This window comes from Bacillus sp. z26 (assembly GCF_058313635.1).
Window position 1 is genome coordinate 173,014 of the sequence record NZ_JBZFQM010000003.1, and the last position, 230,686, is coordinate 403,699.

208 protein-coding genes, 1 tRNA gene, 1 other RNA gene, 2 pseudogenes and 2 riboswitches (2 of these 214 running past the window's edge) are annotated in these 230,686 nt (G+C 38.1%); of the genes and pseudogenes, 56 read left to right on the forward strand and 156 right to left on the reverse strand.

What is annotated here, in order from left to right:
• Positions 1–31: the 5' portion of an extracellular solute-binding protein gene (locus tag AC4G3K_RS11195; RefSeq protein ID WP_491077560.1), read on the reverse strand. Its footprint begins 1,265 nt before the window's first position; 31 of the gene's 1,296 nt are visible here — the first part of the coding sequence; the start codon lies at positions 29–31; the stop codon falls past the left edge of the window.
• 138 nt (positions 32–169) lie between these two features.
• Between AC4G3K_RS11195 and AC4G3K_RS11200 the strand changes: the two genes are divergently transcribed.
• From AC4G3K_RS11200 to AC4G3K_RS11210, 3 genes are all read left to right on the forward strand, one after another.
• Positions 170–1,369, forward strand: coding sequence for an ROK family transcriptional regulator (locus tag AC4G3K_RS11200; protein ID WP_491077559.1), 1,200 nt, complete (start codon positions 170–172; stop codon positions 1,367–1,369).
• A 79-nt stretch (positions 1,370–1,448) separates the two neighbouring features.
• The gene (locus tag AC4G3K_RS11205; RefSeq protein WP_491077736.1) at positions 1,449–3,053 is read left to right on the forward strand and encodes a glycoside hydrolase family 43 protein; all 1,605 of its coding nucleotides are present in this window, start codon (positions 1,449–1,451) and stop codon (positions 3,051–3,053) included.
• Between the two features lie 287 nt (positions 3,054–3,340).
• Entirely contained in the window at positions 3,341–4,264 is a 924-nt protein-coding gene (locus tag AC4G3K_RS11210; RefSeq protein ID WP_491077558.1) for an aldo/keto reductase, read from the forward strand.
• 278 nt (positions 4,265–4,542) lie between these two features.
• On the opposite strand, the gene AC4G3K_RS11215 is transcribed toward AC4G3K_RS11210, so the two are convergent.
• The 10 genes from AC4G3K_RS11215 to secG all read right to left on the reverse strand — a co-directional run bounded on the left by AC4G3K_RS11215 (position 4,543) and on the right by secG (position 13,850).
• The gene (locus tag AC4G3K_RS11215; RefSeq protein WP_491077557.1) at positions 4,543–5,160 is read right to left on the reverse strand and encodes a hypothetical protein; all 618 of its coding nucleotides are present in this window, start codon (positions 5,158–5,160) and stop codon (positions 4,543–4,545) included.
• Complete coding sequence (locus tag AC4G3K_RS11220; protein WP_491133322.1) at positions 5,160–5,744, reverse strand: hypothetical protein; 585 nt, start codon at positions 5,742–5,744, stop codon at positions 5,160–5,162. The genes AC4G3K_RS11215 and AC4G3K_RS11220 overlap by 1 nt, the downstream gene beginning before the upstream one ends.
• A gap of 76 nt (positions 5,745–5,820) precedes the next feature.
• The gene (locus tag AC4G3K_RS11225; protein ID WP_491133323.1) at positions 5,821–6,612 is read right to left on the reverse strand and encodes a hypothetical protein; all 792 of its coding nucleotides are present in this window, start codon (positions 6,610–6,612) and stop codon (positions 5,821–5,823) included.
• A 509-nt stretch (positions 6,613–7,121) separates the two neighbouring features.
• Positions 7,122–7,484, reverse strand: a transfer-messenger RNA (tmRNA) gene (ssrA, locus tag AC4G3K_RS11230).
• 137 nt (positions 7,485–7,621) lie between these two features.
• The gene (gene smpB / locus AC4G3K_RS11235; RefSeq protein ID WP_491077554.1) at positions 7,622–8,086 is read right to left on the reverse strand and encodes an SsrA-binding protein SmpB; all 465 of its coding nucleotides are present in this window, start codon (positions 8,084–8,086) and stop codon (positions 7,622–7,624) included.
• Positions 8,087–8,152: 66 nt separating this feature from the next.
• Positions 8,153–8,530 carry a RidA family protein gene (locus AC4G3K_RS11240; protein WP_491133324.1) on the reverse strand — a complete coding sequence of 126 codons (378 nt, stop codon included), beginning with the start codon at positions 8,528–8,530 and terminating at the stop codon, positions 8,153–8,155.
• A gap of 179 nt (positions 8,531–8,709) precedes the next feature.
• Positions 8,710–10,092 carry an L-cystine transporter gene (locus tag AC4G3K_RS11245; RefSeq protein ID WP_491133325.1) on the reverse strand — a complete coding sequence of 461 codons (1,383 nt, stop codon included), beginning with the start codon at positions 10,090–10,092 and terminating at the stop codon, positions 8,710–8,712.
• Positions 10,093–10,313: 221 nt separating this feature from the next.
• The gene (gene rnr, locus AC4G3K_RS11250; protein WP_491077735.1) at positions 10,314–12,677 is read right to left on the reverse strand and encodes a ribonuclease R; all 2,364 of its coding nucleotides are present in this window, start codon (positions 12,675–12,677) and stop codon (positions 10,314–10,316) included.
• A 49-nt stretch (positions 12,678–12,726) separates the two neighbouring features.
• Complete coding sequence (locus AC4G3K_RS11255) at positions 12,727–13,473, reverse strand: alpha/beta hydrolase (protein WP_491077551.1); 747 nt, start codon at positions 13,471–13,473, stop codon at positions 12,727–12,729.
• Between the two features lie 143 nt (positions 13,474–13,616).
• Positions 13,617–13,850, reverse strand: a complete 234-nt coding sequence (secG, locus tag AC4G3K_RS11260; protein ID WP_491077734.1) for a preprotein translocase subunit SecG — start codon at positions 13,848–13,850, stop codon at positions 13,617–13,619.
• 162 nt (positions 13,851–14,012) lie between these two features.
• Between secG and AC4G3K_RS11265 the strand changes: the two genes are divergently transcribed.
• Positions 14,013–14,546, forward strand: coding sequence for a hypothetical protein (locus tag AC4G3K_RS11265; protein ID WP_491133326.1), 534 nt, complete (start codon positions 14,013–14,015; stop codon positions 14,544–14,546).
• 111 nt (positions 14,547–14,657) lie between these two features.
• On the opposite strand, the gene AC4G3K_RS11270 is transcribed toward AC4G3K_RS11265, so the two are convergent.
• Complete coding sequence (locus AC4G3K_RS11270; protein WP_491077549.1) at positions 14,658–15,263, reverse strand: nitroreductase family protein; 606 nt, start codon at positions 15,261–15,263, stop codon at positions 14,658–14,660.
• A gap of 54 nt (positions 15,264–15,317) precedes the next feature.
• A complete protein-coding gene (locus AC4G3K_RS11275; RefSeq protein ID WP_491133327.1) occupies positions 15,318–16,166 on the reverse strand; it encodes a VOC family protein in 849 nt (282 codons plus the stop codon).
• Positions 16,167–16,340: 174 nt separating this feature from the next.
• Between AC4G3K_RS11275 and AC4G3K_RS11280 the strand changes: the two genes are divergently transcribed.
• A complete protein-coding gene (locus AC4G3K_RS11280) occupies positions 16,341–16,676 on the forward strand; it encodes a winged helix-turn-helix transcriptional regulator (protein WP_491077547.1) in 336 nt (111 codons plus the stop codon).
• 323 nt (positions 16,677–16,999) lie between these two features.
• Here the strand turns inward: AC4G3K_RS11280 and AC4G3K_RS11285 are convergent.
• Positions 17,000–17,197: pseudogene (locus tag AC4G3K_RS11285) on the reverse strand (Ig-like domain-containing protein); the annotation flags it as partial.
• A gap of 208 nt (positions 17,198–17,405) precedes the next feature.
• On the opposite strand from AC4G3K_RS11285, the gene putP reads away from it, so the two are divergent.
• From putP to AC4G3K_RS11315, 6 genes are all read left to right on the forward strand, one after another.
• Entirely contained in the window at positions 17,406–18,872 is a 1,467-nt protein-coding gene (gene putP, locus AC4G3K_RS11290; RefSeq protein WP_491133328.1) for a sodium/proline symporter PutP, read from the forward strand.
• Between the two features lie 548 nt (positions 18,873–19,420).
• A complete protein-coding gene (gene kduI / locus AC4G3K_RS11295) occupies positions 19,421–20,251 on the forward strand; it encodes a 5-dehydro-4-deoxy-D-glucuronate isomerase (protein WP_491133329.1) in 831 nt (276 codons plus the stop codon).
• 93 nt (positions 20,252–20,344) lie between these two features.
• Entirely contained in the window at positions 20,345–21,121 is a 777-nt protein-coding gene (gene kduD, locus AC4G3K_RS11300) for a 2-dehydro-3-deoxy-D-gluconate 5-dehydrogenase KduD (protein WP_491133330.1), read from the forward strand.
• A 37-nt stretch (positions 21,122–21,158) separates the two neighbouring features.
• On the forward strand, positions 21,159–21,608 hold the full coding sequence (locus AC4G3K_RS11305) for a NanQ anomerase/TabA/YiaL family protein (protein ID WP_491133331.1): 450 nt from the start codon (positions 21,159–21,161) through the stop codon (positions 21,606–21,608).
• Between the two features lie 177 nt (positions 21,609–21,785).
• Positions 21,786–22,775: a 2-keto-3-deoxygluconate transporter gene (kdgT, locus tag AC4G3K_RS11310; protein ID WP_491133332.1), complete on the forward strand. Its 990-nt coding sequence runs from the start codon at positions 21,786–21,788 to the stop codon at positions 22,773–22,775.
• A gap of 57 nt (positions 22,776–22,832) precedes the next feature.
• Positions 22,833–23,783: a sugar kinase gene (locus AC4G3K_RS11315; protein WP_491133333.1), complete on the forward strand. Its 951-nt coding sequence runs from the start codon at positions 22,833–22,835 to the stop codon at positions 23,781–23,783.
• 161 nt (positions 23,784–23,944) lie between these two features.
• Here the strand turns inward: AC4G3K_RS11315 and AC4G3K_RS11320 are convergent, their stop codons facing one another.
• Complete coding sequence (locus AC4G3K_RS11320) at positions 23,945–24,715, reverse strand: IclR family transcriptional regulator (RefSeq protein ID WP_491133334.1); 771 nt, start codon at positions 24,713–24,715, stop codon at positions 23,945–23,947.
• A gap of 194 nt (positions 24,716–24,909) precedes the next feature.
• Here AC4G3K_RS11320 and AC4G3K_RS11325 point away from each other — a divergent pair, with 194 nt between their 5' ends.
• The gene (locus AC4G3K_RS11325; RefSeq protein ID WP_491133335.1) at positions 24,910–25,557 is read left to right on the forward strand and encodes a bifunctional 4-hydroxy-2-oxoglutarate aldolase/2-dehydro-3-deoxy-phosphogluconate aldolase; all 648 of its coding nucleotides are present in this window, start codon (positions 24,910–24,912) and stop codon (positions 25,555–25,557) included.
• Positions 25,558–25,651: 94 nt separating this feature from the next.
• Positions 25,652–26,494, forward strand: a complete 843-nt coding sequence (locus AC4G3K_RS11330; protein ID WP_491133336.1) for an aldo/keto reductase — start codon at positions 25,652–25,654, stop codon at positions 26,492–26,494.
• Positions 26,495–26,549: 55 nt separating this feature from the next.
• Here AC4G3K_RS11330 and srtB read toward each other — a convergent pair whose 3' ends face one another.
• Positions 26,550–27,299, reverse strand: a complete 750-nt coding sequence (gene srtB, locus AC4G3K_RS11335; protein ID WP_491133337.1) for a class B sortase — start codon at positions 27,297–27,299, stop codon at positions 26,550–26,552.
• Positions 27,300–27,625: 326 nt separating this feature from the next.
• On the opposite strand from srtB, the gene AC4G3K_RS11340 reads away from it, so the two are divergent.
• Positions 27,626–28,192: an Ltp family lipoprotein gene (locus AC4G3K_RS11340; protein ID WP_491133338.1), complete on the forward strand. Its 567-nt coding sequence runs from the start codon at positions 27,626–27,628 to the stop codon at positions 28,190–28,192.
• A 116-nt stretch (positions 28,193–28,308) separates the two neighbouring features.
• Here AC4G3K_RS11340 and eno read toward each other — a convergent pair whose 3' ends face one another.
• The 9 genes from eno to AC4G3K_RS11385 form a co-directional block, all read right to left on the reverse strand.
• Positions 28,309–29,604, reverse strand: a complete 1,296-nt coding sequence (eno, locus tag AC4G3K_RS11345; RefSeq protein WP_491077541.1) for a phosphopyruvate hydratase — start codon at positions 29,602–29,604, stop codon at positions 28,309–28,311.
• Between the two features lie 55 nt (positions 29,605–29,659).
• Positions 29,660–31,195, reverse strand: a complete 1,536-nt coding sequence (gene gpmI / locus AC4G3K_RS11350; protein WP_491077540.1) for a 2,3-bisphosphoglycerate-independent phosphoglycerate mutase — start codon at positions 31,193–31,195, stop codon at positions 29,660–29,662.
• Positions 31,192–31,950 carry a triose-phosphate isomerase gene (gene tpiA, locus AC4G3K_RS11355; RefSeq protein WP_491133339.1) on the reverse strand — a complete coding sequence of 253 codons (759 nt, stop codon included), beginning with the start codon at positions 31,948–31,950 and terminating at the stop codon, positions 31,192–31,194. Before tpiA ends, gpmI begins: the two co-directional genes overlap by 4 nt.
• Before the next feature lie 36 nt (positions 31,951–31,986).
• Positions 31,987–33,171, reverse strand: coding sequence for a phosphoglycerate kinase (locus AC4G3K_RS11360; RefSeq protein WP_491077538.1), 1,185 nt, complete (start codon positions 33,169–33,171; stop codon positions 31,987–31,989).
• Positions 33,172–33,342: 171 nt separating this feature from the next.
• Positions 33,343–34,350 carry a type I glyceraldehyde-3-phosphate dehydrogenase gene (gene gap, locus AC4G3K_RS11365; protein WP_491077537.1) on the reverse strand — a complete coding sequence of 336 codons (1,008 nt, stop codon included), beginning with the start codon at positions 34,348–34,350 and terminating at the stop codon, positions 33,343–33,345.
• A gap of 59 nt (positions 34,351–34,409) precedes the next feature.
• Complete coding sequence (locus tag AC4G3K_RS11370; RefSeq protein ID WP_491077536.1) at positions 34,410–35,441, reverse strand: sugar-binding transcriptional regulator; 1,032 nt, start codon at positions 35,439–35,441, stop codon at positions 34,410–34,412.
• A gap of 143 nt (positions 35,442–35,584) precedes the next feature.
• Positions 35,585–35,824 (reverse strand): glutaredoxin family protein, encoded by a 240-nt coding sequence (locus tag AC4G3K_RS11375; RefSeq protein ID WP_491077535.1) that lies wholly within the window; start codon positions 35,822–35,824, stop codon positions 35,585–35,587.
• 46 nt (positions 35,825–35,870) lie between these two features.
• Positions 35,871–37,163, reverse strand: a complete 1,293-nt coding sequence (gene rpoN, locus AC4G3K_RS11380; RefSeq protein WP_491133577.1) for an RNA polymerase factor sigma-54 — start codon at positions 37,161–37,163, stop codon at positions 35,871–35,873.
• A gap of 177 nt (positions 37,164–37,340) precedes the next feature.
• A tRNA-Arg gene (locus AC4G3K_RS11385) sits at positions 37,341–37,412 on the reverse strand.
• Positions 37,413–37,662: 250 nt separating this feature from the next.
• Between AC4G3K_RS11385 and clpP the strand changes: the two genes are divergently transcribed.
• The 3 genes from clpP (at position 37,663) to AC4G3K_RS11400 (ending at position 42,722) form a co-directional block, all read left to right on the forward strand.
• Positions 37,663–38,328, forward strand: a complete 666-nt coding sequence (gene clpP / locus AC4G3K_RS11390; protein ID WP_491077732.1) for an ATP-dependent Clp endopeptidase proteolytic subunit ClpP — start codon at positions 37,663–37,665, stop codon at positions 38,326–38,328.
• Between the two features lie 420 nt (positions 38,329–38,748).
• Entirely contained in the window at positions 38,749–40,173 is a 1,425-nt protein-coding gene (locus AC4G3K_RS11395) for an amino acid permease (protein ID WP_491077534.1), read from the forward strand.
• A gap of 170 nt (positions 40,174–40,343) precedes the next feature.
• Positions 40,344–42,722, forward strand: coding sequence for an immune inhibitor A domain-containing protein (locus AC4G3K_RS11400; protein ID WP_491133340.1), 2,379 nt, complete (start codon positions 40,344–40,346; stop codon positions 42,720–42,722).
• Positions 42,723–42,797: 75 nt separating this feature from the next.
• Here AC4G3K_RS11400 and AC4G3K_RS11405 read toward each other — a convergent pair whose 3' ends face one another.
• From AC4G3K_RS11405 to hprK, 20 genes are all read right to left on the reverse strand, one after another.
• Positions 42,798–43,055 carry an HPr family phosphocarrier protein gene (locus AC4G3K_RS11405; RefSeq protein ID WP_491077532.1) on the reverse strand — a complete coding sequence of 86 codons (258 nt, stop codon included), beginning with the start codon at positions 43,053–43,055 and terminating at the stop codon, positions 42,798–42,800.
• A 47-nt stretch (positions 43,056–43,102) separates the two neighbouring features.
• Positions 43,103–44,044: a DNA-binding protein WhiA gene (gene whiA, locus AC4G3K_RS11410; protein ID WP_491077531.1), complete on the reverse strand. Its 942-nt coding sequence runs from the start codon at positions 44,042–44,044 to the stop codon at positions 43,103–43,105.
• Positions 44,045–44,080: 36 nt separating this feature from the next.
• Positions 44,081–45,076, reverse strand: a complete 996-nt coding sequence (locus tag AC4G3K_RS11415) for a gluconeogenesis factor YvcK family protein (RefSeq protein ID WP_491133341.1) — start codon at positions 45,074–45,076, stop codon at positions 44,081–44,083.
• A complete protein-coding gene (gene rapZ / locus AC4G3K_RS11420) occupies positions 45,051–45,977 on the reverse strand; it encodes an RNase adapter RapZ (protein ID WP_491077529.1) in 927 nt (308 codons plus the stop codon). Before rapZ ends, AC4G3K_RS11415 begins: the two co-directional genes overlap by 26 nt.
• Before the next feature lie 3 nt (positions 45,978–45,980).
• Positions 45,981–46,445: an 8-oxo-dGTP diphosphatase gene (locus AC4G3K_RS11425; RefSeq protein ID WP_491133342.1), complete on the reverse strand. Its 465-nt coding sequence runs from the start codon at positions 46,443–46,445 to the stop codon at positions 45,981–45,983.
• Between the two features lie 294 nt (positions 46,446–46,739).
• Positions 46,740–47,693, reverse strand: coding sequence for a thioredoxin-disulfide reductase (trxB, locus tag AC4G3K_RS11430; RefSeq protein WP_491133343.1), 954 nt, complete (start codon positions 47,691–47,693; stop codon positions 46,740–46,742).
• 127 nt (positions 47,694–47,820) lie between these two features.
• Positions 47,821–49,311 (reverse strand): tetratricopeptide repeat protein, encoded by a 1,491-nt coding sequence (locus AC4G3K_RS11435; protein WP_491077526.1) that lies wholly within the window; start codon positions 49,309–49,311, stop codon positions 47,821–47,823.
• Between the two features lie 937 nt (positions 49,312–50,248).
• Positions 50,249–50,917, reverse strand: coding sequence for a bifunctional phosphoribosyl-AMP cyclohydrolase/phosphoribosyl-ATP diphosphatase HisIE (gene hisIE / locus AC4G3K_RS11440; protein ID WP_491133344.1), 669 nt, complete (start codon positions 50,915–50,917; stop codon positions 50,249–50,251).
• Complete coding sequence (gene hisF, locus AC4G3K_RS11445; RefSeq protein ID WP_491133345.1) at positions 50,914–51,672, reverse strand: imidazole glycerol phosphate synthase subunit HisF; 759 nt, start codon at positions 51,670–51,672, stop codon at positions 50,914–50,916. The genes hisIE and hisF overlap by 4 nt, the downstream gene beginning before the upstream one ends.
• Positions 51,669–52,415 carry a 1-(5-phosphoribosyl)-5-[(5-phosphoribosylamino)methylideneamino]imidazole-4-carboxamide isomerase gene (gene hisA / locus AC4G3K_RS11450; RefSeq protein ID WP_491133578.1) on the reverse strand — a complete coding sequence of 249 codons (747 nt, stop codon included), beginning with the start codon at positions 52,413–52,415 and terminating at the stop codon, positions 51,669–51,671. The genes hisF and hisA overlap by 4 nt, the downstream gene beginning before the upstream one ends.
• Positions 52,415–53,053, reverse strand: coding sequence for an imidazole glycerol phosphate synthase subunit HisH (gene hisH, locus AC4G3K_RS11455; RefSeq protein ID WP_491133346.1), 639 nt, complete (start codon positions 53,051–53,053; stop codon positions 52,415–52,417). Before hisH ends, hisA begins: the two co-directional genes overlap by 1 nt.
• An 18-nt stretch (positions 53,054–53,071) precedes the next feature.
• Positions 53,072–53,659, reverse strand: a complete 588-nt coding sequence (hisB, locus tag AC4G3K_RS11460; protein ID WP_491077522.1) for an imidazoleglycerol-phosphate dehydratase HisB — start codon at positions 53,657–53,659, stop codon at positions 53,072–53,074.
• Positions 53,656–54,939 carry a histidinol dehydrogenase gene (hisD, locus tag AC4G3K_RS11465; protein ID WP_491133347.1) on the reverse strand — a complete coding sequence of 428 codons (1,284 nt, stop codon included), beginning with the start codon at positions 54,937–54,939 and terminating at the stop codon, positions 53,656–53,658. The genes hisB and hisD overlap by 4 nt, the downstream gene beginning before the upstream one ends.
• A gap of 16 nt (positions 54,940–54,955) precedes the next feature.
• Positions 54,956–55,588, reverse strand: coding sequence for an ATP phosphoribosyltransferase (gene hisG / locus AC4G3K_RS11470; protein WP_491077520.1), 633 nt, complete (start codon positions 55,586–55,588; stop codon positions 54,956–54,958).
• Positions 55,588–56,778 carry an ATP phosphoribosyltransferase regulatory subunit gene (locus tag AC4G3K_RS11475; RefSeq protein WP_491133348.1) on the reverse strand — a complete coding sequence of 397 codons (1,191 nt, stop codon included), beginning with the start codon at positions 56,776–56,778 and terminating at the stop codon, positions 55,588–55,590. The genes hisG and AC4G3K_RS11475 overlap by 1 nt, the downstream gene beginning before the upstream one ends.
• Before the next feature lie 193 nt (positions 56,779–56,971).
• On the reverse strand, positions 56,972–57,502 hold the full coding sequence (locus tag AC4G3K_RS11480; protein ID WP_491133349.1) for an acyltransferase: 531 nt from the start codon (positions 57,500–57,502) through the stop codon (positions 56,972–56,974).
• Positions 57,499–58,143: a pyrophosphatase PpaX gene (gene ppaX / locus AC4G3K_RS11485; RefSeq protein WP_491133350.1), complete on the reverse strand. Its 645-nt coding sequence runs from the start codon at positions 58,141–58,143 to the stop codon at positions 57,499–57,501. The genes AC4G3K_RS11480 and ppaX overlap by 4 nt, the downstream gene beginning before the upstream one ends.
• Positions 58,112–59,080 (reverse strand): nucleoside recognition domain-containing protein, encoded by a 969-nt coding sequence (locus AC4G3K_RS11490; RefSeq protein WP_491133351.1) that lies wholly within the window; start codon positions 59,078–59,080, stop codon positions 58,112–58,114. The genes ppaX and AC4G3K_RS11490 overlap by 32 nt, the downstream gene beginning before the upstream one ends.
• Before the next feature lie 81 nt (positions 59,081–59,161).
• Complete coding sequence (gene lgt, locus AC4G3K_RS11495) at positions 59,162–59,962, reverse strand: prolipoprotein diacylglyceryl transferase (RefSeq protein ID WP_491077515.1); 801 nt, start codon at positions 59,960–59,962, stop codon at positions 59,162–59,164.
• A 21-nt stretch (positions 59,963–59,983) separates the two neighbouring features.
• Positions 59,984–60,907, reverse strand: coding sequence for an HPr(Ser) kinase/phosphatase (gene hprK, locus AC4G3K_RS11500; RefSeq protein ID WP_491077514.1), 924 nt, complete (start codon positions 60,905–60,907; stop codon positions 59,984–59,986).
• Between the two features lie 146 nt (positions 60,908–61,053).
• Between hprK and nagA the strand changes: the two genes are divergently transcribed.
• From nagA to AC4G3K_RS11515, 3 genes are all read left to right on the forward strand, one after another.
• On the forward strand, positions 61,054–62,229 hold the full coding sequence (nagA, locus tag AC4G3K_RS11505) for an N-acetylglucosamine-6-phosphate deacetylase (protein ID WP_491133352.1): 1,176 nt from the start codon (positions 61,054–61,056) through the stop codon (positions 62,227–62,229).
• Positions 62,230–62,246: 17 nt separating this feature from the next.
• On the forward strand, positions 62,247–62,975 hold the full coding sequence (gene nagB, locus AC4G3K_RS11510; protein ID WP_491133579.1) for a glucosamine-6-phosphate deaminase: 729 nt from the start codon (positions 62,247–62,249) through the stop codon (positions 62,973–62,975).
• 218 nt (positions 62,976–63,193) lie between these two features.
• Positions 63,194–63,901, forward strand: coding sequence for an N-acetylmuramoyl-L-alanine amidase (locus tag AC4G3K_RS11515; RefSeq protein WP_491133353.1), 708 nt, complete (start codon positions 63,194–63,196; stop codon positions 63,899–63,901).
• Between the two features lie 48 nt (positions 63,902–63,949).
• On the opposite strand, the gene AC4G3K_RS11520 is transcribed toward AC4G3K_RS11515, so the two are convergent.
• The 6 genes from AC4G3K_RS11520 to AC4G3K_RS11545 form a co-directional block, all read right to left on the reverse strand.
• The gene (locus tag AC4G3K_RS11520; RefSeq protein WP_491077511.1) at positions 63,950–64,288 is read right to left on the reverse strand and encodes a phage holin family protein; all 339 of its coding nucleotides are present in this window, start codon (positions 64,286–64,288) and stop codon (positions 63,950–63,952) included.
• A gap of 14 nt (positions 64,289–64,302) precedes the next feature.
• Positions 64,303–64,497: a PspC domain-containing protein gene (locus tag AC4G3K_RS11525; protein WP_491133354.1), complete on the reverse strand. Its 195-nt coding sequence runs from the start codon at positions 64,495–64,497 to the stop codon at positions 64,303–64,305.
• Positions 64,498–64,533: 36 nt separating this feature from the next.
• A complete protein-coding gene (locus tag AC4G3K_RS11530) occupies positions 64,534–65,634 on the reverse strand; it encodes a DUF4097 family beta strand repeat-containing protein (protein WP_491133355.1) in 1,101 nt (366 codons plus the stop codon).
• A gap of 531 nt (positions 65,635–66,165) precedes the next feature.
• Positions 66,166–69,036, reverse strand: a complete 2,871-nt coding sequence (uvrA, locus tag AC4G3K_RS11535; protein ID WP_491133356.1) for an excinuclease ABC subunit UvrA — start codon at positions 69,034–69,036, stop codon at positions 66,166–66,168.
• A 7-nt stretch (positions 69,037–69,043) separates the two neighbouring features.
• On the reverse strand, positions 69,044–71,023 hold the full coding sequence (uvrB, locus tag AC4G3K_RS11540; RefSeq protein WP_491077507.1) for an excinuclease ABC subunit UvrB: 1,980 nt from the start codon (positions 71,021–71,023) through the stop codon (positions 69,044–69,046).
• A gap of 197 nt (positions 71,024–71,220) precedes the next feature.
• Positions 71,221–71,448: a CsbA family protein gene (locus AC4G3K_RS11545; protein WP_066106119.1), complete on the reverse strand. Its 228-nt coding sequence runs from the start codon at positions 71,446–71,448 to the stop codon at positions 71,221–71,223.
• A gap of 259 nt (positions 71,449–71,707) precedes the next feature.
• Here AC4G3K_RS11545 and AC4G3K_RS11550 point away from each other — a divergent pair, with 259 nt between their 5' ends.
• The 4 genes from AC4G3K_RS11550 to AC4G3K_RS11565 all read left to right on the forward strand — a co-directional run bounded on the left by AC4G3K_RS11550 (position 71,708) and on the right by AC4G3K_RS11565 (position 77,191).
• Positions 71,708–72,994 carry an ABC transporter substrate-binding protein gene (locus tag AC4G3K_RS11550; protein ID WP_491077506.1) on the forward strand — a complete coding sequence of 429 codons (1,287 nt, stop codon included), beginning with the start codon at positions 71,708–71,710 and terminating at the stop codon, positions 72,992–72,994.
• Positions 72,995–73,096: 102 nt separating this feature from the next.
• On the forward strand, positions 73,097–74,392 hold the full coding sequence (locus AC4G3K_RS11555) for a carbohydrate ABC transporter permease (protein WP_491133357.1): 1,296 nt from the start codon (positions 73,097–73,099) through the stop codon (positions 74,390–74,392).
• Positions 74,393–75,214, forward strand: coding sequence for a carbohydrate ABC transporter permease (locus AC4G3K_RS11560; RefSeq protein ID WP_491133358.1), 822 nt, complete (start codon positions 74,393–74,395; stop codon positions 75,212–75,214).
• Positions 75,215–75,250: 36 nt separating this feature from the next.
• Positions 75,251–77,191 carry a glycoside hydrolase family 15 protein gene (locus AC4G3K_RS11565; RefSeq protein WP_491133359.1) on the forward strand — a complete coding sequence of 647 codons (1,941 nt, stop codon included), beginning with the start codon at positions 75,251–75,253 and terminating at the stop codon, positions 77,189–77,191.
• Between the two features lie 316 nt (positions 77,192–77,507).
• Here AC4G3K_RS11565 and AC4G3K_RS11570 read toward each other — a convergent pair whose 3' ends face one another.
• A complete protein-coding gene (locus AC4G3K_RS11570) occupies positions 77,508–77,666 on the reverse strand; it encodes a hypothetical protein (protein WP_491133360.1) in 159 nt (52 codons plus the stop codon).
• 644 nt (positions 77,667–78,310) lie between these two features.
• Between AC4G3K_RS11570 and AC4G3K_RS11575 the strand changes: the two genes are divergently transcribed.
• Together AC4G3K_RS11575 and AC4G3K_RS11580 are read left to right on the forward strand one after the other, a co-directional pair.
• Positions 78,311–79,255: a cation diffusion facilitator family transporter gene (locus AC4G3K_RS11575; protein ID WP_491133361.1), complete on the forward strand. Its 945-nt coding sequence runs from the start codon at positions 78,311–78,313 to the stop codon at positions 79,253–79,255.
• A gap of 167 nt (positions 79,256–79,422) precedes the next feature.
• Entirely contained in the window at positions 79,423–79,746 is a 324-nt protein-coding gene (locus tag AC4G3K_RS11580) for a helix-turn-helix domain-containing protein (RefSeq protein ID WP_491133362.1), read from the forward strand.
• A 137-nt stretch (positions 79,747–79,883) separates the two neighbouring features.
• On the opposite strand, the gene AC4G3K_RS11585 is transcribed toward AC4G3K_RS11580, so the two are convergent.
• Together AC4G3K_RS11585 and AC4G3K_RS11590 are read right to left on the reverse strand one after the other, a co-directional pair.
• Complete coding sequence (locus AC4G3K_RS11585) at positions 79,884–80,009, reverse strand: anti-repressor SinI family protein (RefSeq protein ID WP_491133580.1); 126 nt, start codon at positions 80,007–80,009, stop codon at positions 79,884–79,886.
• Positions 80,010–80,043: 34 nt separating this feature from the next.
• A riboswitch (cyclic di-GMP riboswitch) is annotated at positions 80,044–80,126 on the reverse strand.
• Positions 80,127–80,255: 129 nt separating this feature from the next.
• Positions 80,256–80,465 carry a hypothetical protein gene (locus AC4G3K_RS11590; RefSeq protein WP_491133363.1) on the reverse strand — a complete coding sequence of 70 codons (210 nt, stop codon included), beginning with the start codon at positions 80,463–80,465 and terminating at the stop codon, positions 80,256–80,258.
• Positions 80,466–81,072: 607 nt separating this feature from the next.
• On the opposite strand from AC4G3K_RS11590, the gene AC4G3K_RS11595 reads away from it, so the two are divergent.
• Together AC4G3K_RS11595 and AC4G3K_RS11600 are read left to right on the forward strand one after the other, a co-directional pair.
• Positions 81,073–82,296 carry a YHYH domain-containing protein gene (locus AC4G3K_RS11595; protein WP_491133364.1) on the forward strand — a complete coding sequence of 408 codons (1,224 nt, stop codon included), beginning with the start codon at positions 81,073–81,075 and terminating at the stop codon, positions 82,294–82,296.
• A 10-nt stretch (positions 82,297–82,306) separates the two neighbouring features.
• The gene (locus AC4G3K_RS11600) at positions 82,307–82,468 is read left to right on the forward strand and encodes a hypothetical protein (RefSeq protein ID WP_491133365.1); all 162 of its coding nucleotides are present in this window, start codon (positions 82,307–82,309) and stop codon (positions 82,466–82,468) included.
• A 100-nt stretch (positions 82,469–82,568) separates the two neighbouring features.
• Here AC4G3K_RS11600 and AC4G3K_RS11605 read toward each other — a convergent pair whose 3' ends face one another.
• From AC4G3K_RS11605 to AC4G3K_RS11700, 20 genes are all read right to left on the reverse strand, one after another.
• Positions 82,569–83,744: a PDZ domain-containing protein gene (locus AC4G3K_RS11605; RefSeq protein WP_491133366.1), complete on the reverse strand. Its 1,176-nt coding sequence runs from the start codon at positions 83,742–83,744 to the stop codon at positions 82,569–82,571.
• Between the two features lie 454 nt (positions 83,745–84,198).
• Positions 84,199–85,635, reverse strand: coding sequence for a S41 family peptidase (locus AC4G3K_RS11610; protein WP_491133367.1), 1,437 nt, complete (start codon positions 85,633–85,635; stop codon positions 84,199–84,201).
• 245 nt (positions 85,636–85,880) lie between these two features.
• Complete coding sequence (locus AC4G3K_RS11615; protein WP_491133368.1) at positions 85,881–86,990, reverse strand: AimR family lysis-lysogeny pheromone receptor; 1,110 nt, start codon at positions 86,988–86,990, stop codon at positions 85,881–85,883.
• Between the two features lie 223 nt (positions 86,991–87,213).
• Positions 87,214–88,485: a murein hydrolase activator EnvC family protein gene (locus tag AC4G3K_RS11620; protein ID WP_491133369.1), complete on the reverse strand. Its 1,272-nt coding sequence runs from the start codon at positions 88,483–88,485 to the stop codon at positions 87,214–87,216.
• Between the two features lie 101 nt (positions 88,486–88,586).
• Positions 88,587–89,480 (reverse strand): permease-like cell division protein FtsX, encoded by an 894-nt coding sequence (ftsX, locus tag AC4G3K_RS11625; protein ID WP_491133370.1) that lies wholly within the window; start codon positions 89,478–89,480, stop codon positions 88,587–88,589.
• Positions 89,470–90,156, reverse strand: coding sequence for a cell division ATP-binding protein FtsE (gene ftsE / locus AC4G3K_RS11630; RefSeq protein ID WP_491077729.1), 687 nt, complete (start codon positions 90,154–90,156; stop codon positions 89,470–89,472). The genes ftsX and ftsE overlap by 11 nt, the downstream gene beginning before the upstream one ends.
• A gap of 342 nt (positions 90,157–90,498) precedes the next feature.
• Positions 90,499–90,636 carry a hypothetical protein gene (locus AC4G3K_RS11635; protein ID WP_491133371.1) on the reverse strand — a complete coding sequence of 46 codons (138 nt, stop codon included), beginning with the start codon at positions 90,634–90,636 and terminating at the stop codon, positions 90,499–90,501.
• Positions 90,633–90,872 carry a hypothetical protein gene (locus AC4G3K_RS11640; RefSeq protein ID WP_491133372.1) on the reverse strand — a complete coding sequence of 80 codons (240 nt, stop codon included), beginning with the start codon at positions 90,870–90,872 and terminating at the stop codon, positions 90,633–90,635. Before AC4G3K_RS11640 ends, AC4G3K_RS11635 begins: the two co-directional genes overlap by 4 nt.
• 25 nt (positions 90,873–90,897) lie before the next feature.
• The gene (locus tag AC4G3K_RS11645) at positions 90,898–91,770 is read right to left on the reverse strand and encodes a YitT family protein (RefSeq protein WP_491133581.1); all 873 of its coding nucleotides are present in this window, start codon (positions 91,768–91,770) and stop codon (positions 90,898–90,900) included.
• A gap of 157 nt (positions 91,771–91,927) precedes the next feature.
• Positions 91,928–92,884 carry an ABC transporter permease gene (locus AC4G3K_RS11650; protein ID WP_491133373.1) on the reverse strand — a complete coding sequence of 319 codons (957 nt, stop codon included), beginning with the start codon at positions 92,882–92,884 and terminating at the stop codon, positions 91,928–91,930.
• A complete protein-coding gene (locus tag AC4G3K_RS11655; protein ID WP_491077488.1) occupies positions 92,881–93,810 on the reverse strand; it encodes an ABC transporter ATP-binding protein in 930 nt (309 codons plus the stop codon). The genes AC4G3K_RS11650 and AC4G3K_RS11655 overlap by 4 nt, the downstream gene beginning before the upstream one ends.
• Positions 93,811–93,951: 141 nt before the next feature.
• Positions 93,952–95,053 (reverse strand): peptide chain release factor 2 gene (gene prfB / locus AC4G3K_RS11660; RefSeq protein WP_491077487.1). Its coding sequence is split into 2 segments (ribosomal slippage): positions 93,952–94,980 and positions 94,982–95,053, totalling 1,101 coding nucleotides; the frame shifts between segments, so codons are not numbered across the junction.
• 160 nt (positions 95,054–95,213) lie between these two features.
• Positions 95,214–97,718, reverse strand: a complete 2,505-nt coding sequence (secA, locus tag AC4G3K_RS11665; protein ID WP_491133374.1) for a preprotein translocase subunit SecA — start codon at positions 97,716–97,718, stop codon at positions 95,214–95,216.
• 572 nt (positions 97,719–98,290) lie between these two features.
• A complete protein-coding gene (hpf, locus tag AC4G3K_RS11670) occupies positions 98,291–98,842 on the reverse strand; it encodes a ribosome hibernation-promoting factor, HPF/YfiA family (RefSeq protein ID WP_491077485.1) in 552 nt (183 codons plus the stop codon).
• Between the two features lie 177 nt (positions 98,843–99,019).
• Positions 99,020–99,373 carry a flagellar protein FliT gene (gene fliT, locus AC4G3K_RS11675; RefSeq protein WP_491133375.1) on the reverse strand — a complete coding sequence of 118 codons (354 nt, stop codon included), beginning with the start codon at positions 99,371–99,373 and terminating at the stop codon, positions 99,020–99,022.
• Between the two features lie 69 nt (positions 99,374–99,442).
• Complete coding sequence (locus tag AC4G3K_RS11680) at positions 99,443–99,880, reverse strand: YaaR family protein (protein ID WP_491077483.1); 438 nt, start codon at positions 99,878–99,880, stop codon at positions 99,443–99,445.
• An 18-nt stretch (positions 99,881–99,898) separates the two neighbouring features.
• Positions 99,899–100,723, reverse strand: coding sequence for a flagellin N-terminal helical domain-containing protein (locus AC4G3K_RS11685; RefSeq protein WP_491133376.1), 825 nt, complete (start codon positions 100,721–100,723; stop codon positions 99,899–99,901).
• 20 nt (positions 100,724–100,743) lie between these two features.
• Positions 100,744–101,169 (reverse strand): flagellar export chaperone FliS, encoded by a 426-nt coding sequence (locus AC4G3K_RS11690; RefSeq protein ID WP_491133377.1) that lies wholly within the window; start codon positions 101,167–101,169, stop codon positions 100,744–100,746.
• A gap of 40 nt (positions 101,170–101,209) precedes the next feature.
• Positions 101,210–101,509 (reverse strand): EscU/YscU/HrcU family type III secretion system export apparatus switch protein, encoded by a 300-nt coding sequence (locus AC4G3K_RS11695; protein ID WP_491133378.1) that lies wholly within the window; start codon positions 101,507–101,509, stop codon positions 101,210–101,212.
• Positions 101,506–103,725: a hypothetical protein gene (locus tag AC4G3K_RS11700; RefSeq protein ID WP_491133379.1), complete on the reverse strand. Its 2,220-nt coding sequence runs from the start codon at positions 103,723–103,725 to the stop codon at positions 101,506–101,508. The genes AC4G3K_RS11695 and AC4G3K_RS11700 overlap by 4 nt, the downstream gene beginning before the upstream one ends.
• A 222-nt stretch (positions 103,726–103,947) precedes the next feature.
• Here AC4G3K_RS11700 and AC4G3K_RS11705 point away from each other — a divergent pair, with 222 nt between their 5' ends.
• The gene (locus AC4G3K_RS11705) at positions 103,948–104,151 is read left to right on the forward strand and encodes a hypothetical protein (RefSeq protein ID WP_491133380.1); all 204 of its coding nucleotides are present in this window, start codon (positions 103,948–103,950) and stop codon (positions 104,149–104,151) included.
• Positions 104,152–104,198: 47 nt separating this feature from the next.
• On the opposite strand, the gene fliS is transcribed toward AC4G3K_RS11705, so the two are convergent.
• From fliS to AC4G3K_RS11800, 19 genes are all read right to left on the reverse strand, one after another.
• Complete coding sequence (fliS, locus tag AC4G3K_RS11710) at positions 104,199–104,600, reverse strand: flagellar export chaperone FliS (protein ID WP_491133381.1); 402 nt, start codon at positions 104,598–104,600, stop codon at positions 104,199–104,201.
• A gap of 21 nt (positions 104,601–104,621) precedes the next feature.
• Positions 104,622–106,583, reverse strand: coding sequence for a flagellar filament capping protein FliD (gene fliD, locus AC4G3K_RS11715; protein WP_491133382.1), 1,962 nt, complete (start codon positions 106,581–106,583; stop codon positions 104,622–104,624).
• Positions 106,584–106,595: 12 nt separating this feature from the next.
• Entirely contained in the window at positions 106,596–106,958 is a 363-nt protein-coding gene (flaG, locus tag AC4G3K_RS11720) for a flagellar protein FlaG (RefSeq protein WP_491133383.1), read from the reverse strand.
• 129 nt (positions 106,959–107,087) lie between these two features.
• Complete coding sequence (hag, locus tag AC4G3K_RS11725) at positions 107,088–108,011, reverse strand: flagellin Hag (protein ID WP_491133384.1); 924 nt, start codon at positions 108,009–108,011, stop codon at positions 107,088–107,090.
• Positions 108,012–108,213: 202 nt separating this feature from the next.
• Complete coding sequence (locus AC4G3K_RS11730) at positions 108,214–108,378, reverse strand: carbon storage regulator (protein WP_491133385.1); 165 nt, start codon at positions 108,376–108,378, stop codon at positions 108,214–108,216.
• Between the two features lie 326 nt (positions 108,379–108,704).
• Entirely contained in the window at positions 108,705–108,941 is a 237-nt protein-coding gene (gene csrA, locus AC4G3K_RS11735) for a carbon storage regulator CsrA (RefSeq protein ID WP_491133386.1), read from the reverse strand.
• 3 nt (positions 108,942–108,944) lie between these two features.
• The gene (gene fliW / locus AC4G3K_RS11740; protein ID WP_491133387.1) at positions 108,945–109,385 is read right to left on the reverse strand and encodes a flagellar assembly protein FliW; all 441 of its coding nucleotides are present in this window, start codon (positions 109,383–109,385) and stop codon (positions 108,945–108,947) included.
• Between the two features lie 245 nt (positions 109,386–109,630).
• Entirely contained in the window at positions 109,631–110,506 is an 876-nt protein-coding gene (flgL, locus tag AC4G3K_RS11745; protein WP_491133388.1) for a flagellar hook-associated protein FlgL, read from the reverse strand.
• Between the two features lie 11 nt (positions 110,507–110,517).
• A complete protein-coding gene (flgK, locus tag AC4G3K_RS11750; RefSeq protein ID WP_491133389.1) occupies positions 110,518–112,122 on the reverse strand; it encodes a flagellar hook-associated protein FlgK in 1,605 nt (534 codons plus the stop codon).
• 21 nt (positions 112,123–112,143) lie between these two features.
• Entirely contained in the window at positions 112,144–112,638 is a 495-nt protein-coding gene (locus AC4G3K_RS11755; RefSeq protein ID WP_491133390.1) for a flagellar protein FlgN, read from the reverse strand.
• A gap of 60 nt (positions 112,639–112,698) precedes the next feature.
• Complete coding sequence (flgM, locus tag AC4G3K_RS11760) at positions 112,699–112,962, reverse strand: flagellar biosynthesis anti-sigma factor FlgM (RefSeq protein WP_491133391.1); 264 nt, start codon at positions 112,960–112,962, stop codon at positions 112,699–112,701.
• A gap of 213 nt (positions 112,963–113,175) precedes the next feature.
• Complete coding sequence (locus AC4G3K_RS11765; protein WP_491133392.1) at positions 113,176–113,589, reverse strand: TIGR03826 family flagellar region protein; 414 nt, start codon at positions 113,587–113,589, stop codon at positions 113,176–113,178.
• Between the two features lie 63 nt (positions 113,590–113,652).
• A complete protein-coding gene (locus tag AC4G3K_RS11770) occupies positions 113,653–114,345 on the reverse strand; it encodes a ComFC family protein (RefSeq protein ID WP_491133393.1) in 693 nt (230 codons plus the stop codon).
• The gene (locus tag AC4G3K_RS11775; RefSeq protein ID WP_491133394.1) at positions 114,342–115,727 is read right to left on the reverse strand and encodes an ATP-dependent helicase ComFA; all 1,386 of its coding nucleotides are present in this window, start codon (positions 115,725–115,727) and stop codon (positions 114,342–114,344) included. Before AC4G3K_RS11775 ends, AC4G3K_RS11770 begins: the two co-directional genes overlap by 4 nt.
• A 58-nt stretch (positions 115,728–115,785) precedes the next feature.
• Positions 115,786–118,428, reverse strand: coding sequence for a glycoside hydrolase family 70 protein (locus AC4G3K_RS11780; protein ID WP_491133395.1), 2,643 nt, complete (start codon positions 118,426–118,428; stop codon positions 115,786–115,788).
• Positions 118,429–118,746: 318 nt separating this feature from the next.
• Positions 118,747–119,595 carry a DegV family protein gene (locus tag AC4G3K_RS11785; protein WP_491133396.1) on the reverse strand — a complete coding sequence of 283 codons (849 nt, stop codon included), beginning with the start codon at positions 119,593–119,595 and terminating at the stop codon, positions 118,747–118,749.
• A gap of 111 nt (positions 119,596–119,706) precedes the next feature.
• Entirely contained in the window at positions 119,707–120,213 is a 507-nt protein-coding gene (locus AC4G3K_RS11790) for a GNAT family N-acetyltransferase (RefSeq protein WP_491133397.1), read from the reverse strand.
• 142 nt (positions 120,214–120,355) lie between these two features.
• Positions 120,356–121,042 carry a response regulator gene (locus AC4G3K_RS11795; protein WP_491077460.1) on the reverse strand — a complete coding sequence of 229 codons (687 nt, stop codon included), beginning with the start codon at positions 121,040–121,042 and terminating at the stop codon, positions 120,356–120,358.
• Positions 121,043–121,158: 116 nt separating this feature from the next.
• Positions 121,159–122,313, reverse strand: a complete 1,155-nt coding sequence (locus tag AC4G3K_RS11800; RefSeq protein ID WP_491133398.1) for a sensor histidine kinase — start codon at positions 122,311–122,313, stop codon at positions 121,159–121,161.
• 310 nt (positions 122,314–122,623) lie between these two features.
• Here AC4G3K_RS11800 and AC4G3K_RS11805 point away from each other — a divergent pair, with 310 nt between their 5' ends.
• Both AC4G3K_RS11805 and AC4G3K_RS11810 read left to right on the forward strand, forming a co-directional pair.
• Positions 122,624–123,256 carry a YigZ family protein gene (locus AC4G3K_RS11805; protein ID WP_491133399.1) on the forward strand — a complete coding sequence of 211 codons (633 nt, stop codon included), beginning with the start codon at positions 122,624–122,626 and terminating at the stop codon, positions 123,254–123,256.
• A 563-nt stretch (positions 123,257–123,819) separates the two neighbouring features.
• Positions 123,820–126,903, forward strand: coding sequence for a S8 family serine peptidase (locus AC4G3K_RS11810; RefSeq protein ID WP_491133400.1), 3,084 nt, complete (start codon positions 123,820–123,822; stop codon positions 126,901–126,903).
• 435 nt (positions 126,904–127,338) lie between these two features.
• On the opposite strand, the gene AC4G3K_RS11815 is transcribed toward AC4G3K_RS11810, so the two are convergent.
• The 13 genes and pseudogenes from AC4G3K_RS11815 to AC4G3K_RS11875 all read right to left on the reverse strand — a co-directional run bounded on the left by AC4G3K_RS11815 (position 127,339) and on the right by AC4G3K_RS11875 (position 146,226).
• A complete protein-coding gene (locus AC4G3K_RS11815) occupies positions 127,339–130,083 on the reverse strand; it encodes an SH3 domain-containing protein (protein WP_491133401.1) in 2,745 nt (914 codons plus the stop codon).
• A 420-nt stretch (positions 130,084–130,503) separates the two neighbouring features.
• Positions 130,504–131,283, reverse strand: a pseudogene (gene tagH, locus AC4G3K_RS11820) (teichoic acids export ABC transporter ATP-binding subunit TagH); the annotation flags it as partial.
• Between the two features lie 18 nt (positions 131,284–131,301).
• The gene (locus AC4G3K_RS11825) at positions 131,302–132,108 is read right to left on the reverse strand and encodes an ABC transporter permease (RefSeq protein ID WP_491133402.1); all 807 of its coding nucleotides are present in this window, start codon (positions 132,106–132,108) and stop codon (positions 131,302–131,304) included.
• A 59-nt stretch (positions 132,109–132,167) separates the two neighbouring features.
• Positions 132,168–133,364: a CDP-glycerol glycerophosphotransferase family protein gene (locus AC4G3K_RS11830; protein WP_491133403.1), complete on the reverse strand. Its 1,197-nt coding sequence runs from the start codon at positions 133,362–133,364 to the stop codon at positions 132,168–132,170.
• Entirely contained in the window at positions 133,357–133,755 is a 399-nt protein-coding gene (tagD, locus tag AC4G3K_RS11835) for a glycerol-3-phosphate cytidylyltransferase (protein ID WP_491077453.1), read from the reverse strand. The genes AC4G3K_RS11830 and tagD overlap by 8 nt, the downstream gene beginning before the upstream one ends.
• Positions 133,756–133,999: 244 nt before the next feature.
• Positions 134,000–136,321: a bifunctional glycosyltransferase/CDP-glycerol:glycerophosphate glycerophosphotransferase gene (locus AC4G3K_RS11840; protein ID WP_491133404.1), complete on the reverse strand. Its 2,322-nt coding sequence runs from the start codon at positions 136,319–136,321 to the stop codon at positions 134,000–134,002.
• A 46-nt stretch (positions 136,322–136,367) separates the two neighbouring features.
• Positions 136,368–137,546 (reverse strand): CDP-glycerol glycerophosphotransferase family protein, encoded by a 1,179-nt coding sequence (locus tag AC4G3K_RS11845; RefSeq protein ID WP_491133405.1) that lies wholly within the window; start codon positions 137,544–137,546, stop codon positions 136,368–136,370.
• A gap of 42 nt (positions 137,547–137,588) precedes the next feature.
• Positions 137,589–138,761, reverse strand: coding sequence for a CDP-glycerol glycerophosphotransferase family protein (locus AC4G3K_RS11850; protein ID WP_491133406.1), 1,173 nt, complete (start codon positions 138,759–138,761; stop codon positions 137,589–137,591).
• Positions 138,762–138,792: 31 nt separating this feature from the next.
• Positions 138,793–139,824, reverse strand: a complete 1,032-nt coding sequence (locus tag AC4G3K_RS11855) for a ribitol-5-phosphate dehydrogenase (RefSeq protein WP_491077449.1) — start codon at positions 139,822–139,824, stop codon at positions 138,793–138,795.
• Entirely contained in the window at positions 139,817–140,533 is a 717-nt protein-coding gene (locus AC4G3K_RS11860) for an IspD/TarI family cytidylyltransferase (RefSeq protein WP_491077448.1), read from the reverse strand. Before AC4G3K_RS11860 ends, AC4G3K_RS11855 begins: the two co-directional genes overlap by 8 nt.
• Positions 140,534–140,875: 342 nt before the next feature.
• Positions 140,876–143,248, reverse strand: coding sequence for a glucosaminidase domain-containing protein (locus AC4G3K_RS11865; protein ID WP_491133407.1), 2,373 nt, complete (start codon positions 143,246–143,248; stop codon positions 140,876–140,878).
• A 371-nt stretch (positions 143,249–143,619) separates the two neighbouring features.
• Positions 143,620–144,795, reverse strand: coding sequence for a DHHW family protein (locus AC4G3K_RS11870; protein WP_491133408.1), 1,176 nt, complete (start codon positions 144,793–144,795; stop codon positions 143,620–143,622).
• Between the two features lie 12 nt (positions 144,796–144,807).
• The gene (locus AC4G3K_RS11875; RefSeq protein ID WP_491133582.1) at positions 144,808–146,226 is read right to left on the reverse strand and encodes an MBOAT family O-acyltransferase; all 1,419 of its coding nucleotides are present in this window, start codon (positions 146,224–146,226) and stop codon (positions 144,808–144,810) included.
• A gap of 398 nt (positions 146,227–146,624) precedes the next feature.
• Here AC4G3K_RS11875 and AC4G3K_RS11880 point away from each other — a divergent pair, with 398 nt between their 5' ends.
• The 4 genes from AC4G3K_RS11880 (at position 146,625) to AC4G3K_RS11895 (ending at position 150,342) form a co-directional block, all read left to right on the forward strand.
• Complete coding sequence (locus AC4G3K_RS11880) at positions 146,625–146,777, forward strand: hypothetical protein (protein ID WP_491133409.1); 153 nt, start codon at positions 146,625–146,627, stop codon at positions 146,775–146,777.
• Between the two features lie 340 nt (positions 146,778–147,117).
• Positions 147,118–148,101 carry an acyltransferase gene (locus tag AC4G3K_RS11885; protein ID WP_491133410.1) on the forward strand — a complete coding sequence of 328 codons (984 nt, stop codon included), beginning with the start codon at positions 147,118–147,120 and terminating at the stop codon, positions 148,099–148,101.
• Between the two features lie 136 nt (positions 148,102–148,237).
• Entirely contained in the window at positions 148,238–148,972 is a 735-nt protein-coding gene (locus AC4G3K_RS11890; RefSeq protein ID WP_491133411.1) for a WecB/TagA/CpsF family glycosyltransferase, read from the forward strand.
• Between the two features lie 296 nt (positions 148,973–149,268).
• Positions 149,269–150,342 (forward strand): glycosyltransferase family 4 protein, encoded by a 1,074-nt coding sequence (locus AC4G3K_RS11895; RefSeq protein ID WP_491077443.1) that lies wholly within the window; start codon positions 149,269–149,271, stop codon positions 150,340–150,342.
• 221 nt (positions 150,343–150,563) lie between these two features.
• Here the strand turns inward: AC4G3K_RS11895 and AC4G3K_RS11900 are convergent, their stop codons facing one another.
• The 3 genes from AC4G3K_RS11900 to AC4G3K_RS11910 all read right to left on the reverse strand — a co-directional run bounded on the left by AC4G3K_RS11900 (position 150,564) and on the right by AC4G3K_RS11910 (position 153,540).
• Positions 150,564–151,577: an LCP family protein gene (locus AC4G3K_RS11900; protein WP_491133412.1), complete on the reverse strand. Its 1,014-nt coding sequence runs from the start codon at positions 151,575–151,577 to the stop codon at positions 150,564–150,566.
• A 170-nt stretch (positions 151,578–151,747) separates the two neighbouring features.
• A complete protein-coding gene (locus AC4G3K_RS11905) occupies positions 151,748–152,362 on the reverse strand; it encodes a class D sortase (protein ID WP_491133413.1) in 615 nt (204 codons plus the stop codon).
• Complete coding sequence (locus AC4G3K_RS11910; RefSeq protein ID WP_491133414.1) at positions 152,359–153,540, reverse strand: processed acidic surface protein; 1,182 nt, start codon at positions 153,538–153,540, stop codon at positions 152,359–152,361. The genes AC4G3K_RS11905 and AC4G3K_RS11910 overlap by 4 nt, the downstream gene beginning before the upstream one ends.
• A 187-nt stretch (positions 153,541–153,727) precedes the next feature.
• Here AC4G3K_RS11910 and AC4G3K_RS11915 point away from each other — a divergent pair, with 187 nt between their 5' ends.
• A complete protein-coding gene (locus AC4G3K_RS11915) occupies positions 153,728–155,857 on the forward strand; it encodes an LTA synthase family protein (RefSeq protein WP_491133415.1) in 2,130 nt (709 codons plus the stop codon).
• A 58-nt stretch (positions 155,858–155,915) separates the two neighbouring features.
• Here the strand turns inward: AC4G3K_RS11915 and AC4G3K_RS11920 are convergent, their stop codons facing one another.
• The gene (locus tag AC4G3K_RS11920; protein WP_491133416.1) at positions 155,916–156,947 is read right to left on the reverse strand and encodes a DUF6270 domain-containing protein; all 1,032 of its coding nucleotides are present in this window, start codon (positions 156,945–156,947) and stop codon (positions 155,916–155,918) included.
• 141 nt (positions 156,948–157,088) lie between these two features.
• Entirely contained in the window at positions 157,089–158,987 is a 1,899-nt protein-coding gene (locus AC4G3K_RS11925) for a S8 family peptidase (RefSeq protein WP_491133417.1), read from the reverse strand.
• A gap of 167 nt (positions 158,988–159,154) precedes the next feature.
• On the opposite strand from AC4G3K_RS11925, the gene AC4G3K_RS11930 reads away from it, so the two are divergent.
• The 5 genes from AC4G3K_RS11930 (at position 159,155) to tagU (ending at position 164,608) form a co-directional block, all read left to right on the forward strand.
• Positions 159,155–160,408 (forward strand): C40 family peptidase, encoded by a 1,254-nt coding sequence (locus tag AC4G3K_RS11930; RefSeq protein ID WP_491133418.1) that lies wholly within the window; start codon positions 159,155–159,157, stop codon positions 160,406–160,408.
• A gap of 126 nt (positions 160,409–160,534) precedes the next feature.
• A complete protein-coding gene (locus tag AC4G3K_RS11935) occupies positions 160,535–161,503 on the forward strand; it encodes a glycosyltransferase family 2 protein (protein WP_491133419.1) in 969 nt (322 codons plus the stop codon).
• Complete coding sequence (locus AC4G3K_RS11940; RefSeq protein WP_491133420.1) at positions 161,469–161,879, forward strand: GtrA family protein; 411 nt, start codon at positions 161,469–161,471, stop codon at positions 161,877–161,879. The genes AC4G3K_RS11935 and AC4G3K_RS11940 overlap by 35 nt, the downstream gene beginning before the upstream one ends.
• A 40-nt stretch (positions 161,880–161,919) precedes the next feature.
• Positions 161,920–163,443: a DUF6056 family protein gene (locus AC4G3K_RS11945; protein ID WP_491133421.1), complete on the forward strand. Its 1,524-nt coding sequence runs from the start codon at positions 161,920–161,922 to the stop codon at positions 163,441–163,443.
• 226 nt (positions 163,444–163,669) lie between these two features.
• A complete protein-coding gene (tagU, locus tag AC4G3K_RS11950; protein ID WP_491133422.1) occupies positions 163,670–164,608 on the forward strand; it encodes a polyisoprenyl-teichoic acid--peptidoglycan teichoic acid transferase TagU in 939 nt (312 codons plus the stop codon).
• A 39-nt stretch (positions 164,609–164,647) separates the two neighbouring features.
• Here the strand turns inward: tagU and AC4G3K_RS11955 are convergent, their stop codons facing one another.
• Both AC4G3K_RS11955 and wecB (AC4G3K_RS11960) read right to left on the reverse strand, forming a co-directional pair.
• Entirely contained in the window at positions 164,648–164,809 is a 162-nt protein-coding gene (locus tag AC4G3K_RS11955; RefSeq protein WP_491133583.1) for a YwzD family small protein, read from the reverse strand.
• Between the two features lie 118 nt (positions 164,810–164,927).
• A complete protein-coding gene (gene wecB / locus AC4G3K_RS11960) occupies positions 164,928–166,070 on the reverse strand; it encodes a non-hydrolyzing UDP-N-acetylglucosamine 2-epimerase (protein WP_491133423.1) in 1,143 nt (380 codons plus the stop codon).
• A 458-nt stretch (positions 166,071–166,528) separates the two neighbouring features.
• Between wecB (AC4G3K_RS11960) and AC4G3K_RS11965 the strand changes: the two genes are divergently transcribed.
• Positions 166,529–166,849, forward strand: a complete 321-nt coding sequence (locus AC4G3K_RS11965; RefSeq protein ID WP_491133424.1) for a hypothetical protein — start codon at positions 166,529–166,531, stop codon at positions 166,847–166,849.
• A gap of 404 nt (positions 166,850–167,253) precedes the next feature.
• Here AC4G3K_RS11965 and galU (AC4G3K_RS11970) read toward each other — a convergent pair whose 3' ends face one another.
• Together galU (AC4G3K_RS11970) and AC4G3K_RS11975 are read right to left on the reverse strand one after the other, a co-directional pair.
• Complete coding sequence (galU, locus tag AC4G3K_RS11970; protein WP_491133425.1) at positions 167,254–168,132, reverse strand: UTP--glucose-1-phosphate uridylyltransferase GalU; 879 nt, start codon at positions 168,130–168,132, stop codon at positions 167,254–167,256.
• 137 nt (positions 168,133–168,269) lie between these two features.
• Positions 168,270–174,233: a DUF4350 domain-containing protein gene (locus AC4G3K_RS11975; RefSeq protein ID WP_491133426.1), complete on the reverse strand. Its 5,964-nt coding sequence runs from the start codon at positions 174,231–174,233 to the stop codon at positions 168,270–168,272.
• A 201-nt stretch (positions 174,234–174,434) separates the two neighbouring features.
• Between AC4G3K_RS11975 and AC4G3K_RS11980 the strand changes: the two genes are divergently transcribed.
• Together AC4G3K_RS11980 and AC4G3K_RS11985 are read left to right on the forward strand one after the other, a co-directional pair.
• The gene (locus AC4G3K_RS11980; RefSeq protein WP_491133427.1) at positions 174,435–175,592 is read left to right on the forward strand and encodes a HupE/UreJ family protein; all 1,158 of its coding nucleotides are present in this window, start codon (positions 174,435–174,437) and stop codon (positions 175,590–175,592) included.
• A 142-nt stretch (positions 175,593–175,734) separates the two neighbouring features.
• Positions 175,735–175,822, forward strand: a riboswitch (cyclic di-GMP riboswitch).
• Between the two features lie 16 nt (positions 175,823–175,838).
• Entirely contained in the window at positions 175,839–175,970 is a 132-nt protein-coding gene (locus AC4G3K_RS11985) for a hypothetical protein (protein ID WP_491133428.1), read from the forward strand.
• 150 nt (positions 175,971–176,120) lie between these two features.
• On the opposite strand, the gene galE is transcribed toward AC4G3K_RS11985, so the two are convergent.
• The 21 genes from galE to AC4G3K_RS12090 form a co-directional block, all read right to left on the reverse strand.
• A complete protein-coding gene (gene galE, locus AC4G3K_RS11990) occupies positions 176,121–177,110 on the reverse strand; it encodes a UDP-glucose 4-epimerase GalE (protein WP_491133429.1) in 990 nt (329 codons plus the stop codon).
• Between the two features lie 244 nt (positions 177,111–177,354).
• On the reverse strand, positions 177,355–178,521 hold the full coding sequence (locus AC4G3K_RS11995; RefSeq protein WP_491133430.1) for a nucleotide sugar dehydrogenase: 1,167 nt from the start codon (positions 178,519–178,521) through the stop codon (positions 177,355–177,357).
• Positions 178,522–178,526: 5 nt separating this feature from the next.
• The gene (locus AC4G3K_RS12000; RefSeq protein ID WP_491133431.1) at positions 178,527–179,438 is read right to left on the reverse strand and encodes a glycosyltransferase family A protein; all 912 of its coding nucleotides are present in this window, start codon (positions 179,436–179,438) and stop codon (positions 178,527–178,529) included.
• 22 nt (positions 179,439–179,460) lie between these two features.
• On the reverse strand, positions 179,461–180,828 hold the full coding sequence (locus AC4G3K_RS12005) for a phenylacetate--CoA ligase family protein (RefSeq protein ID WP_491133432.1): 1,368 nt from the start codon (positions 180,826–180,828) through the stop codon (positions 179,461–179,463).
• A gap of 14 nt (positions 180,829–180,842) precedes the next feature.
• Positions 180,843–182,192, reverse strand: coding sequence for a flippase (locus AC4G3K_RS12010; RefSeq protein ID WP_491133433.1), 1,350 nt, complete (start codon positions 182,190–182,192; stop codon positions 180,843–180,845).
• Positions 182,182–183,468: a glycosyltransferase family 4 protein gene (locus AC4G3K_RS12015; protein WP_491133434.1), complete on the reverse strand. Its 1,287-nt coding sequence runs from the start codon at positions 183,466–183,468 to the stop codon at positions 182,182–182,184. Before AC4G3K_RS12015 ends, AC4G3K_RS12010 begins: the two co-directional genes overlap by 11 nt.
• Positions 183,422–184,693: a hypothetical protein gene (locus AC4G3K_RS12020; protein WP_491133435.1), complete on the reverse strand. Its 1,272-nt coding sequence runs from the start codon at positions 184,691–184,693 to the stop codon at positions 183,422–183,424. The genes AC4G3K_RS12015 and AC4G3K_RS12020 overlap by 47 nt, the downstream gene beginning before the upstream one ends.
• A 107-nt stretch (positions 184,694–184,800) precedes the next feature.
• Complete coding sequence (locus AC4G3K_RS12025) at positions 184,801–186,024, reverse strand: glycosyltransferase (RefSeq protein ID WP_491133436.1); 1,224 nt, start codon at positions 186,022–186,024, stop codon at positions 184,801–184,803.
• Complete coding sequence (gene wecB / locus AC4G3K_RS12030) at positions 186,017–187,150, reverse strand: non-hydrolyzing UDP-N-acetylglucosamine 2-epimerase (RefSeq protein WP_491133437.1); 1,134 nt, start codon at positions 187,148–187,150, stop codon at positions 186,017–186,019. The genes AC4G3K_RS12025 and wecB (AC4G3K_RS12030) overlap by 8 nt, the downstream gene beginning before the upstream one ends.
• A gap of 3 nt (positions 187,151–187,153) precedes the next feature.
• Complete coding sequence (locus tag AC4G3K_RS12035; RefSeq protein WP_491133584.1) at positions 187,154–188,260, reverse strand: capsular polysaccharide biosynthesis protein CapF; 1,107 nt, start codon at positions 188,258–188,260, stop codon at positions 187,154–187,156.
• Positions 188,257–189,279 carry a polysaccharide biosynthesis protein gene (locus tag AC4G3K_RS12040; protein ID WP_491133438.1) on the reverse strand — a complete coding sequence of 341 codons (1,023 nt, stop codon included), beginning with the start codon at positions 189,277–189,279 and terminating at the stop codon, positions 188,257–188,259. Before AC4G3K_RS12040 ends, AC4G3K_RS12035 begins: the two co-directional genes overlap by 4 nt.
• Positions 189,280–189,298: 19 nt before the next feature.
• Positions 189,299–190,501: a glycosyltransferase family 4 protein gene (locus AC4G3K_RS12045; protein WP_491133439.1), complete on the reverse strand. Its 1,203-nt coding sequence runs from the start codon at positions 190,499–190,501 to the stop codon at positions 189,299–189,301.
• Positions 190,502–190,537: 36 nt separating this feature from the next.
• Positions 190,538–191,512, reverse strand: a complete 975-nt coding sequence (locus tag AC4G3K_RS12050; protein ID WP_491133440.1) for an ATP-grasp domain-containing protein — start codon at positions 191,510–191,512, stop codon at positions 190,538–190,540.
• A gap of 57 nt (positions 191,513–191,569) precedes the next feature.
• Positions 191,570–192,082 (reverse strand): GNAT family N-acetyltransferase, encoded by a 513-nt coding sequence (locus tag AC4G3K_RS12055; RefSeq protein ID WP_491133441.1) that lies wholly within the window; start codon positions 192,080–192,082, stop codon positions 191,570–191,572.
• A gap of 31 nt (positions 192,083–192,113) precedes the next feature.
• Positions 192,114–192,728 carry a sugar transferase gene (locus AC4G3K_RS12060; protein WP_491133442.1) on the reverse strand — a complete coding sequence of 205 codons (615 nt, stop codon included), beginning with the start codon at positions 192,726–192,728 and terminating at the stop codon, positions 192,114–192,116.
• Positions 192,729–192,742: 14 nt separating this feature from the next.
• Positions 192,743–193,858: a DegT/DnrJ/EryC1/StrS family aminotransferase gene (locus AC4G3K_RS12065; protein WP_491133585.1), complete on the reverse strand. Its 1,116-nt coding sequence runs from the start codon at positions 193,856–193,858 to the stop codon at positions 192,743–192,745.
• Positions 193,859–194,111: 253 nt separating this feature from the next.
• Positions 194,112–195,941 (reverse strand): polysaccharide biosynthesis protein, encoded by a 1,830-nt coding sequence (locus AC4G3K_RS12070; RefSeq protein WP_491133443.1) that lies wholly within the window; start codon positions 195,939–195,941, stop codon positions 194,112–194,114.
• Positions 195,942–195,997: 56 nt separating this feature from the next.
• Complete coding sequence (gene galU, locus AC4G3K_RS12075) at positions 195,998–196,873, reverse strand: UTP--glucose-1-phosphate uridylyltransferase GalU (protein ID WP_491133444.1); 876 nt, start codon at positions 196,871–196,873, stop codon at positions 195,998–196,000.
• Positions 196,874–197,202: 329 nt separating this feature from the next.
• Positions 197,203–197,967 carry a tyrosine-protein phosphatase gene (locus AC4G3K_RS12080; RefSeq protein ID WP_491133445.1) on the reverse strand — a complete coding sequence of 255 codons (765 nt, stop codon included), beginning with the start codon at positions 197,965–197,967 and terminating at the stop codon, positions 197,203–197,205.
• An 83-nt stretch (positions 197,968–198,050) separates the two neighbouring features.
• Complete coding sequence (locus AC4G3K_RS12085) at positions 198,051–198,749, reverse strand: CpsD/CapB family tyrosine-protein kinase (RefSeq protein ID WP_491133446.1); 699 nt, start codon at positions 198,747–198,749, stop codon at positions 198,051–198,053.
• A complete protein-coding gene (locus AC4G3K_RS12090) occupies positions 198,739–199,482 on the reverse strand; it encodes a YveK family protein (protein WP_491133447.1) in 744 nt (247 codons plus the stop codon). Before AC4G3K_RS12090 ends, AC4G3K_RS12085 begins: the two co-directional genes overlap by 11 nt.
• Positions 199,483–200,014: 532 nt before the next feature.
• On the opposite strand from AC4G3K_RS12090, the gene AC4G3K_RS12095 reads away from it, so the two are divergent.
• From AC4G3K_RS12095 to AC4G3K_RS12120, 6 genes are all read left to right on the forward strand, one after another.
• Positions 200,015–200,779, forward strand: a complete 765-nt coding sequence (locus AC4G3K_RS12095) for an SGNH/GDSL hydrolase family protein (RefSeq protein ID WP_491133448.1) — start codon at positions 200,015–200,017, stop codon at positions 200,777–200,779.
• 169 nt (positions 200,780–200,948) lie between these two features.
• The gene (locus tag AC4G3K_RS12100) at positions 200,949–201,533 is read left to right on the forward strand and encodes a VanZ family protein (protein WP_491133449.1); all 585 of its coding nucleotides are present in this window, start codon (positions 200,949–200,951) and stop codon (positions 201,531–201,533) included.
• Between the two features lie 299 nt (positions 201,534–201,832).
• Complete coding sequence (locus tag AC4G3K_RS12105; RefSeq protein WP_491133450.1) at positions 201,833–203,323, forward strand: N-acetylmuramoyl-L-alanine amidase family protein; 1,491 nt, start codon at positions 201,833–201,835, stop codon at positions 203,321–203,323.
• A 115-nt stretch (positions 203,324–203,438) separates the two neighbouring features.
• The gene (locus AC4G3K_RS12110; protein WP_491133451.1) at positions 203,439–203,561 is read left to right on the forward strand and encodes a DUF6944 family repetitive protein; all 123 of its coding nucleotides are present in this window, start codon (positions 203,439–203,441) and stop codon (positions 203,559–203,561) included.
• 11 nt (positions 203,562–203,572) lie between these two features.
• Entirely contained in the window at positions 203,573–204,007 is a 435-nt protein-coding gene (locus tag AC4G3K_RS12115; RefSeq protein ID WP_491133452.1) for a DUF6944 family repetitive protein, read from the forward strand.
• Positions 204,008–204,901: 894 nt separating this feature from the next.
• Entirely contained in the window at positions 204,902–205,585 is a 684-nt protein-coding gene (locus tag AC4G3K_RS12120; RefSeq protein WP_491133453.1) for a TcaA second domain-containing protein, read from the forward strand.
• Between the two features lie 454 nt (positions 205,586–206,039).
• On the opposite strand, the gene AC4G3K_RS12125 is transcribed toward AC4G3K_RS12120, so the two are convergent.
• Positions 206,040–206,435: a hypothetical protein gene (locus AC4G3K_RS12125; protein WP_491133454.1), complete on the reverse strand. Its 396-nt coding sequence runs from the start codon at positions 206,433–206,435 to the stop codon at positions 206,040–206,042.
• Positions 206,436–206,635: 200 nt separating this feature from the next.
• Between AC4G3K_RS12125 and AC4G3K_RS12130 the strand changes: the two genes are divergently transcribed.
• Positions 206,636–207,568 carry a helix-turn-helix domain-containing protein gene (locus AC4G3K_RS12130; RefSeq protein WP_491133455.1) on the forward strand — a complete coding sequence of 311 codons (933 nt, stop codon included), beginning with the start codon at positions 206,636–206,638 and terminating at the stop codon, positions 207,566–207,568.
• Positions 207,569–207,735: 167 nt separating this feature from the next.
• Here AC4G3K_RS12130 and AC4G3K_RS12135 read toward each other — a convergent pair whose 3' ends face one another.
• Together AC4G3K_RS12135 and AC4G3K_RS12140 are read right to left on the reverse strand one after the other, a co-directional pair.
• Complete coding sequence (locus AC4G3K_RS12135) at positions 207,736–208,380, reverse strand: M23 family metallopeptidase (RefSeq protein WP_491133456.1); 645 nt, start codon at positions 208,378–208,380, stop codon at positions 207,736–207,738.
• Between the two features lie 130 nt (positions 208,381–208,510).
• The gene (locus AC4G3K_RS12140; RefSeq protein WP_491133457.1) at positions 208,511–209,011 is read right to left on the reverse strand and encodes a VanZ family protein; all 501 of its coding nucleotides are present in this window, start codon (positions 209,009–209,011) and stop codon (positions 208,511–208,513) included.
• 143 nt (positions 209,012–209,154) lie between these two features.
• On the opposite strand from AC4G3K_RS12140, the gene AC4G3K_RS12145 reads away from it, so the two are divergent.
• A complete protein-coding gene (locus AC4G3K_RS12145) occupies positions 209,155–211,005 on the forward strand; it encodes a hypothetical protein (protein WP_491133458.1) in 1,851 nt (616 codons plus the stop codon).
• 66 nt (positions 211,006–211,071) lie between these two features.
• Here AC4G3K_RS12145 and AC4G3K_RS12150 read toward each other — a convergent pair whose 3' ends face one another.
• From AC4G3K_RS12150 to AC4G3K_RS12160, 3 genes are all read right to left on the reverse strand, one after another.
• Positions 211,072–212,379 carry a hypothetical protein gene (locus AC4G3K_RS12150; RefSeq protein ID WP_491133459.1) on the reverse strand — a complete coding sequence of 436 codons (1,308 nt, stop codon included), beginning with the start codon at positions 212,377–212,379 and terminating at the stop codon, positions 211,072–211,074.
• Between the two features lie 294 nt (positions 212,380–212,673).
• A complete protein-coding gene (locus AC4G3K_RS12155; RefSeq protein WP_491133460.1) occupies positions 212,674–213,003 on the reverse strand; it encodes a hypothetical protein in 330 nt (109 codons plus the stop codon).
• 182 nt (positions 213,004–213,185) lie between these two features.
• Entirely contained in the window at positions 213,186–214,100 is a 915-nt protein-coding gene (locus AC4G3K_RS12160; protein WP_491133461.1) for an LCP family glycopolymer transferase, read from the reverse strand.
• A gap of 128 nt (positions 214,101–214,228) precedes the next feature.
• Between AC4G3K_RS12160 and AC4G3K_RS12165 the strand changes: the two genes are divergently transcribed.
• The 3 genes from AC4G3K_RS12165 (at position 214,229) to AC4G3K_RS12175 (ending at position 219,576) form a co-directional block, all read left to right on the forward strand.
• Positions 214,229–215,845, forward strand: coding sequence for an SWIM zinc finger family protein (locus AC4G3K_RS12165; protein WP_491133462.1), 1,617 nt, complete (start codon positions 214,229–214,231; stop codon positions 215,843–215,845).
• The gene (locus tag AC4G3K_RS12170; RefSeq protein WP_491133463.1) at positions 215,832–218,648 is read left to right on the forward strand and encodes a DEAD/DEAH box helicase; all 2,817 of its coding nucleotides are present in this window, start codon (positions 215,832–215,834) and stop codon (positions 218,646–218,648) included. The genes AC4G3K_RS12165 and AC4G3K_RS12170 overlap by 14 nt, the downstream gene beginning before the upstream one ends.
• A gap of 313 nt (positions 218,649–218,961) precedes the next feature.
• Entirely contained in the window at positions 218,962–219,576 is a 615-nt protein-coding gene (locus AC4G3K_RS12175) for a DUF3920 family protein (protein WP_491133464.1), read from the forward strand.
• 32 nt (positions 219,577–219,608) lie between these two features.
• On the opposite strand, the gene AC4G3K_RS12180 is transcribed toward AC4G3K_RS12175, so the two are convergent.
• The 3 genes from AC4G3K_RS12180 to ssb all read right to left on the reverse strand — a co-directional run bounded on the left by AC4G3K_RS12180 (position 219,609) and on the right by ssb (position 220,827).
• Complete coding sequence (locus tag AC4G3K_RS12180) at positions 219,609–220,052, reverse strand: CBS domain-containing protein (RefSeq protein ID WP_491133465.1); 444 nt, start codon at positions 220,050–220,052, stop codon at positions 219,609–219,611.
• Positions 220,053–220,258: 206 nt separating this feature from the next.
• Positions 220,259–220,447, reverse strand: coding sequence for a hypothetical protein (locus tag AC4G3K_RS12185; protein ID WP_491077389.1), 189 nt, complete (start codon positions 220,445–220,447; stop codon positions 220,259–220,261).
• Positions 220,444–220,827, reverse strand: coding sequence for a single-stranded DNA-binding protein (ssb, locus tag AC4G3K_RS12190; RefSeq protein ID WP_491133466.1), 384 nt, complete (start codon positions 220,825–220,827; stop codon positions 220,444–220,446). The genes AC4G3K_RS12185 and ssb overlap by 4 nt, the downstream gene beginning before the upstream one ends.
• A 258-nt stretch (positions 220,828–221,085) precedes the next feature.
• Between ssb and AC4G3K_RS12195 the strand changes: the two genes are divergently transcribed.
• Positions 221,086–221,517 (forward strand): YwpF family protein, encoded by a 432-nt coding sequence (locus AC4G3K_RS12195; RefSeq protein ID WP_491133467.1) that lies wholly within the window; start codon positions 221,086–221,088, stop codon positions 221,515–221,517.
• 34 nt (positions 221,518–221,551) lie between these two features.
• Here AC4G3K_RS12195 and AC4G3K_RS12200 read toward each other — a convergent pair whose 3' ends face one another.
• From AC4G3K_RS12200 to murA, 11 genes are all read right to left on the reverse strand, one after another.
• Positions 221,552–221,914, reverse strand: a complete 363-nt coding sequence (locus tag AC4G3K_RS12200) for a hypothetical protein (protein WP_491133468.1) — start codon at positions 221,912–221,914, stop codon at positions 221,552–221,554.
• Positions 221,915–222,375: 461 nt separating this feature from the next.
• On the reverse strand, positions 222,376–222,807 hold the full coding sequence (fabZ, locus tag AC4G3K_RS12205; protein ID WP_491133469.1) for a 3-hydroxyacyl-ACP dehydratase FabZ: 432 nt from the start codon (positions 222,805–222,807) through the stop codon (positions 222,376–222,378).
• A gap of 636 nt (positions 222,808–223,443) precedes the next feature.
• The gene (locus AC4G3K_RS12210) at positions 223,444–223,728 is read right to left on the reverse strand and encodes a DNA-directed RNA polymerase subunit beta (RefSeq protein WP_491133470.1); all 285 of its coding nucleotides are present in this window, start codon (positions 223,726–223,728) and stop codon (positions 223,444–223,446) included.
• Positions 223,729–223,740: 12 nt separating this feature from the next.
• The gene (locus AC4G3K_RS12215; RefSeq protein ID WP_491133471.1) at positions 223,741–224,586 is read right to left on the reverse strand and encodes a flagellar hook-basal body protein; all 846 of its coding nucleotides are present in this window, start codon (positions 224,584–224,586) and stop codon (positions 223,741–223,743) included.
• 36 nt (positions 224,587–224,622) lie between these two features.
• Positions 224,623–225,456 (reverse strand): flagellar hook-basal body protein, encoded by an 834-nt coding sequence (locus AC4G3K_RS12220; RefSeq protein WP_491133472.1) that lies wholly within the window; start codon positions 225,454–225,456, stop codon positions 224,623–224,625.
• Between the two features lie 168 nt (positions 225,457–225,624).
• Positions 225,625–226,626: a rod shape-determining protein gene (locus AC4G3K_RS12225; RefSeq protein ID WP_491077381.1), complete on the reverse strand. Its 1,002-nt coding sequence runs from the start codon at positions 226,624–226,626 to the stop codon at positions 225,625–225,627.
• Between the two features lie 191 nt (positions 226,627–226,817).
• Entirely contained in the window at positions 226,818–227,084 is a 267-nt protein-coding gene (gene spoIIID / locus AC4G3K_RS12230; RefSeq protein WP_491077380.1) for a sporulation transcriptional regulator SpoIIID, read from the reverse strand.
• Between the two features lie 347 nt (positions 227,085–227,431).
• A complete protein-coding gene (gene spoIIQ / locus AC4G3K_RS12235) occupies positions 227,432–228,238 on the reverse strand; it encodes a stage II sporulation protein SpoIIQ (protein WP_491077379.1) in 807 nt (268 codons plus the stop codon).
• 378 nt (positions 228,239–228,616) lie between these two features.
• Positions 228,617–229,636 (reverse strand): stage II sporulation protein D, encoded by a 1,020-nt coding sequence (gene spoIID, locus AC4G3K_RS12240; protein ID WP_491133473.1) that lies wholly within the window; start codon positions 229,634–229,636, stop codon positions 228,617–228,619.
• 105 nt (positions 229,637–229,741) lie between these two features.
• Positions 229,742–229,915: a hypothetical protein gene (locus AC4G3K_RS12245; protein WP_491077377.1), complete on the reverse strand. Its 174-nt coding sequence runs from the start codon at positions 229,913–229,915 to the stop codon at positions 229,742–229,744.
• A gap of 364 nt (positions 229,916–230,279) precedes the next feature.
• Positions 230,280–230,686: the 3' end of a UDP-N-acetylglucosamine 1-carboxyvinyltransferase gene (gene murA / locus AC4G3K_RS12250; protein ID WP_491077376.1), read on the reverse strand. 895 nt of this gene lie beyond the right edge of the window; the window shows 407 of its 1,302 coding nt (coding positions 896–1,302); its start codon lies beyond the right edge, outside the window — the gene reads right to left on this strand; the stop codon is at positions 230,280–230,282.

The following is a 230,686-nucleotide window of genomic DNA, read 5'->3' on the forward strand; positions in this document are numbered from 1 at the left end:
CAAGAAAAGAAAACGCTTTCTTTTTGTGCATGAATAAACCCCCAAAATTTAATTTTACTTACTAGTAAACTCAAATTTAGAATATCATGGAAAACTTTGTTTGTCTACTGGATAAACAAAGTATTAGATGTTACTATTAGAATAAAAGAGTAAGAAATGAGGAAGACCAGTGAAGACGTATAATCAACAGGTTGTTAAAAAAGAGAATAAATCATTGGTCATGCAAGTAATAAAGGAATTTTCTCCTCTATCACGAACGGATGTTGCCAATAAAACCGGCCTAAATAAGGGAACAGTCTCTTCCTTGGTCTGTGAACTTATAAACGAACAGCTCGTATCAGAATCCGGTCCAGGTAAATCCAACGGTGGCAGACGGCCGGTTATGTTGTTATTCAATGAAGATGCCGGCTATTCCATCGGAATTGATATTGGAGTCAATTATATATTGGGGATCATCACCAACCTACAGGGGAAAATCTACAAAGAAAAACTTAGAAACTTTCAGGATTTAACCTATGAAGAAATAAAAACAGAACTCTATGAAATGATTGATTGTATGTTTACCTCCATTCCGGATTGCCCTTATGATGTAGTTGGAATTGGGATCGGCGTACCGGGCACTGTCGATACGAACGGAAAAATTTTAATGGCTCCAAATTTACATTGGAAAAATATCAATTTGAAAAATTTGGTTGAAAAGAGATACCAGGTACCTGTCATAGTCGAGAATGAAGCAAATTGCGGTGTATATGGCGAAAAAAAGTTCGGTATAGGAAAAGACTTCAACAACATGATATACATAAGTATTGGATTTGGGATTGGGGGTGGCTTAATCCTTAATAACCATCTTTATCAAGGTAACAATGGACTTTCAGGAGAGCTTGGCCACATGACAATCGATAGAAACGGAGAAAAATGCCGTTGCGGTGACTATGGATGCTGGGAATTATACGCATCAGAAAGAGCCTTAATCAGTCAGGCCAAAAACAAAATGGATGATCCAACCGTTACACTCGAACATCTAATAAACCTTGCAGAACATGAGGACCCTGTGGCACTTGAATTATTCAATGAAATAGGGAAATCTTTGGGAATTGGCATTAATAATATCATTAATATATTCAATCCTGACCAAGTCATTCTCGGTAATCGCCTGGCTGTCTGTGAAAAATGGCTGCATTCTTCATTAGTAGAAACGATTCAAAACCACTCTTTATCTAATCATCAAAAGGATTTACATATTCATTACTCAAGTTTAGCAAGCCGCTCATGTGCTCTCGGCGTCGCTGCTTTTTCAACCGAACATTTCTTAAACAATGATTTATTCCATCAAAGTATTCAAACCTATCCATTGGTGCATCAAAATTAGTTGCTTTCTTTTGCTGGTTCAACCTAAGCACCCACAAATTTGAAAGCGCTTATATTTTTTATATATGAAGGAGAATACAATAATGAAAATTCAAAATCCTATTTTAACTGGTTTTAATCCTGATCCATGTATTTGCAGACATGACGATGATTATTATATTGCCGTTTCTACATTTGAATGGTTCCCGGGAGTCGGTATTTATCATTCAAAAGATTTAAAAAATTGGACATTAGTCTCTCGTCCATTAAATCGTTTAAGCCAACTGAATATGATGGGTAATCCTAATTCAGGCGGTATTTGGGCTCCTGCTCTTTCCTATCATGATGGGAAGTTCTGGCTGATTTATACGGATGTGAAGGTGACTGACGGGCAGTGGAAAGACAGTCATAATTATCTCAGTACATGTGAAACCATTGATGGTGAATGGTCCGACCCCGTTCATCTAAACAGTTCAGGTTTTGACCCTTCTTTATTTCATGACGATGACGGTAAAAAATATTTTGTTAATATGGTTTGGGATCATCGCCTTGGAAACCATCCTTTCTATGGGATTGTTCTTCAGGAATATAGCGTTGAAGAGAAAAAGTTGGTTGGCAGCAAAAAGATTATTTTCAAAGGAACGGACATTAAGTTAACGGAAGCTCCCCATTTATATAAGTGGAATGGCTACTATTATCTTTTAACAGCCGAGGGTGGAACAAAATATGATCACCAGGCTACTATTGCGCGTTCGAAAACGATTGATGGCCCATATGACGTTCATCCGGAAAATCCATTGATTACATCGTTTCCATATCCAAGAAACCCATTACAAAAAGCCGGCCATGCATCCATTGTTCACACACATACTGATGAGTGGTTTTTAGTTCATTTAACCGGACGCCCTCTTCCTAAAGAGAATGAGGCATTACTGGATCCAAGAGGATATTGTCCGCTCGGCCGTGAAACAGCTATTCAACGACTAACCTGGGAAAACGATTGGCCTTATGTCGTCGGTGGTAATCAGCCTTCCCTTGAAATAGAAGGACCTAATATGGAAGAAGTAAAATGGGATAAAGATCCCGAAAAAGATGATTTTAACGATAAGACATTACATCTTAACTTCCAGACATTACGGATTCCGTTGGGAGATCATCTTTCATTGGAAGAAAAACCAGGTCACTTGCGCTTGTACGGTAAAGAATCGCTCTCTTCAAAATTTACACAGGCTTTTGTGGCGAGACGCTGGCAGCATTTTAACTTTACAGCTGAAACAAAAGTAGCTTTTCAACCGGAATCATTCCAGCAAGCTGCCGGTTTAGTAAACTATTACAATACGGAAAACTGGAGTGCTCTCCAGCTTACATGGCATGAAGAAAAAGGAAGAGTTCTAGATTTAACGGTATGTGATAATTTCACCTTTGATCGACCATTGAGAGATAATGAAATTCCTGTACCGGATGAAGTTGAATATGTTTATATACGTTCCGATGTCAAAACAAACACGTACCACTATTCTTACTCATTTGACGGGGAAACTTGGACAGAAATCCCGGTAACCTTATATTCTTATAAACTGTCTGATGATTATATCCGCGGCGGAGGATTCTTTACCGGAGCCTTTGTAGGCATGCAGTGCCAGGATACTTCAGGTGAAGGAAAACATGCAGATTTTGATTATTTTGTATATAAGATCAACGAATAATTTTATGAGCAAAATATTAAATAGGCTTTAGCTTAAAGAGGATATCCAGGTCGGATATCCTCTTTAACTATCCCTGCTAAAAGATACATTTACCTCTTCCGACTTCTAAAACAGAATAAATGTAAGGGTTCCCAAAAGTACTTTCTTCTTCATTATAGTAAAATGGAGACAGCATACAGATTATTGGCCCTTGGACGATTAGAATTAAAATTTCACCTAGGTTTAATCGGCCGCTAACTTAGATAGGTAAGATACGAGTCCTTTTAATGAATGGAGGAGGAATAATCATGAAAAAAATAAACCTTGGCAGCAGCAATTTGAGCGTTCCAGCGATTGCGGTAGGTTGTATGAGAATTGATTCTATGGACGATGACAAATTAGCTTCCCATCTTTCTTTTTGCATGGAGAATGGGTTAAATTTCTTTGATCATGCTGATATTTATGGCAAAGGGATTTGTGAAACTAAATTTGATAAGTCCCTAAAGATTGCCGGATATAACAGAGAAGATATAATCCTGCAATCTAAATGCGGAATCAAACCAGGTGCAATGTATGACTTATCGAAAGAGCATATTTTAACGTCTGTCGATGAAATATTAAAACGTCTGGAAACAGATTATCTAGATGTACTGGTTCTTCATCGCCCAGATGCTTTAGTCGAACCCGAGGAAGTCGCGGAGGCATTTGATACCCTTCTGAGCACTGGCAAAGTTCTTCATTTCGGTGTATCCAATCATAAACCGATGCAAATTGAATTATTAAAAAAATATGTAAAGCAGCCAATCATCGTCAATCAGATGCAATTTAGCATCCCCTTTTCCAGCATGATCGCTAATGGAATGGAAGTGAATATGCAAACAGAGGGTGCGGTTGATAGAGATGGCAGTGTCCTTGATTATTGCAGGTTGCATGATATCACGATTCAGGCTTGGTCACCTTTTCAGTATGGGTTCTTTGAAGGCGTCTTTATCGACAATCACGAGAAGTTTCCTGAGTTGAATCAATCTCTCCAAGAATTAGCTGAGAACTACGAAACAACGCCAACTGCCATTGCAGCAGCATGGATTTTGCGACACCCGGCAAACATTCAGTTGATTGCGGGTACCACTAACCAAAATCGGATGGCTGAAATTATAAAAGGCAGTGAAATTAAGCTCAGCCGCGAGGAATGGTATCGCCTTTATTTGAACAGCGGTCATATTTTGCCTTAAAGCTTTCGTAAAAGAACTTCTTTTTGGAAGAAAATACTAAATTATTGGTTACCCGCTTCATAAAGTGATGAGAAATCCAGTTATGTCGATCCAGGATATCAAAATGCAAAGAAATATGATTTTAGACTTAAAAAGAATTCGCCTGCAAAAAAGATTGTAGATTAGTAGCTCTTTTTCAAATTATAAACGCTTCAGGCGAGAAGTAAGTAAAGATACCTATATAAAAAGGACAATCCAAATGGATTATCCTTTTTATATCAAAAATTATGTAATACTTTCTAGTAACTTTCTAAGATTTCATCAGTTACTTCTAGAAAGTATTCAAAAGTATCATTAGCCTTAATTAATTCATCATATAACAAATTTAATAGATTTCCATTTCCGTTATCTTCTGGATTATTCGGTCGACCTGGATTTGTATCTGAACCTGTTTGATTATCACCATCTTGAGAACCACTGGAGGATTGATCATTATCAGTATCAGTATTCTCCCCAGTACTAACATCAGTACTATTATCTAATATACTATTCCCATTATTGGTAGTTTGATTATCACCATCTTGAGAACCGCCTGATGAATTGTCATGATTGCCTTGTATATGATTCTGGGCATTATTTACTAAACCATCTTGGTTGGTACTGTCTAGAGATCCACTTGATAATTTATCATTATTAGTAGTTTGGTTTTGATCTGTATCGTTATCTTGATCTAGATTGTCTTCGTTATCTTTTCCCTCATCTTTTGATACTTCAGATGTAATCTCTTGTTCATCTTTAGAATCTTCATTTACTGAGCAAGATTTAACTAAAAATACAAGAGCTAGTAGCAATGCTACTAGCATTACTATTAATAAATTTCTCTTAGAGCCGTTAGTAGTTGATTGATTATTTTCCATTATTCTACCTCTAATTCAATGCTAGATTGAGGTTTTTCTTCTTGGTCAACTTTATTGGACTCTATGTTTGCTATTTGTTCTTCTAATTCTTTTATATAGTCTTTTTGTTCTTTATTCTTTTCTTCTAGATTAACCTGGTTGGACTCTAAGCTTTCTACCTGACCTTCTAATTCTTTTATATAGTCCTCTTGTTCTTTAGTTTCTTCTTGTTTAACCTTATTGGACTCTATTTTTTCTATTTGTTCTTCTAATTCTTTTATATAGTCTTCTTGTTTTTTATTCTTTTCTTCCTGTTTCTCTAAATCATCTTTTAAACTATCAACATTAGATTCTGATACTGCATCACTATCTTGTACCGTAGCTTCTTTTAATTTAGCGTATTCCTTATATAATTCCATATATTTGTTTACTAACTTCTGTTCATTAGTTGAATAAGCTTCTACTTTATCCTTTAAAATATTTATATTATTTTCAATATTGTCTATTGGAGCAGAATTAAATACTACGGATGATGCTATAGCAACTGATGCTATAGCCGCACTAGCAACAACCCCAATAACTGTACTAATTAAAACTTTGTTCATCTTTTTCTCCCTTTATATCCAGATTCTAAAATAAGGACTAATAAAAATTAGTCCTTATTTAGATTTTATAAAGTTTTTATTTTTCTTTTGTTATTGTTTGTACTACACCATCATTGTTAGTTACTGTAACGATAACTTTAGCTATATTTGCTTTATTTAGAGTTGAAGAATATGTTGTACCAGCTACTAATTGATTGGAATAATTTTGATTCCAAAATTCTGCACCTTTTCCATATTTGTTACCTTCAGAATCATTTAAGTATCCACTATAAATTTTACTTTTTGTTTCTACAGGGTTTCCATCAGCATCAATATACTCAATTTTAATATTTCCTTTAGATGAAAGTGATATATCTATATCTTCTTTTAGGCTGATAGTAACTTGAGCACGGTTTGCATAAAAATATGGCTTTACTGTTGCTATTTCAACTGCTTCTTGATCTTCACCTAATCCTGGTAAAGTATTTGGATCTGTCATTTTATAAGTATTAGCTTCTTGAACTGCATCATTTGACTTTATTTCTAAGTCTTCTATAGCTGCATTAGCTTTTTCTAGTTCTCCTGTAAGTCTTTTTATTTCTGCTTCCAATTCTGCTTTTTCAGATGTAGAAACATCTTCGTTATTTTCTAATTTTGCGTTTAATTCATCTATTTTTTCTTGTAATGAAGCTATTTTTACTTCTGCTTCACCTTTTAATGTATTATATTTTTCAACTAATGCTTCATCATTTTTAGCAAATGCAGCTATTTTTGATCTTAATGCTTCAATGTTGTCCATTACTTTGTTTGCCGCATCTGTATTAAACACCAATGTTCCTGCTATAGCTGTTACTCCTATCGCTCCTGCTACTGTTGCCTTCCAATTCATTTTATACTCTATCTCCTATCTTACATATTATGAAATTTGTATAATTTATTTCCATCGGAGATTATATCACTCGAAATATTAGTATATCAATATAACGATTAAAAGCCTTTTTTTTAAATCAATTGAGAATTTGGCTATAAAATTTAACTTTTACATACATCATAAAACTCATGTAAATTATAATCTTCACGCAATATTTAATAATAAAAATAACCTATAAATAAGGTCACGGTTCCACTTTTTAAGGCACTCAAATCTGTACTAAATAGGATTCATATAAACCAGTGTTCAATGATATTATACTAATGTACATAATCTGCTAATTCTCTCTGTATATCTTTCAATCCATCAAATTGACGACCTTTGATTTTGATAAAGAAAAAAAGCTCGGTAAAAACCGAGCTTTCATCATTAAAATATATACTATCTAAAATTTAGGAATGATTTCATTGCCAGTTTGGCAAAATTATATTAAAGCCACACAAATAAAAAACCACCAACATATGTATTGGTGGAGACGGTGGGAGTCGAACCCACGTCCAAAGATAACGGCACTTATGCATCTACGAGTGTAGTCGACATATTAGCGATTCGCTGTGCCTTCTGCCTATCGACAGGCGCCCGGACAGCTAGTCTGGTTGTTCTCTTCCTTCTCCCTCAGACGGTGAGATCCGGCGTAGTCCACTAAATTTGAGTCCCTTACCCTACCACATGGACAATGGAGGGAGGAACAGCTTATCGACTGTTATTAAGCAGCGAAAGCTAGGTTGTTGTTTTGTTTGCCAGTTATAGGCTTTGACGTTTTAACGAGGACGATCCCCTCGACTCGCAACATAAGCTCGAACTACCCCTGTCGAATCCGTAACGTCCCCATGATAAGAATGTGGATCGCACGAGATGAAGAAGCTTGCTTTTGCGTTGCTTCTATTCAATTGTGGTACATAAGTAATTATAACATAATAAATGTGAAATTCAATTGTAAGAACTTGGTGAGAGTACCAACCTAAGCTTAACGCTGACGATCTTTAAATGCTCGTTCAATTTCACGTTTCGCTTCTTTTCTCTTCAAGTCTTCACGTTTATCATAATTCTTTTTACCCTTGCCTAAACCGATTAAAACCTTGGCAAACCCGTTCTTCAAATACAGCTTCAATGGCACAAGCGCATACCCTTGTTCTTTTGTTGCACCGATCAATTTGCTGATTTCCTTATTGTGCAAGAGTAACTTACGAACGCGCAATGGATCATGATTGTAGCGGTTGCCCTGCTCATATGGGCTGATATGCATTCCCATTAAGAAGACTTCCCCATTAATAATCCTTGCATATGAATCCTTTAGGTTAACTCGACCATTTCGGATTGATTTAATTTCAGTCCCCTGCAAAACAATTCCTGCTTCATAGGTTTCCTCGATAAAGTAATCATGATACGCTTTTTTATTTTGACCAAGTACCTTTCCTGTACCCTTTGGCATTTAATTGCCCCCTCTCTCTGTATATGGGTTAGGTTAAAAAAGAGCCTGGCTTCGGGCTCTCTCCTATCATACTACAGCAATAGCTTCTATTTCTACAAGTCCGTCTTTAGGTAGACGCGCTACTTCCACAGCACTTCTAGCTGGAAAACTGCCGCTGAAATAAGTGGCATATACTTCATTGACTGCCGCAAAATCATTCATATCATTCAGGAATACGGTCGTCTTCACGATATGATTCAAATCAAGCCCTTCTTCTTTGAGAATAGCCTGTATGTTTTTAAATGCTTGATGTGTTTGCTCCTGTACCCCATCCTTTAATTCGCCCGTTTCAGGATCTAACCCAAGCTGTCCGGATGTATAAACAAATCCATTTACTCGAATCGCTTGTGAATATGGCCCAATCGCTGCCGGTGCCTTGGATGTTTGAACCGTAATCTTACTCATTCTAGTATTCCTCCATTTCGCTGAAATCCATACCTATATAGTATTCGATTGAAACGCTTGTTATCCTTCTCTCGGAAATTGAAACATGTAGATATACCCTTTATTCCTTTCCCGACTTAAAGCATCACGAAACAATAAAAAAGGAAGAATGCATATAGACTGCATTCCCCCTTCTCTTTTTATGCCTCAACCGAATTCATTTCAACCATTTTACCATTATACACATCTTTGTCCAATTCGCCTGTTACGCGGCCAGTTACCAAGCCTGCTGTAGTTGAACCGCTGACATTAAGAGCTGTTCTGCCCATATCAATCAATGGTTCTACAGAGATTAGTAACGCTGCAATACCAATTGGCAAATTCATGCTCGATAAGACGATTAATGCGGCAAAGGTAGCCCCTCCGCCAACGCCGGCAACACCAAACGAACTGATGGCTACTATGATGACTAGCTGAATAAGGAATCCGGGATCAAGTGGGTCCGGTGCAATCATGACAGCCAACATAGCCGGATAGATTCCTGCACATCCATTTTGACCAATGGATGCCCCTAGAGAAGCAGCAAAGTTCGCAATTCCTTCTGAGTTACCAAATTGTTTAGTTTGAGTTTCTACATTAATTGGAATGGACGCTGCACTTGAACGAGATGTAAAGGCAAATGTAAGTAAAGGACCCATTTTCTTAACATATTGCATCGGATTTAATCCAGTAAAGAATAATATAGCCAAATGAATCAGGAACATCACGATCAGCGCTACATAAGAAGCGATAACAAAGGTGGATAATTCAACTATTCCCTGAACATTTGTATTGGCAATAGTGGTCGCCATTAACGCTAAAATACCATATGGAGTTAAGCGAAGAATCAATGTAACGATTCTCATCACAATTTTATATAGAGCATTAATAATTTTTTCGAATGTTTCAAACTCTTTTGGTGCTTTTCTTCTAACACCCATAGCTGCAATCCCAATGAACGCTGCAAAAATGACCGTCGCGATCGTAGAAGTCGGTCTTTGTCCAGTCAAATCAAGGAACGGATTTGTTGGGATGACCTGCAAAATACGTTCTGGGAAGCTCTGATTCTCTACTTGAACCATCGTTTCTTCTAACTCGGCCGAACGAGTTTGCTCTGCTTCGCCAGATTCAAGGTGGTCCGCTGATAAATCAAATGTTAAAGCACTGCCTATTCCAACAGCAGCCGCTATAGCTGTTGTTAAAATCAGAATTCCGATAATGGAGAAACTGATTTTCCCCACTCCTGCCTGTCCCTTTAAACGAATGATGGCTGATATAATCGACACAACGATCAAGGGCATAACAATCATTTTTAACAGGCTGACATACCCTGTTCCAACAATACTGTACCAGTTTTTCGTATCTGTTAGAACAGTACTGTCGCTCTTAAATGCCAATTGAAGGAATACCCCCAAAAGAATTCCCAATCCGAGACCTGTAAATACTCGTTTTGAAAAGGAAACATGTTTCTTTTGCATATAGAATAGTATACCGACTAATGCGAGCAATATAAGAATATTTATAATAACTAAAAATGTATTCATTTCAAATTCTCCCCTTTCTCAATTCATACTAAAGACATATGATATGTATTATATAAATTATAGTATCTAAAGTACAGTAATATGACTAAGTAAATGGAATTCACAACAAAAGGCAGCGAAAACTATTAAGTCATGTATACCTCGACTCTTTATAAATATACTTCCATCTCCTTCAAAAATAAAAGAGAGCTAACTTTTGTTAGTTTTCCTCTCATTAATCATTAGCGCTTTTTCTTCTTTCCGGACTTGCGCTTTGCAGCCGGTGCATTCTCAAAAAATTTCTTTTTCTTTCTCGGCCCTTTTTTATCGGAGCTTTCTCCAGGCTTGGCTTTACCCTGGCTTCCTGGTTTATGCTTGTCGCCTTTGCCTTGTGGCTTAGATGAATCTTTACGACGATTTTTACCCGGTTCTGCTCTAAAAATGCGTTTTTCACCAGATACTCGCTCACGATTGTCCTTCATTCCTACAATCTCAAAGTCAATGGCACGCTCGTCTTTATTTACATTAATGACCCTAACAGTGATCTCATCGCCAATTCTGAACACCTTGGCCGTACGTTCACCAATCATCGCGTATTGACGATCATCGAAATGATAGTAATCATCTGTCATATAGCTGACATGGACAAGACCTTCGATGGTGTTGGAAAGCTCAACGAACATCCCGAAGTTTGTGACAGATCTGATGATCCCGTCAAACTCTTCTCCCACTTTATCTTCCATGTATTCGGCTTTTTTCAAATCATCCGTTTCCCGCTCTGCATCTACTGCACGGCGTTCCATTGAAGATGTATGCTGAGCAATCTCTCCAAGCCTTTCATTCCATTTTTCCTGTGTTTCTCTGCTTAAATCACCATTGATTAAATACGTTCGAATTAAGCGATGGACAATTAAGTCTGGGTAACGGCGGATTGGTGATGTAAAGTGAGTATAATAATCTGTCGACAATCCAAAATGTCCTAAGCTTTCAGGATCATATTTCGCTTGCTGCATCGAACGAAGCATGACAGTCGATACGACCATTTCCTCCGGTTTACCTTGCACAGCTTCAATAATTTCCTGTAAAGCACGCGGATGAATGGAATTGGCTGAACCACGAACGATATAACCAAAATTCACGATAAAGTCAAAGAATTTTCTCAGCTTATCTTCATTCGGGTCTTCATGGATACGATAAATAAACGGTACATCCATCCAATGGAAATGCTCGGCTACTGTTTCGTTTGCTGCCAACATAAATTCTTCGATTAATTTTTCTGCAACAGAACGTGTACGAAGAACGACATCAGTTGGTTCTCCATTTTCATTAACGAGGATTTTAGCTTCTTTAAAATCAAAGTCAATGGCTCCTCTGCGCATTCTTTTTCCTCGAAGAATTTCGGCTAATTTTTCCATTTCTTCAAACATCGGTACAATTGGTTCATAGCGTTTGATTAATTCCTCATTTTTATCAACGAGAATTTCATTCACGTCTGAATACGTCATACGCTCCGTTGTTTTGATCACACTTTGGAATATTTCGTGAGCAACCACTGCTCCCTCTGAATCGATTTCCATTTCACAAGATAATGTTAACCGATCCACACGCGGATTCAATGAACAAATCCCATTTGATAAACGATGCGGGATCATCGGAATAACCCGATCCACCAGATAGATACTTGTCGCACGCTCAGCCGCTTCTACATCAATTGGAGATCCTTCCGTAACATAATGGGAGACATCCGCAATATGTACACCAAGCTTATAATTTCCATTTTCGAGTTTGGTTACCGTTACGGCATCATCCAAGTCTTTCGCATCCGCACCATCAATCGTCACAATTGTTTCATTTCGCAGATCACGGCGATTCACCAGATCCTTTTCATCTATGACCTCAGGTGTTTGATTGGCTTGTTCCAATGCGTCTTGCGGAAACTCCCCTGGCAATCCAAACTTATGAATAATGGATAAAATATCAACACCAGGATCATTTTTATGCCCTAAGATCGTGATGACTTCCCCTTCTGCCGACATTCTGCCTTCCGGATAGTTTGTTATTTTAACAACCACTTTATGGCCTTCAACAGCACCGTTCTTTGCCTCTTTAGGGATAAAGATATCATTGGCCATTTTTTTATCATCCGGGATCACAAAACCAATCCCTCTTGTTTCCGTGTAAGTTCCTACAACATTTTGAACACCGCGTTCGATGATTTTAACAATGGTCCCTTCCCGTCTTTGTCCTGATGATTGCGAAGAGACACGGACCATCACAATATCTCCGTGCATCGCATTGTTTAACTCATGCGGAGGAATAAAAATATCATCTATGCCTTTCTCTTCAGGAATCACAAAAGCAAATCCTTTGGCGTGACCGGAAACTTTTCCTTTCACAAGATTCATTCTCTCCGGCAGTCCATAACGGTCGGAACGAGTCCTCACGATTTGGCCATGCTCTTCCATATATACTAAAGCCTTCACAAAATCTTTGAAATCCTCGGAGTCCTCTACCCCCATTGCTGCCTCTAATTCTTGTACGGTCATGGGTTTGTAAGCTTCTTCTTTCATATAAGAATACAGCTTGTCTACATGTTGACGAATCATATCATCCACACAAACCCCTCCTTTCTTTCCTTTAACATTGATTTATATATTAATTTGCCCATTCAAGACTCTCCAAAAACGCAAAGACATCTTGATGAAGCTGATCTCGTTCTTTATCAAGTGTAATGACATGGCCTGATTCCTCATACCATTTCAAACTCTTCTGTTCTGTGTTCACAGAATTATAGATGATATTGGCGCTATCTGTATTGATCATATGATCATGACGGGCTTGAGCGACAAATAGCGGCACATCAATTTGATTCACGCGCTCCCGTACATCACTGATCAATTCCTGTAATGCCCGCAAGGTTTCCATCGGTCGTTTCTGAAAATGAGCCATTTCCAATTCTATTTGTTCCTGGCTTTTGCCTTCACGGTTTTTGTACTCACGTGCATACTCCAAAACACCTTCATACATGACTTTTTCACTTTTTATATACATAGGCGCACACATCGGTACGATACCCTTAACAGGTACAGTGTAACCTAATTTCAAGGAAAATACCCCTCCTAATGAAAGACCGGCTACTGCAATCTCTTTATGACCCATTGCCCGTAATTTATCATAGGCTCTCATGCAGTCTTTCCACCAATCAATTGGTCCATAATTGACCAATTCTTCCGGAGGTACGCCATGACCCTTATACTGCGGTGCATGACATGTATATCCCTTGCCTTCAAGATACCGGCCCAGCATTCGTACATCGGCGCTATTCCCTGTAAAACCGTGAAGCAATAAGACAGCCCGGTTTCCTCCCGCGAATGTGAATGGTTTTGGCTGTGTTATATTCATACATAAAATCTCCCTTTATTTGCTTGAACTAATACTATGTATTACTAGTTTACGACGTTAGAGTAACAAAACGCTATTAATAAGAACGATATACACATCAAAAAAGCCTGGCAAAGTGCCAGGCAATGTTTGTTTACTTCATATTACTTTGCGAAAAAAGAAACAAGAATCGTTAAAACAAAGAATAATACTGATAAAATAACAGTAGCGCGATGTAGATATAAATCAAGTCCTCTGGCCTTTTGTTTTCCAAAAAGCTGTTCAGCTCCACCGGAAATAGCACCGGATAATCCTGCACTTTTACCGGATTGGAGTAAGACCACGACAATCAAACTGATACATGTAATAACCAATAGTACGATGAGTGTAGTATGCAACACGAACAAAAACCTCCTAATTACGGTCTTATCAATACTTTCACTTTACCATAACCACCTTACTTACACAATAACTATCAAGGATGCAATAGTTAATTTCAGCGTGAGAAGGGTATAATCAAATAAAGATTTATAATTCCCACACTGGAGGGGGGCTTGGGGATGTTTACTGATTGGTTAAATAAAATAAATTATGCAAACATGGTTGGATTTATATTTGGCAGTATCATGATGTTCTTCGCATGGGGTGCCCCTTTTATAGGAGTCCTTTTACTCATCGCTGGTGTACTTTTAATCCTATCTAAACATAATGGGACGCCCTTCATCTTTTTTATGACCTATGCCTTTCATCTATATTTAATTGGTCTATTTATTTTCGAACTCTTATCTATACATTGGCTGTCTATTAGTCCATACCTCTTTATGGCCTTTTTAGCCGTATTAATCAGCTTAATTGCTTTAATTATTCGTTCAAATACCAGTACTCTCACCCTATTCTGGTTTGTGTTACATATTTTAATTCTCGCCTATGGATTTTTTGGCGGTGGCACTTTCTGGTCTTCTGTTTGGAGCCCGGAATCTATCCATGCTGTATTTAAAAAATTCTACTCCGTTTTAATTGCCTTTTTCTTGGTTGGTATTTTTCTGGACCGTTTTCAAACTGAACTCAAAAGAGAGTACCAGGATCGAAATTAAATTAAAGTAAATTAAAAGACGCCCCCTTTTGAAGCGCCTCAAAAGGGTAGAGTAATCCACCTTTTGCCGGTCACTTCAAAGGGAGCGTCTTTTTACTTAGACATTATAAGATTATTTAAATACTTTTACACGATCTTCAATTGGATTAAATTGTTTCTCACCGGCTGGTGCAATTGGTTTTCCAAATGGTATTTGGGCTGCTAATTTCCAGCTTGCTGGTATATTCCAGTTTGCTTTCACTTCATCATCAATTATTGGATTATAATGTTGCAGCGTCGCCCCCAACCCTTCTGTTTCAAGAGCTGTCCAAACAACGAGTTGCAGCATACCGGAGGCTTCATTTGACCAAATCGGGAATTTATCTGCATATAAATCAAATTGAGACTGCAGGCCTTCAATGACAGCTTGATCTTCAAAGAAAAGAATGGTACCGTAGCCCGCATTGAACATATCCATTTTTTCTTGGGTGCTGGCAAAATTATCAGCAGGTACAACTTTTCTTAATGTTTCAGTTGCGATATCCCAAAACTTATTACTATGTTCCCCAAACAACACAACAACTCTTGAACTTTGGGAGTTAAAAGCAGACGGTGTATGATTTACTGCAAATTCAACAATCTCCTGCACTCTTTCTTCGGATACTACCTTTTCATTACTGATCGCATAAAGTGAACGTCTAGCCTCAATTGCTGATAAAAATCCATTTGTTTCGTTCATGATTTTATTCCTCCCCGATTTTCAATTAGAAACTCCAGTTGATACCTAGTTTATTTAGACAGATAACCGAATAGTTAAACCAAACGGATCTGGTGTTTCCCAATGGCCAGTCTCTTCTCGAACTTCAGTACCCATTTCTTTCAAACGAGAAATAACTTCTTCCCTTCGCCCATCATCTGGATAATGAATGGTGAACGCTTGGAGTCCCACGCTTTCTTTTGAAGCAGCCGGTATATTCCTGCCATTCCATACATTTAAACCAATATGATGGTGATAGCCGTCTGTGGATACAAACAATGCCTGTTCCCCATAACGCGCAACCACTTCAAACCCTAATCCCTTACAATAAAATTCTTCCGCCTGCTCAAGATTTCCAACATGCAGATGAATATGCCCCATCATCGTTTCAGCCGGAAGACCTTCCCACAACTTGTCTTCACCCGCTGCCAATACCTCTTCTATCTTCAAAGGCTCAGTAACCATATGTACCTCTTTATCTTTCCATATCCACGATGAAGATGGCCTATCAGCATAAATTTCAATTCCATTTCCATCTACGTCTTGTAAATATAGCGCTTCACTCACATGATGATCCGAAGCACCCATTGGATAATTAATCTTTGCGACATGGTGTAAAAAGCTTCCTAATTCAGTTCGTGAAGGCAACAATAAGGCGAAATGGTACAGACCGGTTTTATGCGCCTCTTTTGGTATAACCTTTTCGGGTTGAATTAAGGTGAGTAATGGTGTTTTTCCATCCGCTGTTAAAACAGCCCGGTTACTCTCTTGTTTCAGGATTTTAAAACCAATAATGTTTTTGTAAAAGGCCAGTGACCTTTCCATATTAAGTACCTTTAACTCGAGACTTTTCACAAACGTATTTGTTTTCTGATGAAAGTTCATATTTTTCTCTCCCAATTGAAAAGTGATATTCAAGTTTTCCAGTCCGAACAACACTTACTTTATGTAACTAATTTTAATTTAGTAACTAACGTGTGTCAAGTAAATAAATTCCAATAAATTATTATATGATTTTCCAATCATACGTTATAATATAGGTTATAGGGGTGAAGTCAAATGAATCAATCTCACATTTGTCCTAAGTTTGAAAAGGCCATGGAGATTCTCAGCCGCCGCTGGACAGGTTTAATTATCTATCAATTACAATCTGGTCCCCAACGTTTTTGCACGCTGGAGTCATCAATTGGCGTCAGTGGACGAGTTCTATCTGAACGGCTAAAAGACTTAGAAAAACAAGGCATCGTTAAACGTGACGTCTATCCGGAAACACCGGTCCGAATTGAATATTCCTTAACGGAAACAGGAGAATCCATGAAGCCGTTGATGCAGGCCATCGCTAAATGGGCTGATGAATGGATTGAATTAGACTCTCCAGAGAATGACCAAAAATAAATGCCGATTGCGCCAAGCGCAATCGGTTTTTGTGCCTTTTCGGATATATACCACATGAAGGTTCATTGAAACATTCCTGATTAATGAGGTTGTCTTTCATTTTTAGCGTGCATCACTGATTATGTCAGCCTTGTGGCATATCATTTCTTCAGATCTAAATGATCTCCCTCCATCTAAATATAATAATTGCTCAAACTCTTCAAAATAACCTGCACCATCCTATCCTTATTTGCTATAGCTCAAAACCACTATTAAAATAAACTCGTCCCTTTAATCGTAAAAAAAAGAGAATAAGAGGATTCCCCCTTATTCTCAATCGCGTATTACTTTGTTAACTTCACTTGTGTCGCTTTACTTGTATTGTTAGCTCTATCCTTAGCCGTTACGGAAAGGGTTGTACCCTTTTTCTGAGTTTTTATATTTACAGTATAAGCCCCTTTGCTGTTTGCCTTTGCACTTCCAAGCGTTTTATTATTTACTTTGACTGTAACAGTCGCATTCGCTTCTGCCCTACCCATAACATAACATCCTTGGTCTTAACAAAACTATACATCTAGTATCTTATAACCCTACCATATTTTCAATATTATGGTATTAATTAGAGGGTTGTATATTAAGTGAATTATTCTAATTTTTCTGATAAAATATACCAGACTAATTTACTTCTATACTTTAAGGGGATTTATAGGGGACAAATTAGAAAGATAAAGAAACCAAGGGGGCACACAGATGGATTATGCATTATTGTCTTCAGTTATTATTTACATGATTTTAATGCTTGGAATTGGATATTTTGCCTATAAAAAAACATCCAATTTATCTGATTATATGCTTGGCGGCAGGACACTGGGGCCGGCTGTAACAGCTTTGAGTGCAGGAGCTGCAGATATGAGTGGTTGGCTGTTAATGGGATTACCCGGTGCCATGTACGCATCAGGTCTTAGTGCAGCATGGATTGCTCTCGGTTTAACTTTAGGTGCCTGGGCTAACTGGATTTATGTAGCCCCTAGGCTGCGTACGTATACACAAATAGCCAATGATTCCATTACGATTCCCGGTTATTTAGAGAACCGCTTTGGCGATACGTCAAAAATGCTGCGCTTAATTTCAGGACTTGTTATTCTGATATTCTTTACCTTTTATGTTTCATCCGGCATGGTCTCCGGCGGCGTACTTTTCCAAAGTACATTCGGACTTGATTACCATACTGGATTGATAGTTGTTACTCTTGTAGTAGTGGCTTACACTTTGTTTGGAGGATTTCTTGCCGTCAGCTGGACTGATTTTGTGCAGGGAATTATCATGTTTATAGCATTAATTCTCGTTCCAATCGTCACTCTCATTGAAGTGGGGGGACTGGGAGAATCTATTGATACAGCACGATCTATCAACCCGGCCTTATTAGATATTTTCAGAGGAACCACGGTGCTTGGCATTCTTTCTTCCATCGCCTGGGGACTTGGTTATTTTGGCCAGCCTCATATCATTGTCCGCTTTATGGCGATTTCATCTGTTAAAGAAATTAAAAAGGCTCGTCGGATCGGTATGGGATGGATGATTTTCTCCATTATTGGTGCAATGCTGACTGGATTTATTGGGATTACTTATTTCTCACAAAATGGCCCAACGTTAAAAAATCCAGAAACAGTCTTTATCATTTTAGGCGAAGTATTATTCCATCCAATTATCACCGGATTTTTAATCTCAGCTATTTTAGCTGCCATCATGAGTACTATTTCTTCACAACTTCTCGTTACATCCAGTTCTTTAACAGAAGATATTTACAAAGCATTCTTCAGACGCTCAGCTTCTGATAAAGAGCTTGTTTTCTTAGGAAGATTATCTGTTTTACTTGTTTCAATTGTCGCATTATTTTTATCATGGGAAAAGAACGCCACGATTCTCGATCTAGTTGGCTATGCATGGGCAGGCTTTGGATCATCATTCGGTCCGCTTATCCTGTTAAGCCTTTTCTGGAAGCGCATGAACAAATGGGGGGCATTGGCAGGTATCATTGTAGGAGCAGTCACCGTCATTGCCTGGTCAAGCTTTGGTCTCTCAGATAAGCTCTATGAAATGATTCCAGGTTTCGGAGCAAGCCTATTGGCCATTATAATTGTCAGCTTACTTACCGTTCCACCGAAGCAAGAAGTAGGTACCCAATTTAAACAATTTAAAAATTTAATGAAACAATAAGATTAAGCGATTCAATAGGTCCTTAATCGAAAAAAAGGGTGGAGAAAATGAATTCATTTCTCCTCCCTTTTTTCTTTTGTAATTGACTCAGGATTATTATTAAATACATGCCGATGCCAATCCTCTGACTTTCCTTCTCCTTCTTACTTTTACTTAGTTAATAGGCTAACTAACCCGCTCATTAACACTTGACTCTCTTCTGTCTCTTTTCCGTATACAGTTACTTGTTTCCAGACAAATTAACAAAATTATAAATAGATTTTCTCCTCTCCAATTTTTCTATTAAATTCAATATATTGTCATATTTTCGCTATCTTTTTATTTTTGAAAGCGCTATAATTAATTTATGGTACAATGTACCATAATGTGGAACAACTTGTAAATTACTTAAATATTGGAGAGTGGTAACCAATAAAAATTTGTTTCTGGAAAAGCTACTGCTTGAAGTCTATTAAACAATCAATAGTTTGTTCCTAGTCAATCATTTACCTTTGGTGTAAAAAACCTTTCCAACAATTTTAATAAATGAAATGAAGGAGATGTAAAGGATGGAAATAAGATACTCTACTCACCCTGATCAAGCGAAAACATTTACGACGGAGGATATCCGCAAGAATTATTTAATTGAAGAATTATTTGTACCAGGAGAAATTAAGCTTGTGAACACAATGGAAGATCGCGCTATTATCGGAGGCCTTACTCCCTTAAACGAATCTATATCGCTGAAGGGCTATGATGAAATAAAAGCAGATTATTTCTTGGAACGCAGAGAAGTTGGAATTTTTAACGTTGGTGGCAGCGGTAAAATCACGGTGGATGGCGAAGCCTATGATATGGAAAATAAGGACTGCCTATATGTTGGGTTAGGAAAAAAAGAATTAATTTTCTCCAGTACTGCATCCAACCAACCAGCAAAATACTATTTATTCTCTGCCCCTGCTCATAAAGAGTACCCGACTCAGCATGTAGCATTTAAAGCGATTGAAGGCGATCGATTAGGATCACCTGAAAATGCAAATGACCGTGTCATTAGACGAATGATTCATAATGAGGGAATTCAAAGCTGCCAGGTTGTAATGGGAATGACGCAACTTAATACAGGAAGTGTTTGGAACTCCATGCCAACCCATACACATAACCGCAGAATGGAAGTATATCTATATATTGATTTAGATGAGAACGCAAGAATGTTCCATATGATGGGAGAACCTACAGAAACTCGTCATATTGTCATGAAAAATGAAGAAGCCGTGATTTCACCGCCATGGTCCATTCATTGCGGAACTGCTACAAGTAACTATACATTCATTTGGGCGATGGCCGGAGAAAACAAAACATACAATGATATGGACGCCGTATCGATGGATGAACTCAGATAATCATAGGAATGATTAGAAGCAATCGTAATCTTTTGTTCTTTCACATTCCAGAAATACACATATTAAAAAAATAATGTTTGAGGTGGTTTTTAAATGAGTTTAGAAAATTTTTCACTTGATTATTTCAATTTAACAAACAAGATTGCCCTCGTGACTGGAGGCAATACAGGCCTCGGCCAAGCCTATGCCGTTGCATTAGCTAAAGCTGGAGCAGATATCTTTGTTGTTACCCATAACAATAATTGGGATGAAACCAGAGAATTAATTGAAGCTACCGGGAGAAAAGTCCATTTTAAACAAGCTGACCTTACAGTAAAAGAAAGTATTAAGGAAATTGTTAGTGAATGTGTAAGCTTCTTTGGACGTATCGATATTCTCGTTAATAATGCAGGTACCATTCGACGTGCTCCATTACTTGAATATAAAGAAGAAGACTGGAATGCAGTCATGGATATTAACTTAAATGCCGTTTATTTTCTCAGCCAGGAAGTGGCGAAAGTCATGGTTAAGCAAGAGAGCGGAAAAATAATTAACATTGGATCCATGCTTTCCTTCCAGGGCGGTAAGTTTATCCCACCATACACAGCCAGCAAGCATGGGGTAGCCGGTTTAACAAAAGCGTTTGCCAATGAATTGGGGCAGCACAATATTCAAATTAATGCAATTGCTCCTGGATATATTGAAACCGCTAACACCGCTCCAATAAGGGCTGATGAAGGGCGCAATGCAGAGATCCTATCAAGAATTCCTGCAGGACGATGGGCTGAGCCAGCTGATCTAATGGGAGTCATTGTTTTCTTATCCAGCAAAGCTTCTGACTATATGAATGGACATATTCTCGCAGTAGATGGTGGATGGTTAGCGCGTTAATAGAAGGCTGTTACCTATTTGAATGGGGCTGATATCATTGATAACCGGCAATATAAATGACCTGATTGAGCAGACTAGTTTGACAGAAAACTTACAATCCAAATTACTTTATCTAAAAGAGTTTGATAGCTCCAACTATTCTGTTGGACGTCATGACATTGACGAGGATTTATATTTCTTCCTCAATGAATATGAAACAAAAGAAGAAAAGGATTGTTTATGGGAAGCACATCGAAAATACCTGGACATCCATTTCATTCTGGAAGGCAAAGAAAATATTGCCGTTGATCATATAAAACGACAAACCATCAAGGAAGACTATGATGAGACTAAAGATGCTGTTTTTCTGGATGGAGATGTCCATACGCTTGTTACCATGCATCCCGGTGACGTGATGATTTGCTTTCCGGAGGATTCACACAAGGTTGGGATACTATCTGAAGAAAGACAAAAGGTTAAAAAAATAGTTCTTAAAGTTCAACGGTAAATCACTGAATCCATGGATACGAAGATTCAGACCAACATCCAGAGTGAGAGTATGATCCATAACTAGTGCTCTAAATGGTCATATGAGACATTACTTCACATCTTTTTATCCATAAATCTACCATCTTAGACCTTACATAATGAAACTCATTTGACAATGAAAGGTAAGGTAGACTTTATGCGAATTTTAAAGACAATTGAAAAAATCCCAGGCGGGCTTATGCTGGTGCCACTATTTTTAGGGGCCATTATACATACTCTGGCTCCATCATCCGGTGAATACTTTGGTTCATTTACGAACGGATTAATGACAGGAACTGTTCCAATCTTGGCAGTTTGGTTTTTCTGTATGGGTGCCGGCATTAATATTAAAGCGACTGGTACTGTATTACGAAAATCTGGAACCCTTGTTATTACTAAAATCGCCGTTGCCTGGCTTGTAGCCATGGTCGCATCGATGTTCATTCCAGATGATGGAATTCAATCAGGTCTTTTTGCAGGATTATCTGTTTTAGCTTTAGTAGCGGCGATGGATATGACAAACGGTGGGCTTTATGCATCCATCATGCAGCAATATGGCACGAAAGAAGAAGCGGGAGCTTTTGTCTTAATGTCCATTGAATCCGGCCCACTGGTAACCATGCTGATTCTTGGTTCAACCGGTCTTGCTGTATTTGAACCACAAGCTTTTATAGGAGCCGTATTACCTTTCTTACTTGGATTCCTTCTTGGAAACCTAGATTCTGATTTACGTGACTTTTTCAGCAAAGCTACTACTACCATGATTCCTTTCTTTGGTTTTGCATTGGGTAACACGATTGATTTAACCGTCATTGCTAAAACAGGTTTTGCCGGCATCTTACTGGGAATCTTAGTTATTATTTTAACCGGAATTCCATTAATCTTGGCGGATAAATTCATTGGTGGCGGAAATGGAACTGCTGGCATTGCTGCTTCAAGTACGGCCGGTGCCGCCGTAGCTAATCCAATGATTATTGCCACGATGGCACCTGAATTCATGCCTGTTGCTCAATCTGCTACTTCTCTGGTTGCTGCATCGGTTATTGTCACATCCATAATAGTTCCAATTATTACCGCTTATTGGTCCCAATATATGAAAAAGAAAAACAAAGATACGATATCACCAGATAGCAAAGCTACCGTTTAATATTTTAGTCCAGAGAGGCAAAGGACTCGCCCCTTATGGAATGAACAGGAGGATCCTATGCGTAAAATTATCACCGTGGGAGAACCAATGGCCCTTTTTGTTGCTGAAACAGAAGGTTCATTAGAAACCGCCGACCGTTTTGTTCGATTTGTTTCAGGCGCCGAGGTTAATTTTTCAATTGGTATGGCACGATTAGGGCATCTGGTCACCTATATAACCCAATTAGGTCAAGATCCATTTGGAAGAAGCATAGAAACATTTCTTCAGCAAAATTCGATTAGTACCGAATATATCAAATACGATTCAACCCATACAACGGGCATGCAATTTAAGCAAAAAGTGAGTGCTGGCGATCCAGAAGTGTTTTCATCCCGCAAAAATTCAGCCGCATCCCATATGAATTCGGAAACGATTGCTCAAATTAATTGGGACGAGTATACTCACATTCATTTAACAGGCATTCCACCCGCTCTTTCCGTTGGCTGCCGGGAAATGGTCTATGAATTGATGGCTGCGGCAAGATCAAACGGTGTTCAAATTTCGTTTGACCCCAACCTCCGCCCTGGACTTTGGGAGGATAAACAAGAAATGGCTCATATCATCAATGATTTGGCATGCCGCGCAGATATTGTCCTTCCCGGTATTAAGGAAGGGGCACTGTTAACCGGTCAGGATGACGTTCAACAGATTGCAGACTATTATCATGCAGCAGGAGTCAAAACTGTCATAATTAAACTAGGAGAAAAAGGGGCATTTACCAGTTCGGAAGGACAAAAATTCTATACCGATCGTTTCCCTGTTAAACAAGTCGTTGATACGGTAGGCGCCGGAGATGGATTTGCAGTTGGAGTAGTAAGCGGGCTATTAGAAGGACTTCCAATTAAAGAAGCTGTAAGGCGTGGAGCCGCCATTGGAGCATTGGCCGTTATGTCTCCGGGAGACAATGACGGATTGCCTAATCAAGAAAGTTTAGCAGCTTTCATGGAAGGCTCAATTGCAGATTTTTAAATAAAGGCTTTTAAAAAGTAAAGATAATGACATCCATTATCTTTACTTTTACTTTTTATATTTAACGAAAAACGTCCCTTTGGTTCTTTATATCAGCTCCAAGGAGATTAGAAGTGTTCTAATCCCCCAATAGGATCTTTGGAAACTGCAGACGATACTTTTTAGTTAAAACTTCCTATGTATCCCAGGTTTCTAGAGATGGTTTTACTGTAGTGTTTCATTTTTTCGATGAGTATTTGGTTAATTAAGTCTATTGTCACCCGATTGTTGGGGCCAGATATACTGAAACTTGCGATGATCTTTCCTTTATGATCATAAATAGGTGCGGCAATACATCTTAAGACTTCTTCATTCTCTGAGTTATCCAATGCGTAGCCTTCTATCTTTATTTTCTCAATTTCTTCTAAAAGTTGTTCTTTCGACGTGATTGTAGTAGGTGTCTTAGCAATGAATTCTGTTTTAGATAGAATGGATTCAAATTTTTCCTGATCCATCCCAGATAATAATACTTTACCTACAGCCGTACAGTACATCGGCGCCCGGCTGCCAATGCGTGAAAACATTCGCACCGTTTGATTACTATCTATTTTATCGATATAAACGATCTCACCAAGGTTCTCTATGCATAAATGAACCGTTTCATTGACTTCAAGAGATAATTTTTCGAGGAAGGGTTTTGCCACTGTGATGACATCGTTGTTGTTCAGAAGATTTCTGGATAAAAAAAGAATTTGTAGCCCTAGTTTATATTTATCTGTCTCTTCATCTTTGACAACATAGTTCATATTGGACAAGGTAGCCAGAAGCCTGTGGACTGTACTCTTTGTTAGTCCTACCTGTTCGGACAGACGTGTAACCTGGAGACCATTCGGATATTCTGAGAGTTTATTTAATATAGTTAAAGCTCGTTCAATCGATTGAACATTAGACATAAATTTCTACCTTCTTTTAGTTGATTTATATAAAGAGATTCCTGATGAATCGTAAGGTTTCCCACTATCCTGCTCTATCTATAATGATACGGGAACCTACAATTTTTGTAAATTCATATTAAGAACTATTACAGGATGATAAAACCGAGCAAGCACAATAAGAAATGATTACATTAGGACAAGGAGTGTTTAGGATGAAAAAACAAACTATTTTACAGAAAGTTACGGAATGCGGAGTTGTAGCGGTTGTTAGAGCAGATTCAAAAGAAGAAGCGGTTGCTATCTCTGAGGCCTGTGTAAAAGGCGGTATTCAAGGTATTGAGGTCACTTTCACCGTACAGTCAGCAGACGAAGTAATCAAGGAATTAGCGGAGGTTTATAAAGCAAATGAAAACGTGGTAATTGGTGCCGGAACGGTTCTGGATGCGACCACTGCCAGGATTGCTATTTTAGCAGGTGCTCAGTTTATTGTCAGTCCTGCATTTGATAATGAAACTGCTAAATTATGCAATCTCTATCAAATCCCTTATATGCCTGGCTGTATGACAATCACGGAGATGAAAAGAGCATTGGAAGCCGGTGTAGATATCGTCAAGCTATTCCCTGGCAATGCTTTTGGCCCTGGATTTGTCAAAGCCGTTAAAGCTCCTCTCCCTCAACTAAATATTATGCCAACTGGCGGTGTGGACTTGGATAATATTGAAGAATGGATTTCAAATGGCTGTATAGCTGTGGGAGTAGGCGGCAATTTGGTGGCACCGGCTAAAACGGGTGATTTTGATAAGATTACTGAATATGCAACACAATATATCGACAAGGTTAGAGCCGCCAGGAAGAAATAGGAATTCATTATATTAACAGAGTTGATTAGTTATCCCTTATAATAATAATGAAAGAATAGTCAGAAAAACAATACGGATACAGGAGGAATCAGATATGCCAACAAATCTTAAAGACACAGTTACCTTACATAACGGCGTAGAAATGCCATGGCTCGGGTTAGGCGTTTTTAAAGTTCAAGAAGGTGAAGAAGTCGTACAATCTGTTAAAGCAGCGATTCGAAATGGATATATCAGTATTGATACAGCCGCTATTTATGGGAACGAAGAAGGCGTTGGACAAGCAATCAAAGAATCAGGTGTCCCACGCGAGGAACTATTTATTACTACGAAACTATGGAATAGTGAACAAGGATATGAATCTACCTTAAAAGCTTTTGATGAAAGCATGGAAAAACTGGGCTTAGATTATCTGGACCTTTATTTAATTCATTGGCCTGGTAAAGATAAATATAAAGAAACATGGAAAGCCTTTGAAAAGCTTTATAAAGATGGACGAGTACGTGCAATTGGCGTAAGTAACTTCCTGGTACATCACCTTGAAGATTTGATTGCTTCCGCTGAAATTAAACCAATGGTGAATCAGGTAGAATTCCATCCTCATTTAACACAGGAAGACCTGCGTGCATACTGTAAAAAAGAAGGAATCCAACTGGAAGCATGGTCTCCTTTAAAACAAGGACAGCTTTTGGATAACCCGGTTCTTAATGACATTGCCGAGAAACACAATAAATCGGTAGCTCAGGTTATCTTGCGCTGGGACCTTCAACACGGCGTTGTAACCATTCCAAAATCAGTTAAAGAGCATCGCATTATTGAAAACTCCAATGTTTTCGACTTTGAACTCTCTTCGGAGGAAATGGACAGAATCGATCAGCTTAATCAGGACAGCCGCGCCGGCTCTCACCCTGATCAAATGACTACAGGATTTAAATCATAAAAGTTGGAGGCTGCTAAAACTAGCAGCCTCTCTTTTTATGCTAGTGTGGTTGATATCACTCTTCATACGAACTCTTTTCTATCAATCTCGCATGAACGACTCTTCTTCCATTTTTCACTCCTTCACTGCAAGTTGAAAGCGTCATAATCTGATCATCTTCGGAAAATGGTTCTCCCTTATAGGCAAAATTGGATTGAGAGACTAATTGATTTATGAAAGATACATACTGTTCTCCTGATTCAAATCTCGTTTGCAAATAGTCAGAACTTGGATCTGTATTATAGGTCGAAAAAACTTCCCATTTATAATAGCCTGTTTGGCCGTAATAGGTTACATATGTATGTTCATTTAAAAAGCTTTCTTCTTTATACTTATTTAAGTCATGAAACATTGTGCCATTCTTCATATTATGCCCATATAGGATGGTGTGTTGATCTTCAATATCCATCTGATTGCGATAATCCATGAAAATACTTCCCTGAATGGACGGATTATTATTAAAATCATGAGTTAAATAATAAGAATTGTCACCCGCCTGTACAACCGGATAATCAATTGCCGTTCCATCAATTGTAATCCAACCAACGGTACTTGCATTCTTCTCTTTCAACTTTGTAAAATCGATTTTCCCCTGTTTTTCCGAAATGGATATAGCCTCTTGTTTATCTAAATCCAATTGTTTCTCCAGCTTATACATTTGATATTCATCAAGTGCATATTCGGTCAGATAAAGGCCCGACCAGCAAAACACAATCAAAAGTGCTAATCCGATCAGTTTTGAGATAATTGTCCGTTTCCGTTTCATGTTCCTCAGCTCACTCGATAAAATTATTTTAATATAATTTAATTTTAATGATTGATATTTCAGAAAACAATACATAACTACTATTACATAGTAGAAATTCAGGTTACAGGAATTTAGAAGAGTTTACATATCGTTACTTTAAAAAAATTTAAGCTAAATCCCATTCATTTAAGAAATTTTTTACAACCTTTTTATATTAAAATTCATTATTTATAATAAAATCCAACTCTACCATACATATCTATATTTGTAATAAAAATAGTCGTTATTCTAAGTAAAAATATGTTAATATAATTTTCTAAGATAATTAAAAAGGAGGGTTTATAATGGGTCTAAAGGAAAAGAAGAAAAAGCCATTTTATAAAAAGTGGTGGGTTTGGTTAATTGCAATTATATTAATTATGGCAATGGGTACTTCTGATGAAGAAAGTGAAATGAGTAATACTGTTGATTCTACTGATGTAAAAGAAACAGATGTAGTTAATAACACTGAGAATGAACCAGCAGAAGAGAAACCAACTACCGAAGAAGTAGCAGATGAAGAAACAACTTTTGCAGAAGTAACTACGACTAATGAAGAAGTTAGTGTTTCGAGAGAATATCGTTCTGCATTAATAAAAGCAGAACAGTATGCTGAGACCATGCATATGTCAAAAAGTGCTATTTATGATCAACTAGTCTCTGAGTATGGAGAAAAGTTCCCTGCTGACGCAGCTCAATATGCGATTGATAATCTTGAATTTGATTGGAAAGCAAATGCACTAGAGAAAGCAAAGATTTATGCTGAGACCATGAATATGTCTGAGAGTGCTATTTATGACCAATTAGTTTCTGAGTATGGAGAAAAATTTACTGCAGAAGAAGCTCAATATGCCGTAGATAATTTGGAGTAATTTAGAGTAGCATTTTTGCTACTTTTTTTTATTTCAAAAAAGAACGCCTCCTCCCTTTAAATAAAAGAGAAAAGACGTTCCGAGAGTAATGGAAATAATGGCGTCCCATTATTTCATTATTTTTTAAGGTTGTAGAAAGATCCAAGACCTTTGTATTCAGCTAAATCGCCAAGTTCGTCTTCGATGCGAAGAAGTTGGTTGTATTTCGCGATACGGTCTGTACGGCTCATAGAACCTGTTTTGATTTGGCCAGCGTTTGTTGCTACTGCAATGTCAGCGATTGTAGAATCTTCTGTTTCACCGGAACGGTGGGATACAACTGCAGTGTAGCCAGCACGTTTTGCCATCTCGATTGCATCGAAAGTTTCAGTTAAAGTACCGATTTGGTTAACTTTAATTAGGATAGAGTTAGCGATACCTTTTTCGATACCTTCAGCAAGCTTTTTAGTGTTTGTAACGAACAAGTCATCACCAACAAGTTGTACACGATCGCCAATGCGCTCAGTTAACAATTTGTGGCCGTCCCAGTCGTTTTCGTCTAGTCCATCTTCAATAGAGATGATTGGGAATTCATTGATTAATTCTTCATAGAAGTTAACCATTTCTTCAGAAGAAAGACCATTGCGTCCTTCGCCTGCTAGATCATATTTCTTCGTTTCTTTGTTGAAGAACTCAGAAGAAGCTACGTCCATTGCAAGATAGATATCTTTACCAGCTTCGTAGCCAGCTTTAGTGATTGCTTCGATAATTACTTCAAGAGCTTCACGGTTAGAACCAAGGTTTGGAGCGAATCCGCCTTCGTCACCTACAGCAGTGTTTAAGCCTTTATCATGAAGAACTTTTTTCAAGCTGTGGAATACTTCAGCACCCATACGGATTGCTTCTTTGAAAGTTGGAGCTCCAACAGGCATAATCATGAATTCTTGGAAGTCAACATTGTTATCAGCGTGAGAACCACCGTTGATGATGTTCATCATAGGAGTTGGAAGCTGTTTCGTGTTGAATCCGCCAAGGTAGCGGTATAAAGGAATGTTTAGGTAATCAGCAGCAGCAATTGCAGCAGCCATGGAAACACCAAGAATAGCGTTTGCTCCTAATTTTCCTTTGTTTTCAGTTCCATCAAGATCGATCATCGCTTTATCGATTCCAGCTTGATCTAGAACATGCATACCGATGATTTGTTCAGCAATGATATTGTTTACGTTATCTACTGCTTTTTGTACACCTTTTCCAAGGTAACGATCTTTATCGCCATCACGAAGTTCTACTGCTTCGTATTCACCAGTGGAAGCACCACTTGGTACCATTGCACGGCCGAATGCGCCAGATTCTGTTTCAATTTCTACTTCAACTGTTGGGTTACCACGGGAGTCTAATACTTCACGTGCATAAACGTCAATAATAATTGGCATTAAATTTTCTCTCCTTTTGTTTGGAAAATATAGTACATTTTATAGTTTGTTCAATTTACTTTTGAATTAAAGATTTTCCTGTCATTTCTTCCGGTTGCTCAACATGCAATAGATCTAGCATAGTCGGAGCTAAGTCACCTAGAATTCCACCCTCACGGAGTGTTACCTCTTTATCTGTGACAATCACTGGAACAGGATTTGTTGTATGTGCTGTCATCGGATCTCCCAATGGAGTGATTACCTCATCAGCATTACCATGGTCAGCTGTAATGATGGCTTTTCCACCCATAGATAGGATTTTATCGACGATTTTACCAAGGCATTCATCTACAGTCTCAATTGCTTTGATTGTAGGCTCAAGCATTCCGGAGTGCCCGACCATATCAGGGTTAGCAAAGTTAAGAATGATAGCATGATGATTATCTTCATCCAATTCCTTTAAGAGGGCTTCAGTCACTTCATAAGCGCTCATTTCAGGTTGAAGGTCATACGTGGCAACCTTTGGAGAATCAATCAAAATACGTTTCTCACCTGGGAATTCAGATTCACGTCCACCACTCATAAAGAAGGTAACGTGTGGGAATTTTTCGGTTTCAGCAATACGTAGCTGTTTTAAGTTATTTTGTGCTAAGACTTCACCTATTGTGTTATCCAGATTTGTTGGTTTGAATGCAACATATCCTTTAACGGTTTCACTAAAGTGAGTCAAGCAAACGAAATACAAATCTTTTGGTAATCCTGGGCCTCTGTCAAAGCCGCGGAAATCTTCATTTGTAAATACGTTTGAAATTTGGATGGCACGGTCAGGACGGAAATTATAGAAAATGACAGAGTCATTATCTTGAATTTTCGCTATTGGCTGTCCATCATCTTTCGTAATAACAGATGGCAGAACGAACTCATCGAAAATCCCATTACGGTAAGAATCTTCTACTACTTCCATAGCGGAAGAATAGGCAGGTCCTTCACCATATGTCATGGAATCATATGTTTTTTCTACACGATCCCAGCGTTTATCGCGATCCATGGAATAATAACGTCCTGAAATAGTCGCAAATTGGCCGACACCTGTTTCTTTAAAAACATTTTCAGTTTGTTGGATGTATTTTTCAGCAGTTTGAGGACCAACATCTCGTCCATCCAAAATACCGTGTACATAAACATTTGTGAAGTTATGCTTGGCACACAAGCGAAGTAAAGCAAATAAATGCTCAATATGGCTGTGTACTCCACCATCAGATAATAAACCCATTAAGTGAAGAGCCGTATTGTTTTCTTTCGCATGCTGAATTGCACCTAAGAATGTTTCATTTTTTTCAAATTCACCTTCGCGAATCGCAAGGTTTACTCGAGTTAAGCTTTGGTAAACAATTCGGCCTGCACCGATATTCAAATGGCCAACCTCTGAGTTACCCATTTGTCCTTCCGGCAAACCAACTGCTAAGCCACTCGCTGTCAGGAAATTATGTGGATACTCTGCCCAATAACGGTCAAAGTTTGGCTTGTTAGCCTGTGCCACAGCATTTCCCTGTGTTACTTCTCTGGATCCAAATCCATCGAGAATGATTAATGCTACTGGTTTCTTACTCATTTAGAAACAGCCTCCAATAGTCCTAAGAAAGAAGTTGGTTCAAGGCTTGCTCCGCCAACTAAAGCACCATCGATATTATCTTCGGAAAGATATTCTTTGATGTTTTCAGGTTTAACAGAACCGCCATATTGAATCCGAATTGCCTCTGCCACGTCAGTTGAAAAGCTTTCAGCGATTGTTTGACGGATGTGACCGCAAACTTCATCTGCGTCAGATGCTGTGGAAGATTTACCTGTACCAATTGCCCAGATTGGTTCATAAGCAATAACTGTTTTCTTAGCTTGTTCTTCTGTAAGGCCCTGAAATGCCTTATTAATTTGATCAGCTACAAGAGCTTTCGTTTCACCAGCTTCACGCTGCTCCAATGTTTCCCCACAACACACGATAGGAATCAAATTGTGTTTAAAAGCAGCTAATGTTTTCTGGTTAACTGACTCATCTGTTTCATTGAACATTTCACGACGTTCGGAATGTCCAATTACACAATAGTCTACCCCTAAATCTGAAAGTGCTTCCGGACTTACTTCGCCCGTAAATGCGCCACTTTCTTTAAAGTGCATATTTTGTCCACCGACCTTAAGATCAGTTCCTGTTGTTGCTTTAACAAGTGATTCTAGAAATAGTGGAGAAGAACACACAACCGCATCCACTTTTTCTGGAGAAGGAATGGAACCTTTAACTTCCTCTACGAATTGTAAAGCTTCGCTAACCGTTTTATTCATCTTCCAGTTTCCTGCGATAATTGGTTTACGCATTTTCCTCATCCTCCTATATGTGTCCGTATAATGTTTTTACTTATCGTTTAAAGCTACAACACCTGGAAGTTCTTTACCTTCCATGAACTCTAAGGAAGCACCGCCGCCAGTAGAGATGTGACTCATTTTATCTGCTAGGTTGAACTTTTCAACTGCTGCAGCTGAATCTCCGCCACCAATTACGGAATATGTATTCTCCGCATTTGCAAGTGCTTCTGCTACTGCTTTTGTACCGCCCGCGAATTTATCAAATTCGAATACACCCATTGGTCCATTCCAGATCACGAGTTTGGAATTTTTAATAGTGTCTTCGTATAATTTGGCTGTTTTCGGACCGATATCAAGCGCTTGCCAATCAGCTGGGATCGCATCAATATCAACGACTTTAGATTCTGTATCAGGTGAGAATTCCTTAGCAATGACCGCATCCACCGGCATCAAGAAATTAACACCTTTTTCTTTTGCTTTATCGATGAAGGACTTAGCCAATTCGATTTTATCTTCTTCCAATAAAGATTGGCCAATTTCATAACCTTGAGCTTTGATGAACGTATAAGCCAGTCCACCGCCAATGATTAGGTTGTCCACTTTATCAAGAAGATTATCAATTACACCGATTTTATCTTTTACTTTTGCTCCACCAATAATTGCTGTGAATGGACGTTCTGGTTTAGTAAGAGCTTTTCCAAGCACTTCTAATTCTTTTTCCATTAGCAATCCAGCAACAGCAGGAATGTGTTTCGCAATTCCTTCAGTGGAAGCATGCGCACGGTGAGCCGCACCGAATGCATCATTTACGTAGACATCTGCAAGATCTGCAAATGCTTTTGCCAATTCTGCATCGTTCTTTTCTTCACCAGGATAGAAACGTACGTTTTCCAGAAGAAGTACATCGCCATCTTTCATCTGCCCGATTTCAGCTTGTACTGCTTCTCCGTATGCTTCGTCTGTTTTCTTAACATCTTTGCCAAGTAATTCGCTTAAACGCGCAGCAACAGGAGTTAAGCGTAATTCTTCTTTTACTGCACCTTTCGGGCGACCCAAATGGCTGGCAAGAATTACTTTTGCGCCTTTTTCAACTAAAAGTTGAATAGTCGGTAAAGCTGCACGAATTCTTGTGTCATCTGTTACTTTGCCATCTTGCATTGGTACGTTGAAGTCAACGCGGCAAAATACTCTTTTGCCTTGTACATCAATGTCTTTAATCGATTTTTTGTTCATTTAAATGAACCTCCTTTAAAATAAGGGACCAGCTAAAGACTTAATCAGGTCTGCCCAAACTCTGATTAATTGCCGTTCATATAAAACAAGAGGAAAGGGGAATCTTCCCCTCTCCCCCCTGAATCACTTTCATTATACCTTTAAAATTAGTTTCCAACTACTTCCAAAGGATTAAAGACCTTTTTTAGCAATGTAAGCTGCAAGGTCAACAACACGATTGGAGTAACCAGTTTCGTTATCGTACCAAGAAAGTACTTTAACCATGTTGCCTTCCATAACCATTGTGGAAAGAGCATCAATAGTAGAAGATTGAGTAGTTCCATTGTAGTCACGAGATACTAATGGAAGTTCGCTGTACTCAAGAATTCCTTTTAATTCACCTTCAGCAGCTGCTTTCAATGCTGCATTGATTTCTTCTGCAGTTGCTTCTTTTTCTAATTCAGCAACAAGGTCAACAACAGAAACGTTTGGAGTTGGTACACGCATAGCCATACCGTTCAATTTACCTTTCAACTCAGGCAATACTAGAGCAACAGCTTTAGCAGCACCAGTAGTTGTAGGGATCATGCTTTCTGCAGCAGCACGAGCACGACGGTAGTCTTTGTGTGGCAAGTCTAAGATTTGTTGGTCATTTGTATAAGAATGAATTGTAGTCATCATTCCGCGTTTGATACCGAAGTTATCGTTCAATACTTTTGCAAATGGAGCCAAGCAGTTTGTTGTACAAGATGCATTAGAAATAACATCATGTTTAGCTGCGTCATATTTATCTTCGTTAACACCCATAACGATTGTGATATCTTCATCAGATGCAGGTGCAGAGATGATAACTTTTTTAGCGCCAGCTTCAATGTGTTTTGCAGCATCTGCGCGTTTAGTGAAACGTCCAGTAGATTCTACAACGATATCTACTCCAAGATCTCCCCAACCTAGTTGAGCTGGATCTCTTTCAGCAAGAACTTTTACACGTTGTCCAGCTACTACCAAGTAGTCTCCGTCAACTGTTACATCTTGATCTAAAGTTCCATGAACTGAGTCATATTTTAAAAGATGCGCAAGCATTTTTGCATCAGTTAAATCGTTAACTGCAACCACTTCTACTTCCGGATTATTTAACGCCGCACGGAATACGATACGTCCAATTCTACCAAAACCATTAATACCTAATTTTACTGCCATTAGAAGGTTCCTCCTTTTGGAATCTTAGAAATAGATTTTAAATTATATTCAAAAGGGTTTTATCCCTTAAGTAACTGAATTGCCGCACCTTCATCCGTAATTAAGATCGGTTTTTTAGGTGCCATTTTGATATAGGCTTTTATTGCCTTTGCTTTTGAGGCTCCACCGGCAACTGCGATTACATGTTCCGCATTAGCCAGATCATCTAATTGAAGGCCGATTGTATGGACTTTTTGTATTATGTTGCCATCTTCATCGTAATAATATCCAAATGCTTCTCCAATTGCTTTTTTATCACTCAAAACCTGGAGACTTTCATCGGATGATTTCCTTCTTTCAGCCATTGTTTTGGCCTCGCCTATACCATGAAGTACAATATTGGCTGATTTCAACAAATTCAACACTTCTTGTATAGCCGGTTCACTGGTTAGCGTATTGTATGCCGCTTCACTCAGATTGTCCGGTACATAAAGCACACGATATCGTGAATGCATCTTTTCAGCCATTTGTTCGCAAACTGTATTAGCCTGATACTGAACGCCTATACCAAGACCGCCTCTGGCTGGTACAAACAAAATATCATCTACATCGGGAAGCTCTGAAACATCAGGTAACATTCTGCCTATTGCAGCCATTGTTGTGCCACCTGTGACAGCAATAATATTTTTACCCGCAAGGAGACTTTTCATACGCGATGCACCGGCGCGCCCAAGCTCATCAATAACCCACGGGGATTGGTCATTATCACCGTTAACGATGATAATTTTCTCCAAGTTAAGCTTTTCCTGTAATAGGCGTTCCATATCATCTATACCCGATAATTGCCTTATTACACCACCAAGGTGATCCAGAACCTCTTCACCTTCTTTGGTAACCGTCATTCCTGAGCTCGCAATGAGGATGAGCTTTTGATCTTTTAAAAATTCTACCTCACTGCGTAAAATCCGTTCAGTAATATTCAATGTCAGCGATAAGCTCCGTCTGCCAACCGGTTGCAAGGTGCGAATAGTCCTTAGGATATTGTATCTTTTTTGCATGACCTCAAATATATCCGGAATTAATTTTCTCTGTAAATGGAGCAATCCATCCATATCCTTCAAACTCCTTTAATATACTTTGGTCATTTTCTGTCCTAGCGAGACTTTTAATGTCCCTTTATATGTAAAAAATAGCTCCTGATGTAACTCCATTCTATCAGGAGTTTCGAACAGTTGCAAGAATGTAAATGTGAACATCACGTTAAATAGTGACGAAACTCATCTATATCTATATGACCATATTGAATAACTTCCCCATTTAGCTCGATTACAGGAATCATGAGTCCATATTGCTCCAGTAAATTGTCATCTGAATAGATATCGAATTCCAGAAGCGTAAACGTTATTTCTCTTTGCATAAACTTTAAAAGATCCTTTGCCTCATCACATAGTGGGCAATTTTTTTTGGTATAAAAATGAATGATTGGTACACTCACTCTCTTCCCCCCTGCTCCTTCTTATTTTCTACCTGTACAAAATAATTTATTCATTAAGCTCATAGCGTTTTCGTTTTGAGGAGGATGGAATATGAAGCTGATTGCGATACTTCGCGATTGTCCTCCTTGAGATAAGGATCCCCAAAAATTGTTTAAGTTCCTTTGCAATAGACTCATCAGACAAGGGAGATGTTTTTTGCTCCGCTTTTATTAACCGAACTATGTGTTGTTTTACTTGTTCTGATGATGTATCTTCCATTTGATCAGTCGAAATACTGCTCGTAAAAAACATTTTCATTTCAAATGATCCGAAGGGAGTTTCCACTATTTTATCTCTAATCGCTCTGCTAACTGTTGACTCATGTACATGGATCATTTTAGCAATTTGCTTCAGAGTTAACGGCTTCACAGTCTCGCTCTTTCCAGTTTTAAAGAAGGTAGGTTGCCTTTCAACAATGGCATGTGTAACGCGGTATATAGTTTCTGCTCTTTGATTGATTGATTTTTTAAGCCAGTTTAGCTCTGATCTCTTTTGATCCATGTATTTCTTAGTTAATTCATCATTTCCCGTATCAAACGATGAAGTGAATTCATTTGTTTTTACTGTTCTCATGGATAAAACTTTAATTACAGGCAAACCTTCTGAAAAGGTTACACTTACATCTGGTATCGCATATTGAGGTCTGCCCCTATGAAGGTACGAACATGGTTTAGGAGTATATTTCTGTATCTGATCAAAGACCGATTGAATATCCATAACTGTCACCCCAACCAGTTTGGCAAGTTCTTTCCACTTACGATTCACCAGCAACTCGAAATAATCATTCAGGACTTTTTCCAGGAATGGATTTTTAATTTGTTCACGTTTCGCCTGCAATAACAGACATTCATTTAGGCTATGTGCCCCTACCCCTGCAGGCTCCATTGCTTGCAAAACAGATAAAGCAACCTCCCATTCCGCCTTCTTGATCTCCATGAAGGATCGTGCTTCCTCAAAAGCTATACATAAATAACCATTTTCATCAATATTGTCGATTAAAAATAGTAAGACTCTCTCTTCTTTGTCCGTTAAGACTTTAAATGGAATTTGTCCCTGTAAATAGGATTTTAATGAGACGGTTTCATCACTGATTTGATCGATCCATATTGAATTATATTGATTTCTCCCAGCAGTTTGTGGATACTCTTCTGCAATTTCTATTAATGGATTTTCAAGCGCTTTTCCATCTATATAGGCAGCTAACTCAATTGCCGGATATTGAAGCAAAGCAATCGCCTGATTTAATTCCGGTGTCATCGTCAGTTTCTGTCTTTGGTGCTGATTCAAACCAATCTCCACGTTCAAATCCCCGCCTTCCAAAACTCATAAAACCGCTTATATTAATAGTAGTAAAGAGAAAGTCACGAGGCAAGAAAAAAATGGGTAATATTACAAATTATTGAATACTTAATAAATAAAAAATGTCCCTGTGCTGAATGTTGTACAGTACAGGGACATTTCCTACAATATTATATACGCCCTCGGAGGGAATCGAACCCCCATCGTAAGAACCGGAATCTTATGTTCTATCCATTAAACTACGAGGGCAAAATGATAGCCTACAAAATTATATTATAAGGAAGTAAAAGTCTTTTTGCAAGAATAATTCCTTAGGTTTACATACCTTTATGTTGGGTAAGATGGATATCAGGGATTATTTTACTTCTATGCATAAATTAATCAGCTGCAAATATCATTCAAACTGTGTACTGCCAAGCAGATAAATAAGACATTAACCATAATAAAAAAACATATAGTAAAAGTAAGCGTCTTTTGTTTGACCTTTATTGACCATAAAGTGTATGATAAAGTCAAAGCTAAATGTGTTAATTATTTTTTTACATATAAGGAGGAGAAATATATGAATTTAATTCCTACAGTTATTGAACAAACGAATCGCGGGGAACGAGCATACGATATTTATTCACGTTTATTAAAAGACCGTATCATCATGCTTGGAAGTGCCATTGACGACAATGTTGCCAACTCTATCGTTGCCCAATTATTGTTCCTTGAAACTGAAAACCCAGAGAAAGATATTTACCTTTACATCAACAGCCCAGGCGGAAGCATCACGGCAGGTATGGCGATCTACGATACAATGCAATACATCAAACCACAAGTTTCAACTATTTGTATCGGTATGGCAGCATCCATGGGTGCCTTCCTTCTTGCAGCCGGTGAAAAAGGGAAACGTTTTATCTTACCAAACAGTGAAGTAATGATTCATCAACCACTTGGAGGAGCACAAGGACAAGCAACTGAGATTGAAATTGCAGCTAAACGCATCCTGTTTATGCGTGAACGCTTAAATAAAATTTTGGCTGAACGTACTGGCCAAGACCTTGAAACAATTGCCCGTGATACAGAGCGTGATAACTTTATGACAGCTGAGCGTGCACTTGAGTATGGATTAGTTGATAAAATCATCACACGCAGTGTAACCGAAGAAAACAAAAAATAATAATTGACTAAGAGCTGTCGAGATAATCGGCAGCTTTTTAGTTTACTCCATCCTAATTTTAGCAATAAAATTGGGAATCTCCTGTTTCTTGTATACGATATTAAAGAATCCTCTCCCCCTTTCATTTAATTTTCAGTAGATACACACTCATTTTAGCACTCTAATTGTTTATCACTTTACCAAAGTAAAGGTTTGGTGTTAAGATAGTACCATTATTTAATACATACCAAATAAATAAGAGTTTTTGTAATGAGAATCTACGAACTATGTATGTATGACCATCAACCGATTAACTAACCTTCATATCCAATAGATAAATTGGGTATAGGTTTATAACGGTGTCCTGGAGTAACGTCCTATATATGTTTTTCAGGGTCTGCATGGTAAAACCTATCTTGAAAACAAAAGGAGTCATTCATCATGAATAATAAAAAATGGGGATTTTGGATTTTAACTATGTTTGTAGTCGGCAATATGGTTGGTGGAGGAATTTTTATGCTGCCGGCAAACCTGGCCGGTGTTTCTAGTCCGATCGGAGCCACTATGGCATGGATTTTAACAGGAGCAGGCGTCTTAATGATTGCACTGGTATTCGGAAATTTAGCTGTTAGGAAGCCCGAATTAAAAACAGGACCGCAAAGTTATGCACAAGCTATGTTTAGCTCACCTAAGAAAGGTAAAATTGCGGGCTACAGTATTGCCTGGGGGTATTGGGCTGCTAACTGGGCTGCCACGGCATCGGTTATTATTTCTTTTGCCGGATATTTATCAACCTTCTTCCCAATCATGCAGAGCCAGTACATCTTGTTTTCAAGCGGCAATTTAGATCTGGAATTAGGGAGATTTTTAAATTTTGCAGTTTGTACCGTTATGCTATGGGGGATTCACTTTATCCTATGCAAAAGCTTCGATAGTGCAGGAAAAATGAATTTGATGGCAACCATCGCAAAAGTACTCGGATTTGCCCTTTTTATTATCGTAACTATATTTATCTTTGATTCTGCTAATTTAATGAATGGTAAAGAATTTGTAGATGCTTCTGGCACTTCCTATTCTTTAGGTGGACAAGTCAATAACGCAGCTATTGCCACTCTTTGGGCCTTTATCGGAGTAGAAGCAGCTGTTATGTTATCGAATCGGGCAAAGTCTCAGACGGATGTTAAAAAAGCAACCATTACGGGTCTGATTATCGCTATTGCCATCTATATTGGTATAACATTGTTAACAATGGGGGCACTGTCACAAGAGGAATTGCTACAATCACAAAAACCCCTTGTTGATGCTCTGCAAGCTGCAATTGGATCAAGTGGCGCTTATATCTTAGGCTTCCTTGCGTTGATTTCATTATTTGGTTCAACTGTCGGATGGATTGTTGTCAGTTCAGAAGTTCCATATCAGGCAGCTAAATCAAATCTGTTCCCAGCGTTTTTCGGTAAAACAAATAAAAAGGGAAGCCCAGTCAACTCATTGACCATTACGAACCTTTTAACACAATTCTTCCTATTTTCCACTATTTCCGGGACGATTATGGAAGCCTACGATTTTGCAATGGTCGTTGCTACTTTAGCGTATTTGATTCCGTATTTTGTTAGTGTGGTATACCAAGTGAAGCTTATTTTGACCGGAGAAACCTACATCGGGATGAAAAGATCTCGGATTGTAGATGGCATCATTTCAATTTTGGCTCTTGTTTATACGGTATGGGTTATTAAAACCGGAACAGCAGATTTGAAAACTTTCTCTCTCGGAATCGGATTATTCGTCCTGGGACTTGTTCTCTATCCTTTACTAATGAAAAACAAGAAATCAAGAAAACTTACTAGTAATTTAGCAAAAGATCGTTAATCGGCAGACCATTCCACCCTTTTTAAAAAGGGTGGTTTTTTTATGTCTAAATACCTACCCCCTCCTTTCATTCTAATCCAAATTTACTATTTTTATCTATAAAAGAGGTTTTTTACAGAATAGTTAGAATATATAAAATGTTAATAAAACATAATTGAGGAGGAAACAATTTGCGAGGAAAATCTTTTTTGGCGTCAGCCTTCGCTGCCGCTTTAACATTCAGTGCATTTGCACCAGCCACATCAGCAACTCAAATTTCGACAACAGTTGGTACCTCTTCAGGAAGTGAACATGCTTCCGTCTCCTATTCAGGAAGTCCTATTGATCTCAGCGTTGCGAATGAAGAACGATTAATCGCTATGCTGAAAAAAGAAGGCACGATTAAGAAAAATGCTACCGATCAAGAAGCGAAGACTCAGCTAAAAAAGTATTTAAAGAAAAAGGAAGACAGCATTAAAAAGGACTCATCCAAAAAATTTGATAAACAAATCAAAGCATGGCAAAAGAAATTTAACAAGAAGAAAAAAGGCAAACATCCTGGCAAAGGATCCAATCCTCATAATGGTGTGGTTCAACCAGTAAAAGAAGAAAAATACAGAGGGGCTGTACAAAAAGATAAAGTTCTCGTTTTAATGATTGAATTTCCTGATTACGCTGGGAATAATGTCAGACCAGAAGATACAGACATGTATTACAAAGAATATACCAAGGATCATTATCAACAAATGATTTTTGGAAAAAGAGGCTACACAGGCCCTAATGGTGAAAACTTAATTTCCATGAAACAATATTATGAACAACAGTCGGGTGGCAGCTATACAGTAGATGGGGAAGTGGCTGGTTGGTATACGGCCAAAAAACCTGCGGCTGAATACGGCGCAAATTATCCAACCCCTGATGGAAGTGACAAAGATGCACGCAGTCTTGTAAAAGAAGCACTTGAAGCTGCCGCGCTTGATCCAAACGTCGATCTTTCTGAATATGACCAAGAGGATCGTTATGATTTAGATGGAGATGGCAATAAACGTGAACCAGATGGGCTAGTCGATCATTTAATGGTCGTTCACTCTGCTGTAGGTGAAGAAGCTGGTGGCGGTACTCTTGGAGGAGATGCAATCTGGTCTCATCGTTGGAATCTGGGAGGCGTATTCCCTATCAAGAATACAGAAACAGACGTTCCTAACTGGAATGGGCAATTGGCTGCTTACGATTACACCATTGAGCCAATTGATGGAGCAGCCGGGGTATTTGCACATGAATTCGGTCATGATTTAGGCTTACCGGATGAGTATGATACTCAGTATTCAGGCTCAGGTGAGGCCATCGGCTATTGGTCAATCATGGCAAGCGGCAGCTGGGCAGGTAAAGTTGCAGGAGCAGAACCAACTGGTTTCAGCCCTTATGCGAAAGAATATTTGCAAGAGAGCCAAGGAGGAAATTGGCTGAATTATGAAGAGGTCGATGTCGATGATCTGACACGACGCGGCTCACAGTTCCTTCTCGACCAAGCCAATACAAAAGGAAAGAACCAGGACGCTCTCAAAGTGAACTTACCGGATAAGAAAACCACTGTTAATACACCTTATAGCGGGAAGTACGAGTATTATAGTGGAAAAGGTAATAATCTAAGCAACTCATTGGTTACTACTCTAGATTTAACAAATAAGTCATCTGCACAATTATCATTCAAGACATGGTACCAAATTGAACAGGATTGGGATTATGCATCTATTCAAGTACGTGAACAAGGGCAAACGAATTGGTCAGGAATACCAGGCAATTTAACCACTGCTACCAATCCTAACGGACAAAATCCAGGTAATGGGATAACTGGTAATTCAAATGGCTGGGTGGATGGTACATTTGATTTAACTGCTTATGCCGGTAAAAAAATTGAATTGCGATTTAATTACTGGACGGATGTAGCAGCTATTGAAACAGGCTTTTTTGTAGATGATATTACGATTACTGCCAATGGCCAGGAAATTGTAAAAGATAACGCCGACACAACAACCTCTGCCTTTACATTAGATGGTTTCACTAAAAACGAAGGCTTCTATACAAGCGAGCATTACTATATGGTTGAATGGCGGAATCACAAGGGTGTTGATTTAGGACTCGCTCATATAAAACGCGGAAACAGCTTGATGGAATATGATGGTGGATTAGTCGTTTGGTATGTGGATGACAGCTATTCGGATAACTGGACTGGAATCCATCCAGGCGAAGGTTTTCTCGGTGTAGTTGATGCTGATCAGGGAACACTGAAGTGGAGTGATCAATCCTTGGCTGCAACTCGATACCAAATTCATGATGCAGCATTTAGATTAGATAAAACTGATAAAATGTATCTTGATTACAAGAGTGTAAATGGTCTAACATTGTCCGATTTTGATACTAAAGCATATACAATATTTGATGACAGCAGGGACTATTCAAATCCAGCTAAACCGGATGCAGGCCGTAATATTCCTGAATATGGCGTGAAAATCAAATTAACAGGACAAAGTAAGGACCGTACCGTTGGCAAAATTGTTATAAGTAAATAAACCATAAAAAGAGGGGGCTTCTGGTAAGCCCCCTCTTTCCTTTTGAGAGTCATGGTTCGGTTTTTGGCCTATGATTTAATTCGTGCCTGTCATGAATGCTTCTAAAATTTGCACTGCTTCTTCTTCATCATGCCCATCTGCTACCAGGGTTATGGTTTTGCCTGAATTGATTGCCAAGCTCATTAACCCCATGATACTTTTTACATTAACTTTTTTTTCTCCATCAATAATAGATATCTCAGATGAAAAACGACTTGCCTCTTGGACAAATTGTGCAGCCGGACGTGCCTGTAAACCTGTTTTTAACCGGACAGTTACTTCTTTTTCAACCACAGCCATTTCCTCCCCATATTTAGTTATTTATATAAATAATAAAGCTCTTATTTAGATTCACCGGTTCGCAGCCTTTCGGCGATTTCGTCAATTTTACGAAGACGATGATTAATACCAGATTTACTTATTTTATCGCCGGAGACCATTTCTCCCAGTTCTTTTAAGGTTACGTCCTGATATTCGACACGCAGCCTGGCAATTTCACGTAACTTATCCGGCAAAATATCAAGACCCACAGTATTTTCAATGTATCGTATATTTTCAACCTGGCGCAGTGAAGCGCTGATTGTTTTATTCAAATTCGCAGTTTCACAATTAACAAGCCGATTAACAGAATTTCGCATATCTCTTACAATACGAATATCCTCAAATTTCATGAGTGCAATATGCCCTCCAATAATATTCAGGAATTCAGATATTTTCTCTGCTTCCTTCAAATAGGTGATAAATCCTTTTTTTCTTTCCAGCGTTTTGCTTTTTAATCCGAATGAGTTCATCAACTCACACAAAGAATCATTATGGTCTTTATATAATGACGATATTTCCAAATGATAGGAAGACGTTTCTGGATTATTAACAGACCCGCCTGCAAGGAAGGCCCCACGTAAATAGGAACGTTTACAGCATTTCTTATGAATAAGCTCTTCTGATATATCATAGACAATGTTGAAACCATTTTCGATGATATTCAAATCTGTAAGTACTACCTTTGCTTTTTCAGAAAATCGTACAATATAGACATTGTTCTTTTTTAGTTTCATCTTTTTACGAACGAGCAAATCAACCTGGAGGCTATAAAGCTTTTTTAATAAAGTATAGATTCTCCGGGCAATAGCTGCATTTTCTGTTTGAACATCCACAATTAGATGACGATTGGAAAAGGATAAGGATCCGTTCATCCGGATTAACGCCGATAACTCTGATCGTGCGCAGCAATCTTTGACTTCTAAATTGGTTAGCTCTTTTTTTGTTTCCGACGCAAACGACATCCCTTTTTACACCTCAATCCCTTTACAACTTGCACGTTATTCATTCACATTGACTGACTCTGAATCCCTTTTTTCTTTCAATAAATCGTAGATAATAGACGCCACGACAACCGTATCATGTCTGATTCGGTTATTTTGAATGGTTACGATATTATCCTTAATTACCTGTAATCCCATTTGTTCGAGTCTATTTATATCAAAGATAACCGGCTGGGCATACTCTTCTTTGTATTTTAATTTTAGATGTACCGGGATATCCTCTTTATTGACTAAAATAGTATCAATACATGATTCACCTAAATGCTCATTGATAACTCTCATATGGTCACTTGCCGTATAATTCAGGGTTTCCCCGGCCTGAGTCATCAAGTTGCAGATATATACTTTAGAGGCTTTAGAATTCGCAATTTCAGTGGCTATGGATGGCACAACTAAATTAGGCAATATACTTGTATAAAGGCTACCTGGTCCCATCAAAATTAAATCTGCCTGCCTGATCGCTTGAATCGTTTCCTTAGGCGGCTCAATAGAATCCGGACTGACAAATACCCGCTTGATTCGTTTTCCGGAGTATGGGATTTTTGATTCCCCGGAAACAATCGTTCCATCCTCAAGTTCTGCATGCAGGATGACACTTTGGTTCGCAGAAGGCAGCACCTGTCCTTTTACATTCAAAACCTTGCTCATTTCCTGTATAGCATGTACAAAATCACCCGTAATAGAGGTCATCGCTGCCAGTATCAAATTCCCAAGAGCATGACCTGATAATTGTTCAGATCCCGTGAATCGATGCTGAAACATTTGCTCGATTAATGGCTCCACATCAGACATAGCTGCCAAAACATTGCGTATATCACCTGGTGGAGGGATATCAAGTTCCTCTCTCAGCCTGCCGGAACTACCGCCATCATCAGCCACCGTCACGATGGCTGTAATATCAAGCGGATAGATTTTCAGACCTCTTAAGAGTACTGGGAGACCAGATCCTCCACCAATGATAACAACCCTAGGTTGTGCTGATCTGGATGTCATCTGCACGTACCTTCCTTTTATCAATATCACGATGCGTTACACTGGTGTGGTACTCATTTTTATATCGATTATTCAGATATTCAGCCAATGTCACGGAACGATGCTGCCCTCCTGTGCATCCAACAGCGAGAATTAATTGAGCTTTTCCCTCTCTTTTATATTGAGGAATCATAAAATCAAGCAAATCCACCCATTTTTCAATAAATTTCTGGGTTTCACTCCATTTCATCACGTATGTGGAAACTTCTTTATCCAGCCCTGTTTGCGGCCGCATCGCTTCTATATAAAATGGATTTGGAAGGAATCTCACATCAAAAACTAAATCTGCATCAATCGGAATGCCATGTTTAAAGCCAAATGACAACACATTAATCGTAAATTCCACACGTTGGTTAACAGAAAATTGTTCGGAAATTTTCTCGCGAAGCTCCCTCGGCTTATAGTTAGATGTATTATAGATGGTCTGAGCCCGCCCTTTTAATTCTTCCAGTAAATCCCTCTCAAGCTTAATCCCCTCCAGTGGCAACCCTGACGGAGCCAACGGATGTGTTCGCCGTGTTTCCTTATATCTTCTCACTAAAACTGAATCATCAGCATCCAGGAACAAGATTTCTGGTACAAATTTAGAGGAATCGTTGAGGTCATCCAATGCTTTGAACAGGTGTTCAAAAAATTCCCTGCCTCTTAAATCCATCACTAATGCCACTTTATTCATCTTTTTACCTGAATCATTCATAAGCTCAAGAAATTTAGGGAGAAGTGTTGGAGGGAGGTTATCTACACAAAAGAAACCCAAATCCTCAAAGCTCTGTATGGCAACCGTCTTACCGGCACCCGACATACCTGTAATTATAACCAGCCGACTCTCTGTTGCTGCAGTTACGACTTTCTTTTCTTCCATTATTTATTCCCCGTTTCTTTCCAACTTGTAATCAAGTAAGGTGAAATCCTCTGTATATTTAAAAGTTCCTATTAGTAAACCTTTGCCATTCATCATATGATCTAATATTTTGCGATCTCCTTCTGCCATCGGCAACGCCAGAATATCGTTTAATTGATGCCATTTTAGAATGCCTTCATCATTCTCCTGAAACGCTTCTCCTTCAAATGCATAAGCACGAAAAGTAAACAGCATCCATTCATGAACGATTTCATCATCCTTTAAGTTAACCATGGTGAAAATGCCTTTTAACTCAGGGCACTTAATCTTTAAATTAGTTTCTTCAAAGAATTCACGAATGACAGAGTCATGTATCGATTCTCCAGATTCCATTTTACCGCCGGGTGCTACCCACCAGTTTCTTCTAGGCTTCTGAAGCATAAGGGCTTGACCATCTACCATTAACATACAATTGGTTACTCTTTGCAAACTATTTCACCTCAGTTGTACAGCACAAATTAAATAGACTTATCCTTATTATACTATTTTAGATGTGCATGAACAATGTAAGCTAATCGTCGTTATTTTCAAAAACGTACTACAAATTTTTCGACATTTAACAAAAAAAGCGGCATAGGTTTTAATAACCTATGCCATAAAAGTATATAAAAGGGGGTCAATTTCTTATTTTCATTCTACCCCATTTTTATTGCACTTTGATTACAGCCAAATTAAGTAATAATGACGTAAATGTAAATTTATTACTTATCTTCCGGCCAATCTTTATTGAGCTTCTGCTTTTAACTGATCCATCAATTCTTCCACATAATGCTGAGCTGATTGAGCAGCTATGCTACCATCACCGGTAGCTGTAACAATTTGTCGTAAATTCTTTTCACGAACATCTCCCGCTGCAAATATACCCGGGATTTTTGTTTCCATACGGTCATTCGTTTCAATGTATCCTGCTTGATTCGTAATCCCGATACTTTGGAATGGTTTCGTTAATGGCAGCATTCCAATATAAATGAATACTCCATCTGCCGGATATTCACGCTCAGATCCATCGACCGTGGATATAAGTGTAACACCGCCAACCTTGCCATCTTTTTCATTAATGGTTTTCAACGTAGAATTCCAAATGAAATCTACTTTCTCATTCTCAAAAGCACGCTGTTGCAGTATTTTCTGTGCACGAAGCTCATCTCTGCGGTGTACGATGGTCACTTTAGAAGCAAAACGTGTTAAGTAAACACCTTCTTCAACAGCAGAATCGCCACCACCAATAACAACAAGTTCTTTATTTTTAAAGAAAGCTCCGTCACAAACTGCACAATAGGATACACCGCGCCCGCCAAGCTCTTTTTCACCCGGTACGCCTATTTTTTTATATTCAGCACCGGTAGCGATAATAATTGTACGTGTTTTATATTGCTTTGAACCTGCATCAATGGTCTTATATTCTTTCCCATCAATGATTTCTTTCACTTCACCGTAAGCATATTCAGCACCAAATTTTTTCGCGTGTTCGAACATTTTAGTTGATAAATCCGGTCCCAAAATGGTTTCATACCCAGGATAATTTTCCACTTCCTCTGTATTCGCCATTTGCCCGCCTGGAATTCCTCTTTCCAGCATTAAAGTGGAAAGATTGGCTCTGGATGCATATACGGCTGCTGTCATACCTGCAGGCCCCGCTCCAATAATAATCACATCATAGATTTTTTCCTCAGACATTATGAAACACTCCTCCATCACGAACATCTATTAATAGCACTTGTAACCTCTGTTACATCCATCTCACTTCACGTATTATCCTCGAACTAATCGTATTAAACTATACATCTGTGGTCCAAAAATTTGCTCATTGCAACAAGTCTGCTACAAGCTTTACATACTTGGAAAGTGTAGAAATGGATACACCATAACGTTCAGCCACTACTTTTTGCGCTTCCTTCTCTCCGCGCAGCTTGTGCCACTCATAATCAATGGCTGCTGACCAAGCTAGCGGATTAGAAAATTGAATACCATTTTCTTGCCCTTCTGCATATACAGAAAACCATAACAAATAGAGACCGGCTTCAATCAGCTTCACAGGCTGATAGATTCTGTATAAGGTATCAGCCACTTCTGCCGCAAAAAATGGATGGTCCTCCGGAAATTCAATATGTTTTTTATAAGCCAGTTCCATAGAACTGAATCGTTTGTTAGCTAGATACGAGGCATGGACCTTGATTTTTTGAAATTCTCCGGAATGATTGGCTAGAAAGAGACCAAATAATCTTTCCTCCACATACTCACTTTCCATCTTTTTAATAATGGAAGGAGTATGCACCTCAAATCCAGACTCCTCATCATCAGCCATTTCACCCCAAGGCTCAAGCCCTTCTTTATCTGGACTGTATTCGACCACTTTAGCCCAGGCCTGCTCTGCGACTCTATTCTGCCCAATTTGATAAGCAGATTTACTGAGCCAGTAATAGAAAGTACCGTCTCCTTCGTAGCCCCTCTTTTGCAATTGACGAAGCCACATAAAGGCTTCCTCATAATAACCTGTCAGCGCAAAGGTCGCCCCTAATTTCAGACGATGCTCTTCCAAAATAGGCCGAACTTTCTTAAGGACTGTAAAAACTTCGTCCAGTTTTTCCTGATTCATCTGGTAATGATGAAAGACCATCCCATTGCACATGGCATGTAAATTACCGGGGTTCTTTTCAAGTACACGATTAAGCGTTACAAAGGCCTCGTCTGTTTTACCGACATAAAAATAAGCCAGTGCCAAGTTGTTATAGGCCGACCAAAACTCCGGATATAGCTCTATCAACTCTTCAATTTTCTCAACGGCCTTCACAAAATTACCTGCTTCCAGCAATTCGCGTGCAACCTCCTGCCGCATCATCAAATCGTCCTGAAGCTCCAAGGTCTCTTCCGTTTCATCCGTCTCGAAAGTGATTAAATCCAAAAGATCTTCTGCATCCTCGCTGAATTCACCAAACTCGTCTTTATTTAAATATTCATTAGCATGCTTATAGGCCTCTTTAAATAAACCCATATGAGCAAAGTTATTCGCAAGGAAATAATGGCACTCCGTCATAAACGGATCCAACTCCTGCAGAATATTCTCAAGCAGCTCATTCGAATATTGATATTCACCTAATTCCGTACAAATAACAGCCAACTGGCAAGCAATCATCGGCTCACCCGGCTCCAACTGTAGCGCACGGTTCATATATTTCTTAGCTCTATATAATTCCCTTCGCTGGAAAGCTTTAATTCCTTTTGTAAAATAGAACTCTCCCGTGGGGTTAAAAGAAACAACTTTTGCCATCTTAGTCAAATTAGTATTATTCCCCATCTAGTCCTCCAAACACCTATACTTTAACCCTACAATTATACCATATTAAGAGAATTATAGGAAGAAAAGCGGAAGGGCCTCGCCCAGGAGCGAGGAGCATAAGACAGAGGCTCGGAGGGAATATTTTTCCCCCGTAGAGGCTATGCTTATGTCCTGAGCTCCTAGGCCCTGAAGCTAGATCGGAAGAAAAGCGGAGGCGACTTTTCAAGGAACAAAGACTAAGAACGCCACATCGTGTGGCAACGCCTTTGTGACCTACATCCTGTTGGCCTCCGACAAGCATAAGGAGAGGCTCGGAGGGAGGCGTTCTCCCCTCCCGCAGTGGCTATCCTTATGACTCGAGGGACTAGGAGCCGCAGCTGGATCTCATGAAAAGCGGAGGCGACTTTTCAAGGAACAAAGACTAAGAACGCCACATCGTGTGGCAACGCCTTTGTGACCTACATCCTGTTGGCCTCCGACAAGCATAAAGAGAAGCACGGAGGGAGGCGTTCTCCCCTCCCGCAGTGGCTATCCTTATGACTCGAGGGATTAGGAGCAGAAACTGCATCAATAGAAAAGTTTCTTACACCTATGCTACACCTTTTCCACACCTTTGATGCACTCTTACCCCGATATAGGTGTGCCATAGCTGCGGCATGGGTGTTTTACTTCACCTTTCACTCACCTTTGATGCACCTTTACCCCGGTATAGGTGCGGTATAGCTGTGGCATAGGTGGTTTCCTTCACCTTTCACTCACCTTTGACCCGCCTTTACCCCAGTATAGGTGCGGTATAGCTGTGGCATAGGTGGTTTCCTTCACCTTTCACTCACCTTTGACCCACCTTTACCCTGGTATAGGTGGGCTATAGGTGCGTCATAGGTGCAGCAAAGCGTATCCATCCCATCACAGTTCACACTCCACTCTCAACAAATAAAAAACTCAAAAGGCACTTTCACCCTTTTGAGTCATATTTATCGTCTTTCTGTTTAGTAAGATGGCGGTCACGGAGATTTTTTTGAATTTCAGAGAATGGCAGATTCTGTTCTTTTAAGAGGACAAGGACATGAAAGAATAGATCGGATACTTCCCATTTCAATTCTTCCGAGTCTCGGTTCTTGGCAGCGATAATGACTTCGGCTGCTTCTTCGCCTACTTTTTTAAGAATCTTGTCTACTCCTTTTTCAAACAAGTATGTAGTATATGAACCTTCCGGACGCTCCGCTTCACGTTCAGAGATAACTTTCTCAAGTGTATACAGAAAATCCTCCTCTTCAGCGGCTGGCGGAATCGGTCCTTTTTCAGCCTGATACAACGATTCGGTAAAACAACTTATCGTACCTGTATGACAGGCTGGCCCTGCAGGCTTGACCAATACAACTAATGAATCCCGGTCACAATCATAGCGGATTTCCCGGACGACTTGAATATTTCCGCTTGTTTCCCCTTTATGCCAAAGCTGCTGGCGGGAACGGCTGTAAAACCACGTTTCTCCTGTTTGAATCGTTTTCTCCAATGATTCCTTATTCATATAAGCCAATGTCAGGACTTCTTTTGTTTTTTCATCCTGAACAACGGCTGGCACTAAGCCATTCACATCAAATTGAATTTGCTCTATGTTCATCTCACAAGCACTCCTTGTTCTCGCAGTCTGCGTTTCACTTCTTGTACGCTTGTTTCTTTATAGTGGAAAATGGAAGCTGCCAGGGCTGCATCCGCTTTTCCATCTGTAAAAACTTCCACAAAATCATCCTTGCTTCCCGCTCCGCCGGACGCAATCACGGGGACAGTAACAGCTTCACTAATTGCTTTTGTTAATTCAATATGAAATCCGCTCTTTTCTCCGTCTCGGTCCATACTTGTCAATAGAATCTCACCGGCACCAAGCGCAACGGCTTGTTTAGCCCATTCAACCGCATTTAATTCGGTAGCTTTGCGACCGCCATGCGTGTAGACTCGAAATCCTTCCATATCGGCATCATACTTTGCATCGATTGCAAGAACGATACACTGGTTTCCAAAATAGGTGGCACCCTCAGCAATCAGCTCGGGATAAAGTACTGCTGCTGTATTCAGAGATACTTTATCGGCACCGGCACGCAAGATGGTCCTCATATCAGCAACAGAATTAATTCCGCCACCGACTGTAAATGGGATACTCAGGACAGAAGCAGCTTCCCGAACCACTTCAACCATCGTTTTCCTTCCTTCATGAGATGCCGAAATATCCAGGAATACCAATTCATCTGCGCCCTGGTCATCATACATTTTAGCTAATTCAACAGGATCACCTGCATCCTGTAACCCAAGGAACTGAATGCCCTTCACAACCCGACCCTCTTTTACATCCAAACAGGGAATGATTCTCTTTGTTATCATTTGAATTCACCCGCCTTTGCTAAAGCTTGCGGCAAGGTAAAGCGATTTTCATAGAGAGCCTTCCCGATGATCACTCCTTCAATCCCAGCCGATTGATAAGCTTTTAATGAAACGATATCCTCAAGCTGGCTCATTCCGCCTGATGCGATTATATGCTTTCCAGTTTCACGCGCTAATTCGGCTGTTTCTTTTACACTTGGCCCACTCAACATACCGTCATTGGCGATATCTGTAAAAATGAACCACTCTGCTCCTTTATCTGCAAAAAACTTTCCTAAATCAACAACCGTCCACTCACTGGTTTTTAACCAGCCATCCGTTGCAACTTTACCGCTTTTCCCGTCCAATCCAATCGCAATCCGCCCAGGATATTTCCGAATCATCTCTGTTGCAAATTCAGGCTCTCGTACAGCCACGCTGCCAAGAATGACACGGGAGATTCCATTTTCCAAATAGCGGGCTACCTGTTTCTCATTCCGAATTCCGCCTCCTACTTGGATAGACACACCCTTTAATTCTCGGGCTGCTTTCAAGACATATCCCTCGTTTACCGGGTTCCCATCTTTGGCACCATCCAAATCAACCATATGAATCCATTCGGCTCCCATATCAGCAAAAGACTTAGCCATATCAAACGGCGAATCTCCATAAACGGTTTCCTGTCCATAATCTCCCTGCAGAAGGCGGACACAGTTACCGCCCCTCATATCAATTGCGGGATAGATTGTAAAATTCGCACTCATCATGAACGCACCGCCTTCTCCGTTACCAGTTTGATGAAATTCTCAAGCAAGCTTTTCCCCATTTGGCTGCTTTTCTCTGGGTGAAATTGCATCCCCATCACGTTCCCTTTTCCTACAATTCCTGGTACCTCGACATCATACATGGCAGATGCCATTAATTCGGCGGGATCCTTTATTTGTGCATAAAAGGAATGGACGAAATAGACATAATCCTCTTCTAACCCCTCTACCAAGGGATGCTCCTGCTTAAATTGCAGCTTATTCCATCCCATATGAGGAACTTTATAGTTCTTACCTGTTTGATCGGTCCCTGTAAATTTCGCAATATGTCCGTCTAGAAAGTGAAGCCCTTCAGAGAAACCATGTTCATCACTGCTTTCAAACAAGAGCTGCATCCCTAAACAAATGCCAAGCAGCGGTCTCCCGCTTTCCACATATTCTTTTAAGAACTCGTCTAATCTTTGCTCCTTCAAAGCTTTCATAGCATCAGGAAAGGCACCAACGCCGGGCAATATTAACCCATCACACGGAGCCAACACAGCCGGATCACTGCTTATAACAGCATCAGCTCCAAGCCTGTCGAGTGCATTGTAAACACTGAATAAATTTCCCATTCCATAATCAACGATACCAATCAAAATGCCAATCCTCCCTCTTTAAAGCATTCCTTTTGTCGAAGGAATTCCTTTTACTCTTGAATCATGTGAGGTCGCTTCATCCAAGGCACGGCCAAGCGCTTTAAAAATTGCTTCCACAATATGATGGGAGTTTCGGCCATAATGCACAATGACATGAAGATTCATCTTCGCCTCAATCGCTAGCTTCCATAAAAATTCGTGTACCAATTCCGTATCAAAGGCTCCAATCATAGGTGCCGGAATGTCTGCTCTAAATTCAAGATGAGGTCGATTACTTAAGTCAACAACGACCTGTGCCAGCGCTTCATCCATCGGTACAAATGCATTTCCGTATCGCTTAATTCCTCTTTTATCTCCAAGAGCTTGACTCAGAGCCTGTCCTAAACAAATACCGATATCCTCTGTCGTATGATGCCCATCCACTTCGATATCGCCATCAGCGTCAACACGCAGGTCGAAGTGGCCATGTTTGGCAAACAGGTCCAACATATGTGAGAGAAAGGGTATGCCGGTTGAAAGCTCTGTCTTGCCTTCACCGTCAAGACCAAAAGCTAGCCTGATATTCGTTTCATTTGTTTTTCTTTCTATTTCTGCTGCTCGTTTCATTGACCTTCCTCCTTTAGAATGAATCTTGACTCAATGGCCCGTGCATGAGCCTCCAATCCTTCCAATCTGGCAAAAGCAGCAATCTTGGTAGCATTAGCTTCAAAATCTTGTTGACTGTACATAATTAAGCTCGTTTTCTTTTGAAAATCATCCACATTTAAAGGACTTGAAAAACGGGCTGTTCCGTTTGTAGGAAGCACGTGGTTGGGACCTGCAAAATAATCGCCAACCGGTTCGGAACTATATTTACCGATAAAAATAGCACCTGCATGCCGAATCGCACCCGCCACATTCATCGCATCTGCTGTTTGAATTTCTAAATGTTCGGGGGCTAATTCATTCACAGCCTCAATGGCCTCATTCATTGTGTTTGCCACGTAAATACCGCCAAAATTGTTCCAGGAAGCAAGGGCAATTTCTTTGCGCGGCAATAAGAGTATTTGTCTCTCCACTTCGGCTTTAACCTGACGCGCCAATGTGTGGCTCGTTGTAATCAGCACACTGCATGCCCGTTCATCATGTTCAGCCTGTGATAGCAAATCAGCTGCAACATGGCTAGCCTCCGCCGTTTCATCGGCAAGTACCGTTATTTCACTTGGGCCGGCTATCATATCAATATCTACATCGCCATATACTTCCCTTTTGGCCAGAGCAACATAAATATTGCCGGGACCCGTAATTTTATCTACTTTTCCAATAGATTCTGTTCCATAGGCAAGGGCACCAATTGCTTGGGCTCCACCTACTTTATAAATCTCTGTGATACCTGCTATGCGGGCTGCAGCAAGCACGGAATCAGGCAATTTCCCTTCCTGCCCAGGTGGTGAAACCATCACAATCCGCTTTACACCTGCTACTTTTGCTGGAATCGCGTTCATTAACACCGAAGATGGATAGGCAGCTGTACCTCCTGGAACATAGATGCCGACCGAATCAAGCGGTGTGCGCCTTAATCCAAGCATAGTCCCAGTAACAGACATATCAATCCATGAATTTTGCACTTGTTTTTCATGATAGCTTCGTAGATTAGCAGCAGCTTCAGTCATGATTGAAATCATCTCAGGCGGCAGACCGGCGATTGCCAGTTCAATTTCATCGTTTGTCACTCTAAGAGAATCCAATTCTGCATGATCAAACTTTTTGGTGTAGGAAAATAAAGCCTGATCTCCCAGATCATTTACATCCTGTAAGATTTGCCGAACTACTTGCCTTTGAGCATCACTTCCGCCATCTACCGTTCGTTTCAGCGATATTCCGCTCGTCAATGATTTTATTTCCATCCTTTTATCCCTCCAGTTATTCTTTGGGCTGCAAAACTGTTCCCAATCGAGTGACCATCTCAGCAATCACTTTCTCCTTCATTCGATAACTGACCGGATTGGCAATAAATCTTGAGGTTACATCTTGAATAATGGCATACTCTACCAGACCATTTTCGCGCAAGGTTTGTCCGGTTGACACAATATCGACGATTCGATCAGCAAGACCAATCATAGGTGCCAGCTCGATTGAACCATTTAACTTAATAATTTCCACCTGTTCACCCTGTTCGCGGAAATATTGCGAAGCGATGTTGGGGTATTTACTGGCAATCTTAGGAGCAACCTTGCTCATCTCCGTATTCGGCAGACCTGCCACTGCTAAATAGCAGTCGCTGATCTTCAAATCAAGCAATTCGTATACGTCACGCGCCTCTTCCATAAGTACGTCTTTTCCGGCAATACCCACATCAGCCACACCATACTCCACATAGGTTGGAACATCCATCGGCTTTGCCAGGATAAAGCGGAGATTTTCATTTTTTACATTGATAATCAGCTTTCTTGTATCGTCAAAGTCAGAAGGAATCTGGTAATCTGCCTTTCTAAGTAATTCCACGGCTTCATCCAATATCCGTCCTTTGGGCATAGCAATCGTTAATGGGTCCATTATCCTTCCTCCTCCTCCGATCCATCGATTATGTCAATCATAAATTCAATATTCGAAAAATTCTCCGTAAACTTATTTACATCTTTCAATCCATTCACATTTTGCAATACAACTCGTTGACCAGATTTTCTCATCCTCGCAGCCTTTTTCATCGCCCTTAATTGCTGGGAAGGATGATAAATGATACAAATGGGTTCTTCTTCCATTATCACTGAGTCAACCGTTTCCAGGATGCGATCTAATCGCAAACCGAATCCCGTAGCAGGAGCGTCCGTTCCAAACTGTTTATATAGCTCGTTATATCGCCCACCATTCCCAATTGGAAAGCCTACATTCTCCCCAAAAACTTCGAACAAAATACCGGTATAGTAGTCCATATGGCTAACAAGTGATAAATCGTACGTAATCATTTCAGCCTGATCGGTTAATTGGAGAATATCGGCTAGTTTTTTCAGCTCCTGTACAGCACGCTGACCCATTGGACGGTCTGTTAGTTCTTCAGCCAATTCCAGGATCTCATCTCCTCCTTTTAAATCAAGGAATCGATACAAGATTTCTCGTTCCTTTAAGGAAATCGGCATTTGATTGACATACTCCCTGAAGCCTACATAATTTTTCTCAAACAGAAATTTTCTCATGACTCCTGCCGTTTCTTCACAGCCGCCAAAATGGAGAAGTAAATCCTGTACAAATCCAATATGGCCAATCGTAATATGATAGCGTTCCAATCCCGCAGATTTTAATACAGAGGATAGCAGAGAAAGCACTTCAGCATCTGCTGACAATGTCCTATCCCCAACTAATTCAATCCCAAATTGCTCAAATTCAGCCGGACGTCCGCCTTCCTTCTCCTGAGCTCTGAACACATTTGCGCTATAGGCAAGCCTCATGGGATTACCTTCCTTTAGCAAATGGGAAGATGCAACCCTGGCAATAGGCGAAGTCATATCAGGACGTAACACTAAACTATGACCATCTTTATCTAATAACTTGAATAATTGAAGGTCGCGAATAGCTGATACCTTCCCAACAGTCTCATAATATTCAAGTGATGAAGTTTCTAAAAAACGATATCCGTATTGGATGGTTTCGTCCATCATTCTTTGTTTGATTGAATGCTTTAATTTAAATAAATCAGGCAATGTGTCACGCATTCCCAATGGCTTTTCAAACATAAATAGATTCGGCATATATAACAGTCCTTTATCGTAATTTTTCAAAATACTTTAGTTCGCTAATATGCTAATAAGATGAAGTTAGGTTAAAGTGTATCGCTCCTTCCAAAAATTTTCAAGTCATTTGGATGGTATGCGCCATGTTTGCGTCAATAGTCCTAGAGGAGCAGGCAGTAAAAAACCCCACTCACAAAGGAACGGGGTTACTCTATTGATGAAAGAACGTATCTTCTTGTATTCTTTTTTGCATTTCTTCAGCACTGTAGATGACTTTCATTGGATTACCTCCTACAAAATCCCCTGCCGAAACATCCTTATGGACAAGTGTACCAGCCGAAACAATCGCACCATTCCCTATTTCAATTCCAGGCAGTAAGGTGGAATTAGCTCCAATCAGCACTTCGTCGCCAATGATTACATTCCCTAAACGATATTCGTTTATTAAGTATTCATGAGCCAAAATGGTTGTATTATACCCAATCACCGTGTTACGTCCAACCGAAATTTTTTCAGGAAACATGACATCGAGCATGACCATCAAGGCGAAGGATGTCTTGTTACCTACCTTCATCCCCAGGAAATTACGATAAAGCCAATTCTTCATGCCCAGAAACGGCGTATACCTGGCAAGCTGTATAACAACAAAATTCCGAACAACCTTCCAAAAGGGAACTGTCTTATATACATACCATAGGGAATTGCCATCCCCTTTTACCGGATAACGTGTTGTTCTTCTCATTGCTTTAAGATCGTTAAGAGATCACGCATATTTTCAAGCATATAATCCGGATTAAATTGCTCGAGATATTCTCTTCCCTTGATCGTCCAGGCAACTCCAGCTGTCTTCGTTCCCGCATTTTTCCCTGCCAGAATATCATGGCTATTATCCCCAACCATAATCGTTTCTGCTGGCACGGAACCAATCATGTCCAACGCTAACAGAATTGGCTCCGGATCAGGCTTTGGCATTTTAACATCATCAAGTGTCACAACCACATCAAAGAAAGAGTCGAGGCGACTTTTAACCAAGCCCATTTTTACTGCATTACGCATCTTAGTTGTCGCGATGCCGACTTTATAACCACTTTTTTTAAGTAAATCAATCGTGTCATACACACCTTCATACTCACGAACAAGCAAGTCATGATTAGCAAAATTATGTTCGCGGTAAAAGGCTATCATCTCATCTTTACGCTCAGGATCCAGGCCGCCAAATGTTTCAGCCAGGGATGGCCCTATAAATGGATAGACATCTTCCCGTGAATATTGACCAGGATAATAATGATCAAATGTATGTAAAAAGGAAGCAATAATTAATTCATTCGTATCAATTAATGTCCCATCTAAATCAAATAGTAATGTTGTGATTTTCTGCTCCACTCTGTTCTTCCTTCCTTTTTCTTAATTCTACTTTGTTCCAAACATACGCAATGATTACGGCTAATAAAATGGCTGTCACCAGACGGATTAGCAGCAACGGCAGAACCGGTATGCCTAGAGGGATAAAAATAACCGTATCTTCAACCACCGCATGACAAGCAATCAAAAATATAAAAGCAATCGTGATGTCTTTTTTACTAACACCATCCTCACGGACTGCATCAAGCATAACGCCTGCCCCGTAAGCCAAACCAATCACAAGGCCCGCTACCAATGTCATGGATGTGTTTTCTTTCATCCCCAGCATTCTTGTGACTGGCTTCATCCAATTTGAGAATTTGTTCAGCCAATTCAAGTCCTTCATAATCTGGATAACTAACATCAACGGAATGACAATAATCGCCAGCTTGATGGTTCCATAAGCTGCTTTTTCCAGGGCCATCAACAAAATCGGGAGTAACCCGGAAACCGCTTCCTCATTACCGCTGATGCCATAATAAATTCTCTCTGAACCGCCCTGCCAAAACAAGTGAATGGCAACTGCCGAAAATAAAGCGAGCCCTATTCGGGTAAGAAGAACCACCCATAGTTTAACACCCACCTTTAAAGCAACACCGGTTTCAATGAAAAGATTATGGGAAAAAGAAAGCATAACGGCAATGATAAAGACTTCTTTAACAGTTAAAGAATCCAAAGCCAAAATACCACCAATTCCGGCATACAGGTTTAAAAAGTTCCCCAGTACCAATGGAATCGCTGCATCCCCGGGAAGTCCAATCAACTCCATAACAGGGCTTATCAAATGAATAATCCAGGGCAATATCGGTGTATATTGAAGAATGGTTATAAAAAACGTGACAGGAAAGATAATTTTCCCGAGCATCCAGGTGGTTCGTAAGCCCGCCAATAAACCTTTTGATACAGTCTCTTTTTTCAAACATCCCACCCCTTAGTTGTTCTCGATGGACAACTTGCAGATAAGTGAATTTCTAAAGATGCGGTTCATTAGCCATCAGTATTATAGATCTAAATATTTTTTCTCGGAATAACCCATTTTCCGTCTCAGGATAAACAGAATGATTCCCCCAATAATAAGGGTTAAAGACATAATTTGTGCCATCCGTAAATCGCCAAATAGCATGAGGCTATCCGTTCTCAATCCTTCAATAAAGAAGCGTCCGATTGAATACCATATAACATAAGTCAGGAACATTTCACCCTGACGTAAATTAACTCTTCGCAGCAGAAGCAATATACCAAAACCAATGATATTCCACAGGGATTCGTACAAGAATGTTGGATGATGGTAGGCTCCCTGAATATACATTTGATCAATGATAAAGTCCGGGAGCATTAAATTCTCAAGAAACTGACGGCTGACTTCTCCGCCAAATGCTTCCTGATTAATGAAATTCCCCCATCTTCCAATCGCCTGCCCGAGGATAAGAGACGGAGCTGCGATATCAGCCATTTTCCAGAAGGAGATATTTCTGGAACGAGCGAAGACAATGGTTGTAATAACTGCCCCAATTAAGGCCCCATGAATAGCTATTCCGCCATTCCATATTTTATAAATATCACTGAGGTGATCTTTATAATAGGACCACTCAAAAATCACATAATATATACGTGCACTAATAATAGATATCGGGACTGCATAGATCAGAAGGTCAACAAATAAGTCTTTGTCCAACCCGCGGCGTTCAGACTCACGCATGGCAAGCCATAGCCCAAGGAAAACACCCGCCCCAATAATAATTCCATACCAGTAGATCTGTATGGAACCGATATGTATGGCAACACGATCAATCGTATTCATTTATCCTTACACCTACTCCAATTATTTTTCGTTTCCAATAGCTTCATTTAATTTTTCTGTAAATTGCTGAGCAGTATTGACTCCCATTCGTTTCAGACGGAAATTCATGGCCGCTACTTCAATGATAACCGCAATATTACGGCCTGGACGAACAGGTATATTCATCCGTGTAATATCCGTATCAATAATCCGGACTTTTTCTTCTTCCAAGCCCAGTCTGTCATAATTTTTTTGCTGATCCCATATCTCCAAATTAATGACAAGGGAAATTCTTTTGTGACTCCTGACTGCACCCGCACCAAAGAGAGTCATAACATTGATGATACCTACGCCTCTTATTTCTAAAAGATGTTCAATTAATTCAGGCGAATTTCCGACTAAAGTATCGTCATCTTCCTGACGAATTTCCACACAGTCATCGGCAACTAGACGATGGCCTCTTTTTACAAGTTCAAGGGCAGTTTCACTTTTTCCGACGCCGCTTTTTCCGGTAATCATGACACCAACACCATATATATCAACCAAAACGCCATGAACAGCAGTTGTCGGAGCCAGCTTGCTTTCAAGAAAATTAGTCAATCGACTGGAAAATCTGGTTGTTTTCATGGTTGTTCGCAAAACTGGAACAGATACTGCTTCAGAAGCCATCAGCAGCTCCTTGGGCACCTCTAAACCACGCGTTATAACAATACATGGCGTAATATCACTGCATAGCATTTGCATTCTTGAAGTTCTTTCTCCACTGGCTAACTTAGAAAAAAAGGATAGCTCAGTCATCCCAAGGATTTGAATACGATCAGCCGGGTAATAATCAAAATATCCAGCAATTTCTAAACCAGGTCTGGAAAGATCGCTCGTGGTGATTGGTCTATTTATGCCTTCCTCACCACAAATCAATTCAAGCTGGAATTCCTTAATGAGGTCGATTGTTCTTACTTTTGCCAAAAATTTCACTCCCTGAATTATTGATAATAATGTGCCTTCATTTTAACATTATTTCCTACATAACCATACAATAACAATAATATAATTCTGGTTTTTCTAAAAAATTATAGTACGATTAGGTTAAGTACAACTAGCCTGGGAGTTGAATGAAAATGTCACTATTAATACAGCATGCAACGATATACCAAGAGAACGCTATCCTCCAAAATGGGTATATACTAATAAAAAATAATCAAATCAGTGAAGTTGGCTTTATGGAAAATTCACCACAACACGCTGATGAAGTCCTCAATTTAAAAGAGGGGCAAATTGTTTTACCTGGCTTTATTGATGTCCATATTCACGGAGTCGCTGGAGCTGATGCGATGGACGGTACAGAAGAAGCATTGCGCGTAATGGTTAATGAGCTTCCCAAAGAGGGAACCACATCTTTTTTAGCCACAACAATGACTCAAAGCCCATCCAATATCAAAAATGCATTACAAGCGATTCATCGCTTTAAGGATAATGGGAATCCTACTGGAGAAACAGAATTGCTGGGGGTACATTTAGAGGGTCCCTTCATAAGTCCATCAAAAGCAGGGGCACAGCCATTACATCACATAATCGACCCTCAAGTGAATTTATTTTCGGAGTGGAATGAAACATCAGGGCATGCGATTAAACTTGTCACTCTTGCACCTGAACAGCCTGGTTCAAGCGAATTAATCGAACACCTGCACAAATCCGCCATTATTTGTTCCCTCGGTCATACAAACGCTACCTATCATCAAGCAACAGAAGCCATTGAACAGGGAGTTTCACACGCTACACACCTATTTAATCAAATGACCGGATTGCACCATCGTGATGTTGGTGCTGCTGGAGCAGCCCTACTGCATGAACAGGTATATACGGAAATGATTGCAGACGGGATACATGTATCACCTGAAATGGTTAAACTTGCCATTCAAGTTAAAGGTCTGGAGAAGACAATCCTAATTACAGATGCTATGCGGGCAAAAGGAATGGCCGATGGACAATATGATTTGGGTGGACAAGAAGTAACGGTTAAGGGCAGTGAAGCACGTCTCGCAGATGGTACGTTGGCAGGCAGTATTCTCAAAATGAACGAGGCGATTAAAAATGTATGTGATTTTACAGGATATACACTGCAACAAGTTGTCCAGATGGCATCTGCCAATCCAGCCAAACAGCTGAAAATATACGATCGAAAAGGAAGCATTACCGTTGGAAAGGATGCAGATCTTGTTATCCTAAACCCAAATTTTGATGTATCCGCTACAATCTGCCGTGGCAAAATAGCTTATAGAGGTGAATAAGAATGACTCAAACAAACATGAAAGTAATAAAAGTAGACAACTATGAAGAGTTAAGCCACCTGGCTTCAGAAATAGTTATCGGAAAAATAAAACAAAAACCGAATGCGGTGCTTGGTCTCGCTACTGGAAGCACCCCGCTTGGTCTCTATAAAAATCTGATTGAGGACCATCAAAAAAACGGGACAAGCTATCAACACATCCACTCTGTAAATTTAGATGAATATATTGGACTTTCAAAAGATAATCCAAATAGCTATCACTCCTATATGATGCAAAATTTATTTCAATATCTCGATATCCCCTATAATCATATTCATCTGCCGCATGGGGAATCCGATGATTTCATCAAGGAATGCGAGCGATATGAAAATATTATTGAAGAACTTGGCCATGTAGATTTACAAATACTCGGAATTGGAGGAAATGGCCATATCGGTTTTAACGAACCCGGGACCCCGTTTACGAGTAAAACACATATCATTGATCTAAAAGAAAGTACGCGTCAGGCTAATGCCCGCTTTTTCAATCATATTGATGATGTTCCAAAACAAGCCATTACGATGGGGATTTCTACTATTTTGAAAAGCAAAGAGATCATATTATTAGCTTCCGGTGAAGCAAAAGCTGAAGCAACTTACAAACTGATTAAAGGTGATGTAACGGAACAATTGCCTGCAAGTGCTCTAAAGAATCATCCAGCTGTAACCGTAATTGTGGACCAAGCAGCCGCTTCCTTGCTTGTTTAACTTCCACTAACTTCTTGTAATAGGGAGGAAATTTAACTCTTGATAACGGGAACCTTTCCCTATTCTCATGGTATAAGTGATGAACTTCTTATTCGTTAAGAAAAACCGAAGCCTTTGAACACAGAAATCATGCACCTTTTTAACAATAAATAGCCCTAAAATGGTCCATTTAGATGGCTTGTCTCATATTATGCTAGTAAAGGACAAGGGGGCATCCAATGTTGAAGATTATGATTGATGCGGGCCACGGCTATAAAACACCAGGAAAATCATCTCCAGATGGCATGGAAGAATATGAGTTTAATCGCGCTGTAGCCCAATATGTAAAAGATTTATTAACCGACTATCAGGCAAATACCTTTTTTGCCCATTCAGACTTAACCGATGTCCCACTAGCGGATAGAACCAAGCAGGCCAATTCAGTCGGTGCAAATTTATATCTATCAATCCATGCCAACGCTGCCGGAAATGGTGGATGGCATGAAGCAGAGGGAATTGAAACATATATTGATACATCCAAGCCTGCAGAAGCCTTCTCACTGGCTTCAAAAATCCAAAAGAAATTGATTGCTTCAACTGGCTTACATAATCGGGGAGTGAAAACAGCAGATTTTCATGTGTTACGCGAAACCAAGATGACAGCTGTGCTCGTTGAATGCGGCTTTATGACAAATAAAAATGAAAGCAAGCTGCTTAAAACCGAATACTACCGCAAAATATGTGCAAAAGCGATAGCAGAAGCCATTATTTCTCACTATTCATTAAAAAAGAAAGCACTTCTTCCTGCCAAACAATCGGATCAGGAAAAAACACTTTACAAGGTTCAGCTTGGAGCCTTTGTGGACAGGCAGCATGCAACAAATTTAGCTGCACAGCTAAAACGACTTGGGTTCGACACTACCATCATTGCCGAAAAACAAGAATAAAAAAACCTGAAGCCTCATAGGGGTTACCTAGAGGCTTCAGGTTCTTTTTTATTCCATTACACTTTCCATCACAGTATTGACTAATGAAAGAATAATGGATACCAGGAAGGTTAGCCAGAAACCATTGATATCAAATGCGCTTCCCATTGCTGCATCTGTAATCTTCAACACGATTGTATTGATAAAAAGCAGAAATATCCCCAGTGTAATAATCGTTATAGGTAGCGTTAAGATGGTTACAATCGGTTTGACAATAACATTAAAGATAGATAACACAATGGCTGCAAGAATTGCCGCACCAAATCCACTCACATAAACGCCTTCAAATACCTGTGTCAGCAATACAAAAACCACTGCATTGATAAGTATTTTTACAATCCAATTCATACATCCATCTCCTCCTATTCTTCTCTAGGCATAATATAACTAAGAATTGTGTAAGGAATAATCAGCAAAAAACTGGTTGGGATGAGCCCGATTACAAATAGGATACGCAAAAGAGTTGATTTAATACCAAAATATTGTGCAAGCCCTCCAAGAACACCCAATAACATCTTATCTGATCTTAAACGGACTAATCGCTTTTTTTCTTTCAAAACATCCGGCAGCTCCTTTAATTTTCAACTTATTGATTAATGTTTGATTTTAATATTTCCGGCTCTTGATTCAGCTAGAATATGAATAGATTGCTCATATTCGCCTTCAGATTGGAAACGCAGCATCTTTTGAACTACATCACTTTTTTCCTCAATAACATGAATCCCCTTGAGGTCAATATTAAAACTGCCCAGATTAGATTTTAACTCTCCATTACAGCCAGTGTTTGCAGGAATTTGAAGATTAATGCTTCCTGCTGACGCCTTAGCTCGGATGGTTTCTCCATATCGGCCGGTTTGTTCACATTGAATGCTTCCATTAATCGTTTGCAGATCTCCTTTTCGGAATCCACCCTGGATTTGAATCGCCCCATTTATCGTTTCAACTTCCAATTCACCAACATCAAATCCTTTAATATTTACAACACCATTAACCGTTTCAAATTCCGCTTCCCGTGCATTAAAATCAGAAAACTGAATTTGCCCGTTGCCTGTTTTGGTTTTAATCGTATCAACTTTAACATTTTCTCCGACAATCGTTCCATTAAATAAACGTATTTTCAGTTCCTCATAGCGTGAATTCGGCACTCGAATAATCGCCTGTAATTTGATCGATTTATCCTGCACAGCAAATCGGAGTCTACCATCTTCTAATGAATAGGTTACTTCTTTAAGGAATTTTTTCCTTGCTTCTTCCGTATCATCAGTTCTGTACACCTTAGCATGACATTCAATCGTGATTTCTTGCTTATCCCACGGGAGGAACTTCACACTGCCGTTCGCCAAATCTACATCTATTTTTCGTAAAGGTGCATGATCCTGATGATAAATATGCTCAATCTCTACAGCAGAGCCAAAATTTAAGTCAAAATCTACATCTTTAATTTTTTTCACTACATCATCTACGATTCCCAATAATTTATCCATAGTAGAGGAAGATTTTTTGGATTGAGTTCCCTTATTTTCCGAGTAATCTGAATTCGAAACTGTTGCTAATTCACTGGTCTCTGTCTTCTGTTCAGCTTCTTTAATAAGCTTATCTTTCTTCTCTATCTGCTCAAGCAATAAGAGCGCTTCATCTGCGTTAAGTAATCCTTCTTTTACCATTTCCAAAATGCGTTTTTTCTCTTGATTCATTAAGACCAGCTCCCTTTACATGGTATGTACCTGTAAACCTTTTAAAATTTTTAATACCTAGATGACATTCCAAATCCAGTACGATAACGCCAATTAATCCGAAGAGAACATAACAAGTATAGCTGCGATAGGCAAAGATCCTTAACTTCTAATTAGAAATATGCTGAGTTAAAAATACAAAGAATACACTATTGCCTATGACGAAAGGAAATAAATTTGAAAACAAAGCCTACTTTAGCATGTCTTTTAAACTCAAGATCCTACCCAGTAAAAAAACAACCGTCGTAAGATGAGGAAAGGCTGACATAACAAATTAGCAGTCTTCATAAATACGAGCACTTCTCCTATTCATACGTATAGAAAAAAAGAAAGTTTCTATAATTCAAGAAATACATAACTCGATTCATAAATAGTTGGTCTAGAATTAGTACCCGGAAGAGATACATAGGCATCAACCAGGCAAACATGTGCATAAGCTGTGGTCTTGATCCTTTTTAGCAGAATGCAGGATATGGGGAAAAAGCAAGCCGTCTATCGGGAGGCTTGCTTTTCCAATACTTTATTCTTCATGCGGTCTCGGTCACGTTCGAGTATAGGTTTTAAATATTTACCTGTATAGGATTCAGGTGTCTCCGCAATGACTTCCGGTGTACCGGTAGCCAGAATGGTTCCACCTTTTTCTCCGCCCTCCGGACCAAGATCGATTAAATAATCGGCCGCTTTAATGACATCTAAATTATGCTCAATCACTAGTACTGTATCACCATTATCAACCAGGCGCTGCAACACGACTAACAGACGCGAAATATCATCGACATGCAGCCCTGTTGTCGGTTCATCCAAAATATACAGAGATCGGCCATTGGAACGGCGGTGCAGCTCACTGGCAAGCTTCACACGCTGCGCTTCTCCACCAGATAATGTCGTTGCAGGCTGCCCCATCTTAATATAGCCCAGCCCAACATCATAAATCGTTTGTATTTTCCGTTTGATCTTTGGATGGTTTTCAAAAAACTGAAGTGCTTCCTCTACGGTCATATCTAAAATATCAGAAATATTCTTCCCTTTATAGGTTACTTCCAAAGTTTCCCGATTATACCGTTTTCCGTGGCAAATTTCACAAGGAACATAAACGTCCGGCAGAAAATGCATTTCTATTCTTATAATGCCATCTCCGCGGCATGCTTCACACCGTCCGCCTTTAATATTAAAACTGAAGCGGCCTTTCTTATATCCACGGACTTTTGCTTCATTTGTGGAAGCAAACACATCCCGGATATCATCGAATACACCTGTATAGGTCGCCGGATTGGAACGTGGTGTTCGCCCGATAGGGGATTGATCGATATCAATCACTTTCTCCAGTTCTTCCACACCTTTTATCTCACGGAACTTTCCAGGTTTCGCTTTTGCCCTGTTCAGCTTTTGAGCCAATGCTTTATGAAGAATCTCATTCACCAATGTACTCTTCCCTGAACCGGAAACACCCGTAACGGCTACAAATGTTCCAAGCGGAAAGGATACATTTACATTTTTAAGGTTATTTTCTTTAGCACCCTTGATCTCCAGTAATCGTCCATCACCCTGTCTGCGTTCCAAAGGAAGGGGAATGAATTTTTCACCGGATAAATATTGGCCGGTTAACGAATTGGCATCAGCAATCACTTCTTCAGGAGTTCCCACTGATACAATCTCCCCGCCGTGCGCACCGGCACCGGGACCGACATCTATTAAATAATCCGCTGCCAGCATTGTATCCTCATCATGTTCAACGACAATGAGCGTATTCCCAATATCACGCATACTTTTCAGTGTAGAAATCAAGCGATCATTATCACGTTGATGAAGGCCAATTGAAGGTTCATCCAGAATGTATAAAACACCTGTTAATCGCGAGCCAATCTGTGTAGCGAGTCTGATCCGCTGCGCTTCTCCTCCGGACAAAGTGCCTGCTGTCCGGTTTAATGTCAGATACTCCAAGCCAACATTAATCAAAAAGCCCATTCTTTCTTTTATTTCTCGGAAAATCAAACGCGCGATACTCATATCTTTCTCGGATAGCTTCAAATTTCCAAAGAACTCGTTAGCATCCTGGATTGAAAGCGCCGTTATCTCTCCAATATGATGTCCGTCAACCAAGACGGCCATGCTTTCCTTCTTCAGGCGATATCCTTTGCAGGTCGGACATGGCTGCTCCGCCATATATTTTTCCATTTGATCGCGTATATAATCGGAGTTTGTTTCTTTGAACCGGCGTTCTACATTAGCCAAAACACCTTCAAACTCCACTCTGTTTTCCCGTATTTGGCCGAAATCATTCTCGTAACGGAAATAAATTTTCTCACCCTTGGAGCCCTTCAGGATTTTATTTAGCTGGCTTTCCGGTAATTGAGAGACAGGTATATCCATATCTATGCCATAGTGATCAGCAACACATTCAAGCAATTTTGGATAATATTGAGAACTGGTTGGTTCCCATGGTGCAATCGCATGCTCTCTCAATGTTAATTCAGGGTTGGGAATAACAGCATCGGGATCCACTTTTACTTTATGACCCAGCCCATCACATGTAGGGCAGGCTCCAAATGGACTATTGAATGAAAACATACGCGGTTCCAATTCTCCGATTGAAAAGCCGCAATATGGACAGGCATGATGCTCACTGAAAAGCAATTCTTCCTCGCCAATCACATCAATAAGGACCTTTCCGTCACCTAAACGAAGCGCAGACTCAAGAGAATCAGCTATACGAGCATTGATTCCCTCTTTCACGACAACCCGGTCAATGACTACCTCGATCGTATGTTTCTTATTTTTATCCAAACGTATATCATCATCCAGGTCATACATTTCCCCATTTACACGGACACGAACATACCCTTGCTTCTTAATATCTTCAAGCATTTTAACGTGGGTTCCTTTTCGGCCTGAAACGATAGGAGCAAGAATCTGCATTTTTGTTCGTTCCGGATAAGACATAATTCTGTCTACCATTTGTTCAATAGTCTGGGAGGTAATTTCAATTCCATGTACAGGGCATACCGGTTTACCTACTCTTGCATACAGTAAACGCATATAATCATAAATTTCTGTCACCGTTGCTACCGTCGAGCGCGGATTACGGCTGGTCGTTTTTTGGTCAATGGATATCGCCGGAGATAATCCTTCGATTAAATCAACATCCGGTTTATCCATTTGTCCAAGGAACTGGCGCGCATAGGCGGAAAGTGATTCCACATAACGGCGCTGCCCTTCTGCATAGATTGTGTCAAAAGCCAGGGAGGACTTCCCGGAACCGGATAAACCGGTCAGCACAACCAGTTTATCGCGGGGGATTGTCACATCAATATCTTTCAGATTATTGGTCCTGGCCCCTTTTATTACAATTTTATCAAGTGCCATCCTATGTTCATCCTTCCACTTTCAACTCTAAAATTAAATCTCTAAGTTCGGCAGCCCGTTCAAAATCAAGTGCTTTGGCTGCTTCTTTCATTTCTTTTTCCATATTGGCTATAACTTTTTGGCGTTCTTTCTTGGACAGTTTCTCAAATTTATTTGCAGCTTTCTCTTCTTCGCCATCATCCGTTATATGAGTGGCTCGAATGATATCACGGATATCCTTCTGAATCGTCTTAGGAACGATGCCATGTTCCCTGTTGTACTCTTCCTGAATGGCACGGCGTCGTTTCGTTTCTGAAATCGCGATTTCCATGGAATTCGTCATTTTATCTGCATACAAAATAACATGACCGTTAGAATTACGAGCTGCCCGTCCGACCGTTTGAATGAGTGATCGTTCGGAACGCAGGAAACCTTCCTTATCCGCATCAAGAATCGCTACAAGTGAGACCTCTGGAATATCAATCCCTTCACGCAGCAGATTAATTCCAATCAACACATCATATTTTCCAAGACGCAGGTCTCTGATAATCTCGATCCGTTCCAGTGTTTTAATCTCCGAATGCAAATATTGAACCTTGATACCCAGTTCTTTTAAATAATCGGTTAAATCCTCAGACATTTTCTTAGTCAGTGTAGTAATCAGGACACGCTCATTCTTTGTGATTCTCTCGTTGATTTCCCCTAATAGGTCATCAATTTGACCTTCAATCGGACGAACGTCAATAGTTGGATCCAACAGCCCTGTTGGACGAATAATTTGCTGAACCATTTCCGGTGAATGCTCTTGTTCGTAAGGCCCCGGTGTAGCAGATACATAGACAATTTGGTTGACATGTTCTTCAAACTCCTGAAATTGCAAAGGTCGGTTATCCATTGCCGATGGCAGTCGGAAACCGTGATTAACAAGCACCTCTTTACGGGCGCGGTCTCCATTATACATTCCGCGAACCTGCGGGATTGTAACATGGGACTCATCAATCACCATTAAGAAATCCTTAGGGAAATAGTCGATAAGGGTGTAGGGGGTAGAACCCGGCGGCCTCAATGTCAGATGACGGGAGTAGTTCTCAATCCCTGAACAAAAGCCCATTTCTCTCATCATTTCAAGATCATAGCGCGTTCTTTGTTCTAAGCGCTGTGCTTCGAGAAGTTTGCCTTCACCTCTTAAAAAAGTAAGCTGCTCTTCCAATTCTTTCTCGATATTTTGAATGGCGATTTTCATTTTTTCTTCTCTTGTAACAAAGTGGGATGCCGGGAAGATAGCTACATGGTCTCTTTCTCCAATAATTTCACCAGTCAATGCATCGACTTCTCTGATCCGGTCCACTTCATCGCCAAAAAATTCAACGCGTACACAGTGTTCATCTTTTGAAACAGGGAAAATCTCTACTACATCTCCTCTTACCCGAAATGCCCCGCGTTGAAAGTTAATATCATTTCGTTCATATTGTATATCAACCAGTTTACGCAACAGCTGGTTCCGTTCCAGTTCCATGCCTTTTCGAATGGATAAAACCATTTCCCCATATTCTTCTGGAGAACCCAAGCCGTAAATACAGGAGACACTGGCAATAATAATGACATCCTTCCGTTCAAATAATGCGGATGTCGCAGAGTGCCGCAGTTTATCGATTTCATCATTAATGCTGGCGTCCTTCTCTATAAAGGTATCAGTCTGAGGGACATACGCTTCAGGTTGATAATAATCATAGTAACTGACAAAGTACTCCACGGCATTATTCGGGAAGAATTCTTTGAATTCACTGTACAGCTGTCCGGCAAGCGTCTTATTATGAGCAATGATAAGAGTGGGCTTATTAATCTCTTTAATCACGTTCGAAATCGTGAACGTTTTTCCTGTTCCTGTAGCGCCAAGCAGCGTTTGATGCTTAACGCCATTATTAATTCCATTCACCAGCTCTTTAATTGCGGCTGGCTGGTCTCCTTGAGGAGTATACTTGGAAACCAATTCGAATTGTTTACTCACACAAAAGCCCCCTTCATCATTTCTATCTCAATTCTCGTTTTATTTGATAACAATATTTTACCACAACCACCTATAATCAAACCAACAAAAAGCGAACAAATATTCCCCTTTTTTATCCTCATGTAGTATCATTTATGCCCATCCTACAAAAAAATAAAAGAGTCTCCCTTAATAATACGGAAGACTCTGTCTCTCATTTATGCACTTTTAGGTGTTCTTTTTATCATACGCTGGGAATACCAATACCCAGCCGTTAATGAAAATGCATCAATTATAATCAGAGGCCATGATGATGTATAGCCTTTATACGCTGAAGCAGCAATCAGAGCAACTGTTAAACACAAACCGACTATACAGCTATAGGTCACTCTTGAAAAAAGAACAACTAATAATCCTGGAGCTAAAAGAGCTATTAAAATCTTCATCTATGGTCTCACCTACTTCCTCTGGAATAACACTTTCTATTTCCGATTATTCTATCCAGCTACAAATATATTACATTTCTTTTGATTAATCCAGTAAGAAACCCAGGTTTTTCTATCTAGCCCGGATTGCCACCTGTATAACCGAAGATGCATAGGGACTTAGTAACAAAAGTTGAAATTTATACCAAAATTAGGTTTCGATAACCAGATCTAAAGGAATCTATATAGAAGTAGTTACCAATTAAATAGGAGGGGAAATATGAAAATTAAAAAATGGTTATCCTTCTCTACCGCTGCTTTAGTAGGGATTGCTTTAACAGCATGCTCGGATACCGAAGAAACCTCTACCGATAAGAAAGAATCCAACAAAAAGGTAGTCGAAATTACATATGCCAGAGGAGCCGATACAACCGGCAGTACCGAAAAACTAATCGAGGCGTTCCAGAAAAAGCATCCCAACATCAAAGTAAACTACCAAGAAATGCCAAACAGTTCAACCCAACAGCATGACCAATATGTAACCACGTTTAGTAGTAAAAGCACTGAAATTGATGTATTTGATGCAGATGTCGTTTGGCCGGCAGAATTCGCCCAGGCTAACTACGCTATGGAATTAGACCGTTTTATTGACCAAGATAAAATTAATCTTGATGATTATTTCGCTGGTACGGTCGAAGCAGGAAAATTTGAGGGCAAGCAGTGGGCTATGCCAAAATACTCTGATGCGGGCATTCTCTTTTATCGAACAGACCTAATTAAGGAAGCTCCGAAAACATGGGATGAGCTAATTGAAATGGCTAAAGAAGGAAACGGAAAAGAAGGAACCAGCTCAGGCTTTGTCTTTCAAGCTAAACAATATGAAGGTATTGTAGTTAACGCCATGGAATTCATTGCTGCGTACGGAGGAAAAATTATTGATGAAAACAATGAAGTCGTAATCAATAGTCCAGAGGCCAAAAAAGGGCTGAGTAAAATGATCGAAATCGCCAATGCCGATTTCATGCCAAATAATATTTTAACCTTCACTGAGACCGAAACAGAGTCTGCTTTTAATGAAGGGCAAACCGTCTTTGCACGGAATTGGCCCTATATGGCTAAGACAGCTGCTGATAAAGCTACATCAAAGGTAGCCGACAACTTTGCATTTACCTCACTGCCTGCCGGTGATTCTGGCTCTGCTTCGACACTTGGAGGCTATATGGCCATGATTAACCGTTATACAGATCATCCAAAAGAGGCATGGGAATTTGTAAAATTCATGACCGGTGAAGAGGGACAAAAGATTTCAGCTACGGAAGGCGGACGCGCTCCTACCATAAAAGCATTGTATGAGGACAAGGAAATCCAGGAGGCAGCCCCTGTTTTCAAAGAAAAATCTTTTGTAGAAACATTGGAAAATGCCGTGCCAAGACCTGTTACTCCTAACTATCAAAAAATATCAGATATCCTTCAAATTGAAATTTCCAAAGCATTGACCAAAGACATCACAGTCGATCAAGCCATTGAAAATATGGAATCAAAAATGAAGGCTGCACTGAATGAATAGAATACCAGTCTGATAGGTAACGCCAATGGGAGGAGATGGGCACAAAAAGCTTATCTCCTGTTTTTTAGCTCTGGAAAATCTCAGCCTGAAAGGAGTAATGATATGAAAAAGAAATTTTCCCTATCCGAACGGCAATTAGGGTATGCCATGATTATTCCCTCTCTTATTCTCATCGCTATTGTCGTGCTCTATCCAATAGCCATGTCCTTTTGGAATAGCATGTTTGATTACCGATTAAATAATCCGGCTAAATCAGTACGAATGTTATCTGCTCAGATTGACCTTGAACGATATGCAAATGATTATTATTTTCTCCAAAAGAACCTTGACGAATTGGATAGCGACAACTCTAGCCGGTGGGCTCAAACAATCGAAAAAAACCACACGAAATTATTAAAAGAATCGGATATTAAAAAGAAATACGAATATGTGGAAGAAAAGGTCGCAAACTTTGAACCCATTAAAGAGAAAGATGAAAAATATGCAAAGATTGACAAGAATACAGCGGAAGCCTATCAAACAGATTTAGCCTCTATATCCTCTGAATTAAAATCAATTAAAGGAGATCAGGCAGAATTCGCCAAGGAAACGGCAGCATTATCTTCCTCAGTTTCTGAATCCATTCTGAAGGAGAACTTCGTTGGTTTAAGTAATTACGGGAAATACCTCTCGGATGGGCGAATGTGGAAATCCTTATCCAATACTCTCATTTTCACTGTTGTGACTGTTTTTTTTGAATTAGTGTTGGGACTGGCGATTGCCTTGTTAATCAATCGGGCATTCTTCGGCAGGGGGATTGTCAGAGCCGTTGTTTTAATTCCCTGGGCGATTCCGACAGCTGTATCAGCGATGATGTGGATGTTTCTGTATGATGGCCAATCCGGTATCATCGCCCATTTGTTTGAAGAGCTTCATCTTATATCAAATGCAGGAGACTTATTGAGTACAGGCGTGGGTGCAATGGCCTCCGTTATTCTAACAGATATATGGAAAACGACTCCCTACATGGCTTTACTGCTATTAGCCGGTTTGCAAACGATTCCGGGGGATATCTACGAGGCCGCTTCAGTTGATGGAGCAAGCAAGTGGTATCAATTCAGAAGAATAACATTGCCTTTATTAAAATCCAGTATTCTAGTAGCCTTATTATTCCGTACATTGGATGCATTCAGGGTATTTGACCTCATTTTCGTCTTAACAGGAGGCGGTCCTGCAAATTCAACAGAAGTCATTACGATTTATGCATATAAAACTCTATTCGCCCAACAGAATTTTGGTGAAGGCTCCGTCCTTTCAATCATCGTATTTGTTTCAGTGGCGTTGATCAGCCTGATTTACATTAAATTTATTGGTTCTGATCTTTTTGGAGATCGCATAAAAGGAAAGGGGGAAAAATAAATGAAGCATGCAAATAAGATACTTTTCTATTTATTAATTGCTCTCTTCATTTTTATTGTCATGTTCCCATTTCTATGGGTCTTTCTTACATCCTTAAAAGAACCGGGAGAAATTTTCGCCTCCTATAAATGGTGGTCCAAAAACCCTTCCCTTAACTCCTATGAATCTGCCTTAACTTCAAGGCCGCTTCTCGTTTATATGAAAAATAGTTTAATAGTTTCCTCCGTTACCACCATTATTGCGATTGCGTTTGCATCCTTTGCCGCTTATGCGTTAACACGTTTACCGATTAAAGGAAAGGGTATAATATTTGCTGTAATACTAGCATCATCGATGTTTCCGCATATCGCAATTATTTCACCAATCTATAACTTTGTAACAGCTTTTAATTTACGTAACACGTATACAGGATTGGTGATTCCCTATATTACATTTAGTTTACCTTTGGCTATTTGGCTTTTATCTACATTCTTCCAGAAGATACCAAAGGACCTTGAAGAATCGGCTAAAATGGATGGTGCTACACCGTTTCAGACATTCAGAAAAATTATTTTTCCACTTGCTGCACCAGGTGTGTTTACGACAGCCATCCTTGTATTTATCGCAGCATGGAACGAATATTTATTTGCCTTAACAATTAATTCAAAAGAAGCAGCACGAACTGTACCGGTAGGGATATCCCTTTATCAAAGTGACTATACCATTCCATGGGGTGATATTACAGCAGCTACTGTCATCGTCACGATTCCAATTGTCATATTGGTGTTAATTTTCCAAAGAAAAATCGTATCTGGATTGACATCAGGATCAGTGAAGGGATAACACTCTTGTTCTGTTTCAACATGGAGGGGAAATTAGATGGAAAAGAAACCATATATTACGGAAGCAATAATTGGAAATTCCAGCATGCTGGTATCTTTAACAAAAGATGGACAGGCGCAAAGAATCACGTGGCCGAATATCGACTTTCCCCAGCATCTAAATCTATTTTATACAGGTATTCGCGGCATTGAAGGCTCGGTAAAGACCTTCTTCCTTCATGAGAATGTTTGGAATCGTCAACAAGCTTATATTGACCGTACAAATATTTTAGAAACCATCTCTACGCTCGGAGGTTCTGGCTTGTCGATCAGACAGATGGATTTCGTGTTACCAAATAAAGATGTCTTTGTACGGCACTTTACATTCAAAAACCTTTCAGAACGCCCACAAAATCTAAGTTTCGTGATTTACAGCGATTTTATGATTGATGAAAAAAGACGCTACCAAACGGTTAAGTTTGATGAAAATACAGATAGCTTTATTCATTATCACAGAGAATATGGCTTTGCGGTTGGCTCTACTCATAACGTCAATAGATTTCAATGCGGGGCTACATTTAAGGAATTAAATGACGGTTATCTACCCGGAAAAAGAATAGCCAATAAATCATCTTGCGGGATTGAATACGCACCGCTTTCTCTTAACCCAAACGAGGAAAAATCAATCACACTTTATATTGCAGCAGGCAGTGGCTCAAATAAAGCAATTGATGTCTTAAAGGATGCTAAACAGGTCTCCTTTGAGGAACATCTACAGGAGACTTTGCACTACTGGTATGATTATTTAGATCAAGCTAAGCCAGTCGAGATTAAAGACAAACGAACAAAGAAAATATATGAACGTTCTTTGCTTATGTTTCATTTAATGAACAATAAAAATGGCGGTTTTATCGCTGCTCCAGAAGTAGATGAGGAGTATGCCTTTTCAGGAGGATATTCCTATTGCTGGGGCCGTGATGCTGCCTATACGGCTACAGCTTATGCTCGTGCAGGCTATCATAAACAAGTCAAAGAGTTTTATAGATTTGCCAAAACTCTTCAGGATGAAGATGGAAAATGGGATCAACGTCACTATTTAGATGGACATATAGCTCCTGCCTGGGGAATGCAAATAGATGAAACAGGTTCTATTTTGTGGGGACTTCATCAATTTCACGAAATGACCGGTGATGAAGAGTTTATGGTTGAAATGTGGCCTGTTATTGAGAAGGGCGCCGATTTTCTCACCCAATTTATTGACCCTATCACCCATCTTCCACTGCCAAGTATGGATATTTGGGAAAAAAGGGAAGCTGAACACTTTTATTCAGCTGCAGCTGTGTATGGAGGACTTATGGGCTCTGCTGCTTTTGCCGAAAGATTAGGTCATCCCGAAAAAGCAATTCTTTATCGAAATACAGCGGCAGCAATGAAAAAGACAATTCTGCATATTGGTTACAACGAGACAAACGAGTCTTTTTTCCGCGCTTTTCATTTAAGGCTTGATGAACCGGCCTATTTAAATAAGAAAGCACAGGGCAAAGATGTATCGAAGGAGTATGACTCCAAAGGGTATCCAATCTATCGTCAGGTAAGAGATGATGTGATTGATATATGTCTGCTTGGCCTTCAGGTACCGTTCAATATGATTGATGCCAATGATCCAAAAATGAAGCAGACGGCTGCAACCATCGACAGGCTGTGCCGCTCCAAAATCATTGGAGGGGTTGAACGTTTCCCTGGAGATATCTATATAAGTGGTGACCCTTGGATTATAGCTACCTTATGGCTTGCAATTTATTATATAAAAATCAATAAACAGCTGGAAGCTAAGAAATTATTTAATTGGGTAGTCGACCATGCCACTGATTTAGATCTTCTCGCTGAGCAAATTGACAAAATTACAGGCCGCCCTGCCTGGGTATTGCCACTTACCTGGTCACATGCCATGTTCATATTAACGGTATTAGAAATGAAAGAGAATGGCATGGAAGTATAAGAGACCTTGTGGATAAGTGGGTTTTTCCACAACCTTATACCCGGTTATCACAATTTCTTTTAAATTTGATAGAGGCGAACCCACTTTTCCCTGTGGATAAATAATTTACTCTACATCTTTTGGAAGAACTAAAAGGATCTTTAGGCTAATGATTGATAGCCTGAAGATCCTTTTCTTTTTAGATGTAAATATTAAATCCTAAATTTCTGAACAGCTTGTGCACGCGCTTCTGCCCGTTTAGATAAATTTTGGAAGGTGCAGCTATTTCACCGACAATAGCAGAATGTTCTCAAAGGCAGCCGTTATCTTTTCGATATTACTGGATGATTGTATAGAAATGGCGCTCAGCTGCTCCATGGGTACTATCCATCCTTTGCAGGGATTCTGAAATAATGGTTTTCTCTTTTGCGGCTAGTTCAGAAACAGGTTCCGAACTCTTCGGAACCTTCGCCACATGATCAGTAATTCCCTGCATACCCTCCGAAGGATTCGCAACCCCTTTGTTCATGTGGACATTATGCTGATTTTGATTTAAATGGACTAATGTTGATGATTCAGATCCTTATATACTTCATTTTCATAACACTATTTTCTATATAATTCAAAAAGACTACTTATTAAAGCTTACTTCTATCCTCGCTCGGAAATAATTGCTGTACTGATTTATAATCCTCCAAACAGAACTGTTTACTGACAAGTGTTTAGGTAATTCTTATAAGAACATAAGCAGTCTTCCATCGATTAAGTTTAAATTCAAATGGTTCTTTATACTGTAACATCACTGATTTATAATCAGAATGCCTCTTATCATTGATCTTAAAAAGGATATTAAAGGTAAAAGGTATGCTGTTGAACATTATTAAGAGTTTTAAGTTGACCTTAAACAGGATTTTAAAATAAAATTATTTAGATAAATCAAAAAATATTTGAAATAAACCTATTTTTGAATGGATATACACTAAATCAACCCGGGCTTTTAAAGCAAATTAGATTTTTAGTTTACGGTAAATATTTATAAAAGAGGGTACATATCATATAAGCATGGGGTTAAAACGATTCCAGAATATCTATATACAAGTAGCAGACATTAATAAAGCAGAGGATTTGGAGGTGCTTACGATGTCAGAACAACAATCCCATCACCATGGGCACAATCATAGTCATAACCATGGAAGCGGGGGTCATCACCATCATCATGCAAATAAAAAAGCACTTGCCATTAGCCTTGGGTTCATTTTCGTCTTTATGATTATTGAAGTCATCGGCGGTATTTGGACTAATAGCCTTGCTCTTCTTTCCGATGCAGGCCATATGCTCAGTGATGCAGCTGCTCTGGGGTTAAGTTTATTTGCCTTTACATTTTCTGAGAAGGCAGCTGATTATTCCAAAACCTATGGCTATAAACGCTTTGAAATATTGGCTGCATTTATAAATGGCCTAACATTAGTCATCATTGCCTTCATTATCTTTTGGGAAGCCATTGAACGCTTTAAAGAACCGCCTGAGGTCAGTGCAAACATGCTTTGGATTGCTTTAATCGGGTTAATCGTCAATTTAATAGTGGCCTGGATTTTGCTGAAGGGAGATACAGAGGAGAATCTGAATATGCGCGGAGCTTTTCTTCATGTATTAGGCGATTTGCTCGGTTCAGTAGGCGCGATTCTTGCTGGTATTTTAATTATTCTGTTCGGCTGGAATATGGCAGATCCAATCGCCAGCATCATCGTCGCAACCCTTGTCTTAGTAAGCGGCTGGCGTATATTGAAGGATTCCTATCATATATTAATGGAAGGTGCTCCAGCCGGCATCAATATAGAGCAGGTACGAGATAGCCTCATGGGCATAGAGGGTGTCCTAGATATACATGATTTGCATATTTGGACCATAACATCAGCGTTTCCAGCTCTTAGCTGCCATGTAGTCGTGGAGAAAGAAATAGACCGAGATCTAATCCTTGTTCAATTGCAAAAACGGTTAATCAACAATCATCAGATTGAACATTGTACGTTTCAAATCGAAGGACAGCATATAAGAGAGAATATTCATCATGGAACATGTAATTAGTACTGAAATAAGGATTTCCACCCTTATAGGAAGTCATATTTTAGCCATTTTTTTGAATCAAATTCCAAAAGCATTTGTATGTGAAGGTTCTAACTATTATAATAAATTAATGGGTTGCGGATAAATTTACATAATTTGTACTTTTTCATTCAGAAAGGGAATATAAAATGATTGGTGATCGTGTAAAAAAAATTAGAAAAGAAAAAAAGTTGTCTATGACGGAATTGGCAGAGAAAGCGGGAGTTGCAAAATCCTATTTAAGCTCGCTCGAGAGAAACATCCAAGTTAATCCGTCTGTCCAATTCCTTGAAAAGATAGCAGCTGTTCTTCATGTACCGCTTGATGCTCTTTTACATGATGAACCAGACATGAATAATCTTGATGAAGACTGGGCTCAGTTAGTAAAAGAAGCAATGAAATCAGGTGTATCTAAGGATCAGTTTAAGGAATTTATTGAATTTAATAAATGGCGTATTAATAAAGAAGAGTAGAAATGTCATAGGAATGGATTCAGATTAAGCTTAAATCACTTACACAACACCTGTAAGTGGTTTCTTTTAGAACGAAAATAAAATAAATACCCCGATCGCTAACACTATAATCGAGGCAGCCCTTTTCCTATTCATTTTCATTCCTCTTTCTTTCCTTCTCTCTCTAGAAAAACCCTGATATCTTCTTTACTAAACCCTAATTTTCGGGCAATCAATATCAGTTCGACCCAATCTCGATCCAATTCAGCACTTACTGTATTCACCAATTTGATTCCCCCTAAAATACTCTCTTGTATTTCAGGCAATCCAGCCATCATAGTTAATACCTTAGACCTGTGACTTTGCGTCCTTATTTTTCAATAAGTTTGCCTTTTTCTGTTAACTATAAATCAGTATACTATCTTTTGACCTATTTTATTGACACTATTTGTAATTTATTAATAAATACCTAATTATATTTTCCTTCATTTTTCTACAAATATAGGTAAAAAGAATCACTACGCCGTGTTTTAATAGGTTTTTTGTGTCGTAAATAAATGAAATTTGTCGTTTTGAGCTTGATATTTCTCATAGTAGACTTGTTTATTGGCGGAATACTCGACTGCCCTTAGCACCTGTTGCTTGGTTAAATCGTTCCCACAGGAAGGGCATAGCCACTCTCCCATATCACAGCTACTATAAGAAGCTCGATAACAAAGATAACAATTTTTGCGATACATAAAATCCCTCCTTCTATTTGTTCTCTTTTAAGAACACTAATTCCAAAAAAATATTACCTTTCTATTGATCCTTTTAAACAATTATTATATACATGACTTATTCATCTCTTTCGCACTGCAAAAGACCTACTTGGTGTTCTTTTTTAAGAACATCTTACTATTATTATACTATTCAGTCAAATCTGATTGAAAACCTTTTTTAAAGAGAGTAGCTGGACGTGCCTGGGGCTGTTCTTTAATTGCTTCAATGTATCCTTTTTAGAAGACTATCCCGATGTAAATGAAAAAATCCTCTCACAGAGAGAGAATCCAGACTGTAGACAAAGTCCTTATTATAAGAACCTTTGTCTGCTGTTTTTTTATGCTGTTCTCCCCTATTCTGCAGCAAATAGGACAGTTCCTTATATATCAGTTACCTCATTATAAAAATAGCTCTGTATTTTTTTAAGCATCATGTTAGATAGACTATATGGAGGAGACCTAAACCATCCTTATATATACTATAATCCCATTTTAAACGGTAAAAATAATAGAAAATCTGTTTATTGTATAGATAATATTTACTAACACCACTATAATATACATAAAATAACAAAGGAGGGAAAAATTGAATAATAAAGTCGCATTTTTCTTAAGTCTATTACTATTACTTTTTGGCACAAATACTTACGCACATAGCGGGAGAACAGATTCTAATGGTGGGCATAATTGTAGTCCAAAATCACAAGCTAAAGGCCTATGCTCCGGTTACCATTACCACAATGGTGGTGGCTCAACCTCTGAAGACTCATCTACAAATGAAAAGCCGGCTACAACCAGCAACAACAAGAATTGTACTGATTTTGCTACTTATGATGAAGTAGTTAACTATTGGAACTCAAAAGGATATACAGCTACTAACGATCCGGAAAACTTAGACGGCCGGGGAAATGGTCAAGTTGATGATGGTATTCCATGTGAAGCTCCGAGTGGATATGATAAAACCAAAATCAATAACAGCCCTGAGCAACTTCAATTTCAACAGGAGAAAGCTGACACTGATAAAGGTGAGAGTCAAGGGTATAACCAAGGTCTAAAGGATGGTTATACTGAGGCGGGTGCTAGTGAATCTATTTCTGAAGGTTCAGAAGCATTTAAATCTGGATATAACAATGGCTATAGCAAAGGATATGAGAAAGGCACACAGAAACTAGCATCCGAAAAAACGAATGCAAATAATGATGGTTATGCTTTAGGTAAAAAACAGGATAAGATTGCAATTCCTGAGGCCTACTCCAAACATCCAGGTTTAAAAGAATCCTATGAAAGCGGCTTTAATAAAGCTGTGACAGAACGAATTGAAGCTAAGAAAGAACATTACCAAGACCTAGGCTATAAAGACGGTAAAGTAGATACTCACTCCCCTCCCCAAAATATACAGGGAGACTTTATAAAATCTTACCAAGAAGGTTATGAGAAAGCTCAAGAAGAATTGAAAAATGAATACTATACTATGGGTTATGAAGCTGCATTTACAATGTTGGAATTCAAAAAGCCAAAATTTCCTAACGATAAATTCACACAATGGTATAAAGAAGGATTCAATTCTAATGAAGAAGTTTTGGAAATAGAAGAGGCTGGATACCTTTTAGGAGAAACTGGTGAAGACTATTCTATTCCATCTGAATTAAAAAAAGGGGAAAAAATATTTAAACATTATTATCAAGAAGGTTATAAACAACACTCAGAAGAGCAACAACAAAATCAAGCTACTGCAGCTGGTGGTGTTGGACTAGCAGCTATTAGTTGGTTAGGCAGAAGAATTTATGTTGTTAAAAAAATGATTAGTTAAGGTGGTTGATATGAGTATTTATCAAACTGTTTGTTATAAAGTTGAAGACATGTTTATTAAGGTATTAGCAAAAAAAGAGGAACCAGCTATCGTTAAAGAGAAAGTAGAACGATATAGAACCGAGAAAGAACTTGCTCGCCTTCAAAGAAAAGAGGCAAGAGCTCAGAAATGAATTTAACGAGATTAAGAGAATAAAGTACTCTTTCAATCTCTAATAAAAAGGAGGTCACAGCTTTATACCTGTGACCTCCTTTTTGGATATTAGCAGACTTCTACCTCTTCCACTCATTGTCCACCATCAATATACCAAGTTCATGATGGTCACCCTCGTACAAGGCATTTTGAACAAGCCTGATTTGCTCATTCGTATCGTAGACTTCGAGTTTACAATGGGCACGATTGGATTGTAATGCTTTATACAGATCATCAGAACTGAAAACCTGTTGACCATTCACCCGGGTCAAACGCTCACCCGCTTTTAATCCCATCCGTTCAGCTGGAGATTCCGGTAGGACACCTAAGATCACTAGTCCTTTTTTTCCCGATGTGAAGTAAGGATTTAATTGACTTTCATTCTTTTTATACACAAAGTGTATAACTTCCCTGCCAATAATCGCAATGATTACAGCTGCTAAACTGCTAATGGGATACCACTTTCCAACTACAGCCAGAACCAACACAACGAAACCAAGAATAGCTACATGAGTCCCAATCTTTCCAACCACATTGCCCATCAAATTACTTTTCACTTTAAAGGAGAACCCTATAAAAAATGGGACTAGAATGGGGCTCCAATCTGTTCCGTCAAAAGTAAAGACGGGCCAGAAATCTCCGGGTACTTCTAGGACTCCATTGGGAATAAATAACAAGACAGGCACGAGCCAAACTCTTTTCGTTCTTTGCGCTCCAATAAAGAGACCTCGTTTCCCTTTTTCAACTGTTGGAGATACTTGAATGGCTCCTCTATTCCGAATTAAAAACCCCTCTGTCATTAACAGCAAACCTGTTAAAACAGCTATTGAGGGATAGATTGCCTGCTCAAATGAAAAATACTTATTACTCAATATACCGTCAAATCCCGTTCCAAATAAAATATAGATAACGAGAAAAGCCAGTCCAACTGTATACGCTGGAGAAAGAAATCTGATTTGCATGCTTAAACTTATCAGTAACATAAGGATGCCCACTACTAAAATAAAATCAAACGGAACATTTAAGCCAATCAGCCCAGTAATAATGGAGAGAATAAGTCCCCAGACTAAACTTGGTACTATATATTCCTTCATTTCTATCATAGGATCTTCCACACGGACATGAAACAGTTTTCTCTCCTGTTTGACCCTCATGGAGCCGAGTATATAAGTAAGTATGAATCCAACATAAAAAAGCGGGTGTAAAAACAATTCCCCTATACCTTTAGCTATTTCAATTATCCACGTTTCCCACAAATTAATCACCAACCTTGTATACACTTACTTAATATTCTATCAAATCCCCCCTTTCTTTCCTATCATTCTTTTATGATTGTTATAAGTAAATAGCCAGCGTATGAGTTTAACCGACTAAATTCTCCATTTTCATACAAATATCCCCTGTTACGTAAGATGGCTGTTAATGTCTGAATATCAACTGAATGGACGGGATAATAACAGTATTTGCAACATGTACGTTATAGTTCATATACATGGTCGTTCTAATCACAGGCCTTTTACTGCTCATGCCCCTACTGCTTAAATAGCTGATGAAAAAAGCAAAAAGTGAAGGCATTTCCCCTCACTTTTGATGGTTCCTTTATTAAAAGTATTGAAATACAAAGTCTGAGTATGACTTATTATACAAAAGCCCCCTTACGAAAGACCTTTTTTAATTATCTGCTCTCTTGTGCACTTAAGAAAACCAGCCTTACTGTTGTGCTAACCAGCTTAATCCAGTTTGCAGCTGTCGATCATTTTTTTCATCCTTGATCATTTTTACGATCGTTTGCTGAAGCTTTGCTGCCTGATCCCGATCAACCTCACCGGTTACCGGAAGTTTATGGATTCGCTGAAAGGCTTGGACAGCTTTTTCCGTCTTGCTGCTAAAATAACCATCAGTACGTCCAGGGGCGTACCCTGCTCCATCCAACATCTGCTGCAGAGTCTTAACCTGCTTATTATTCATATCCTTACGTAGCGTTTCTGTAACAACCAGAGGCTGCAAAGCATAATAGCTATCTTGCTGCACGGACATCGTTGGCTTAATGCCTTGTTTATGAATCCACTCCCCTTTTGGTGTGAGCCATTTATAAAAGGTCAGCTTAATCGTGCTTCCATCACCCAGTGAAACCGGCTGCTGAACGGTCCCTTTTCCAAATGTTTTTTCACCTATCAGCGGATATCCTTCTGCTTCCTGCATGGCGCCGGCAAATATTTCAGAAGCTGATGCGCTTCCTTTATTAATAAGGACAGCAATTGGATACTCTTTCTCTTCTTTTAGTGTAGAGAAGAATTTATTCTTCTTCCCATTTCTCTCCTGAATTTGAATATAAGGATGCTCATTCGTCACAAACTCCTTCAGAACTTCCTGGACACTTGTCAACAGTCCACCAGGATTTCCCCGCACATCAATTAGCAATCCATCTATCCCGTCCTCTTCCATATCTTTAAGCCCTACAAGAAAATCGTCTGCTGTCTGTTCACTGAATGAGGTAATTTGGATATACCCTATCTTTTTATCTCTTACTTTTTTTAGAGCCGTATGGACTGTTTCAATTGGGATTTCATCACGCTCTACTAAAAAGGTAATCGGAGTATCATTACCGCCTCTTTTAATGTCAATAGTCACTTTAGTACCGACTTTACCACGGATTAAGGATACGACATCATAAAGCTCCATTCCTTTAACTTCCTTGCCCCCAATACGGATAATCTCATCACCGGGTTTAATTCCAGTTCGCTCCGCCGGAGAATTTTTAAACGGGGACACAATGATAAATCTTCCATCCATCAAACTGATTTCAGCTCCAATTCCCTGAAAACTGGAATCCAAAGTTTGCTGAAACTGAGAGGATGTTTCTTCATCCATATACACCGAATATGGATCATTCAACTCGCCAAGCATCCCTTTAATGGCCCCTTCAGTCAGTTGCTTTTCATTTATACGCTCTACGTAATTAGACGTAATAATATCATAAGCTTGTTTTACTTTTTCTAGCTGGGGCCATGAATCAGCTTGATTCTCTTTTTGATCCTTAGATTCCAGCGATTGCTCCAACGTCTCATACTTCCACCAAAAAAAAGCCAATGTCACAACTAATAGAACAATGACTACAACAAAAGGCCAGTACCTCTTACTATTCATATATCTCTCCTTCCGATTTTTTAAATTCACCCAATAAAAAAGCACTGCACATATCAATGTGCAATGCATAGGTCTACTATATACAGTATGAATGGCTTGTACATAGTATGATTATTATTATCGATCAATTTGCGGGCGGGCACCTGGAGCAATCGGTCCTGGATTATGAGCAAATACTGCAGAACTGCCAAAAGCGTAGTCAGTATCATAACGCAATGAACAATCCCGCCATTCGCTTCATCAACCTATTCCCCTCCCAATCTTTGTTTATATCTATGTACATTCTCAGAGTTTAATAGTTGAAGATATAAATAGTTCGAGTTGGATATAAAAACATCCTTGGCTACCTGCAATAACGTATCATTATTGGAGGCTATACTATAAAAAAACAACTGCTCAGATGTCAAATATCCATTCTCTTTTTTAAGCTCTTCCAATATATGTACAGCCTCTTCCGCTCGTCCTGTCACAATGTAACGATGGGCCTTTTCAGCATCATCATCCGGCACAGAGTCTATATCAACTCCCCAATAAGAATTCAAAAAGTCCATGGTTTTCATCAAATATTTCATTCTTGTATGCTTAGTATCGGAGGGCAACGAACTCACAGTAGCCATTGATTTTTTGATCCAGTATCTTGCCGCCTCATAATTTTCAAACAAAAAGGATTCTCCCATTGTATGAAAGAAAGCGGAATAAATAACCGGAAAATAAACCTCCAGTTCACGCCTTTCGAGCACTTCCATGCATTTTTCTCTGCAAAGATCTATTTTATTCATATATAAATAAGTAAGAACTTCTATTTCAGCTAATCGGATAGAATAGGATTCACGCAAATAATCATTATCCATTAACTCAACCATCGGCGCTACGACGTGCCTAACCTTATGGAATGGTTCGTATAATCCAGTCTCACTGATGCCATATAAGTGAATAATCAAGGAAAGGATAAGTGTCTCATTATTTGTATTTTTCACTTTGAAGATGGCGTCAATTAAGTCCGTTCCTGTTAACAGTCCTTCTTTCTGTTTACTAAAGATGGTATATATAGCGATCCATGTTCTCATTTCGGGATGATCAAGTTCTTTCTCAGACTGGAGGAGAGATTCTACTTCTTTCATATCTCCCTGCATCATAAAATATTCAAGTAAGATATGAGGTTTTATGGCATTCCTGCATTTCATATATAATTCTTTCAGAAAATCCTTCTGTTTTACATAGTTAGTCGGGAATAAGTCATTCAGAGAAAAGATCATACTATGTATATCAATTTTGGCAGGATCATAGAATTCTTTTTGTTTACTAATAAAATCAGTAAACTGCTGCTGATCGTCCTTGATTAAATAATCCTTCAAAATTATATCCTCCATGCCACACCTCACATGTTGTAAAATTTTCTAGTATAATACAAATTTTAGCAGTTGATGTCTAAATAGTATATATTATTTATTCTCCAAATTTTGGTGTAAACCGACATTTTTCTTGTATTTCACCATTTTCTAAATGATGGAGGCCTTACAATAACAAAAAAAACGCAGTTCAGAGGAGAACTGCGTTACTTGCTAATATGATTCCAGCTTACATACCGCTTAAATAGTTAAGTGGATCGACAGCATTGGTTTTAGAGGCTGTCCATGGACCTACGTATAATTCAAAATGTAAATGCTGTCCATAAGAGTGTCCTGTATTGCCCATTAGCCCAATTTGTTGGCCTTTGCTTACTGTAGCACCCTCAGAAACATTTCTGGATCTCAGATGAGCATAAACAGTTGTGTAAACTTGCCCATCAATATAGTGAGAGATATAAATGACATTTCCATAAGAGCTGGAGAAAGAAGATCTTGTTACGACACCAGCTGCAGAGGCTACGACAGGAACTGTTCCAGACTTGGCAATATCAATTCCATTATGGTTTTTACCCCATCTTCCTCCAAATCCAGAGGATACATACCCTGCTGCGGGGCGCATAAATTTGCCGGCTGTAACGGCCGGGGCAGCTACTGTAGGACCGCTTCCACTTCCAATGCTACTACTACTGCCTGTGCTTGCAGCGACCTTGTTAGCTTCTGCCGCCTGACGATCCTTTTCTTGCTGAATCGCTTTTTTTACAGCTTCTGCTTGGCTCGCCAACAATTGATTTTCCTCTTCAAGGCTTAGTTTTTCTTCTTCCAGTTCAGCCTGTTCGGATTTCAAAATAGCCATCAATTTATTTTTTTCGATCTTTTGACCATCAAGTTTTTCATTGATTGTTACAAGCTCATTTTTCATTGCATTTAATTTGCTAAGCTTGTCTTCAACTTCTTCTTTCTTGGAAACCAATTCAGCTCTATCTTTTTCCTGTTGGTCTAAGATGTCTTTATCCGCTTCCATAATCGTGCTTATAGCACCAACACGTTCGACAAATTCACCAAAACTGCTGGCTCCAAACACAACTTCTAAATAGTTTACTCCCCCGCCATTTATCTGGTAGGACCGAGCACGCTCTTTCAAGATCTCATTACGAGCTTCGATTCGCTCCTCGGTTTCTTTGATGCTATCTTTCAAATCAGTAATTTTCTCTTGTGTTGTCGTAATTTGGCTATTTTTCTCTTTAATTTTTTCTTGTGTTTCAGTTATCGATTTTTGTAACTTGCTAAGTTCTGTTTTTACTTCTGCTTTTTGAGATTCAATCTTATTGATTTTACTGTCTGCTTCTGAAATATTGGATTCAACGGCTGATTTCTTTTCTTGGATGTTCTTCTTCTTCTGTTGTAAAGAATCAACAGATGCTGCCTGGACACTGCCTCCGCCATATAGGCTGGCAAAACCCAACACAAATACTGTGCTTAATGCAACAATAGTCTTCTTCACTTGACTTTCCCCTTTCAAACCTAGGTAACACAATTGTCTATTCTCTGTATGTAACCCCCTTGTGACAGAGGGCGCAATTGTTTTATAAAAAAAAGATAGAATTATATTTTCAAAAACTTACGAACTGACATTAAGCTTCCCCAAACCCCAATCATAGCCCCAAAAAGGACAATCAGCAGGGAAACCTGGAAAATAAACGGAGTATATGGGAGTAAATCCATATAATCAACGGTTAATGCAGAGGCGAAATTGTCATAAAGGTATTTATATCCTACAGCAATGAGGGTTATCGGTATAATAGACCCCATTACGCCGAGCCATAAACCTTCTAGGAAAAACGGCCAACGGATAAAACCATTTGTTGCTCCGACTAATCTCATAATCTCAATTTCACGTCTTCTCGCAAAGATGGTGATTTTAATTGTATTGGATATCAGGAACATCGCCGTCAACAGCAAGGCTATAATTAAGACAATCCCAACATTCCTGGACGTATCAACAATAGTAAACATTTTTTCTACGAAGCCTTGTCCATATTTGACAATCTCCACAGATTCCATTTTCTCTGCTTTTTCAGCAACTTTTACGACATCATCAGGGCGATGAGTTTTCAAAATATAAACATCATTAAGTGGATTATCCTGCTCAAAGAGTTTAAACGCGCTCCCCTGATCCCCCATAGTCTCGATTAGATTGTTTAATTCATCAGATTTTGGGGAAAAAGTAACAGATTCAACTTCATCTAATGTTTTTAATTTACTTTCAAGCTCGTTTCTCTGTTCTTCCGTAGCCGTACGATCCACATGTACACGGACTTCAACATTGCTCTCAATGCTTGAAGCAAAGTTATTTAAATTCATCATAATAACAACGAATACACCAACTAAAGATAGTGTAACGGTTACGGCACTGACAGATGCAAATGTCATCCAGCCGTTTCTGCCTATATTTTTAAAGCTTTCCTTAACATGGCGGAAGAAGGTTCTAAAGTTCATAACCGTATTCTCCCTTCTGTTCATCACGTACAATATGTCCATTCTCTATCGCAATAACTCTATGCTGCAATGTATTTACAATCTCTTTATTATGAGTTGCCATTACAATAGTAGTACCAAGCTTATTAATTTCCTCAAAAATCTTCATAATTTCCCATGATGTTTCCGGATCAAGGTTACCAGTCGGCTCATCCGCAATCACAAGCTTCGGTGAGCGGACAATGGAACGGGCAATAGCGACCCTTTGTTGCTCTCCTCCGGATAATTCGGTTGGTATCATACGTACCTTATGCTTTAAACCGACCAAATCAAGTACGTCCATTACCTTTTTCTTAATAGCCTGAGGTCTTTCTTCTGTAACTTCCAAAGCAAATGCTACATTTTCATAGACTGTAAGATTATTCAACAGTTTGAAATCCTGGAAGACCACTCCGATATCTCTTCTTAAATGAGGTACCTTGGAATTTTTGATGTTAGCAATATTTCTGCCATTGATCATGATGGTACCGCTTGTCGGTTTTTCTTCACGGTACATCATTTTTATAAATGTAGACTTTCCGGCGCCGCTTGTCCCCACAACGTAAACAAATTCTCCTGATTTGATTTTTACATTAAGGCCTTTGACTGCTGAAACGCCATTAGGGTATATCTTTTGAACATCAATCATTTCTATCATGTCGTTTTCACCTTTTTCTACCTTCATGTTGTGTAATGTACCTATATTTTTATCGACTGTTGTCGTATTTTCTTGTTTTTTGATGGATTAATCCAGCTTTTGTCCCGGATTTATTATAACATCAGAAAATGTCAGAAAAACCACGGTAATATTACAATTATATTTCAACTATATTACTTTTTTTGTAAGATACCGTAAATATAGTCAGAATAACACTTATAGTCCTTTTCTCATTAATTGGCCCTCAAAATATAGGTCTATTTACCCATTTTCCTTAAATAGTAGGCAAAGAGAAACCGGTAAGATTATCTCCTCCGGTTTGCATATTTACTATTTATAATATCATTTTTTATTCATTAGCCATTCAGCCACTTTTTGGGCTTCATCCTCTGCTATCAAATCTGCCGGCATAGCAGGTGCTCCATCATTAATAATGGATTCTATTTGTTGCACGGATAATCTTTCTTCTATTGAAGTCAATTCAGGACCAACACGCCCTTCCAGGGTGTCACCATGACAATTCGAGCATTTTGTTCATAAATCTTTGCAGCTTCACTTCCATCATTCGCAATAGAAGCAGAAGATGGTGATACAGGTTCATCTTGCCCAGCATCCGAATCAGTTGTACAACCAACAAGGGCAATCATAACAACTGCTATACCAAAATGCAAATAGTTCTTCAGAGAAGTCCCCTCCCAATTTAAGGAATCAACCATTGTTTGCCCTTATCAATAGCTCGAATCAGGCTCTTTTAAAACCTTCTCCCAGTACCTCGGCAGCGTCCATAACGACCACAAATGCATGCTTATCAATCTGCTGAACCACTTGTTTCAATTTTGTGAATTCGGTCTGATCGACCACACACATTAATACGGGCCTTTCATTTTCTGTATAACCGCCCTGTGCGGACAATCTTGTAACCCCACGGTTGACCTCTTCCAAAATGGCTCTTCTTACTTCCGTCTCTTGATTGGTAATAATCATAACCGTTTTTGATCGATTAATGCCGACCTGAACCAAATCGATTGTCTTGCTGGTCGCATATAATCCTATTAGAGCATAAAGCCCTTGCTCGATATCAAATACAATACTGGCAGCCAATACGATTAATCCATCAATGAAAGCGACACAGGTTCCTAAAGATAGTCCCGTGTATTTATTAATAATTTGTGCTGCCAAATCGGTACCGCCGGTTGAAGCTTTACCAAGGAACACAATCCCAAGTCCCAAACCGACACCAATTCCGCCAAACAAGGCTCCCAATAAAGGATCTTGGGTCCATGGAGACCAATCACTGGTCATAAATACAACAAAGGGGAAAAAGATTGTCCCTACTGCTGTTTTTATTCCAAAATGCTTGCCCAGCAATATAACTCCAGCTATAAAAAGCGGAATATTAAAGGCCCATTGAACAAAGGCAGGCTCCCATCCAAATAAATTATACGTAATCGTACTGATTCCGCTGACACCGCCTGATGCCACTTTAGTTGGCAGTAAAAACTGATTAAAGGAGATGGCGACGATAGCAGAACCTATTAAAACAAATAAATAATCTTGGATGCGATGCAAGAAGGGATGCGATTCCTTCTTAACGTTTCTATTTTTCTTCACGATTCCAGATGCCTCCATCTAAACATTTAGTAAAACATATTCATTCTATACGATATTTCGACATGAAACAATGAAAGGCAATAGGAGATGAAAAAGTCAGACAATAATATTCCACAAAAGACACAGAAAAAAGGCACCCTTAAAGGGCACCTTTGACCAATTAAATCGAAATATCTCTCTTCTTAAAAACAAAAAATGTAATCGCGATAAACAGTAAGTAATAAGCAGCCAGCACACCCAGTGAGAGACCAACAGTTGCACCCTCGAACATAGGAGCTGCTTCCATAATATATCTTCTCAAGTCTAAGTGAGGGAATAAAACAAATTTCAGCCATTCGTATCGTTCAACTAGGGAAGTGATTAACATATTCACAGTTGAAGAAGCAAACAGGATGAAGACAGACACACCGACTGCGATTGCCTGGCTTTTAAACAATGTACTCAACATAAAGGCAATCGTGATAATAATAAGGAAACCAGGAATCCAATATAGCATCAACTCAAAAAAGTAAGGACCTGCTTCTAATGTTTTTACTCCATCAAAACTTGCTGGGTCAATCATCTTGTCTGTGAAGGATGCTGATCCAAAGAACATGAGCCCGACGAGGTATCCTACACCAATTAATACAACAACCATCGTACCGGCATATAATAAGGATGTTATATATTTAGAGAGGAGAATCTTCCAGCGCCGATGAGGACGGATTAATAATTGTTTAATCGTTCCATCAGAGAATTCCGCGGAAACGGATGCACTGCATATGATGACAGCAAACAGGGTGACAAATGAAGCGATAGATGTAACCCAGTTCGCCATAAATGTCCAGCTTGTTTCTTGATTAGGATTGATACCCGTGTCCAATAACGCCTGGCTGCGTGCAATATCTTCTTTAATCCATTCTTTATCTTCATCCGTAATATTCGGATCATCAAGCTCTGCTTGCTGTGATTGGATATTATTCTCCTCAGCTGTTCTCCAATCTTCTGTCCCTTCATTAATGAATGTCTTTACAAGAATGGCACTTCCTATAATGGCAACAATCAAAAAGCCTATAAAAATATACGAAGATACTTTAGAGAATATCTTCATCCATTCATTCCTGATTAGTGAAATCATACTCGCACCTCCTCTTGCTTCGTAATCTCGAAGAATCGGTCTTCGAGCGTTTTCTTCACGACATTAATTTCAAAAACATCTACTCCTGCTTCATTTAACTGTCGATTCACTTTGGCAACATCTTCACGAGTTGCCTGGATCGCAATCATCTTTTCATCCTGTTTCACAATGTCCAGATTGAAAAATTGCTCTCTGATTACTTTGGCAGCTGTCAATACATTGCTGATGGAAAAGACCACTTCTCTTAAATCCTCTTCTTTTTCTTCTACCCTGTTATTCTCAATATGTATAAGCTTACCTTTCTCAATAACAGCAAAGCGGTCACACATTAATTGCATCTCGGATAATAAATGAGAGGAAATTAACACGCCTATCCCTTCCTGGGCTAATTCGTGTAAATAGTCACGGAATTCTCGTATACCTTGTGGGTCTAATCCATTTGTCGGCTCATCGAGGATTAATAATTGTGGACGATGCAATACAGCCTGCGCAACACCCAGACGCTGCCGCATTCCTAATGAATACGTCTTCACTTTCTTATCCAGGGCATGGTCAAGCTTTACTAAGCGAGCGACCTCATCAATGCGCTCTTTTGTGATTTTTTCTTTAGCCATTCGTGCGTAATGCACCATATTCTTGCGGCCGCTCATATACTTGTAAAACTCAGGATTCTCTACAATCGCTCCTAAATCATGCATAGCTCCTTCAAAATCCTTATCCAAATCATGACCGTTAATCATAACATGTCCATTCGATCGATTGATCAGACTGGCAATCATTCGAATAATGGTCGTTTTACCAGCACCATTGGGACCAAGCAAACCAAAAATTTCACCTTTTTTAACGCTGAAACTCACATCATCAACAATGGTCGTACTACCTATCTTTTTCGATAGTGACTTCACTTCAAGAGCTATCCCATTCATACTTTCACTCCTTTTCAAAATTACATCTATAATCATAACGTATAAATTGGATAAAAGTTACAGAATTTGCATAAAAATTGTAAAATATTGAAAAAGGACCAGCTAGTATATAGCTGATCCATTAATGGCTTCTAAATTCAATTAAGATAATTTTGAACGTAAATAAGAATCGATAAACATATCGAGGTCTCCATCCATGACTGCCTGGATGTTCCCAGTTTCGGCACTGGTACGATGATCTTTTACCATGGAATAGGGATGGAATACATAGGAGCGAATCTGGCTTCCCCAGCCAATTTCCTTTTGTTCTCCACGAATCTCCAATAACTCAGCTTCCTGCTGCTCAATCTCAAGCTGGTAAAGCTTGGATTTCAGCATTTTCATAGCTGTTTCACGGTTCTTAATTTGAGAACGCTCTGTTTGGCAGCTCACCACTGTATTAGTTGGTAAGTGGGTGATCCGAACGGCGGAATCGGTTGTATTGATATGCTGACCACCCGCTCCGCTTGCACGGTACGTATCAACCTTTAAATCTTCTGTACGGATTTCGATGTTAATCTCATCATTAAATTCAGGCATGACTTCACAGGAAACGAAGGAAGTATGGCGACGGCCTGAGGAATCAAACGGCGAGATACGCACAAGACGGTGTACGCCTTTTTCCGCTTTTAAATATCCATATGCATTATGGCCTCTAATTCCAAGTGTCACACTTTTTACGCCCGCTTCATCACCAGGCAGATAATCAAGAGTTTCAACCTTGAAGCCTTTCTTTTCAGCCCATCTTGTATACATACGCAGTAATAGGGAAGCCCAGTCCTGAGATTCCGTTCCGCCTGCACCTGGATGGAGCTCTAATATAGCATTATTTTTATCATATTCTTCACTCAGCAACAATTGAAGTTCGAATGCATTCAATCTCTCAGAAAGTTCCTTAAGCTCGCTCTCCAATTCTTCCTGAAGATCAGCTTCTGGCTCTTCCTTGATTAATTCGAAGGTCAAATCGAGATTTTCGTATGACTCAACTAACGTATTAAATTCGTTCACTTGTTCCTTTAACCCATTTGCTTCATTAATGATTCCTTGTGCTTTCGCTTGATTATTCCAAAATTCAGGTTCGGACATGATTTCATCCAATTCCATGATTCGGGCTTCTTTTTCTTCGAGGTCAAAGAGACCCCCTAAAGTCCGCCAAGCGTTTGGCTGTTTTTTCTAACTCATTACGTATTTCTGCTATTTCCATTTACGTTCACCTCATCTATTTTTACAAAGCACTTGTTCCTAACAATTAAATCCTCTATTCAGGAAAAAGAGAGCCGGCCTAACCTAAAAGCCGTCCCTCTCTATTTACCATATCCTTATTATACGCGTCAATGTCATGTAAAGATACTTGAAAGCATTCCTTATCTTCCATGGCAATTCTTATATTTTTTTCCGCTTCCGCATGGACACGGTGCATTGCGTCCAACGGATTCTTCATTGCGTTTCGGTTTTTTCTTGACTGTCTCGCCTTCATCACTCTTCGGATTAACAGCCTGACCTTTCACTACTTCTTCACGTTCCAGATTATTGCGGACCTCTGCTTTCATGATGTATTTGGCCACATCGTCTTCAATAGCAGAAATCATTGCCTCAAACATCGCATATCCTTCTTGCTGATATTCATTCAGTGGATTAATTTGAGCATACGCACGTAAATGGATCCCTTGTCTCAATTGATCCATTGTATCAATATGATCCATCCACTTACTGTCTACAGCGCGCAGTACGATAACTTTTTCAAATTCACGCATTTGCTCAGAAGAAAGTTCCTCTTCCTTCTCATTGTATTTTTCGATGATTTTATCATAAATCAATTCGATTAACTCTTCACCATCAAGCTCTTTTAATTCCTCAGCATTAAAAGTGCCTTCAGGTAAAAGATTAGCATAGACGTAATCTAAGAGTCCTTCAATATTCCAGCCTTCACTTTCTACATCTGGCGCAAACGCATAGACATTACGCGTTAGAGATGAGCGAATCATCGTCTCAACGATTTCACGCAGATTCTCACTTGAAAGTACATCGAAACGCTGCTTATAGATAATCTCACGTTGTTGACGAAGCACATCATCATATTCAAGCAATTGTTTACGGGCATCGTAGTTATTCCCTTCAACCCGTTTTTGCGCAGATTCAACCGCTTTGGATACCATTTTACTTTGAATTGGCTGGTCATCATCCATACCAAGGCGAGACATCATGTTCTTAATATTGTCAGACCCGAAACGGCGCATCAATTCATCCTCTAGTGAAAGGTAGAATTGCGTAACCCCTGGATCTCCCTGACGTCCGGAACGACCACGAAGCTGGTTATCAATACGGCGGCTTTCGTGTCGCTCCGTACCAATAACGGCAAGACCGCCCACTTCTTTCACACCTTCACCAAGCTTGATATCCGTACCACGGCCGGCCATATTCGTAGCAATCGTAACGGCACCCGGCTGTCCGGCATCCAGGATAATATTCCCTTCGCGTTCATGCTGCTTCGCATTCAGGACACTATGCGGAATCCCTTTTTTCTTCAATAATTCAGATATATATTCACTCGTTTCAATCGCAACCGTACCAACAAGAACTGGCTGGCCTTTCGCGTGGCGTTCCGCAATATCTTCAACGACTGCTTTAAATTTCCCTTCCATGGAGGAAAAAATTAAGTCTGCACGGTCATCACGCACGATGTCCTGGTTCGTAGGAATCGCAATGACATACATATTATATATATTACGGAATTCCTCTTCCTCTGTCTTCGCCGTACCGGTCATACCGGAAAGCTTTTCATACATACGGAAGTAGTTTTGGAATGTAATGGTCGCAAGTGTCATGCTTTCATTTTGGATATCTAGGCCTTCCTTGGCTTCAATAGCTTGATGGAGTCCATCGCTATAACGTCGCCCTTTCATCAGACGGCCGGTAAATTGGTCAACGATAATGATCTCGCCATCTTGAACCACATAATCTACATCCAAATGCATGGAAGCATGCGCTTTTAACGCCTGGTTAATATGATGATTCAAAGCAACATGACTGATTTCGAATAGGTTATCAATACCGAACGCCTTTTCAGCTCGGCTCATCCCTTCTTCAGTCAGCTGTACACCCTTTGTCTTTTCGTCGTATGTGTAATCTTTATCTTTCGTTAACGTACGGACAAAAGCATTGGCCTGCATATACAACTGTGTTGATTTTTGAGCAGATCCGGAAATGATCAATGGCGTACGCGCTTCATCAATCAAAATGGAGTCAACCTCATCGATCACCGCATAGTGAAGCGGACGTTGTACCATCTGCTCCTTATAAAGCACCATATTGTCACGCAAATAATCAAAACCAAATTCGTTATTTGTTCCGTATGTGATATCGGCATTATACGCTTCCTGTTTCTCTTCACGGCTCATCCCAGTAAGATTTAAGCCGACAGATAATCCAAGGAAATTAAACAATTGTCCCATTTCAGTCGCATCACGGCTGGCCAAGTATTCATTGACGGTAATAACATGTACGCCCTTACCTGTGATCGCATTTAAGTATACAGGCATAGTGGAAGTCAGCGTTTTACCTTCCCCTGTTTTCATCTCTGAGATATTACCTTCATGAAGGGCAATCCCCCCCATTAATTGAACATGGAATGGATACAAACCAAGAACGCGGCGTGATGCCTCTCTGACTACTGCAAATGCTTCCGGCAACAAGTCATCCAGCTGCTCTCCATTTGCATAGCGTTCCTGAAATTCCGCTGTTTTGGCTGTCAGTTCTTCATCCGATAAACTTTCCATAGATGATGCCAATGCTTCGATTTTATTTGCAGCCTTATTCAGGCGTTTAAGTTCAGATTTATTAGGGTCAAACAATTTATTCAAAATCCCCATTAAGCAGTCTCTCCTCTTATTCGTAAAGGGTTCAATAGACCCTAGAATGAATATAGATTTATGATCGTCCAAATTTTAATTTTCACATTAATAGTACCACTTACAAATGGACAAAACAACAGAAGGAGTAAGTGTACACCTGATATTTTTGGGTTATTTTACCTCAAAAATACACTTCAGGTTTTAATTGAGTCTTAAAAACAAGGAGCGGAAGTTGGTTTAAAGGAACGAATCCCAGAAAAATGATCTGAAGATAGACCTGAATTTGGATGAAATCAGGGGTGAACCAAGAAGAGAACGACTGACATAAACTAAACAGCCTTAAACTTTAAAATTAAGATTGGTTTTAACAATTAGAAAGAGATTTAGCCAGTTATGGAGCGGTACGGGGTATAGATCAGCAGATTTTATAAGTGAGATTGGAGACATTCAAGCGAAATAATAAAGATATCAAAAGTTAGTAGATTGATAGAATCGCATTTCAGCAAAAAAGTCGTGTGCCCACCCTCTATTAAATAGAGGTATTAAAAAGCAGTTCCCATAACAGGAACTGCTCTCTATCAGGCATAAAATTAATTATGCGCTTCGATTAGACCGTATTTGCCATCTTTACGTTTGTAAACGATATGAGTGCCGTCTGTTTCTGCATCTGTATAGATGAAGAAATTATGGCCAAGCATGTCCATTTGAAGAATAGCTTCTTCGCTGTCCATCGGTTTAAGATCAAAGCGTTTTACACGCACAACTTCTAATTTATCTTCATCTTCTTGCTCAGCGCCGCTGATATCTCCAGCTGGAAAAGTGAATAATTCTTTACCACTTTCACGGGAACGACGGTTCACTTTAGTTTTATATTTACGAATTTGTCTTTCCAATTTATCGTTAATTAAATCAATACCTGCATACATGTCTGCATTTGTTTCCTCTGCGCGTAGAACCAAGTTAGGTAGCGGAATAGTGATTTCAACTTTAGTTGTTTTATCGTTGTACACTTTCAAATTCACATGTACGTTCGCATCAGGTGTTTCTGTAAAGTATCTTTCTAATTTTCCGATTTTTTTCTCTAGATATTCTCTGATTGCTGGAGTTACCTCAATGTTTTCACCACGAATGTTATAATTCATAAGTGAGTCCTCCCTTTCTACTCTATAACTATTATATTCTACAATCCCTAAAAAAATCCTGCTTATCTCGACAAATTATTTATTTTGAAATATTCAGCTTTTTCAGGAATTTATATATAGTATACCCTATCTACTAATAAAAAATCACTATTTCTCATGATAATTCAGTTAAGGTAATCATTTCCTCTTATCGTAATAAACTCCATCCGTCATCATCGCCTCATAAGGATTCGCATATTTTTGATTATGCTGTTTTTGTTCTTTTACCATTTTTAGATCCCGTGCTACTTCCATTCTTCGTTTAGCCATTAATTTAGTCAGTTCATCATTCAGCTTCACACATAACCCGCCGATCTTTTTTTCTTCGTCTGTAAAAGGTGGCTGTATATCCTTCTGCAAATTTCCACGGATTATAATGATTTCATCTAGTTTGCTCATTGCCATCTCACGGTCTTTCTCCCAGCTCACATCACTTAATGCTTCAATTGCTTTCTTTGATACCAAATAATATTCCCGCAGCGCATTCATCATAAACCGAGCTCCTCCGTCCTTCATTTAAAAAAAGCCCTGACTTTTTGGAAAGCCAAGGCCAAATAACCATCATGTATAAATATTGATCAGCATGCCCTGAATTTCCCCAATCATGCTTAATAAACGTATGCTTTTATCTTCCTTATCGAGGACTTCATTAGTGAGATCGACCAGCTTTTTGTCCACTTCTTTTACAAGCTTATATACTTTTGCTGACCCACGCTGATTAAAGCCGCGGTGCTCCTCTAATTGCAGTCCATTTTTAACAGCATCATCCAGGAAGTCCTTCACAAGCTTTTTATATTTTCGCAAATGATCAATCGACTGAGTTTCACCAAGCCTGTTGCCCTGCTCCTCAATCTCCTGCATTTTACGTGTCAGCCGTTCAAGAGTCAGATCACTGCGCCGTGTTCCGATCACTTCCTTAAAAGATACGGAATCCTTCGCTATCTCTTCTCGGGAACCGGCCTTTTGCAAACCCGTCCTGCCTACACGTTGTACCTCCATGAGATCACCTCAACCCAATTACTTCAATAATTGTAGCACACCTTGCGGAAGTTGGTTGGCTTGTGCCAACATCGCCTGTGCTGCCTGATTTAGAATGGTATTCTTTGTGAATTCTGTCATCTCAAGAGCCATATCTACATCACGAATCCTCGATTCTGCTGAAGTGACGTTCTCGCTCATCGTTTGTAAATTCGTAATCGTATGCTCCAACCGATTCTGCATGGCACCTAAATTGGATCGTTCAGCAGAGACTGTTGCGATTGCCGCATCAATTTTTGAAATCACCTCATTCGCTGCTTCAGCAGTTTTAACATTCAATGGCGCAGCCCCGGAACCTAATCCAAGTTTGTCCGCACTCATTTGCTGAATCGTTAATTCAATTGTTTGACCCGCATTGGCGCCTATCTGAAAACTAAATGAATCATTACTTCCATCTAATAATTTCGCACTATTAAACTCTGTCGTCTCACTTACACGATCAATTTCTTTCGTTAATTGATTATATTCCTCCTGGATTGCATTTCGATCTTCATCTGTATACGTCCCATTCGCACTTTGCACAGTTAATTCACGCATACGCTGCAGCATTTCATGAACAGAAGACAAGGAACCTTCTGCTGTCTGAATGAGAGAAACTCCATCCAAAGCATTTCGTTCCGCCATATTTAAGCCACGGATTTGCGAACGCATTTTCTCAGAAATAGCAAGGCCGGCTGCATCATCCGACGCTTTATTAATACGTAATCCGGATGATAATTTTTCTAAATTTTTATTTGTATTTGCTGTATTGGCAGAAAGATTGCGATAGGCATTCAAGGCAGAAATATTATGATTAATTTTCATGAAAATGCTCCCTCATTTAATTAGATTTTTTTCCTCATTACACTATTTTCATAGGCTGATACTTTCTTAGTGAAGGAATCAGCCTTTAGATTATTTTTCAATTGCATCGCTTCATTCCAGGCTGTGGAAAGCGTTTCGACGATCTTTATTAGACCAGCAATACTGTCCGTATTTTTGGTCATATTCACCCTGATGAGTTCTTCAGCCAAAAAATTATAGAGGGTGTCTAAATTCTCTGCAATCAGACCCGCTTCATAGCGCAGTCCGATGCCAAGGCGATGAACGATGTCTCCAGCCTTTTGCAGACTTTGATTAGCTTGAAACAATTCGCTTCCATCAATCTGACTGTTAGCATCATATAAACAGGTTACTAGTCCTTCATACAATATGGACGTTAATTCCTGAGATGATTTTTGTACGATTAGTTCTTCTGTTAGAAATTCCACTCATTGAACCCCCTATCCTACTAATTACTATATCGACGTTCTATTTATATTGTTGATCGAGCTCCTCCAATAAAAGGAGTATTTCGGCAATCACGGCATATAACTGAGGAGGAATCGAATCTCCGAGGTCGATGTCCAAAAGATGGCTGACCAGTGATGCATCCTCCTGCAAATGGATATCGCTTTTCTTCGCCATTTCAATAATCTTTCTGGCTACTTCTCCGGTTCCCTGCGCGACGAGCTGCGGGGCCTGTCCATTTTGTTCATCATAGCGAATGACGGCAGCTGTCGGGCCATTCACTTTTTTACGATTCAGTTGATTGAAATATTGCTGTCTCATATCGTTATGTCATACCCCTTCTTCGTAAAGGTGGATGGAGCAGATGGGCTCGTTTCTCTTTCTGAAGCCTTCATTTCCACAGTCATCGGCTTAAACTGAACAGAGCCAATGGAGTAGCCAATCTCCTTGAACCGTTCCAAGGAGGAATCCGTTATACGAGTCATAGATTGCTGTAAATCATCCATGTCACTTTTAAAGGTAAGAAACAAATTTCGATTGTTCGCTGTCAGTGAAATCCCGATCTCGCCAAGCCGTTTAGTTTCCATCACAAAATAAAGACTGCAGTTTTCCCAATCAATTTGATCCTTATCAGATTGCGAATTTACAAATACCTTTACATTCTCCACTTCCTTATGAAGCAAAAGTGGAAGCTGCAGGGCCAAGTTTTGCATCCCGGTAGTAGAGTCAGACTTAGCAAGAAGCTGCTGACCCGTTAAATTTTGGACGGCCTGCTCCACTTGCTGAGTGAGCTTTGGAGTAAGCTGATCTGATTGTAATAATGAAAGCAAAGAGGATTTAACAGTCTGCGGTATATCCGGCTGTTTACCGCTCAAGACGGATTTTGCCACATCATGTTCATTCATCATTCCCAGTTTTCGAATCAGCTCCAACACATTCCTCCCCGACTGCTCTGGCTTTGCACTTTGGGTAAATACATCCTCACTCGGGTTACTCGTCATGCCTGCGACGAAATGCTTGACTTTGACATCCGACGGTTTAAATAATAAGCTCTCAACTGACGTCTTGACTTCCTTCACAATCTGGTTGGCATCTGTTAGTTTCCCATTCATAAGCAGAGCCTTTGCTTCCTGTAATCGGCTGCTCGCCTGCATGAGCTTCTTCTCCGTAGACATATCGGTATAAAGCATGAATTCACCTTTTAGGATGGCTTGATCCAGCTGTTTAATTGTCGATTCCAATACCTGTTTAACCTGAGGCTGCTTTTGCTCCATCATTTTAATAGACTGATCGAGATTCCTCGTAATCTCTCTCTTGATATGTTTAAAATCAATCGTAAGCTGAGAGAGCTTTTTACTAATCTCTGTAACGATTACATCTTTTGAGGAGAGATTTAATCCCTGTATGGCCTGATTGATTACATTCTGTTCAGATTCTGATAGAGAGATAGCTTGTTTCCCTTCCATTAAATGCGGATTACTCTCCTGTAATGTGGTTAACGCTGCCATGAGCTCCTTACGTGCTGTTAATTCCCTGCCCTTGGAGGCAAGTTCAGTAACCTTTTCGATTGAGGAAGTAAAATTCTTCACACCTTCGAGTCGTTTGGCAGAATCACTATTCAAGAATTCTGTCGTTTTAGCTAATACGGTAGCCATGGAAGAATCCTTTTGAACGCTTTTCATTAGATTCACAACTTCCTTGCCTTCCATAGATAACTCCATATTTCCAGGGTTCGCTGTTCCCTTGCTTTGTTCAATCCCGCTGAGTGTTTGGATCAAGGATTCTTTTCCTGCCTGCATAGATTTTAAGATGACGCTTTTCTCTGCAAGGGAAAGATCCGGTGATTCCTTTAGAAACTTCATCACCTGCTCAGAGATTTTAGAAAAATCCTTTTGTGATTGGATAGATCTTTTTAAGTCTTGAATTGTAGTGATTGGCAGATGAGTAGAAGGCGTGATGGATTTCGTTATCACAGGGATTTCTTTGCCAATCTCACTGACAATTTTCCCAAGTGATTGACCATGCAAAGCAGAATGAATCGCTTTTAATTCGGGTAACCGTACCTCTAATCGACGATCTGCCAAGGCCGTAATAGTCGCTAATTTCTGCTCTGCTGTCCCACCCTCTGTGCTCATAAAGTGCTGGATAGTCTGGATACGTTCCTTAGAAAGGGAGTACCCTTTTTCCTGGAGGATTTGCGCAGCCTGGCGAACCTCTTTAACAGAAGGATCCACTCCGGCTGCTTTCAGAATCTCTTCTACCTTCGTAGGAGCCTGTCCTACTACTGGCGATTGACTTGTTGATAGGGATTTAACCGTTAATTGGTCGTTATCAATGGCCGTAATCTCCACTTGCACTTTGTTTTGTGCCGGAACACCATTTTCAAACGTGACGTTCATCTCTTTTCCTTTTATCGAAACGACAGCCGTATTGGCAGATATCCGTTCTTTAATCGTGACAGACTGAATCTGCCCAACCGTATATGAATTGCTTTTTCCATTTATGCTTTGCCCAGAATGGAATGCTTGTATCTGCATCACTTTCACTCTCCGTCCAATATATCCTTACTTCTTTTATCGGTAGATTACGTTCAAACATTAGCTAATGTTGAGCAACCAGACTTAATTTTCTATATTAAATTCGTTAAAGAGAACAAAAAGTTCCTAATAAATAACAAAAAAGCTTGCTTTGTCAAAATAAATAGGTCATAATAACTATAGAAATACATAAAATGGTTTCCAATGAGAAGAGGACGAGAGATGAAAATGGATAAAGGTATTCATGTACTGAATGCCATGCTGATTGGTTTGATCTTATTTAATATCTATTCATACATAATTGGAAGTTTAGCAGGAATGAATTTAATAGTACTTGGATCTGTCCAAATTTTCATGATTGCCTTTATGAATGGTGTCCATGACTGGTGGATTACCCATATAGAAGATGAAGATATATTCAATTAAATAGCAAAGGGCCGAAAGATTAATCTTTCGGCCCTTCCTTTATAAAATTAAGCCTGTCCGCTCGAAGTGTATTGCTTTTGGCGGTTGAGCTGGATCGCCTGCTTCCACGTATCACGGAAGTCCACTACCAATCCCTCCACCTCATCCAGAATGGTCGGATCATTTTTCGTATTCGCTTCAACCAATCGATTGTAGATATAGTCATACATCGTCATCATATGATGAGAGATTGCCATGTCCATATTTAATGTAATTCGCAGTTCACTAATAATCGTTTGGGCTTTCAGGAGATTCTCATGTCTCACTTGGATTTGTTTCGATTCCATTCCCACCCGTGCTGCTTTAATAAATTTCATGCAGCCATTATAGAGCATGAGCGTCAGTTCTCCTGGGGAAGCGGTATTCACAGTATTTGATTGATAAGCCTGATATGGATTTTGTATGGCCATTTATACGTACACTCCTTTTTATTAACCAGTCGCAAACATGGATGATAAATATCCTGATTGGCTGTTCGCCTGTTGGATTGCTTTTTCCATGGCGGTAAATTGTTTGTAGTAGCGATCCTCTACTTGGATCAGCCGGTCCTCAAATCGACTGATCCGGTCCTCGATGTTCGTTAAATCTCTGCCCATCGTAAATGTTCCGTTTGTGGATAATGAAGTCCCCGCTCTTGTCTTCAGCTGGTCGGTCGCTCCGGAAATATTGACCTGCAGCTTAGAGAGAATCCCACCCTCTGAAGCAAATAAAGCCTCGACACTCTCAGGATCATCTTCTAAAGCCTGCCTTAATTTCGTTTCATTGATTTCGAGCTTACCGCCTGCCAGATAATCGGAAGTAGTCGAGATTCCAATGCTGCTTAATTGTTTATACAAACCTGTAGAAGAAGAAATCGAATTGGAAAAGCTGGAACGCATATTATTTAAAACACCTGTCAAAATGGAATCATTTTTTAAAAGACCAGCCTTCGCAATTTTGTCCCATTTCTCAACCTCATTCTCACTCAAACTATCACGTTCTTCATCTGACAAAGGAAGATAATTACGATTACGTTCCTCACTGACTTTCCCTTTAATCCCAGAAATCAGTTCGTTATATTTATCTACAAAGCCTTTTATATTGTCATATACTTTAGAGGAATCGTTGTTGATGCCGACAGTTACTTCCTGATCAAATTTAGTTTTGAGTGTGAATGTAACGCCGTTCATGGTGAAGGTATTGCTTGGACGTTCAGTCTCTAAGCCATTAATGGTGAATTTAGCATTAGACCCTGCTTGAACAGTGGCTCCCGTCAATTGAAGGGAACGTGCCAATGATGAGTCACCTATTTGAATTGCCTTGTCCCTGGCAAAATCACCGGTTTCTTTCCTTGTAATCGAAATTTTATCTGTATAAGAATCATAGAACATGGTCAGTCCGAGCTTAGATGAATTCACTTTATTCATAACCGTATCGAGGGATTGATCAGCCGTAACGAAAAATGTTTCACTCATCTCCCCACTTGAGGTTGTGGTCTTCATATTCATCGTCGTATATTTTTGTGTGTATTCAGCCTCTATTTCTACAGCTTCACTTGCAGCTGAGTTAAGCGTAACCTTGCCTGTATTGAAATCTACCGTACCTGATAGTGAGCCAACACTAAAACTTCCAGTCTCTCCAACCGCAACAGATGTATCCCCAATCTTTAGGTTTAATGAACCTTTGTTTATGGCTCCTTTAGATAGTTGAAAACTTGTAGCATCTTTTGCTACTGTGAGCTTTTCCACCTTTTTATCCGTTACATAGTTGACTTCGATGGCTGACCCTGAAGCTGGAATAGTATCTTTGAAAGTAATTACTCCATCCGCCCCGATTGCGTAATTTTCTTTCCCATCCTTCGAATATTGATCCAGAACCTTACCGGCCACTTTAACTTGTACCTGATCAACTTTAAGATTAACTCCACTTGGTATGTTAAGTTCTATAGTTGACCCTTTGGCTGTAAACTTTTCTGTTTCAACCACTCCAGGAACGTTCTCCCATGTGAGAGCAGAAGCAAAATTACCCGCCATAGAATCCAACGACTTACTGGTATCTATTTTGCCAGTAGCACCGGATAATTCTTTCGTTGCAAGAGAAGCTGCTTTAGCCAGTTGAGTGACTTTAGATAAAGAATAACTCGTTGCACTGGCTCCAGATGTTGCGGTAGCAGTAACCATAGCCTCATTTGTACTGCTCGTTGTTTTGGAACGATAGGACGAACTTAGCTTCATATTCAATACATCTTGTCGGAAATTTGTTAACAACGTATTGATAGAACGGTAATCATCACGTTTCCATTCAAGAGTCTGTTTATTTTGCTTTAATTTATCTATCGGGAGTCTTTCAGCCTGCATCAGCTGTTTGACCATCGTGTCTGTATCGATGCCACTAGCTAAACCTGAAATACGCATTCTTTCACATCCTTAAACTTTTCTATCTACAAACAAAGCCATGTTTTCCACCATAGCTGCATACATATCAAGCATCTTCCTTGAAGGAATTTCACGCAGCACATTGCCTGTTGAATCATCAACCACGGTCACATAATATTCATTGAGATCCTCGTGAAGTTCAAATTTCAAGGACGCATGCATCGGTCCTATAAACCTATTCATCGCTTCCGTCGTTTCAGTTAACTTCTCTTTCATTTGTACATCTGTCATAGGTGACTGTTCGTGTTGAGGAATTACGTTCAGAATCAAAGCCTGCTCTTTTATAGGACCAGTACTTTTAGTAAGTGACTGTGCAGTCAAATGACCAACATCAGCCGAAACACCATTCACCATCTCGCACCTCCAACTATTCAGTTCACTGTTATTAGGTATATCGGTAGGAATGGGAAGGTTTTAAGAGAAAAGGATAATTAATGAGGAATATAAAAAAAAGGAACCCGAAAGGTCCCCTTTAAATAAAGATTAACGTAACAATTGAAGTACGTTTTGCGGTTGTTGGTTAGCTTGAGCAAGCATCGCTTGAGCAGCTTGTGAAAGAATAGAGTTCTTAGTTTGTTCCATCATTTCTTTTGCCATATCAACATCACGGATACGAGATTCCGCAGCTGTTAGGTTTTCAGAAGATGTATTTAAGTTGTTTATTGTGTGCTCTAAACGATTTTGGTTAGCTCCTAGTTTAGAACGTTCAGCAGATACATTTTCAATGGCTTTATTAATAGTATCAATTGCAGCTGTAGCTGTTGCTGAATCTTTACTAATATCAAGACCGCCTGTAGTTGTAGCAGGTGTTCCTGCAACAGCAGTACCCCCTGTAGTTGTAGCAGGTGTTCCTGCAGTTGCAGCTGCATTTTCAGTAGGTGTAGCAGTAGTTTCTGCTACTAAAAGTGATTTTGCGTCCATTGCAAGTATGCCAATTTCCATAGTTTGGTCTTTGTTAGCTCCAATTTGGAAAGTAAGCTTTTTAGCCCCTTGGCCATCAAGTAGTTTTTGAGTATTGAATTCAGTATTATTAGCAATACGAGTGATTTCTTTTGCTAATTCATCTACTTCTTTTTGTAATTCTCCACGATCAGTAGTTGTATTTGTATCATTGGAAGATTGAACTGCTAACTCACGCATACGCTGAAGAATATCATGTGTTTCGCTTAATGCACCTTCAGCTGTTTGAATTAAAGAAATACCATCTTGTGCATTCGCAGATGCTTGATCTAACCCACGTACTTGCGCACGCATTTTTTCAGAGATTGCAAGCCCAGCTGCATCATCAGCTGCACTGTTAATACGTTGACCAGAAGATAATTTCTCCATTGATTTAGCTTGTGCATTTGTTGCTGCACCCATCTGACGGTGTGTGTTTAGAGCTGTAATATTGTGATTGATAATCATTTAATTTTCCTCCTTGGAATGTGTAGGTGGACTTCCTTTTCCACCTGTTACTTTTAAATTTATATATTAATAGAAACTTACCCATTGCCTAGGATGGGGGCTTCCAGTAATAACGAGATGAAAAGAGACGAGCGGTTCTGACCCGAGATGCTTCCATGCATCCTTAAAGTCAGTGCCGCTCGTCCGTGAGCAAATAGGTATTCTATTTGTTTTGTTGATTTTCCAATAGCTCCCCACGCGTAATCTTTACGTGTTTGGGGGCGTCAATCGCTAAACGAAGGTGACCATCTTCACTTTTAACGACCTTTACAGTGATGTCATCACCGATTTTGATATATTCACCAGGTCTTCTGCCAAGTACTAGCATAGTTGTGGCCTCCTCCTTGAGAAAAGTAATCAGTGTAAGACCCTCATCCTTATGTTGCCGTACACATAACTATAAGTAAACATCCGCATCCTGAAATGATGTAATAAGAATCCTTACTCGTCCTGAGTATTCAATATGAATTTTTCAGGTTTGTTTCTCTTACATAATCTATATCGGAACCTTATCCGAACATTTAATAGTTTTAAGAAAAAAATTTAAATTTTATAAAAAAAAACAGAACCCATAATAGATTCCGTTTATGAATCACCTTAACAACTGAACTCGTACTATCAATCTCTTATTCACATGAATTCAAGCACTCTCTATCAGCTTTTCGTTCTGTTCTTCGAGTTATTAATCAATTCACCTATATTAACCGTAATCTCTGATGCTTCTACATTTTCATGTTGGATTTCTTCAAACAATTCCTTCCGATAGACATCGACTTGCTTTGGCGCTTTAATGCCCAGCTTAACCTGATCGCCTTGGACAGAAACAACCGTGATTTCAATATCGGAGCCAACTAAAATAGATTCATCTTTTTTCCTTGATAGAATAAGCATGCTTTACTCCCCCCTGCTTTCTACTTTTGGAAATAAAGGTGTTCTCGTTTGATAGTTTGTTTGATTGAGAATGATTTGCTTCCCTTTGCCGTTCCTTGTATCGATAATCAGTGGAGCCTGAAGATTGATTGTTGATTCTTCAAATGGGTCCTTTGCTGTCACAATCGTAAACACTGTCATCTGTTCTTTTATTACTCCTAATGATTCCACGATCTCATCATCTAATTTAAACTCATAAGCCGGATAGGTTAAAAATGGACTTGTGATCACAAAAGCCAGATTGGATGTTGTAGCAGATTGAAGCACAAAGAAGGATTGGTCATCTGTTAAACGAAGAAGCACAAATTTCTTTTCGTACGGGAAACCGGGAATGCCCTCATCAAACGTAATCATCTCTTTTTCCTCGATTACTTGCTCACCATGATATTTTGTTGTCAGCTTCACTCTACTTCACCTCTATCTATTTATTTCAAATGGTTGTTGCTTGGCTATAAAAATTTAAGAGATTGAACTTCATATAATTGCTTATACTGCCTGGAATATAATCGATATCTGTTAATCAATCGATTGATTAATACGTGAAAACCTTGCTGTGCCGATGTTTAAGCTATTCACAACTGGACAATCGCCAAACATAAAAAAAGAGCCGACCCAACCGGCCAATGGGCATTTGAGTCAACTCCTCTTTTTTAACGCAAGAAATCAAGCAGGCTTGGCTGAATGATGCTGGCTCCCATTTGCAAGGCAGCTTTGTGCACACTTTCCTGCGTAATAAAATCTGTATAAACCTTTTCCATGTCTACATCTTCGTTTTCACTTAGTACCTTTTTGGCCAATACTTCCTGGTTATCAATTCTTGATTCCAAAAGTTCGAGGCGATTGTAACGGGCACCAAGGTCTGAACGTTCCGCTGAAAAAGTCGTGACTAAACGATCGAATTTCTCCAGTAAAGAGTCGAGATTCATATCTTCAGCTGATAATTCGTTCTCGATGTCTCCAATCGTATTAAACAATTCCTGACTGAATAGTTGAGAAGAATCTGCATTTGCCTTTAATTGAATCCCTCTTGATACTTCTACCAAATAAGGTTCATTTCCGGAACTTACTTCAATTCCGTTTTCGCCACTTTTAACAGGCGCTGTATTCACACTCGTTCCGTTGAAAATATAACGGCCGGCAACCTGCGTATTCGCGACGGAAACTAAATCCTCTTTCAGCTGGAAAATTTCCTTTTGGATGGCTTCCCGGTCTTCTGTTTGGTTTGTATCATTTTTTGCCTGCAGCATTAATTCGCGAATCCGCTGAAAGTTTTTGTTCCCCTGATCCATGGAAGCTTCCGAGTTGTCCATCCAAAGATAGACCTCGGATAAATTACGCTTATATTGCTCAACTTCTTTCAGGCTTGTCCGGTAATACATTCCCTTTTGAGCTACAACGGGATCATCGGAGGCTTTCGTGATCTTCTTACCGCTTGACAGCTGTTCAAGATAGCCCGCCATGGATCCATAGCTTTTATTAATATTCCGTAAAGAATTGGCTGCTACCATACTTTGCGTGACTCTCATTTTCTATTCACCTACCTGCCACCGACGCCAAGGCCGTTGATTATTTTATCAAGACATTCATCCAACATCGTAATCATTCGAGCCGATGCATTATACGCCTGCTGAAACTGAACCATATTCGTCATTTCTTCATCCAATGAGACAGCGCTGACAGATGAGCGTCTGTCACTGACATTCTGCAGCAAGGTCGCGCTGTTCTCGGATAAACGATGCGCCTGTTCCGTTTTAACGGCCATGCTTCCAATCACGCTTTGCAAATAGGCGCCTAAATATTCTTTTTCAGCATTGGCAGAAGGGTCTGTCAACGCGTCTTTATAATTGAACTTTTCATAAAAAACATTGGCCAGTTTTAAGACATGGCTGGCATCCCCATCATTTGGAGTGGCTACCGATGCATTTGCGATATAATCATAGCTTTCCTGTATTTCTTTAGAAATTTGAATACGGCCGGCAAAGCCTTTGACGTTCTGAGGTTCAGCATTATTTTCATCAACAAAGAATAATATTTCTTCATTAAAATCTTCTGCCTTCACAGTTGGATCATTCTCCAACGCTGATTTCCAGGCTGCAAGTTCCTTTGCGCTTAAGCCTTCCTTATGAACCTTATTAAACTCGGTTGCAAAGGTATAAGCCATATGGTCAAGTTCTTTGAGCATATCTGGCAAATCGCCAATCTGCTTCCCCTCCGCGTTCATATATCCATAGGTTTGAAGTAGAGAGAGCAGCTTGCCCTCAGAAGTAAAGATGGCTGAAGGAACTTCATTTCCGCCAATTTGTACCGTATCAACCGCTCCATCCTCACCATTATAAGTAAGAGTAATGGGATTAACCGCAGTGGAGTCAACCAGTGTCATCGGTTCAGCAGTGCCATTGTTCAGCTTAATTACGGCAGTACCTATTGCTTGCGCCTGTGAATTCCCGCCGTTTTTTACATAATCGACTTTAATATTCATCATAGAAGAAAGCTCATCAATTAACAGATCACGCGAATCATATAAATCATTCGGTAAGTACCCATGCGGTTCAATCGCTGCGATTTGTTTATTGAGGTTGTCGATGCTTTCCATTAATCCATTGGCCTTTTCAACTGTCACACTCAATTCATTCTTCAAATCGGAACGGACCATATTTAAGGAACCATCCAAATAGGTGAACGTATCGGCCAGGGCAATCCCCCGTTCGCGAACAACTGCCTTCCCACCTGAGTTAACAGAATTTATGGCCAGATCCTGCAAGGACTGCCAGAATGAATCGATGGAATCAGCAAGCCCTGTTCCCTCCAACTCATTCATCACATCCTCTATTTTGCTTAACCCCTCCGCTTTTCCATTCCAAAACCCGAGCTTTGTACTTTCACTTCTATATTGGACATCCAAAAAGCTTTCACGAATTCTCTGGATGGAACCCGCTTTAACACCAGTGCCCAATTGCCCGGGAATTTCCTCGCGGTTCATCGAAGGATTTGGAAAGGCTGTTTCCGTTGTCATATTAACCCGTTGGCGTGAGTATCCGAGAGTATTGGCATTGGCAACATTTTGACCCACTACATTTAAAGCAGCTTGATGAGTCGTCAGTCCGCGCCTGGCTGTTTCTAACCCGTGAAAGGTTGATGTCATAAAAGCTCCTCCATTTTCGTTTCAGGCCTTCGAATCAAATAGCGATTGGCTTTGTTTTCTCCCACCCTCTGAATCCTGCGGCCTTTCATATGTATAGTTCTCCGTCTCTGGCAACATAAGATTTAAATTTAAATTCACGAATTGCAGAGATTGATAGATTAACTGCTGGTTTAATTCATTTCGTTCTTTTAAACGTGTAACCTCAGCTCTCAATTCGGTTCCCAGATTATTCAGTTCAGCTTGCTCCATTTCATTAGCATATTGGATACACTCTGTTAAAGAGGCGGAACCTTGATAGACGCCCTTTTTTTCAAGAAAGGCATGTACGTCATCCTGCCGAACCTTTTCTAACCTTTCAATCGCAACAACTAACTTTCTTTCCTGAACCAGCAGGGTGCTTAATGGTTTTAACTCTTCAGCCTTGATTGCTTCTGTTTTTTCCTGAGCCATTCTATTCAGTTCCCTGTGCAGATCAATGAGCTGCCGCAGTGTTTGAATAATCGATAGAGCTGACATTTGTACGTTCACCCCATATAAAAAAAGAAAGCCAGTACAAACCTCATACTGGCCTCAGGTTTATTTTTGTGAATAAAAATTGAAGACGCTTTTTGCTGTATCATTGACATTCATTTGATAGGTGCCGTTCTCGATCTGCATTTTAATTTCGTCTATTTTAGCTTGACGCTCAACCGTTACACTCGATATATTCTGCATTTCTTTCGCTTGACTGGAGATTTCCACTTTATCGGCAAGCTGAGAAGGCTTCATGGAGGTATCGGCTTTATTGACTGCCTTTTGGTATGGGTTTACGCCGTATTGATTAATCTGGTTAATTTTCATTTTGCGTTCCTCACTTTCCTTCCGTCACATTAGCTTCTAGGGATGATTGATTGTATACAATCTGATGAACAGATTATACAGTCAGCCCTTCTTGCATCTCTATTATTAATATCGACAACAAAGATGATTTGTTTACTAATCCATTAAGAAAATTATGACATAGAGAAAAGCATTATTCAAAATTGATTAGCCAGGTCTAAATACTTATTTTTACTAAGATTTGTGGTAATAGGTCATTTGATGCGCACGTTCTTCTATCTCTTTGTGGAGTAACTCATCCCGTTCATGCTGCTCAAGGTCGGCCCGCAATTCTTCCGTGCAGCGCACACAAAACCGGCCTTCCCGAATTAAGGACCCGCAATGCTCACACGTATAGCCCAAATTGGGATTGGACGTGATTCTCAGCTTCCCACTTTTGATAAATTTCATTAACAAAGGCTCATCCACACCTGTTGCTTTTACCACCTGAACAATTGTTGCTGTGCGATTTTCACGTTTACGGATATATTGGTAAACATCATTATAGATGGCTTCTTCTTTTTTATAACAAATCTCGCATACATCCCTGAATTGATTTTTCACAAACAGAGCTTGGCATTTCGGGCAATTAGATAGTTCATTCATCATTCGTTTCCTCCTCATAAGCAAGGTTATAGTTTACTTATCGGATTTTTATTAAAAAAATGAAGGCTACCGTGCGATTGTCAAAGAAATCACTGTCCTTGCACCTGCCTCCTTTAAAATGACACCTGCATGCCTCAGGGTCGAGCCTGTTGTATATATATCATCAAGTACAAGAATGGTTTTGTCCTGGAAGGATAAGGCTTTAGGATGGATACCAAAAACCTGTTCCGTATGGATGCGCTCATACCGGCTCTTTTTTGACTGCTTTTCTCCATGTACACGAATCAGCCCGCAGGTCAGAGGAATCCCCGCCATTACACCCATCGCTTCAGCCTGGTTAAACCCACGTTCATATCTGCGCTCGTCACTTAGCGGAATGGGGATCACAACGTCTGCTTGCGGTGCTTTTTTGCGCAGTTCATTACTGAATAAGCGAACCAACTCATAGTCTCCCCGATATTTAAAGCGGGCAATGACATCCTTCATAAATGAATTATAGGTAAATAAGGAAACATTATAATCAAGTGCGCGGCTATACAATGGGTCTATCAGCCACTGCTCACAATCTGGGCATCTGACCCCCTCCTGGAGTGGTTTACAGCAAATCTCACATGTACTCCCCTGAATGGGTGTAAGCTTGGAACGACACGTTGTACAGAGTAAATCCGCCTCCTCTAAAAAGAAGATATTCGCCCAGCCTGCACTCTCCTGAATGGGGCTGTGGCAATAGAGACAAATAGAAGATTGAAAAATGGTCAATCCACTAACCCCCTTTTGACGGCTTCTTTATTCATTTGGTTAATTTGCTGAATGGCATCAAGCATGGCATTCGTTTTTCCATAATGAAAAAATACACAATCCCCATGTGGGTAATCTTTACTTCTGCCAACCCGTCCGGCAATTTGAACGAGTGCTGACTCCGTAAAAATTTGTTCTTCTGCTCCTATAACGGCAACATTCAGCTTCGGGATTGTTACCCCACGCTCCAATATCGTGGTCGTAAGCAAACCTTGTATCTCTCCATTTCTAAGCTCTATAATTTTTTGTTTTCGATATGGGTCTTCCGCATGGACTGATTTAATTTTATCCGTATTTGCCTGAAATAAGGGAAGAGCTTTTTCCATTAATTCAATCGTTGGAAAGAAGAGGAGATAAGGGTGTCCGCTTCGGATTACTTTCTGTAGCCAATCAACTAAAGGAGGAGAAATTTTGCCCTTTTGGATCGCTTTTCGCCAGTTTCCAATCCACTTTAATCTTGGCTCCGGTATCGGAAAACCATGGAAGCGAGCGGGCAGCAGGACTCCTTTTCTTTGCCCATTGTTAAGCTGGCGTTGCCATTCCTTTGAAGGAGTAGCTGTTAGATAAATAAGAGAGGCATTCGGAGTACAAGCTTTCTTTGCAGCGAATTGAAGACTTTCTTCATAGGAGAACGGAAAGGCATCCACTTCATCAATAATCATGACATCAAATGCATTTGTGAAGCGCATAAGCTGGTGCGTAGTGGCTAAGACAAGAGGCGCAAAGATGGACTTATCCTCACTATCTCCGTATAGAGAGGCGATCGTTATGTTGGGGAAAACTGCTTTTAGACGTGGCGTGAGTTCAAGGATGACATCCGTCCGTGGTGAGGCTATGCAGACTCGCTTTTGGAATTGAAGGGCTTTTTCTATTCCTCTGAAAATCATCTCTGTTTTTCCAGCGCCACAAACTGCCCAGATTAACAATTCACCTGGTTCTTGTACAATCTCGATTATTTCTTCTGCAGCTTTTTCCTGAGATGGCGACAGGCTTCCCTTCCACTCGAGAACGGTATTCTCCAAATCCCAAGGGACTGACGGACCCGACCACCGATACAAATTAGTACATATCGAGATGCGGCCCATCATGATACATTTCCGACAATAGAGGCATTCCTTCCCACAAACACTATGAGGAAAAGAGGCAAATAAATCAGGGTCGATATTCCCACAGCGAGCACAACGTTCATTTTCAATCCCAGGGATTTGATAAATATATTCGGGATCATCCAGATGAGGATGCATGTCGATTGGTATTTCAGTTTTGAGGAGTTCTTTACCAGTGAGGAATAGTTGAAGATCATTTATAGAAGCCATTTTAGTTGGGGTTCTAGATGCTTTCAAAACGAAAACCTCCTTTTAAATAAATAGGGGATCAATTCCTGACCCCCTATCCTATCGATTACTTTTTAACTGTTACTGTAAATTTTTTCGAAACGCTATATCCGCCTTTTGTTTTGTAAGTTGCCGTAATAGTTGCTTTTCCAGAACTTACAGCCTTAACTTGGCCTTTAGAATTGACCGTTGCAACTTTTTTATTGGATGTCTTATAAGTAACAGATTTAATCTTATCTGTTGAAGATTTCACTCCAATTGTTGTGGTCTTTCCTTTTTTAAGCGTCACAGAATTTGCCTTAAGGGTTACGCTGTTCACTTTATTTGATATGGTAACGGAAGAAAATAAGATGAACTGATCTTTAGTTGTCATCGTCACAGAGATCGTTGCATTACCAGTTTTCTTATTACCTTTTACATTTCCATTCTTATCAACTGTTGCGATATCTTTATTAGAAGTTGTATAAGTTATGGTAGATCCTTTAGAAGTAGCATTACTTAGCTGTGGTAACAGTTTCACTGTTGTACCTTGATATACAGATTTCGTATTCTTCCAAGTAATAGATGGTACTTTATCCTTCGTTGGCACCCATACACCTAAATATCCATCAACATTGGCGTTTTTAACACCTTTTACCGGGATGGTTAACATACCTTTTGAATCAGTGACAAGCTTCGCTTTATTAAATCCAGTCGCATCGGTAAAAACTTGGTTTTTGTGCTGAGATCCCATATTTACTTTAATAACTGTGTTTAGTTTTGAATTATTACCAATAACAGTCGCTACACCAGTATTTCGATCTTTTCCAAGTCGTACACTGCTTACAAGGTCCTGACCTGCTGTTTTTGGCGAAGTATTAGTTGTATATGATGTGACGGTTTGGTTCCCATATGCATACGCTTTACGAGCTTTTAATAATTTTGTAATTGGCTCATAGTAATTCGTTTTCTCTTTCATATAAGAGCCGTCTGTTTTAAATAAATCTCCATAATAAACAGTTGGCACTGTATCTTTATTAGTTAGTAGATACGCATACTGAGAGACTAGATTATTCATCGTATATTTCTTATCTACTTTTTTCATATCTTCAATATAGATCTCAAGTGCTTTATTTTCAGTCTCTTTATCATAGAGATCCTCAAAAGATTTTGGTACTGCAGTTCCATACTTTTGACCAGACTTTATCCCATATAGTTCCAACATGATATTATTTACACGATTTTTTTCTTGATCATGGTTATTTGTAAAGGACCAGTTAGGTGTTGCGTTTGCTGTTCCTGCACCATTTCTGTTTACAAATGAATTTGTCGCGAGCGTTTGTAATTTTTGTCTATTTGTACCTTTTGCCAGTGAATTTTGGAATGTATAGTACAAACCATAATCCATAGCTAACTGTGGATTATTATTTGATTTAACATATTGTAATTGATTACTAGAATAAGATTCTATATAACTTATATGATCATCCATATCGGAACCATATATATCCTTTTTTAGATCGGCTTCATCCAATAAAACTTGTGTATCATAATGGCTTGCTGCATCTATTCTAAAACCATCAAATTTATACGTAGTAAGAAGCCACTTCATCCAGTTCATTTGTTCTTTTTGAACGGTCGGATGAGAGTTATCGATATCATTACCTAACAAGAATTCATTATTATTTCCAATTGTATTATTAATAGAATGAAGAGACTTTCCATCCTCATCAACAAATAAAAATTGGTCTTTATCATCAATACCCGAATTATCATTTTGGTATGATTTTTGCTCAGATTTATTAGTATAATTTGGATTCGATGTTATGTAAGCATCAGTCAGCCTTGCAATATCACCATTATTTCCATTAATGATATCCTCTACGGAAGCATAACCATGACCTTTCATATACTCTAGGTAAGCTGTATCTTCAGCATAGTTAATCAGCATTGGTTTCCAATAATCATCGGATTGATTTGCCTCTTTCGCTGCATACCAGCCATCAATTGATAAGTAGCTATCAATTGTATTAATTTTGTTTGCGTCCGCCGCTTCTGCTAACCACTCTGGCAAGTAATTTGCTGCGTTTTGAGGGCCAAGGAAACGATAAGGCTTACCATTTTCATCGGTCATCACACGATTAATTCCTTGGTTCTGCAAGGAGGTACCATTGAAATACTTCTTGTTCCATTCCTTAATATAACCATATTTAGCTTGGCCCTGGCCTCCGCCTTTTGTATAAGCAAAATATAGATCTGCTCTTATATCGGAGTATTTGCCAGATGTATATGAATCTTTAAACAAATCACCATTATTATCTACCCGCTTAACCCATAAAGCTTCACGTTGACTAAGACCCATCACTTGATTAGGCACTAAATCCAACTGTACTTTTAAACCATTCGTATGCAAAGTATTAACTAAACTTTTAAGTTCATCACTTGTTCCATACTTTGTTGCTTTTGTATTATTTGGACCTTGTTCAAATTCACCAAGATCATATCTATCAGCAATTGCATAGCCTTCCATATATCTTGCCATGCCGAATGATCGGTAAGCTGGCGGAAGCCAAATATCAGTTACCCCCCAATCTTTAAGTAATTTTCCTTGATTGGAAAGTTCTTTATACATATTTGACTCATAAGGCTGATAAAGACTAAAACTTTGAAAAATAACGCGGTTATCCAAACTCGGACTAGAAGTATACGCTTTTGCCTTGATTGGATTCATAGGCAAACTACTCAAGACCAACATTAGCACTAAAATACCAGCGACTAACCTACTACTTTTTTTAAACATCCTCTTCCCCCTGCTGGTCATAATTTTCTTAGTTAAAGACCATTAATTTAGCTATTTTTTTAAATCAACCAAGGAGAATTCTACTATACATTTACAATAAAAGGAATATATATTTTCAAATATATTCCAAAATTAATTTTATTTAACAATTTTGACACATTAAGAAATAACTACATTTAAAAAGGAGCCAGATATCTAATCTGACTCCTAAAAAATATGTTAATAATAGGCGTAATTTGGGTAACAAAATCAGGAGAATCTCTTGGTCCAGCCAAGTCCGAAAGCTCCCTGGCCCAAGTGGGTAGCGATAACGGCGCCAAAATAGCTGAGGCTGAATTCGGCTTTCGGGAACTTCGCTTTCAGTTCATTCAACATTTCAGCCGCTTCTTCTTCGCTATTCCCATGAATTAAAACAGCTTGAAGAGGCTCACCTTTTTGATACTCAACTTCAAAGAGCTCAACGATTCGTTTAAGCGCCTTTTTCTTCGTACGGATTTTTTCAAAAGGGACAATGACCTTGTTTTCAAAATGAAGGATTGGCTTTACTTGAAGCAAGCTGCCAATTAAAGCTGCAGCACCATTTAAGCGGCCGCCCCTTTGTAAGTTTGAAAGATCGTCTACCATGAAGTAAGCATTAGAAGAATCGCGGAGTTCATGTAAGCGTGCAATGATCTCCTCAGGATGTTTGCCTTCCTTTGCCATTTTGGCTGCTTCGAGAACAAACAGTCCCATAATCATGCAGGTGATTTCGGAATCAAAAGCATAGACTTTGATGTCATCAACCATTTCTCCAGCTGTAATCGCCCCTTGATAGGTTCCGCTGATTCCACTCGATAAATGGATCGTGACAACAGCGTCATAATCTTTAGCAAGCTCTTCAAACTTTTCAATGAATTTACCCGTTGACGGCTGAGAGGTCGTTGGGAGCTTGTCCAATCGTTGCACCATCTCATAAAAATCAGAAGCAGTTAACTCATTCTCCTCCTGATAGACTTCATCACCAAATGCTACACTCAATGGAATCATATGTATGTCATACTGCATACGCAGGTCTTTAGGTATATAAGCTGTACTATCTGTAATTATTGCAGTTCTCATTATTTGAAAACCTTCCTTGTTATTAAGATTTTCCTCTATTTATATTCTTCATTTTAAATGATTATCCGTCGATTTGCATTATATTGTTTGAAATGCTACTTTTTAGATTATTCAAACCACTATTTGTTTGCCAAGAATCAATAAATCTTTTTTCACTCCATCTAGTTCAGCAACACCCGGAAAATTCCCCCATTCTTCAAATCCATACTTCTTAAAAAGGCGAATACTTGGTTCATTATGGGCAAAAATAAATCCTAGTAATGTTTCAATCCCCAAGCTCGGCGCCCGCTTAATGGCATACTCCAAAAAGTGAGCTCCAACCCCTTTATTCCGGTAAGAATGGTCCATGTAAATACTGATTTCTGCGGTCGCTTGATAAGCAGGCCGTCCATAAAAATCCTGAAAGCTGAGCCATCCCATGATCGTACCGTCCTCTTCCATTACCCATAAAGGCCTTTTTTCAGAGGTATGATTCAAGAACCAATCTAAACGGCTTTCTACATCCACTATTTCTATATCGGCTGTTACCATTCTACTTTGAATCGTAGAATTATAAATTTCAACGATTCGTACTAAGTCTTCTTGATTAGCATCTCTAATTTTATATGGAATATCCACAGTTTCCCCCTCCTAACTTGAGAAAAAACAATATCAAATGATAAACAGTATGGTAAATCATTCAAAGGATTCCCTATCAATTACCATTCCATAATGAACAAAAAGCACCAACCAAATGGTCAGTGCCATAATCTTTATTCTATTATACTCTAACTTCAACCCAGCCGTTTTTGATTGCATATACAACAGCCTGGGTACGGTCGTTTACATTCATTTTTTGAAGGATGTTACTTACATGGTTTTTAACCGTCTTTTCGCTAATAAACAGGGTCTCACCGATTCCTCGGTTACTTTTGCCATCAGCCAGTAATTGAAGAACTTCACATTCACGGCGCGTTAGCAAGTGCAATGGACGACGAATCTCCACATTCATGATATTATCACCATTTGTTGCCTCATCTGTTGCCAGTCTGCGGTAATCACGCACCAAATTGTGAGTAACCTTCGGATGCAAATAGGAACCCCCATCTGCTACGACTTTAACAGCTTCGATTAGGGCATCAGCATCCATTTCCTTCAATAAATAGCCGCGTGCTCCTGTTTTTAAAGCATGGGTTACATAGTTTTCATCGTCATGGATCGACAGCATAATCACTCGTGAATCCGGGAATTTTTCAATCAGTTGTCCAGTTGCTTCAACACCATTCACCTTTGGCATATTGATATCCATAATCACTACATCCGGATGATGTGTATCCATAATGGAAATGGCCTCGCTGCCATCGTCCCCTTCAGCGATTACGGAGAAAGAAGATTCAAAATCCAGAATCCGTTTAACCCCTTCTCGAAATAATTGATGATCATCTATGATTGCAATTGTCGTTGTCATTATTTTCCTCCCTATTACTCTTACAGTAGTAGTCGTTATCTCTATTATATTCTTGACTACATTCAAACTACAAACATTTACCAGAAATATAACTATAAAACTATTTTAATGAACATTTACATATTAACCGATGCTTTTAGTGGGATTTGAATATAGACTAAAGTACCTCCACCCACGCTGGATTGAATGGTCATTTCTCCTTCAAGCGTCTCAATGCGCTCATTCATACCCATAATTCCAAAGGACTCATCCTTCTGTTTATGCGGTTCAAAGCCACGCCCATTATCCCGTACAGTTAATGTTCCTTTATCGTTCAAAAGTTCGAGCTTCACCTGAATAAGACTGGCATTTGCATGTTTAATTGCATTCTGGACCGCTTCCTGGGCAAGTCGGAATAAAGCCACTTCATAATTCGGCTCCAGCCTCTTTTCCTGTCCGTAAATCTGAAATTTAAATTCAACACTCGGATTGTAGTCGCCGATTGTTTGTAAATATTTACGCAAAGTCGGAATCAATCCAAGGTCATCCAAAGCCATGGGGCGCAGGTCATATATAATTCGCCTGACTTCAGCCAGGGCACTGCGAACCATTTGTTTCAAAGATTTAATCTCCAGCAGGGCTTCTTCCGGGCCGCGCTCCCGGAAAATTCGTTCTGTCAAATCGGAACGAACCATCACATTGGCAAGCATTTGAGCAGGTCCATCATGAATTTCACGGGAAAGTTTTTTCCGCTCTGCTTCCTGTGCCTCAATGATTTTAAAGCCAAAGTCCTGTTTCTGTTTATACATATCAAGAACCTCTGACATATCCCGCAAATCACTCGTTAGATAATGCAGGACAACGGTAATCTGGGATCCAAGATTCTCAGCCCGATCAATCGTTTCCTTAAGGTTAATCAGCCTTCTTTCAAGATCATCACGACGTTTACGAAGCTGTTTTTCCAGCTCCCTGTTCATCGTCAAATCGACTTGGAACGTATGAGCCTGTTCATAGGCGGTCCGCACTTGCTCCTCTGTGAATTCCTTGAAACGCGATGAAACTTCTGACAAACGTTTACGGGAATCACGAGCTTTCTGTTCCAATTCATCCCCATCGTCTATAACTTTAAGTACCATTGTTCTAACAGATCCCAATTCAGAAGAAAGTTGATCAAACTCATGCTGGCAGTGTTCACCTATTTCATATATTTCTCCCTTACTATTATCTACGGTACTGATCATATGATTGAGGATGCTGTCGAGTCCCTTCCCATCCAGCTTAGGTACCCGCATTGTACTTTACCTCCTGTTATGGTGCAAAAAGAATCCATTACTTCATCTATTCCAATTTCATAATAAAAGAGTTCATTCGTCATGAACTTCCCTTATGGGTATAACTGATTATTTTGGGTAAAGTTCATATATGATGGAAGTTAAATACTGCATAATAGTTAAATTATAGCACGCTTTCCATTATTTTTTTACTCTTAACTATATTACATCTATATCACAACCAAATTATTCTTCTGTAATAAAAGGTGTTTTAGGAACAAAAGAATAAAGTATACTAGAATGGATATAGAAAGAAAGGCGGCAGTTTTAGATGCTGAATACATATAAAACGGTAAAAGGATATGGAGAATCGCAACAAATCATCCAAAAGTCGCGCTTTATCGCTTATGTAAGCCGTGTAGAATCAGAGGAAGAGGCCATACACTTTATTCAATCAATTAAGAAAAAACATTGGGATGCAACCCATAATTGTTCAGCCTATATGATTGGTGAAAACGACCTCATTCAAAAAGCAAATGATGATGGAGAACCAAGCGGTACAGCAGGCGTCCCCATTCTTGAAGTCATTAAGAAAAAGGGGCTGAAAGATACCGTAGTGGTCGTCACACGCTATTTCGGCGGAATTAAACTCGGAGCCGGAGGACTAATCCGCGCGTACGGAAGCACGACTTCAGAAGGAATTAATGCAACCGGTGTGGTGGAAAGAAGATTAATGCGCATCATGAAATCCACTTTCGACTATACCCTCCTCGGGAAAATCGAAAATGAACTTCGCAACTCGCACTATTCCATTAAAGAAATTCACTACCTCGAAAAAGTCATGATTGAATCCTTTGCTGAAGAAGACGCAAAACAGGCCTTCATTGATTGGATGACCGATTTATCCAACGGCCAGGCATTTATCGAGGAAGGCGACATGTTATACCTGGAGCATGATGTTTGATTAGGATTTGATTACCCCCCTTCTTTGACTGAATATTTCCAAGAAAAGTTGTGTTCATCGACAAAATACAGCAATTTTCAAAATGAAGATTTGGTAAGATGAATGAAGATATTGGACAAAGAAGGGGTAATTTATAAAGTGAGTCTACCAGGTTCTACTCATTCTCATGGTACTTATGACCTATCTACGGCTACATCCTTATCTGCAGAGGCTCACGTAAAAGATTCGATTCTGTTTCTGTTTCAACTAGCATCCCCATTAACATCTTCAGCATAGAATCTTCAACCTGCAACCTCAAGAAAAGCTCGTTAAATTAAAAAATAAGGTGAGTATCTAGCAATCCGATGATTTGTTTAAAATACTTATTAGTTCACTCCTGTCACTCCTCCTCAATGGTCCATAAGTTACTCCAAAACCAATTTTTAAAGAGAAACTCCCATAATAAGAACTGATGCCAAAGGTTCATAGAATACCTTTTAAAAATAGTTAAATATTACTAGTTTCATAGCCGATATATCCCATAGGGAATTATTGTGAGAATTCATTTAAAATAGGGGGACATAATGAGAATTTCATTAATCAAAAGAATGGGTGCATTTATTTTATTTCTGTTTTGTTTTACAGTTTTCAATGCCACTGCAGACGCTACGGAAACAGTGCAAAAACAGAGCACCAAGAATGGTATAAAATTATTCAGTACCGTAGATAAGGAAGAATACACAGAGCAAGAGTTAATTGTTAAGTTTAAATCTGTCCTATCCAAGGAAGATCGTGAGCAAATCATCCATAGTATTAAAGGCACTGAGCTCTCCTACTCTGATATAGGGAATTATTCTTTAGTCTCTATAACTAAGAACTCCAACCTAGCTACTATGGCCAAAAAGCTTTCTAATCACAAATATGTTCAATTGGTCGAACCTAATATATTATACAAACAAACTTATACACCAAAAGACAAGCATTATAAAAACCAATGGTATTTACCAAAGATCAATATGCCAAAAGCATGGGACAAATCAAAAGGATCCTCCTCAGTCACAGTGGCTGTTATTGATGGTGGGGTACAGACGAATCACCCAGATCTCAAAGGGAAAATTACAAAACAAAAGAATATTGTCTACAACAACTCAAAGATAACTCCAGATAATCATGGTACTCACGTGGCTGGTATCATCGCCGCTTCCCAGAATACAATCGGAATATCAGGTATAGCTCCGAATGTTAAAATCATGCCGGTCCAAGTTTTTAATGGACAATACGCAGATGCTTATAGTATAGGTGATGGGATTATATATGCCGTTGATAATGGAGCAAAAGTATTGAACTTAAGTCTTGGAAGCTATTATTACAGTTCATATATTGACTATGCAGTTGAATACGCACATAAAAAAGGGGCCGTTATTGTTGCAGCAGCGGGTAATGATGATACCTATTATGAGTCTTACCCAGCTGCATTAAATCATGTGTTAGCAGTCAGTTCTACTAATAAAAATGACAGAATATCAAACTTTTCTAATTATGGAAACTATATAAACTATTCCGCCCCGGGTGAAGAGATTTATTCTACCATAGCAGGCAGTTCTTATAAAAATATGGATGGAACTTCGATGGCCGCTCCAGTTGTAAGTGGAGTTGCAGCTCTGATTCTTTCTAAAAATCCTTGGCTTACACCAGATCACGTCGAAGTTATTATGAATAAATCTGTCAAAGACCTTGGTTCGAAAGGCTGGGACAATTTTTATGGGTATGGACGAATTGATGGAAGCAAAGCGTTGTCAAATACGCTTGGCCAGTTATCAGCCATAAGCACGAACGCAACATTCTCTGCTACTGGGAAAAATAAACATACTATTTCTCTCAGTTCATATGGTACGTCAAAAATATCTATCTATGTGAAAGATTCAAAAGGGAAAGTCGTTCGAAATTTAGTTTCTAACAAGTCGTGGAGCTGGGGAAAAGTCTCCACATCGTGGGATGGAAAGACAGGCTCATACAGCTATGCCAAATCAGGTAAATATACGATTGTTGCAAGAGCGAGCAAAGGCAGCACGAACCTTTATAAAACTAAAACCGTGACAGTTAAGGACAAAGTAGCCCCAACCGTCACCAGTAAAGCAGCAAATTTTTCACATAAGATTGCTAAATCGATAAAAGTTCCTTATGTACTCAACAAAGATTCGAAAGTGACTGTTAAAGTTTTAGATAGTGCAGGAAAAACAGTTGATACGATTATGAATAATAAAACCATCAAGGGTGGCAAGCAATCAATCACCTGGGATGGGAAAAATTCAAAAAACCAAACAGTTAAAGATGGAAATTATAAACTTTCCTTCGAAACCGTCTCTCTTACGAAAGTTAAAGGAAACACAGTTAAATCCACTATTACGGTTGATACGACCCTAAATGGCACGCTGAATAATGTGGCTGCCACATTTAAAGCAACAGAGAAAAATAAACACAATGCAACCTTTATATCTAAAGAAAAACTATATATGACTGTTTCTATTTTGAATAGCAAAGGCTCTAAAGTAAAAACATTGGTTACTAACAAGCTGTATAATCCTTCATCCATCCAACATGAGTGGAATGGAACAGACAGTAAGAATAAGCTTGTTGCCGAAGGAAATTATGTATTCCAGTACGAATTAAAAGACCTTACCGGTAATAAAAAAACGATTAAGAGCAAATCCTTTAAACTCGAAGATCACCGACTTAATTTTATCAGTGGTAAGGGAGCAAAAGATATCACTGGAAACACAAACGTTGCAATTCCATATACACTCACTAAAACTTCCACTGTATCAATCACTATTTATAAAGGTTCAACATTAATCCATACAATCCTCACAAATGAGAACCAGAATGAGGGTAGCTATGAATTCTCGTGGAATGGAACCAATTCTAACGGTGAGTTTATTGCCGATGGGGTCTATACCTACAAAATCATCGCAACAGACAAGTATAGAAATAGTGCAGCATACAGTGCAAATCTTAATGTAAATCGCCAAGTTATTAAAATAGAGTATCCGCAGCAGGTCCAAAATAAATCTACAGATTATTATGGAACAGAAATTGAAGTCTTCTATAAACTTTCTGATTCAGCTGCCATCACGATCGAAATTTATGACAGTAATAACTCTCTAGTTAAGACGGTCAGCAAAAATGTAAAAACAGAGGCAGGAATTCAAAAATTCATGTGGGACGGAAAAAGTAACAGCGGAGTCTATTGGGAGGACGACTGGGATACCTATTTTTACGGACCTCTCACTTACGTTATTAAAGCTAAAACAGAGATGGGTAAAGAAACAAAAGCCAGCGGCTCTATTTTAAGTAATTATGATGATGAGTATCCAGAGTGGATTCAAAGTGTAGATACTCATAATACTGGTATTGACGTAGTCACAAACGTAACAAAAGAAACAGAGATGCAGTTAACCGTTTATGATTATAACTCGGGAAACCTCAATAATTATTATGACCGACAATCATATACATTCAAAGTAGGGGAAAACAAATTGAACTACCTTGTACCTGACAATCTGTTTGATGATTATACATATGCCGACTTAGTGTATGTATTGTCCTTTAAAGATGAACTGGGTAATATTTATGACTACTCCTATAATGAATGGTACTACAACTATTAATTAGATTAGTTAGATTTCGATGATCAAACTAAAGCATTTGGTTAGCCTTCTCTTTAATGGAGTAGCACAATTATCTGCCTATTCACTATTAGATAGTAACCAACGCCCCTATATAACCTGATTAAAAAATAGACATAAACGCACCCAAAGGGTCGCTTTATGTCTATTTTGTTCCTACGTATGAAAAATCCCTTAGTGAATTACAACTTCTTCAATCATTCCAAAGTCTCCATATCCAAGCTATATTCCAACCTATTTCTCATATAAGAATGCATATGCAAGAGAACACCAGATCCGTCAGGTAATTGATCCAGCAGTCTGTAAAATGATTGAGAAGCACAATTCCCAGAGTTAAAGGCTGCATATAAGGGAAATGCAATTACCCCCTATCCAAATAAAAAAAGTTGCCGAGACTATCGACAACTTTTAAAGATATTATTTATTTAATTCCAGCGTTAGATAAGTAGAGGATACCCAACCTTTTGTTCCATTTGATAATTTAACGTTATACCATGAACCACTTTTAATTGGATTTTTATTTGAATCTACCACAAGCTCAACATATTCATGATTAGGAAGAGATCCCACTATAGCGGCTGTCGTACTCGCTGATGCCCGGACATTCAAAGTGGTGGCACCATTAACCCGGGCTAGGTTTTTCACAGTCATATACTGATTATAGGTACTTAAGCTAACCGTATTCGTATAATATGTTTTACCATTAAAGCTAACTGTTAACCAGTAATCGTTCCATTTCTCGAGAAGGTTGAAGGTGTCACCTTTTTTAATCGTTGCTGCCACAGTCGCTGAACTGCTCTTCGAACTCCTTAGACTAATAGAGGAATTGGCAACAGCAATCGTACCTGCAGGAAATACATCCTTGCCGCTTGGATAGCTAGGTTTAGCCGGTATTGACGTATTTGGACTTTGACCGACTGCCCCCTCACTGCTATATGTCAAAATGTTGGTCATATGCTTGGCAATCTTATTTCCCCAATCGGAATCACTGGCATAGTAAAAGTTCATTCCTTTACTTAAATCAGTGATTCGATTTCCATTGGCATCCTTAATCGTATACCCAAGAGTCGCACCCTTGTACTTCCAGTTGGATGGATTTAAATAGGTGGCTTTCATTTCTTGTGCGATAAAGGCAATATTGTCATCAATGGATGCAAATTTTACTGAGCCCACAAATGGTGCAATATCATAAGAACCAAAACCAAACAAATTATTTTTTGCCAAAGAAATCGTTGATTTTCCGTAATTACTTTCATGTATGGCGTGGGCTGCTAAATATAAGGCATTTACACCATATTTGTTAGCCACATCGATAAATACGGACCCTTTATTAAATAGGACACTATTACTGGATGTAGCATATTTTGCGATATACGCATTAATTTGTGCAGCCGTAACGGAGGATTTCGTCCGTAAATCCAGATGTAAATAGGAATCTTTATTTGTTTCATAAGAGTTCATTTTATCGTAATTATCTTTTGTAATTAGGTATTCTCCTGATACGTAGCCTGTTACTCCCCCAAACGTCACTTGGTACCAGCCGTTACTCGTTTTATAGGTTGATTTTACCTGTGTATATTTAGGGATTGATCCGACTTTAGGCGAAGATGTCGAATCGGCAGCACGAATATTCAATTGATCAATCGATACATATGTTGTTTCAGTAATCGCAGAACCGCTCGGCACGTTTGTTTGATTATCACTGTTATTGTTATTGTTATTATTATTATTTGAACCATTAGTATTGTTATTGCCTGCGCTGTTAGTGTACTTAACCAAATAAGCGCCACTTACCCAACCGGTTTTGCCATTGTAGCTCACTTTATACCAATCCTCTGATTTTGCTGTAGCCGTAACTACCGTATTTACCGGGATTGTGTCCAATTTCGTACCAGTAGTGGATGCTGTTTTACGTAAAATCAGATTCGCCGTAGTCTTGAACTCCGTAGCCGTAATCACCGTTTCTGAGGATATTACCGTTTTTGAGAATTTAGCCATATTAATATAACCAGTTTTACCACCATAGGTTGTTTTATACCAATCTCCGATTCTATAACTTGTCGTTATTTTAGCCCCTTTTGGAATAGCAACCAATGTACCGTGCTTTTCCCCAGCAAAGGAATATAAGTAAGTTGGCTCATTTGCCGTATAGGAGGTACTCGTAACATTCGCTGCTGACACCTTACTTACAGATCCGGATTGAATAAAATAGTTTTTCCCTTTGTAAGATACTCTATACCACGTTTCTCCGACACTATTAATAACCATTTGTGTAGATGTAAATATATTTTTTTTTGGTATAGAGTGATCCGCTGCTTTACTTGTATTAGGAGCGCTATATAAGGAGCTAGTGGCCTTCGTATTATAGTAAGTGGTGCTTGTAGTCGTATATTGATTGTACTCATTTAGATATGATTTGCTGACCCAACCGGTCTTACCACCGTAAGAGACCTTATACCAGGTTCCAGTTTTAGCTGTAGCAGTGATAACTTTATTCTTTGGTATAGTCACCAGTTTGGTTCCGCTCGCAGATGCTGTGGACCTCATGTTTAAATTGGCTGTCGTTTTGAATTTAGTTGCTTTAATCGTTTCAGTTTTTGTAGCCGTTGTAGTTGAAGTACTAGTTTTCTTAGTAACCTTTATATAATTAGAGCTCACATATCCAGTCTTCGTTCCGTATTTCACTTTATACCAGCTTCCGCTTTTTGATAGATAGGAGACTGTTTTTCCTTTTGGTATTGTCGTTAAGACCGCCGCTTTGGTTGAAGCCGTTTTGCGCAAATTCACGTTTGCCGTCGCAGTATATACAGATGTACTTGTGGTGGAAGAAACAGTTGCACTTGTAGTTGTCACTTTTTTCAAATAGCTGGAGCTGACATATCCGGTCTTCGTTCCGTATTTCACTTTATACCAGGTACCGCTTTTAGATATGTATGTGACCTGTTTCCCCTTTGGAATCGTTGTGATTTTTTGTGAGCTTGCGTTTGCTGATTTTCGCATATTCAAATTAGCAGTCGTTTTATAGTAGGTTTCAGCAGCAGCATGCACTTGTTTTCCCGTAAAACTTTCTGTCGGTACAAGTCCATTTCCAAAAACTAAACCAGTTGACAAAAGAACAGATGTTGCCATGACCTTAAGCGGCCTCTTATTACTTTTATTCATTGAGATTCTCCTTTTAGTAAACAAAGTGTCGAACAAAATAACTATATTTATATAATATTATTTTATTAAATTAATGGAATAAAAAATATATAATTCTTATATTAATATATTATTAGAAAAGATAATATTTATATATTAAACTGATTTAAACTAGGAAATACATAACTATAAAGTTATATTAAAATACAGAATAATACCATTACAATTCAGAAAAATTGTAATCCTACTAAACTTTTTATTCACTTACCTATAGACTTACCTTTTATATCGTCATTGATATACAATATTTCAATACCAATCTCTATTTTTATTTTAATTGAAACTAAACCTATAGTTATTTAGAACTCAAAAAGGCTATCATCCCATGATGATAGCCTTGTAAATTTTCCCGATATCTTATTTTGATGTAATCGTCATGCTGCTTTGTTTTTTCATGGCAGCTTCTCTAAATTCTTTTTGCTGAGCTGCAGTCATCGCTCTGTATTCTTTCAGGAACTTTTCATATTTTGGCACGACATCTTCTACTGTACCAAAGTCCTTTATTTCTCCATATTCCAGCCATAGAGCTTTATTACAAAAATCCTTAATTTGCCCAATTGCATGACTGACGAAGAAAATAGTTTTTCCCTGATCGCGGAAACTGTACATTTTCTTTTTCGATTTCTCGGCAAAAGCCTGGTCTCCCACGGATAAAGCTTCATCAATGATCAGAATATCGGGGTCCACAGTTACAGAGATCGCAAAACCAAGTCTTGATTTCATCCCGCTGGAATATTTTTTAACAGGCTGATCGATGAATTTGCCGATATCCGCAAATTCAATGATTTCCGGTTCTAATTCCTTAATCTGTTTCTTATTGAATCCTAGCATTAAGCACTTCAATTCAATATTTTCCCGGCCTGTCAGCTGGTTATTCAAACCAGAAGCAATCGCAATCAATGAAGTTTGTCCAACTGTCTCGACCGAACCCATCGTAGGAGGAACAACGCCAGCGATAATATTGGATAAGGTTGATTTACCTGATCCATTAACCCCTATCAGTCCAATAACATCTCCTTTACTGGCTGTAAAACTTATATCCTGAAGCGCATAGAAATCCTCACCATATCCTCCCGGCAAAATAATATCCAGTAGTTTTTCAGAGGTTTTGCTATGCATTCTGTATCTTTTATAAACATTTTTTACAATAACTGTATTCATAGTAGACCTCACTCCATTTTACAAATAATCGACAAAATGATTTCTAAATTTCAAATGAAGCACTGATCCAATCATGAGTAATACAATCGTTACTCCCCAAAAATATAAGGTATAGTGTGAATTCTCAATGAAATACCACGATTGACCTAGCATCGCTGCACGATACCCTTCCACTAAATAGGTAAGTGGATTAAATTTTATAATCATTTGTAAAAATCCAGGCAAACTGTTTGATACCCACAAGATAGGGGTTAAATAAATCAGCATTCTCATAATAGCTTGGACAATCATCGTTACATCACGAACAATGGTAGCCAGTGTGGATGTTACGAGCGTAACGGCAAAAAATAGGATCATCGCTGCAGCCATAAAATAAGGCAACTGCAAATAATAAACAGATATAGGAAATCCGCCAAACTGCAAAATGATGGATACAAGTATCACGATAACAATATGCTGATAAAATTTCGACATAATAACATAAGACGGAATCGCACTCATAGGAAAACTCATTTTAGAAATAAAATTAATTCTCGTATAAATCGATTTTGTTCCATCCATGATGGCAGGATTGGCAAAGAACCAAAGGGAAATACCGGATAACATCCAGAAGATAAACGGCACGTCTCCAATTTCTCTGCCTCCCCGGATTCCCATACCGAATACGACCCAGTACACTCCAATTTGAATCAAGGGATTTAAGAATTCCCACATAATTCCTAAATAGTTGTTATTATTTGCACTCTTTAATTCAAATACAGACAATCGTCTGATTAAATAAAATGAACGTATTTGTTCTTGTATGACCGTAAACATAGACTTCATAAATTTTGAATATCCTTCCCCACTATTTTAAGACAGATACATGTATTGCAAAGAGTCTATTACAGCGCTCTCTGTTTGGATAGTATTGTTTTTTCATCAAATAAATATGAAATTAAGTTCTCGCTGGAATGACCTTTTGAATACTTATTCCATTTATTCGCATACTCTTCAATCATGTCCATATTAAAACTGTTCTCTTTAATGAGGTCAATAATCGCCTCTGTATTGTTTACTACTGGTCCTGGGACCATGTTTTCGTATTGATCCCATAATCCCCTGTCTCTTGTATACTCGTCTAAATCATACGCAAAGAATATCATCGGTTTCTTTAATAAAGAAAATTCGTATGAGATAGAGGAGTAATCGGTTATTAAAATGTCAGCAACCACCAGTAATTCATTAATATCGCACTCTGGCGAAGAATAATTCAGGACAAACCTAGGATAGACTTTAGTAAAATCCGGAATATCCTTAATGGCTGGATGCAAGCGTAATATAACGACATACTCGTCATGCAATTCTTCATATAATTTTTTTAAATCTAATTCTAACTGGAATTTATTTAATTCATTATCGCGATAAGTCGGTGCATATAAAATTACTTTTTTATCCCAAAGTAATTTATTTTCCTTGGTCAAACGATTAAATACATTTTCTTTCTCGTTTTGATTATAAAAAAAGTCAGTTCGGGGGATACCAGTTCTAAGGATATTTTCTCCCTTTAAATTAAATGCATTCATGAAGTAAGTGCCCATAATGTCAGAACCAACTACTACTTTGTTAAAGCGTTTATAGACATCCATGAAGCGTTTGACCGCTTGATCAGATCTGTTTTGAACAGAAGCATCCTCCAAGCCAAATTTCTTGATAGCTCCCGATGCATGCCATAACTGAATACATTCCACTTCCGGTCTGAATTCAGTAGATGCCAAAAAACCAAAATAATTATCAACCAATATATAACGCGATGTAGCTAAATGATAAACAGATTGGATGAAATCAATAGGGTTTTTAGTTTCAATTAAAACGATCCTGGCATCTTCATATTGCTGAAATCTCTTATAACTTGAGCCCTTACATAAAAAAACCACGTCAAAAGAAACATGCTTTCGACGCATTTCCTCATAAACATACTGAGTGTTATCACCAAAAGAGACAACAAAAGTTACTTTATTTTTAACAGGAAATAGATTGAAAATATTAAAAATGATTTTAAAAACGAACAAATATATCTGAATAATTAGCTCTTTACCCATTTTTCACCTTGAATAAATCTTTTTTTATTTGGGATGTGGAAATACCAATTGTTCTCGGTAAATATACGACCTGACAGTGTTCTTTCAGAAAGTCAAAATGCCCATCCCAATCATCTCCCATAACAAAAACATCTATATCATGTTCTTTAATGTCTTTAATCTTCTGTTCCCAGTTTTCTTCAGGAATCACTTCATCCACAAATTCAATGGATTCCAGAATCATTTTTCTATTTTCATAGCTATGATAAGCCTTTTTATTTTTCTCTTTATTGAATTCGTCAGTGGATAAGCCCACTACTAAATAATCGCCCATTTCTTTGGCTCTTCGTAAAATATTGATATGACCGACATGCAACAAGTCAAAGGTGCCGTACGTAATAATCTTTTTCATTTCTACATCTCCTTACCTAGTTCATTAGCAAACTGGTAACTGACCAAAAAACGGAGCAACTTATAATCATATTAAAAAACCTATTGTTAATTATATAACTCTTGTATCGAACTTTCAAACCTGTGTCGAATACACTCTAAATTATAACGTATCCATGAACTATTTGTAACATAAACTTAATGCATCATATCATTTACACGAATGGTTTTCATCTCTCAAAAAAAGGAAATCATGACCTGTTCGATCATGATTTCTTAATTGGTTTTATAAATGTGTCAACAAAACGTTTAGACGCTTGTCCATCAAAATCTTCAAAGAATCGTTCTTTAAAAGCTTTAACCTTTTGGATGTCAAAGAAATCTTGATGAATCAGAGATATCACTTGTTCCGTTTTCTCTGCAAGAGGTCCTGGAATAAATTCTTTGTACTCATAGTAGAACCCTCTATCCTCCAGATAATCCTCCAGATCGTACGCAAAGAAAATCATCGGTCTTTCAAGCAGTGCATATTCAAAAATAACGGAGGAATAATCACTGATTAATATATCTGTAATAGAAAGAACGTTGTTAATATCATTTTTACTTAAATTTAATACGAAATCCTCGGCTTCTTTCGGAATTTCTATCCCTTTAGTGACAGATGGATGGAGCTTTAGTATCAAAACGTACTCATCAGAAAGCTCTTTCGCCATTTTCTTTAGATCCAGTTGGATATTGAAGCTGGCACGCTTTCCTGGACCTCCTCTAAAGGTTGGAGCATACGTAATGATTTTCTTATTACGCAAGGCGGGATAAACCGCTGTATATTTTTGCTTAATATATTCAATACCTTCTTTATCAAAAAATGCATCTGTTCTCGGAAGTCCGATTGGATATACATTTTCTTTAGATATATTAAAGGCTTCTGCATAATGCGGGATGATTTCCTTACTTGTCACAGCCACTTTCGTATAGGAGCCATGAGCCTGGTTTTCGAATTCTCTCGTGTTGCTCTCTCGATAACCTACTGCACTATGTCCAAATTTCTTAAAGGCCCCTGCTGCATGCCAGGTTTGAATAACCTCTGTTCTTTTTCTGACCTTCAGTTTATATAATGGACGGTAATAGTCATCCAAAATGACATATTTCGAAGTCGCAATGTCATAATATAATTTTGCAAAATCCTTACAGGACCTCTTCTTTTTAAAATGCCCTACTACTTTATAGCCAGGTCTCGTCTCAGCGATTTCATTATAAATATACTCAAAAGAGTCCTGAAGTCTTGGCATTTTATTTGTGGCAAATGTAATTTTATTTTGCAGTGGCAAAAATCCGCATAACGGAAAAACTATGCGTCTTACCGCTGCAGTTTTTACTTTGGTTTTAAACCTTTTGTATTTTCTTTTATACACATACATCTGAATAGGGAGTAAGCTGCTCTTCTCTCCAGCTTTTTTTGCCACCTTGAATGTTTGTTTAAAAGCAGGAGCTTCTAATAATCTAGATTCCGTTTTAAACGATGTCTTTTTTAAGGCAATATCCAAACATTCCTGATAACTTCTTCTCGCAGGAGTTCCCATTAAATCAAAACGATTTACCAGGTTTTTAAAAATAACCGTATGAAGGGATGGAATTTCATTAAACAGTTCTTTATCCAGACCCTTTAGCCACTCATTAAAAATTTCAAAGGTTTGAACCGTGATCTCGCTATCTCTGCTATCCACGGCATTACGGATAGCCGGCCATATATCTGCAGAAACCAAACGATTATAATAATATTTCTTAACTTGGAAACGCGCCACTTCATTCTCAATATATCGATCCCATAGAGGATCAGAAATAGACATACTCTTCATAATGTCTTTTAGCACACTGACTGAATTGACACGTACTGTTTGTGATAAAGATAAATTGTCTTCATCTTCTCTGGAACGGTAATTATAAATCACTTTATCAACTGTATAAATATCACTGCCCGCTCGTAAGTATGCTTCAATTACAAACGGTTGATCTTCTGTCACTTTTATTCCTGCCGGGAATGAAATGTCCTGAACGATGTCACGACGATAAAGTTTATTGCAGGGACCTAAAGAATAGAGTAATTCCTGATTAGCAACTAAATTCTTCTCACCCTCGTCATACACTCCATTATTGTAATGACTTCCGATATACCAAGTCTCTGTTTTGTTAAAACTCAGGGATGCTCCCAGCACAAGAGCTGACTTTTTGGCAAGAGCAGCTTCATACATACTTTCCAATGCATCATTCGGCAGTATATCATCTGAGTCCACAAAACTAATAAACTCTCCCCGCGAGATTTTCAAACCATTATTACGGGCTGCTCCCGGACCAGAATTCTCTTGCTTCACAAAAATAATATTGGGATATCTCCGGCTGTATTCTTCAATAATCTCCGGGCTGCGATCAGATGAGCCATCATCTACCATGATGATTTCTATTGGTGACAGGGTTTGATTGACTAATGAATCTAATGTTTCTTCTAAGTATTCTTCAACATTGTATACGGGTGTAATGACACTTACTTTAATATTTTGATTATTTACACCCTCAATTTGTTTAGTATCCATATTGACTTTAACCCCTCTTAGTAGTTGTTTTCTATTTTAATATTCCTCATTTTAATAAATCGACAACTCGCCTGCTGGATTTTCCATCGATATCATCAAAAAAGTATTCTCTAAACGCCTTCAGCCTATCCGTATGAAAACGACTGTTTTTTATCGTATGAATCAATTCTTCCTCAGTTCTAACTAGAGGACCGGGTATAAAGGATTGGTAGTCATAATAAAAGTCTCTTTCTGAAGTATATTCTTCCATATCAGGCGCATAGAAAATCATAGGTTTATCCAATAATGCAAATTCAAAGCACACAGATGAATAGTCGGTAATCAAAAGATCTGTAATCAATAATAAATCATTGATTTCACTATAGAATGAGAAATCATAAAAAAAAGAACTATACATAAGCGGTATTTCCCATTTTTCCTTAACAAATGGGTGAATCTTAAATAAAAATATATATTCATCATGAAATGCTTGATGGATTTTATCTAAATTTAAGTATTCTAATGGGTAATAAGCAGACTGTTGCCCTGGCCCTCGAAAGGTTGGTGCAAATAAAATAACCTTTTTATCTTTAAGAAAAGGAAACTGTTCATAAAGCTCATTTCTCTTTTTCGTTTTATATTCCTGATCAAAGAATATATCCGTTTTGGGTATACCTGTAGCGATCACTTTACTTTCATCAATTCCAAATCCTTCAGCATAATGCTTTGCGACATTTTTGGAGCTGACAATCGCCTTTGTATAGTTTTTATGATTTAAGGAATCGGGATTAGGGCCTCCCGGCAAACCTACACGACTGAATCCAAATTTTTTAAATGCTCCAACTGCATGCCAAAGCTGAATCAACTCAGCTCCCTCTCTGATTTTCAATGGATACACCATTGGATAAAAATCATCAAGTATGATGTATTTCGATGTAGCTAAATGATAGGCCAGCTCCAAAATTTCCTTGCAGGTTTTCTTGGCTGCTGTTCCTTCTTTTAACATATATCGGTAAGTGAAATCTTTATTTTGCCTTTGTAATTCATCAAATACAAAACGAAAATTACCTTCCATTTTGGTGCGGCTATCGGAAGCAAACAATATTTTCTTTGCATTGATTGGTAAAAGGCAAAACAGTCGATAAGCAAACCTGAATACATAGGTAGAGAAAAAGCGATTAAAAATTCTTCCCTTATTTTCTTTTATTTTTGTTGCTATTCTTAGAGGTGAATTTATTTTGTCCATACAGATCACTCACTTTTGTCTATAAAACTAACATATAATAGCCTACTTTTCTTCACTCATTAATAAGTGATTTACAATTCTTTCACTGGCTTTTCCATCTGTATAATCAAAGAACTCCCGCTGAAATTCCTCAATTTGATTGATATGGTAGTCTTTATCTTTAATCCAATTAACCAACGGTAACGTTTCTGTAAAAAATGGTCCGGGTATAAAATCAAGATACGGATAATAAAAATCTCTTTCTTCTAAATACTCCTCTAAATCATTGGCTATAAAAGCAATCGGACGCTTCAATAGACTATAGTCAAAGATTACAGAAGAATAGTCCGTAATTAACATATCTGCTAAAACCAATAACTCTTGAATAGTATATCCCTTTTTGATATGCAGTACGAAATCACTATGATTTTCAATGCCACTTAAATGTAACTTCATATAAGGATGCAAATGAATAATTAGAATATACTCATCACCCAGTTTATTTCGCATTAACTCTAAATCCATAGGCAAAGCAAATTCTTCCTGATAATGACTCTTGCCACGAAATGTAGGAGCATATAGGATTATTTTTTTGCCTTGGAACTGTGGATATTGCTGATAAAACCGGTCCCTAAGGCTTTCATGTTCCTCATGGTTATAAAAATAATCTGTTCTGGGTACTCCCAAAGGATATATTTGTTCTTCGGGCATATGAAAGGCTTCTGCATAAGCTGAAATCACTTTTGCAGAACTGACATAAACTCTGGAATAATTAGAATGTACTTTAACTGTTTTTAAATAATCTTCACTTGGTCCAAATTTCTTGCCAATTGTACTCCAGCCAAACTTTTTAAAAGCTCCGGCAGCATGCCAAAGCTGAATAATTTCAGAACCTTCCCGCGGCTTCACTACGTAAATAGGAAAATAAAAATCATCTACAATAAAAAAGCGAGATGTAGCCAAATGAAAACTGGCTCGAATAAGATGGAAAAAATAAGATACTTTCCCTTTAGGAGAGCTATCAAATTTTTTCGCCAATACATAACACTTTTTTTGCCCACCATTTTTGTCTATTTCATTTGCTATATGGGATAAATTCCCTTCTAGTTCATTGGAACGGTAGGTAGCAATTGTTACTTTATTAGGATTAACTTTCAAAAAAAGGGAAGACAAAGTATAAGTAAGTTGAATACTATACTTTGTTAATAACGTCGGTATCATCTTCAACTTCTTCATAATTTGTCTTCCTGCCTTCCGATATTCAAAATTATATTTTCCATTCCATTACGGTTTTTCCCCAAGAGGACGTCAAATCCTTCTCGAATGCAGATAAGATATCCCCAATCGTTTTGACCTCTTGTACATCACCGACTAACGTTCCTAAATATTCTACAACGTCCGGGTTTTCTTTGAGGAAGTTAACAGTTTTCACAAAATCTTCACGTCCGCTGCGACTGCTTCCTATTAACGTGATCCCTTTTTCTAAAACCATTCTGGTATTCACTTCAACCGGGAACTCGGAAACTCCCATTAAAGAGATAGAACCTTCCGGGTGAAGGTGTTCAATCATCTGATCAATGGCATATTGGCTTCCCTTCCCGCCAACACATTCAAATGCATGGTCAATTCTCAAATCTTCCGGAATTTCATCAATTGTATAAACTTCATCTACAAAGGAGAAGTTGTCCAATTTATAGCCCGTTTTACCGAAGATAATTACTTTGCAGTCTTTATACATTTTTTTCAGGAATAGAGTCGTAATGAACCCAAGGTTTCCATCTCCCCATACGCCAAATACATTGCGGCGTTTATGAGATCGACTATCAAATCGGGATAAGACATGAGTTGTAATGGTCATCAATTCTGTAAATGCGACGACATACGGGTCAATTCCTTCCGGTAATTCAACGATCCGGTCACGTCCCATAAAGACATAATCCTGCATAAATCCATCGTAGCCACTTGAACGGAATTTGCTGGAACGCAGATAGTTCTCACCAATTACTTCATCTTTTTCAATCGGTGTATTAGGCACCATCACGACCATCGTTCCGTTTTTAAACTCGCCTTTTGGATCATAGACTACTTTACCTATCGCTTCATGAATTAAGGCCATTGGCAGCTTCTTCGCCATAGCTTCCTTTCCGCGGGTACCCGTATAGTAACGTTGGTCGGCAGCACAAATGGATAGGTGTGTTGGCCTTACGACAACGGAATCTTTATCATCTTTTAAAGAACGATCCGTATACGAAACTTCAAATTGCCTTGGCGAAACAAGCCTATATACTTGATTAATCATTGTTTATCCGCCCCTGTATAATAGCATTAGCAACTTTCAAATCATATGGTGTAGTAACCTTTATATTAAATACTTCACCCTTAACGAGTCTGACTTTTTCACCTTTTAGAGCACAAATTTTACAAGCATCTGTTAAAATACGCTTTTGCTCATCTGTTAAAGAGGTATAGTGTTCAGTCAGTTTTTTGATATTAAAGCTTTGTGGAGTTTGCCCCTGAAACATCGTATCACGAACAGGGATATCTGAAATGGTTTCTCCATCTTCAGATTGAATGATCGTATCTATTGCTTCAATTACTGTATCAACCGCACCATATTTAAGACTGGCATCAATATTCTCTTCAATAATCCGATGCGTCAGAAACGGGCGTACGGAATCGTGAGTAATGATGACATCATCATCATTAACTCCAAAAGTCTGCTCTATATAGCGAATACCACTCATAATAGATTCATTACGGTCTTTACCACCTTGTACAACGATGATGCTGTCATTTTGACCAATAAATTTTCTGATGATATCTTTCGTATGATTAATCCATTCTTTAGGTGTAACGACTAAAATTTTATCAAAGCGATCATTTAGCATAAATTTCTCTATGGTATGAATGATGATTGGTTTATTATTTAAAGGTAAATACTGCTTAGGCATATTCGTATTACCCATACGAGTGCCTTTACCACCTGCTAATATTTCTGCATAAATCATTACCTTACCCCATTTCTTTTTAATTCAAATATATGATAAAAAAGATTAAAATTCACCATTAAACTACATTATAAAAATCCATGTAAACTATACACTTTTTCTTATACCTTTTCAAGTATGTCTCTGCCAGCTCCAAGAAATCGGACATACCTATGAATCCTATATAATTACCATATCATATAACGTATCTCTTTTAACATGCATAAGAATAATTAGCTATTACCAAGGCTGTTAAACAATAGCAATGTACTAAATAAAAACCTCCAAAACCGTTATCGCCATGCTATAAATATAGCAGGTGAACTAACTAGTTTTGGAGGTTTTAAACTTCATATGAAAATACTATTTTGCTTTATAAACAGGTACATCATAAAGCAAGTTATATTGTGTTAAGCTTGCGTACATTTCAGCCATTTTTCTTGTTTGTTTGACAGCCCAACCAATATCAGATGCATATTGGTGAGTAGCATAACCATACTTAACCATTGCATCCGGATTCCATCTCATTTTATATAGAGTGTTTTGGCCGGCATGTATATAGTTCTTTGATACAAATGCCGCGCCGCCTATGATGGCTTTTTCTAGTGTCGTCCACCCCTGTTTATACGCATACTCTGCACCTTTATTAGTAGCATCTCCATCAAAAGCTCCAATGCCGTATACATTGTACACAGTAACGCCATTATACTTTATCCCTTTTGCCAGTGAACTAGTTCCATTTCCGGTTTCCAGTAATGAATGGCTGATTAAATATACTTCATTAATATTATGCGTCTTAGCAGCCTTTATAAAGGAGGATGCCTTTCCAGCTAATACTCCTCTGCCCTTCAAAATTGTATTGTTAACTTCTGTCACATTGGTTCCTGCAGGAGAAGACAGAACTAAGAATTGATAAAAGCTAGTAGAAGCCGCGGAGAAATTTTTGGGATCCAAATAATAACGCACCTGCTCAGCAGTTGCATCGAAAAAACCAGGATCTGATGCTCTATCTAAGGAGGTTATAAAATTTCTATATTTTGATAAGACCCCGGTAGTATCTGTTTGTGGCGGAGGATTTTTTTGTTTCATCTGCATTGCTACTGCTTGATCTAAGGTAATGGAATATTGACTAATCTGTTCATTACTTACATCAACTTTACGAATATAAACATTTTGAAACTTACCATTTACCGTAATTCCAGAAACATACCAATTTGGACTGAAATCATAATATTTCAGTATGGTCCCTTTATTATATTTTCGCAGGACTTTAGAGTTGGTTGATGGTAATTGATAAACATTTACAGGAGATCCCACTGCGATTCCCTGTAAAACTGCTGATTGTCTATCCGTTTGCTCAATATCTGCTTTATTAATGTAAATGGTTGTTGCTTTTCCATTTACCGTTATTGTTGATTTATACCAATTAGTCGTGTAATCGTAATATTTTAAAATCGTACCTGAAGCATATTTTCTTAATACCTTCGCATCTCTCGAAGGAGCAGAATACACATTTGTGGGTTCTTTCAGCGCAATTCCCTCAGCTCTTGCCGGGTTACTAACAGGCTGCTCTATATCACTTTTCTTAATATAAATAGTCGTCCATTTCCCATTAACAGTGATATTTGAACGATACCAACCTGTGGTATAGGTATAATATTTTAAAACGGTCCCTGCCGGATACGTCCTGAGTACCTTCCCATCTGTTGATGGAGAACTATACATTTTTGTAGGGTTTTTAACCGCAACTCCCTCACCTCTTACTGGGTTTGTCGTCGGAAGTTCTAAATCTTTTTTATTAATATAAATCGTTGTCCATTTTCCGTTAACCGTAATATTGGATTTATACCACTCTGAAGTAAAGGTATAGAACTTCAAAACCGTACCGGAAGCATACGTTCTAAGAACTTTACCGTGAGTGGATGGTGAAGCATACATGTTAGTAGGATTTTTTAGAGTAACTCCTTCACCCTTTACCGGATTGTCCGTAGCTTGATCAATATCTTCCTTATTTATATAAATTTTAGTGAATGTACCATCAACAGTAATATTAGACCAATACCATTCAGACGAATAAGTATAAAATTTGAGCACTGTACCTTTTGAATACGTTCTAAGAACTTTGGCACTTTTAGATGGAGAGGCGTATACGTTTGTAGAATTCAAAGTGACACCCTCGTAGACCACAGAACTAACACCTGCAGGAACATTACCTTCCTCATTTCCCTGCTGTTCTTCTTCCATTATGGGTTCTTGTTCTATAAAGGGTTGATCCTCGGCAAATTGGTTGTCCTCCATATCAGAAGGGATTCCTTCTCCAGGGACTTCATTAGAAGGAAGTTGATCAGCAATAGGTTCTTCAACTTGTGTTTCTTCTTGTGATTCTTCTTCCTCTATTTCTTGAATAGGTAGTTTAATATGTAGCTTCTCTACATAACCTTTCCATATTTCATTCTTTTCCGGAATACTATATTCAACAAGAACAAAGCTTCTATCTTCACTTATAACAGTAACCTCAGTATTGTTTTTCAACTGAGTTAGAATCTCGCTCTCCTGATTATTTTCCTTATAAAGATTAATAGTATCGCTTTCGTCTTCAGTAAATACTAGAGCTGTCACTTCCTTAGTATCATCAGGTATCTCTTCTGTTACTAAGGCATGCGACTGATAAGGCATTACTGAAATCATAAGACACAGAATAACTAAAATTACAGTTATTTTTTTTATGACAGTCATTATATCTCCTTTATTTGAATCTCTCAGGTTGAAAATTTAGTCTTGGCTGTATGCAATTGAGACTTTATATCCTATTCTATTTATAAACCCTCCTATTCTGTTTTTTCTTTTTATTTCTAAAAATGGATATAAAAGGCAACAAGGGCACAAAAAGACACGTTGATATTCTAACAAACTATTAAAATAAGACGCTACACTTTCATGAAATTTAACAACAAATGGAAGGAAAAGTACAAATTATAATAAAAATAGCTCATTATACACAATGGAATACAACGCAGTAAAGCTGTATTCGGAGATTTTTAAATAAACACAAAAGAAGCCGAGCGTTAGCTCAAGCTTCTTTTGTGTTTATACGATTTATATAAACCTTAAAAATTTAAAAATTGAGGGGTAATAAGAATCGAATTAATGTTATGGACAAATACCACTGCATCAATTTCATTCTTAACGATATAGTCCTTAACAGTCATCTTCTTATAGTGCCTTAAATCTAAAACTCTGGTTTCCTCAAAATGAAAAGGGAAAAATTGAATCATGGCATTTGCATAAGAATCCTTAAGAATTAATACCTTCTTGCCATTATGCACGTTCGGATTTCGAATAATTCCTTCCGGGACATCTCCAGAAAAATAACTAACATAACGATTCGTATATACATCTTCTTTTTTCAGCACCTCTTCATTAAAAAGAGGTTGATTACTTTTACCTCTATAAGATATTTCAAGTGGTTTTTCTTCTACTTTTTTCTCCACTATCGTAATCGTGTCTACTTTAGATACATTGCTCTTGCCGACTTTCCTCGCTTCAGAGCCATAAAAAGGCGTCGTGTCCTCTCTCCATTTATAGGCTGACATAGGTAAAGGTTGTCCAATATCAGGCAAGTGAGCGTTCATATTATCAACAATTTCACGATAAGCATAATAGGCTGCCTTTGGCTTCCAGTGATGGTCCGTATAAAAATACATGTCTTCTTCACCCATATGCGGCTGAATAGCTAATCTCAAATCAAGGAAATTTACATCATTAGAAAACCCTTTGGATAATTCATCAGACAGTTTATTAGCGTTGCTCTCTATATAATCCGGCAATTGATGCTCCATCATTGTCGTCTTATTAGGAGCTAATGCAAAATAGACAGGTATGCCTTTTTCCTTTAAATCAGCAGAGAAGTCATTAATCTTTGTATTAACAAGCTTGATGGATTCATCTGTTTTTTTAGGTGCCAACGCGCTAATCATATATCCATCACGATTAATATAAACATCCTTAAAGAGGCGCTGTCCAAAAACATGATGACTTACAAATGAATTAGTTTCTATCCATTGATTACGTAAAGGAAATTGATCATTATAGTAATCATCAAACCTGCTGAAATATTCACCAGAGGTAACAGTCTCTACATTTAAATCAGGTCGCTTCTCCAAAGTCCTTCCTTCCATTTCTGAGCTTTTACGATCCTCATCAATCAAAGACCATATACCAAAAATAAAAATAGAGCACAAGAAGAATATAGCTATAAAATATCGGTTTATTTTTTTTGCCATGTGATTACTCCTTTAAAAGCGGAAATAAATAAAAGGATTAAACGTATTCGAAACAACATAGGTAACGGATAGAACAAATATAGCCACATAATAGACAGCAGATACAGTTTCTCTGCCACCAATCATCATTTTAGACGATGACACTGTTACTTTTTCTCTTAGTAAATTAAGGATAGGTGTCGCTGCTATAATAGCTAGTAAAATAATGATGCCATATTCAAAACTATAATATTTCGCCTGAAGATCCCATAGGCCATTACCATTAAAGCCAAACATGGTCTGTATATAAGCAAATGCATAATCAAAAGTCTCTGATCGGAAGAAAACCCAACCGATTAATACGACAACCAATGCGTATAGATGTTGCAGGAATGTCGGGATTCTTTTTAGTAAACCTCCAAGGAATGCTCTCTCCATCATAATAAATAAACCATAATATAATCCCCAAGCTATAAAAGTCCAGCTCGCCCCATGCCATAATCCTGTGGCAAACCATACAATCAAAAGGTTCCTGTAAGTAAGTAGATTCCCTTTTCTATTACCACCCAATGGAATATAAAGATAATCTCTAAACCAAGATCCTAAAGAAATATGCCACCTTCTCCAAAATTCAGCAATGGACTTTGAAATGTATGGATAGTTGAAATTCTCCAGGAATTCAAATCCAAACATTTTCCCTAAACCAATCGCCATATCAGAGTAACCCGAGAAGTCAAAATATATTTGGAGTGAATAGGCAATGATTCCGATCCAAGCCAGACCCGTTGACATCTCTGAAGGATGGAGCGCAAAAATTTGGTCAGCTACTAATCCACAGTTATTGGCAATCAGCATTTTTTTTGCGAGACCAATAATGAATCGTTTTACGCCTTCAGAAAATTTATCGAAGTTTTCAAATCGTACTTTAATTTGATCCGCCACAGTTTGATAGCGCACAATTGGACCGGCAATCAATTGTGGAAATAAAGAAATATAAAGGGCCATATTTAGAGGGTTTTTCTGCACATCCCCATCCCTCCGGTAAACATCTATTACATAACTCATAGCCTGGAATGTAAAGAAAGATATACCGATTGGTAATGGTATAGTTGGGATTGAAATCGAAGTATGGAGTATTCCATTTATACTATCAACCAGGAAGTTCGAATATTTAAAAACTCCCAATAATAAAAGGTTGGATACAACCATAATCCCTAATATCCATTTAACTTGCGTCTTTTTGTCCCTTTTAGCGTCTACAAATAGTCCAAAAAAGTAATTCATTATAATAGATATAATCATAATGATTATAAATTTGGGTCCACCCCAAGCATAAAAAAATAGACTTGCTAGCAGCAGAACAATATTCTTAAGCACTGGTGGAACAATGTAGTATATGACTAAGACAATTGGTAGGAATAAGAATAAAAAAACAGTCGAACTAAATAACATATAGTTCCCTTTCTTTAACTCAGCCATAAAAATCACAAACAGGATTCATATCGTATCTAACAAATAAAAACAGACATATCTATACTGTGATATATAAAGACTCAATTTATTCAGGAAACAATAATTACCTATTATTATTTACTAGTCCCCTTCCCATAATAATGTTAAGAATCAAGCTATAAGAATCCCCGTTTGCAAATAGATATTACACAGATTAATTCCTAATAGAAAAGACCTATAACGTGAAAAATCTTCCCTTAATATTCGTCTCTTAATAGGCCTTATAAGCTCCTGGCTAGGTATACACGTTTTCCAGTGAGATTATAAGGATATTTCCCTTTTAATCTCCGCTAAAGGAAAATAAAAATTGGACTAATTTTAGAAGGGCAGACATACCCATGACAAAGAATGTTGTTTATATAGAAGGTATACCTTGTTACTCATCTACGATAAGGGATTTTGTTCATACGGAGATAAAGACGAGGATTGATGCAGAGGAAAAAACTTTTATCGTTACCGCTAATCCAGAGATTGTCGAACATGCCCACTAACAAAGCAAATTGGATACATTTTAGACTGTATTTATATCCAGGCACAAATTGCATAATTATTTGTAGACCCATTTATAGGGTATCCTGGTCCTTATTGACTTTTATTATTAAATATTTATTTTAAATATTTATTTTAAATATTTAATAAAGAGTCTCCCCATAAATGACAAAATACAGCACATTTTGTATAATCTAGTCGAGGAAATATTATTCAATTGTTGTTGATTTTTTATATTTGGATAAAAATACATCTTCCCAAGAAGAGAGATATAAATCTTTTATGCTTATCACAACATAAATAATACATTCTTCCTCAAATGACTTATAGGAGAAGAATACGATGCCTTGGATTAACGTGGTAAGAGCAGTTGCAGCTATAGTTGTAGTAATGGTTCATTCATCATATCCTTATTTATCAGGAGATATAGGAGTTAAATGGTGGACAGGTAATATATTTGATAGTATCTCTAGAATAGGCGTTCCTCTATTTTTTATGGTAACAGGAGCGGTTTTCCTTTATAAGGATGAACCACCATTGGTTTTTTATAAAAAACGCGCATCAAGAATAATATTCCCATTATTTTTTTGGAGTTTAATTTATTTTCTATATATAAATCAGGGAACGTTTGATTTAGTAGTATTTATAAAACAACTACTATCAAATGGAATATCCTATCATTTATGGAATTTATATGCTTTTATATTGATTTACCTAATGGTTCCTTTACTAAGGAAAGTGGTAAAATATATTCCAACAAATTATATTATTTTCTATGCCGTTATATGTGGTCTGATTCCAACCATTTCAAGTTGGTTACGGTTGTATGATATTAATCTAGCTATATTCTCGAACCCATTTTCTTCAGCATTAGCTTATGTATTACTCGGCTATGCCATCGCCCATAAAGGGTTATACATTAATAATATTAAAATATACGGATTACTGGCCATTCTCACTATCATCTTTGGTACCTATATTTTCACTGAATACACTGGATCCTTCCATAGCATATTCTACGACAGATTTGGTATCACAGTTATGATCTATGCCACAATGATATTCATGGTAATCAAGCGAAATGAAACAAAATTAGAACCATTGGGAAAATCCAGATTGGTAAAAACATTAAATAAATACAGCTTTGGAATTTATTTAGTTCACCCTCTTTTTCTTACAATCTTTAGAAGACACATCCCAAAAGAATTTTTTGATTGGATTTATGGAATCCCTGGACTCTTCATATTATATTTCATAACTATGCTTTCATCTCTACTAGCAATCGCTCTTCTTAAAAAAGTACCAATTTTAAAAAAAGCAGCTTAATGATGTACTGCACTCAAAACCACTGTATAAGTGGTTTTTTTATACAAAAAAACAGTCATTACAAACATAAATTTTCATTTTAACCTCCTATCAAGTAAAATAGGATAATAGTTATTAAAGAAGGGCAGATACAAGTATGAAAAAGAACTTTGTTTATATAGAAGGTATACCTTTTTACTCATCGACGATGGAAGATTTTATTCACTCGGAGATAAAGGCGCGGATTGATGCAGAGGAAAAAACTTTTATCGTTACCGCCAATCCGGAGATTGTCGAATATGCACGCAATCATAAAGATTACCGTAAGATCATTATGCAAGCTGACTATATCACACCCGATGGCGTTGGGATTATTATGGCATCAAAAATCCTCAACACACCATTAAAAGAGAGAATAGCCGGCTATGATATGATGCTTGAATTTTTTAAGATGAATACCAATCGGCCATTGCGCATATATATGCTTGGAGCTGAAGCTGATGTAATTGAAATTTGCGCCGAAAAAGTCAAACAATCCTACCCAAATGTTGAATTGGTTGGATATCACAATGGCTTTTTTGATATAGAGGACGATCAATTTGCTAAGGAAATTAGCGCTTTAAAACCAGATCTCATTTTACTTGGCATGGGTTTTCCACGTCAGGAAAATTGGATCAATAAACATTACGATAAATTTGATAAAGGACTCTTCATTGGTATTGGAGGCAGTTTCGATGTTTTTTCCGGCAAACTGAAAAGAGCACCGGAAATTTGGATTAAGATGAATCTAGAATGGCTGTACAGGCTGCTCAAGCAGCCAAGCCGTTGGAAACGAATGCTGGTCCTTCCGTTATTCCTATTTAGAGTTTTAAAACATAAATTTCTTAAATAAGATGAAAGGGAATCCTATTTCCTTTCTCTTTGTTGTATTAATTTCTTCCATATCCTTCATCATTGTTTTAAAAGTATAACTAGTTATAGAGCTTTTATAGTTACATATTTTGTAAAATAATGAGGAAGAAATTAAATTTTAGTAGAGGTTTTGACGTAAACCGTATATAATTGATACTTGAGATTGATATATTTATACAACTATTTCAATCTACTAACCTATATACTCCGTTTGGTTTAAAGATACTCGCAAAAGGGTACTTTTATTCAGACTTATAAGAATAGAGGGTGGACATTTTGTTAATTGCAGCTTTTATAGTTGCCGTATGCCTGACCGTACTCATCACCCCATTTGTTATTAAACTAGCTCATAAAATAGGAGCTACTGATGCTCCCAACAATAGAAAAGTGCACATGAAAGTGATGCCAAGCATGGGCGGATTGGCTATATTCCTAAGTTTTATTATGACACTCCCGATTTTTTCACCGGAAATAGCCCGATCAGATACATTTTCGGCCATCTTTTTCGGTGCAGCAGTCATCTTGATTCTCGGCATATTTGATGACATTTATGAATTGAATGCAAAAGTGAAGTTACTGGGTCAAATTGCTGCTGCTTTAACCATAGTCATTGTCGGCGATATCCAGCTCAACTATATTAATACACCATTTGGGGATACGATTGAATTTGGCTTTATGGCAATACCGATCACAGTCATTTGGATTGTTGGCATCACAAATGCCATAAACCTGATTGACGGATTAGATGGATTGGCAGCAGGTGTTTCAACTATAGCACTACTGACCATCTCCGGAATGGCAATCTTTAGAATCGGCGATATATTCGTGGCTATGATTGCTTTAATCCTGGCTGGAAGTACCTTAGGGTTTTTGAGATTTAATTTCTTCCCAGCTAAGATATTCATGGGAGATACAGGGGCGATGTTCCTTGGTTTCATGATATCCGTACTATCCCTCTTAGGATTTAAAAATGTTACTGTGATTTCCTTGATTATACCGATTGTGATTTTAGGTGTACCTATTTCAGATACATTCTTTGCCATCGTACGCAGGTTCTTGCAGAAGAAACCACTACATGCGCCAGATAAGTCTCATTTGCATCACTGCTTATTGCGTGTAGGCTATTCTCACAGGACAACGGTTCTGATGATTTATGCGATGGCTGCTGTCTTTGGACTGGCTGCTTTCATCTTTAGTATGGCCACTTTCTGGGGCGGAGTATTCGTCATTTTCATTCTGCTAATCTTACTAGAGCTGCTGGTTGAACGAATTGGTCTTCTTGGTGAAAACCACAGACCATTGCATAAGCTTTTAGCATTACGTACAACTGATTCAAAAGAAAGACCCTGATAGGAATTGTTAAGCCGCCATTTAATAAATGGCGGCTTTTTTAATAGGAATGGAATTTAATTTACCTCTATCTTCACTTTTTATTTCAATTAAACTCAGTTAAGAACTATCATGCTTTGATCTCGCCTAATAGTACCAGCCTTACACAGATACCAATCTTCTCTCTATAAATGCTAAAACCCCGAATTCTATTTAAGAATTCGGGGTTTAGCCATTCATCTTCATTCAACTATTACTGAACCATTAGGAATCGATTCTGTTTCTGAAGTCTCTTTATAATCAAGATGTTGCTGGAGCTCCTGTTTCATATTTTCCAGGGCTTGCTCGTCCAATTGATAATAATACGTACCGTCAATGTAAGAATCCTGACCTTCCAAATTTATGGATTCGATTTGGAGATTAGATGCTGCCAGTATATAGCTCGTAAAACTCTTCATTTCTTTAAAGGTCATATTGGTCTTCATATTTTTACCGATACCTTCAATCACATCGGCATATTTCGTAATCGATCCGGCCGAAGCTGCTTTATCAATAATAGCGGTAAGAATCTCCTGCTGACGTTTCCCTCGCTCAATATCACTGTCTTTCTTCCTTGTTCTGGCTAAAGCCAATGCCTCTTCTCCATTTAAGGTTTGCATTCCTTTTTCAAGAGTAATGGCACCTTGTTGATCACTTGAGTTTTGCTCAGTGAATGTATAAGGCACTTCGACATCGATCCCGTCCAAAGCATCAACTACATCCACAAACGCATTAAAATTCATTTTTACATAGTAGTCTACGGGAATATCCAGTAATTCTTCAACTGTATCAATTGTATATTTAACACCGCCATATGCATGAGCATGTGTAATTTTTGAATAATCTTCTTTTCCAGGAATATATACATAGGAATCACGCGGTATACTTAATAATTTAACGGTTTTGTCTTTATCATTAAATGTAGCAAGCATAAGCGCATCCGTTCTGGATCCTTTTTCATTATTACGCACACTGCTATCATCCACACCCATAAATAACACGGATACATTATCTTTAGCAGGATTTACATTCCGTCCATCATTTGCAAAGTTTTCATCAAATGATTCGGAAAGGACGTTTTGAGCCTTCACATATAAATAACCTGCATAACCACTAGCGACTAAAACAACAATAAGGATTGGTAATAAGATAACTGCTGCGATACGTTTCTTATTTTTCCTCCTGCGCCTCACCTTGCGCATTTGCCTATTTTGCATTGGTTTTCTCCTTTTATATATATTAAAAAAATAGAAGTCATTTTTGAGTCATACATCATTTTACCCTTTTTCTTAAATTCCGTAAATCAAAATTTAATCCTGAAAAAAGGTTGAAACTCTTTATTCAGTTAAATTAACAAAAAAAAGACACTAGAATAAAGAATTTCATTCTAGTGTCTTTCCATTTTTATCAAGTTCGCTGACAGTATATAACGCTGAGGTGCATCGCCAATATAATCAAACGGATAACAGGTAGTTACGGTTAAAACAGGACGTGACTTAGGCACAATAACAGTCCGGTCATCGGCATCGACAATGCGAACACCGAAGACTTTATAGGTAAATGTTCCAGCCACTGTCTTTACAATTAATTCATCGTCTTTACCAATCTGTCCAAGTTTGCGAAATACCGTATCACGATGCCCCGAAAGAACTGAATTGTCTTTCATTCCAGGCAGGACACTATCTGCATAATGTCCTACACCTTTTTCCAATTCGTCCTCATCTGTTCCCTCAATGATCGGAAGTTGAGCTGAGATTTTTGGGATAATCAATTCACCGAATTCTTCACCCTGTTTTGGATATACTTTATATAAGTCCTCCGATGAGTCTTTTTCTTCAGTTGTGTTCATCGGTGCAGCCACAGGTTCAGGTGCAGCCTCCGTTACTTTCAAATCAGGTGTTTTAGCCGTGATGAGAGGCAGACCATTCTTAATGATCATACTTATACCTACTATGATGAGCAGGCCGGCTATAAGCGCCATTACTCTTCTTTTAGAAATCATGCAGCATCCTTATTTTTTCTACGGAACAGTACCATTCCAACGCCTGCCACTAAGATTCCTATGCCCATCCATACACCTTCAGTATAATTTCCGGCTGTATTTGGCAATTTACCTCCGTTAATTGTTTTACCTGTTTTATTCTCCACCTCAGTTTTAGGTACAGTTTTTACCGGTACAGTTTTTACTGGAACAGTCTTTACTGGTGCAGTAACTTGATCAATTAAATCAGACCCAAACATGTCAGCTGTAATAATCATATCTGCAAGAAATTCCCCTTGTTTGCTGTAAAACTCTATTAAAAGGTCTGCACCATCAGTTGACTCGAGAACCATAAGTTCTTCTATAGTAATGGCTTTCTTATTGCCATCTTTCGTTAAATAAAATTTTGCTTCCATTTGGTAAATGTCCAAAACGTCATTAAATAAATCAATGATTTCTTTCATTTGTGCCTCTGTTAATTCTGATGCGCTTTCAAAATCAGGCAGATTATCCGCACGTTCTTCTAATTCTAAAAGTTTCTCCTCAAGTGCCGGGTCTTCAAAGTCTACAGTTGAAAGATGTTTCTCTATATTCTCTAATTCTTGCCTATCAATGTCGAATTGAGCAAGCATCTCTAACAGGGCATCCATAAACATATAACCAAGCACTGCTTCTTCAAGATCCTCAAGGTATTTATAGTTGGACAGGCTATCTCCATTACTGGATAACATCTTATTTAACTCATCCAAAGTCATTTCGTAATCTGCAAGCCATTGTTTCAAGGATTCATCTGTGATCTCAGTTCCCTCAAAATCTTCTAGGCTTAATGCATGTTTTAAAATATTAATATAAACATAATATTCCTCTATTGATTTAGATTGATCATACCCATCTTGGTAAGCCAATTCTTCCATCAATTCTTCTTTACTGGAAAATCCATTTGTTTCAATAAGAGCATTGAGATTATCACCAGTAATTTTTTCACCCAATGCTATTTTTAATTCATCAGTTGAGTTATAATCGGAATATTCTTTACCTAAATATGTAAGTATGAGTTCTTTTAATGTGTCAGGTGAAATCCCTTCTGTTTCAGCAAACTTATTAAAATCTTCTTCATTCATTTCAGCAAAACCTACTACTGGATTCAATACTGTAAATAACAACAGACAAGCGACTAGAGACAAGGCTAAACGTTTCATTTTTTCCCCCTTAAAAGTAATGTTACAAAATTATTACATTCCAAATTTAGTATAATATGTTTTAGTAAATTTTTCCACAAAATTTCAAAAAAAGAGAAAATCATGTATTATTATGATGATATGGCTTAGAATAGCTAGAGAAACATTCAAGATATAATACTATTTGCCTAAAGGAGGCAATGAAACTTTGTTAGAGACACGAAAGCAGCTACATTCATCCGTAAATAAAAAGAAAATAATAAAAGCCTCTTCTATTTGGCTTTCTATTATTACTGTATGTTTTGTATTTCTCTTACCTTTATTGGTAATGATTATTTGCGAAACAATGGTCAGGAATGAATTAAATTTATACACGCTTGGTGAATTTTTCGATTTGAAGCCAAAAGCTTTCCTATTAAACTACCTGATTTATTTTGCCGTAATAAATTTATTTTATATACTTCCACGAAAACTTTATTACTTTACTTCTCTATTAATAAGCGGTTTATTTATTCTCTTTACATTTGCCAATCAAATGAAACTTGAGTTGCGAAATAGTCCCATCATGCTTTCTGATTTAAGCCTTATTAATGAGTTACAGGGTTTAGATAACCTAGAAATACCTTGGAAGCCTATTATTTTGGGAGTTAGCATTCTTATAGCCGGGATCCTAATGATCTTTTTCTTACCAAAAGGAAAAGAACTTTGGATCTCTAAGACTCTATTATTTATGGGTTCAATCGTTTTCCTACTTATATTATGGAATGAGAAACCAATTTCTCCAATGGCAAAGGCAGATCTTTGGTACACGCGCTGGCGTCCAGAGCTCGGAATCAGCGAAAATGGGTTAATAGGTAATTTCACTCTATTTGCTAAAAAGGCACAAATCAAGCCGCCTGAAGGTTATTCTGAGGCAAAAATTCAGGAACTTGCAGATAAATACCAACCCGAAACTGCGAAACAAACACTTGAAGAAAGCGAACAACCAAATGTGATCTATATTATGAGTGAAGCTTTTGTTGACCCGTATATTTGGGGTGAGCAATATTTCACTGAAGATCCCACGCCTAACTTCAGAAAAGCTTTCCAGGAATCCATGCATGGTTTTATGTATTCACCCGAGTATGGCGGAGGAACAGCAAATGTCGAATTTGAGGCGGTAACAGGTTTAAGCAGACAATTCCTCCCAGGAGACGATGTAGCATATAATCAATATTTAAATAAATCAATTCCATCCGTTGCATGGGAATTTAATGAAGCAGGATATCAGACTACAGCTATCCATGCTTTTAAGAATTGGTATTATCAGCGGTCTTCTGTTTATAAAAATCTGGGTTTCGATCGCTTTATATCCGGTGACTTCATGAATCTTGATTTCCCATTTGACAGTGGGAAAGGATATCCATCAGATAGACATATGACGGAATCTATCTTAAAAATTGTAAAAGAAAATGATAACCCATCCTTTATCCATTCAGTAGGACTTGAAGCTCATATGCCATATCCTCGAACAAAAAGTGGTTCACCTTTTCTGGATAAGACAAAAATGAATCTGGACACTTATGAAACATTTGGTACGTATGTGAATAAATTAAACAGCGTGGACAAAGAATTGGGCAGAATGCTAGAGGAATTGAAAGAACTGGAAAGACCAACGATTGTAGTTTTTTGGGGTGACCATTTCCCAGGGTTTACACCATTTGACACTGTGTATGGAAAAAGCGGTTTAAATTTTTCAACCAGTTTAAATGGAAGCTATGAGGACTGGATGAAACTTCATAGTGTCCCTTACTTCATTTGGAACAGCAAAGAAAATACACCAGTGGAAAAAGACGTAACACCGAATATGTTCAGCCAAATTGTTACAGATATGGCCCATATAGAGGGGAATGCGATTACAAACTTGTTGACTCAAGTCGCAGAAAGCGGAAAGTCTTACTTCCCTTATAAGCAATTTACAAAAGAAATGGGCATTTATACAAACGAAATGATGGATTTACAAATGCTTCAATATGACATCCTTCACGGTAAAAGATATTTTATGGAGACAAGCTTGGCAACAAAAGATAATCCCGATTATCTTGTCGGCTGGACAAAGGATCCAAAAGTCAGCATAACTAAAAATGATGGAGAAATTTTGATTCATGCAGAGGGAATTCCTAAGTACGCCAAGCTATTTAATGAATCCGATGATGAGCTAGAGATTACTTGGGTAGAATCAGATGAGGGTACCTCGACTTTTAAGGTCAAGGGAAATCCAAAAAAGGTTTATTTTGAAGTACAAGATGATCGGAAAGCAACCCTGCTGAAGACAAAGAAATTTTCGGTAAACGAATAAACAAACGCCCCTCTAATTTATATGGAGGGGCGTTTATTATGCATTCATATACATTTATTTATATCCCATTTTTCAATGCGATTTTTAACTTTCTTTTTAGGTAGGTAATCATGGATGCCTTTTTGTACTTTTCTATCTCTTCTTGATTTTCTCCCATAGCTAGCTTAATCTTTTCTTGTAAGCCCAATGACCGTTTCTGTTCATCTAATAGCTTTTGGTTTACCTGTTCGTATCTTTCCATCAAATCATCATACTGGTTAAAGATTTCCGATAAAATTTTATTCATCAGATGACTTTCAACTTCGTTTGCACATACAATTTGGTGCAATCGCAATAAAAATTTATGATAATAATCCTCTGTGTAGTGAACATAAAAAGGTCCCCATGGATGTTCATTATATGTGTGATATGGTTTATCATTGATTTCAATAACCGACACAGGATGATGTTCTATTACATATTGATCCAGCTCATCCCAGTACTGATTTAAAAGTTGTACATTTTCTTTTTTGACACGTCCACTCGTTGCAAAATCAACCAATGAACCACTATCGTTTAAAAGGGAAACATTTCTTGCTTTATGAATAATGATCTGACATTCCGGCAATTTCTCTTTTAAAAAGGCGAATAACTGATCTACACTCTTTTTCCACGTTAGTAAATATTCTTCCGTATGATCTAAAATCGTAAGTTTCTTTAGTGAACCCTGCTCCTTTAATCCTTTATAGTAAGGTGTTTTCCATAACTTCCAACGATTATCCGTAATATATTGGTCTGAATCCAAAGAAATGACCCCAAAGTGAATATCAGCGAAAAAATCAATAATCAAATAGGTTGGTTGCAGTTTAACTAAATCGGTAAGGAAACTCTTTGAAAAGTCTGTTTCTACATTCCATTTATCATAGTTATTTAAATCACCAATATCATCCTTGGTATAGTTAAATGGACGAGACATCAAGCTGATGATAGAAGCTTGATTTTGCGTCAGAATACAATCATAAAACTCTTTATATCTTGGATTGAACTTTGAATTAAAATTGTCCCTCGTCGCACAGCTACCCAGAACTGCAACTTTTATATTCTCCACCATACTTCGGCTCCTTTTAACACTACTCAATAGATCAATTTTATTATAAAAAAAATGACGGATAATAACTATATAAATTTCTGTATATCGTCATTATCCGAACTGCAATGAACCTCGTACATCCACAAAAAAACGACAAAGAATCTACTTTCTAACCGTCAACCGATATGAACTTACATTTCCGGCTGCATCCGTCAAATAAACTCTCATAACTGTATTTAATTTTTGCTTTTTGACCAAAACGGAGAAGGTGCCGGATTTATTCGCTTTTCCTTTTCCAATCACTTTATTGTTTACTTTTATGGTAATGTTAGCATTCGGCTCAGTTGACCCATTTACCTTTGTTGAGCTGGGAGTGAATTTATTTATATTGATTAATTTAGGTGTTGTTTTATCTTTCACAACTGTTTTCAGTGCAGGACTCTTATTCCCTGCTTTATCAGCTGCTTGAATATATAGAACAGATCCTGCCTTTTGGGCTGTCTTCATGGTGATTTTAAAATTACCTGCACTGTTTGTATTCCCTGAGGCCAATTGAACATTTCCTTTGCGAACAGTAATTTTAGCACCAACTTCTGCTTTTCCTTGAACGATTTTGCTATTGTCTCCTATACTCGTTATTTTGATAGCAGGAGGTGGTGTAGTATCTTTTATCTTTCTCTTAACAGGCCAACTCTCATTCCCTTTTTCATCTACTAATTTAATAGAAACAATCGTTTCACCCTTTTGCAGAGGAATACTGATCAGCTGATTAAATCCTCGATCTGAAGTGATCTGCTTTTCAATTCTTGTATTTCCAATCACAATAACTTTACCTTTAAATGCTTCTTTGTACTGAATACGAATCGTTTTATCTTTATCGGTTAGTTGACTGACCACCGGGGTCGCAAGCAAACGGTATTTCAGAGCATTCGCCACATTGACTCTGCCAGCTCCATAACTGGTGTCCTTCCCCTTTGCCCCAAGGTCATTCGCCGTAGATGTCAACCGATAAGCCACCTGTTCATTTGTTAATTTAGGCTCCTTTGATAAAATCAGTGCAGCTGCCCCGGCTACAATCGGAGAAGCCATTGAGGTTCCACTCATTGCCCCATATTTATTATTAGGCAAAGTAGAGGTAATTTCTGAACCGGGTGCTGAAAGGTCTATTGTTGTCCCATAATTGGAGAAATACGACTTTTTATCAAACTGAGTCGTAGAACTAACAGATAACACATTTTGCAAAGCTGCCGGGAAGGATGGTCTAGTAGTCTGATCATTTCCGGCTGCCGCTACAATCAGAACGCCCTTTTTATACGCGGCCTGTACAGCATCATTTAATGCCTTGGAGCTTTCATACATCCCAAGGCTCATATTAATAACGTCTGCTCCGGATTTCACTGCGTATTGGATCCCTTTAATGATATCGGACGTATAGGCTACATCATTTACAAATACATTAATCGGCATCACTTTCACACTGGGTGCTACCCCTGAACCACCTATTTTATTATTCCCAACAGCGGCAATCAGGCCGGCTACATGCGTACCATGTTCCCCGGCAGGCATCTTTTTATTGGAATTTGCCACAATATCAAATGGTTTAATAATGTTGGGAGAAAGTTCTGGATGCTTTAAATCAATCCCATTATCAATTACAGCGACGATTGTTTGATGAGAACCTTTTGTCGTATCCCATGCTTGCCCTGATTGAATGGCATTATGATGCCATTGATTCTTAAGTAATGGGTCATTAAGCAGGGCATCCAGAGTCACTTTATAATCAGGTTCAGCATAAAGAACTCCCGGATTCTTTTTTAACTCCTTCAAAAAGGAAGACATCGATTTGTTTTTTGGCTTCTCGACTGTCATAAGATTGGTTTTCTTTTCGAGCATTGAACTGCCGTATTTAAGAAATCGATTCACCAACTTAGATTGACTCACCTTTACAATGACCCGGTCAGTTGTCTCTTTGCTATTTTTCGAGTTTGGTATAGCTGCTTCGACAGGAGTTAACGATCCCAACAAAATGACAATGCTCAGCGCCGCGATAAATCTCTTCATTCTATTTCCCCACTCACTTTCCTAGATGTATATTTAGACCCAATATTACCATTTTTTTCTACAAAGTCATATAGTTCTTTTCATTCATACCAAAGAAACACGTTTCAACATTATTTTTCCTGTGTTACTATATTATAGGAGATGTTTTTTATAAGGGGGAGTTCTATTTGAAATCAAAAGCTGCCGCATTTGCTGCCGTAGCCATTCTTTCAGTCGCATATGCTGGATCTGCTTCTGCCGATTCTAATACATACACAATAAAAAAAGGGGATACCTTGTCGGCCATTGCCAATAAAAGCGGAACAACCGTTGCAGCACTTAAACAATTAAATGGTCTAAAATCCGACATGATTTATCCAAACAAAGTATTAAAGATAAAATCGACTACTGCTACCAAAACTGTAACAACAAACAAAAGTAAACAAAATACTGCTCAGACAAGCTCTGCTAAAACCTATAAAGTCGTTTCAGGAGATAGTCTGTCAAAAATAGCAGCCAAGCATAAAATATCGATTAGCAATCTAATAGAATGGAATAATTTGAAGAGTACGCTCATTTATCCGAATCAGGTGCTTAAAGTTTCAAAAACAGCAGGGGGTACTGTTAAACCAGTAGTCACTTCGCCTAAACCTTCATCCAGTACAGTCTATGTTGTGAAGAGCGGAGATTCTCTAAGTGTTATTGGCAAACAATACGGATTAACAGTTGCCAAGATAAAATCCCTTAACAGCCTTAAATCAGATACGATTTATGTCGGACAGAAACTAAAATTGACAGGTGCAGCTGCCGCAACTCCCACGCCGGCCAAACAGCCGAATCCGTCTAAATCTCCGACATCCACGACAACATACACGGTAAAGAGCGGAGATTCACTGAGCCGAATCGGACAGCAGAATGGAATAACGGTTGCTAAATTAAAGACCCTTAACAATCTTAAATCAGACATGATCTATGTAGGGCAAAAGCTGAAGCTATCAGGATCTGCTGCAAGCAAACCAACAGTACCAAAACAAGAAGGTATTGGACGGGATGATTCAACAAGTGTGATCGGCAATTCCAATTTCACCGCCAAGCTGATTAATGAAAGCAAAAAGGTTATGGGAACGAGATATGTCTTTGGTGGGACTACCCCATCAGGATTTGACTGCAGCGGTTTTATTTATTATGTATTTAATAAAGCGGGTTATGATATTAACCGCCTTACAGCCGCAGGTTATTATGACCGTTCTTATTACGTCAATACTCCCAAGCCAGGTGATTTAGTATTTTTTGAGAATACCTATAAAGCGGGTATCTCACATTTAGGCATCTATATAGGCAATAATGAATTCATTAACGCGGACAATAGCGGCGTGAGAATCGTAAGCTTAAGCAATTCCTATTACAAAAAGCATTTTTCGAGCTTTAAGAGATTCTATTAAAATGAATCCAGCCAAACTTGGCTGGATTTTTTTTATTCTTATCGAATCCTGAGTGCTTTAAAATTTGAAGTTAGTTTGCTATATGATAAACTCTAAAAGTAATTTAATAGTTACGGAGGGTATTATATGAAGATAATAACTATCTTAGTACCGGCTTATAATGAAGAAGAAGTTTTACATCAATTATATGATCGTGTCAGTCATGTCATGGATAGCATCAAAGATTATGAATTTGAATTACTTTTTATTAATGACGGAAGCAAAGATAATACCTTGGATATTATTAAAGTTCTCCAAGAAATGGATCCTAGGATTTCATTTGTAGACTTGTCCCGAAACTATGGGAAAGAAACTGCGATGATAGCAGGATTTGATTATGCCAAGGGTGATGCTGTCATTATATTGGATGCAGATTTACAGCATCCGCCTGAATCTATTCCTGAAATGATAAAGTATTGGGAACAAGGGTATGATGATGTTTATGCAAAACGCATGAAAAGAGAAGGGGAAAATTGGTTAAAGAAATTCACATCGAAGAAATACTATGAGTTGCTTCAAAAAACCACCAAAATACCTGTTTTAGCAGATGCCGGTGATTTCCGCTTACTGGATAGAAGATGTGTGAATGCAATTATACAAATGAGAGAATCTCAGCGATATACAAAAGGAATGTATAGTTGGGTTGGTTTCAAAAAGAAAGAAATTGAATTTGAAGCGGCTCCCAGAGCAGGCGGAGAAACTAAGTGGAATTATATGGCCCTTATTGAATTGGCCTTAGAAGGTATTACATCATTTACAATTTTTCCATTACGGTTATCCAGTCTCTTTGGATTCACCATATCGATTCTTTCCTTCTTTTATTTAATTTTTATTATAGTCCAAACTGTATTTTTCGGCACAGACACTAGTGGGTATCCCTCTTTGATGGCAGTTGTTTTATTTTTAGGAGGTATTCAGCTTATCTCTTTAGGTATTATAGGTGAGTACCTAGGAAGAGTTTTCAACGAAACCAAAAACCGTCCCTTGTATTTTGTACAAGAATATAATAATGAGTATGTGAATGTTTATGAAAAAACTCGACAAAAGAATCTATAGTATAATCATGTATTTAATAATGGGGGTTCTAACAACTCTCGTTAATATTGTTGCCTATTGGGTCTCAGCCGAAATATATTCCATTGATTACCGCATAGCAACCACTATTGCATGGATTGCAGCTGTTTTATTCGCCTATTTCACTAATAAACACTATGTATTTGAAAGCAAGACTGATAATTTCAAGGATACATTTAGAGAGCTTGTATTATTCTTCGGATTTAGATTCCTTTCGTTTTTAATGGATTTAGCAGCAATGATTGCTCTCGTAGACGGATTAGCGATGGGTGGTACTTGGGCTAAAATATGGTCTAATGTAGTTGTATTAATTGCAAATTATATATTCAGTAAATTTTTCATTTTCAAAAAGAAATAGCACTCCTTCTATCATGGAGTTTGAAAGGAAATGTGACACATTGACTAATGTAGAAATAAAGAGGAAGAAACAGTTTGAAATCTTTTATACTATTTTTGTCTTTTTAGTATATTTTTATCTTGCTTACAGGACTCCACTTACTCATGATGATTGGACTTGGGGTACATCAGATGGGATAAGCAGGCTGGAAAATTGGTTTAAAGACTATAATGGCCGATATATGGGGAATTTATTTGAATTATTTTTAACACGGGTATACTGGCTTCGATTTTTAATAATGGCCGCATTCGCAACAGCCTTAGTATTCATTCCGGTTAAATTATCCACTAACAAAACTTTATTCGGTTATCTTTTAAGTTTCACCTTATTTATTAGTATTCCAGTGAATATTTTTGCCCAAACATACGCTTGGGTGGCAGGGTTTTCTAACTATATCCCTTCTTTAGTATGCGTATTAATCTATTTACTCCTAGTGAAAAATGTTTTTGAAGAGGAAGTTCCCAACTATAATAATCGGCTAATTATCCCTATCATCCCACTAGGAATCATGACACAGCTTTTTGTAGAGCATGTAACGATCTATGCGTTTATTTTAGCGGTCGCTGTGATTGCTTTTACTTATATTAAGTTTAAGAGGTTCTTTGCGATTCATTGGGCTTTTCTTATCTCTACCATAATTGGCGCTATCATGATGTTTACCAATGGAGCCTACGCGAAAATATTTAGCGGATCGGATACTTATAGATCGGTAGATACGGCTGAAAATATGGGTTTATTCGAAAAAATCTATACAGTATATACGGAGAAAATGTATCCTCTGTTATTCATGAACAACAAAATAATGAATATCATTATTTCAATTATCTGTATCAGTATTATTGTTAGAGCGATTAAAAATCATACGACATACAAAAAATGGATTACTAATACTCTACTTGTCATTTTTGTTTTGTATCCATTATATCCCTTTGTAGTAGTAAATGATTTTGGAGTAAGGGTATTTAACGATTATACGAATGTATTTGAAGCAGCTTTTGGGCTTATATTCTACTTCAGTATATTAATTACTATATTACTCTTTATAGACATGAAAAAAGTTAAATATAAGAGTACATTTTATTTATTATCTGCAGGTTTAATTGCAGCACCGCTAGTCTTTGTTCATCCTTTTGGTCCTCGGAATTTCCTTGCTTCCTATACATTCTTTGTATTATTGGCCGTTGAAATGGGAAGCTATATAGTAGCAAACAAATTTAGATTTGACTATATAAATAAGATTCTAGCAGTGACATGTCTATTATTTGTCATGCTTTATAGCTATGCGCTTACAATGAACCACCATGTCAATAATGAACGTATTGATTATATAAATGAAAAATTAAAGGAAAATCCCAACCAAGAAATTGCTTTAACCAGGCTGCCTTATGAAAGATTTCTTCAAGTAAGTACTCCTCTAATCCCTGGATACCAGTATTCAACGTTTAAAGAATACCATGGATTCCCGGATCATATTAATCTTAAGATCATTCCTTATGAAGAGTGGAAAGACCTTAAGGACAAATAATTAAATTATGAATTTACCAAAAAACGGACACTTGTAAAAGGTCCGTTTTTTGGTTTATATTTTACAATAATTGCACTCAACTTCTATAACATAAATTTATATAGTAGTGTATTTGTTAAAGAATAGTATTCAAGTGCTTACTAAATGTAATTTTATTGTCTAAATCATTCAGAAATATTATATAATATAAATAGATTGTAATATTTTGTAGAAAACGAGGAACAGTATGCGCTCAGACAGAAATCAAAAGAAAAAGATGAAAACATGGAAGAAAGTAGTTTTAGGGATTATAGGGTTATTTGTTTTAGTTGGTGGTGTATTTACCTTTATGGTGTATCGTTCTTTCGATACTGCCTTAGAAGCCATGCACAATCCTACTAATCGGGAAGGCTCCAAAAAAAGAATAGAGAAAGTCAGCCTGAAGGATAAGACTCCTTTTTCTGTGCTTCTATTGGGTGTAGATGAAAGAGAAGGCGATAAGGGACGCTCTGATACAATGATTGTCCTGACGGTAAATCCGATTCTGGAATCCGTCAAAATGGTAAGTATCCCTCGGGATACAAGAACCGAAATTGTCGGAAAAGGAATGGATGATAAAATCAACCATGCATATGCCTTTGGCGGTGCGGAAATGTCTATGGATACTGTAGAGAACTTCCTTGATATCCCGATTGATTATTATGTACAAGTGAACATGGAAGGATTTAAAGATATTGTTGATGCTGTCGGCGGTGTCACAGTTGTTAACGATCTTGACTTTACTGCTGATGGTCATCACTTTGCAGAGGGCACCCTTAATTTGGATGGTAAACAAGCCTTGGCCTACTCACGAATGAGGTACGAGGATCCACGCGGAGATTTCGGACGCCAATTGAGACAAAGACAGATTATCCAGGCAGTCCTTAACGAAGGAGCAAGCCTTTCTTCTCTAACCCGCTTTGATGGGATTTTCAACGCACTGGGTGATAATGTGAAGACTGATTTATCTTTCTCTCAAATGGTCAGCATCCAGCGTAATTATAAGGAAGCAGCCAAGTCATTAGAACAGCTTCAGCTTGAAGGGCAAGGGACAAAAATCGATAGAGTCTACTATTATCTTCCTTCTGATGAATCTTTGACAAGTCTTAAGGATACATTAAAAACACATTTACAAGTAAATAAATAACGGAAAACGGATTAAGCAATACGCGCTTAATCCGTTTTCTTATTTATAGATATTCCTAATTTCAGATTTTATCTCTTCGATGAATTCATGGGCAGTTATTGTTGCATCTGTTGTTCCGCGATCATAGACATTTTTAATCAAGTCCATAAACGCTCTTGTATGAGTTTCATCATTTCCTCTGTACTTTAGTTCATTCGTCATTCTCACTTTTCCCTCCAAAACCATTACCTCATTATACAAATTTTTCTATTTGATGTATATACCTATAAACTTTTTGACACAGAACAGTAATATGGCAGAAACATTCACCTATACCGATTTACATAAAATCTACCGGTCTTTCGTTTCTTTCTTTTTTATAATAAAGAATAGCCTCTACTATACGCCTTGATGCTTCCCCATCTCCATACGGGTTGGATGCTTTAGCCATATCGTCATGTGCTTTTTTATCTGATAGTAGCTCATTTGCCATATTGAATATAACATCCTCTTCCGTACCAGCGAGCTTCAAGGTTCCCGCTTCAATTCCTTCCGGGCGTTCTGTTGTATCTCTTAACACCAGTACAGGAACCCCGAGTGATGGAGCTTCTTCCTGAACGCCACCAGAATCAGTCAGAATTAAATAAGACCGTGACGCAAAATTATGAAAATCTATTACGTCCAAAGGTTCAATTAAATGAATACGAGGATGGTCTCCCAATAGTTCAGCAGCCAGCTCGCGAACGACAGGGTTTAAATGGACCGGATAAACAACCTGAATATCCTGGTGAACTTCGGTCAAATGCTTAATCGCTTTGAACATATTGCGCATTGGCTGACCAAGGTTTTCCCGACGATGAGCCGTCATTAAGACGAGTCGGTCACTTCCCAATTTAGTTAATACAGGATGGGAATACGTTTCTTTAACTGTTGTTTTCAAAGCGTCAATGGCAGTATTTCCGGTAATAAAAATAGAATCTTCCGGTTTATTTTCATTTAACAAATTGAGTTTAGACTGATAGGTAGGCGAAAAATGTAAATCACTTATAACTCCGGTGAGCTGGCGATTCATTTCCTCAGGATAAGGAGAATACTTATGATGTGTTCGCAAGCCTGCTTCCACATGCCCAACCGGAATGGAATGATAGAACGCTGCCAGGCTTGCTACGAAAGTCGTTGTCGTATCCCCATGAACAAGTACGATATCTGGCTTAACTCCCGCCATAACTTCATGCAATCCTTCAAGTGCACGGGTCGTGATCCCTGCCAATGTTTGTTTGTCTCTCATAATATTTAAATCATAATCCGGTTTAATATCAAAAATATCAAGCACCTGATCAAGCATTTGACGATGCTGGGCTGTTACCGCCACAATCGGTTCAATTTGCTCTGGATACTTCTCCAATTCTTTAACTAAGGGAGCCATTTTAATCGCTTCTGGCCTTGTACCAAAAACAGTCATAACTTTTATTTTTTGAGCCATCAGAACTCTCCTTTATCTACAGACAATATACACTGATCTTCAAACTAGTTTAGTCCATATACCTTATAGTAACAAGTAAGCTACATATGAACAAAGAAATTTTTGAAAATTTATTATAAAACCCATATTTTTTCTTTCTATATTATCCACAAAAGCACAAAATACTCCAGCATTTAAATAAACTTCCGCTCATCCCTAATACCCTAATTCTTCATAAGTATCCCAGGGTTTTACAGGGTGTTTTCACAGATTTTAGTGTAAAGATAACTGTCTGTTTAGTCTTCCAGTTTAGTTAGCTTCTCTATTAATGGACATTATCAATCTGCTGAAATACCATTCCTTTCCTCTCATAACCACTATATCGAACAGCCCCTCTCCCAGCCCAAAAAACTTGCTGGAATTACCTTTAAAGTTTCTTTGGTACGTGTTAATATTTGGGAAAACAGAAGAGGTGAGCTATGAAGCGGAATTGGATTACCGGGATGTTTGCTGTTCTTTGTTTTGGGATTTTGGTCTTTGGGAATCGTTATTATCATGGAAAAATAGAGGAGACACGCGAAAAAGCGGACATGCAATATACGGAGGATCTGGCAAATAGGAGCCTGGCTGAAGCCAAACTTGAGAAGGAAAGGCAATCCATTAGTGCTTCGCAACAAAAAAAGTTACAAGAGGCGCATAAGGCGATCAAAAAAGTTCATGATGATTCGAGGCATAAAAGCAGCGAGCTAAAGGGAATATTACAAGACCTCACTCCTCTAACTGATCAAACTAACAACTAATCTATTAAGACTGAGACTGTTCAGTCTATTTTTTTGCAGGAAGCAGGAAATTATCCCTCTTTCTACCTATATAAAGGACAAAAGGATTATTTTACTAGCAGAGGGGTATTATACATATCATATATTGAATAAAATGAGGTGGAAGAATGATTCTCCTAAAACGTTACTGGTATGAAACTAGATTGAAATACCTTATCAATAAAGTAGATTCCTGTGCTGATCCGAAAATCCAAAAAGACTTAAATAAAAAAATCTATTCTTTACATCTCCAGCTTAACGAATTGGAGCAACAGTATACACAAGGTATCCAAGGAAACGAAAATTTCAATCGATGATAAACCATCCATAAAAAAGGAGTAGAATCCAGAACACCTTGGTCATTCTACTCCAGATTAATATTCTCTCTATCTTCTCTCCGACTCTAGCAATCGATCCAGGTACCGTAATACATCCTCCCGTAACTCTTCATTCTTTAACGCAAAATCAATTGTCGTTTTAATAAAGCCAAGCTTATCACCGACATCGTATCGTTCGCCTTCAAATTCATAGGCATAGACACGCTGGATTTGATTGAGCTTTTGAATGGCGTCCGTTAATTGGATTTCACCGCCCGCTCCGATTTCCATTTCACCAAGAAAGTTGAATATTTCTGGCTTGAAAATATACCGTCCAATAATGGCCAGATTAGAGGGTGCTGTTCCTTTCGCCGGCTTTTCTACAAAATTCCCTACCATATGGCAACGCCCATCCACCTGAATCGGATCAATAATACCATACCGATTTGTTTCTTCTTCAGGGACAGATTTAATTCCAATAACCGATGAATCGAGCTCGTTGAATTGTTCAATTAATTGGAGTAAGCACGGCTTATCATGGACAACGATATCGTCTCCAAGCAGCACAGCAAATGGCTCCTCCCCAATAAAATTACGCGCACACCAAATGGCATGACCGAGACCTTTAGGTTCCTTTTGACGGATATAATGAATGTTGGCAAGCTCGGATGCTTTTTGTACCTCTTCCAACAAATCAAATTTATGTTTCTCCCTTAGATTCTGCTCCAATTCGTAGGCATGATCAAAATGATCCTCAATCGCTCTCTTTCCCTTACCCGTTACGATGATGATATCCTCAATCCCGGATGCAACGGCTTCTTCTACTATGTATTGAATGGTCGGTTTATTAACAATTGGCAGCATTTCTTTTGGCATAGCCTTCGTTGCCGGTAAAAATCTTGTACCAAGGCCTGCTGCAGGTATGATTGCTTTCGTGATTTTTTTCATAGGAATCCCCTTTACCTAAATTATCATTCATTCTATATAACTAATACGCTACTTTTCATTCTATTCCTTTAAAAAAGAAAAAACATCCTGCTCGGGACCGATATTCTGGTATGAGCAGGATGTTTACGTCTATTCGATTATTTCAGTCTTACATTGCTTGCCTTACTTTTGTTCTTCGCAGCATCGGTTGCGGTGACGGTTAAAACAATCCCTTTTTTGTAATTGATGCGTGCTTTGAAATAGCCTTTTGTATTAGCTTTGGTAACAGCTATTACACGGTTTTTGTATTTCACGGTAATAGTTGCACCTGGCTCAGCCATTCCAGATAGCTGCTTTTGGAAGGAATAAGCCGGATACAATTTTGGCGCAGCCGGTGGTGTAGTGTCCTTCACTTTAACCGTTAGAGATTGGCTTTTATTCTTAGCCGCATCGGTCGCCCAGATCGTCACTGTAGTTCCTGCTTTTTGTTTAGATATGGACAGCTTAAATTGGCCTTTTTTGTCTGCTTTGGTTGTCCATGTTTTCTTGCCGGCCTTGACGGATACCGTTGAACCGACTTCAGCATATCCTTCAAGCTTTGTCGTTTTGTCTGTGATGGTTGTTTTGAGCTTCGGCTTAACAGGTGCCGTTGCATCCACAACCTTCACTTTTGTTACAGAACTGCTATTGCCAGCCGAATCAGTAGCTGTGACTCGCAGCTCGGTACCCGCTTTTTGTTTTGAAATTTTTATTGAGTACTTGCCATCTTTACCTGCGGTGGCAGAACCTAATTTTTGAGAACCTTTATAAACCGTAACTTTGGAATTTGGCTCTGCTTTCCCGGTCACAGTAATTGATTGGTCTGTCACTCGGTTAACACTTGGTTTAGCAGGTGCAGTTACATCTAAAACAGTGACTTTCGTTTCTGCACTTATGTTTTTCTCCTCATCTGTCGCTGTAATGCTCAACACCGTTCCTGCTTTTTGAGCCGTAATCTTGATACTGAACTTTCCATTTCGATCGGCTTTACCAGCCCATATCAATTTACCGGCTTTAACCGTAACTGTCGATCCCGCTTCGGCTTTACCGGTTACATATTTGGATTGATCTGTTACCTTATCAACCACTGGTTTAGCCGGAGCTGTTCCATCCAGGACTGTTTTAGTGAGGACAGAACTTTCTCTGTCTCCAACCTTAGAAATAATACTCAGCACTGTTCCCGCTTTTTGCGGTGTAATTTCAACGACGAAGTTTCCATTCTCATCCGTTGTTGCCTGCCCAATGATGGTATTGCTGACTTTAACGATAATCGTGCTGCCCACTTCTGCTTTACCGGTTATTTTTTTCGTATCATCTTTAATTTCTTCGTTCATAACCGGAGCTTCAGGCGGTGCATCTGCTGTCTTTTTCAACTCTTTCGTATCCCGTACACGGATCCGTTTACCGTCAGCAAAATCACCGGTTAATCCGACAGCTTCGAGCGTATCTCCTTTTTTCAGGGATGGTACTTTCACTTTGTCACCCTGATTTTCGATATACCCATCTGTAAAGACAAGAATATCTCCGGATCCATCATTGATGACATAGGATCTTTCGTCATATTTGGATACGACCTGACCGGTTACTTTTACAAGCAAGCCTTGATTTTCATCCATACCGGCTTCTTTTGTTGTCAGTACTTTTGGCGCGACTGGATCGGCTGTGCCTGTTTTAATCACGTCGAGCGCAAATGCATCAAATTCAATTTCTTTATTGTTATCAAAGGTTTTTATATGCCCATAGATACGAACCTTATCTCCAAGCTTCAGACTTCCATCCGGCACTTCATTGAAGGCCATGATTCCGCCTGTTTCATCCTGAACATAGAAGGCATCAAAGAAAGTTCCCGCTGCGGTTGTAACCGTACCTTCAATGACAGCACTCTCTCCATCAGCCAGCTTCCTTGCTTCTTCAACCGATGTGACTTTCGTTTGACGGTCTGCCAGCCAGTTAATCGAATTCAGGGCCATTTCATCATTGCCCTTTGGATTATAGGATTCATCGAGCTGTTTATCATTCGCAAAGTTACTGCCGGCAACGATGATTTTTCCTTCTCCAATTGTTTCAGATGCAATCATCGGAATGGCTGCACCACCTGTGTCATCCGAAACGGCGTCATATACATATGTGTCATTCTTCATGTTTTTCTGGAAAGTAGTTTCATTACCGGAAACAAGAACACTTACCGTATCCGAGTTCACCAATGGCTTGTGTTCAACACCCTCCAGACTGGAGCCGCTGTAATACTCAATCGTTGCGACACGGTCTGTGACTAGACTGTTTACCAGACCCGGATGCAAGCGAATCGCGAATGGGGAGACGGCCGGATCTGTCCAAAAGTTCCCTGTCTTCGATAAGTCATTCGTTTGGTCATCACTTACCCGAATGGTCGCACCGATCTCCGCAAGCAAGTCATTGCTTCTGGTTGAACCGCTGCTGTTATTACTTTTCGCAGCCAGGAATAAGGATCCTCCCGCAGCGACAAAGTCCTTCACGGCCACTCGTTCCTCTGTAGTCAAGCTGCTTGCCGGATGTGTCATCACTAGAACTGACACTCCCTTCAGCACTTCCGCTGTTAGAGGAGTTTTATTTTCCTCTACCTTATAACCCTCATTTTGAATCAATTTCGTGAACGCTTTGAAATTATCTTTATAGGAGCCGCCATCTGTTGAGGTATTCTCATTTTTATGAGACGCATCAATTAAGACGGTTTTACCGAGAGCATCTTTTACTTTTACATTCAATACATATTGGTTATCCTCTGCATTGTCGCCCTCCGGTGTATCTACCACGACAATAATTTTATGATCACCGCTCATTTTGCTTGTCCAAACGGCAGAAACCGTTGTAGCTGTTTTACCAGCTAATTTAGAGATAGGCGCCGTGCCAATCAGATTGGCATCACTCACTTCATCTTCATAAAATTTAACCGTTAAGTCAGTTAAATCATCTGTACCAAGATTGCTGATACCAGCTGAAAGATTCGTTGGATTGCCTGTGATGGCCACTCCATCAGTAAGCTCAGCCCCGCTGATCCGAACATCTACTTCTTTCTCTTCAGACCAAATCGGTGCACTGTATACCTGTTCGCCATCTTTTTGCGTAACTTTGACAATAAACCATTGCTGTCCGCCTTTAATGCTTACTTCGGGGTTCCATTTAAATGATTTACCAGATGGCTTGTAAGTATCAATCACCTTTCCGCCATTTGTCATTAATTCCACTTTTTCAATTTCATCATTCGATACATATTTCGCATCAAGATAGTCATACTCAGCTATTGAGTTATTCTCTGCCACCGTATCTGAACCGGAGATATCAAATTTCAGTGTATCTCCATCTACGATTGATCCCATATACCTTCCGTTTGCTAATACATCAAGCGTAAAGTTCGGATCCTCTGTCATATATACACGCATTTTACTCATCGCATTAAGCAGGGAATCATTCGTGTTTTCATCTGCAACGATAACAGTCCGTTGCATCGTCTTGCCCCATGATGCGTCATGATTGTCCTCACCATAAGTCGGTGCAATATGCCATCCTAAATCGAGGGCAGTGAAATATTTCTTTTCAGCATTTGCGTAGGAATAATGCCCTGATCCATTACCGACTTCAAACATCGTAAATAGCTTATCGACATTTTTATCATATGGCGTAAAGTTATTAAACGCATTGGCCGACATATCCGGGTGGTTAAACTGCGCCGCGATATCATCATAAGTCAGGATCCATGCGTAATATTGGCTGAGTGTTTGATATTGCTTGCTGTTTATATTTCGGTCGATAAAGTTTTCCGTTCCAAATACATTGGAATGTCCCCATGTAGTGGAGGTCATTTCAAAGGCCGGGAAAACCGTAAACTCATCTTTGGAATATTTCTTGGCAACATCTTTTGTTAACTGCCAATCTGTTCCGCCTTTACGTTCCTGCATTCCTTTACGTTCTTCTGTATCCTGGCCAAGTAAAGCCGAATCAATATCATGAGAATGATCAGAGAAGGCAAAGTAATCATAGCCATACTTGATGGCAGCTTGAACAGCTTCTTCCGGTGAACCCGCTCCATCATGGGAAATATTCGTATGGTTATGTGTGGTGCCACGGTAATGATTGCCCCCGGTAAATACTTTCGTAATCGTAAAGGACCACTCATATTCCGATTGATTGCCTTTTTTATCAGCAGCTGTCACCTTGATTTTATGAACACCAAGGGATAACTCACCCGCTGGAGTATATTGAAAAGCTTCTTTATTAAATACACCTTCAACAGCCTGTCCATCAATGGTCATTTTAATAGTTGCTTCATCAACGCCACTTGGGTCCTTCAGTTGGACTGAAATCGTTGGTTGTTTAGATTCTGTTTTGGATTCATTGGCTGGACTCTCGTCAGAAATTACAGGTCCCACTTCATCTTTCACAAGCTTTACACTATGTGGTTCAGCAGCGGAACCGCTCATTTTCGTCGCACTTTGATTTTTTACTTCTATATAATAATCAAAGCCTGACTGTGGAACATCACTGGCTGGAATCGTATAGCTGTATTGCTGTTCCGTTCCCTTAACCAATTCTTTTTGTACATATTCTGATGAACCACTCGCTTTGTAATAGATAACTGCCGAATCAGCACCGGCAATTTGTGCAGAAATTGTTATATCTGTATCTGCATACGCCTCTTTAAGCACCTCATGTTTTAAAGTAAGCGGATAATAAATAGCTAGATCTTCTTTATTTCTTGGATACACTTGATAGCCTGAAGTGTACGGCGATTTGGATGCATATTGTCCTAAAATACCGGTTACTTCATAATTGCCTGCTTTTATATCTGTACCCAGTGTAATTTGAGTCTTTGCCATGATCCGAAGAGTGATGCTTTTGCCATCCTCATCAGACAACGTTACATTGGCAGGAAGAGCTTCTGGAAGTGTGGAAATATTCCCCTTCACCTTAACCAGCATTCCTTCAAGCGGCTCAGCTTTCTCATAGTTTGCCAAATCGGCAATCGCCATTTCAGCCGGAGCCGGAACGTCCGCTTGCCCAATAACTTCAACCGTCGGAGAAACCAATTCGGTTAAGCCATTATAAAACAAAATTTGGCCTAGGACTTTTACTTTGTCCCCTTTTTTCACCTGTACATCGCCTGTATATCCAAAGACGTTAATTCCGCCTGTTTCATCTTGTATGTAAAAACTGCTCTTGCTGTTATCTAAGATTAGATCATCAACCGTAACGATACCTTCAACTAAATATTTGGTACCTACATTCGTCGGTGATCCAGTTGAATTTTGTAATTTACGGATTTCCCCAATTTTAGTCACAGTCGTTGGGTCAGCCGGCACCTCAGGTTCATCAGGTGTACCTGGCTCTTCCCCCGTACCTGAACCATCTTCTATTGGTGAAGAACTATTTTGCGGATTCGGTTTTACTTTCATAAAATCTTTCGCATTGTCTTCTGTATCCCAACCATTGCCTTTGCCCGCACCAGCATTTGCAGGATCTGAGCCATCGTTGGCCAAACGCTCAACACTTTCTGAGTTGGATGGCGCTATTGTTGGACCTGAACCAAGAAACTGTTTAGCGGTGGTGCCATAACCAACAAAATCTATAACCGCTGAATCGTCTTTACTTGAAATAGCAGTTTTTCCATTTACCAATGCGACATGTCCATTTGTTCCAGACAAATTAAAAGTGGAAGGCGCCGTTGCATCAGCCGTTGGCAAAGCGACACCATTCCCTGCACCTGCTGCTGCCTCGATTAAATAATACCCATGCGCTTTAATGGTCCCAGTCAAAACTTGAAGACCTGAGAAGGGTTTCGTTCCATCGTTCGTAGCTGAAGCATATTGAACAGACCAATCCTCCAAGCTTATATCTTTGTCTGTTGGATTATATAACTCGATAAAATCATTCAGATATGGAGCTCCATTATTTCCTCCTCCCCCATATACTTCACTGATCACGACATGATCAGCGACACGTGTCGATTCCTCGGCATGTGCGATACCACTTATAAAAGGCGGTAAGAAAGCGTTTACAATTAGCATTATAGTTAACACTAATCCAAGCCATTTCTTTCTCCTTTTCACACAAACTCCCCCAATTTTCTACATAATAGTGTTGCTTATCTATCATAGCAAATTTCCTATTTATTAAATATATATTTTCCAAAAATAACATAATATTAACATTTTTATATAAATTAGTTAAAAATATCTTTACATTTGTGCCAGAATTTTTAATGATAGATTTGTAAAACAAACAACAATCCAGGGAGGATTTGACACATCTTGACGAAAAAGAAGAGAAAACTACCTATTTCTAAATGGATCACCGGTATTATGATATTCATTCTTTCCACACTGACTTTTCAAGGTATTTCATATGCGCACCCATTAAGCGCTGCCTATACATCCCTCACGATTACCGAAGAGGAATCTACGTTAATCTATTCACTCGATACCTTATCGATCATTGAAGGCATCGGGGGAGATACAAACAAAGATGATGCATTGAATACAGAAGAAGTGAAGGAGATCTCTCACCGCCTAGAGGAATGGATTGAACATGGCCTATTACTCGAAGCAGATGGGGAGCCTCAATCACCTGAACTGCAGGATTTAATAATTGAAAGTAAAGATGATACGGAGGTCGCCACCCTAACCTTCACCTTACCAGGATTAAAAGAAGGCCAATCAATCGAGTTCTCGGATGGCATTTATTTAGAAGGCAGCAATGCCAAGTATTACACCAACTTTGTCAGCATTACCTATGACAACCAAAGCTATGAAAGTGCACTGCAGGGCAAACAGAACCGGGAAGTGACGATGCTGCTCGCTCCCGGACAGCAGGAACAATCAGACCAAACAGTTACGGAGAGAATTGCGGCAGAACCAAAAAGCAATGTTAGCTGGCTTTCCTTCCTCAAGCTTGGGATGGAGCATATCCTGACTGGGTATGACCATTTATTATTCTTGTTTGTACTATTAATCAGACGCCAAAGCTTGAAGCAATATATCGCTCTGGTAACTGCCTTTACGGTGGCACATAGTATTACTTTAACATTAGCTGTTCTCGGTATCGCCGACCTGCCATCCCGATTTGTCGAAGCCATAATTGCTTTGAGTATTTGCTATGTGGCCATCGAAAATATATTCAGAAAGCATATTTCCAAACGCTGGTTATTAACCTTCTTGTTCGGATTAATTCATGGAATGGGATTCGCCAATATCTTAAAGGATATGGACATTTCAAAAGAGGGGTTAGTCACGGCGCTGATCAGTTTTAATGTAGGAATTGAAATTGTGCAGGTCATCATTGTGATTCTTTTATTGCCGCTACTCGTTTGGTATCAAAAGAAAAGCTTCTACCGAAACGTGATGGTCGCCGGTTCCATTCTCACCTTTTTGATGGGGGCCTATTGGCTGATTGAAAGGATAATATTATAGTGGATTTAGGATATCAGTTCCAATTGGGCTGATATCCTTTTATATGTCAATAGTAATAAGAAAATTCTTATAGTTATTTTTTGACAAAATGCGACTTTGGTCCCTGTTATCTATATAATACATTTTGTACCATTATACTATACGCTGAAAACAGCAAAGCCAGCGAAAACTGGTGACGCAAAACTAAAGGAACTAAGGCTTATCTCGCGTTAAGTCAACCAGTTACCATAACGAGGAGGCACTAAATTGAATTACTATCAAACTCCTGAGGAAATGTACAGAAAAAGAAAACTCAAGAAAAACGTAACCTATGCTGTCTTAATAGTAGGAGCAGTTGGGATTATCTTAGGCATACAAGTATTACTCTACAATATGTAAAAAGAATGGAACTCAAGTAAATCATCTCCAAAGGTAGATTCATACTCTAACTTTTGGCGTGCAATACATGAGCTCCATTCTTTTTAATTTACTCATCTTATTTTAAATGAACAAAATTCCCCTATAGGAATTTAAAATAACCTACAAAAGTTATTTCGAAGAATAACCTTCCGGATTATTCTTATGCCAATTCCATGCATCCGTAATGATCTTTTCTAAAGAATCATACTGAGGTTTCCAACCTAAAACGCCCTTCGCCTTCTCTGACGAAGCAATTAAAACAGCCGGATCCCCTGCTCTTCTTTCCTTTACTTCCGCTGGAATTGGATGGTTTGTTACATGTCTCGCTACATCAATGACCTCTTTGACAGAGTATCCATTTCCATTTCCAAGGTTAAAGATATCACTAGAGTTTCCTTTTCTTAAGTATTCTAGTGCTAAATAATGCGCTGATGCCAAATCCATCACATGAATATAATCCCGGATGCATGTTCCATCCTCTGTAGGATAATCATCACCAAACATATAAATCTTATCTCGTTGACCCAGAGGAACCTGTAAAACCAATGGAATAAGGTGTGTTTCCGGGTCGTGCATCTCTCCAATATTTCCACTCGGATGAGCCCCAGCAGCATTAAAGTATCTCAAAGAGACATATTTAATAGCATATCCCTGATCAAACCACTTCATCATTTTCTCCATAGCGAGTTTAGTTTCACCATAGGTGTTGGTAGGATTCGTTTCATCATCTTCAACTATTGGAATATTCTTAGGCTCTCCATAAGTAGCAGCTGTAGATGAAAATACGATTTTATTAACATTATTATTTTTCATAACGTCCAGTAAACACAACATGCCATAAACATTATTATGATAGTATTCATAAGGCTTATTCATACTTTCTCCAACTAGGGAATTAGCAGCAAAGTGAATAACCGCCTCAATATTATGATTCTTAAAAACACTGTCTAAAGCTTCTTTATCTCTGATATCAATATCATAAAAATGATTTACGTCAACAGCTTCTTTATGTCCACTTTGTAAATTATCAACAACCACTACTTCTTCATATTGATCTAAAAAATACCTTACTGTATGGGAACCAATATATCCTGCTCCCCCTGTAATTAGTATCGCCAATCTAACACCTTCTTCTTATCTATTGATTGTTACCGTAATGTAGCTTCCACTTTGCAGATCAAACTATTCTGAACAGCCACCAACTTCATTTTACACTCCACCACCGTCTCGCCTTAATACCAAAATAAAACTTCGCTAAATATAGATTAAAACACCTAAGTTTCTACTATTATATAGACTCACGGTTAAAGATTAAATCACAACAAATAGCCCGCTAAGTCATAGGCTCAGCGGGTAAGGTTTATTAATCTCTACTAAACAAATCTCTTGTATACACTTTGTCCTCAACATCACGTATATCATCAGACAATCGGTTTGCTACAATAACATCTGACATTCTCTTAAATTCTTCAAAATCATTGATGACTCTAGAATTATAGAATGTCCCTTCTTGAAGTGCTGGTTCATACACAACAACTTCAATTCCCTTAGCTTTAATGCGTTTCATAACACCTTGGATAGCTGATTGTCTAAAGTTATCTGAATCCATTTTCATTGTAAGTCGGTAGATTCCTACAATATTAGGTTTCCTTTTAATAACCATTTCAGCAATATGATCTTTCCTTGTTCTATTTGCATCTACAATGGCTGCCATGATATTATTTGGAACATCCTCATAGTTAGCCAAAAGTTGCTTAGTGTCTTTAGGTAAGCAGTATCCTCCGTACCCAAAAGAAGGATTATTGTAATGATTACCTATTCGTGGATCTAGACCAACACCATCGATAATTTGTTTAGTATTCAAACCTCTAATTTCTGCATAAGAATCTAACTCATTAAAGAAAGCTACTCTCATAGCTAGGTAAGTATTTGCAAATAATTTAATTGCTTCAGCTTCTGTTGAATTTGTAAATAAGACATCAATATTATCTTTAACTGCACCTTCTATTAACAAGTCAGCAAAAACTTTTGCCCTTTCAGACTGTTCTCCAACAACAATTCTTGAAGGATACAAGTTATCATATAATGCCTTACCTTCTCTTAAAAACTCTGGTGAAAAAATAATATTTTCAGTCTCAAATTTTTCTCGTACTGTCTCTGTATAACCTACCGGAACTGTAGATTTAATAACCATCACTGCATCGGGATTAATAGATAAAACATTAGCAATAATAGCTTCAACAGTTCTAGTATTAAAATAATTCTTTTCAGGATCATAATTGGTAGGTGTACATATAATCACATATTCTGCATCCTTAAATGCTTTATAATTGTCCGTTGTTGCAGTTAAGTTTAATTCTTTTGTTGCCAGGAATTCTTCAATCTCATTATCAATTATAGGTGACCTTTTATTATTAATCATATCCACTTTTTCTTGAATAATATCTAATGCAATTACTTCGTTATGCTGAGCTAGCAATATTGCATTCGATAAGCCAACATAGCCTGTTCCAGCGATTGTAATTTTCATCATCATTACATCCTTAATGTTTTTTTTGCTAAAACTTTTGATTTTAGTAATAAATACTGTGAGAGAGTCATATAATGGTTTTTAAATCTTTTCAGTAATCGCTTATCCAAATCCGAGTTATCAAAATTACATTTTTGATGATTATTATTCAGTACAGAGTCATAATGAGAAGTCTTCCCCCTATGAGTTCCAGTCCCATCTAAACCAATATTCTTAATTCTAGATACAACTGGATAAACCGTTAACATATCTAATTTAGATTGTGTGTAACACCATCTAATGGCCCAAGAATCGATTTTTCCTTGCATTTGTAAATCTAACATGATAGGCAAGTCTCTTCCGCCACGACCGAATCTTCTTCTTAGCTCTGTATGTTTTCTAAACATATTATAATCTGATACATTCCAATCTACTTTTTCCCATCTATCTTTCCAAGTAGCCCATCCCCAACTACACCCTCGATAAGATAAATAAACTTCACTTTTATAATCTTTTGGTATCTCTATAGGTATATTATATCCACTGATTGACCAAATATTTTTGTTTGCTTCAAAATAACCCAGTGCATCATTCATATATTGAAGAAAGTCCGAAGAGGAAACCAAATCATCTTCAACTACTATTACTTTCCCATACTCTTTAATGATTTGACTAACTCCTGAAATAACAGATTTTGCAAGCCCCTTATTTGAATCAGCTTTAATAACTTTTACTGACTTGAAGAGCTCTCTTTCTCCTAATGAGTCTATGTACTCTCTAATTAATGCGACATTTTTTTCAGATTTCTCATCCTTTGGTGCATCAGAAAAAATAAATATTTCAGTCTCATCAGCAATACTGTTTTTTGCGAGAGCTTCAATGGTTTCAATTGTATGTTCTAGTCTATTATACACAAAGACAATTACAGGAGATAACATATATTCCACTTCCCTATAAATTCTATTTTAATATATTTTGAATAAGAAATTTAGATTTACCACGAGGTGTCAAAGGCAAATTATCCACTATTTCAAATTCAGTTTTAATTTTGGCAAGTTGATAAAAATTATCCTGCAACTCAATCTGATCATTAATAGAAAAGCTTGTACCCTTAATAATTTTAAAGATAATTTCCCCCGGTACATTCTGAACGATTTGCCACTTTTCAATATTATCGAACGCTTTATAATGTCTTCCAAATACAATTGCAGTAAGTAAGACTTTCTCCATATTCTCTGTATAAATATAATCTTGTGTCCTTCCATTGATCTTTCTTAGCTTTACTATCCCATTATCATCACCATCATATATCGCTAAATCTCCTGTCCGGTATCTAATAAACGGCATAGCATAATTATTAAAGCCAGTTACAACTATTTCCCCCATCTCCCCTGGTTTAACATGAATACCATCTTCTCCTATGACTTCGGTATATCCATAAAACGGAGAACAGTAAATCATCAAGCTGTCATCTACCGAGTATCCAAATACGCTTGCTTCTGCATGTCCATATTGAGTATATACATTCGTTTTGAAAGCTTTCTTAATATTATCTATCTGATAATCATAAAAACTTTCGGAAGTTATTTGTATACCTTTTATATTAAAATCTAAATCAATATTATTTTTTAGTATATACGTAGCTATAGAGTCAATATATGAAGGATAGCCTCTAATAATCGCTGGTTTGAATTCTTTTATAAAATCGATATAATAATTAATATTGATACTATTTAGATATTGGGAAGATAGAGCCACACTTCCATAAGGCAAATCATTTGTACTTTTATTTGTCCAGAATATATTTTTATTGATTAAGTCATCCGTTACCAATGTACCGTCCATTGCTAAAATTTTATCACCAGCACTGTAACCCATTAATTGATATAAAAATTTTTGATGTTCTGCGTCATAACTACCAAATGTATAGAACCCTAAAGGTTCCCCTGTACTACCTCCTGTAGTAACAAATCCTACATAATCCTTTGAATCTGATATAGCCAAGATTCTATCTCTTTCTTTTCTAATAATACTTTTGTCCAGAAAGGGTATACGGTCCCAATCTTCCCTAATACTTTTTATATTTATTTCGTTTTCATCGAAGATAATTTTATAATATGGAGAATTTATATAAGCATATTGTAATGTTTTAATTAATTTCTTTTCTCTAATTGGGTAAAAATTTATTGCCTTACCATAATGATACTTTTTCAACATTAACAATCGAATTTTCAACAGTAATTTACCAGAATAATGTTTTATACTAAGATTCACATATTGTAAATCATTAAATCTTCTTAAAACACGGATTAGACGTTTTATGCTCATATCTTCCCCTCCCTTTATTGGAACCTCTTTATATAATTTAAGGCTTTTCTTAAATTAAAAGCTTCTAACATCATAATTACTGACAATTTAGTCTCTTTGAAAAATGCCGGAAGAATTAAGCAAACAGCTATTTGCGTAACCAAAGTTGCAAGAGCCGCACCATATCCACCTATTACCGGTATTAAAAAATAATTCAATATGATATTGATAATACAACCGCCACCAATATATATAACTGAATATTTTTGCAACCCTTCACTAATTAACCAAGTTCCTCTTGCTGAGCCAAGCATGGCAAAAGTTCCCGCCCATACACTTATTGACAAGATGCCCGCAGCCTTTGAATAGTTAGATCCGAAAAGTATTCCTATTATTATATCTGAGAATAATATAATAAGAACTCCAAATCCTATTCCCAACCAAGCCACAATAGTATACGAAAGCTTGACTGATTTAAGGTAACTCTCTTCACTTGTTTTTTTATTCTTCATAATAACAGGCTTAAAAGATGTTATTATAGCCATTGGAACAAAAAACCACATACTGGCAATTTGAGTTGCAGCTGAAAATACACCTAATTCCTCTTTATTTACCAACATTGATCCAAGCATCACTTTGTCAATTTGCATATAAAGCGTACCCATTAGACCCGAAAGAATCATATACCAACTTTGGGATAAAATGCTTTTTGCATAATGAAATTTGAATTTCCATTTCGAACGGGAGGTTCTTTTTTTAAAATACATGATAACTAGTAAAGTTCCAATAATTATTACATCCAACATATAAATGAGTGCTAGATGGAATAAGCTTCCTTCCAATAACACAAACGTAATTTTCAGCAAAGCTGTAAAAACATAAACTACCATACGAATTAGAGAGGATATTTTCGATTTTTGATATGCTTGAATCCAATATTCAATTACCTCTAGGGATTTAAAAACCATGGTAAGAGACATTATCATTACAAGTGAATGGATAAGATATTCATCTGGTTCAATGAACTTAATAATTACACTAGACAATATTGTTAACAGAATTCCGCCTATTAATCTTAAAACTAAACCGGTACAGAGTATTGTCCCCTCTTCTTCATCTTGTTGTACAATAGACTTAATTGATAATGTATCTAAACCTAAAGTAGATAAAGTTGTAAATAATGTAACAAAAGCTAGAGCGTAATTGTATATACCATAATTTTCGGGTCCTAAATATCTAGCCACGAGAGCCATAACCAAGACCCCAATTACCATAGTAAAAATTTTATCTCCAACTAACCAACTTGCATTATTAATGGTCTTCGCAGCAACCTCATTGCCTTTTATTTTTTCCAGAAACCACGAAATTCTATTATTAATTCTCAACGCTTATTTCCTTCTTTTGCAAGATATTTTCGTATATTTCTAATAATCGATTCATATTTATAGTAGGATCATGTGTTTTAAGTGCATGTTCTCTAGAGTTTTTTGAAAATTTTAATATCAACTCATCATTGTTGAATATCTCACATACATAATGAGCAAGCATATAAGAAGCGTCAGTTTGATATACAAAACCTTCAACTTTATGCTTTATCATATCTGGTACACCTCCAACATGAGAAGCTACACATGGCACACCTAATATCATAGCCTCACCCAACGAATTAGGACTGTTTTCAATTGAAGAAGGGCTAACAAAAACATGTGAACCTAGATACCTTTGACACATTTTTTTCTCATCAAGAACACCAGTAAAACAAACACTATCAACTAAATTGTATCGTTCAATTAATTCTGCAATGTACTTTGCATAAGATGACATTCTAAGTTTTTCATTAAATGTACGAGAAGATGTAATATCTGGTCCTGCAATGTAAAGTTTTGTCTTTGGAAATTTTTGTTTAATTAACGGCATCGCCTCTAGAACATAATGCAGACCTTTGATAGGGTAACCCGCTTGGCTCAAGAAGATGGAGTACTTTTCACATCTATCAATAGACCATTTATGTTTATAAAACTCTTCTCTTAACGTTTCATTACAAAAATGATAGTTTGCAGCTGGATTAATTTGCTCTGTACAGCCCTTATCCCATGTAGTTCTTCCAATAATATGATTGGTTTTTTGAATGGCATCAATCTCAAGGGTACCTTTTATTTCAAACTGTTTTTGTTGTTGTATAATATTGCTCTGTTTAATCCAATCTCTAAGTGTAAATCTTTTCTGAATTCTCATTGGCAGATTAGCTGCATAGTGCTTTGAATATACCGAGACTAACCCTTGAATGCTTATAACTGTTTTGACCCCGAGAGCTTTACAAACATTCATCATTGCCAATGTATGAGCATATTCAGTACCAAAAGCATGGACCAAATCTGGTTTTACCTCTTTTACTATTCTTTTAATATAAGAGTTATCTCGAATTGAAGTCTCATCTTTCATACCTACAGTAGGAAAGGAAAAATAATTAATGTTTTTTCCAGTAAGTTGAATTACATCCTTTGACTGAGCTTTAGGAAAAGCGATTGAAAGTTCAATATCCTCTTGTGTTGATAACCTCTTTGATGCATTAATTAACCATCCTCCGAATGGAGAAGGTGTTTCATTCATTAGTTTACATGCTTCTGGAAGAGGTATATTTGTTAGCCATAATATTTTCATATTTCTTTTCTCCTTTTGACTTCTGCAGAGACTTATAGACATCTAAGTATTTATTAGTCATACCATTAAATAAGATAAATAACAGAAATAAATATGGGATACCTTCTAAAATTGGTTCGACCATAAATACTAAGAAAAACCCCGAATAAATACCTAGAATAAATACTTTGAATTGTACTTCAATCGTTGTGAGGAGTATTATAACTATCAGATTTTTCATAGAATTCAATGTGTATAAAAGTAGAAAAAAGAATGGAATTAAACCGGTAGCATTTAAGACGTCAAGCCATAAATTATGTGCATATGTAAGGCTCATCTGATATCCACCAAAAGGGAAATCAAACATCTGACTTAATGCTATTTTATACAAACTTATCCTGGCATCATCCATTATTGAAGCTGTTTCGGTTCTTGTATACCATGTAGAATTTAAAACAAACTCTTTTAGTCCAAAGGTATTACTATTATAAAAAATGAAAGTCAATAAAAACAGCCCTGATACAACTAGAAGAATCTTTGAAAATTCTTTTTTACTTTTCCTCTCTAAATAACCATATACAAGAAAAGAGACTGCTAGGTTAATTATTACAACTGCAATTAAAGTCCTGTTACCTAAAATAAATGATGAGATTATTGAAAAAGTTGTACAGCCTATTATTATAAGTGGGAGTAGAAGTTGTCCCCTTTTTTTCATCAAAGTGAAACTATAAAACAAAATACTAGATACTAATACAAAATAAGTACCTTGTAGAGTAGCTGTAAGAACATCCCCAGTCCATATACTAGGCACTGTTCTTAATCCAGTATGATTGGGTTGAAATCCATGTAATTGAAAATAATTAATCATATTTAACAAACCTTGTAAAAACAAACCTAAAGTAATAGTAAGCATTGTTTTCACAAAAAATTTACTGTCAGCCTTAATTATAAAGTAACCAATAAAATAACACGCTATAGGGCCAATAAGATAAATAAGCATCGCACCTACTCCAGGTGATTGATGCATAGATAATATAATAAAATAACTAATTGAAAACAAAAGTATTAGCAAATGATCAATAGTGAATTTAAATTTGGATTGTTTATAATTTATAACTATTAGCCCTGCAAATATTAAAAGCAGTAATAAATAATGCCCTTTTCCATAAAGATTAATTGAAAACAGAAATACGCTGACTAACCAAAGCCAATCAAGACTTTTTTTTTCTGTGACTAATTGTTTCACAACATTCCTCACCTTCAGTTTTTCAAAAAAGATAGACCTATATTAATATTTGTTTCAGAAGTTTTGGTATATCCATCCTCATATCTGACAAGGCTATAGCAAATAAGCTATAACTGATCCACCAAATTCAGTATTTTTTCTCCCTGTTTTGCACTATTTTTTTGTGTCAAAACAAATTCTTTTGATAGATTACCTTTATGATTTAACTCTATCTTATCTTTGGACAACACATCCCTTAGGGTGTAATAAAGTCCTTCTTCACAATCCATAACAGGATAAATATAGTCATAGTACTCTTCAGGAATTCCATCCAACTTATAAGCAACTACTGGTCTCCCTGATGACATATATTCCATGATTTTTGAAGGAAAACTATACTTAGTATATTCTTCATTGTTGGGTCTTGGATTTACTAAGACTGTTGAAGACTTTTGAAGTTGAAGTACTTCCTCTCTTTTCAATAACCCTTTATAGACAATTCTCTTGTCGCTTCGACTCTCTTTTCGAATAAAATCTTCAGCTTCACCTGAACCGCATATTATTAATTTATACTTATCTCCCTTTAACTTTTTAAATGCAGATACCAACTCGATTATTCCATATTTTTCATTTAACCCACCGCTATACAGAACCGTTTTTATTTCTTCATCCATAGGATTAGGAGAAACTTTTTCAAATAAATTAGTAGAAATACCTTCTACTACAACAGAGGGAGAACTTATATTTAATGCTTGACGCATATATTCTGTTAAAAGAACATAACTATCTATATATTTCATGTTTGAATTAATAAGACTTATATCAACTTTTTTCAAAAAACTATACAGACTATTTTGGTTGGTAAGTAAATTCATATACTGTGGTAAATCTGGGACTACTAAACAAGTTATTATATCGTTATTTAATTCTTTTACGAATCGTAATAATTGTGTCATATGCGATGTCATTGCATAAGCAATTATAACTTTCCTATTTTTACTCTCCGATAGAGCCCATTCTTTCAAATATGGTCTAACAGAAAAGTATTGACTGAATTTTTTAATCCCAATCAAGTTAAAAAATCCTATATTTATATCTTTTGAGTTTTTTGAAGTATGAGAAAAATTGTATGTATCAATTTTTATTTTTCGATAACGACTCGGATAAGACCCTATGTATAATGAATTTACAATTCTCACTGGTTGATTTAGGTTCGCATCTAGTCCCTTTACAATTTCCCACTGCAAATTATTTGCAGCGTTTTGTATATTACCTATAGAATTTTTCAATATTTCCTCTTCTGTTTCTTTAGGAAATAACCCACCTAGAAAAACTACATCTAAGTTATACAAACCTATTCCCCCAAACAACCCTATTCACATAACCTGTATAGGATAATATGATCCTCAAAACCTTTTCTGAAACATTAGGCATACTATAATCTTCAACAAGTCTCAATGTACCCTTTTCTTGTGACTCTAGTACCTCAAGTCCTTGTAATATCCTTTCTTTCCCTAAGCCCACCATCATTACTGCCGCCTCTTCCATAGCCTCTGGTCTCTCGTGTGCCTGTCTAATATTAAGAGCTCTAAATCCTAGGATAGAAGACTCCTCACTAATTGTTCCACTATCACTAAGAACTGCTTTCGCCTTGATCTGGAGTTTTACATAATCATTAAAACCTAATGGTTTCATAATTTTCACTAACGGACTGAACTTAACACCTTTATTCTCAATCATTTTTCTTGTTCTTGGATGTGTACTTACAATTACCGGCATATTATATCTTTCCGCAATCGCATTTAAACTATCGATCAAATCTAAAAAATTGACTTCTGAATTAATATTTTCCTCTCTATGAGCAGATACTACAAAGTAATTACCTGCTTTTATATCTAATCTTTCTAATACATCTGAACTCTCAATATCGTCTTTTCTAGAGTTAAGAACTTCAAACATAGGACTTCCAGTTTTAATAATTCGATCTGAAGGGAACCCTTCTCTAAGGAGATATTCTCTTGCTATATCACTGTAAGTTAAATTAATATCAGCTGTATGGTCAACTATTTTACGATTGGTTTCTTCCGGCACTCTTTGGTCAAAGCACCTATTCCCTGCTTCCATATGGAAAATCGGGATATGCCTTCTTTTTGCAGCTATTGCAGTTAAACAGCTATTCGTATCCCCCAGTACTAACAGAGCTTCTGGTTTTTCTTCTTCTAATATAGGGTCTATTTTTATGAGTATGTTTCCAATCGTCTCTACTGCAGTTCCTGTTGCTGCATTTAAAAAGTAATCAGGTTTCCTTAATTTAAAGTCATTAAAAAACACCTCATTTAGCTCATAATCATAGTTTTGTCCTGTATGCACTAATACATGCTCTATCGCTTCTGATTGTTCTAATTTATGAATGACAGCAGATAATCTAATAATTTCTGGTCTTGTTCCAACAACTGTCATGACTTTTAATTTTTTCATATTTTAAACCTCCACATAATATGTATCCGGATGTTCAGGGTCAAACAATTCATTTGCCCACATCACGGTTACCATATCTGTTGTTCCTAAATTTTCAATGTTATGCGTATATCCCACTGGAATATCAATCACTTCTAATTTGTTTCCATTAACAAAATACTCTATAACTTCATCAGTATCAATTTTTCTAAAGCGAATAACACCTTCTCCACTTACCACAAGGAATTTCTCATTTTTAGTATGGTGCCAGTGGTTTCCCTTAGTTATTCCAGGTTTAGATATATTAATTGAAACCTGTCCTCGATCTGGAGTTTTAATAAATTCTGTAAAAGATCCTCGATCATCAATATTCATCTGTAAAGGATAGGCAAACTGTTCTTCGGGTAAGTAACTTAGATACGTACTATACAATTTTTTTATAAACGCATTACTTAAATCAGGAACTAAACGTTCATCTCTACTACGTTTAAATGATTGAATTAAATGAACTATGGTGCCTAGTAATTCTTTATGCTTCACTGGAACTTCATAGAATTGACCATTCTTTGTTCCCTCTGTTATTGCATAAATCAACTCTTCTACTACATCATCAATATAAACTAATTCTAACTCTACTTTTGGGTTGTTAACGGTAATAGGTAAATCACGGGAAATATTGTAACAAAACGTCGCAATAGCACTATTATAATTGGGTCTACACCATTTTCCGAAAACATTCGGAAAACGATAAATCTTCACTTCTGTTCCGGTTTCTTTTGCATAATCAAACAACAAATCTTCGCCAGCTTTTTTACTTTCACCATAAGGATTAGATAAACTAGCTTGAGTAGATGATGACATCATAACTGGACAAGTATTTTGATATTTTTTCAGCATTTCTAATAGAGTAGATGTAAAACCATAATTCCCTTCTCTAAATTCCGAAATATCTGTCGGCCGATTGACTCCAGCTAAATGGAAGACAAAATCTGCTTTTTCGCAGTATGCCTCGAATACTTGTACATCAGTATGACGATCTACTTCAAAAATATTTGCGTATCCACGATTTTTTAACTCGATGACTAAATTTTTGCCAATAAAACCTTTAGCACCAGTTACTAGTATATTCATCGCGCTTGCCATTTCTCTATCTCCTTACGAACATACTCCAATTGCATTAATTTCATCTTAATCTGTTCTATAGATAGACGTTCAGTATTATTTGAATTGTATTCATCTTCAGTTGAAAGCTGATGATCTCCTTCAACAAAATACTTATCGTAGTTTAGATCACGGTTATCAGCGGGAACTCTATAATATCCTCCCATATCTGTAGAAACGACTTTTTCTTCACGAGTCAGTAATGTCTCAAATGATTTTTCACCATGTCTTGTTCCAATTACTTTTATCTCGTTATCTACTTCGAATAATTCTTTGAGTGCTTGTGCTAAGTCCCCGATTGTTGATGCTGGAGATTTTTGAACCATAATATCTCCAGCCTGAGCATTTTGAAAGGCAAAGATAACCAGTTCAACTGCTTCTTCTAAACTCATTAAGAAACGAGTCATGGAAGGATCTGTTATAGTCAGGGGTTGTCCATTTTTAATTTGCTCTATAAATAATGGAATAACCGAACCACGTGAAGCCATTACATTTCCATACCGTGTTCCACATATTAATGTTTGCTCTGGATTAACCGTTTTTGCTTTTGCCACAAATACTTTTTCCATCATTGCCTTTGAAATTCCCATTGCATTTATTGGGTAAGCTGCTTTATCAGTAGATAGGCATATAACCTTTTTGACACCACATTCAATTGCTGCTGTTACCACATTATCAGTTCCGATAATATTCGTTTTTACCGCTTCCATAGGAAAAAATTCACATGATGGTACCTGTTTAAGTGCAGCTGCATGAAAAATATAGTCCACTCCATACATAGCATTTTTAACACTTGCTAAGTCTCTTACATCACCTATATAAAATTTAAGTTTGTCATTTTTATAGAGTTTTCGCATATCATCTTGTTTTTTTTCATCTCTGGAAAAAATACGAATTTCTTTAATATCCGTATCTAAAAATCTTTTCATTACCGCATGACCAAAAGAACCTGTTCCGCCTGTTATAAGTAAAGTTTTATCTTTAAACATATTTTAACCCCTCTATAATTTAATTAAAATGGCGCATGATTATCTTATAAGCATGCTCAACTGTATAGTTTTCTTCCAAATAATTCCTTGCATTTGCACCCATTTGTTTCCTCATTTGCTTATCACAAAATATTTCTACTTTTTCATTAAAGTCTTTTACATTACTACTCTCACACCAATAACCAAATTTTCCTTGTTCAATTACCTTGCCAATATCAGTGTTTACATCAGTTGCCGCTAACACAGGCATCGAGGCCTGCATATAAGATAGTAACCTGGATGGAAAATTTGGTATCGTGAAACGTTTATCTAGGAAAATCAAACCTACATCACATGAGTTTGCTAGGATATCGTAATCATCCTTTGGTAATTGTTCAAGTAATTGTGCATTTATAGGTTTCTTATTAGCAAAATAATCCTTAAGTTTCTTAAATTCTGTACCTGAACCAGCAATAACGAAGTATACTTGCTCATTTTCACTATTAGCATTTAAACAATCAATTAAAAAGTCAATCCCCTGCGGTTTACCTAGGTTTCCACCATATATAAAGACTGTTTTATCAAATGGGATTTTGTACTTTTCTCTTATCATTCTTATTTTATTTCTATCTTTTATAATATTTATAGGCTCTATACTATTAGGGCAAATCTCTATAGTATTATTTAATATATTTGGATTATGCTTCAAAACAAAGTCAACATTTGCCTGCGACATGCAGCCAATAAAATCTGACTGACCGTATAGTCTTTTTTCTTTCAATCTAAAATACTTATAAAACAAGCTAGATTTGCTAAACATATTTAAATCCACTGCATTTTGAGGAAAGATATCCTTTAACAAAAGATAAGTTTTAGCATTATCTCTCTGTTTCACGTAACTAATTACTTTTTCAAAAGTTATCGGAGGAGTTGAATAAATTACTAAATCAAACTTTATATTTTTCATATATTTCTTGATAGCATTTAAAAATAATCCTTCTATCATTAAAGTTGAAATACCTTTTTCCAAGAGATTTGTTTTGGTTATATTACCAATTTTAACCCTCAGAAAATTTACACCGTTTTCACTGATATATTCAGTTGGTTTTTGAAATTTTTTTTCTCTAGGACTAACAACATAAACATTATGACCATGATCTCTAAATTGCCTTAATAAATCTGTATATAAACCTTTATCCTCAATATTATTCAATCTACCAATTGACAAAAATAATATATTCATTTTTTCACCCTTACTAAAACATCAGTGCGTGGTAGTTTATTTTTTTAATATCTTTACCTCATTAAATTTCATCATACAAATTCCCGGTTCATACTGGCCAACTCTTTCTTTATTTTCCTTACCATTTATATTATTAATAATCATCTCTGGTATATTGACTTTACTCTCGTAAGCATGTGGGTACCCTCCACCAAATCTAGGGTTGACCTCTGAAATATAATATTCTCCCTCTACTTTAAAGATATCAATATCAATAACACCTTTAAATTTAGCCTTATCGACAAATTCCTTTATCATTTCATAAATTCTCTCATCTTTAGTTGAAACTGATTTATCAGTTTCTCCAGCTCTCATCTTAATCTTTTCTTTTGTAAATATTGCTACCGGTTCTTCAGAAATCATATCTATATAAACATCTGCGCCATACTCTACTCCATCCATAAACTCTTGAATCATCAAATTGTTGAATCGACTAAATAATTGTTCTATTTCTTCTTTAGAATTCACCTTGCTAATATTTATACTTGCACTACCTTTTACAGGCTTAACAAACACTGGATAATTAATGACCCCATCTTCTACATCTCTATAAAATTTCTCTTTATCAACATAACTCCTTATAGTACTAAAACCATTATCGATCAAGAACTCATACATTTTATATTTATCGAAACACAATTCGACTACCTTAAATTCTGAAACAATCGGAATAGTACCTAAATCTAAAAACTCTTGTTTGTGTTTCGCAAGTAGACTTAACTCTGGATCTATTAAAGATAAAACAGCTTTAATATTATTTTCTTTACAAATAGAGAGAATAACACTTAAGTATTCCTCATCATCCATTCTTGGAACAATAAAATGTTTATCAGCCTCATACAAGGCTGGGGCTAATTCACTACAATCTGTTGCTATTACCAACCCTTTACCTTTTAATTCCTTTTTAAAATACTGTACTATTTTATTTCTTGTTCCACAGCTTAAAATAAGTATATTTAAATCGTTACCCATTAATTGAGGCCTCCATAATTAATTGCATTACACTTGTTTGTTTATCCAGATTGATCATTAAATGAATTTCTCCATTAATACCAAATCTTTGTAGCTTCCCTTTATAAAACGTTCATCTTTAAAGACACCTATCTTTAAAAAACCCAAAGACTCCCAGAAGTTAATAGCAACATCATTTTCATATACAACATTCAACTTTATTTTCCGTATATTCAAGTACTCTTTTGCAAACTGTTCAATTAGATTGCATGCTTCTTTTCCGAATCCCTTACCCTTAACATTTTTATTTCCAATATAAACTCCAATTTCACATGTACGATTAATCCAATGTATATCATATAAACCAATCATTCCAACAGGTGTTTTTTCATAATCACAAATGATAAACCGTTTATTATTACCAGTTGTATCCACTAAAGAATCCATCCATTTTTCCTGGTGGTCTATGGATGTTGGCATATAGCCTCCACCTAAGTACTGATAGGTTTCTTCATCATTTTTCCACTCATTTAAGAAGGTTATATCTTTCTTGAGTATTGGCCGTAGATATACTTTGTCACCTTTAATCATATTATCCGCCTCTTTAATCCATATAAATGATTTATTTAGATTTGTTTATAGCGTTTCGTTTCGTATCCATATAAATATTTTCCGTTTTAAACATTTTGGTTAGTGTTTTAAATAAAATATTAATATCTAACCATATATTAAAAGAATCTATATACTTATTATCTATAACAATCCGTTCATCCCAACTAACGGAATTTCTAACAGTTACTTGTGTCAAGCCCGTCACTCCCGGCCGCATGTAAAACCTTTTTTTTGCCCAATCCGGATAGTTTTCCAACCCATTATATGGGAAATAGGTGACTGGTGGACGCGGTCCTACAAGACTCATATGACCCATGACTACATTAAATAATTGTGGAAGTTCATCAAGACTAGTTGCTCTTAGAAATTTACCGATTTTGGTTATTCGGTTGTCATTTTTATCTTTAACAGTTAAACCATCCCCGATTTTTTCAGCATTTACAATCATCGTTCTAAATTTAATTATTTCAAAAACCTTACCATTCTTACCTAATCTTTTTTGTTTAAAAAATACAGGGCCTTTCGAAGTTATTTTTATGAAAACCGCTATAAATATCAGAATTGGAGAAATGATAACTATTCCAAGTAAACTTCCTAATAAATCAATGGTGCGCTTAATTATCAAGTTTAAGGGTCTCATTATTTATTCCACAACCCTTTAATTATTCTACAAATTCTCTCTAAATCTTCGTCCGTCATCTTCGTATCAGATGGCAAACAAACACCATTTTCAAAAAGTTTCTCTGAAACATCTGTCCCAACAAAATCATACTTCTCAAAGAACGGTTGCATATGCATCGGTTTCCAAACTGGCCTTGATTCGATATTTTCCTTTTCCAATGTATCCATAACATCAATTGGTCTAACCGAACCAGTTAAAATCATTGAACTCAACCAATAGTTGGGTTCATTCCAATCGTTACTCGGCATGAATTCACATCCTTCAAGACCACTTAATTCCCTCTTATAAAATTCAAATATATATCGTTTCTTCTCAACTCTTTGATCTAAAACCTTAAGCTGTCCTCTACCAATTCCAGCAACAACATTGCTCATACGATAATTAAAGCCTAATTCGCTATGCTGATAATGTCTTGCTTGATCTCTTGATTGAGTAGCCCAAAATCTAGCCTTCGCAATACTTTCTTTGTTGTCTGAAACTAGCATCCCGCCACCAGATGTTGTAATAATCTTATTCCCATTAAAAGAGAAGACACCATAATCTCCAAATGTTCCTGTATGCTTCCCTTTATAGTAAGTACCTAAAGACTCTGCAGCATCTTCTATGACTACTACATCATGTTTCTTACAGATCTTCATAATCTTATCCATATCAGCAGACAAACCATATAAATGAACAACGATCACAGCTTTAACTTTAGGATACTTTATAAATGCTTCTTCCAATGCATCCGGACTCATATTCCAAGTTTCATAATCACTATCGATAAAAACTGGGATTGCATTCTGATAGATTATTGGATTAGCAGTAGCTGAGAATGTAAGTGATGGGCAAAAAACAATATCTCCTTTCCCAACACCTGCTGCTTTAAGAGCCAAATGAATAGCAGCAGTTCCTGATGAAAGGGCAGCTGCAGCTTTTGAACCAACTTTTTCAGCAAGTTCTTTTTCGAAACCATTTACATTTTCTCCAAGTGGCGCAATCCAATTTGTATCAAAAGCTTCTTTAACATATTGCATTTCATATCCTTCATCACTCATATGTGGTGAAGATAGAAATAATCTTTCTTTCATTTTTGTTGATTCCACCTTCAGACTTCCTTCCATTATTAAGCTATATTTTAGTAATCTACGAATTTTTTTCCATCTACCTGAATTTCAACTTATAGTTGCTCACATATACAGAAATAAGTATTTTCCAAGATCGTGATTTTTTCACAAATAGCACTAGAATTTTCGATACAATCACAATAGAATTCTCAAATATAGTAATAAGATTATACTCTGCAATTAATTCCCAATTGATTGATCTCTTGTCAATTAATCCTTAACCACCAATCACTAACGACTGCTTCTTACTAAACTTTGTATTAGCAATCCCAACAAGCGTTTCTTTCATCTCAAACGAATTCTTATCGAGAAGAGTTTCAATCACATCATAAAGCTCACCTTTCTCCATCGGCTGAGCTTTCCCAATAAAGATCTTAGGGAACACCTGATCTTTTTGAACCTCATTCTCATTAAGTAGCTCTTCATACATCTTCTCACCTGGCCTTAGCCCAGAGAATTGTATTCCAATCTCATCAACCGCATAACCTGAAAGAGTGATCAGATTTTTAGCCAGATCAACAATTTTAACTGGTTCTCCCATATCCAAGACAAATATTTCTCCCCCACGCGCTAATGCTCCAGCCTGTATTACAAGCCTTGAAGCCTCCGGAATCGTCATAAAGTATCTCGTAATATCTGGGTGTGTAACCGTTATCGGACCACCAGCTTGAATCTGTTTCTTAAACAATGGAATAACACTGCCGCGACTACCTAACACATTTCCAAACCGTACTGCCACAAACTTCGTCTTACTTTCCTTCGCCAAGTTCTGAATAATCATTTCAGCAAAACGCTTCGTTGCCCCCATAACATTAGGAGGGTTTACTGCCTTGTCCGTTGATATCATTACAAATGTTCCAACACCAAATGTATCCGCTGCTTCTGCGACATTCCGAGTGCCAAATACATTGTTTTTCACGGCTTCTCTTGGGTTATATTCCATCATTGGCACATGTTTATGTGCCGCCGCATGATAGACCGCATCCGGCTTGTATTGATCCATTATTTCAAAAATCCTGTTTCGATCCTGGATGTCTGCAATAATTGGAATAATTTCAATCGAATCTCCGTACTGATTCCGTAGTTCCATGTCAATTAAATAAATACTATTTTCTCCATGCCCCAGTAAAAGAAGTTTACCTGGAGTAAACTTGCATATTTGACGGCATATTTCAGACCCAATCGATCCACCGGCACCGGTAACCAACACGGTTTTTCCTTCCACATATTCTGAGATACTGTCTAAGTTAAGTTTGATTGGTTCACGGCCCAATAAATCCTCAACCTCTACATCTCTAAATTGTGTAACGGAAACATTACCTGACATGATTTCTTCAATCATTGGCATGATTTGTACCTTTGCCATCGTTTTCGAGCATTCCTCATAAATACGTTTGATCTCACCCTTTGATAGGGACGGAATCGCAATGATGATTACTTCAACTTCATGTAAAGCAACAGCCATGGGGATAAAAGCCGTATCACCAACCACTGGTAATCCATGGTATTCGAGCCTTTGTTTATAGGGATCATCATCAATAAAGGCGACAGGTACTAAATCAGAATCCGCCTTGTGAAGCAGCTGCCTCGCGACCATTGTTCCAGCTGCACCAGCCCCAATAATTAAGGTACGCTTTTTTGCAGAATCTTTTGTATCTATATAATGGTCTCTGAATACTCTCCAAGAGAATCGTGATCCGCCAATCAGCAGAATATGGAGCATCCAGGTAATCCCCAATGCCCGTATATACACATCTTGAAAAATAATCAATTGAATGACAGCCGTTGTTAGGATCGTGAATGTAACAGCTTTGACAATCGCAATTAACTCTCTTATACTCGCATATTCCCATGCCTTGTTATAAAGTTTATAAATAAATGCATACACATGATGGCTGATCAATAGCGCCAGAGAGGTGATTAATAAGGTTTCTTTTTTGAAAATATCCAAATATGGATGGAGGACCAGGTAACTGCAATAAATAGCTGTTAATACGATAATGGAGTCTACTAATATTAATGTAGTTAACCTTTTTCGGTAAGTCACGTTCTACCCTCTCCTCTAAAAAAGACCGGCACATGCCCGGTCTATCTCCAAATAGTTTATTTTTTTATGATATTTAATTTCTCTTCCATGAAGCGTAATAAGTCATTCCGCAAGGAAGCATCCTGAAGTGCAAATTCAATCGATGTTTCAATAAAGCCTAATTTTTCCCCAACATCATAGCGTTTCCCATCAAAATCATAGGCAAATACACGTTGAATTTCGTTTAATTTCTGGATAGCATCTGTCAGCTGAATCTCTCCGCCAGCCCCTATGTTTTGCTCACCAAGGAATGTGAAGATTTCTGGTCGTAAAATATATCTCCCCATGATCGCTAAATCAGATGGCGCGGTCCCCTTTTCTGGCTTTTCCACAAAGCTCTTCACCTGATAGCGGCGTCCGTTTTGCTCAATAGGATCAATGATTCCGTATCGATTGGTTTCTTCCATCGGTACATGCTGTACCCCTATAATAGAAGAAAATGTTTTATCATATTCATCCATTAACTGACGTAGGCATGGCTTGTCTGCCTGGACAATATCATCACCAAGTAAAACAGCGAATGGTTCGTTGCCAATAAAATTACGTGCACACCAAATGGCATGGCCTAATCCTTTTGGTTCTTTTTGGCGAATATAATGGATATCGACCTTGGAAGGAGCTTGTACTTTTTCGAGAAGATCGAACTTACCCTTTTCCATCAAGTTATTCTCTAAATCATACGCATGATCGAAATGGTCCTCGATGGATCTCTTTCCTTTACCGGTCACGATAATGATATCCTCAATCCCTGATTCAATCGCTTCTTCTACAATATATTGAATCGTCGGCTTATCGACGATTGGCAACATTTCCTTCGGCATCGCCTTTGTAGCCGGCAAGAAGCGCGTTCCAAGTCCAGCAGCTGGTATAATGGCTTTTCTTACTTTTTGCAAGTGTGAACCTCCTTCTAAAGGTTTATCAAACATATATTTCATAGGTATAAATTATCAAATTTCAAAACTAACCCATAAAATGTTAGACATTTATATAGGTTAGTTTAATAATTATGTAATATAACTAGTTTTTCTATAAATCCCACAACTTAATATATAAAAAATAATAAGACATTTAATTTTAAAATTATTAAAAATGGGCATCTAACCCATCCTCACACCATCCTATTGATGACTACTTGCATCTAAGGAAGCTTTCCTACCTCCCACAGCATGGTCGAGTGCCTCCCTTGATAAAGGTTAGGAGGCATCACCTACATGATCTATCATTAAAAAAGCCCTAAAAACTTACGCTGTCTGACTGGCTGCGGCATTTCTCTCATGATTGTCTGCCCGCTAATGAGTAACTCTGCATTTTCTTCAAAATAATAGATTTGGTCTAACCCAAACTGTTTTTCTAATTCATCCAATGCTTGATTCATCCAAAATTGTCTGGTTGAGACATTATGTGCATCGGATGCGACGAAATGGATTAAGTTAGATGCTAGTAAATCCATCGATACTTTCTTGATTTTCTTGCCAAACTTACCGGCAATACTGCCGCATGTAAGCTGGGTGCTGACACCTCTCTGAACAAAGTCATAGAGAAGATTTGGATTTTCCACAATGGCCATGTTCCGTTCGGGATGAACTAAAATTGGGTTGATTCCTTTTTGCTGCAGTTCAAAAAATAATGTATGGGCGTACCTGGGTATATGATTTGAAGGAAATTCAATTAAGAGATAAGAGGAATTGTTTACGGTTTGGATAAAGCCTTGCTCCATATCCTCGAGCAATTCACCATACACCCTGACCTCCTGGCCGGGCAGGACTGTTAATGGAATTTGACTTTTTTCCAATTGTTCATTTAATCGTTCAACCTCGAGTATTAAATTTGTTCTCGTATTTTCGTATGCACCATTTTTGTGATGCGGGGTTGCGATGATCGTGTCGATTCCTTCGTTAAGAGCAAGCCTTGCCATATTCATCGAATCTTCTAAACTCTGTGCACCATCATCCAAACCTGGCAAGATGTGACTGTGTATGTCAATCATTTTGTCACGCAACCCCTCACTGTATTTTTTACAATCAATGAATCTATCTTACTTACTTTTAGTGGAAAAGTCTAGTAATTTACCTATTTTTTACCGTAATAATAGTACGTATTGTCCTTCATTTTTTTGTTATTGAGAACAGCACCCAGGATTTTAGCCCCAGTATTCAACAATAGTTCTTTTGTTTTGATCGCATCCTCGACCTGTGTCCGTCCGCTGCTCACGACCAGCACGATTCCCTGGCAAAGATTTGCAATGATTTGCGCGTCCGTTACAGCTGTAACCGGCGGCGTATCAATAATAATGACGTCAAACTCTTCCTTTGCCTTGTTGATCAATTCTACCATCGCTCTTGATGACAATAACTCAGCTGGGTTTGGCGGCAGTGGTCCGCTTGTCAGCACATGCAACCCTAAAGGTTCAACAATCTGCAAGGCCTTTTCAAACTCTATTTGTTTTGTTAAAACACTTGTTAATCCCAAGCTGTTCGTAAAGGAGAACGTATAATGCGAAGAAGGCTTACGCAGGTCAGAATCTATGAATAACGTCCTTTTTCCTTGCTGGGCGAATACAACGGCTATATTGGCAGCGGTTGTTGATTTCCCCTCTGTTGGGCCTGATGATGTAATCATAATCGTTTGCATTTCTTCATCTATGAAGGAGAATTGGATATTCGTCCTTAATGTCCGGAATTGTTCTGAAATCGGTGATTTTGGTTCCAAATAGGTCACAAGCTTCCGTTGATTGCTGTTCCCAAGCTGTTTTTTATTCTTACGCGCCACGCTGTTCACCTCTTCCTGTTCTCTTCGCTCTTGCCCTTGCTTCCATTTGCATATTGCTTTCTTCAATGACGCCAATCACACCAATTATAGGTATATCTAGAATTCTTTCGATATCCTGCTCGGTTTTGATCGTATTATCCAAATACTCCATCAAAAAGGAAATCCCTACACCAATCATTAATCCGACGACCATCGCAATCGCGATATTAAGAAGTGGCTGCGGTTTAATCGGTGATGCATTGTCTGAAACGGTTGCCTTCGCAAGAATGCTGACATTGTCGACATTCATAATATCGACGATTTCTTCTTTGAAAATTTCCGCTGTCGTATTTGCTATTTTTGCAGCCATATGCGGATCCTCGTCTGTAACAGATACATTTACTACTTGAGATTCCTGTTCGCTGGCTACTGTTATTTTATTTGTGAGCTCGCTCGCGGATAGGTTCAAATCGAGTTCCTCAATGACCTTATCCAGTATAACCGGGCTCTTCATAATGACATTGTATGTTTCGATGAGTTGCAGATTCGTTTGTACCTCGTTGTAGTTATATGCAGCTTCTTCACTCTTCGCTTGATTAACAAGTAACTGTGTAGAAGATTGATAGATTGGAGTCAAAATAAAAAAGCTTGTTACTCCGCTTATCAAAACTGCTAAAACTGTAATCAAAATGATGAACCATGCACGTTTTTTTAAGGTTTCAAACAAATCCTTCAAGCTGATAGTTTCTTCCATTTCATCCTCCGATTAACATAATATTAAACATTATACAATAAAACGACAAAAATTCATCTGTTTTATGGAAATTTTATTAAATTTTTTCTAATAAAATGTAATATGTAATCTATTTTCCACCAATCAACAATAGTTAAAACCTCTAAGTGTGGAAAAATCACTTTTTTCAGATTAATATAAAACTAGTTGAAAAGAAAGTGGAAAAATATTCTCTATTTGTATTTATCTAAAATTACTAGTAAACTCTCAATCTTAGCAATTATACTGGACAACCCTTTGCTATATTGAACATACATAAACAGGAGTGTGTAATTTTCCAGATCTACTAAACGGTTTGTATATAGTATCCAAATCAGTTTATGTCAGACTCTTCAAAAAAGTAGAAGTCTGCGGTAAACTGTATCTGAGACTTTCTAATCCCTCTTTTTATTATTCGTATTACCTAAAAAGTGTTACGAAGAGGATGTAAATTGACTCCTTTTTCATAAAAACTATACAGTCAAAATCTTATTTATCACCTGGAGGAAGCACAATGAAATATGTCACGATGTTTATAATTACACTATTCACCATCATTGTTTTAGTTTTTGGACAAACCTACTGGAGCAATCAGATTGAACAAACCGTTGCAATGGAGAACGAAAAACAGCAACCGGAGTCCAAAAAAGAGAAGGAAGTCTCCTCACCTTCTGAGAATATTAAAGATAAAGGACTTAAGAATGCACTCGAAAAAGCTGTCAGCAAGCATGAAAAAGCGAATATTTTGATTGCGGGCTCAGAAGCATTGGGAGATCAGGATAGTGGATTAGGAAAAACAATCAGTCAGGAATTACAGGAATCACTCGCGCCGGATGTGGCCACATCATTCATAGAGTTTACAGGCACATCCATTCAATTAATCCAGGAAGGTATCATCAGTGATTATCAAGATGCAAAGCCGGACGTTCTTATTCTCGAAGCCCTAACCCTAGCTGATAATGGAGAAGTTGCCGTAGAAGATAATCATGAAAATATATCAACAATCATTAAAGAATTGAAATCTATAAATGAAGATCTTTACGTTATTCTAATGCCCACTCACCCTATTCCAAATGCCACTATCTATCCAAAACAAGTAGAAGCATTAAAGGAATATGCAGCCGAAAATAAAATTACCTATATTAATCATTGGGAAGCTTGGCCTGATTATATGAATGAACCTGAATTAATGAAGTACCTAAATGAGGATAAAAGTGCTCCGAATGAAAAAGGAATCGAAATTTGGAGTAAAGAGGTCTTTAAATTATTTGGGATTTAAGAGTTGAATTAAGAGAGTAGTGATTATTTCACTTCATGGAATAATCTATTTGCTGGCGTACTAGATGAACATTTTGTATTTATTTATTTGGAGTTCATTTGAAAATCTTCTTCAACTTAGAAAATGCAGCTTGTCGTAACTGGAACAAAGAGGTTTAAGGGGATAAATTATGGATTATACGAATGCTTATACTATTTTGAGGCTACTGGCTGCCATAACTTTTATAGTAGCCTTATTATCATTGATGTTAAAATTCAGGCCTTATACTACTAATAAGAATATAGAAGAGTTAGATACAATTGATCGAAATACGGTCCTTAATCAGATACTCATACATATCTTGTTCTTGTTTGCTGTACTTTTCATTATAACAATGACCTTATTGTATCCAGCGCCCCCTGCCTCACTAAGTATTACTGATCCTATTGAGAATAATTATGTTCCTTTAGTTGTAATCAGCGAACTGATACGAAAAGAGCCATTTTTTGAAATGGTTTATAATATTATTGGAAATATAGTCTTATTCATTCCTTTTGGATTTTTACTGCCACTAAAATACGAGAAAATGAAGAAATTTACGCAATGTATTATGGTAGGTTCGAGTTTTTCTATCGGGATTGAAATGTGTCAGTTACTTCTGCCGCTCAGACAAACTGATATTGATGATGTGTTGTTAAATACATTAGGAACCATTGTAGGGTATTGTTTGTATACAGTTATTATAACTTTTAATATGAAAATCGTTCACCACTAATCCTTTCATTTGTTATCGGAACGTATGGCTTGAACAGCAGATGTTTCTTTACTAGTAGAATTCCTATTATTATACGACTTTGTACAAGTACCCATATTTTGGGTGCTTTTTTATTACATGTCATTTGTCAAATCTTCTAAGTTGAAACCTACTATTCTTCTATATTATTGTAATGTAGGGAGCCTATTGCCCTTTGAGCTATCCCCTATAAACTATCAGTTTCTTTTCATTTTTATTGAATGACTTTACATTTGATAGATTCATCCGATGAAAAGAACAGAATAAAGAGGTGAAGATCCTTGGGGAAATACTCTATTAAAGCTGTCAGCCTGTTGATTGTGCTATCATTTTTCATTACCCTCCTGCCGGAGAAAGCAGATGCTGCCAGCTATTCAGCTAAAGTTAATGCCAGTACATTAAATGTCCGCTCAAAGCCATCTACCGCATCCTCTGTCATTGGAAAAATTAAGAAAGGCAAAGCGGTAACTGTACAATCTGAGCAAAAAAACTGGAGCAAGATTTCGTACGATAAAAAAACAGGCTGGGTTACTACTTCATACCTAACCAAAACAAAGCCTGCGGTTAGTACAGCTTCTCTTGGTACCTATTATGTGACAGCTACCAGTTTAAATGTTCGCGCCAGCGCAAGTACTTCTTCTAAAGTGGTTACTTCTGTGAAGAAAAACAACGCTGTGACTCTTCAACAAAAAAGTGGATCCTGGGGCAAAGTCAAAACCTCCAACGGGAATGTTGGCTGGGTTTCTCTTTCCTATCTTTCTACTACTAAACCAGCGAACACGACTACTAATCTTGGTATCTACTATGTGACAGCTACCAGTCTAAATGTTCGCGCCAGCGCAAGTTCTTCTTCAAAAGTGATTGCCTCTGTGAAGAAAAACAATGCTGTGACGCTTCAGCAAAAAAGTGGATCCTGGGGGAAAGTCAAAACCTCCAACGGGAATGTTGGCTGGGTTTCTCTTTCCTATCTTTCTACTACTAAACCAGCGAACACGACTACTAATCTTGGTACATACTATGTGACGGCTACCAGTCTAAATGTTCGCGCCAGTGCAAGTACTTCTTCTAAAGTAGTGACAACTGTGAAGAAAAATGCCACAGTGACACTTCAACAAAAAAGCGGTTCTTGGGGGAAAGTCAAAACCTCCAACGGCAAGGTTGGCTGGGTTGCGATGCAATATATCTCAACGAAAAAAGCAGCCAGTACAACTCCAGTAGGACCAGTAGCCAAAAGCGTAAAAGGAAAAGTCATTGTCATTGATGCCGGTCATGGCGGATCTGATTCCGGGGCCATTGGCGTGAAGTTAAAAACAAAGGAAAAAGCTATTACTCTTAGTGCTGCCAAGCAATTGGAAACCTTACTAAAGAATGCTGGTGCAACGGTCATCATGACACGCAGCCATGACACGTATATTTCGTTAGACGCCAGGGCTAATCTCAGTAACTCAAAAAAAGCAGATGCGTTTGTGAGTATTCATTACAATTCCTATAAAAATACTTCAGCAACTGGAATAGAAACGTACTATTATCAAAATAGCAGCCTGGCAAGTTCCATACAAAGTGAGTTAATAAAAGCGACGGGTTTGAGAAATCGCGGTGCCAAACAGGGGAATTTTAAAGTCATAAAAAATAATAAACAACCGGCTGCCCTGCTGGAACTCGGATATCTCTCAAATCAATCCGAAGAAAAAACAATCGCCCAAACCAGCTACCACAAAAAAGCTGCACAGGGAATCCTAAATGGTTTGAATAGTTATTTCAAACAAAAATAACTTTCCATTCAAAAGTCTCCACATCGTTGGAGGCTTTTTGTTTTTCCGCAAAATCCAATCATAATCACATCTTTTGAATACACTATTACGATTATCCATAAATGGATGTGGTGGAATGTCGGATCAGTTAAAAGAAATATACGGAGCCTGGCTGGTGGCCCTGGGAGCCATTATTGTTGCGATTGGCTCTACTCCAAATAGAAGATTATCAAGAAAGATGCAAAATGACCTAAATTAACCGGTAACGCTTTGGAAGCAGTCGGTGCTGGCTTGGCTGCGGACGGACAAGGTAATCCTCTTTCACTTGAATACGCAGGCAACGCTTTGTCCAGCATTGGTTCTCTCGAAAGCTTCACAGCGGCCGCTATTGATTTCCCCGAACGGACAGAAACAAACATATCCATCCAAGGGAACTTGTTGCAAGCTCTTGGCAGTGGCATCAGTGCCGCTGATGAATTTGGCGATAACACTACATCGGGAGCATTGGAACTTTTCATTGGCAATATTCTTCAAACCATCGGAAGTGTCATCCAGGCATTTGGTATTAAAATTCAAACCACTGATGAAAAAAAAGGGCAAACCTATATAGCGGTCGGTAGTTGGATTCAAGCAGTGGGTGCTGTTCTGTCTGCCATCGGTCAACAGCTTGAAGAAGAACAAGAAACACAAGGAACTGGCGAATAAGAGCATGTCCTCACACGAGAGGACATTTACATAATAAATTTGATTGGTTGAAATTTATGCAGGAATAAATGCCGGTTTCTCTCCTTTTCGCAACTTGAGGCTTCTTTTCTTGAGATTTCAATGAATGTTTACTGAATCAGGGAGTATATACAATTGAATGGCATAATTCTTCTTTTAAAATAAGATTTCTTTCTCCTAATCTAACAATAAACTAATTTTCATAAAAAATCCTATCGACATCTCATGCCTTCCTGATAGCTGTTTTACATGTTTCCCTATCACTTTTACGCACTTGCTGGCTAACTGTTTAGTTAATGAATAGTATTTGTTGGTATTTGTTTTGTTTCATTATCACTGTTTTACGGTATAAATAGAGTACAACCAATCCAATTATGTATAAAAAAGGAGGACGCAGAAATGAGAATCCGAGCAGGCAGTTGGAGAATGCTTTCCAAACAAGAAAAGATCTTTATCCTGAATGCAGTCAGTCAGCGTCGGATATTTTAATCCTCGCCAGTCGGTATACCGTCACCTCTTTGAATGAGGGACAGAAATAGGTTAAGGATCTTTTCCCCCTTTAGCTTCAAACCAACTAAATAAATCAGCCATCTTTTATATATGCCTACCCAATTTTCCTCAATATTACATGCAAGTAACCGATCATCCGTACCTTAACGGGTGATTATTTTATTTCTGTTCACTAACCGATTGATTAATTTAATCTTCTAGATAATCTGGCTGTAAATATACTACCTATATAGGTGCAAAACCGTCTTACATATCATGAAAAAAATTACTATCATAATAGTTGAAAAATCTTTCAAAATGCCGATATAGTTAATGGTAAGTGACCATTACTTAATACCCAATCCAAAAAAAGGTGGTGTGAGAAGAATGAAGAATCAACATGGATCCCCTCTCTATAAAATATCCCTGATTATCCTACTTTCTATCCTATTATTCGTTTGCATTTATTACATAAAAGGCCCCTTTCATAACAAGGATGCTCTAATCAAAGAGGTTGAATCTGCACTTGCCAATCAAGATGCACTTCAGCTTTCCCAAGCTTTAACCTCATCTGATGAAAACCTGGTTATTAACGAACAAAATACGAAAATCCTGCTTGATTATCTCCAAAAAAACCCTGAATACACTCAATCCCTTCTGACTGTTCTAAACGAGCAATCCCGTTACTATGATGACGCAGAAACATCCGAAAATGGAAATGACCCGCCCCGGATTGAAGGATTTTTAACACTCAAAAAGGAAACCAATTCATGGCTTCCAGACAGCTATTCAATTGAAATCGATCCAGTCTATCTGACCGTCAGGACCAATTCCAAACACGCTTCCTTACGGGTGAATGGAGAACAAGTCATAAAAGCCAACGAAATCATATACAAAAAGAAAGTCGGCCCCCTTCTACCTGGAGAATACAAAGTAGAAGCCACCCTAAAAACAAATGATACAAACATCAACGAAAAAAAACAGGTTGTTTTGTGGAATAGTGATGAAGATATTTATCTTGACCTCCCAAGTAAGCATACTGGATTGAATAATACAAAAGACTCAGAGTAAGCAGGAATGATTTTTTCCTGCTTTTTTATATAATCTCAGTCCAAATTTACATTTAACGGGCATCATCATTTATATAATTTATGATGAGTTTACTCTTCCTCTGCAGTCTCCGATTGAGACGAATCCGTAATTCTCCAACCATTTCAATTTCCAATTGAACTCTGAAGCCTTAATGAGATAAAAAATTTCGACCAAAGCTTCTTTATACACGAGTAAATGGTCATATTTTACTTGTCTGATTCGAATATAATTATACTTTTTTATTAAAATATTCATCTCTCATAAATAGGCATATGTAATCACGAAAGGATATAAAGGATTAGATATGATTGGTATAAAGTGTAATTTGAAGTTTTTTCTATGCCAAAATTATTTGTAGTATGAGATCCATTTAATCAATTCCGTAAAAACGAAAATACAGAGAGATATTTAATCCCTCTGTATCATAAAAACATTATGCTAATGTAGATTTTGTACTATAAAGAGTCGGTAATTCTGCTACTGTGTTTTTTGTTTTGTACAGGGTTGGCAGTTCTGCTACTGTGTTTTTCACTTTATACAGTGTCGGTAATTCCGCTACCATGTTTTGTGCTTTATATAGAGTTGGTAACTCTGCTACTTTGTTATTCGCTTTATAAAGAGTAGGCAACTCTGCTACTGTATTTTTCGCTTTATATAATGTTGGCAACTCTGCTACTTTGTTTATTTTGTATAGGGTTGGGAGCTCAGCTACTGTGTTTTTTGTATTATACAAGGTTGGTAGCTCTGCTTCACTCTTAAATGGTAAAACACTAGATATGATTAATACCACTAACAGACCAACACCAACTAATAAAATGCTCTTTTTCATACATATAATCTCCTTTTCACACTATTTTTTATAAGTATAATAAATTATCTTTATATCCTTATTAAAACACAGTTCAAATATCTACCAAAATTGCTTAATCAAGGACTTTTGACACATTTTATATAGAATACACGATGAAACATTAACTATTCACAAAAAAATATAACTCTAGGAATATTTTTAAAGAGGAGGGGAAAAGCATGGATTTCTCCGCAATTGGACAGAGGATTAGAGAACTTAGGAAATCCTTACAACTTTCACAGGAACAATTAGCTGAGGGCATTTGTACCCAGGCACAGATTAGTAAAATTGAAAAAGGCGATGTATATCCATATGCTAATACATTATATTTAATCTCCCAAAGATTAGGTGTCGATGTCAACTACTTTTTTGAGATTGGGTCCACACCGAGGCTGGATTATGTGAATGAAGTAGCCAGGCAACTGAAAATAGCCAGAAAAAAATTGAATTATGACGATATGTTTAAAATCATAAAGGCCGAGGAAAACAATCCTCTTTTTACACAAAACGGACGAAATCAGCAAATCATTCTTTGGCATAAAGCCATATGCGAAGATGCTATTCATCAAAATCCAGAGAAAGCAATTGAATTGCTCCAGGCAGCCATTAACATTACACATAAATTAGAAAAAGTGTGGACTGAAAGAGAAATTGAGTATTTATTATCAATGGGAGCTGTCTATTTTAGAAATAATCAAGTTGAAAAAGCACTAGAGATTTTTACAACAGCAAAAGATCACTTAACACACCTGACATTTATAAGCGATAATACCCTTATGCCCCGACTTTATTACAATATTGCCAGAGTATATACACGGCAAAATGAATATGAAAAATCCATATCTATTTGCAAGCAGGGGATACAATTCTGTATTGATAAAGATAACCTCTTTCCGATTGGCGAGCTTCATTACCAAATCAGCTACAATTATGAAAAGCTCGGGGAAGTTCCAAAAGCCTTTTCTTATTTAAATAAGGCTATTATGATCTTTGAATTACTTGAGCTAGAGACCTATCTGGCCTTTTTAAATGAAAAGAAAACCAGCATGCTTGCTAAGTATGAATCCAATAAAGCAGCTGATCATGAAACTGATCTTCCAACTATTAAGTAGATCTAGATCATTATAAAAAAATTGTTCAACTTAAATACAGTATTCCACAGGCTTAGGCTGTTTACCTTTTTTGTAAATGTCCAAAATAAATAGCCTCTTCTGATTAAACGGATTTTTTTCTGTTTTCCGCGAGAGGCTTATTTTTTTACCACTTGTTCAGTTCACGATTATACCGTAACAATCTTCGCACCTGTTGAAGGTGCTGCGTAAATATTTACTTTCCCAAATGAGCTTGTCTGAATGGTATACACATCTTTTTGGGGATTTCCAAGTATTTCATAGGTTAGGCCGCCATATTTTTGGGGATTGAGAAAGCCTATTTCATTTCCTACAGTTGGTGGTTTAGACAACGGATAAACACGCCATGAGTCTACACCGGATGGTAAAACTACAAACCTCTTCTTCGGAGCCGGCGACACATTTTTATCTATATAGTTTCGTGGATTCACTGCATTTGTTTTATTGCTGTTCCATCGACCTTTATGAATCTCGAAGTGAAGATTCTGGCCAGTGGCATTTCCTGTGGAACCCATATATCCAATTACTGTCCCCTGTTTGATTGTATCGCCTACTTTATACTTTCTGGAATTGCGTCGCATATGACCATAAACGGTTTCGAATGTTTGTCCTTGTATATTATGCACGATGAAAATAACTTCTCCATAGGTTGTAGAAGAATACGAACGACTAACCACTCCACCTGCGGAAGCTTTTACAGATACATTGCCAGACATTGCAATATCCACCCCAAAATGCTGACTTGGTATAAACCCCTGTGTATAGCTACCAAGTGACGGTTTAATAAAATCCATTTTTCCATCTCCTCCTGCTTGTCTACCATATCTTTATGCGGACAAGCAGAGAACAGCTTGGGTAGTTGCGTATATACAAGCATAAGATAAGAGCCTGTTTTCAGCTGACATGAAAAACAGGCTCTCTAAATTATTGAGGATTTCGATATCTTTTCCATAAGAAATATAAAGCGACTCCTGTAAATCCCCCGACAGTATCAATCATCACATCCTGAAAGAGCGGTGTACGTTCACCTGTAAATGACTGATGCCACTCATCTGAGCAGGCATATAAAAATACGAGTCCCAAGGTTATCGCCGTGGTTTTTCCTGCCCGCTGCACCCATATCCTAACGATACTTGCCAATACGAAAGCCATCACTAAGTAAACGCTGAAGTGAGCACCCTTACGGATGAAAAATTCAATAAAGCCTGGCAATCCCAATGCTTCCACACTGACCTCCACGCCAGCATACGTAAAGTTAATTTTTGAAAGCAAGGCCACTACCGAATCTGGTAGATTCAAGTTCTCACCTAACAGTGGCCGGATATTTTGTTCAGAATATGGCTGTGAGGAAGAGTAATATACGACTCCCACAATCATCAATAAAGGTATTAAACGGTATATAATCTTTTTCCTAGTATTATTCATATTCCTATCCTAGCGGAATTCATTGATCAGGTAAATAGTAAAGAATCGGTATATTGGTCATTTTCTCTTAATCAATCGCTTGATTAAGAGATTAATACAGAGGTCTTGGTTATCAACACAAAATAAGCGTTCTTACCGCAAAATTGGCGGAGATTGTAACGGACGTTAAGATAAACGACAGTGAAGATGGTACAGCTAAAATCCAAGCGGCATTAGATAAAAAAGGACATGTTCGCGTTTTTTGTAACGGGACAATTTTAACGGGAAGGTTATATATTGACGATGATACAATTTTTGAAATAATGCCCGGTACAACCTTAAAAAAGAAAGACGGAACGAATCACCATATTTTAGTGTATAAGGGGCATATAACCGGTAAGAGAAACAAAAACATAACTCTTAGAGGTGGTAATTGGCATTTAAACAAAGACGGGAATCCAACAGCCAACGGTGATATGTCAACCAACCCTCTTTCCAATCCGGGGATCGGAATTGTATTCCGTGGCGTTGATAACTTAACGATTGAAAACATTGTGGATATCGGGAATGAATGGAAGTATGCATTTTTAATCACGGACATTAATGGAGGTCAATTCAGGAAAATAAATATCAATAATGAAAGTGACGGCCTTCACTTTCAACCACCATTGAATAACATTACCATTGAAAATATTTCAGGTGTAACTCATGACGATTTGATTTCCTTTACAATGGGTGACTACCCACGTTATTCATTGGGACAGACAGGAAATATTGAGGATGTAAGAATTGAAAATATATATGGTAGGGAAACAACGGATGAATTGATTAAAATGGTTGGCAGTGGTTTGGATGGGAAAAGCGTATTTAAAAATATATATGCTAAAAATTTGGGTGGGTACTCAACGATTTACCCCGTCTACATTATGAAAGAAGATCAAGCTACTCCTAACCCGTGTTTAAAAGATACAAAAGTTGAAAACGTGGTATTTGAAAACATAGACGTAAAAATAAGTGGAGCACAGTCCTATTTCTGTATTGGCGCAGCTAGTGGTGATGTGACCATTCGTAAACTTAAAATTCGTCAACAAGATAGTCTACGACCAATCTATTTAAATAAATGTAATTTAAGCAAAGTAGTTTTAGAGGACATTGACGTAGTACCAAGTACAGGCACAGAGGTTACAAATTTTATTGTCCGAATTAACAATACAACAGACGTATTAGACCAATTAATACTTAAAAGTTGTAACATAAAATTGAATTCTAGTGCGATTAACTCCGTTATTTATTCGACTGGAACATCCTTAAAAAGTCTGTTTGTTGATAACACAAAAATTAACATGCCAGCAGGCACTTTCATAAATGTGGACGGTGTGAATACTATTGGTACAGATATTTTTATTAATAACGCTGATATGATTTTAAATTTATTTGGGGGTATGACGCATAAATTAAACTTCCACTTGAACAACTCAAAAATCTCAACAACATTACGAACATTACATTTATCGGACGGTGCGGATGTGCGGTTGCGAAGTGTAAATACAGATATAAACGTTGCAATCAACGGGTTAAACGCCCAACGAAAATTATCATTAACAGGGGATTTAAAATCTACTGTTATTCCAACCACATTAACACCCGTTGATGATGATACCTACTTTTACGACTCACCTACTGATGTAAGAAACAAAGGTACGTATAAGTATAAAGGCTCGAAATGGATTAAAGTTAATGGGTTAAAAGAGTTTGATGTAAATATCACAGTTGGTACATTAGCAGCTAACTCAGTAACAGAATTTAGCGTTAATCTTACAGATGTTAGTGCTTATGCATTGGCTTTTGTAAATCCTATGTTCGCTTTACCTAATGGGGTAGATTATACTTTTATTATGAGAAGTGCTGGAGTAGGAAGGCTTAGGTTGTCTAACCCAACAACAAGTCCTATACCGTTTGATGCAAACACAATGGTTGCGTGGAAGATAAAAACATTGGATTTCGATTATCAATAATAGGTGGAAATTATAAGGATAGTCAGGTTAACTCTTGCTGTCTAAACATAAACAAAGAGGCTTAATTTAAGCCTCTTTGTTTATTAACTGTTTGGGTTGTTTATCATTTAACCAATTTATAAAGAAAGGTAATAACAAAAACTGTACTGTAAATATATTGGCAAAAAGCAATGTATTGATACATCCTAAAGCAATAAAGTATAGCCAATAAATGTTTACAAATGATTTAAATGGTTCTGGGGATCTTTTAATAAGATATTTATAAGCTTTCACTAAAAAGATAAAAAATGGGATTGCAAACAACCCAAATAAAGCAAATGAATCCAACCAAGTTGAATGCCCACCTGCCTTGAAACCAAAATTTAAAGGGAGTGTAGTTCCAACTAAAAAATTATGTATGAAAGCATCGAGTGACATGAAATAACGATCTAGTCTTGCGCCTAAATCACTGCCTCCTTGATGGTTATCTGTAAAGAAGTTAGCTAACTCGATAAATCTAATGGAAACATCGTAAGAAATAAACTTAAGTGTTGATAGTTTGTTAAATATCCAAGCAAATACATCTTTAGATAAGAATGCTAGGAAAAGTATCAAAGGTATGAAGATTACTAATAAATTTTTATTTAGATACCTTTTTGTTACGATAATAAAAATAAACGCAAAGAAGAATAATATAGCTATGGTAAATGATGCCTTAATCATTAAAGATAGGAGCGATATGATTAATAAAAAATGTATCCATCTGTTTTTATATTTATTTATAAACAAAAAACATAATAATAAAACAATTGGCACTAAAGCATAGAAAAAACCATAGTTACCAACTCCTAAATAACTAGACTCTCCAATTAATTGTTCTTGAACATCGGAACCAGCTGATAAATAACGAGATAACAGTGGATTTTTATTCAATTGGAAGTAAGTATTTATGGATATAAAAGCAATATCTGATAGAAGGATAAATGCAACCAACTTTTGAAATCTTTTATAATAATCATCAAAATAATATAAAAATATTGAATAGACCATTAGAAGATAAGATATGTTTTTTATATACATGTCTAGATGAATCTCTTCTGAAAAAAAAGATATGAATATCATATAAAGGTAGAAAAATAACAAAGGCCAAGTTTGGTTTATGAATCTTTTTCTGAATGTAGGTTTTAACAAAATTGCTATACCAAACCACAGAGCAAAAGTACCCCATCTAATAAAGTTCGGGTAGTAAGGCATTAAAAACATAAAAACTCCGTTATTCAACCAAAGAATTACAATTAGAGCGAGGAGTTTGTGCATCATTTTTAAAAATACTAATCCTGTATTTGTATGATGTTTGGTTTTGATTTCGTTAATTTGGGTTTCAGTATAATACATTTTACGTTTTTATTTCCTCCTATATGTAGTAAATTTACAATTATTATTCTAGCACAAGAAATATTATTACAATAGGTAATATTTAGACAGGGTTATTAATTTTAACAAATAAACGGAACAAACTGTGTGGTTACAGAAATCCAGTGAACGACAACAACTTCCACCAACGGCTTATGCGTTAGCGAAGTCAAACAGGTAACTTCCCTTTTTAGTTTTAATATCTCATTTAAAAATTTGACCAATATAAAAAGGCCAAATCCCGCCTTCTCAAGCGGAATTTGGCCTTATATGGGATTATGCCATATTGGCTAGTTGTTGATTTGGGTAGCTGATTTTTTGAATTCCAATGACGTCCAGGAATTTTTTAATTTCATTGATAGCGGCTGTTTTATGTCCGTCTATGATAACTAGATCCGTGACAAAGGCAATTTTCGGGTAGTTTGTTTCACGCTTTTTCGGGTTTAGCATCGGCTTTTCTTCAATAAGTTGAGCATCCATTTCCTCTTCGCAGGTCAGGATAACCGCTTCACCTATTTTCGTGTTTTCCCGGTCAAACAAGAACGAAAATTCAATAGAACACTCACCGTCTATAAACTTTGGTTGTACTTTTACGTTTAAATCCACTATGCCCAGCCTCCTTCATTGGTTATTTGTTCCCAGTTTAACAGGAGTACCATTGATGGTGGTCTGGCCATTTAGGGGCAAAATATGTATTGGACTGCATGTTCATGCAGTCATGCTCGTTCATATGCCTGTTTTTATAACTACAGGAATATTCCTAGATGAATATTTTGCCTAGCATTATCCTACTCCTCACCTCCATTATATTCCATATGTTTTCTTAAAATCCTTTTAATTCTTTCTAGTTCATCTGGGCTGATCACTTCATAAAAAATCCCATTTATTTTCTCCGCTGTGCCCTCCATATCGATATGACCGATATCCTGTACTGCCTCCTGGTAGTTATTTTTGATTTTAATCATCTCTGATAAGGTGATATTCGTTTTTACATTATTCATCAGAGTGGTGGCGATTTTATCATAGTTCGTTAAGCTGTGTATATTGGCACCCGTTCGAATGACCTCTTTTATCACCTCACGCTGACGCTTCTGCCGACCTTCTTCCCCATTCGGCTCCAGTTGACGCATACGCATATAAGCCAATGCCTCTTCTCCATTCAGCCGGATTTTACCTGTAGCAAAATGTTGACCATCATACGAAAATTCCAATTGATTTTCAACCGTAATACCTCCGATGGCATCAACCAGATCCTCCACTCCATCCGTATTAATGCTTACATAATAATCGATTGGAATGTCTAATAAATCCTCTACGGTCTCCATCGACAGTTCAACTCCACCTGTTTGATAAGCATGGCTGATTTTATCCCATGTCCTGGACCTTGCTATTTGCACTCTTGTTTCCTGTGGTATACCAAGCATTTTAATCGTATTTTTCCCTGGATTAACAGTTATAACCATCGTCGTGTCTGTTCGGCCATTTGCTTCTATCCCAAGCAGCAATATTGAAAAGGGGTCCTTTTGGGTTAAATTGACCTGTTCTTTTCTCAGGGAGGATTTGCGTTCTTCCAATGGATCCGATATCGCTTGAAATGCTCGATAAATGGGGTATCCCACAATGAGTATGATGATCATTACCAGCCCGGTGATCCATATCCATCTGTATTTTTTTCGCTTTTCTGTACCTCTATTTACGTTCATCGCATTCTCTTCTTTTACTTTTTATCTTTAGTCTTCTACTTCCTGCTCCCTTTTCATACGTTTTTTTGGCCAGTTTTGTTACAATTAAGAATAAACTTGGTTAAACTGTCTCGTAAGGAGAATGATGTATGCAGGAGCAACTAAAATTCTATGGGGAGCGTATTTCGGACATTCTCTCCCCAAAATCAATTAATGACGTTAATTTAGTTTCGAAGGGATTGGTTCTTTATCGTCAAGGGGCGGTTGGGAAGCTATCGGTTGATGGGGATCTCATTCATGGTATCGTACAGGACGTAACAAAGGTAAACGTCACATTGGATTTGAGTTTTCCCAGCAATAGCTCGTGTTCGTGCCCGGCCATTGACCTTTGTCGGCATCAGCTTGCTGTTTTCTTCGCTGCCTACAGTAAAGAAGCCAGTGTAACCGAATGGGTGGATAACTGGAAGAACAAGGAGAATCCTTTGTACCATTTAAATAAATCACTTGAAAACGGACCTGTCTTTAAGAATAAAAGCATACCTGCTAAACCGGATCATCAGTACAGTTCCTGGAAGGAATTCTTTATCCGTACTGCGCGGGAAGAGTTGATGATTCCGCCTTTCTTTATGGCCGGGATGAATCGTTCTGCGTCTAATTATCAGCGTGTGATTCAGCGCAGCGAGCCATCCAACCGCCAATGGGTGCCTTTATATCGGAGTATTGCGTATTACATAGGCTTAGTTCATTTATTTGATCTTCAGGGTGACATAAAGGATCATTTCCAGGAAGAGACGCTGGATACGATGATTCACGAACTATTTTTAGCCTTTAAGGATGAGGTCCATCGGTTCGAGTCATCCATACGGCCATTTGATTCTGAGGAGTTTATCCAATCCTGGATTGCTGAAACGAAACAGCTGGCATCAGGAGATATTAAAGGCGGCTATTATCGCTGGGAGATCTATCGCCTAATATGGTCCACGATCATTACGACAAAAGAAGAGCGTACGGCTGAACTTGAACGTTTATCTGCCAAACTTCCAACTCTCAACAACTCTTTTCAGATTGAGTTAACCTATTGGATGATGATTCATTTATATATGATTGATGGTAAGGATGAGCATGCCTTAGCGTGTTTGAATAAACAGGGGTCCATCGCATGCTATTTCCTTCTCTTTACATTGGAAGAAATGCTGGATGCTAAGGAACATGCGCGAATGATTCCTTTTGTTGAATTCTTTTCGAAAAATATCAGGTCCTATTTATATGACCATCAGACTCAGGAGTATAAGCGAACGCGCTTTTTATATAATGCCCTGCAAATCATTCGTCCATTTTGCTCTGCTGTGAAACGTTTCGATTTGCTCGAGCGTATACTCAGGGAAACGATTCCTTATTCCCTTATCCCTTATTCACACTACTTATATGAGAAAAAGGAGTATAAAAAATGGGTCGAGCTCCAGGTTGCCGAACGAGTCGACGTCCTGTATGAATGGGCCAATCAAACTAAGGTCATTCAAAAGGAACAGCCTGAAGTCCTCCTTCCCATTTTTCATTTGCAGGTGATCAACCTGATTGCGGCTAAAAATCGTGCCTCCTACCGGGAAGCGGTTCGTTATTTAAAAAAACTGCGAACGATTTATAAAAAAATGAAGCAAGTGAACATGTGGGATTCCTATATTCACTATATTAGTGATACGAATAAGCGATTACGTGCTTTTCAGGAAGAACTAAAGAAAGGAAAGTTAATTGATGCAGCTGATTGAGACTCTTCACATTCAAATTGAATTACTTGAAGGCGGACGCGTCTTTATTTACGGAACGGATGAGGGTGAGCCTGTTCCAGCCGAATTATGGGCGACAAGCTTCTTTCTCTGGGACGCGGATAGTTTCTATGGAACGAAAGTGAATATTGAAACGCTTGATGGCAAAAGCGGCGTCCTGCTCTCCGCACATAAATGGATGAAGGTGCTCGCAGAAGAGCCTTTCAACAGCTTTATCAATTGGTCCTGGTCCAATTGGGCCTCCATCTGTTTAGCCTTGGCACAATCCTTATATGAAACAGTTGAAAATGACACGGTTATGCCTGATTTTAGCGCTACCAATCCTGGGGCCATCACATTCCCTCTCCCTCAGGAAATCCTTGAGGACTTTCAGGACTCCTTCTGGGAACAGGAAATGGCCAGACATGAGGGTGACGGCACGACAACCATCACAGTCCGAAGCTTTGCGGAGGAATGGTTAAATGAAGCAATTAAAGATCGTCCTGGCAATCATCGGGTAGGTGATTTACTACATCTATTTGCCGAGAAAAATATTTCCACAGTGGCTCTCAGCCGCTTTTTTGACAGGGACCGATGGGAAATCTGGACTGGTGCCAAAGAAAATGAATTGCCTTTTACGCTCGGGATGCGTCTGAGTGAGCCTGATTTTGCCGCGGGGGATGAGGTTGACCAGTGGAAGCTTGAACCGTTTATACGCGGCAAGCGAAATGAAGACCATTTTTTCCTTTGGGAAGATCGCGATAAAATTCCGTTTGCCTGGAAGAAGCATTTGGAGAAAGCTGAAGAGGAAATCGCCCGCTGGAAGGACCTGTTCCCGTGGATTAACGATATTATTACCGAGGATCAGTCCTGGGATTTCTTAACGGATGCCTCAGAAGTCTTGCATATGCTCGGCGTCGAAATATTATTGCCATCGTGGTGGCAAGCGATTAAGGATGCCAAAATATCCATGAAAGCGAAAGTGAAAAACTCACCAAGCCGACGAAAATCATTTGTGGGCATGAACGCTCTGCTCGACTATAATTGGCGTTTCTCCGTTAATGGCGACGAGGTTTCTGAAGAGGAATTCAACAAGCTGGTCGAGGAAAAGCGGAAGCTCGTCTATATTCAAGGCCGCTGGGTGAAACTGGACCCTGCCCTGATGAGACGGATGCAGGAGTTGAAGAAGGAAGCAGATGAGCGCGGACTGCGCATTAATGATTTGCTTCAGCAGGAACTTGCACAGGATGAAGATCTTGAGGATGAAAATGAAGCAGATTATGCACGAATCCAATTCGAACTGAACAGTGACCTGAGGCGTTTTATGACACGGATTAATTCGCTGAAGGATATCCCGCTCATTCAGGTGCCGTCTGCCTTCCAAGGCGAATTACGGCCGTATCAGCAACAGGGAATGAGTTGGTTGATGTTCTTACGTGAATATGGGTTTGGCGCCTGTCTGGCCGATGATATGGGTCTGGGGAAGACAATTCAGCTTATCGGCTACTTGTTAGCAGTCGAGGCGAAGAATGGACCGGCGAAATCTCCTTCCTTAATTGTCTGTCCGACTTCCGTACTTGGGAACTGGCAGAAGGAAATTGAAAAATTCGCTCCATCCATGACCGTCCACTTGCACTACGGACCTTCCCGTATGAAGGGTGAACAGTTTAAGGAAGGGCTTGGCAATGCCGACGTGGTTCTGACTAGCTTTGGACTGATTCATCAGGATGAGGAAGACTTTTTATCCATGCACTGGAATGCGGTGGTGCTTGATGAAGCCCAAAATATCAAGAATTCCCACACCAAACAATCCCGCTCGGCCCGCAAGCTTGAAGGGAACCATCACATTGCCTTAACAGGGACACCGATGGAAAATAGGCTGAGTGAGCTGTGGTCTATTTTTGATTTTACCAATAAAGGGTATTTAGGCTCTCAAACGCAATTTGATAAAACCTTTGCCGGGCCAATTGAACGGAATGGAGATAAGAAAAAGATTGTCACCTTGCAGAAGCTTATTCAGCCCTTCCTGTTACGGAGAACGAAAAAGGATGAAGAGGTCGCTCTTAATCTGCCTGATAAATTGGAGCAAAAGGAATTTATCAGTCTGACAACCGAGCAGGCTGCTTTATACGAACAGCTCGTTAAAGATACGCTTGATAAAGTTGAAAGCTTAAGCGGATTTGAACGGAAAGGACTTATTTTGCAAATGCTGACCAAGCTGAAGCAAATCTGTAATCATCCTGCCCTTTATTTAAAGGAAGAAGCACCAAAACATATTCTACATCGCTCCGGCAAAATGGAGAAGCTAATCGAATTGCTTGATATCATTTACGAACAAGACGAGAGTGTGCTCATTTTCACCCAGTATATTGAAATGGGCAACATGATCAAACAAATTGCAGAACGCCGTTACGGCCATGTCGTCCCATTCCTGAACGGCAGCTCCGGTAAGAAACAACGGGATACGATGGTAGCAGATTTTCAGGATGGGAAGTTCCCGATTCTTCTGCTTTCCCTGAAAGCCGGCGGAACGGGACTTAACCTAACTGCGGCCAATCATGTTATCCACTATGATCGCTGGTGGAATCCGGCCGTTGAAAACCAGGCGACCGACCGCGCCTACCGGATTGGGCAAACCCGCTTTGTGCACGTGCATAAAATGGTCTCCTCCGGCACACTCGAGGAAAAAATCGACGTCATGCTCGAGAAAAAACAATCGCTTAACGACGAAATTGTCCAAAGTGACAACTGGATCACCGAGCTATCGTCAGATGAATTAAAAGATTTGCTCGTGTTAGAGAGATAAGTTTTGGAGAAGAAAAAGTATACAGGTGGAGAAAAACGAGTTTAGTTTTTTCTCCACCTGTTTTTTGTTTTGTGGATTGATGAGCAGCGCTGGCTTATGAGATCCTTTTTCATTCGCCTACCTTTATGACATATTAAATCACTTCGAAATACCATTTCCCTTCTATACTTTTCTGTATTAATCCCTTCATTTTCTTCCTTTTTCACATCATTTTTTTGACGTACAGTACGGTGAATGTTTAGTCGGGGCTTGGCATATACTGAAATACACTGAGGTTGACAGCCAGATTAATGAACAGGAGGTGTTTGTATTCATGATAGCTGATGAAAAACGATCTCTTGAACGTACAGTAAGTCGCCCTGCCAAATTGGCCAAGACCATTTTGCGTAACCATTCAAAGATCCTTTCAGATTTTCAGCTGAAGCAAATCCTCCACTTACTTCATGACGATTATACCTATTTAGGAATGACGATTTCCATTTACGATCATCCTGATCAAGTTATCACCGATCGCAGGAATTATGGGAAGGAATTTATGGATGATGGGTGTTATGAGGATGCATTAAACGGCACATTGGGCGGATATCATAAACATGGAAAGATTGCTTTGTTCCCCTTTAACCATACAGTAAAAAATAAAAAATATGAGTGCGGCCTTATGCAGCTTTTTTTACTGCAGGATCTCTTTCATGAAATACGCCATGCTTACCAGCGAGTCCATATGAAAAAGCACTATAATAGGCCCTATATTAATACGGACAGCAATGGCTATCAATCACAATGGGTTGAACGTGATGCCAATATGTTTGCTCAAAGAATGATGGAAAAGTATCGGGATGCTATTAATACTCTACTGAACATAGACTTCTTATGGCAAAGCTGCTGGGGACGTTTTTATGTAACCAACATCCAACCATCATTCATATGAAAAGGAGACCTATCAAAAGGCCTCCTTATTTTTTAGATTTTATCAAGCATTAACTCGCCTAATTTACGAATCATGTCTCCACGGCTGATTACACCAACAACTTCTCGATTATCATTGATGACAGGTATCTTTTTAAAGTGGTGGGTTGCCAGCAGTTTAAGGATATCCTCGAGTTCATCTTCTTCACGTACAAAGATTACTTTTTTAGTCATAATTGCTTTAGCCGGAGATTCACTTTTTGATTTTAAGGTTTCATCCAACTCCTCTATGTAGGTGACATAATAAGAAATGAATGCTTTCGGATTCAAATATCTCAGGACATCCCCATCGGATATAATCCCTAACAGTTTATTATCCTGATCTACTAAAGGAAGTCCTCCGATTTTATGTTTCATCAGTACTTCCAGCAATGTTTTTACACTCGCATCTTCATTTAAGCTAATCACATCTTTAATCATAAAATCTTTTGCTTTCACCTTAAAACCCTCCAGGCTGTAAATCTAGATTATGTATCTTTATTATTTTACCAATAATTTCATATGAATTTCTAATAGAAATTTACCCTGAATGTTATAAATTATCCCAAATCCTGAAAAAAGCCGCGCATTGGCGGCTATCGAGAGGGTGTACTTCATTATTTGTATTGGAGGTATTTTGTCTGTAGGTTATGTTAAGGGAGGAATTAATGTTCGTGGAGCTGATACGTTTGTTCACATAATTGATATTGCAATTCCTTCATACTCGATAATTCTTTCATGAGTATTTGGAGGGTTTGTTCAATTCTCCTTAAATCCGATTCATTGCTGGATACGCGGCTATTTACACTGCCAACGATTCTGATTAAATCCGCGATTAACTCACGCTCATTCATAGGATGGGTGCTGTGTCTGCTTCCAGATTGCTTTCCGGATTCACATGATTACCTTCCACTCGTTTACGATCTAAGAAATTTACACTTTCCACGATAACTTCTGTTACATACGTACGTTTCCCTTCAGGATTTTCATAGTTACGTGTATGAATCCTGCCAACAATACTGATTACAGAGCCTTTTTGACAATAAGAAGCTGTATTTTCGGCTGCTCGATTCCAAATCGTACAGTTCACAAAATCTACTCCGTATACTCCATCTGCATTCTTAAAATTCCGGGTAACGGCCAAGGTAATATTGGATACAGCTTTTCCTTCCGGTGTATAGCGCAGATCAGGTTCTTTAGTGAGCCTGCCTACGAGCGCAACTTGATTCAACATCCTCTTCACCTCTCTTTTAGGTAGCTTACAGGGGTATCATAAAAGATTCGCAGCTAAAAGTAAAAAAGAGAATTAGGGACTTTGAAAGGGTATTCTAGATTATATTTCCTCTTTGCCTATGTAAATATTGTATTCTTAGTGGCTTTTTTTGATTTGTGATTTATTTAACAAACCTTTCGACAAACACAATATGTATTATTTCTTATTTTTACCATGTTATACTTAAGTTACTTTAAATTAATCATTGGAGGTAAGTTGATGAAAACCTTTAAACTCGTTTCCTTGCAGTTACTTCCAGATAATCAGACTCCTGCAGATTTACGTCTTTTGGATGGATTAATTATTAATAAAGAAAATGAAGCCAGCACTTGGCTTATTGAGGTACTGGTTAATTATGATCAATTCGATCTTTTTGAAACAATCACCGCTGATCTTAACGAGTTTACTGTCAGCTGTATTATCACAAAGAAAGAAAACATCCCCGCCTATTTTAACGCTACCATCGCCGCTGTTCGCAAAATGGATCAATTCGTCAGCATTTTACTACGAGCAAAAATCCGAAATCGCAGAAGGGAAATGGCTGAATTCCTGCTGGATACGTTAGTTGATGAGGGATACAACGGAGAAGAACTAAAACTAGCCTTTAAAGAAAGTTTACGCGAACAAGGTACTTTATATAAAAAGAAATAAAAACTGGCGGGTTCAACCCGCCAGCTCTTCAGTCTTAATTGTTTCTGTCGTCCTTTTTATTGTTATTATTATCAAGGATGTCATTCGCATCTCGATCTGCATCATCAAGAATGTCATCGCCACCATCTCTTATGTCTGTATCTATGCTGTTATTACCCAAATCCGAACCATCTCTTCCACTATTATTGTTGGTTCCATTGTTACCGTTGGTTCCTTGACCACTATTCATTCCATTTCCATCCGTGCCTTTATTTGTATCTACACCATTATTGTTATTTTCCTCTTGGTTCATATTGTTATCTTCAGGAGGAGGGTTATTATTGTCGTTATTATTACAACCCACCATTAACACGGATGCCAAGGCAACCCCCATAATCGCTTTAAAAAACTTCTGCATTCGGCATGCTCCTTTCATACTTTTATGGACCTCAATAGGTCTTTTTTAGAGTACCCAGAAGAGGCCATATTATGAAGACACAAAAAAAGCAGGCCCAAACAAAAGGACCTGTCTAAAAAGGGAGAAGTGATATGGATATCCACGTGCCGGCGTTTCCCGCCAGCTAATACTCTTTTAATAGCACATTCAGGTAAATTCTAAACATTTTTCTGGAAATTCCCTTTTAATCAGCCTTGCATCGGATCAGATTTAAACGAGAGGAACTTCATTAATGAAAATAACACAAGTTGAACATATTAAAGATATAAGACTATTGGCAATATGCAGCAAAAAATAAAAAAGAACACAAAAAAGCAGAGACCTGCTCTGAAGTGACCCCCAAAAGTTAACTTTTGCAGGTGCAGTCCATTCAAATTAGTCATCTGCTTATTGTTTATTCTTTTTTAAAAGAGGAGTAAACGTTACTGTTGATCGCCTAAAGCAAACGTAATTTCAGCTTCACAGGCCAACTCACCATTAACCGTCGCTCTCCCTATTCCTTTACCAATCGGACCGCGAACTCTGGTTAATTCCACTTCCAGATGCAGCTGATCACCCGGACGCACCTGTCTTTTAAAACGGCATTTATCGATTCCCGCAAAAAAAGCAAGCCTGCCCTTATTTTCTTCTTTAATCAGAACAGCGACCGCTCCCACCTGAGCCAGCGCCTCCACAATCAGCACGCCCGGCATAACTGGATAATCCGGAAAATGACCAGTAAAAAACTCCTCATTCCCCGTCACATTCTTCACACCCACTGCCCGTTTCCCTTCCTCAACCTCCAAAATCCGATCTACCAACAAAAACGGATACCGATGCGGAATAATCTCCTTAATCTGCTGAATATCTAACATATTTATTTCCCCCTATTTTAGTAAGCTGAAGGGCCTCGTTCAGGAGTGAGGAGCATAAGACAGGATCACGGAGGGAGGTGTTCTTCCCTCCCGCAGAGATCATGCTTATGTCCCGAACTCCTAGGCCCTGAAGCTAGATTGCGTATAAAGCTGAGACGACTGTATCAATGAACGAAGACTAACTGCGCCACATCGTGTGGCAATGTCCATCCTGTAGGCCCGCGACAAGTAAGACGAATACTCGGAAGGAGGGTTCTTCTCCTGCAGAGTATTTGCTTATGACTCGAGCTCCTAGGAGTCGAAGCTGGATTGCGTATAAAGCTGAGACGACTGTATCAATGAACGAAGACTAACTGCGCCACGTCGTGTGGCAATGTCCATCCTGTAGGCCCGCGACAAGTAAGACGAATACTCGGAAGGAGGGTTCTTCTCCTGCAGAGTATTTGCTTATGACTCGAGCTCCTAGGAGTCGAAGCTGGATTGCGTAAAAAATTGTAACGGCTGTAGTCCCATCCCAGATTTTGGTTTTGGTATGTGGCATGACCACTATTTCCAAACCCATTTTGTCCCTCGAACCATTCAACATCCCATCTAAATAAAAAAACAGGAAGGGGATTTTTTGCCTTCCTGCCCGTATTATTTACCTTGGTCCGGAGTATCTTTATTAACAAGATCTCCGATATGGGTCCATGTAGATTTCTTGAATACATCCAATGCTTTCCCATCACCCATGACGGAATATCCTACCATGGCTCCTCCAGCGAGTGCCATGATCACAAGCACAAGGACGATTATAATACGAGCCCAAAGTGGCACTAACCGAATTCTAACCTTTTGGTCTTTATCCAGGTTTTTTTTCTCTATCTGACTATTAGGTTCAGACGCCGCCTGCTCACTCTTATTTTTGACCAACACTTGCATTCTTTTGCTCCTTTAACGAATCCCGTTGACCAATCCCATCATCTGATCGGCCATGCTAACTGTGCGCGATTGAAACTGGTAAAGCCTTTGAGTTTGCATCATTTCTGTCATCTCTGTACTCATATCGACATTAGATTGCTCCAGATTTCCTTGCATCAGGGAAATCTGACCTCTCGTAGCACCCGTTAGCTGGGTATAGATGTCATTTTCTGTTACATTTAATTGTGCCATATTTTTCGGAAGAGCGAAAGTATTATTATTTTTCATCTCCATGAATTGAGGCTTTTCCATAGAAATGATACCTAAATTAAACGATTGCATCCCATTTTCAGTCGAGACATTAAGCTGACCATTCTCTGTAAACTTTATCTCGGTCGGTTTGCCGTTTATTCTTATTTCCTGGTTATTCTCGTCTAATACCAAATGGCCATTGGAAGTGACTAAACGCATTTGGTCAGAACCTGGAGTGACTGGACTCAGATTAAAAGCTCCATCTTTTGTAAAGCGAAGCTCTCTGCTATTTCCGTCTGTGTCACGAATGGAGAAAAACAAATTTTCATTTGTAAGGGCGACATCTAAATCACGATCCGTTTTTTGCAGATTGCCTTGTACCAAATTCAACTGAGATTGGCTCATTTTAGCCCCTACTCCTGCACGGATTCCATTTGGTGTTAATCGTCCTTTTTCTTTTTCCACGCGCTCCTGATTATTGAATTCCTGAGCCAGCATGTCTGAAAAATATGTTTCCTTCTTTTTAAAGCCCGTTGTCGATGAGTTCGAGATATTATCGGAAACTGTCTCCAGTTTCTTTTGCAGCTGCCCCATCGTATTGGACGAGGTGATCATCATTCGATTCATTCTCTTTAGCCTCCTATTCAATGAGCTAAGGAAACGTCAAAGCTTTCCTATTTCATTCACCGTTTTTTGCATGCTCTGATCATAAGCTTGTACCATTTTTTGATTGGCTTCAAATGTACGATAGGCAGCCATCATATCCGTCATCGTTTTAGATGAATCTACATTGGACTGTTCAATGGAGCCCTGTTGAATAGCAAATTGAACATCATTTACTGTATAGGCAGAAGGTAGTTCCCCTTCATTGAACCGGAATAATCCATCGCCTTCTTTAATCAGCTGTGCAGATGGGTTCGAGCTAAAGCTCATTCCAATCCGTCCGTTTGCTACCGTTCCCTCAGAAATCTCACCTTCAGAGCTGATCGCAAAGTTTTCGGAGTTTAAAAGGATACGCTCCCCGTTTTCATTCAGAACATAGTACCCATTCGACGTTGTTAAATGTCCTGAGCCGTCAAGCGTAAAATTACCGTTTCTTGTATATCTCAATCCCTCGGGAGTTTCAATTGTATATAGAACAGTACCTGTCTGATTCGTTTCAGGATCAGTTGGCATGGATTGATCCACAATCGCCATGTCAGTACTATTATCCGTTGTTTTCAAATCCCCTTGTGAAAAGGATGGAATGGTCTCTTGTAAATAAACTCCTGTATTCAGGGAGCCCACATATTTCGATTTTTGGACCGATAATGACTCTTCAATGGGAATATTCACTTTCTCATAACTACTAAGCAACATAGCTGGAAAGGCGCGTACGCTTGATTGATCTTCTTTATACCCGACCGTATTGGCATTGGCTAAATTATTGGAAAGAAGCTCCGTTCTCCGTTGTTGCGCGAGCATACCGGATGCTGCCGTGTAAAATCCTTTAAACATTTCCCCACCTCCAAAAAGGCTAATAAACACCCATATTACCATTATATAGGTAATAACTTTATTAGATACGGACTTTATTCCTAAAAATCACGATCTCATCATGATTAGTGAATATATATACAAAAAGACCGGCTTTATTTAAAGCCAGCCTTTCCCTCTTGTATGTTGTTAGATTAATTTACGACGGGTCATGCGATCAATATTATCCAGCATCATACCTGTACCAATCGCAACGCAGTCCATTGGATTTTCTGCTATTAAAACAGGCACCTTTAATTCTTCGGCCAATAGCATATCCATTCCGTGAAGTAAGGCACCGCCGCCAGTCAAAATCACTCCGCGGTCAATAATATCAGCAGATAGTTCTGGAGGTGTTTGCTCTAATACAGATTTTGCTGCATGAATTATGACTTGTATCGATTCACGCAACGCCTCTTCGATCTCTTTTGAACCAACCGTGATCGTTTTTGGAAGACCTGTAACCATGTCACGTCCGCGAATATCAATCGTTTCATTACGGGAATCTTTAAACACAGTTGCTACTTTTATTTTAATATCCTCAGATGTGCGCTCTCCGATTAAAAGTTTATATGTACGTTTAATATAATTCAGGATTTCTGCATCAAATTTGTCACCAGCCATTTTTATGGATGCTGATGTCACAATATCGCCCATTGACAATACTGCGATATCCGTTGTTCCTCCACCTATGTCAATGACCATGTTCCCGCTTGGCTGGAAGATATCCATGCCTGCGCCAATCGCTGCCACCTTTGGCTCTTCCTCAAGGTAGACCTTTTTGCCGCCACTCTTCTCTGCTGCTTCACGAATCGCCTTTTGTTCCACGCTTGTAATATTAGTCGGACAGCAAATCATGATGCGCGGCTTTGATAAAAATCCTTTTACGTCCAATTTGTTAATAAAGTACTTTAGCATAGATTCCGTTACATCAAAGTCAGCAATTACGCCATCTTTCAACGGACGAATGGCTATAATATGCCCTGGAGTACGCCCAACCATACGACGGGCCTCTTCTCCAACAGCTAATACACGGTTCGTATTTTTATCCAGAGCTACAACGGACGGTTCATTCAGCACTATTCCCTTACCCTTTACATATATAAGTACGTTTGCCGTACCCAAATCGATTCCAATATCTTTCGAAAACATAAACTTAAATCCTCCTCAAGGAACACGACTGTTTCCTTCTACTGTACTAATTAAAAATTTTATCATATTTTGTAGAACAAAAGGAACTATGTTACCAAAAAAATTGGGATATATAGGAACCACATGAGTAATATGACATAAATTTAAAAGGCCGTTGATTATTCTCCGGCCCCTCCCTACTCCTTATTCCATTACTTAACCGGTTCTTCCTCTGTTTTTTTGTATTTCTGCTTTGTTGCTTCTCCGCCTCGTAAATGCCTGATTGATTTATGATAATCAAGTATCTCCTTAACCTCATTAGCCAATTCCGGATTTATATCTGGCAGTCGCTCAGTCAGATCTTTATGGACAGTACTTTTGGAGACACCAAACTCCTTCGCTATTACACGAACTGTTTTTCTCGTTTCCACGATATACTTTCCAATCTTGATAGTTCTTTCTTTGATGTAATCGTGCAATTCCCTCGCCCTCCCTATTTTTTTGAGAAGTGCGAGATGGAGATTCGCTGTGCTGAAGCCATAAGTATGAATTTTTTTATATAAATGAGTAATTTCTCTTCATCGATTCCTGATATGATTTAACGAGTCCTCACCTCTGGCATTCTCTATGTGTCAGGTTTTTAAAAGTTTATTAGCTTGGTTCCACTTTTATGCACGAAACCTACAATAAGGACAAGTCTTTTGCTTTTTTTATGGATTATATATGCATTCGACAAACAAGGTAACCTCATTATTTCCCGAGAAATAACTCTCATTACGTCGAAAAAAATACCTCCAGACGAAATGGTCTGAAGGCATTTTGATGATTAATTACCTGATTCTTGATTTTTTTCCGGGTCTTCAGTTTTCTCTGGATCTTCAGTTGTTTCTTCGTTTGGATCCTCTTGATCAGCTGAATCTTTAGCCTTTGTATCAGCTTTAATTTTCTCATCTTTCAGTGAATTGATCGGTTTATCCAAATACTCTAATGGATTAACAGCCACATTATCTTTTCTCACTTCAAAATGGACATGAGTTCCGGCATCTTCGTTAATGGCACTAGTTCCTCCAGTAGCAACGGTTTCACCTTGTTTAACGGTGTCTCCTTCTTTTACCTTAATATCTTTTACAGAGGAATAATGGGTTTCTACCCCTTTTTCATGCTCAATCACTACTAGATTACCCAACAATGCGTCTTCTTGCACCATTTTTACCTTCCCGCTCATAGATGCGACAACATCAAAACCTTTCCCATCTTTCATGGCGTAATCGATCCCTGTATTAGGTTGATACGTGTTATTATAGACAACCAGGGATGCTTCCTGTTGCTTCGTATCTCCATTCACATCATAGAATTCCTTTTTGATGACCGCAGAATCAGCTTCGGCCATTGGAATAGAGAACGTTTCCAGCGAATTGTTTACTTCAATGGATGGCTCATTATTTTCAGACGTAATATTTTGTTTGTTCTCAGATGGATCTTGCGTAAAATCATTATTGCTTGCTTGATACACTAAAATGCCTGTCAAAAGAATAGCTGCACTTAAAATGTAGACTGCCGGTAGGAACCAACGCTTTTTCACCATGCTTTTCAATTTTGACTGAGAAGATCGTTTCTTTTCTTCCTCTCTCATTTTCATCACCTCTGCCATCATTCTGAACACTTTTCAGAAAATATATACATGGATGACGAAAAAATTTATATCTTTTGTTAAATAGACGGAAATTATGCATGAACTAAAGTTTTATTTTCTCGAAAATCTATTGTACGGCATCTCTTTTATAATAGAAGCATATTCGATTTAAGGTGAATTCACCTTTTCCAGCTGATTAATATCGTATACTTCATTCATATTGATCTTTTTTCTTTTATCAATACGTCCCACCACACCATAAAAGAAAGCACTTCACTAATGATAGACACAAAAAATCTCCACTCACACCCACTAAAAAACAGAGGGAGAAAACGAAATCGTTTCTCCCTCTGTTTTTCTGGACTGACCAGCCGAGCTTCATTTCTTTGCTGTATATGTAGGCAAGTAGGCTGTCGCTTCTGAAATTTTTACATCTTTATAGTAATACGAAATAATGTCCTTGTAGGATTTGCCGGACTCCGCCATTCCATTTGCCCCGTATTGGCTCATTCCCACTCCATGGCCATATCCTTTTGTCGTTATGATGACTTGGTCGCCCTTTTTGTACCAGGAAAAGTCACTTGATTTCAGCCCGAGTAATTCTCGTACATTTTTCCCTGTCAGGCGTTTACCGCCTATTTCAATCTCTCCAATACGGTTTCCATCTGTCCGGCTAATAATTTTGCCTACATCCTCATTGCCGCCAATTGTGACATTCAGGAGACGTTCAAACTCCGATACAGGGATGGTGGTTTCGCTCAAATATTTTGGGGATTCCGCGTCCCAGGGACTGGCCACACTGCGCAGGTAGGGAAGTGCATTCGGCCAATAATCTTCTGAGTTCTCTGTATACCCGTTACTGGTAGAGAAGAAGGATGGAGTAATTAATTCTTGATTATAAGTCAAAAGCTGCCCTTTCGTTGCAGAAACAGCCTCTTCAATCTTTTTCATATTCATTTGATATTTATTTCCCCAGGAAGCTTTTAACTCCTTAGCATTCAAATAAACCTGGTCATTCACAGTGTCCGTTATATCTGCACCCTCTGGTATATCCTTTTTTGTTTTGGATGTTAGTGCCTTTACGATGAAGGTTCGAGCTGTGAGTGCTTGAGCCTTTAATGCTTCCAGTTCAAAATTGGCAGGCATTTCGGCTGCTACTACACCGGCTACGTAATCCTCCAGAGCAACCGTTTCTATTCTTTTTTGACTATGTCTGTATACTTGAATGGTCGTTTGCAGATCCGCTTTATTCTCCGGCTGCTGTTTTGGTTCTTTTAACACCTGCTGTTCAGCCTCCACTCCTTCTTCCTTAAAAGGCGCGACCATGATGGTGGGAATGATAATAGTAACAGCTGCTACAAGACTAATGGCAAAAATAATCGGCTTCCAATGCTTCATATAGTAGTCTCCCCTCTACTTCAGTTAACTGTCCAACACTCTTCAGTGTATGAACGTAATCTTCTGAATATGTGTATACCTTATAGAGGGAATGAATTTTTTCTGTCAGGAATGGTTTTTCTTTTTCTTTTCATAGTTTCTGTAGAGATTAAATAAAATGTATAGAATGATGCCAAAAAGCAAAAGGTCCAGCAAAATTTTAGCCACCTTAAAAATTAAAATCGCCAAACAAACGATTAAAATGATTTTGATGATGGTTGACCCATTTATCTCTTTCATTCTCGAACTCTCCTTTCGATTTCATTATCAACAGTCTACCAAACTTTCAAACTATTTAGTGAGTTTTCCCCAAAATCCACGAAATGTGGATAAGTCTGTGCATAACTTGTGATTGATTATTTTTTTTCGAAAAATTCTCTTAAAAACTTGATAAATATGGTTTTATATGTTTAAGACTGGTTTTTAATGTTCTTACTGTGGATATGTATGTGTATAAGTATATTCTTTCTGTGTATAACTTGTTGTTAATTTGTTTATATGTCTGTGGATAAGTTGGTGAGCGAAGGTTTTTACGTAAAGTATCCACATGTTATGAAAACGTAAAAAAGCCAGACAATTATGCCTGGCTTTTAAAATCTACAATTTAGGCGTTTTCAGCAATAACAGTTGTTTCTTCTTGATCAGAAGATTCTTTAATTCGCTCGATATCCGCACCTAGTGCAGCAAGTTTACCATGGAAATTCACATATCCACGATCCAAATGCTTAAGCTCCGTAACACGAGTTACACCTTCAGCAACAAGGCCGGATAAAATCAAGGCTGCTGCTGCACGTAAATCTGTAGCTGCTACTTCAGCTCCCTGAAGATTTGCTCCTCCGGAAATAATGACAGAACGGCCGTCAATTTTGATATCAGCATTCATGCGGCGGAACTCTTCCACATGCATGAAGCGGTTTTCGAAGACCGTTTCAGTGATCATGCTAGTTCCATTGGCACGCAACAGCAATGCCATCATTTGAGATTGCATATCCGTTGGGAATCCTGGATGCG

Coding starts and splice junctions, on each gene's coding strand:
- AC4G3K_RS11210 (WP_491077558.1), top strand. CDS start 3,341: ATGAAAAAAATAAACCTTGGCAGCAGCAATTTGAGCGTTCCAGCGATT.
- AC4G3K_RS11215 (WP_491077557.1), bottom strand. CDS start 5,160: ATGGAAAATAATCAATCAACTACTAACGGCTCTAAGAGAAATTTATTA.
- AC4G3K_RS11220 (WP_491133322.1), bottom strand. CDS start 5,744: ATGAACAAAGTTTTAATTAGTACAGTTATTGGGGTTGTTGCTAGTGCG.
- AC4G3K_RS11225 (WP_491133323.1), bottom strand. CDS start 6,612: ATGAATTGGAAGGCAACAGTAGCAGGAGCGATAGGAGTAACAGCTATA.
- smpB (WP_491077554.1), bottom strand. CDS start 8,086: ATGCCAAAGGGTACAGGAAAGGTACTTGGTCAAAATAAAAAAGCGTAT.
- AC4G3K_RS11240 (WP_491133324.1), bottom strand. CDS start 8,530: ATGAGTAAGATTACGGTTCAAACATCCAAGGCACCGGCAGCGATTGGG.
- AC4G3K_RS11245 (WP_491133325.1), bottom strand. CDS start 10,092: ATGAATACATTTTTAGTTATTATAAATATTCTTATATTGCTCGCATTA.
- rnr (WP_491077735.1), bottom strand. CDS start 12,677: ATGATTCGTCAACATGTAGACAAGCTGTATTCTTATATGAAAGAAGAA.
- AC4G3K_RS11255 (WP_491077551.1), bottom strand. CDS start 13,473: ATGAATATAACACAGCCAAAACCATTCACATTCGCGGGAGGAAACCGG.
- AC4G3K_RS11265 (WP_491133326.1), top strand. CDS start 14,013: ATGTTTACTGATTGGTTAAATAAAATAAATTATGCAAACATGGTTGGA.
- AC4G3K_RS11270 (WP_491077549.1), bottom strand. CDS start 15,263: ATGAACGAAACAAATGGATTTTTATCAGCAATTGAGGCTAGACGTTCA.
- AC4G3K_RS11275 (WP_491133327.1), bottom strand. CDS start 16,166: ATGAACTTTCATCAGAAAACAAATACGTTTGTGAAAAGTCTCGAGTTA.
- AC4G3K_RS11280 (WP_491077547.1), top strand. CDS start 16,341: ATGAATCAATCTCACATTTGTCCTAAGTTTGAAAAGGCCATGGAGATT.
- putP (WP_491133328.1), top strand. CDS start 17,406: ATGGATTATGCATTATTGTCTTCAGTTATTATTTACATGATTTTAATG.
- kduI (WP_491133329.1), top strand. CDS start 19,421: ATGGAAATAAGATACTCTACTCACCCTGATCAAGCGAAAACATTTACG.
- kduD (WP_491133330.1), top strand. CDS start 20,345: ATGAGTTTAGAAAATTTTTCACTTGATTATTTCAATTTAACAAACAAG.
- kdgT (WP_491133332.1), top strand. CDS start 21,786: ATGCGAATTTTAAAGACAATTGAAAAAATCCCAGGCGGGCTTATGCTG.
- AC4G3K_RS11315 (WP_491133333.1), top strand. CDS start 22,833: ATGCGTAAAATTATCACCGTGGGAGAACCAATGGCCCTTTTTGTTGCT.
- AC4G3K_RS11320 (WP_491133334.1), bottom strand. CDS start 24,715: ATGTCTAATGTTCAATCGATTGAACGAGCTTTAACTATATTAAATAAA.
- AC4G3K_RS11325 (WP_491133335.1), top strand. CDS start 24,910: ATGAAAAAACAAACTATTTTACAGAAAGTTACGGAATGCGGAGTTGTA.
- AC4G3K_RS11330 (WP_491133336.1), top strand. CDS start 25,652: ATGCCAACAAATCTTAAAGACACAGTTACCTTACATAACGGCGTAGAA.
- srtB (WP_491133337.1), bottom strand. CDS start 27,299: ATGAAACGGAAACGGACAATTATCTCAAAACTGATCGGATTAGCACTT.
- AC4G3K_RS11340 (WP_491133338.1), top strand. CDS start 27,626: ATGGGTCTAAAGGAAAAGAAGAAAAAGCCATTTTATAAAAAGTGGTGG.
- eno (WP_491077541.1), bottom strand. CDS start 29,604: ATGCCAATTATTATTGACGTTTATGCACGTGAAGTATTAGACTCCCGT.
- gpmI (WP_491077540.1), bottom strand. CDS start 31,195: ATGAGTAAGAAACCAGTAGCATTAATCATTCTCGATGGATTTGGATCC.
- tpiA (WP_491133339.1), bottom strand. CDS start 31,950: ATGCGTAAACCAATTATCGCAGGAAACTGGAAGATGAATAAAACGGTT.
- AC4G3K_RS11360 (WP_491077538.1), bottom strand. CDS start 33,171: ATGAACAAAAAATCGATTAAAGACATTGATGTACAAGGCAAAAGAGTA.
- gap (WP_491077537.1), bottom strand. CDS start 34,350: ATGGCAGTAAAATTAGGTATTAATGGTTTTGGTAGAATTGGACGTATC.
- AC4G3K_RS11370 (WP_491077536.1), bottom strand. CDS start 35,441: ATGGATGGATTGCTCCATTTACAGAGAAAATTAATTCCGGATATATTT.
- AC4G3K_RS11395 (WP_491077534.1), top strand. CDS start 38,749: ATGAATAATAAAAAATGGGGATTTTGGATTTTAACTATGTTTGTAGTC.
- whiA (WP_491077531.1), bottom strand. CDS start 44,044: ATGTCGTTTGCGTCGGAAACAAAAAAAGAGCTAACCAATTTAGAAGTC.
- AC4G3K_RS11415 (WP_491133341.1), bottom strand. CDS start 45,076: ATGACATCCAGATCAGCACAACCTAGGGTTGTTATCATTGGTGGAGGA.
- rapZ (WP_491077529.1), bottom strand. CDS start 45,977: ATGGAAGAAAAGAAAGTCGTAACTGCAGCAACAGAGAGTCGGCTGGTT.
- trxB (WP_491133343.1), bottom strand. CDS start 47,693: ATGTCTGAGGAAAAAATCTATGATGTGATTATTATTGGAGCGGGGCCT.
- AC4G3K_RS11435 (WP_491077526.1), bottom strand. CDS start 49,311: ATGGGGAATAATACTAATTTGACTAAGATGGCAAAAGTTGTTTCTTTT.
- hisIE (WP_491133344.1), bottom strand. CDS start 50,917: ATGAACATAGAGCAAATTCAATTTGATGTGAATGGCTTAGTGCCAGCC.
- hisF (WP_491133345.1), bottom strand. CDS start 51,672: ATGATAACAAAGAGAATCATTCCCTGTTTGGATGTAAAAGAGGGTCGG.
- hisA (WP_491133578.1), bottom strand. CDS start 52,415: ATGAGTGCGAATTTTACAATCTATCCCGCAATTGATATGAGGGGCGGT.
- hisB (WP_491077522.1), bottom strand. CDS start 53,659: ATGAAACGAGCAGCAGAAATAGAAAGAAAAACAAATGAAACGAATATC.
- hisD (WP_491133347.1), bottom strand. CDS start 54,939: ATGGAAATAAAATCATTGACGAGCGGAATATCGCTGAAACGAACGGTA.
- hisG (WP_491077520.1), bottom strand. CDS start 55,588: ATGGACCCATTAACGATTGCTATGCCCAAAGGACGGATATTGGATGAA.
- AC4G3K_RS11475 (WP_491133348.1), bottom strand. CDS start 56,778: ATGCCGAATCTATTTATGTTTGAAAAGCCATTGGGAATGCGTGACACA.
- AC4G3K_RS11480 (WP_491133349.1), bottom strand. CDS start 57,502: ATGAGAAGAACAACACGTTATCCGGTAAAAGGGGATGGCAATTCCCTA.
- lgt (WP_491077515.1), bottom strand. CDS start 59,962: ATGAATACGATTGATCGTGTTGCCATACATATCGGTTCCATACAGATC.
- nagA (WP_491133352.1), top strand. CDS start 61,054: ATGAAAATGTCACTATTAATACAGCATGCAACGATATACCAAGAGAAC.
- nagB (WP_491133579.1), top strand. CDS start 62,247: ATGAAAGTAATAAAAGTAGACAACTATGAAGAGTTAAGCCACCTGGCT.
- AC4G3K_RS11515 (WP_491133353.1), top strand. CDS start 63,194: ATGTTGAAGATTATGATTGATGCGGGCCACGGCTATAAAACACCAGGA.
- AC4G3K_RS11520 (WP_491077511.1), bottom strand. CDS start 64,288: ATGAATTGGATTGTAAAAATACTTATCAATGCAGTGGTTTTTGTATTG.
- AC4G3K_RS11530 (WP_491133355.1), bottom strand. CDS start 65,634: ATGAATCAAGAGAAAAAACGCATTTTGGAAATGGTAAAAGAAGGATTA.
- uvrA (WP_491133356.1), bottom strand. CDS start 69,036: ATGGCACTTGATAAAATTGTAATAAAAGGGGCCAGGACCAATAATCTG.
- AC4G3K_RS11545 (WP_066106119.1), bottom strand. CDS start 71,448: ATGAAGATTTTAATAGCTCTTTTAGCTCCAGGATTATTAGTTGTTCTT.
- AC4G3K_RS11550 (WP_491077506.1), top strand. CDS start 71,708: ATGAAAATTAAAAAATGGTTATCCTTCTCTACCGCTGCTTTAGTAGGG.
- AC4G3K_RS11555 (WP_491133357.1), top strand. CDS start 73,097: ATGAAAAAGAAATTTTCCCTATCCGAACGGCAATTAGGGTATGCCATG.
- AC4G3K_RS11560 (WP_491133358.1), top strand. CDS start 74,393: ATGAAGCATGCAAATAAGATACTTTTCTATTTATTAATTGCTCTCTTC.
- AC4G3K_RS11565 (WP_491133359.1), top strand. CDS start 75,251: ATGGAAAAGAAACCATATATTACGGAAGCAATAATTGGAAATTCCAGC.
- AC4G3K_RS11570 (WP_491133360.1), bottom strand. CDS start 77,666: ATGCAGGGAATTACTGATCATGTGGCGAAGGTTCCGAAGAGTTCGGAA.
- AC4G3K_RS11575 (WP_491133361.1), top strand. CDS start 78,311: ATGTCAGAACAACAATCCCATCACCATGGGCACAATCATAGTCATAAC.
- AC4G3K_RS11580 (WP_491133362.1), top strand. CDS start 79,423: ATGATTGGTGATCGTGTAAAAAAAATTAGAAAAGAAAAAAAGTTGTCT.
- AC4G3K_RS11590 (WP_491133363.1), bottom strand. CDS start 80,465: ATGTATCGCAAAAATTGTTATCTTTGTTATCGAGCTTCTTATAGTAGC.
- AC4G3K_RS11600 (WP_491133365.1), top strand. CDS start 82,307: ATGAGTATTTATCAAACTGTTTGTTATAAAGTTGAAGACATGTTTATT.
- AC4G3K_RS11610 (WP_491133367.1), bottom strand. CDS start 85,635: ATGAATAGTAAGAGGTACTGGCCTTTTGTTGTAGTCATTGTTCTATTA.
- ftsX (WP_491133370.1), bottom strand. CDS start 89,480: ATGAACTTTAGAACCTTCTTCCGCCATGTTAAGGAAAGCTTTAAAAAT.
- ftsE (WP_491077729.1), bottom strand. CDS start 90,156: ATGATAGAAATGATTGATGTTCAAAAGATATACCCTAATGGCGTTTCA.
- AC4G3K_RS11640 (WP_491133372.1), bottom strand. CDS start 90,872: ATGGTTGATTCCTTAAATTGGGAGGGGACTTCTCTGAAGAACTATTTG.
- AC4G3K_RS11650 (WP_491133373.1), bottom strand. CDS start 92,884: ATGATTTCACTAATCAGGAATGAATGGATGAAGATATTCTCTAAAGTA.
- AC4G3K_RS11655 (WP_491077488.1), bottom strand. CDS start 93,810: ATGAATGGGATAGCTCTTGAAGTGAAGTCACTATCGAAAAAGATAGGT.
- secA (WP_491133374.1), bottom strand. CDS start 97,718: ATGGGGATTTTGAATAAATTGTTTGACCCTAATAAATCTGAACTTAAA.
- hpf (WP_491077485.1), bottom strand. CDS start 98,842: ATGAATTATAACATTCGTGGTGAAAACATTGAGGTAACTCCAGCAATC.
- fliT (WP_491133375.1), bottom strand. CDS start 99,373: ATGATGAATGCGCTGCGGGAATATTATTTGGTATCAAAGAAAGCAATT.
- AC4G3K_RS11680 (WP_491077483.1), bottom strand. CDS start 99,880: ATGGAGGTACAACGTGTAGGCAGGACGGGTTTGCAAAAGGCCGGTTCC.
- AC4G3K_RS11685 (WP_491133376.1), bottom strand. CDS start 100,723: ATGAAAATTAATCATAATATTTCTGCCTTGAATGCCTATCGCAATCTT.
- AC4G3K_RS11695 (WP_491133378.1), bottom strand. CDS start 101,509: ATGAGACAGCAATATTTCAATCAACTGAATCGTAAAAAAGTGAATGGC.
- AC4G3K_RS11700 (WP_491133379.1), bottom strand. CDS start 103,725: ATGCAGATACAAGCATTCCATTCTGGGCAAAGCATAAATGGAAAAAGC.
- AC4G3K_RS11705 (WP_491133380.1), top strand. CDS start 103,948: ATGAAAATGGATAAAGGTATTCATGTACTGAATGCCATGCTGATTGGT.
- fliS (WP_491133381.1), bottom strand. CDS start 104,600: ATGGCCATACAAAATCCATATCAGGCTTATCAATCAAATACTGTGAAT.
- fliD (WP_491133382.1), bottom strand. CDS start 106,583: ATGCGTATTTCAGGTTTAGCTAGTGGCATCGATACAGACACGATGGTC.
- flaG (WP_491133383.1), bottom strand. CDS start 106,958: ATGGTGAATGGTGTTTCGGCTGATGTTGGTCATTTGACTGCACAGTCA.
- hag (WP_491133384.1), bottom strand. CDS start 108,011: ATGATTATCAATCACAATATTACAGCTCTAAACACACACCGTCAGATG.
- AC4G3K_RS11730 (WP_491133385.1), bottom strand. CDS start 108,378: ATGCTAGTACTTGGCAGAAGACCTGGTGAATATATCAAAATCGGTGAT.
- csrA (WP_491133386.1), bottom strand. CDS start 108,941: ATGCTTATTCTATCAAGGAAAAAAGATGAATCTATTTTAGTTGGCTCC.
- flgL (WP_491133388.1), bottom strand. CDS start 110,506: ATGAGAGTCACGCAAAGTATGGTAGCAGCCAATTCTTTACGGAATATT.
- flgK (WP_491133389.1), bottom strand. CDS start 112,122: ATGACATCAACCTTTCACGGGTTAGAAACAGCCAGGCGCGGACTGACG.
- AC4G3K_RS11755 (WP_491133390.1), bottom strand. CDS start 112,638: ATGTCAGCTCTATCGATTATTCAAACACTGCGGCAGCTCATTGATCTG.
- flgM (WP_491133391.1), bottom strand. CDS start 112,962: ATGAAAATTAACCAGATTAATCAATACGGCGTAAACCCATACCAAAAG.
- AC4G3K_RS11765 (WP_491133392.1), bottom strand. CDS start 113,589: ATGATGAATGAACTATCTAATTGCCCGAAATGCCAAGCTCTGTTTGTG.
- AC4G3K_RS11780 (WP_491133395.1), bottom strand. CDS start 118,428: ATGAATCCAATCAAGGCAAAAGCGTATACTTCTAGTCCGAGTTTGGAT.
- AC4G3K_RS11785 (WP_491133396.1), bottom strand. CDS start 119,595: ATGAGAACTGCAATAATTACAGATAGTACAGCTTATATACCTAAAGAC.
- AC4G3K_RS11795 (WP_491077460.1), bottom strand. CDS start 121,042: ATGACAACGACAATTGCAATCATAGATGATCATCAATTATTTCGAGAA.
- AC4G3K_RS11800 (WP_491133398.1), bottom strand. CDS start 122,313: ATGCGGGTACCTAAGCTGGATGGGAAGGGACTCGACAGCATCCTCAAT.
- AC4G3K_RS11805 (WP_491133399.1), top strand. CDS start 122,624: ATGCTGAATACATATAAAACGGTAAAAGGATATGGAGAATCGCAACAA.
- AC4G3K_RS11810 (WP_491133400.1), top strand. CDS start 123,820: ATGAGAATTTCATTAATCAAAAGAATGGGTGCATTTATTTTATTTCTG.
- AC4G3K_RS11815 (WP_491133401.1), bottom strand. CDS start 130,083: ATGAATAAAAGTAATAAGAGGCCGCTTAAGGTCATGGCAACATCTGTT.
- AC4G3K_RS11825 (WP_491133402.1), bottom strand. CDS start 132,108: ATGAAGTCTATGTTTACGGTCATACAAGAACAAATACGTTCATTTTAT.
- AC4G3K_RS11830 (WP_491133403.1), bottom strand. CDS start 133,364: ATGGGTAAAGAGCTAATTATTCAGATATATTTGTTCGTTTTTAAAATC.
- tagD (WP_491077453.1), bottom strand. CDS start 133,755: ATGAAAAAGATTATTACGTACGGCACCTTTGACTTGTTGCATGTCGGT.
- AC4G3K_RS11840 (WP_491133404.1), bottom strand. CDS start 136,321: ATGGATACTAAACAAATTGAGGGTGTAAATAATCAAAATATTAAAGTA.
- AC4G3K_RS11845 (WP_491133405.1), bottom strand. CDS start 137,546: ATGGACAAAATAAATTCACCTCTAAGAATAGCAACAAAAATAAAAGAA.
- AC4G3K_RS11850 (WP_491133406.1), bottom strand. CDS start 138,761: ATGAAGAAGTTGAAGATGATACCGACGTTATTAACAAAGTATAGTATT.
- AC4G3K_RS11855 (WP_491077449.1), bottom strand. CDS start 139,824: ATGATTAATCAAGTATATAGGCTTGTTTCGCCAAGGCAATTTGAAGTT.
- AC4G3K_RS11860 (WP_491077448.1), bottom strand. CDS start 140,533: ATGATTTATGCAGAAATATTAGCAGGTGGTAAAGGCACTCGTATGGGT.
- AC4G3K_RS11865 (WP_491133407.1), bottom strand. CDS start 143,248: ATGACTGTCATAAAAAAAATAACTGTAATTTTAGTTATTCTGTGTCTT.
- AC4G3K_RS11870 (WP_491133408.1), bottom strand. CDS start 144,795: ATGGCAAAAAAAATAAACCGATATTTTATAGCTATATTCTTCTTGTGC.
- AC4G3K_RS11875 (WP_491133582.1), bottom strand. CDS start 146,226: ATGTTATTTAGTTCGACTGTTTTTTTATTCTTATTCCTACCAATTGTC.
- AC4G3K_RS11880 (WP_491133409.1), top strand. CDS start 146,625: ATGACAAAGAATGTTGTTTATATAGAAGGTATACCTTGTTACTCATCT.
- AC4G3K_RS11885 (WP_491133410.1), top strand. CDS start 147,118: ATGCCTTGGATTAACGTGGTAAGAGCAGTTGCAGCTATAGTTGTAGTA.
- AC4G3K_RS11890 (WP_491133411.1), top strand. CDS start 148,238: ATGAAAAAGAACTTTGTTTATATAGAAGGTATACCTTTTTACTCATCG.
- AC4G3K_RS11900 (WP_491133412.1), bottom strand. CDS start 151,577: ATGCAAAATAGGCAAATGCGCAAGGTGAGGCGCAGGAGGAAAAATAAG.
- AC4G3K_RS11905 (WP_491133413.1), bottom strand. CDS start 152,362: ATGATTTCTAAAAGAAGAGTAATGGCGCTTATAGCCGGCCTGCTCATC.
- AC4G3K_RS11910 (WP_491133414.1), bottom strand. CDS start 153,540: ATGAAACGTTTAGCCTTGTCTCTAGTCGCTTGTCTGTTGTTATTTACA.
- AC4G3K_RS11920 (WP_491133416.1), bottom strand. CDS start 156,947: ATGGTGGAGAATATAAAAGTTGCAGTTCTGGGTAGCTGTGCGACGAGG.
- AC4G3K_RS11925 (WP_491133417.1), bottom strand. CDS start 158,987: ATGAAGAGATTTATCGCGGCGCTGAGCATTGTCATTTTGTTGGGATCG.
- AC4G3K_RS11935 (WP_491133419.1), top strand. CDS start 160,535: ATGAAGATAATAACTATCTTAGTACCGGCTTATAATGAAGAAGAAGTT.
- AC4G3K_RS11940 (WP_491133420.1), top strand. CDS start 161,469: ATGTTTATGAAAAAACTCGACAAAAGAATCTATAGTATAATCATGTAT.
- tagU (WP_491133422.1), top strand. CDS start 163,670: ATGCGCTCAGACAGAAATCAAAAGAAAAAGATGAAAACATGGAAGAAA.
- AC4G3K_RS11955 (WP_491133583.1), bottom strand. CDS start 164,809: ATGACGAATGAACTAAAGTACAGAGGAAATGATGAAACTCATACAAGA.
- wecB (WP_491133423.1), bottom strand. CDS start 166,070: ATGGCTCAAAAAATAAAAGTTATGACTGTTTTTGGTACAAGGCCAGAA.
- AC4G3K_RS11965 (WP_491133424.1), top strand. CDS start 166,529: ATGAAGCGGAATTGGATTACCGGGATGTTTGCTGTTCTTTGTTTTGGG.
- galU (WP_491133425.1), bottom strand. CDS start 168,132: ATGAAAAAAATCACGAAAGCAATCATACCTGCAGCAGGCCTTGGTACA.
- AC4G3K_RS11995 (WP_491133430.1), bottom strand. CDS start 178,521: ATGAAAATTACAATCGCTGGAACAGGCTATGTTGGCTTATCGAATGCA.
- AC4G3K_RS12000 (WP_491133431.1), bottom strand. CDS start 179,438: ATGTTATCTCCTGTAATTGTCTTTGTGTATAATAGACTAGAACATACA.
- AC4G3K_RS12005 (WP_491133432.1), bottom strand. CDS start 180,828: ATGAGCATAAAACGTCTAATCCGTGTTTTAAGAAGATTTAATGATTTA.
- AC4G3K_RS12015 (WP_491133434.1), bottom strand. CDS start 183,468: ATGAAAATATTATGGCTAACAAATATACCTCTTCCAGAAGCATGTAAA.
- wecB (WP_491133437.1), bottom strand. CDS start 187,150: ATGAAAAAATTAAAAGTCATGACAGTTGTTGGAACAAGACCAGAAATT.
- AC4G3K_RS12035 (WP_491133584.1), bottom strand. CDS start 188,260: ATGAATATACTAGTAACTGGTGCTAAAGGTTTTATTGGCAAAAATTTA.
- AC4G3K_RS12040 (WP_491133438.1), bottom strand. CDS start 189,279: ATGTTTAAAGATAAAACTTTACTTATAACAGGCGGAACAGGTTCTTTT.
- AC4G3K_RS12045 (WP_491133439.1), bottom strand. CDS start 190,501: ATGAATATATTATTTTTGTCAATTGGTAGATTGAATAATATTGAGGAT.
- AC4G3K_RS12050 (WP_491133440.1), bottom strand. CDS start 191,512: ATGGGTAACGATTTAAATATACTTATTTTAAGCTGTGGAACAAGAAAT.
- AC4G3K_RS12055 (WP_491133441.1), bottom strand. CDS start 192,082: ATGATTAAAGGTGACAAAGTATATCTACGGCCAATACTCAAGAAAGAT.
- AC4G3K_RS12065 (WP_491133585.1), bottom strand. CDS start 193,858: ATGAAAGAAAGATTATTTCTATCTTCACCACATATGAGTGATGAAGGA.
- AC4G3K_RS12080 (WP_491133445.1), bottom strand. CDS start 197,967: ATGATTGACATACACAGTCACATCTTGCCAGGTTTGGATGATGGTGCA.
- AC4G3K_RS12090 (WP_491133447.1), bottom strand. CDS start 199,482: ATGGAAGAAACTATCAGCTTGAAGGATTTGTTTGAAACCTTAAAAAAA.
- AC4G3K_RS12095 (WP_491133448.1), top strand. CDS start 200,015: ATGAAATATGTCACGATGTTTATAATTACACTATTCACCATCATTGTT.
- AC4G3K_RS12100 (WP_491133449.1), top strand. CDS start 200,949: ATGGATTATACGAATGCTTATACTATTTTGAGGCTACTGGCTGCCATA.
- AC4G3K_RS12110 (WP_491133451.1), top strand. CDS start 203,439: ATGTCGGATCAGTTAAAAGAAATATACGGAGCCTGGCTGGTGGCCCTG.
- AC4G3K_RS12120 (WP_491133453.1), top strand. CDS start 204,902: ATGAAGAATCAACATGGATCCCCTCTCTATAAAATATCCCTGATTATC.
- AC4G3K_RS12125 (WP_491133454.1), bottom strand. CDS start 206,435: ATGAAAAAGAGCATTTTATTAGTTGGTGTTGGTCTGTTAGTGGTATTA.
- AC4G3K_RS12130 (WP_491133455.1), top strand. CDS start 206,636: ATGGATTTCTCCGCAATTGGACAGAGGATTAGAGAACTTAGGAAATCC.
- AC4G3K_RS12135 (WP_491133456.1), bottom strand. CDS start 208,380: ATGGATTTTATTAAACCGTCACTTGGTAGCTATACACAGGGGTTTATA.
- AC4G3K_RS12140 (WP_491133457.1), bottom strand. CDS start 209,011: ATGAATAATACTAGGAAAAAGATTATATACCGTTTAATACCTTTATTG.
- AC4G3K_RS12150 (WP_491133459.1), bottom strand. CDS start 212,379: ATGTATTATACTGAAACCCAAATTAACGAAATCAAAACCAAACATCAT.
- AC4G3K_RS12160 (WP_491133461.1), bottom strand. CDS start 214,100: ATGAACGTAAATAGAGGTACAGAAAAGCGAAAAAAATACAGATGGATA.
- AC4G3K_RS12165 (WP_491133462.1), top strand. CDS start 214,229: ATGCAGGAGCAACTAAAATTCTATGGGGAGCGTATTTCGGACATTCTC.
- AC4G3K_RS12170 (WP_491133463.1), top strand. CDS start 215,832: ATGCAGCTGATTGAGACTCTTCACATTCAAATTGAATTACTTGAAGGC.
- AC4G3K_RS12175 (WP_491133464.1), top strand. CDS start 218,962: ATGATAGCTGATGAAAAACGATCTCTTGAACGTACAGTAAGTCGCCCT.
- AC4G3K_RS12185 (WP_491077389.1), bottom strand. CDS start 220,447: ATGAATGAGCGTGAGTTAATCGCGGATTTAATCAGAATCGTTGGCAGT.
- ssb (WP_491133466.1), bottom strand. CDS start 220,827: ATGTTGAATCAAGTTGCGCTCGTAGGCAGGCTCACTAAAGAACCTGAT.
- AC4G3K_RS12195 (WP_491133467.1), top strand. CDS start 221,086: ATGAAAACCTTTAAACTCGTTTCCTTGCAGTTACTTCCAGATAATCAG.
- AC4G3K_RS12200 (WP_491133468.1), bottom strand. CDS start 221,914: ATGCAGAAGTTTTTTAAAGCGATTATGGGGGTTGCCTTGGCATCCGTG.
- fabZ (WP_491133469.1), bottom strand. CDS start 222,807: ATGTTAGATATTCAGCAGATTAAGGAGATTATTCCGCATCGGTATCCG.
- AC4G3K_RS12210 (WP_491133470.1), bottom strand. CDS start 223,728: ATGCAAGTGTTGGTCAAAAATAAGAGTGAGCAGGCGGCGTCTGAACCT.
- AC4G3K_RS12215 (WP_491133471.1), bottom strand. CDS start 224,586: ATGAATCGAATGATGATCACCTCGTCCAATACGATGGGGCAGCTGCAA.
- AC4G3K_RS12220 (WP_491133472.1), bottom strand. CDS start 225,456: ATGTTTAAAGGATTTTACACGGCAGCATCCGGTATGCTCGCGCAACAA.
- AC4G3K_RS12225 (WP_491077381.1), bottom strand. CDS start 226,626: ATGTTTTCGAAAGATATTGGAATCGATTTGGGTACGGCAAACGTACTT.
- spoIIQ (WP_491077379.1), bottom strand. CDS start 228,238: ATGAGAGAGGAAGAAAAGAAACGATCTTCTCAGTCAAAATTGAAAAGC.
- spoIID (WP_491133473.1), bottom strand. CDS start 229,636: ATGAAGCATTGGAAGCCGATTATTTTTGCCATTAGTCTTGTAGCAGCT.
- AC4G3K_RS12245 (WP_491077377.1), bottom strand. CDS start 229,915: ATGAAAGAGATAAATGGGTCAACCATCATCAAAATCATTTTAATCGTT.